Here is a 230,686-nt window from a genome sequence, read left to right as displayed (position 1 = left end):
AACGGTGGAAATACAGTCATGCAGGTGGCCCGTCTTTATCCTGAAATAGTTGAAAAATTAATCCTCGCTTCTGCATTTTATAAAAGAAGCGGGATGATGGACGGCTTTTTCGAAAGTATGGCAGCAGCTACGCTGGAGTCAATGCCGGAACCCCTTAAAATCAATTTTCTTAATCTGAATCCGGACTTTTCAAAACTTGAAAATCTTTTCGATAAAGACAGTAAAAGAATGCAGTCTTTTGAAGACTGGGATGATGGGGTTCTGAGCTCTCTAGATGTTCCTGCATTGCTGATCGGCGGAGACAAAGACGTCATGAAAGCGGAACATATCGTAGAAATGTGGAGGCTTCTCCCGGATTCTCAACTGATGATTCTGCCAGCTACCCACGGCTCCTACATGATGGCTGACTTTAAAGGAAAAACAGATTCCAATCTGATCAACCTGACTGTAAGTGAGGTGGTCAAATTTTTAAGTCATTAAGGTAATATGAATATTTTAAGTTGAGTTAAGATGAATCATTTTGACCTTTGAGTTGGATGAATCCTCTCCTTGATATTATAAAAACAGCTTGATCAAATCTTAATTATTCCATAAAAAAATGTGTATCACTCTGCTGAGTAAAACGCCTTAAGCTTAAAGCCAACATCATTGTAAAGAGTCTTTTGTCTTAGCATTAAAAAAAATAATATAAAAATCATTACTATTAATTTTAAAAATAAAAAATCATGGCTAAATTAAATCCATACCTCAATTTTGACGGGAAAGCAGAAGAAGCTTTCAACTTTTACAAATCTGTTTTCGGAGGAGAATTTGTGGGTGAAATCTACAAAATGGGTAATGCTCCCGGAACTGAAAATTTATCTGAGGAAGAAAAAAACAGAGTAATGCACATCGCACTGCCTGTTGGGAAAGACCTGCTGATGGCTTCGGACATTGTTCCAAGCTTCGGGCAGACCCTTAATGTAGGAAATAACAATTATGTTTCCATTTTCCCCGAGTCTAAAGATGAGGCAGACAGACTTTTCAAAGGGCTTTCGGAAGGCGGAAATGTGGAAATGCCTATCGAAGACCAGTTTTGGGGAGATTATTTCGGAAGCTTTCAGGATAAATATGGCGTTCATTGGATGGTGAACTATAACGAAGAATACACAAAATAATCTTATATTTAACTTAATTATAGAGGCGGTTCAAACCCGGACTGCCTTTTTACTTCAACATTAAAAAGCAGAATTATGGATCCTATTAAGATAGATATTACAATTTTATCCCCTGTAGAAAAGGTTTGGAATTATTTTAATGAACCAAAACATATCACGAAATGGAATTTTGCCCATGAAACCTGGGAATGTCCAAGTGCCGAAAATGACTTGAGAGTGGGAGGAAAGTTAAAAACAAGAATGGAAGCAAAAGATAAAAGTTTTGGTTTCGATTTTGAAGCAATTTATGATGAAATTATTCCGAATGCCCACATCAGATATCATTTGGAAGACGGTCGTAAGGTAGAGATCATCTTTGATAAGATCGACGAAAATACCACAAAGGTTACCGAAATTTTCGATCCTGAAAAACAGAATTCCGTGGAAATGCAGAGAGATGGCTGGTATGCTATTCTCAATAATTTTCACAAGTACGTTGAAAATAACTAAAATACTCATTTGCAGCCATGATCAATCTCTTAATAATGGCAAAATGTTTAAGCTCCATTTGTGCTGTTAGCCATGTTGCTCATAGTAATGACTTCCTGTATGGCATTATTGCAATACCAGCGAGAAGGTCTTTGGAGCGGGAAAAAATAGATTCTCTTGAAAAGCTTTCGGATTATTCTGAACAAGAGATCAGGCAACTTCGTGGTTTCGGGAAGAATGCCATGGAAAAACTGAAAAATCATATGAAGGAACATCACGTTTCGTTCAAAAACTAATCATTTTAATGATCATTACTTTTTGTCACTGCGGGCTTTATTGGTCTGCAGTGATTCATAAAACGATATATTTCAACCCTAAAATTTAATATGATGAATAACGATATTTTCCCATGTCTCTGGTTTGATGAAGAATCTAAAGAGGCAGCAGAATTCTATTGCCAGGTGTTTGACGGAAAAATTACGACAGATACTCCTGTAGTCATGAACATTGAACTGTTCGGACAAAAACTGATGTTGCTGAACGGAGGTCCCCATTTTAAAAAAAATGCATCAGTTTCCCTGATGGTGATCTGTGAAACAGAAGATGAGGTGCAGAAATATTGGGATCAACTGATCGATGGTGGAACGGCCCTCATGGCTCTGGATTCCTATTTCTGGAGTAAAAAGTATGGTTGGGTACAGGACAGATACGGTGTTAACTGGCAGTTGTTTCTGGGAGAAAAGCCTGAATCGCAGAAAATCGTTCCCACCCTCATGTTTATCCATCAGAACAACGGAAAAGCAATGGAAGCCATAGAGTTTTATACCAAAACTTTTCCCAATTCAAGTATTGAAAACATTCTGAAATATGGATACGGTGCAGGAGAACAATCCCCATCGGAACCGGCTGAACATATACAGCACGGTCATTTTATCATAGACGGCTACAGCTTTTTCTGTATGGATAACTCTTATGATCATCAATTTGATTTCAATGAAGGCGTTTCTATTGTGGTGATGACCGATGATCAGCAGCAGACCGATCACTTTTGGAACACCCTTATTTCAGATGGCGGAAGAGAAAGCATGTGCGGCTGGTTGAAAGACAGATACGGACTGAGCTGGCAGATTGTTCCCAAAAGGCTCATCCAGTTAATGAACGATTCCGATCAGTCAAAAGCACAGAAAGTAGTTCAGGCAATGATGAAGATGCAGAAAATTGGGATAGAAGAATTGGAAAACGCTTATAATTCTTAAAGTCAATAGGCTGAAAGAGGAATGAAAAATTCAGCTTTCAGTTCTTTTTCTTTTTTAAGTTTTGGTTTTCGGCTTGCTGTTTGATGGAGTTTAGGGAAAAGATTTGCTTATGACTCCCAGAAAAGGTCACAATCCAAATCAAAGTTCCTAAAGAGGGTGAATTAGAAGTTAGATATTATAAGTTATGGGTTATGGGTTATGAGTTATGAGTGAAAATAATTAATAGTAGTACTTTTCACATCTATCTATTATCTATCAATCTATTATCTATCAGTCTATCATCTTTTATCTAAAATCCAAATCAAACATCTAAATAAAAAAACAATGCAAAAAATATTTTTTGAGATCCAAATCGATGCAACGCCTGAAAAAGTTTGGGAAGTACTTTGGAGCGATATGACCTACAGACAGTGGACCACTGCATTTACAGAAGGATCCTTTTATCAGGGGACTTTTGAAGAGGGAAGTACGATGAAGTTTTTTGATCCCAACAATAACGGAATGTACAGTCGTGTAGAAAAGAACAGAGCCCATGAAGAAATGAAATTCCTGCATTTAGGGGAGATTTATAATGGTGTAGAAACAGAACGGAACTGGGGAGAAGCTACAGAAGCTTATATTTTAGAAGAAACAGAAACGGGGACAATTTTAAAAATAGAAATTCAGACCCCTGAAGAATTTAAAGAGTTTTTTGAAGAGAAGTTCCCGACAGCCCTGGGCATTGTGAAAAATCTTTCTGAAAATCAATTGTAAAAAATAGATAACACCAACCACAAAAATATAAAATATGGAAACCTTATCGTACGAAATAGTCATCAACGCCTCATTGCAAAGAGTCTGGGACGTTCTGTGGAATCCTGAAACCTATACCGAATGGACTCAGTTTTTCGGTCCCGGATGTGTCATGAAATCCGACTGGAAAGTTGGTGGAAAAACCTACTTTCTGAATGAGCAAGGAGAAGGTATGGTGTCCACCATCGACAGTGTAGATGAGCCTAATCAGATTATTTTTAAACATCTCGGAATGGTAGATAAAGAAGGTCATGAAGATATACACAGCAAAGAAGTGATCGACTGGAGTGGTTCTTTTGAAAAGTATATTCTCATCGATCTGGATGGAAAAACCAAACTTCATACTGAGGTGCAGGTTGAAAAAGAATGGAGAGAGCATATGAATATCGGATTTACAAAAGGCTTGGAAGTGGTGAAAACTCTTGCCGAAACCAAATAATCCGTACCTTGCTTTAATAAAATCCAACCTTACGGGCATCAACAGCTGTAAGGTTTTATAATGATATCATGTAAAGATTCATTATTTTTCTAAACAGTGTAATAAACAACAATATGAAATTATTATCCATCCTTTTCGGGACCTTTATTCTAGCTTTGCTGGTAACTTTTGTAGTGCAGGGAAAACCTAACTTCTTGTTTTCAGGGAATCTGGGAATGGCTGTGTTCATTATATTTACAGGTCTTTCACACTTTAAATTTCAGAAAGGAATGGCAATGATGATTCCCGGCTTTGTTCCCGGTAAAATGTTTTGGGTTTATGCTACGGGAGTTCTTGAAATTGCTGCAGGAATAGGATTAATGATCCCTTCAATACGTGAACTGACCGCGATACTCCTGATTATTTTTTATATCCTGGTTTTTATAGCGAACATCAATTCTTCAAAGAAAAAGATCAATATTTTCAAAGCAGATTATACAGGTCCGGGAATGCAATATCTTTATCGTGAAAGAATTCCAATGCAGATTATTCTGATAGCATGGACTTTGTATTTTGGCCTTTATTTAGTCTGAATTCAAGGTAAAACCTTCCGGTTTTTAAAAGATCTTGAAGTTTGAATAGGGAAGTATTACCGTCAGAAATTGCCGCCCAGATCTTCCTGCCTTCTTGATTTTGATTTCTATTATTAATTATTTTTATAATTGATGTAACATTTTGAGTTTAAGGATGTCCTATTAGAAGAAGACTTACTTACTAAATAAACACTTAAACATCAAAATCACATGAGTTATGAATCTTAATACTAAAATTTTTGGTGCGGCTCAAATCGTACTATCAGCCATTATGATCAATGCACAGACTTCAACGGCTAAACTGCCGGGCGACCCTACGCTTCCTTCTTCCAAAGAAACGCTGGATAAATTAATTTCCTATGATAAAGGAAACTTCAAGTACAAAGTAGAAGATTATTTCGCCAGACCGAATGCTTCACAGTTTAAAATTTCTCCGGACGGGCAGTATCTTTCCTATAAAGAAAAAGATAAAGACAAAAAGAATCACGTCTATGTAAAAGAACTGAAAACGGGGAAAATTACAAAAGCTATCGCAGAAAAAGATGACCTTATCGGAAATTATGGCTGGCTGGATAAAAAAAGATTATTCTATACACAGGACAAAGGAGGGAATGAGAATACCCATATGTATGCTGTAGATATTGACGGACAAAATCTTAAGGATCTCACTCCTTTTGAGGGAGTAACCTTAAATTACGCTGATATCGTTAAGGATACAGAATTTGTTATCGTTGCACTGAACAAAAATAACAAACAGATTTTCGAGCCTTATAAAATCAATTTCAATACCGGGGAAATGACCCAGCTTTTTGAAAATAAAGACGTTAATAACCCTATCGACGGCTATATTTTTGATAAGAAAGGAAACATGAGAGGATATACCGTTCTGGAAAACGGATTGACTACAAAAACGTATTACAAAGATCTCGATACCGGTAAATTTAATCTGATCAAATCAACAGACTGGAAAAATACCTTCAGCATCATAGGATTAAATGACCATTCCAAAAATAAAGACGAAGCGTATGTAGTGACCAATTTAGACAGTGATAAAGAGAGAATCGTTCTGTATGATCTGAAAAAAAATGCCATTATAAAAGAAGTATACTCCAATCCTGTATATGATGTCAGTTCTATAAGTACTGCCCGTAAAAACAGAAATTATGAGCTGGATTATATAAGCTATAACGGCATTAAAAGTGAGATCATTCCGGTAAGTACATTTTACAAAGAAGTTCACGATAAATTAAAATCTGAATTCAAAGACAAAGAATTTTCTGTTGTTTCTTCTGATGACAATGAAGACAAGCTTTTAGTGGTGGTAGGAAGCGATAGATTGTACGGAACGTATTATGAATATGACACAAAATCTAAACAGATAAAACTTCTCTATAACCTGATGCCGCAGCTGAAAGAAGAAGATATGGCTGAAATGAAGCCGATTGAATTCAAAAGCAGGGACGGCCTTACGATCCGTGGATATATTACAATGCCTAAAGATGCGGTGAATGGGAAGAAAGTTCCGTTAATTGTCAATCCTCACGGGGGTCCGCAGGGGATCAGAGACAATTGGGGATTCAATCCTGAAGACCAGCTTTTTGCCAGCAGAGGATATGCAACGCTGCATGTGAATTTCAGAATTTCCGGTGGTTATGGAAAAGAATTTCAGCAGTCAGGTTACAAACAGATAGGACGTAAAGCCATGGATGATGTGGAAGATGGAGTAAAATATGTGATAGAACAAGGCTGGATTGATCAAAATAAAATTGCCATCTACGGAGGAAGCCATGGTGGCTATGCAACTTTGATGGGACTTATTAAAACCCCGGATTTATATGCTTGCGGGGTAGATTATGTAGGTGTTTCCAATATTTTCACTTTCTTTGAATCTTTCCCGGAATACTGGAAACCTTACAAAGAAATGGTCAAAGAAATATGGTACAATCTGGACGATCCCAAAGAAGCTGAAATTGCTAAAGAAGTATCTCCGGTATTCCATATTGACAAGATCAAGAAACCATTATTTGTAGTTCAGGGAGCAAATGATCCAAGGGTAAATATCAATGAATCAGATCAGATTGTAAAAGCTATGCGTGCTAAAGGAGTTGAGGTTCCTTACCTGGTAAAATACGATGAAGGTCACGGGTTCAGAAAAGAGCCGAGCAGAATAGAACTGTACAAATATATGATGGGATTCTTTGCGGAAAATTTCAACAAGAAATAATATCAATTTTCATCAATAACAGAAACGGGGAGTCTAAGGCTTTCCGTTTTTTTTGAGGAGAAGTTAGAGGGTAGAAATTGGTATGAGGAGACAAGAGATGGAATGCGGGATATTATATTTTAGGCTGAGGCTGAGATGTAATATCAATCGTATGCACTATTTTTTTGATCTTCCGGTTTCTGCCTGCCGACTCTAAAACTTTCTTACGCTCAAACCTGCATCTGGAAACAAAACTTCAACAGTCGAGAATTTTTTTTAAATTTATTAAAGTAAAACCAAAAGGCAGATCGTCATAGCAATATGGAGGTTGTCGAAGAAATAACAATGCCACAGGAGGAGAAAGCAAGTATCATCTCACAAACCGTTTCAAAGTACGGAGGAAAGCTGATGTCTTATATTCGTCCGAAAGTGAAAAACACCGAAGATGCGGAAGATATTCTGCAGGAGGTCTGGTATCAGTTCAGCAGTATTACCAATCTTTCAGAGATTGTAAACGTTGGCGGATGGTTATATAGAGTAACAGCCAATAAAATCACAGATAAGTATCGTAAGAAAAAAACTGAAAATCTTGAAGATTTCGTGTATGAAGATGAAGACGGAAGTTTTTCTATCAAGGATATCTTATTGCTGGATGAAAGTGCAGGTCCGGAAGTGAAAATGTTTCAGGATGAAATTTGGAAAAAATTATTTGAAGCATTAGACGAACTTCCCGAAAAACAAAGACTCGTTTACGTTGAAAATGAATTAAACGATAAAACACTTCAAGAAATAGCCAATGAACAGGGCGAAAATATAAAGACCATTATCAGTAGAAAAAATTATGCGGTGAAGCATCTGAGAAACAGACTGAGAAGGTTATACGAAGATTTAAATAGTTAGTAAAAAGAAAGTTATGAATCATAATAAACACAAAAAAGGCTGGATTCTTTTATTCTTATGTCCGCCACTGATTTTACTGGGCGTTACATGGATCGTCATGTCCCTTTGGAATTGTTTGCTTCCTGATATTTTAGGCGTGAAATCAATCACGTATTGGCAGGCAATGGGAATTTTGATTTTGAGTAAGATCCTATTTGGAGGTTTCCATTTTGGAAAAGGAATGAGAGATTTTAAAGAAAGAAAAATGAGAGAGAGAATGGAAGGACTTTCTCCGGAAGAAAGAGAAAAATTTAAAGAAGTCTGGAGAGAAAAATGTGCAGGCGGATTCTTTAACAGGAACAATAGAACCAACGAATAATTTGAAATTTTTAAGAAGTAGTAAAGTAAAATTAAAATGCATTCGTCTATATAAAAAACAAGAAGTAGTAAAATTTAAAATTTTGAAAAAATGAAAAATTCAGCATTAAAAGGAGCTCTTGGAGCATTAGCAGTTGTGGGGGTAGCGTTAATCGCTAAAAAAGCAATACAAAGAAAAAGATTTATCAAAGGGATCTTTAATGAATACGGAATCAAAGAAAGGTCACCTTTCGGGCTTGCCGATAAGATCAGAGAAATGAATGATGAGCAGTATCAGGAACTGAAGGGGAAATTCAAAAAAGAATTCACTTCAAGATGCTGTAAAAAGAACAATGCCTGCGAAGCGTAAGAAGTAAAATACTCAATTGAAATTGTTAAAATTCCGGCTCGGGAAGCAAAGCTTCCCGAGCCGGAATTTTTTAGGTTGCATTGCTGATGGCTGAGGTTTCCGAAGCCATCAGCAATGCAGCTATTTTCTTTCACCGTTACTGAGTGAAACGTCTTGAGAACTTAAAAAAAGAGGAAGCTTATCAAAGAAACTTTGCGGTCTTCAGTAAAATAACGTAGAGCTACAAATGTTCTCCGTCATTAAATTGTGCCATTTGTGAAAACATTTGGGTCATCCGTGTTAAAAAACAGATCATTTATATTGACAGCCTTATTGTTTTCCTAAAACATTCCCCTAAAGAATAAACCCGAAAAAAAATAATTCCTTATTTTTGCATAGCTCAATGAAAGATTACTACTATTTTCTCGGGATTACACCGGATGCTTCAGAAGAAGACATCAAGAAAGTCTATAGAAAACTGTCTTTAAAATACCATCCCGATAAGAATGACAACGATGATTTCTTTGCGGGACGTTTTCGTGAAATTCAGGAAGCGTATGAAATCTTGAGCGATTCTGAAAGAAGGCGTACCTACGATCAGAATTTAGAAAACCATCAGAAAAGTTTCCGATATAATATTCCGCCTTCGATCAAAACGTTTACGGCGAATAAAATTCATGCAAAAAAAGGGGACGAGATCATCATTAACTGGCAGACGAGCAATGCCGATGTGGTGAAAGTTTTGCCTTTCGGTTTAGAAAAACCTTTTGGAGAACGGGTTTTTAAGATTACAGAATTTAAGGACGGCAAATTCCAGTTATTGCTTCATGTAACGAATTCTTTACTTCACAAAACAGTTGTTCAGGGAATTACCATTACTGAAGTCTTTGATAACGATGCGGCTCAGTTCAAAAGCAGTGTAGAGGAAATGTTTAAGCCTCAGCCCAGAACCAGAATGAACAGATCCGGACAGCCAAAAATCATGATGCTGATCTGGGGAATTATCATTTTAGCGTCGGCTGTTTATTTTATATTCAGGAATTTCGGCTAGTTTAGGCCAGCTTTTTTCTTCCCGGACACTTTTTACATCGTTTCCCTTTCTTGAACTTTTTACAGCAAGATTTCTTTTCACAATACATATCTTCATTATTAAATGCAAATACAGGAGCTAAAGGCGGTACTTTAAATGGGGTAATCATATTCATGTTGCAAATATATTAATTTAGAATAAATATAATTAATAAAATTTCATAAAACTTACATGGCCTGTTGCTCAGAAGGTTCAGTCCATATTCACCTCTTTATTTTTTAATGGAAAAAGCTGATTTTGGATTATCCACCTCCCCAAAATAAAGTTAAGTAAGATCTGAAAGCTTAAAATATTGGATGATTAAGTATGACTATAAACTTAGGTTTCAGATTCAGACGGAAGAATGTGAAGATTTTTGTTGATCAAATGTCAGACATAGTCTTTTAAGCTTTCCATATTGTAAAGATAAAATGAATAGGATTGTTGATTTAATAAAATAATAAGCAATCAACTCTGAAACAGGCCGGATTCAATTTTAATCAATAAAAGCATTCTGTTTCATTATTTTTAAAAAGCATAAGAGATTCTGACTATTATTTCAGCAATTTTGAACTGTTGTACAATCGTTTAAAAAAACGTAATTTTACGAATCTTTTTTACGAACAAAATCTAATAAATAAAAATGAATACAGAACAGTTTGTGAGCCGTCACATTTCCCTTAATGAAGCCGATAAACAGGCAATGTTGGAAAGATTGGGCGTTTCAAGTATTGAAGAACTAATTTCTCAGACCATTCCTTCTTCTATCCGATTAGAGAAAGATCTTGAGATCTCGGCACCGCTTTCAGAATACGAAATGCTGAACCATTCGAAAGATTTAGCATCGAAGAATACTGATTATACGAGCTACATTGGTTTTGGATACCACAATACACTTTTGCCATCAGCTATTCAGAGAAATATCTTTGAAAATCCTAGCTGGTATACGGCGTATACTCCTTATCAGGCTGAAATTGCACAGGGAAGACTAGAAGCTCTTCTTAATTTCCAGACGGTAGTATGTGATCTTACAGGATTTGGACTGGCGAATGCCTCTCTTCTGGACGAATCTACAGCGGCTGCGGAAGCGATGCATATGTTCTTTAACAACAGAACGAAAGATCAGAAGAAAGCCAATGCAAACAAATTCTTCGTTTCCGATCTGGTTTTACCTCAGACCGTTTCAGTGTTGAAAACTAAAGCGGAAGGTTTAGAAATCGAAATCGTGGAAGGAGATCACAAGACGCATCAGTTGGACGAGAGCTATTATGGTGTTTTATTACAGTATCCTGGTAAAAACGGTATCGTTTTAGACTATACTGAAGATATTGTAAACTATAAAAAATTAGATTTACAGGTGGTTGTCGCTTGTGATCCAATGGCTTTGGTGAAACTTAAATCTCCTGCTTCCATGGGGGCTGATTGTGCCGTTGGAACTTCTCAGAGATTTGGTATTCCACTAGGATACGGAGGACCTCACGCTGCATTTTTCTCTTGCAGAGAAGACTACAAAAGAGACATTCCGGGAAGAATTATCGGGGTTTCTCAGGATATGTACGGAAAACGTGCATTGAGAATGGCGCTTCAGACCAGAGAACAGCACATTAAAAGAGAAAGAGCAACATCAAACATTTGTACTGCTCAGGTTCTTTTAGCGGTAATGGCAGGAATGTATGCCGTTTATCACGGTCCGAAAGGATTAAACTATATCGCTGATCAGATCCACTTCAAAGCCAACGCTTTGAAAAACGGTCTTAAAGCATTAGGTTACCAGACCGTAGAAGAGCCTATCTTCGATACTGTGAAAATAACGATGAATGAGGATGAGAAAGGAAGATTGATGAGAATGATGCTTGATCACAAACTTAACCTGAACTATTTCACGGAAGGAGTGGTAAGTATTGCAATCAACGAAAGCACAACATTGGAGAAATTAAATTATTTAATGGCTTCTTTCGCTCAGTTCAAAGACAAGCAGACTTTCAAGTTAGAAATAAAAGAAGGATACAGCATTCCTGAGGAGAATTTAAGAAAAGACGAAATTCTTACAGAAAGCGTATTCAACAAATACCATACTGAAACGGAATTGATGCGTTACATCAAACGTTTGGAAAGAAAAGATTTATCATTAACGCATTCAATGATTTCTCTTGGTTCTTGTACCATGAAACTGAATGCTGCTACTCAGATGTTGCCACTTTCATGGGATAACTGGGGAGCTGTTCACCCATTTGTACCGGTGGACCAGGCTGGAGGTTACCAGGAAATGATCAGAGAACTGGAGAAAGATTTAGCTGAAATCACTGGTTTTGCAGGGACTTCTCTTCAGCCTAACTCCGGAGCTCAGGGTGAATATGCAGGATTAATGGTGATCAGAGAATATCACATTTCAAGAGGTGAAGGTCACAGAAATGTCGTATTGATCCCTCAGTCTGCGCACGGAACCAACCCGGCTTCTGCAGCAATGGCAGGAATGAAAATTGTTGTCGTTAAAAATCTTGAAAGCGGAGAAATTGATTTCGAAGACTTGAAAGCTAAAACAGAGCAGAATTCTGCGAATTTATCTTGCGTAATGATCACGTATCCGTCTACTTACGGATTCTTCGATGCGAATATTAAAGAAATTACAAGCTTGATCCACGAGCACGGCGGACAGGTATATATGGACGGTGCCAACATGAACGCTCAGGTAGGATTCACAAGTCCTGGAAACATCGGAGCAGACGTTTGTCACCTGAACTTACACAAAACTTTTGCGATTCCTCACGGAGGCGGAGGTCCAGGAGTAGGTCCGATCTGTGTGGCTAAGCACCTGGTTCCTTTCCTTCCTTCCAATGCGAATATCAGAATTGGTTCCAAAGAAGCGATCGAGGGTATTTCTGCTGCACCTTACGGTTCAGGTCTGATCCTTAATATTTCTTATTCTTACATCAAAATGTTAGGAACAGATGGATTGAAAAAAGCAACAGGACATGCGATTCTGAATGCAAATTACCTGAAAGAAATTTTAGCAGAACATTTCCCGATCTTGTATTCAAACGAGAGTGGAAGAGTTGCTCACGAATGTATCGTAGATTTCCGTCAGTTCAAAACTTTAGGAATTGAAGTAGCTGATGTGGCGAAGAGACTTATGGATTATGGATTCCATGCGCCAACGGTTTCTTTCCCTGTAGCCGGAACATTGATGATCGAGCCTACAGAATCTGAAAGCAAGTCTGAAATCGACCGTTTTGCAGAAGCGTTAATCTCTATCAAAAAAGAGATCGATGAGATTGCTAACGGAGAAGCAGATCAGGCTAACAACGTCCTTAAAAACGCTCCTCATACAGAGCAGCTGGTGATCTCGGATTCCTGGGATAAACCCTACAGCAGAGAAAAGGCAGCTTATCCGCTGGACTGGGTAAGAGACCACAAATTCTTCGCTTCTGTATCCAGAGTTGATGAAGCTTATGGAGACAGAAACCTGGTTTGTACTTGTGAGCCGATTGAAGCTTATATGTAATAATCTACCATCAATATATAAGAACACCCGTTTAGAATCTAAACGGGTGTTTTTTTGTTATTTTTTATCTTCTTTTACCTTCTTCGGTAGCTGTAGGCTACAAGAAGTGCAACAGCCATGGCACCAAAAGTGACCATTGATACTGTTTTAATGGATAGTTCACTGTCTTGTGCTGATGATGTATTTTGAGATTTCTCACAGGAAGACAAGAATACTGCTGTCATAAACAGACAGCTAAAAAGTAATTTTTTAATCATAGGTATATTTGTTTGGTTTTTAATGTTTTACGAGCAAAAAATATACCGGATATTCACTGAGGATTAGAATTCTGTATGTAGTAAATAGGAAAATCTTAAAAGCATAGGTTTGAAAGGAGTTTTCAGAATAGTGCCGTCAAATTTATTCTGTCGTCATTGCGAGCAATCTCTTTTTTTACACGCAAAGAATACTACGGGTTTGACTACTCACTGATAATAAGGATCGCAAAGGCGTTCACTCAGCAAAGATGAAAAAAACAGGGCTTATTTCTGGTGGCTGAGGCTCTCGAAGGCACCATTATTCAAATAGATTTGCTTAATATTGTCATCCGTTTTATTGCTTATTTATGGTTGAGCAATGCTTCAAGTCTGGACATCATATCATCCTTTTCTTTCAGCATTCTTTCGTAAAGAGCAATTTTTTCTTCGTGCAATTGAATGATTTTGTCTATTGGATTAACAGTACATTTGTATTGTTCAGCATAAGCAACTGCGTCATCCTGAAAAGTATTGGCAATAATATTGATAGCCTGTTCTTCGTCAAAATTCTGGAACGCTTCTACAGGGATTTTTAAAACTTCAGATATTTTTTGAAGCAAAGGATCTTCAATCGTTTCTTTTTGTTCGAGTAACGAAATTTTCTTCTGGTTCCAGTCCTCGCCCAAGTCGAAAGCTAAAGCTTCCTGCTTGATTCCTAACATTTCTCTGAATCTCTTTACGTTTCTTCCCTGATGTATTTTCTGTTCCATTTGTGGTTTTTGAAAGCTTTAATTGAAAATTTTGAATAGTAAAGATAAAAAAATGTGTTGGAAAAATAGAATTTAACACCGAAGTTATTTTTCAACTTTTACATCGATATTAATAGCCGGGGAAGCTACTGATGATTTTTCCCAACTGCCATAGTATTTTCTTTTAAATACCGTTTTAAGCAGCGCTCCACTGAGAAATATATGTCCTTTAAAAAAATTCATGAATTGTATACTAACAAAAAAATCACTATTTACGTAAATATCATAATCACTTACGTCAAGTGTAAAGGTACCATCTATAATAGAATCTTTTGTAAGAACTGCTGTAACATCCTTATATAAAACAGATTCATTAGGGAGATTATCTTTCTCATTATAAACATTAATCCTTAATTCAACAGGTACATCCGTTTGGAAATCAGCCACATTTAAGTGTATTTTTTGAATTTTCACCTTTCTTTTATTTGAAAATTTAATTGCCAATTCACGGGATTGTTCTTCTTTTTCCTTTTTTCTTTCAGGATATGTTGCAAACAAAATTTTCTTTGACTTAGAATCTACTCCCCAGTGTTTATCTTTAAATCGTTTAGGAGTAATAGTAACTTCTGTAATATCTTTTACTTTTTCTTTTAGAAGAATAATATGGGTACTGCTTTGTAGAAAGCTGTTGATAGGAACTGAAAATTTATCAAAACCTCCAACAGCTACGGTTACATTTAAATCTTTATTTACGGTACTTAAATCAAGTGTATAATTACCTTGTTCATCAGCAATAGTTCCATTTTCTTCAGTATCAATACCAATCCTGGCATAAGGCACAGGACTTCTGTCATATTGCGATAGTACCTTGCCTGTTACGGTTTGCGCATTTAAGAAAGCTCCTAAAAAAATATAAAAAAATAAAAATCTCATAAAAATATACTATTTGCTATTTTATAAATATCTTCTCCGTTTTGGTTTTACTTCCCGTTCAGCACCCAATTCACATACTCCGTCCACTCATACACCGGAATGCTTCTGTCCAAGTAAAAATCAGGCTGCAATCCTTTTGCATCGATCGTAAAATCAGGAATACGCATACTTCTTGAAAGCGAATAGCCTAATTCAAATTCCTTACAAGGCGAAGGAACATAATACATATTGGATACATCCAAAACACCAAAAGTTGTGGTTCCGAATAATTTCACTTTCCTGCTTTGTTTGGCTGCCAGTAAAAACTGTTCGTCGGTACTTCCGTTTCGCTGATTGATGATAATGCCTACATTTTTCGGATAAGGATGAATGGTGTCATATTTTGTGATGCTCACGACGTTGTCATTGAGGTTGACAAATTTTCCCTGCTGTTTTTCCAGGATGTCAAATGAAGCCTTGGCCCATTTTTTATTCTCTTCATTAAACCCGTATTCAGGTTTGTTGATGAAATCCAGCATTCTCTGATTGTTCAGTTTTGTAGATAAATATTCTACACCTACGGTTCTTATTGGTTGGGTATAAATCAAAGGAAGGATACTGTTGTAGCTGGCATCACTTCCTCCGGTTCCGTTTCTGATGTCTATGATCAGGTTTTCAGTGGAGAGGATTTTATCTTTGTTGGCAGCAATCACGCTGTCAATCTTCTTTTTCTGGGAAGCCTGAAAAGACGGGATTCTTAAATAAAAAGTGGTTTCGTTTAATTTTTCGATATACGGTTCAATAGCGCTTATCGACTTAAAGTACTGCGTATATTTGGGGTCATCCTCCATCTTTGGATATACTCTTGAAAGACTGAAATCTCCGATTTGTAAATGATTTTTCCCGGTCAAGGTGATCTCACTGGATTCCACTCCCGAATGATCACGCATATAATAGACAGAGCTCATTTTGCCACCTGAAGAATTGAGTTTCAGTTTCACCTGTCCTTTTGTCCAGGTTTCTGCCCCGGATTCTATGATGAATCCTACATATTGATCTCCCTTCTTTTTTATTCCAATGGTATAAGGTTCTGTATACCAGATTCCTTCGTAGTCGGACGTTTTCTTTTTGTCCAGGTACTTCTTGAAATCCTGTGTTTCTACCGGCAGAGTTTCCCAATTGGCAAATTCGTTGTTTGATTTTTCGGGTGTATTCTGTTTTGGAGATTCCTGTTTCAGAGGTCTGATGGCCACATGACCGGAACGGAAAAAAGTAAGCCATTCATACAAAACAGGAGTGCATTCACTGAATGTTTTAGCTGATTTTACTTTTTCGGATATGGTTTTATTATGGGCTTCGTAAGCCTGATTGCTTTTTTGCTTTAATGCGTATTCAAAACCCGCATCGTTTGTTTCAAAAGTTTTTTTTACCCATTCAAAATTTTTGGTGCAATCGCAATTTTGGGCGTATACTGAAGTAGTTGTTAATGTGAGTAAAGATGAAATTAATACGGCTTTTAAGTTTTTCATGGTCTTAGTTTATATGTAGGACATTCGGAAGGGTTGAAATATTACATTTTTAGCTTTGCAATAAGGGTTTATGGTAATATAATAAGGCACTCCAGATTAGATGAGGCTAAAAATAAATAAATAACCGTTGAAAAGCAATATTTAATTCAACGCCTGATGAAATTAATAATAGAATCACCTTTTTTACAGTTATGACCATTTTGCAGAAAAAGCAACAATGGCAAAATAAATGAGAAGCATTATACAATTGGTTAAAAGGTTGACCAGAAAAAATGGTTTCAGTAATCTCCATCCCTGTTGTTTGGTTTTTAATGAAAGCCAATAAAAAGGAAATTCAATAATTAAGGTTGCAACAAAACTGCATAGAAATCCAATGAAGAAACCTCCAAGTTCATATTCCCCGACTCTTGATTTCATACCCCAAAAATCAGGATAACCATTTTCAAAAGAAAAATGAGGGGCAATAAAATAGTAACCCAAAAACATAGAAGTGTAGTTCGCAGCAACGATGAGCCACTTTCTGTTGGGAATGTTGAATTTTTCAAGAAGAAACTTACTTTCAAAAGTTCCGATGATAAAGTTGATCCAAATCAAATGCAAAAAACTAAACCATATCATAGGTGAGCCCGCATTGGCTAGGAGGAAGTTGGGAAAGAGTAACAGTAAAAGGAAGAAGTAATTTGGATTAGTAGTTTTCATCATAATTAAAAATGGATAGGTATGAAATTATCCAATTCTATTTTCTAATATAACTTTGCGTTGATTCTTAAATAAAACTACAGATCTTATCTGAATCAACATAGGACTTCGTTTCATATATTTTCTCTAAAATTAATACAATTGCACTCAAAAACAATCCCCAAATCAGCTGTTGATGAAAGGAAAATGGAAAAACTGTAGGGAATAAGTTTGATCTTTATTCTTTCCGCCTGATTTTTTTTGAGAGAAAGAAAATACTGAAACTTGCAGCAATGGTAATGCAGGTCAATAAGAAAGTGGCCTTAATTGTTTCGCTTTCATTGCTTGTTGAAGATTTCGAACAGTCTATTAACAGTAATGAACCGATTAAAATAAAGAACAATATTCCGAATGATTTTCGGAGAGAAATCAGATTATTTTGTTTCATCATCAGAGTGTATTTGTGTCCAGTAAATCTATAAATAAAACTGATCTAATCTCTTTTTAATGAGAGGATTAACATTTTTAACGTAAAATTTTAATGATTACATTAAAGAATGCTTATTTTTAGAATATAAGCCCATTACTTTTCGAAAAAAAATATAGAAGTAATTAAAAATAAATAAACTAAAACAGATGTTTAATTAAACCTCTTTTAAGATCTGTGGAAAAAAATCCAAACCCAAATAACATAGCATCAACACGCAAACTCTCAAGTCCTCAAACTTCAAAATTCAAACCCCTTCATCCCAATAAAAACTGTCCGGATAAACCCTCGCTCCAAAAACTGCCGTTCCTACTCTCACTATCGTGGCACCCTCTTCAATGGCAGTTTCGAGATCACCGCTCATTCCCATAGATAGTTCCTTCATTTCTACATGGGGAATATTTTGTTTGATGATTTCCTGTTGCAGGTTTTTAAGGAGTCTAAAACAAGGTCGTACCTTTTCTGTTTCTGCACTGAAAAGTCCGATCGTCATCAGTCCTTTGATTTTTAAAGTACTCAGTTCAGATACTTTTCTGGTCAGTTCTACCGCTTCGTCAGGATGTACTCCGAATTTACTTTCCTCGTTGGAGGTATTCACCTGGATCAGAACCTCAATGGTTTTTCTTTCAGCTAAAAGCCGTTGATGAAGTTTTTCCGCCAGATCCATACGGTCCAGAGACTGCACACAAGCCACGTCATATTTTAAAATATCCTTGATTTTATTCGTCTGCAGATGTCCTATAAAATGATTTTCATGCGGAGTTTCTTTCAATTCCTCATATTTCTCTTTCAGTTCCTGAACTTTATTTTCGGCAATTAATGTCTGTCCGTTTTCTAAAGCGGTTTTAATAAATGTTGGAGAAACGGTTTTCGTAGCCAGCAACAATCTGACTTCATCGCGGTTTCTTCCTGCTTTTTCACACGCTTTCTTTATTCTGTCATGGATGACTTCGAGATTGTGGAGGATATCTTCTTTCATGGCTGTGTTGTCATGGTCTGGGATTCCAGTTTTTTGATCAGTGCCGATTTTACGGAGGTAAAAGTATGGTCCTTCGCTTCAGCAAAAGAGATATGATATTGGCGGTCTATCACTCGCAGGTCTTCAGGAAATTGAGACAGGAGATCATCGTAGAAAGTATCCAGAAATTCATCAGAAGGCATTTCATAGCTGATCTTCAGCTGAAAACGTCTCAGCAAAGCGGTGTCAATAATTTCTGCATGGTTGGTGGCGCAAAGGAGAAGTGCATTTTCAGGATAATAATCAATCAATTGGATCAGTGTATTCACCAGCCTTCTCATTTCACCCACATCTTTATCATCGCTTCCTCTGGCTTTCCCGATCTGGTCCAGTTCATCCAGAAAAAGAACAGATCTTTCCCGGGCAGCTTTGTCAAAGATCATTTTAATATTCTGTGACGTCTCTCCAATACGCGAAGAAACGATATTGCTTAGATTTAAGATCAGGATACTTTTACCTAAAGCATTCGCAATGGCTTTTGCGGTCATGGTTTTCCCACAACCTGACTTTCCCTGCAAAAGGATCTTGTTGTTCACCGGAAGGCCATATTCCTGCAGTTCTTTGACGTACGTGTGCTCTTTAATAAGCTGGGTAAGCTGGTCTCTGTTGTTTTGACCGAGAAATACATCGTTAAGGGTTATTTCCTCTTTATCCTGAATGATGAGATTGTACAGATTCATAGTAAAAACTAAAAAGATTCTTATCACCACAAAGATAAGGCTTTATTGAATGACAGGTGGGGACCTGAAATGGAATAATAGAGTAGGCCAGGATAGAAATGAAAGAAGTGAGAAAGAAATAGGTAAAAGAATATACTTTATCACATTCTAGGGCAGCGTTTCCACGTATTGAACAAGAAAAGCCGAGCAAAAGCTCAGCTTGACTATTTGGATATATAAAATTTGCTATGAAATTTAATTTTTGGATTATGTTTTTGGGCACTTTTACTCCGTTGAGTAAAAGTGCAGGATCCGACCCTTCAGATCAAAAACATAAACAATACAATGAATACAGATGTTCTATAGGCTGATGAGCTTTATATAGAACTTAGTTTCTTTGTTCTCTTTTTACTGTCATAAAGTAAGAAGCGAATACTACTACACATGTTGCGATTCCGATGTAAGTTACCATTTTTGTTTTATTTAGTTATTTGTGATTATTTTATCAATTTTCTAATTGCAATATTACAACTTTCAAATCACGTGCCAAAGCAAATAATCATGATGTATATCAGTGTGTTATGTGGTTAAAAGTTTAATTATTGTTAAGTGTTTGTTTACAAAAAATTAATATGTTTTTATGAATTTATTAATATCTTTATTGTCTTATCTGAAAAAAAATAAAAAATCGGCAAAGGTTTGAGCACTTCTATATTGGACTTGATAAAACAAAAAATAAGAAATGCGATGCATACTAATCACTTTTAGCGTTGGTTTTAAATGTCAGATTTTGGAAAGTGAAAGTAATATTATGTTAATAAAACTTATTATTTGAGATCCGATTTTATTCTCATCTTTTTGAAGTGTGACAAAATTAAATGTCATAAAATTGATAATTTTGTCACTTATGTATGAAATAATGACAGGTTTCAAACGGCTACTGTCAGACTTTTTTAAGCCAGTGTAATTTAATTCATTTCAGTAATTTAAAACCGGATGCTTAATTAATTATCACTAAGTATGGATTTATTTTAATATTTTAATGGTTTAGATTTTATGTGGTGATCGTTCAGGAAAGGATTGAGATATAAACTATTATGAAGTTTATTTTGTAAACAATATAAGGTAATCTCATCGTGATTTTATCAGTTTTTTTTATCATGAAAGGAAGCCATTTTACCTATTTTTGTAAAAAAAACAGACCTTTATGGGACGCAGCTATATCTTTCTTGCTTTAGCGATCATATTTGAGATCATCGCAACAACTTTTCTGAAAAAATCTGAAGAATTTTCAAAACTTTGGCCTTCCTTAGTAACTGTCGTAGGTTATGCTGCCGCATTTTACTTTTTAAGCATTACGCTGCGACAGATCCCTGTAGGAATAACGTATGCGATATGGTCCGGTGTTGGAATTGTTTTTATAACCCTTATTGGAGTTATTGCTTTTAAGCAGGTTCCGGATCTGCCGGCAATCATAGGAATTGTACTGATCGTGATAGGAGTGATCGTGATTAATGTGTTTTCAAAGATGGGGACACATTAAGCGTTTTTATTTAATGATTGAAAAATTTAAAATAAAAAAAGGACTTCTTTATATTCAGTAGAGATAGGTTTATCCCAATGGTAAAGATCTGTATGATCATCTTGTTGACCCTTGATTAATGACTTTTTTTTAGTTTTTCCCTTTAAAAGGCAATTGATCTCAATTTCTGAAGTTGTAGCTCGCTTCAAAAATATAGTCTTTAAAAGATTCTTGTTTATTAAAAACCCGGGCGCGTGGTACCGCTGTCATCCGTGTCTTCGGTTTTCATCTGTCATTTTTTGGGAGACGTATAAAAAACTGCTTTTTTCGTTAGATATTCAGGCGGATCATTAAATCCAGGTTCTTAAATTATTAATAATTCCGCCCTTCTTTTATCCTTTTCGTCCCGTAAATCTTATGACAGATCCGGTTCCATTATGAAAGAGACCTTCGCGAAGTTCAATTTCTTTTTCTTCCAGTTCTATAACCTCATAATTCGGGAAGTCTGCTTTAATCTCATCAATTGAAAATAAGGATCCGATATCTTTCGGTCCGCCTACCTTCTCGTTTTTTGTCACATATTCAAGGTGACTTTTACTGAAAGCTTCAAAAATAATCAAACCTCCTTTGCGCAGGTATTGGTCCAGAACTTTATGCAGGAATGATTTCATGTCCGCAGGAAAATGAGCGTAAATAAGCGCAATCACATCAAACTGTTCCGTATGGAAATCCAGGGTTTCCAGTTCACCTACCTGATAGTTAATTTTTACTTCATTATTTTTCGCTAGTTGTAGAGCCTTGTTTTTTCCCTCTTCACTGATGTCAAAAGCAGACACTTTCCAACCAAGCTTTGCAGCAAAAACAGCATTTCTCCCTTCTCCTTCTGCAGGAAAGAGAATCGTTCCGGGATTGAGCTTTTCAATATGTTCTTTTAAATAATTGTTGGGATCTATGCCGTAGGCAAATTCATCGCTGCTGTATCTTTCATTCCATCGGTCCAGCCAGGTATCGCTCATTTTTTATAGTATTTAAACCAAATTTAAGCATTTCGCGAATTTTAATATTGATTTAAATTCAAATATTTATCTTAATAAAGCTTCTGGTCTTTTTCACAATAAAAACTTCTTCTTTTTCCGAGTCCCGTTTGCTTTTTGACCAGTTTTTCACCACATTTCGGACAAACTGTTTTGGTATGAACGAGCCATTTTTTCTTTAAAATAAATTCACGTTTCCACTCCAAAAAGTCAAAACTGTAATTTCTGGACTCAGCAATCAGTTCCTTTAGTTTTTTTGCAGGTAGATTTCCTACTAAACTTTCAGGCTGTACTCCAATTCTAAACAGCACTTCATTTTTAATAATATTTCCTACACCCGAAAAAATATCCTGATTCATCAACGCATCACAAACCATCATCTCAGGTTTGGATTTCAGTTTCGTTTCTGCTTTTTTTGGATTCCAGAGATCACTCATAATGTCCGCTTCCCAATCTATAGTATGTAGAAATTCCAGATCTACAGACTTTACAGAACAGGTATAAAAGTACAGGCTTCCTTTTTTGAAAAAAAGCGATAAACGTAAGCTTTTGTCAGGCTTCGTCTGTTCGTCAATACCATAAGATCCGAACATCAATAAATGAATACGGATCGCTAACTTATCAAAAACAAGATAGGTCTGTTTTCCGAAAGTACGGATCTCATGAAGGGTTTGGCCAATCAGTGGTTCCTTATCGAATGGAGCATTACCTCCGGCTTCTGTTACGGTTTTTCCGACAAAAGGCAGCAGATCTTCCTTCATTAAAAGTATGGATGGTCCTTCAGGCATGGTGTTGCTTTTCAATAAAAGTTCAAATACTATTCCGTAAAAATAAAATTTGGAGTAATTTTGAAAAATGATGAATTTAAACCAGATTTACACGAATCAGCGTACAGGGAACAATCCGCATACTAAAGCTTCAAGAACTGATTTTCAGAGAGATTTCGACAGAATTATCTTTTCTTCAGCGTTCAGAAGACTACAGAATAAAACTCAGGTTTTTCCTCTTCCCGGAAGTGTTTTTGTACACAACAGGCTGACACACTCGCTGGAAGTTTCGTCAGTAGGCCGAAGTTTGGGAAGTATTATTGGTGAATTTATCTTTGATACCTATAAAAATGACCTTACAGAAGATTCAAAAAACTTCTATCTTCATAATTTAGGAAACGTGATTGCTGCCGCTTGCTTATGTCATGATGTAGGTAATCCTGCCTTCGGACATTCAGGGGAAGATGCGATTGCGAGCTACTTTGAACGAAATGAAAAAGACCTGAAGCAAAAGTTCAATGAGAAAGAATGGGCAGATCTGGTCAATTTTGAAGGAAATGCCAATGCGATAAGGGTTCTGGCTCAGCGCCAGCAGGGAAAAGATGAAGGTGGAATTCAGCTGACTTTTTCCACGCTTGCCAGTATTGCAAAATATCCATGCGAAGCTGTTGCCAAGAAGAAAGGAATTATTCACAGGAAAAAATTCGGTTTTTTCCAGAATGAGAAAGAGATCTTCCTTGAAATTGCCAAAGCAACGAATTTAATTATAGAAAACGAAGAACCGTATATATTCAAAAGACATCCTTTCGTTTGGCTGGTAGAAGCTGCGGATGATATCTGTTATAATATTATTGATATGGAAGATGCCCACCGATTGGGAATTGTATCCACTTCAGACTGTGAAAACCTGTTTTTTGAACTGATCAAGTCTGAAAGCAGTGATATGGACAAGGTGAAAAATAAGCTGTCTTCCATTTCCAATGAAAATGAGAAAATATCATATCTGAGAGCAAAAGCGATCAATGCCCTGATCAATAAATCGCTTGAAATTTACAAGAATAATTTTGAAACCATTCTTCAGGGAAATCTTGATAATGGACTGCTTGATATCTATAAATCCGAAAATCGCGCTCTTCAGGACATTGAAGCATTCTCCATTGAAAAAATCTACAACCATAAAGCCGTTGTAGAAATCGAAAATGCAGGATATAATGTAATGTATGAACTTCTCGATCATTTCATTCCTTCGATCCTGAAACCGGGACACGAGAGAAAATCATATGATATAAAAGCCCTGAAACTGCTTCCGAAACAATTTGTTTATGAAGAAGGAACCGACTACCAGAAAGTGCTTGGCGTAATTGATTTTGTATCAGGAATGACCGATAATTTTGCCACCGATCTTTACAGAAAAATTAAAGGAATTGATATTGGAATGACAGTTTAATTTTGTCAGCATTTATTTTAGCCACAATTACCACAAAAGACACGAATGTCACTACTGCTTCAGGGATATTCGTGTCTTTTGTGAAAATATTTGTGCAATTCGTGTTTAAGAACAAAAAGGAGCTTACTTATTTCAAGGCACTAAGAAACATAATATTCCATTGTTATTGACAATTCGGACAGATTCCGGATACCGTAAGATTGATTTTATGAACTTTATAAGTTACAGGTAATTTGATTTTGGGTTCAACATCTTCTACACAAGTCACAGTCTTACACTGCTCACAACTAAAGTGAAGATGGTCATGATGATGAATTTCTGTGGTACAGGTATGACATTCCGCGTACTTTATGGTACCGTCAATATCTACTACTTTATGGATGATGCCCTCATCCATTAATCTGTCCAATACTCTGTAAGTCGTTACACGGTCGCAGAGTCCATCCAATAAAACCTGCAATTCTGCATGAGACAAAGCTACTCCGGATTCATGGATAAGCCTTGTTATTTCCGTTCTTGCTGCTGTGTTTCTCGACTGTTTCATATTTTCTGTAAATTTCAATATGATTAATGCCATATTGTTGCAGTAACAAATATAATCTTTATTTATGAAACAATATTGCATTAAATAAATTTAGGACAAGTCGATAACTATAAAGATAATAATCAAGACAGAAAGAGGAAGTAAGTGATCATCGATCTGACATAAGAATGCCATAATCTGTGGGAATTGAACATAAAAAAACTCCCGGGAAATTTCCGGGAGTTCTTCATATTATTTTTTGGTTTTAGAAACCTCTTTAATCAGTGTATATTTTATAGAAGATCCGTCAGCTGGCGGATTGGCGATCTTTTCTGTTTTTACTTTCAAAACATATTCATATCCCGGCTCATAGGTAAATCCCTCAATGTTTGTATAGAAATTGGTCCAGCTTTCTGAAGGTTTTTCTTTTACCTGCAAACATTTCATCGGGGCTACTCCGGTACAATCTGCAGTTTCAGGTCCTACGATGAACGTTTTTTCGTCAGCTCCGGCAGTGTTGGCCATAGTAGTACATTGGGTCATTGCGAATAATGCTGCTGCGGGAACAACTCCTTTTAGAATGGTTGCTATAATTTTCATAAACTTTATTTTAAAGCTTAGTTCGCAATTACTGTGCCGAAGTTTTTCATGTCGTTTTTCTCTTATTTTTTAGTTTTTAATGATTTAATTTAACCTCATGTAAAAATTTAACGAAAGAGCATCAATGCCAAATGATACGAAGAATAATCTGGTTCAAAATGAAAATCGCAAAATTCAAGATATTTGTTTTTTTACGAAAAATATTTGGAACCAAATTTTCAATTGGTCATCTTTTTCCTGACACACCTCAGAAACTTATCTGTAAAAATCTTTTACTTTAAGTATATTTTTAAATGGTAACTATTCAATCAAAAACCTAATTCACCTTTTATGATGTAAGAATAATAGATTAATTGGAAGCTTCAGGATTCTCAGTTTCCTTTGGGTCCGGAGCAATCCCTCTGAATTTTTGTTTACCAATCAACAGTTCAAAAAATAATCTGAAATCTGATATCAGCGACCACAGAGGATACTTAAAAGTAGCAGGCTTGTTTTTTTCAATAACGGCATGACTGAACCAGGCAAAGCCATATCCGAAGATGGGGATGTACCACAGGAACCTTTCCTTTCCTGAACTGATTACATACCAGATCACGAGAAATACAAGAAGTGTTCCGATGAAATGAAAGATCCTTGTTCCTGTTTTACTATGTTCGGTAAGATAGAACTGATAAAATTCCGGGTACGTTTTTATTCTTTCTGACATGGCTGATTAGTTTATAATATCCATTGAAATCTATGCAATAATTCTGCCGATTTTTTGATGGGAAGTTTAAAAGCTGAAAAGAAAAAAGGCAAATTGCTGATTGCCAATTTGCCTTTTAATATATTGTCTATGGTGTAATTCCTATTTTGAATCTGTTTCTTTCCTAAGTTTACTGTTTCTGTAACCGTAGCAGAAATAGATGATAAGACCTAAAGCAAACCAAAGCCCGAACCAGAACCAGTTTTCATGGCTCATTCCTGTGAGAAGATATAAACAAGAACTTAGACCAATCAGAGGAATTAAAGAGAAATTTTTAATAAAGGTAAAGACACACAGTACCAGATTGATCAGGATAAAAACCAAAATAGAAGCTCTGAATTCTCCTTCTTTAGGATCGCTCCAATCGGTCAGATGATTGAAAAATGCAGGCTGCCACATATAGAAACCGATGAGTCCACCGATAAAAATAATTGGGAATATGATTTTACCATTAATATAAGGAAGGTGAAACGTACCCTTAACCTTTTGTTTTGCAGGGAGCATTAAAACCCCGGCACAAACCAGTACGAAAGCAAAGATGGTTCCGATACTTGTAAAATCGAGAATGAATGTTTTATCTGTAAAAAGGATAGGAACTCCCACTGCAATACCTGTAACGATCGTAGCAAATGATGGTGTTTTATATTTCGGATGTACCGTTTTGAATTTTTCAGGCATCAGCCCGTCACGGCTCATGGCATACCAGATTCTCGGCTGTCCCATCTGGAATACCAACAATACGGTGGTAATGGCTACAATAGCGACGAAAGAAACCACAAGTTCCATCCAGGCCACATTGGCATTTGATTTTTCGAATATAAATGAAAGCGGATCTCCGATACCATCAAACTTCCTGTAGTCTACCATTCCCGTCAGAACCAATGTTAAAGCAATATAAATGACCGTACAAAGTACCAGAGAAATGATCATTCCTTTCGGAAGTGTTCTCTGGGGATCTTTTGTTTCTTCGGATAAAACGCTTAATGCGTCAAAACCAATGTATGCAAAGAAAACCCCGGAAACCGCACTCATAACTCCGGCAAAACCGTTGGGCATGAATGAGGCGACATGTGTTTCTGGATTGACTGGCGTCCAGTTATCTGTATTGATATAAGCAAAGCCTACAAGAATTACCAGAACAATGACTGCCAGTTTTAAAATAACTAAAGAATTGTTGAAGTTTTTACTCTCTTTTACCCCTACATAACAAAGCCATGTGATAAGACCATTGATCACCAATGCAGGCAGGTCAACGATGAACTTTAAATTGCCTATTAGAGGTGCATTACTCCATGCGCTTAACAATTCTTTATTCTCGGAACCATTCTGGAAAGCTTTTCGGGCTTCCGTATAGCTACAGGTAAGATAATCCGGAATATGCATGCCCAGACGCTCTAAAAAGCTGGTGAAATAATCTGACCAGGAAAAAGCCACATAAATATTCCCGAAAGAATATTCCATGATCAGTGCCCATCCGATGACCCAGGCAATAAGTTCCCCGAAACTGGCATAAGCGTAGGTATAGGCAGAGCCGGCTGTAGGGATTCGACTGGCAAATTCGGCGTAGCATAATGCGGTGAAACCACAGGCAAAACCACAAATTAAATAAAGTAGAATAACTCCGGGGCCCCCTCTGAAAACTGCTTCACCTAAGCTGCTGAAACTTCCTGCTCCAATAATGGCCGCAATACCAAAAAAAACAATATCCCAAACACCTAAAACCCTTAAAAGACTAGTAGATGTATCTGTTGCTGAATAGTTTTTCCTTCTGAAAAGTTGATTCATTCAATATTTATATTTGAGTTTGAAAAAAAGCAAATGTAATCATTTTTTATTTTTGTGTTGGCTGTAATCATAATATTTCGTTAAAAAGGTTAAGGTTATAAAGGGTAAATGCCTTTATTCTTGATAAATAGGTATTTCAACATAGCTGTCATTGTACCATTTTATTTCCAGCGGTTCACCGGAATCCTTGATCGTTTCATCACTTACATCTTTTCCTGTTCCGTAATTAATCTGCCAGCTTGGATTTTTATTTACCCCAACCAATAGGACCAGTTTGCTTCCCTTTTCTATTTTTTTGCTGATGAAGATGGAGTTTTTTATGGGAATCTGTTCTGTTTTACCAGGCTCAAGAAGCTGGCGCACGGCATTGTTTTTGGCATAACTCGCTCTCACGATATGCGTTGATAATAAAAAGGTCTTACCCTGGGGATTCACCTGATACAAATAGGTATCTGTATCAAAATCTTTCTTATTAATGGAAACATTGAAAAATCCTGCGAGATTTCCACTGATGATAAGATCTTTTTTTAAAACTTCACTTTCAAAATATACGGAGTTGGTGGTTTTTACACTGTCTGTTTTGCTTACTTTGCGGTAGGTCTCTTTTGGGTCCCGGTTCTTAAAATCAACAGATTGTTTAACAAAATTTTTCTGTGCAGGCTGATTAAATACCGATGGAGCATCTTTGTGATCCTGAAGATAAAATTTAAGAGTTGAAGTATGCATTTTTTCCAAAGTCGGAACATGTTTCCAGGTATTGGTGTTCATCACCTGAAAATTAATACGGTCTTTTAACAGCGCGGGCTTCTTGCCGTCTTTCAAAATGTAGTCGAACCATGAAAAAGCGAGGTCATCAATGCTTATTCTGGCTGCAGGATCTATTGCTGTTCCATTTACGTAAGTATACCCGAAGCTCTGGGCTCCACCATGGTCATACGGACCAATAACCAAATAGTGATTGGCAGTTTTGTTATATTGATGATGGGATTTAAAGTAGGATAGAGCGCCTATCTGGTCGTCGTCATAATATCCGGTTGTTGTCAGAATGGGAATGTTGATGTTGGCAAAATCTTCTTTATAGGGAACCATTTTCTGCCAGTAGGTGTCGTAGCCGGGATGATCCAGCCATCTTTGAAAGATCTTATTGGGTTTACCGCTTATGGTATCCAGAGATCTGAATGATTTTCCGCTTTTGTACCATGCGGTATTAATAGAATCCCATTTCTTGAAATTATTAAAATCTGCTTCATCTGTAAGCTTATTGTTCGTCACATAGTTGATCCATTGCAGCATATAGCTCATGAAAATATTATTTTGGGCAGGGTAATCTATTCCAACTCCCACTGCTACCTGAGGGACAATTGTTTTTAAGGCCGGATGCAGTTTCTTGACCACGGCCCACTGGCTGAAGCCTAAATAACTTCCTCCGATCATCCCGACTTTCCCATTGCTCCACGGTTGTTGACTGACCCAGTCGATCACTTCATATAGATCCTGTGACTCATGTTCAAAAGGATTATTCTCATCATTACTGTTTCTTTTGCCACGGGTATTCACCACAGCACCTACATAATTATAGACCGCTGCTCTTTTGCCAAAAACAGCATCAATAGGTCCTGCATAGATATTATTGGTAAGGATGACGGGAAGGGGAGCGGTATTTTCTTTTTTTCTGACAATAGTGATCGTCAGGGTATTTCCGTTTTTTGTTTTCAGATCTTTGGTTTCGGTAATAAATTTTTCCTTGTCTTTTAATTCTACCCATTGTACAATCTGAGGCTTAAGTTGTGAAAAGGTTTTATAACTCAGATAATTTTTACATAAAGCCAGTGCCGATCCATAGTCGATGCTGTCCTTATCCTTCTGCTTGTCCAATGTTTCCTTCAGAAGTTTTCTTGATGCATTGACATCTCCGTCTACTGCGATCCCTACTTTAGTGATCAGCTGATCCGGCAGGCTTTCATATTTTTTATTGAATGCTTTTTGAAGGGCATCATGGAAATTAAGTTTTTCTTTCGTCTCCATTATTTTCGCCCCACTGTAAAATTCATAGGCAATGAATTTGTTTCCGGCCATGTTGTGAGCAGCAAATTCATTCCGGTAATCCGACAGGGTGGCGATTGATTTTTTATAATCACGGGCAACGATCTGTAAACGGAAAAGGTTGTCCAGGTAAGCCAGCCTGTTGGTATTCTTTAGTTTCATCAACGAGGGCTGTGTCATCATTTTTGAGGCAAGCATCGGGAGTTGTTTTTCAAGAACAGCAGAGTCGGAGACTGCATTTTTGGGAAAGTAAAACTTCTGAGCCTGTATGAGATTGACTAAGATTAATGCTAAAAGTATTTTAATTTTCATGTATTGGTATGTTTTTAGCTGATGAAGAATGAGGATTTTATCAAATTATAGTTTTGATGATGCTCTTTTGATATCTGTTCACGTTTTATCATACTAAAGTAATCATTTTTTATCATTAAACAGTGAAATGGAGTCAATTGTTAATTTATGTTATTAAACCTTTAAAACTTGCTTAAACAATAAGTTTTTAATATTTTCGTTACCTTATATAGACTAATCTTTTTATTCAAAAAAAGAATGAATTCAAAAAAAATACTTCTCTCAGCTGCAGTACTTTATTTCGGAGTTTCCGAAGCGCAACAGTCACAGTACTTTACACAGCAGGAAAATTACAGGTTCAATCTCGCAGAAAATCTTTATCAGACTAAAATATACAATGCTTCTCAGTTCGAATATGCACGACAATATTTCTATAATCAGAATTTGTCGAGATCCAGAAAAGAGGCAGCGCAGTTTTTTGATAATGTGATCGGGGTGATTCTTCAGAAAAATCATGCAGAAGAAGGATTGACGGCCTTCATGAAAGAATATCCGAATTCGGCTTATTTTGCTCAGGCAAATCTTCCGCTGGCAGATTATTATTTAGCTAAAAAAGATTTTGACAAAGCGTTGGAGACACTGAAAAAAGTGAATCAATATCAGCTTTCAAAAGAAGAAAATACACAGTACATTTTGAAACTGGGATACGCTAAGTTCATGACCGGTGACACCAAAGGGGCGACCGATGCTCTGGAAGAAGTATATAAAACGGCTGACGAATCCCAAAAAGGAGACATCGCTTATATGCTTGGACATTTGTATTATTCAAGTGGTCAGAATGATAAAGCTTTCCAGTATTTTGATTCTGTGAAAGATCAGCCTAAATTCTCTAAACTGGTACGTCCTTATTATGTACAAATGTACTACAACGATAAGAATTATGACCAGGCTATTTCTGAAGGAACAGCTTTATTAGGCGAAAGTATTTCAGATTCTTATAAAGCAGAGGTTCATAAGATCATCGGGGAAAGTTATTTTATGAAAAATGACTATAATTCGGCTTATCCGCACCTGAAAGATTATCTGAGCGTACAGCAGAATCCTTCTGAAAACGATCTTTATGAAATGGGATTTGTGGCGGCTCAGCTTAAAAAATATGATGAAGCGGTTTCTTATTACAACCAGCTTGTCAACAGCAATTCAGCGCTGGCGCAGAATGCTTACTATCAATTAGGAAACGCTTATCTGGCGGTAGATAAAAAGCAGGAAGCCCTTTCGGCATTCAGATCTTCTTACCAGATGAATTATGATGCTAAGGTTAAAAAACTGGCTCATGAACAATACGCCAAACTGAGTTATGATATCGGAAACCCTTTTGAAAGTCCTTCCGGGGTGATCCAAAACTATATCAACGACCATCAGAATGATGCGAATGCACCGGAAATGAGATCACTTCTTGTGAAATCTTATTTGTATTCCGGAAATTATAAAGAAACATTGAACGCGATCGACAGGCTTCAGAATTCTACGCCAGAGATCAACAAAGTGGATCAGGAGGTTTCTTATTTATTGGGAACAGAAGAATTCAACAAGGGAAACTATGATGAAGCGGAAAGGTATTTCCTGAGAAGTTTAGGATTTAATATCAACAAAGAATTTTACAACAGAGCCTTGTATTGGTTAGGACAGGTGTATTACCAGAAAGGAAACTATCCGTCTGCCATTGCGCGTTATGAGAAACTTCTTACCGAAACCTTCCCTGAAAAGCAGCAGCTGCCTTACGATTTGGGCTATGTTTATTTTAAAGCTAAAAAGTTCGATCAGGCACAGACGTATTTCAAGCAGTATCTGAGCAACCCCAAGCCTGAATTTAAAAATGATGCAGAACTTCGTCTGGCAGATATTCATTACGCGAATAATGACCTGAACGAGGCGATTGCCATTTATGATAAAAATGAAGATGCCACAGACTATACTTTATACCAAAAAGCAATGGCTTTAGGATTTAAAGGCGATACACAGGCGAAGATCACCAATCTGAAAAATCTTTTATCCAAATATCCGGATTCTGAATATTACGATGATGCCCAATATGAAATAGGAACTGCCTACTCCGCACAGGATGATTTTGCCAACTCCAATGATTATTTTGCCAAAGTGATCAAAACTTCTTCGGATAAGGATCTTATTGCGAATGCGTCGATTTACAGAGCACAGAATTATATTGATCAGAATCAAACTGACAAAGCACTTTCTGAGCTTAAATCTCTTGGAGAGCAATATAAAAATACGGCGTATGCTGAAAAGATCGTCCAGGCGGCAAAGCCTATTTTCACTAAAAACGGTGACGTTTCAGGATATGAAAGCTTTGCTAAAAATATCGGGGTGAATGTAGCGGCTTCTGAAATCGATGAGATTAATCTATCGACCGGAAAGCAGTATTTCACGAAGAAAGATTACAAAAACGCGATTTCATACTACGAAAAATATTTAACGCAGAATCCTACCGGAGAAGGTCTTTATCAGGCTAAATACGAGTTGGGAGAAAGCTACTATCAAACCAATAATGCTACCAAAGCGCTTCTTGTTCTTCAGGAAGTAGCCTCTGTACAGAACGACTATCAGGATGATGCGCAGACCCGTCTGGCACAGATCTTCGTGGCTCAGGGGAATACGGCGGAAGCTAAAAAGTATCTTGAGAATATCAAAAACTCTTCAGACATCAGTATTAAAAATTATGCTAATGTAGAACTGATGAAATTATACGCCGCGGAGAAAAACTTCTCTGAGGCTGAAAAACTGGCAGATGCAGTAATTGTGAACACGAAAAACTCTGCCGCGGTTATGGAAACAGCGAAAGTGATCAAAGCGAGAAGCTTAATGAATTCAGGGAAAGATAAAGACGCGCAATCAGCGTATACTTCTCTTGAAAAATCATCCAATACCTCGGTAGCAGCAGAAGCATTGTATGCAAAAGCTTATTATCAGAACAAAGGAAAAGCATTCAAGTCTTCCAATGAGACGATCTTTAAACTGGCGAATAACTATGCCTCTGAAGATTACTGGGGAGCTAAAGCTTTGGTGCTGATGGCTAAAAACTATGTTGGGCTGAAAGATAACTACCAGGCAAGCTATACGTGTGACCAGATCATTGAGAACTACAAAGATTTCCCTGAGATCGTAGCGGAAGCAAAAGAGGTTAAAAAGCAGATTAAAAAGTAAAATGTATAAAGTATAATGTAAGAAGTACAATGTACAAAGTACAAAGTACAATCCAATACATACATTATACATCCGACATTATACATTAATACAAATATTGAGCAATGAACAGAAAAATTCAATTATTATCCATATTATTTTTAGGGTTTTCGCAGTTTGCGTTCTCCCAGATCAAGGAGGAAAAACTGATTCTTAATAAGAAGCGGGAACCGGAGGTGAAAAAGATAGAGAAGAAGAAGACCTCTGTGGAGACCATCAAAAATTATCCGCCTGAAGAGAAATCCCAGAATCCTGTGAAGTATACCATCACCGATGTGCCTGCGGTTTCGGATTTCAAAACATCTACGATTCAGGGACAGGATGTCACTCCAAAATTCGACGGGACAGCTCAGAACAACTATGTGCAGTTTGGAATGGGCAACTTCGGGAAAATTTTAGGTGATGCCAATATTTCCAAAACCCTTGATAACAAACTGGAAGTAGGAGCTGATTTCCATTTCCTTTCCACTTTAGGTCTGAAAAAAGAATATGACTGGGATTCCAAGCAGAGTTCTACCGCTATTGGAGCGTACTTAAATTCATACGGCGAAAAAGGAAAATTCAACTTGAATGCCCAATACGCTTTGGATAATAACAGATACTACGGAATTTATGCACTGACTCCCGCTGCGGATGTAGATTTGAAGCAAAGAGTCAACCAGTTCAAAGTAAACGGATATTATGATTTTTATTCCAATGAGATCTTAAACGATGTAAGGGTAAAATCATCTTTCCTGAAAGATCATTTTGATGCACAGGAAAATCAGGTTTCCATTTTGGCGAATCTTTCAAAGCATGCAGTGGAGATCGGGAAGTCAGGAATTAATCTGAATGCAGATTTAGGCGTTGGCGTAGAAGCAGTGAAAACAGATTTTGCGATTGTCAACAAAAACTCTTCCAATTTCTTTAATACAAGCCTTACTCCAAAAGTAACCTTCAGAAAAGGAGATTCTTACTTAATGTTAGGTTCCGGATTTTCATTCCTGAACGCTAAGAATTCAAATGATGCATTGGGTGGAGAAGTGAAAAATAACAAAACCTACTGGTTTCCGCAGGCTGAGTTTCAGGTGGCTGCCGCTAAAGAATTTAAATTCTATGGTGGTGTAGACGGTGGACTGAAGCTTAATACGTACGGAGATCTTCTTCAGGCGAACCCATTCATCCTTTCTGACCAGTTTTTAAAGCCAACAGAGACGCAATATCACTTTTACGTAGGTTTACGTGGAGATATCGACGAAACGTTTAAATACGACTTCTCTGCCGGTTACGGAAAAATGAGGGATATTATGTTCTTCCAGGGCAATAATCTTTTCGATAATGTCTATACTTTGAACCGTTCTGCTTATAATTTTGCAAATACATTCTCTGCTGTGTATGATGACGGAAATGTAAGCGATATTAAGGGAAGCGTACAGTATTTCCCACTTGAAAATCTGGTTTTAGATGGAGAAGTAAGGTTTACAAAGTATGATCTGAAGAATTATGCCGATATTTATAACGTTCCTTTAGTGAATGCAAACATCGGAGCAAAATATACCATGCTGGATAAAAAACTACTGTTAGGGTTCAAAGGGATCTTTGCAAGTGACAGAACCACAAACTCTTTCGCGATCGAAGGGGTTGCCAATCCAAACCTTGTTTACCAGTCTACAGAGAACAAAAATGATAAAGTTGGGGGGTATGCTGATTTAAATCTTTCCGCAGAGTATAAATTTCACAAAAATTTCAGTATTTTTGCACTCGGAAACAATCTTCTGAACTCAAACTACCAAACGTATAAAGGCTATAAAGTCTTAGGCGCGCAGGTTGTAGGAGGAGTGAAAATTACTTTCTAATAAAAAAATGAGTGATTGGTGATCGGTAGTATTACACAATTGATGACCAATTACTCATACCACTGGCTGCGTAGTTCAACTGGATAGAATATCAGATTTCGGCTCTGAGGGTTGGGGGTTCGAATCCCTTCGCGGTCACCTTTTAAATAAATAACCTGCTGTTTTTACAGTGGGTTATTTTGTTTAAAAGGTTTTTATATTTGGGTTCTCGTCGCCGCACAATTGTATTATGTGGCTTTATTTTTAAAGACTTTCTCAATAAATTTTTATCTTTCTCAAAACATAGTTGATAACTCACTTAGAAATTAAATAATCTTGAAGGATTGTATTTCATAAGTTTTGCTGTTGTAGATTGACCGGATACTTTTATTGGGAATGAATGCAAAGACATTCTTTCAGAAAGTTTAATGTATTATATTAAATATCACAAAAGGATTCGTGCGGTAACGGCGCTAGTGCAGGTATGAATCATTCAGTAGCTATGAATGAAGTTGATGATATTGTGAAAATGGTTTAATTTAAATTAAGAAGAATTGTCAATAATATTAGAAATAAATGTGAAATTTTAATAAAAATGGAAAATGTATTTAATTTATACAGTGCTATAAAAGAGCAAAATGATTACAAGACCGATGATCTGCCTGGTTTTAATGAAATAGAAATTAGAGATTTGATTGTTTGCGATATTAATCTGGATGACCTGATATCTGTAAATTCTATGTATAGTCGCATTGAATTTAATAAAATATCATTTTATTCAACATATTTTGTTCAAACTTCATTTCATGAATGTACCTTCAAAAATGTTGATTTTACAAAATCTAATTTAAATAGTACATCATTTACATTGTGTTCCTTTATAGCTTGTTCTTTTGCAGGTGCGGAAATAATGGATGCATAAATCACAACATGTAATTTTAAGAAATGTAATTTTACTAATATTATTTTTAGTGATAATATAATTAACGATACTCAATTTGAAATCACGGAAAAATCTTTTTCAGTAATCAGTGATAATATTGAAAAAAATGTGATTTGGTCATTTGGCTAAAATAGATTAAAATATAAAAATGGACGATTAATAAGGTGATCCGTTTTTTGTATTTAGCAAAGCTTTTTAAACTTTTATTTTTCTAAAGAACAAAATAGAGAAAAGCTAAATAATGTAGATCTAAGTTTTACATTCGTTAATCGCATGGTATTTTAAAGAACTTTTAGCCATTGTTTTTAGAATATTGGATAGATAATACTTAATAACACGTAAGGATTCGTGCTATGTACAGTAAAAATCCCCGATATTATTCGAGGATTTGTTTTATAATCACAAATTTTTATTCCAATTTGGGGAATATGGATGCTTATTTATTAAAAATTTGAGTTATTTTTATTGGTAAATATATTGGGTCATGAACCCCATGTCTATAAATGTTAGACTTTGCAATCCTGGCATTGTTATTTTCCATCCGTTAGGTGTTGGAACCTGAGTGAAATTTGTACAACTTGTTCCTGCCATTCCGGCAAAATTGCTTACTGTTGTATAAAATCTCATCCCTCTAAATATTACATCCGTTGTGGTACTGCATACCGGCGTGGGAGATGCACCACATACATAGGCATGTGTAAGTTGGTTAGCCGGAACTACAACCCCGGTATACATATTTGTAAGAACATTTGAACTTGTCAGTTTCAACGGAAGGATGTTTCCATCATAGCAACCCATTCCATTAGTTGGACTTGAATAATAGACAAATAAACCTTCTACGTCATAACTCCCAAAATTATAATAAAAGGTTGGGACTGCCATGGCACAATTAGCTGCGCCAAATACAAGTGCAAGTGATAAAAAGATCTTTTTCATAATTATTTTTTTAAGTTAAATGCTGTAAGTATAATAGTTTTGTAATCGTCGTCAAATTTATTAATATCATCTTCCGTATATCCGTTTTCCATAAGAAGTTGTTTGCATTTTGGCAGTAATTTCATTGCCATATCTTTTTGCACTTCCTCCTTACTTAAGCCGGAAACAGAAGCATGATAATCCTTTGTTGTAAAATGTTTGAGAAGATTTTCGATTTCTTGCTGAGTTTTGCCTACTGACTTCTTTGCTGTTACCATTTGATTATGGTCTTGAACTTCCTTTTCTTGATGAGGGTCGTTTGAGCAACTAGTAAAAATTAGTGTAGATGCACAAATTAATGTAAAAAGTGATTTTTTCATAAAAATATATAATTTGATGTTGATAACGTGAAGATAATGCATATAATAGAAATATAAATATTGTTTATTAACTTTATTTTTAATATTTTACAAAAATAATCTCATGTGGAAGTTGTTTTCTTAAAAATTATTTGACTATGGTAATTGGTTGATATATTTGACCTCTACTTTTACTTCATTGTCGTAATCTCTTAGTTTTACTACTCTCGCTACCGAACGATTCAATCGTGTGATTTTATTTCCCAAGACTTCATCAGGAAGTTTTTGTTTTTATAAAAACATAATTCATGAGTCGTAATTTTTTTGCGGAAGATTATAGATGTAGCAGGGTAATAGATTATTCTGATGAAAAATTACTTTAGATAATATGGCTGTTTGTAGAATGTTTGATTATTATACTAAACTACACGAAAGGATTCGGTAGCGGAAGTGGTTACTTTTAGTAATCATTACTTGCCGGAAACCTGTTGATTGATGATGTCATAAGTATGCATATAATAATACGGACAAGGCATTTTGTACTGCCTTGTCCGTTTTTTTTGTACTATGATTTCAGCTTATAGATATCAGCTGTTTGAAATAAGTTGCGATCTTCGGGTCACCTTTGTATTGAATTTTACTCATCCGTAGATTTCAACGCCCATGCAATCAGGGGAGCCTGCATGAAGAGTCTGGCCATTCTTTGATTGTCGGTATTAAGGCCAAAAGAATCTCTCCTGTTTTTATACTGAGCAATATTTCCGGGTAGAACAGCGGCAAAAAATGTGGCGACCACTTTACCTACCGTTTTCCGGTGTTTTTTTGGAGTGGCAATAATGGCTGTCCCGAGAAGTATTTCAGCTATTCCTGAATAAATAACGGTGTCATCTTTCTTTAAAGGAACCCAATCCGGTACCTGAGCCTGAAATTCTTTTCTTGCAAAGGTAAGATGGCCAACGCCTGCGGTGATCAAAAATGTACCAAGAGCAATTCTTGAAATTTCTTTAGTTTCCATAATCGTATTATTTAGTGATTAAGCTTTATTTCAGTTGATGGGCATTCTATTGAGATAGAGGATCAGTCTGATGAAGAATTCCTGGAATCTTCTGAACTGATCTAAACCTAACTAACTGAATGGGTAGTAAAACTTATTCAATAATAAGACCAAAAAAATGAAGCCTGTACAAGAATGATTTCATTAATCATATTTTAAATAAGCCATAACAGTTTATATATCAAAAATATTGAGTTTTCAATATAAAATAATTTCATATTCAGCAGCTTAATCAAAAGGCTGATATAAAAAATAGGAATTCCCTTCTTGAATCTGGTTTATTTTTTCCGTTAAAACCTCGTTTTTTACTTCTCTTGGCGTATAAATTGATATGAAAAGCTTTATCGAATTCTTTGGTTATGATGAACAAGCTTTTTGCAGTTTTAATTTTCTTTTTAGGAGGCTTTATCCTTCTCAATGCACAGGAAAAAAAAGATTCACTCTATTATAAAATAGAAAATTTCTCAGATAAGACAAAGGTGACCAAGTTCATTCACCGTTTCATATTTCGTAGGGAAGCGGACTCTGCTTCCGTGAGAACAACAACGGAGAAGCTGTCGCAGGAGACGTATAATGGAAAGCACATCAGAAATGTCCGGATCGAAACCATTGACCCGTTTGGATATGGTTCGCAAGATAAAAAAGAGAAAACCAAATGGTACGATTGGTTCACCAATCATCTTCATGCCAATACGAGAGATAAGACCGTCAATAACTATTTGCTCTTCAAAAAAGGGGAGGAGTACAATGCTCAGAAACTCTACGAATCCGAACGTTTGCTCAGAGCCATGCCTTTTATCAACAGGGTTAATATCAGCGTCTCAGACAGTACTTCCGGCAAAGATTCTATTGATGTCGTGGTGAAAGTCCTTGATTCCTGGAGCTTAAAGCCAAGAGTCAGTTATTCAGGAAGCAAGATTGGTCTGGGAGTTACCGAAGAAAATGTATTGGGATTGGGACACGAACTGAATTTGCTTTACAGAAACGATTCCAAAGAAAAGCAGGATTATCTTTTGGGAAGCTACACTGCCTATAACCTTTTTGGTTCTTATATCAATGCCCAGGTTTTGGGAGAAAGAGATTTTTTGAAAAATGAAAGAATCAATTTCAATGTCAGAAGAGATTTCTTCTCACCGCTGACAAAATGGGCCGGTGGACTTACCTTTGAATATTTTATGCGAAATGTTTTACTGCCGATAGAGACCGATACCAAATTTCCGGAAGTTCAGATCAAGGTGTACAGCCAGGATTTGTGGGGTGGATATCAAATTCCCGTATCATCTGATCAAAAAGACAAGGTTTCCAGTAATATTGCCCTGATCGGAAGAATTCAGAATTATCAGTACAAAGACAGTCCCGGAATAGACCAGTATAACTATTTTAGCTCTTACAGCAGTTTTCTGATGTCGGTAGGATACATCCACAGAAATTTTTCGGTTCAGAAAAATATTTTCCAGTATGATTTACCGGAGGATATTGCTTACGGTAGTTCGGTTAACCTAACTGCCGGAGCTTTATCGAGAAGTAGCAGCGTGAAACCTTATTTAGGAGTTTCAGCGTCTTACGGTGATTTTATAAAGCTGGGCTATTTCAATGTGAAGGCTCAGTTTGGAAGATTCTTTAATGAAGATAGCCCGAATCGTGAGTCTTTTCGCCTTGAAGGAACTTATTTTACGAATCTTATGGATTGGAAATTTGCCAAAGCTAGACACTTCTTTTCTCCCACTTTGGCATTGGGAAATCCACAGCATAATTATTCCTATAAAGACAGAATTAATCTTTCCGCTACAGACGAATTTCCTGTTTTCGATTCAGATTATATCGGGACTAAAAAATTGGTTTTAAGATATCAGCTTCAGCTTTTTGTTAATAAAACCTGGAAAAATTTCCATTTCAGTCCCTACTTAACAGCAGCAGTCGGCTGGTTAGGGATGCCTGATGATAAACTGCTTAAAACCACGGCAAATACAAAAATAGGCGTTGGTGTTTTAATTAATAATCCATTTTTGGTTTTCAACAGGATTCAAATTTCATTCACTTATTACCCCCGTGTTCCTTTCGATAATAATTCGGTTTTTGATTTTAACAGCAACCGGAATAATATTTTACAAATGAATAGTTTTGCGACAGACATTCCTCATTTTGTGAACTTTGGAAATTAATTATTCCAATAGTAAAACCTTGAGAATTTACAGGATATTAAGCAAATAAAATCTCCAAAATCAGAGACCTTGGAGATGGTAAAAGCAGTTAGTTTTAACTGCTTTTTTATTTTAAAAATCAACGATTAGTCTTTCATCAGTTGAATTGACTGATTCCTGATGGTAAGAATATAGCTCCCTTTTGGAAGTGAACGTACATCAATGTTTTTATCAGCAGTATACTCCCCTGATAAAACTAACTGTCCACTAAAACTGTAGATCGCATATTTTTCTTTAGAATTAACAGAGGTTATTTTAATATAATCTGTTGTAGGATTCGGGTATAATACAATTTTATGGTCTGAAGATGTATGTTCAACAGTAGATAACGTTCCCGATGTAATGTTAAATGGAGCAGAGTAGCTGTTCAGATTTGCATAGCTGCTGTTTTGAAAGGCTATTTTTGACGTTAAATTAGTGGCAGGAGCAGAAGGATTGGTGACATTTTTAATCACCACTTTAATCGTTGTACCTTGAGGAATTGCTTGATTGATATCAATTTTCAGCTCACCATTTCCAAAATTTCTTAAATAGCCGTTGGCTTCAGTAGTAGATCCGTTAAGGAAAACATCAATATTGGAAACACTGGAAGGCGAAGCATTCCCAGCGAAAGCTGGAAGGGTAGAACCTGGTACAACCACTGCGGAAATAGCATTCCAGGTCTGACCACCGGAACCCGCAACCAGATTAAACGTGTAGGTCGTTGTGGCACCCGCTGCAGTAGAAGTTGATGTTATCGAATTCTGCGAAAAAGCAAAAGCAGAATAGCACAGTAAAATGGCAGATAATAAATGTTTGGTCATAAATAAAAATTTAAATTGAATTATTTTCGTGCAAAATTAAATGAATAACCTTTAATAACAAACTAAACGGTAGTTTGATTTTTGTGATAAAAAACATATTTTTTTTCGTCTAAAATGCTTGTATTAATGGGGCTTTGCGTATAGATCGTTTGAGTAAAATGTTCATGAATTAAGGAAGAAAACGAAATCTACTTGTTGGTCAGTAGATTACCTAATAGAGGGTTCATAGAACATTTAAAACAAAATGACAGCTACAGTGGCTTTTTTGATAATGGCCGTAAAAAATCTACAGGGATGGGAGACTATCTTAAAGGAAGAGGAGTCACAGAGGTTGCCGTATGTGGGGTAGCTGCTGATTTTTGCGTTTATTATACCGCTAATGATGCCCTGGACTTAGGATTTAAATCAAGTATTATTGAGCGCGCTTCCAAGCCAATAGATGTAAAAAGATATGAAAGCGTAAAGGCTGACTTTCAGTTGAAAGGAGGATTCATTATTTAGCCAGTAATGTCATCTCTGGTTGACACATCTTAAATACTTATTGACCGTAAAAGAAAGTACTAAATAAAAAAGAGAATTTGTAAATCACTACAAATTCTCTTTTCTATCTATATTTTTTTCTAAAACGATTTAACTATTGGCAGCAAGTCTTTTCAGCGCAGCCCATTGTTTAAGCGTAGTACGTGCTTCGGCGGCAGGGTAACCAAGATAGGTCTTACCCGCAGGGACATCACCTGCAACACCCGATCCTGCTCCTATAGTAGCGCCATCGCCAATGGTAACGTGATCCTTTATAGAAGCACTTCCACCAATAATAACCCCATTACCAAGGGTAACACTGCCAGCCAGACCACTACTGCCAGCCATTATACAAAACTTACCCAAGACACAATTATGACCTATCTGTACCAGGTTATCAATTTTGCAGCCATCACCCACAACAGTAGAACTGAACTTACCACGATCTACGCAAGCACCCGAGCCAATTTCTACCCAGTTGCCAATGATCACATTGCCAATTTGTGGAATTTTTACAAGACCCCTTTCAGGACAAGGTTTAAAACCAAAACCATCAGCACCGATCGTTGCATTGGGGTGCAGAATCGTATGGCTACCAATATGACAGTTTTCTCGAATCACAACACCGCTCCATACGGTACTGTTTTTGCCTACAGTACTGTTATCCAGAATAGTGGCGTTAGGATAAATCGTTACATTATCCCCTAGTTTTACATGAGGTCCAATGTAGCTTCCAGCTCCGATACGGGTACCTGTGCCAACAATAGCAGTGGGGTGTACTGTTGCTGAAGGATGAATGTCCGTGTCAAATTGTGGAGTAAGAGGGGCAAACAATTCCAAAACCTGAGACATGGCAAGGTCGGCATTATTAACTTTTATAAAGGCCCTGTTGATACCGGGCTCAATAGAGATATCGTTATTGACAACAGCTACTGAAGCTTTACTGTCTGCCCAAAGTTTTTCATACTTTTTATTACCTATAAAAGTAATTTGATGATTACCGGCAAGTTCTATTTGCTCCGGAGAGGAAACAGAATGAGAAGTACTACCAACTATATAACCTTTTAGTAACGTGTTGATTTCTAATACTGAAAATAATTTCATAAGGGGGTTGTTTTTTATGATCCTTGTCGGAATCAAATGTTTATACAGGAAATTACCGTAAACTAAATGAGGAGGTGAATAAGATTTAATTGTTGGCCTATGTCCGGAAAATATGCAAATATAACGTTAAAAAAAGAAAATTATTTCAATTAATTATTATTTTAATTGCTAAGTTTCTAAAATTACGATTTGTTAACATAGGATTCTTTATTTTAACAGTCTCTGTCTGACTTTGATAAGTATAATATGTTCTCTGAGTTTTTATTTTTAAAAAAGCTAATATGAAGCTTTTGAAACATAGGAAGAATTGCTGAAATAGGGTGAATACTGATTCGGCAAAAAAGAAGAATGAATAATCATGATAAAAAATGTGAACTTCTCTATTGAAAACTGAAGAGTCAACGATTGGATATAAAAAAATAAGCTGAATGATGATCAATATAATATCATGCTACTGGCTTATGAATGAATAATATACAAAAAAGACCGTAATTTTTTCCGGTCTTTTATTTTTTTACTCATTAGCATTTCCGTAATTTTATACTCCGTAAAATAGAATTCATATAAATTTCAATAAAAATGGATAAATATAATTACGGGATGGTTGGTCTCGGAGTGATGGGGAGGAATCTTCTTTATAATATCGCTGATAATGGTTTTTCAATTGCTGGATTTGACCTTGATGAAGAGAAAGTAAAAGAACTACAGGAGGGTGCTACTTCAGAGATGAAAGTAAAAGGCTCTCGTACTTGGGAGGATTTTATATCGGTCCTGGAAACCCCAAGGAAAATCATTCTGATGGTTCCTGCAGGAAAACCTGTAGATGCCGTTCTGGAAAGCATTACCCCGCTTTTGACCAAGGGAGACATTGTTATTGATGCCGGTAATTCGTACTTCAAAGATACCAACAGGCGCGTTGCCGATTTAGCGGCCAAAAATCTCCACTTTATGGGAATGGGAGTCTCCGGAGGAGAAAAAGGAGCCAGAACAGGACCCAGCATTATGCCCGGAGGAGATTGGGAAGCTTTTCAACTTCTTAAACCAATGCTTGAAGCTATTTCTGCAAAGGTAGATCAGGAGGCGTGTACCGCTTATATGGGCAAAGATTCCGCAGGAAACTATGTGAAAATGGTACACAACGGAATTGAATATGCCATTATGCAGCTTATCAGCGAAGCTTACGATTTACTAAAAAAAGGAGCTAATCTGAATAACGATCAGCTATACGAAGTTTTCAGAGAATGGAATAATGGTGAAATGAACTCATTTTTAATGGAGATTACCAGAGATATTTTTCAACAGAAAGATTCATTAACGGACGGTTATCTTGTGGATCAGATTTTAGACAAAGCAGGCGCAAAAGGAACCGGAAAATGGACTTCAGAGCAAGCTATGGAAATCGGTGTTTCTATCCCAACCATTGATATTGCCGTTACTTCAAGAATTTTATCAGCATATAAAGAAGAGAGGGTTCAGGCGTCTCAATTGTATGCTAAAAATGAAATGACAACGCCGGAAAACACAGAATTATTTATTAAGGAAGTGGGAGATGCTTTGTATCTGGCTACATTGATCAGTTATGCACAGGGCCTTGCTTTATTGGTGAAAGCTTCTGAAGAATACAATTTCCAGATTCCATTAAAAGATGTTGTGAAAATTTGGAGAGGAGGCTGTATCATCCGTTCTGTTTTGCTTGAAAAGTTTTATTCAGCCTATACTCAGGATCCTCATCTGTCGAATATTTTACTTAATAAAGATATTGCTGTCATCGTTAAAGAAAAAATCAACTCATTACGAAAAACAGCTGCCTTTGCTGCTTCAAACGGGATTTCAAGTTTGGGCATTCAGACGGCTTTGGGCTATTTCGATGCCTACACCACAGAATCCCTGCCGGTGAATCTTATTCAGGCTCAGCGTGATTACTTCGGAGCACATACCTATCAGAGAATCGACAGAGAAGGCGTTTTTCATACGTCTTGGGAAACTGCAAAAAACTAAAATCCGGAACAATGAATGACAATAAAGTCTTGAAGCCAACGACAATTATAATTTTTGGTGCGACAGGAGATTTGGCGAAAAGAAAACTTTTTCCGGCGTTTTTTAATTTATATATCGACGGTAGAATGCCCAAAGGTTTTACTATTTTAGCACTGGGAAGAGCCGATCATACCAATGAATATTTTAAAAATTACATTAAAGAAAATCTTGAAAATTTCTCAAGAAAAAAGATAACTTCAGAAGACTGGGCTGGTTTTCAGGCCCATATCACGTACTTTCAACATCAATTGGATGAAGAGAGTTCTTACAAAAACCTGTATCAGAAATTAGAAGATCTTGATACGGTTTACGGAACAAGAGGAAACAGGTTGTTTTATTTATCCATCGGACCTAATTTTGTTTCTCCCATTTCCAACCATATCAAAAATACGTCATTAGCTTCTGATGCTAAAAAAGACCGTATCATCATTGAAAAACCTTTCGGTCATGACAAACAGTCGGCCATAGAACTGAACAGTTTACTGGCAGAGGCTTTTGAAGAAGAGCAGATCTACCGTATTGACCATTACCTCGGAAAGGAAACGGTACAGAATATATTGGCATTCCGCTTTGGGAATGCTATTTTTGAACCTTTGTGGGACCATCAGCATATAGAGTCCGTACAGATCACGGTGGCCGAAGAAGTAGGGGTTGAGACCAGAGGCGCTTTCTATGAGCAGACCGGAGCATTGAAGGATATGATTCAGAATCATTTATTGCAAATTCTTTGTATGATTGCTATGGAGCCACCGGCTTCACTGGAATCAGGTGAGATACGAGACCGTAAAGTAGATGTTCTTAAATCCATTCGTAGAATTTCAGCGGACCAGGTTGATCATTATGCTGTAAGAGGTCAATACGGAAAAGGGATGATCAATGGAGTAGATGCTAAAGGCTATCGTCAGGAAGACGGAATTGCCGGGGACTCTAATACAGAAACCTTTGCAGCCGTGAAATTCTATCTGGACAACGAAAGATGGCAGGAAGTTCCATTCTACGTTCGTACCGGAAAAAAAATGAAAGAAAAACATTCCTATATTACCATCCAGTTTAAACCGCTTCCTCATGCTACATTTTCAGAAAGTTCACAACATTTGTCGGCCAACAGACTGATTATTAATATTCAGCCATTGATGGATATCAGACTGCAGTTTATGGCCAAAAAACCGGGGCTTTCCTTGATGCTGAAACCAGTGGAGATGATTTTTGATAATTTTGCCTGTCAGGAAGATACTCCTGAAGCGTATGAAACATTACTGCTGGATGCACTGATAGGTGACCTTACCTTATTTATGCGCTCAGACCAGGTAGAAGAAGCCTGGGATGTCGTAAAAACCATACAGGAAGCCTGGGAAAACAATAAAGACTCCTCTTTTCCGAATTATGAAGCCGGAAGCTGGGGACCGAAAGAAAGCATTGCGCTGGTTGAAAGACAAGGGCACAACTGGGTATAAAACAATATCAATTTAAATTAGACGAAAAATGAATATCACCGTATTTGATGATTTGCAGAAGCTCTACAGAAAGGCAGCAGATACCTTTCTGGATCTTTCTCAAAAATCTATTGAGAAACATAACCGTTTTGTGGTCGCATTAAGCGGAGGTTCTTCTCCTAAGGCTATTTTTAATTTGCTGGCCACTGAAGAATATGCCGGAAAAATTGAGTGGAATAAGATTTACTTTTTTTGGGTGGATGAAAGATGGGTTTCTTTAGATGATGACAAAAGCAATGCGAAAATGACATTTGAAGCACTTTTCGATAAGGTTCCCGTTAATAAAGAGCAAATTTTCCCTATGTATAAGGACGGAATAGCTCCGGAAGAATATGCTAAGGAATATGAACAGAAGATTAAAAATATCCTTGGGAATGAAGGTGTTTTTGATTTCATCCTGTTAGGAATGGGAGATGATGGTCATACCGCTTCTTTATTTCCGGGCGAAAGCGTTTTAGAGGAAAAAGAAAAGTGGGTTTCCGCTTATTATCTGAAGTCTCAGGATATGTTCAGAATTACTTTGACTGCACCATTGATCAATAAAGCAGAAAATATACTGGTTGTTGCATTCGGAACGTCAAAAAAACATGCATTGAATGAAGTTCTCAACGGAGAATACAATCCTGTGCTTTATCCAATGCAGCTTATTGAGAAAAAAGAAGGTTTTCAGTTTTTTACAGATGAGAAAGCGAAAGGCTAGTTAATCGCTCTGTAAACTTTGACAATAGATGGACGAATCACTAAAATGATTCGTCCATTTTTGTACAGATTCTGTACAGTTGACTTGTATTTCCGGTTTCTTCCTGGTATTCAGAATGTAAAATTGGAACGAAAGTACTGCGAATAAAAAGTAAAAATGTCAACATATGTTGAGGGTTTTGAAAACTTTGAAATTTACATTTGCTCTACTAATTCAATACAAAAAATATCATGAAACGTATATTATTCAGTCTGTCTGCGCTCTGTTTAGGATGTCTTATCTTTTCACAAAATAACAATCAAAATAAAATCATGGACCAGACCAACAAAACCTCCGTCACCAATAAAAATCCAAAAACTCTTTTTGATCCTACTCCGTTTGCTTTTTCTCATGCGACCAGTGCTGAAGGGAAAGGCCAATATGTATTCATATCCGGGCAAAGTGGCGGAGAAGATCTGAAGCATAGCCTTTCCGAGGATTTTAGAACCCAGGTGAAGTATTCGCTGAAGAATTTGGAGACAGTGCTTGCCGAATATGGAGCAGGCGTTGCAGAGGTGCTTAAAATCACCATCCTCATCGTTGATCACGATCAGGAGAAGCTTAAAATATGGACAGAGGAAATGCATAACACATGGAAAAAGAATACATTTCCGGCAAGTACACTGATTCCTGTCCCTAAATTAGCATTGGATCATATGCTCATTGAAGTGGATGCCGTTGCTTTCATTAAAAAATAAAAACAGGTCTAATGAATTTTAGGTGTTATAAAAAGGCTTCCGGAATAACCCGAAAGCCTTTGCTTATTTTTGCGAAAAAATGAATTCCCGATAACCGTCTGATGTTCAGTCTCCAGCCCTTGTCGTAAAGGATTTCAATCATTCTTACTCCAGATTCAGGGGGATTATTTTCTAATGACAAAGGCTTTCAGTTCAGCCATGAGTCCATTTTCAAATCTCCAGACATCACAGTAATCATATGCTACCCATCCATTCTCCTCCAACAGGCTTATGGTGCCAACAGCGGTCATATAATCACCTTTCTCAATCAGGTATTCTACATCAAATTTTGGTGGCTTTTTATACGTATCCGCCATATATCCGCGTATGTCATTTTTCCCGAAAGCACTCTGTCTCCTGCGAAGGTCCATTGCACATCATCGGTGCAATAGCCAGCCAAGGAAGGTTTCATGATCACGGTCCGGGATCGCTTTATTTGCTTTTTCTAAAACTGTTTTATGATCTATATGAATCATTAATTAAAAAGCTTAATTAAGCTAGCTGATAATTTGCCAGAACAAGACTTAAAAGGAAATGTACATAATCCTGGTCTGCTTCCTGCCTGTTCATCAGCCTGTTTTTATAATCATATGAATTTAAAACTTGCACGAGTTTTTGATAGGTTTCAAAATGATCTCCTTTGATTTTTACCCTTGAATTTCCTTCTCTTGTTTTAATGATTTCATTATCCAGAGTCCTTATTTTAAATAAGACATAGGATAATTTCGGATGAAAATTCATCCTTCCCAAATACCTTTCAACTATATTAACCTTGAACGAATCAAATACGATAGTGTTGAATACAATATTAGAACCTGGTTTCTGTGTATTGAGCTCAAGTGTAAAGTTCATTAATTTAAATTTTATACAAATTTACCCATAAGCTAAAATAAATCAAAGTAAAATAAAAATTAAACTGCAAAAGAAACAATTTCGCTACGTTTTATAAGATATGTTTGCTAAATATTATTCATCTTTTCTTCGTGGAATGTTCTGATGATCAGTTAGTGACGGTTTTCTATCGGTGCTTCGGGAGAAATAATAGATTTTATAAATCTTTGATAATTTTCTATTTAAATTTTTTCTGATGAATTATAAAGTGAACAAAACAGCGTAAAATCCTGAAATAAAAACACAGAAATACATAACAGGATATATTTTTTAATTATATTCGGTATACAACATCATTGATAACCATTAATAGATAACATGAGAAAATTATGGCTACTGCTTGGTATTTGCAGTTTATCACTTCAGTTAAATGCACAAAAAGCAATGACCTCACAGGATAGTATCAAAGTATTCTATGATAAATTACTGCCCTTGCTCAAATCTGACTATGTCTATAAAAAAGAAGTAGACTGGAAGACGGTCAGCAGTGAAACCAACCAGAATTTAAAAAAATACAATGATTTTAAAAGCTCATTAAAAGAGACTGAGGTCCTGTTTGGGAAAATTAAGGCGACACATTGTAAAGTGATTTATAAAGATAAAGTCTATGGAGTAACTTTGAAAGCCTCAACAGAGAATTTAAGTCAGCAATGGAAAGACAAATATGCTACAAAACCGGGCTTTGAAGTAAAAGTTCTGGACGGGAAAGTAGGATATATTATGATGCCGGGAATCAAATCTTTAGATTTTAGTCAGGAAAACACCCATAAAACAGCTCAGCCTATGTATGATCAGATTGCTGAGATTAAAGCCAAAAATAAACTGCAAGGCTGGATTATCGATCTGCGCTTGAATACGGGCGGAAATTCTGCACCTATGTTACTTGCTTTGTACGATTTCCTTGGAGATAACGATATTTGGGGGACTGTTGATGTCAATAAAAAACAAAAAAGTAAGGTCAGAATGGAAAAAGGAAAGTACCTGGACAACTCTAAAAAAACATCGCATATCAACCCGAGTGGAGAGTTACTTGACCAGGCAAAAGTAGCAGTCATTACAGGGCAGTTAACGGCCAGTTCCGGAGAAGTAACAGCATTGGCTTTTAAAGGAAGGCCTAATACCATCTTTATAGGAGAAAAAACATTCGGAATGACCACCGCCAATGTAAATGTAGAATTGCCTTTCAGTACCGTGCTGATTCTAAGCGTTGCCCTGGATACGGACAGAAACGGTATTTACTATGACCCTATCATTCCTGATATCGCGGTTTCAAAACAGGATAATTTTAATGATCTGCTGGCAGACAAAAATGTTCAGGAAGCCATCAGTTTCATCTCAAAAAAATAATCATACGATAACGAAGCCCCAGACCGGAAAAGGAAAGCTGCAAGTTTAAAAAATACATCATTTCACCATGTTTTATTGATGCTCTCAAAGTTTCCCCTTCCGGTTTTGTACTTTTTTAATTTATATTCATATTAAATCAGATATTTTTTCAATCCCTCCATAATTCCCTGCCACAAAGTATTGAAGAAACTTTTATTGGGATCACGCTTTACATCAACTTCTACATGATCAGGTTCACCTTTCGAATCATTTTTAACGAAAATATTAGCAATCGCACTCAGTACTTTTTTCTCTTTTCCTGTGTTCTTATTTAAAAAGTTGACATGCATATCGGTATATTTAAAGTAAAAGTTACCCCCGATTTTACTACTGTTACCCTTATAATCAAATTTCAGATACTGAATCTGGCCGTCGAGACTCACATTAAGATATGGCCTTACAAACAGGTTGGCGTTATCTACAGAAAGATTTTTTATCGTACCATTGATGGCATAGTCATCATTTTTATTAGCGACATCAAACTGCCAGTGTACATCTGTAGGAGCATCTCCAAAAAAATTGAAGTTTGAATCCACTTTTACCAATGTTGGTTTGCCTTTCATCTTCGCACTGTTGACATCTCTGATTTTCGCATTGAAATCCCCAAAAGTGATCTTACCCGGAATATTGGCTTTTTCAGCCACTTCCTCATACGAAAGCTTTGAATTTTTGATGTCGATCTGTTTGATGTATAATGGAAATTTTACATCACGAAGCTTTTTACTGAACATATACCGTACACCAATATCATCCGGTGGAGCAAGGTCATGATAAATATTACAGTCGATACCGTCAAAAACAATATGATCCAGATCGATACTTGTTTTTCCTCCCAATGCTGAGTTTTTATCCGTAATCATGATCGATTTAGCCTTTATGGTGTAAAGATCCTCCTCAACTGCAATTAAACGGTTAAACTGAGCCCTTGAATATTTAGGAAGAAAGGCAAAGTTGGTCGCAGCCGTCAGTTTTCCTGTATTTTTTATATGATCCACTTTCAGGCGGTAATATTTTCCGGCGTCTACATCTATTTTTTTAGCAGTAATTAATTGATTTTTAACATGAAAAGGAATCGATTCTTTAAGAATGTCTTTATTGGTGGTCACTGAATTGAGTTCTACATTAAAATTCCCGACCTTTACTTTTTCCTGACCTTGCTTTTTCTGAATAAAAGTCCCGTCGATAATATGAAGCGAACCAAGGTTAGCCAGCAGATCCGGTGTTGCCGTATTTGTTTTTTTAGGAGCCTTCACTTTACGGGTTGCTGCAATAATTTCTACACTCGGGTGATACACATTGATTTTGCCGAGCTGCAATTGCAACTGCTGTCCTGCAAATTTTGAGGTATTATTCAGGATCTCAACTTTCTCCGTTTTGATGTTGAACAGATCTTTTGTGGCACTTTTTCCTATGGCTTTAAACGCTACATTGTCAATTAAAATATTTGAGTCGTTCGAGGTGATTTTTTTGATATTCACCGCCTGCAAAGGATCAGATTTGAAATAGATGTTTTCAAATTCAATATTGTGGGTAGAAAAGGCAAAAGGGATTTTTTCTTTGACCGTTTTTTTATCGAAAACAATATCCTTTAAATTCAGATGAAAGTTATCTATAGAAGCTACTTTCGTTTTATCCCTGTGCTGAACAAGAACTGAACCCTGTCCAAAATCAAGATTTTTAATCCCAATTTTGAGGTTAACTTCTTTCGGATTTTCTTTTACTTCCTTTTTGTTCGTTGAGGTAACAATCAATTGAGGTTTTACGAATTTTGCATTCTCGATGATCAGAGAATCCTGATTGATGCTGAAATTGTCTGCAGCAAGCTGATTGATTTTCAGGTCAAACACATTTTTAGCATTGTACAATGCAGGACTTTCAATAGGTTTCAGGTGAAACTCAGAAATATTCAGCTGTTTATTTTTGGCATCAATGGTAGTGGCGTAAATCTGATAGAAATCGTTGACGGTAATCAGTACATCGTGGGCATCAATTTTAAAATCTTTAAACTCAACAGGTAATTTTGCTGCATTTTGGCTCAGCTTAATTTCCGAAAGATGGATGTTTACATTTTTTCCGGTCATGAGATCTTTTTTGTCTTTGCCTTTAACAGAGATATTTCCATTGGTCACCAGAATATTTTCAACACCAAAATTTATCTTCTTTTGCGACGGATCTTTTTTCTTTTTGGATTGGCCCAGTATCATTTTCACATTGGGATCAATGAGTTGGACCTCTCTGATGTGATAAGACTTGTTGAAAATGGCATTCCAGATCCCAAAATTTTCAATACGCAGACTTTTAATGTCTCCGTTAATTTGAGTCACCGAAGGATCGGTAGTCTGTTTGGTTTTAATAGTGATTGAGTGAGCGGAAATATGGCCCTTAAAAAGATTAAGACTAAAATCTTTAAGACTGATTTGGTAGGGCGTTTTTTCATTGACCAGTTGCGGCAATTTATTTTTAAGATAAATATTCAGCACAAATGGGAAAATAAGGCCTAAAAAAATCAATGTCCCAATGATGATCAGTACGACCTTCTTTCTTTTTCCGGTTCCTTTGTTCGGTAGTTTTTTTTTCATCTTATATTGTTATTGGTGTTAAAATACAAAGCCAATCTTTGAAATTTGTATATGAATATTTCAAATTGCTTTCCAATCTTGTTCCAATTTACATTTTAATTGAAATTATTTTGCAATTTTGATCTTTTAAATTGTATATGAAAAGACAGACGGGTGTTTTTGCTCAGAAAATAACCTTATAAAAGGCTTCATTTGTGGTGAATGATGCGAAAGCTGTTGATCGTTATGCTGCTTTCAGTTCAGCAAAATCGGGAGTGTACCGCATGGCTTGAATCCCGGTTACCTGTTGATAAAAATCCACTAAACTTTCGATATTGGCGGTGATCATTCGCATTGATACTAAATTCATTTTTTTGAAGCTTTTCAATTATATCACAAAAGTAGGGCAGAGGTGTGACGGTGGTTGTCAGCAGAAAATAAAGGAAAATGTTTTTTAATCGTCTGATTTACGAGCAGAATTTTTTTGAGAAAACAAAAAAACAGCAACATTAGAAATCTAGCGTTGCTGTCTGCATTAAGTGTTTTTACCTTAGTGAGCTCGAAATTGTCTTTATGTTACGGGTACAACCACATTTTCGCTTTTTCAAAACTTCATCATAAGTGTGTTCAAACCATCATTTCTCAACTGCTTCGGATGGTTATTTCAGAAGCATTCTTAAACTGAGAGAATAAACTGAGGGAACCATTAACGACAGGATCATTCAGTTTTCATGGATCAACTTCTGCAGCTTTAGAGATTAATGCTGTAAAGTTGTCTTCACTGATCCTTTCCGAAATTTGGAGTTCAGATCGATTATTCCATCCATCCATCATTTATACAATCTTCGGAACCGGAAAAAAAATGAATTCTTTAAAAGAAATCGTTTTACTTTTCATTAACATTTTATCCGAGGATAAAAGGATGTCATAAAAATCTTATTTTCCCTGTGTCTGAAGGCTTTTTTGCCCTTACATACGCAATAATGCGACCGGAATTGTTCTTAGTTTTTTCAACTTAATGAGTGTTTAAATATATATTGAATGGCTTAGTTTCTGCAAATATACAAAATAAGACACTACAAAGTGTTTACAATAATAAAAAATTTCATAAACTTGTATCATTGAATGTTTAATCATGGAAAGAAAATCAGCAGCAGGCAGTATCCGAAACAAGGAACGCAGTAAAAAGAAATTTTTGGACGCGGTTGGAAAAATTCTGAAAACGAAGGGATATGCAGGATTAAAGGTAAATGATATTGCCACCACCGCAGGGGTAGATAAAAAAATGATCTATACCTATTTTGGAGGAATAAACGGTCTTATGGACGAATACATCCGGTCTAAGGACTATTGGAGTAACGTAACGACCGAAAAAATGGCACCGGATTTGGAAACCGGCGGAAGATTATTTACCGAAGCCATGTTACTGGAGCAATTTGATTATATATTTAAGAACAGGGAAGTGCAGAAATTATTGCTGTGGCGTTTATCTGAATCCAGAAAGTCATTAACCAAAATGACCAACATGCAGGAGGAAAACGGAGAAAGCCTTTTTAAATTCATCATAGAGCCGCATTTCGGAGAACGGACGCAGGATTTTCGGGCCATAACGGCTATTATCATTTCCGGACTTTATTATCTGAACATGTATTCGTCTGTGAACGGGAGCATTTTTTGCGGGATAGACCTTAGTACGGAGGACGGCCGTGAGAAAATCAAAAAAGCAGTGTCTTTTTTAATAGATCAGACCTATGAAAATCTGTAGGATACTGTAAAATGAGTAAGTAAGATATATCGTAGGTGAGCTTTTGATTTCAAAACCCACTGTAAAGAAAATAAAAAAGAGGCAAATTAGTGCCTCTTTTTTTTATATTTGAATTGTATTTATTCCTTATGGTAAGGACATCCGGCAGCCGGGTTAGCCGTATCACCTGTAGCGATCGTATCTGGTTTTTTATCAAAGAACTGTTCTTCAATGACCTTTCGCTGATCTTCAGGAATATCCTCTAATCTACGAAGGGTATTCACTTGGATATGAGGCCAGCTCGTCGTACCTCCGTCATTTCCGAAATCAAATTCAAAAAATACAATCTGCTCATATTGCAGCTGAATGATTTCTTTTCCATTTTCAATCACTGTTTCAATCCACAGACGGAAGTCTACTTCAACCGTGGGCACAAAGCGATTCACAAAAGGAACATTTAAAATTCCTCCCTGTGCTCCCGTCTTCATTTTTGATGACATTTGCACAAAGACATAGTTGCTTACATTCTGGCCGCTTAACGTATCTCTTAATCGTAAATCCGGTCGTACAGAATAAGGATATAAATGATCGGCAAGTATTCGCTGCGTATAAATTTTATTTGAACCCTCATCATTTTTATCGGTCAGTGTTTCATGAACCCATTCCGGTGCAGGCAGATCAAGATTGATAGGCTCATGCCCGGCTCCTCCCATGGTTTTTGAAATCGAAAGATGGTCAGTCTGCCAGGCAGGAAGCCCATAAGGGAATTGGGGGGCCCCATTGATTAAGTAATGGTTACCGTTTGGAGCAATATCTCCCAGTAAAGTAATCGTACTCCCATGAGGAATAACACCACTTCTTGAAATAGAGTAGTCAGGAATAAAATAAGGCCCTTTGATACCATCACCTGGTTTTAGCTCCTGAGCAGGGATGATTTCAAAGTATTCCTGTCCTTCCTTTAAGTCGCTTAAAAGGATATAGGAAGGCGTACCATTTTCATCTTTTACCTGAACCAGCGGTTCGTCTCTGTATTCTCCCTTGTAGCCGTATTTTTCAAAATCCTCGTCAGAAAAAGCGTGAATACCCCGGTCTTTTTCTATTGATTCTTTGGTCGCAGCATGGTTGTATACATTACTCAGCCACAAATACATGCCGTTTTCCTCATGGATTGATTCATATTGTAAATTTTGCTGTCCTGCTTCTTTATTGACACTTTTGATCGTCTGCTCATATTTCACAGCACCACAAAATAACTCACTGGCACCGCCACGGTTACGGACACCGCCGGGAACCAGAGAAAAGGTAAGCTTTTCGATATATTCCTCACAATCAAAACTGAATTTTCCGGGAATTGTTCCTGAATTCGTACCGGGTGAAGGCATGATCGTCGTATGTATTCCGCCTGCCAGTGAAGCTTCACCTACGTTTTTATTGTAATTGGCATTATAACTTACCCAGGTGCCATCAAGTGCTTCAAGCACTCCATAGTCCACATTACCTGCTATTTCCTGAAGATTTTCCTCCCTAAAAGGCATAACAGGATCATCGATGAGAAGCTTTGAATATCCTGACATGATTTGTGCCAGAGTACCTTGATTTTCGCCTGAACTTTTACGGAATAACTGATCCCCTGTTTCAAGACTTTCTTTTTTACGTGTAAGCATGATATATAGTTTTTTTGGTTATAAATTGGTGTATTCGAACGTGGGACCTGCATTAGACTGTTCATCCAATGGTTGGTTCATAAGCCCCACAGCCTGCTCTTTAAGCGCATACATATACATAATTGATTTTTCCAGATCTTTCTGATTTCCTTCCACCGCACTTTGAATGGCGTCTAAAAGGCGTCTGTAAGTTTTATTAAATTCAAGCCCCTGCGCATACAATTCTTTGTTGTGAGCATAGTCGCTCAGTTTGGGATTTTCCTTCATAGGATAAGCTTCGTTCCAGTCTACCGGTAGAGGTTTTCCTGTAGGGGGAGTCGTTACAGGCATCATTCCGTTCTCATCCATAAAAGGTTCATATTTCCCTCCCAGATAGAAATGTTCATGGAATACTTCCTTGAACCTGAAATAATGTGCAAGTTCTGCTCCTTCTTCAAACTGGGAAGGATCCACATCAAAAATAGAATCATCCGCACCTTCACCCTGTCCTTTGATTTCCTGGAAAACAGCGATAACTCCTGCTAACGCTTCCACAGCATGGAGTTTTCCACCACTTCCGTAATATTGCTCGGGGCGGATCTGTTTAGCCGGATCACCTTTGAAGATTCCCCCTGTATTTAATTCCTCAAAACTCTGGGGAAGCTTTCCATGCTCGTTGTAGTACGCCATGATCTGGAAAAAGGTGATATAAAAGAATAAAACATCATAATATTCACCAATGGTATGTACATTTTCCATGATGAAACCTTTCATGTTTTCAAGCGTCCAGAAGTTATTTTCTTCTAATGAAAAACTTTTAGCGGAAAATGTATTCACTTCAACCGGCTCATCGTACGTTGGAGCTTTTACCAAAGGATTGCTTGGGCTTTCGATGGCAATAAATGTGGCGATGCTATTGGTTGAGAATTTTTCCAAACCTACATAGAAATCAACATTCATAGGTAATTTCATCGGGTAAACAGGGTAGTTCTGCTCTTGGTTCACATGCGGCTGAATACTCACAGCATTCATCACATTACAAACCATGATCATATGAAGCATTTCTTCTACCGCGACACTTCTGATGATTTGAGAAGCCAAAGTATTTTTTCCATCCTTAATGGAATACAAAGCAGTAAGATAAGGAGGAATCGTAGAATGCTCAATCAGAATAGCGGTCTGTAAAAGATCTTGTAAAACAGGTCGGTAATCAATAGCTTTCAACGCTTGTGACTCTCCGGTTTCTGATCCCCACTGTGAACTTAAATATTGATTAAATTCTTCGATTTGATCATTAAGCAAAAGATTTGTTACCCTTTTGCTGTGGTGTTTTACGCCCGCAATCCAATCCTCTTTAGTGATCGTTGAATCCAGTAATAATGATTGTAATGAAATAGGTTGCGCAACGACCGCAGTTCTGCCTGAAATGGAATCTCCCTGTAATAAAGTTTCCTGCAATAAAGTTTCCTGAGGTTCTGTTTTATTGATAAGTCTTTGTCTCATAGTTTTATTTTTTTAATTGGGTTTCCAGATCAGCCAGAATAGATTCTACCGAACGGATCGTGAATGCGGATAGAGTTAAAGTAGGATTGGATGTTCCCAGCGTAGTCATATTTCCGGCTCCGACGACGTATAAATTCGGGTGGTCCCAGGCTTTACAATAGCTGTTCGTGACCGAATCATCCGGATTGGAACCCATTCTGTGCGTCCCAACAATATGTCCTGCTCCGTTGTAGGAATACCTCACCTTATCATATAGGAAGGTGTTTTTATCTTTTTCAGTATACTTGGTACAATCTTCGATCCCTAATTTTTTAAACATCTGGTCGGAAGCCAGTTTTGCCTGTTGCATGGCTTTTTTTTCGTATTCTGTGAGTTCATAATGGATGACCGGACGGGGAATTCCCAAAGGATCCATATACTGATCGTTGATCGTTACTCTGTTGTTGGGATTTGGAAGCTGTTCAATCTCAAAATGAAATAATACCTGTCTTGAAAGTCTGGTCGCCAAAGCCTCTTTCAATTCTGCTCCGAAAAGACCATCCTTTAGAAATGCTGAAAGATCGGATCCCGGAGAGAATGCAGGCCAGCTCCATCCCCAGTTGTCAAGCGGCGAAATCCACGCTGAAAAATCACTTCTGAAATTTCCATCACGGAAAGATGAGATGTTGGTGGTGGAACCGGGACCTCTGTAGGGGTAGACAGGCTCGGGGAAAAGTCCCCAGGTCAGCATGACCATATGGTCCATGAGATTTCTTCCCACCTGATCACTGCGGTTGGCTGCCGTTTTTTCAACTTTTTGTCCCTTTTCGATCACCGTATATTTTGAATTCAGTAAAATTTTTGGATTTTCAAAAGCATTCGCTGCAAGGATGACGATGGAATCTGAAGTATTAATAACCTCTTCAACGAAATCTGTCTTATCTTTTGAGACATATCTTCTTACATGAACTTTTGAAATCTTATCCTGATCCGCGGGATCCACACTTAACCTGTAGGCAACACTCTGAGCTTTGATCTCAAGATACGGGTGACGTTTAAGATTTTCTTTTTCATTCATCTTGTATAATGCTTTTTTCAATGTTTTTAACGCATTATACTTGGCCTGAACCGGACAGATCGGAACACATGAGGCATTTCCTTCGCAACGCTCGCCCATATAAGGATTCCATACTGAGCCAAGCGCTTTGTATTCAACTTTTTCCGAGCGGTCTAAAACCAGCTTGTATCCGGAGGACTGGGTTTCAGCTTTAATTATTTTTGTTTTTCCGTATTTTGGATTTGGGATAGAATTTCTTCCCTGCGGAGAAGGAACCATCAACAATGGAATCTCTTCAGAATTTAATGTTACACTGGTTCCCACAAGACCATTCATGATCTTATGATCCATATAACTCTGTGGAATTTCTTCCATCGGAAAAACATAATCCCCATAATACTGTTCTCTACTTTCAGAAATGGGGTATTCCTGTTTAGAAACATCACCTGAAACACCGATCTCAAATTCAGCCATTTCATAATAAGGTTTTAATGTTTCGTAATCTATGGGCCAGTCGATAGGCGCTTTTTCAGTAGAATCAGGTTTGTTGATTTCAATTCCGTACTTTTTGGTGAGCCTGAAATCATTGGGAAGCATTCTTGGTGTTGTTCCCAGCCAGTGAAGGGTTGTTCCGCCTCCCACTCTGATGGCGTCACTGGCAAATGGCATCGGTCCGAACTGAACCAGATATCCTTTTTTATCCGGAAACGGAGGTGCAATTTTTTCCATATCCAGAATATTGGGCGAAGGTGCCGGTTTCAGTTTAGGATACGGTGAATTCGGAACTTTCGCGGCCTCTGTATAAAAAGTACGGATATATTCTGTATAATTCGTCATTGACGATACCGAGTCCAGTTCAATACCGGCTTGTAACCCGGCTTCAAACATTAATACAGATAATTCACGGATATTCTCTGGTTTTTTGGCATCCAAACGGTGAATCATTTTACCCTTTTCCGTATCAAATACATGATCGGTCAGAAGTTTGGCGATCAGTGATCCTGCGATTCCCGTTCCTACGATGATCACATCTTTTTTCTTGTCTGTCTGGTTCATAGGTTGCTGTTTACTGGTTGAATAGCCCATGATTTAAAGCCGGGTTGTTTGGCTCCCGGTGGATGGGCGTGCATGACGTTCCAAACCAATCCTTCCTGATAAGAAAGGTCATTGATATAAGCACCTTCCCATGTTCCAAGATACCAAAGGGTGATCACCTGGACTGCCATCTCGTTCATTCCGGGATTGTCCATGATTTCTGAGGCGATTGCTGCTTTTAGCTGCTCCGGGCTCGATGATTTTTCAAATATATTCATCGAAACCGTAAGGAATTCTTCGAAAGTGGCAGCTTCCAGTTTTTTTAAAATGTGAGTGTAATAGGTTTCTGCCAGACCTGTTGACTGTAATTCATTGACAGGAAATCCGGTCAGTGCTTCCGAGACAGACATAAACACGTCGAAATAATAATCGTCGACGTTGAGGATTTTGTTAATAATAATCATTTCGTTAAAATTTGATGGTTAAAGTATCGTTAATCTTCCGGTATAGGGAAGACATCAGTGATGAAATCGTAGCGGTCAGGTCATTTTTGATACCTTTGCAGAACCTTTTTCCTTTTTCGGAAATGGCTGGTTTTTTTTTAAGCGGTCCATAGTTATCAGTTTTTGTTGACTCAAAATTAATCAGAATGTGGTACCTTTCATTCAGTATTTCTACCTAATTTGTATCTGATTATTTTGAACGATGTCACGGAAAGTCTTTATCGAAGAAGGTTCTAGAGAATTTTATTTTCACCTAATTTAGAATTATTTTAAATAAATAAAATAGATTTTAAAGTGCTATTTTTCCTATGAATTGCGTCTGAAAAAAAAATATTTTTTTTCTCTACTATGGTTTATTTAAAATCATTCTTAAGAAAACATTTCATAATTTTGATTGAGTGAAAAAGTTGATTTCCATATTGTTATTATCTTTGTATTTGGTCTCTACGACCGAAGTATATCAGCTTTTGAAAATTCCGGCCCTTATAGAGCATTATTGGGAACATAAGACATTAAATCCTGAAATGTCTCTTACTGCATTTTTGAAAACCCACTATGATCATCCTGTTAAAGATGGCGATTATAGTAAAGATCAGAAATTACCGTTCGTTATTCACAGTAACCCACTTTCATTGGTTTTTACTATCGGTCAAAGATTTATTTTTGATTTAAAAAATGTTGGTTTTAAACAAATGAAATCCCATAAAATTCCATCAAAAGATGAAGACTTTTGCTATAAAGGCTTTCTCAGTTCTGTTTGGGAGCCTCCAAGGTATTTATTCTCATAAATAGCATCAATTTATTTGGCTGTCATGCGGTCAAATCATCTTTTCTGGGGAAATTTTGCCTCAGTCATTATCAATCCGTATAAAATTTAAAATAATGAAAACAATCATATCAGCCATTATGATGGTTATGTTTTCTATGGGTATGAATGCTCAAAACCGTCTCGAAAACGCAAAGAAAGAAGCAATGGAAAACAAAGAACTTATATTGCTCAGTTTTTCAGGTTCAGACTGGTGTATTCCATGCATTAAACTTCATAAGAACATCATTGAAACAGAAGATTTCAGCAAGCTCCAATCAGATAAAATCATAGTGTATATCAATGCAGATTTTCCGAGAAATAAAAAAAATCAGCTTTCATCTGACATAAAAAAAGAAAATGCTTCACTGGCCGACCAATACAATCCAAAGGGATTATTTCCCTATACGCTTCTATTGAACAGTGATGGAAAAGTAGTAAAAAAATGGGAAGGTCTTCCGTCTGAAAATGCTTTGGCTTTCAGTAAAGAAATCAGGGATCTGCAGCAACAGCAAACTCGATAAAATGTTAAAAGAATTCAAAAGGGCTCAAAGGCTAATGGGCAATGCCTTTGAAATTACCGTTGTAGGTGATGATGAAAAAAAAGCTCATCAGCATATTGATGTGGCAATCAGGGAGATTCAGAGAATTGAGCAATTGCTCACAACTTTCAGTGAGGAAAGCCACACTCATCTTATCAATCAAAATGCTGGAATACAGCCGGTAAAAGTAGATTTGGAAGTGTTTGAGCTCATTGAAAGAAGTTTGAAGATCAGTAATATTACAGACGGATATTTTGATATTTCTTACGGAGGTATTGATAAAAGTTTCTGGAATTTCGACCGCGAAATGCAGCAGCTTCCTAATCCTGAACTGATCTTGGAGCATTTAAAACTGGTCAACTACAAAAATATTCACCTCGATCGGGAAAATCAGACCGTATTTCTTAAGGAAAAAGGAATGCGTATCGGGTTCGGTGGCATCGGAAAAGGATATGCTGCCGAAATGGCTAAAAGGCTGCTTCAGAAAGGCGGGGTAAGGTCCGGAATTGTTAATGCTTCCGGCGATCTGACAGCCTGGGGACACCAGGCGAATGGAAAGCCGTGGACCATTGGAATTGCTGATCCTGACAATGCAAAACAGCCATTTTCTTATATGACGATCACAGACAGGGCAGTGGCAACCTCGGGGAATTATGAAAAATTTGCTGTAATCAATGGTAAAAAATATTCCCATACCATCAATCCGAAATCGGGAATGCCGGTTTCTGGAGTTAAAAGTGTAACCATCTTTTGTCCAAATGCTGAAATTGCCGATGCAATGGCCACTCCTGTAAGTATTATGGGGATTGAAGCGGCATTACATCTGGTCAATCAGATCAATCACCTGGAATGTATCATCATTGATGAACAAAACCAGATTTATTCATCTCAAAACATTAATTTCAAATGAAAAAGTTTCTTATAAAAATAATCATAGGAATAGGTATGATGACGGCAATGGAGTCAATGCATTCCTGTACCATTGTAAAAGAATACGAAAAAAATAAACTGAATGATGCCGAAATGGCCCTGGGAAACAGAACCATTGAAAAAACAGAGCTGAGCTTTCAATCCTACAGAGAAGGATCTTCCGGAGCGAATTCCGGAAAAGTAGGTGGAGGATGCGGTTGTAACTAAAAAAAGGGATTATACAATTTAATTGTGATTTAAAATGAAAAAAATTATAATAAGTATTGTTGCTCTTTTTGGATTTTTCAATGCAAAAGCACAGCAGAATACCAACAGCGAACAGCCTAAGAAGCTTACGTTTGATGAAGCTAACTTAGTTTCAAGCTATTATCATCAGGATGGAAATAATTCAGCCGTAACGGGAGGAGTAGGTTCCGAAAAACTTACTGATATCTCCAATACCATCGATGTCACCATGGTGAAGTATGACAAAAAGGACAGGAAAAATAAATTTAATTTCAGTGTCGGAATAGATCATTATACTTCAGCATCCTCAGATATGATTGATCTTAAAGCCAATTCTTCAGCATCTCACTCAGACAATAGGATTTATCCTGCACTGACCTGGAGTCGGGAGAACGAAAGCAAGGGAACTACACTGATGGCCGGAGCTTCATTTTCAACAGAATTTGACTACCAGTCTTATGGTGCCAATATTGGTTTTTCACAGAAAACACCCAATAAAATGGGTGAATTTACAGCGAAGTTTCAGGCCTATCTGGATCAAGTAAAACTGGTGACTCCCATAGAATTAAGAACCGGGGGAAATACGGGAGGTGAACATGACAATTACGGAACAAGTGGCAGAAATACCTTTGCTCTTTCCTTATCTTATTCCCAGATTATTAATCATAATTTTCAGATCGAGTTGCTGGCAGATGGAGTTCAGCAGACCGGTTTTTTAAGCTTACCTTTCCACAGGGTTTATTTTACAGACAATTCGGTGCATCAGGAAGCATTACCGGATAAGAGATTTAAACTTCCACTAGGAATAAGAGCTAATTATTTTCTGGGAGATAAAGTGATTCTGAGAGCCTACTACCGCTATTATACTGATGACTGGGGATTAAAATCAAATACATTCAGTTTGGAAACTCCTGTGAAAATATCACCTTTCGTTTCAGTAAGTCCTTTTTACAGATACTATACCCAAACAGGGACCAAATATTTCGCTCCTTATCAGGAACATACCGCTTTCGATGACTATTATACAAGTAATTATGATCTGTCGAAGTTTGACAGTCATTTTTACGGGGCAGGAATTCGCTTTAGTCCGAAGAACGGGTTGTTTGGTGTTGAGCGTCTTACGATGCTGGAAATCCGGTATGGGCATTATACAAAATCTGTAGGAATGAAATCTGATATTATTTCATTAAATTTAAGGTTCAAATAGTAACCATGAAATTAGTAACCAGCATTTTAACTGCTTTAGTCTGCTCCGTTTTTTGCAACGGGCAGATGAAAGCAGATTCTTCTGCATCCTCAGTCCATGCTTTATCATACAATGACAAAGCCTATAAGCCCAGCTATAAGAAGCTGATCATACCGGCAGTTTTTATCGGATATGGTGTCGCAAGTTTACTTTCAGATGATCTTAAAAGCCTGAATAATTCTACCCGATATGAAATTGGAGAACATCAGCCTAAACACATCAAGCTGGATAATTATACCCAATATCTGCCGGCAGTTATGGTTTATGGATTTAATCTTGCAGGAATAAAAGGTAAGCACGGGTTGAAAGAAAGGACGATAATTTATGGAACATCCCAATTAATTTCTGCAGCATTCGTACTGCCTTTAAAACATCTGGTCAAAGAAGAACGCCCTGATGGTTCGAATTCACTTTCATTTCCGTCCGGACATACGGCAGCGGCTTTTTCATCAGCCCATTTTCTTTTCAGAGAGTATCAGGATGAAAACTTTTGGCTTTCGCTTGCCGGATATCCTGTGGCTGTTTTTACAGGCGTATACAGAACACTCAATAACAAGCATTGGGTAGGAGATGTGATAGCAGGTGCCGGATTTGGAATCTTAAGTACAGAATTGGCTTACTGGTTGTTTCCAACGGTAAATAAATTATTTACCAGCAAGGAATCTAAAAATATAACATTAATATATCCTGTTCTCGAATCCAAAAATTGGGGAGCAGGTATGGTTTTAAACTTTTAATATGCATCATCCATTAGAAAAACATTACGTTAATAGAGTAGGATGGCTTCGTGCCGCTGTTTTAGGGGCCAATGACGGTTTACTGTCAACGACGAGTATTGTGATTGGGGTTGCAGCTGCAGCACCTGAGCGCAATACCATTATCCTTGCTGCTTTGGCAGGAATGATTGCGGGAGCCATGTCCATGGCTGCAGGGGAATATGTCTCGGTAAGTTCACAGGAAGATACTGAGAAAGCTGATCTCCTGCGAGAGAAAAGAGAACTGGAAGAGATGCCCGAAATAGAATTAAAAGAACTCGCCAAAATCTATGAAAGAAGAGGCGTAAGTAAAGAAACGGCTTTGCAGGTTGCTCAGGATCTTACAGACCACGATGCTCTGGCAGCCCATGCTCATGATGAGTTGGGAATTAATGAAATTACTCAGGCAAAACCCTTACAGGCAGCGGTGGCTTCGTTTGGATCCTTTGCCTTGGGTGCATTATTGCCTTTTCTTGTTTCATTAGCCGCGCCAATTGGTCAGATGGTATACTTTCAATATGGATTTTCAATTGTTTTCCTGATGATTCTGGGCGCAATTTCTGCTAAAACAGGAGGCTCTAAAATAGGAATTGCAGTCCTGAGAATCTGTTTCTGGGGAACAGTTGCCATGGGAATTACTGCTTTGATAGGCCATTTTTTTGGAGTTACCGTGTCTTGATTACAAAAATGAAAAACCACCATGACTTCTGTTCTGGTGGTTTTCTTATATTTTATAGGAATTTATGCATCCATATCAAATCCGAGCAATAAAAGTAAAACTACAGCCAAAAGCAGAACCATTAAGAAATAAACGACATAGCCTATCAATGACCGAATCAACACATTAGTCCATGAAAGTTTATTGAAAAACTGTAAGTTTGTCCATAAAATTAAGCCAAAATCAATGATCATCAGTAAGCTCGTGATATTTTGTACAGATTTAGTGGAATTGAAAAAATAGAGTACAGGCAAAAACAAGATATGGACGATCAATCTCTGTGAAGCTTTAAATGATTCCAGAATGAAGATTTCATAAAAATTGTACTCACTTTTTTTTCTAAACGCCAGCGCCGTTGCTAAAGAGATAAGTGGGATAGTGATGAAAACAAACCAATAGTAATGTTCAAAAACCTTGTTATATAATTCGATTGAGGCTTTATCATCTGAAGTTAATAAATTGATAGTAAGAAGATGATAAATTAATGCGTAAATACCCGCCAGTACAAGAGAAAGACTGATTGGCCTGAAATGGCCCACGCGCTTGCCATCGATATATTCTTTGATGATAGAGCCGGGTTTAAGAAACATGCTCTTTCCGGAAAATACAATTCCTTTGTCATAGTGAAAGATTCCATGCTGAATGTCCTCCCATAGAAAATCCAGGTTGATTCTTGATGTTTTAGAAGACTGTCCGCAATGATTGCAAAAATTTCCTTCGAAATTATTTCCGCAATTTTTACATGTAATCATGAGGTTAATCGTATTTCGTTAGTTGTATATAGTAAACTTACTATTTTATTGATTAATTTCCAATGAAACAATTAATATGATTGATGAATAGTGATTGGAAGGCTCTTCAGAAGAATTCTAAAACAAAAAAAATATTTTTAAACTATTTCACAAATTGAATAATCTTGTCTATATCGGAATTTTTGTGCTCCTGATAGAGGTGAGCATGGAATTCATTCAGTTTTTTCAATATCTGTAACAGTTCATTTTTTTCTTCCTCTTCTAATTTTCCGGAAAGAATTTTAGAGGTAATATTTACTTTTTCAACCGATTGATGAAAAATTTCTTCGCCTTTTGGAGTAATGTTCAGCCTTTTGCTTCTCTTGTCTTCCATATCATTTTTTTCTTCAACCAAGCCGTATTCCAAAAGGCGTTTAATGATTTGCGTTCCGGTCTGTTTTTCGTGTCCGTTTCTTTCTATAAGCTGGATCTTCGTCAGATCACGCTCGTCTTTCAGCCGGTAAAGATACGTGAACTCTTCATTGGCAAGCTCCGGGAAATCTCCCAATCCTTTTCTGATCAGCTGCTTGGAGTATCTGCTGAGAAGCAGGACTTGTTTACAGATCTCATTCTCAGTAAATGAAACCTGATGCTTTTCATTTTTTAAAAGCTTGGTAGGACTTTCTTCCCTGTATTTTTTATCATTCATCCACCTACGGAAGTCGTCCACCTTAGAATTGGGTTTGCAGGCCTCCGAATTCTCAAAATCCTTCACTTGCAGGAGCAGATCAATAAAAAAATCAGTATTCATAATATAATTTGGGGTAAAGATATAAGTTTAGTTTTCCTGTTCAAAATTACAGCCTGATATTGCTCATTCCGCCATCTACTCCAAAGATCTGGCCTGTTATCCATGAAGCCTGATCAGAAAGTAGAAATGCGGTCATCTCTGCGATTTCTTCTGCACTTCCAATTCTTTGAAGCGGATGTCTTTTAGAGGAAGCCTCCCGCTTTTCCGGAGTCGAAAGAAGCTGTGATGCCAGGGAAGTATCTGTCAGAGAAGGAGCAATGGCATTCACTCTTATTTTCTGAGCAGCATATTCTGCTGCAAGACTTTTCGTAAGTCCTTCTACTGCATTTTTACTGGCAGAAACAGAAGCGTGAAAAGGCATTCCCAGTTTGGCCGCTACAGAGCTGTAGAGAACAATCGATGAATTTCCTGATTTTTTAAGATTCGGGAGGAGTTTCTGAATGCACTTAACCGCTCCAAGAACATTAATTTCAAAATCATGCTTAAAATCATCAGGCGTCAGGCGGTTGAATGGTTTAAGATTAATGGTTCCCGGGGCATACACCAACCCTTCTATGACTTCAGGGAAGTCAATGTTATCCAGATTTCCGGAGATGACGTCCATTTCATGAAACTCGATGTTAAGATTCTGTAATTCAGGGCTGCTGCTCCTTGAAATGCCTATGATATTTTGTTTTTCAGAGAGCAATTGTGCCGTGGCCAGCCCGATTCCTTTTCCGCATCCTATAATGACTGTATTTTTCATATTTTTAATAATGGGTTTTTAGTAAGTTCAAAACAGATTAAATGCTCCTTTGAATCTGCCAAAGAGACTCATCGTTTTGAAATTTTATTGTTACTGATCAATCGTTGTCTGGTACATTTGAACCGGTCGATTTCCGTACTCCTTTTTTTGCTGTGTTTCTGGCTTACTCCCGAGTTTACCCGTTTTCTCCAAAGTCTGAAACTTGAAGGTCTGAGCTCCGAACGCATCAGCTCAATCACTTCAGATTCGCGCATTTTAAACTGAAAATCAATCGCTTCAAACGGCGTTCGGTCTTCCCACGCCATTTCGATGATACGGTCTTTCTGTTCTACCGTTAAACTTTTTGTTTTTTGTTTTTCCGACATCTTTCGCTGCAATATTTAACTTCACTCCAGTTCTTTTTCCATTTTTTGCGCCAGTTGAATGGAAGGCCGCAGCTTTCACATATTTTTGATGGCAATCCGGATGGCATATCTTATGGTTTTATAAAATTCAGATAATGATTGATGACAACATCCTGCGCTTTCAGATCGTGCATCATATGATAGAGTCCGAAAAAAGTTCTGTTCAGATAAATAAAATGTCTTGATCCACGGTTGGTGTTCATTCCTTTTATGTTGCTGATCTTTGAATACCGCTGTCCGAGATCTGCAATTTCACGGAAAAACTCTTCATTGGAAAAATCAAATGTTTCCTGGTTGAAAGGCGTTGTAAACAGCTCAAGAAGTTCGTAAAACAACTGGGCGAAAAATTCTTTTTCTTCGTGACTGTCTTCATGACGCAGGATTTCAAGGGCATAAAGCTTTTCCCTGAATATTTGTGGATTTTTCAGGTTTTCCTCTTTAGCCAGCTCAAAGTAAGGGATATAAAAATCATCTGGAATTTCTTTGATACATCCGAAATCGATGACCAGTAATTGCTGATCTTCAGAAACCAGAAAATTTCCGGGATGCGGATCTGCATGTACTTTTTTCAAAACATGCATCTGATACATATAGAAATCCCACAACGTCTGCCCAATTTTGTTGAGGTCCTGCTGAGCATTGAGCTGACGGGTAAACTCAGACAGATGCAATCCGGACATCCAGTCCATGGTAATAATTTTTTCACAGGAATATTCCGGATAATAGGCTGGAAAAAGGATATTGGGAAGATGGCTGCAACTTTCAGAGAATTGCTGACTTCGTTCAAGTTCCAGATGATAATTGGTTTCTTCGTACAATTTATCTTCTACTTCCTGAAAATAGGATTCTGAACCTTCTTTTCTGATATTGAACATTTTCATGGCAATTGGTTTTACCATTTTCAGATCGCTGGAAATACTCTCACGGACGCCAGGATACTGTATTTTTACGGCAAGGTTTTGGCTGCCTTTTTTTGCTTTATGAACCTGTCCTATGCTTGCTGCATTCACCGACTCTGAAGAAAATTCATCAAAGAGATCTTCAGGATTTTTGCCAAAATATTTTCGGAAGGTTTTCTTCACCAAAGCTCCGGAAAGGGGCGGAACAGAAAACTGCGAAAGAGAAAATTTCTCTACATATTCTACCGGAAGCATATTTTTTTCCATACTCAGCATCTGGGCAACTTTCAGGGCAGAACCCTTAAGTTCTTTCAGAGAATCGTAGATGTCAGAAGCGTTATCCTGATTGAGGATTTTTCGTGCTTGTTCTTCGTCTTTGGTGATTTTATTTCCGTAGTATTTCAGGTAATTGGCACCCACTTTAGCTCCGGCTTTCAGCAGGCTGCCTGTTCTTTCTATCTTCCCTGTAGGTATTTTATCTAATGTTTTCATCCTAGCGTATTTTGAATTTTTCTTTCCACAAAAATTTCCCCAGATCAACCATTTTTCTCAACGGTTCATTGTCGATCAGTTCAAATCCTGTATCTACCGTTTTTTCTATGAAAAGATCTGTTTTTTCAAAATCCGGAGAGGTGTCTTTTTTCCAGAATTCTATACACGAAACCAAGTGAAGCCAAAGCACTTCCTGTCTTGATTTTTCGTTGAAATTCATGATGTTTTCTTTCGCTTTTTCAAAGATCTCCCAGGTGTTGAAATCAAGAGTTTTCATAAACTGGCGATGAGTTTCGCGGAGGTTCTGGAGGACTTTTATGTCTTGTATTTTTTCTTTTCCTAAAAGCATCAAAACCAATGATCTGTTCATCGTAAGGTTTTCAAAAAATATGAAATAGGTATTGAGCAGCCTCTCTTTGGCAGATATTTCTCCCGATTCACTGATTTCAGCGGTGAGATCCAGAGACTTCCTGAAAAGGTGATCCAGCATTTCTTTTTCAATTTGGTCAAAATTTGAAAAATAATGATAAAAGTCTTTTTCATCAAATCCGTTGTCCTTGGCAAAAAGATAGATGTTCTTGGGTCTCTCGCTGTGATTCAGGATATAGTCACCATAAAGCTCCAATATCATTTCGTGGGTAACCGCATTTTCTTCTTTCATGATAGAATTTATTTATGACAAAATTAGTAAATATTTTTACTTTTAATCAAAATAAAGTATAAATTTGTACTATGTAGATCATTTAAATAATAAATTATGTTGAAGATACAAGCACAGTCTCATATACCTACGGATTTTGGAATGTTTACGGTATACGCTTTTTCTGAAAATGAGGAAGACTGGAACCCTCATCTGGTTTGGGTTGCAGAAAATACAGATTTCAGCCGTACAGTTAATGTCCGTTTTCATTCCGAATGTATCACGGGTGAAGTGTTTCACTCCAAAAAATGTGAATGCGGGCAGCAACTTGATGCCGCCATGAAATTTATGTCTGAAAATGGAGGAATCATTATTTATCTCAGACAGGAGGGAAGAAATATTGGAATCATTAATAAGTTAAAAGCCTATGCTCTGCAGGAAGAAGGTTTTGATACTGTAGAAGCGAATTTAAAACTGGGCCTTCCTGCTGATGGCAGAAATTTTGATGTGGCTATAGAAATGCTTAAGATCTTAAAAGTAGATCATGTCAATTTACTCACCAACAATCCGGAAAAGCTGAAATCTCTCGAAAACACAGGAATCGTATTGGGCAAAAGGATTCCTTTGGAGATCGATTCCAATGAGGTGAATGAAGATTACCTGATCACCAAGAAAGACTATTTTGGCCATCTTCTTGAAAAACTGTAACAGGGAGCTTATAAGAAAGTAAAACGGACGGTTGCATAACCCTCATAATAAAGAACTCATGAAAAAAATATTGCTTACAGGAGCTACCGGATATATCGGCAAAAGAATGATAAGCGTTATTGCCGCACAGGGCTATAAAGTGGTCTGTTGTTGCAGGGATGCAAGCCGGTTTTCGAAAAGTCTGGATATCGATGAATCACTCATTGATGTCATTGAAGTAGATTTTCTGAAACCTGAAACACTTGGTACTATTCCTGAAGATATCTCCGGAGCTTATTATCTGATGCATTCCATGAGCAATATGGATGATTATGAGAATTCTGAAAAGATCTGTGCTGAAAATTTTGCACAGATTATAGAAAAAACGCAGTGTGAGCATATTGTGTATCTGTCGGGGCTGGTTAATGAAAAAGAATTATCCAGACACCTCAGTTCCAGATATCAGGTTGAAAAAACACTGATGGAATGTAAAGTTCCCGTTACCGTCCTTCGGGCGGGGATCATTATCGGATCAGGAAGTGCTTCTTTTGAAATCATCAGAGATCTGGTAGAAAAACTGCCTGTGATGGTTGCTCCAAGATGGCTCGATACAAAGTGTCAGCCTATAGGAATCGCCAATGTTCTGGATTTTCTGATATTTGTCTTGTTTAAAGAAGAGTCTTATCATAAAAGTTTTGATATTGGTTGTGATGATGTTCTGACCTACAAACAGATACTTTCCGAATATGCAAAAGTAAGAGGACTGAAAAGATATATTTACACATTACCGGTCATGACTCCCAAGCTTTCATCCTATTGGCTGTACTTTATCACTTCTACCTCATACAATCTTGCTTCAGCACTGGTAGGAAGTATGAAAATTGAAGTGATCTGCAGGCCTGAAAGTCTTTCTGAAATTAAAAGAATTACCGGAATTCAGCCTTTCTCCTATGAAACCGCTTTGCGAAGAACACTGGCTAAAATTCAGGCTAACGAAATTATTTCCAGCTGGAAGGACAGTTTCATCAGCAGCAGAAGAGATGCCAGTCTGAAAGAATTCATGGAAGTGCCTCATTTTGGATGTTTTACCGATCTTCGAAGTATCGCTTATGACGATCGTGAAAAATGTCTTGACAGGGTCTTTAGCCTTGGAGGTAATAATGGCTGGTACGGGCAGGGTTTGTGGAAGATCCGGGGGTTTCTTGATGTACTGGTTGGGGGTCCGGGACTGAGAAGAGGAAGAACACATCCGCAACGGCTTCATGAAGGCGATGCGCTGGATTTCTGGAGGGTGTTGTATGCTGACCGTACGGAAGGTAAATTGATTCTTTTTGCAGAAATGAAATTGCCCGGAGAAGCATGGCTTGTGTTTAAATTGTACAGAGGAAAACTTTGGCAGAAAGCGGTATTCAGACCTCATGGAATATCAGGAAGACTTTACTGGTATTCTGTTTTACCATTTCACGGAATTATATTTAAGGGGATGCTTAAAAAACTGGCTGGAGTACAATCAGGGTTCAGCAGCAATAACCTTAAGCAGGATATTTCGAAATTCAATGGCTAGCATTTTTAAAAAACGGCCGGTCTTATTTTTGATTTTAAAGCCTCAATCATTAACGGTTGAGGCTTTAATCAATTATTTAATGATTATCTTCTGACTGTAAGATTTCAGCTCACCTGATTTTAAAAGAAGGTAGTAAACTCCTGAAGGTATTTCTGAAATATCAATGCTGCTATCGTTGTTGACTGCTGCATTTTCCAATACTCTTCTTCCTTCTTCATTGATTATTTCTGCAGATATTTTTTTGTTGTTTAATCCATCAATAAAGATTTTTCCGGAAGCAGGATTGGGATAGATTCTGATTGGGCTCAACGCAGTATTTTCCTGAGTAGAAAGTGTGGATGTCTTGATTTTATATATTTTTCCGTTATTCACGGCAGCGACATACAATTCTTTCTGACTATCCTGTCCAAAGGTTGAAAAATTATTTCCCGTATAAGCCGGAGTCCAGGTAATGGAATTGTCAGGATTGAGCATACCGATCTGAGTGGAGCAGTAATCAGCGAAAAAGTATTTCCCTTGGAGGGAAGGGTAGAGATTTCCTCTGTAAACGTAGCCTCCCGTAACCGAACATTTACCTCCGGAATGATCATAAACAGAGACCGGAAAAGTCATGGTGCCGGATGCTGCACATCCTCCATTATTATACGTGCTGTTGCCTTCGTAGCAACGCCATCCGTAATTGATTCCTGACTGGGTGATCGGCATTCTGTTAATTTCTTCGATCTGGTTTTGTCCTACATCAGCAATCATCACATTCCCTGTGGTAAGATCAAAAGACCATTTCCATGCATTTCTAAGTCCGTAAGACCATATTTCGTCCGCTCCGGCAACTCCTGCACCGGCAAAAGGGTTTCCGGCAGGAATAGCATAAGGTCCTGTTGAATTCACATCGATCCGGAGCATTTTTCCCAGAAGAGAATTTTTATTTTGAGCATTGTTGTAAGGGTCTCCTCCATATCCTCCGTCACCGGTGACTACCCATAAATTTCCATCAGGGGCAAAATGAATGCTTCCACCGTTATGATTGTCAAATGGTTTGGGGATGTTCAGCAGAATTTTTTCGGTGGTAGGATCAGCAATATTCGGGTCTGAACTTACCGTATATCGGGCAACAATGATATTCCCTGCAGAATTGTTATAGTACACAAAAAAATAGCCGTTTGTTGCATATTGCGGATGGAAAGCCAGTCCCAAAAGTCCCCGTTCTCCTCCGTCAAAAAGAATCTTCGAACTGATGTTCAGGTAATTGGTGGGAACAATACTTCCATTGGGTTGTACAATTTTTATTATTCCATCCTGCTGTACCACAAACAGTCTGCTGTCGTTGGCATTGGTGATTTCAACGGGATTGTTAAATCCGCTTGCAAATTCTTCTAAATTAATACTTTGAGAATTAAAGATTAAAAAAGAAAAAAAACTTGCTGTAAAAAGTAGTTTTTTCATAATATTTTTGATGTTTAATAGCTGAATCTTGGATCATCCTTTGCTCCAATTAAAAAATTAACAAACCTTACAAACTAAAAGAGTCTATCTATCTATCTATCTATCTATCTATCGTCTAACAACTAAAGATCAGGGAATAATTTTTTCCATTTGGTGATTGTGTTTTTGCTCAATTTAAAATGCAGGGCCAGCTGATGATTGGTGTAATTATTTTTACGTTGATATTCTAAAATTTCACAGATCGTACTTTTGTCGTAGGATCGAAGCTGCTGATTGGATTTAAGAGTTTCTCTTCCGGCATTGGTAAATATCAGTGCATTTAACTTGAGAATATCCAGAATGGACAACTCACTTTTCTCCAAAATTTTCTGACAGAGTTCCCTTTTTTCAGGATGGTTTTTATTAATAATATCAGTGTAAATGCGTTTATAATCTGGTGACAAATTGTTCATTCCTTAGCAGTGTATTGGGTGGTTTTATAAGTGCTGTAATGATCTCAACGATGGATAACTATTCTTCTTTTTTATACTTGGTGATCCATTTGTGCAGGGTTGTTTTAGGAATTCTGTATTCCTCAATAACCTGATTTTTCGTTTTTTCGTTATTTTCTATCAATGCTACAATGAAATCTATTATTTCTTTTGTATAAATGTTTTTTCTGAATTGGGGTAAATGGCTAGCTTGTTTCTGAATTTTGCCCTCTGCAGAAGGAGGCGAAAACAAAATAAGGTGTTGAGAATAAATTCTGAAAAAATCATATTCCAGAAGTTTACTCCATCTTAGTACTGTTTTTGTGTCCAGGCTCTCAGATTCATACATTTCTTCAATAGCTTCTTCTGTATTTTCAAAAAAGTTGCAAATACGTTGGATATCAATATGTAGCTCTTCCTTTCTCTTTTTAATTAAATTACCAATATGGATGTGTTCAAAATTTTTCATAACCCTTCTAATTTAAATTTTAGCTCCTTAAAATCTCCAGCCGGAGCAGCAGGTGGATTCATGTAGTATAGGCAGGCTACCGGCTGAAGTACTTTGATCATTGTATTATAATCTGTTTTTAAGGTTTCCAGAAACTCCAGACTTTTCCGTTAAAAACCGCCAGCATTTTTTTCGTGGTATCAAAAACAATCATTCCGGCTGCGGGATTAATGATATTGAGATAAGGATTGGCGACTTTTGGTAAAATCATAGCTTTATTGGAGTCTTCCAATACCAGAATTCCTGGTGTCGGAGATCGTGTGCCGATAGCCACTTTTGCAGTGGTAATTTCAGCGGCTGAATTTTGGATTAAAACTCCATCTGTATTTGTTACAGGATCTACTGTTGAACCTGTGGTATCGATGGACAAGTCTTTCCAGGCAGAAGAATATTTTACCTTTATTTTATGATCAGAGAGATCGTAGACCATCGTTCCGTTCACCGCTCCTGTTACACTTGCTGCCGAACTTACCCACGGAAGGATCATCCCTCTGTTTGCAGTTCCGAATTCCAGAGATACGGAGGTATTGGTTATCGACGTTTTTCCTATGGCTACCTGAGCATTTACATTCCAGAACATAAGCAGGAATAGGATGGATAATAGACTTCTCATAATCATGTACTTTTTTCGTTGATTGTTTATAAAATATCCGGACATGTCTGGTTGTTGAAACACTTCCATCCTGAACCGTCATAGATACTCAGGCAATCCAGTGTGGTATCATATACCATCATTCCTTCTACCGGGATCAATGCATTTTTCTGAACTGTTGTTAATCGGTTGGGAACAAATCCTTTTGTCTTTGCTTCCAGGGCTGTCCATGCCCCTTTTCGGACTGCCGGCCAGTTTTCACTGCCTCTGGCTCTTCCCAGTGAGGTAATTCCCTGAAGGGTATTTAAAACTGTTCCTGAAGTAACTGATGGTTTATAGCAGATGCATGCGTTGATCAATGCATTTTGCGAAGATCCTGATCCTTGCCCCGCATCATTTCCAATATCAGCTATACCTCCTGAATTTACCGTGTTGGGTATTCCCTGAGCATTGACACAGGTACCTGCTGCACATAAATTCTCATTAGCTGCTACTGAACCTGTTCCTGCTGTCACAGATCCGCCGGCAGTTACCAGTAGGGAAGTGGTCACGTTTTCATCACCTTCTATAGCGTCTGCACAGCCATCATTATCGGAATCCAGATCCAGAAAGTCGGGTATACTGTCATTGTCTGTATCTGTTGAAAGGCAGGTGCCGAACTGAAAGTCTTCATAAGCGACCGTGGTGGTGGAAGTATCAGCGCCATAAATGTACACCCGGAATGTGTAGGTGGTATTAGGCAGTAATTTTACCGCGTTGAGCAAAGCTGTTGTTACCTTGTACTCATAACCTGATCCTGTACCGTCTACAACCTGAAAGTCCTGCACCAGTAATGTTCCTGCAGTCGAAAATCCATTGGTTGAGACTTCAACGCCCACTTTATAGTTGCCATTGTCATTCTGATCTCCCCATCCGAATTTTGAAAATTCTCTGTAACCTGTTAGTACAGCTGGTGTTGTAAAGCTGTATTGCGCGTAGTCATTACCTGCTTTTGCACCGGCTAAAGTAAGGGTGTTAACGCCTGTAATAAGCCAGCGGGAAAGAGTTCCTCCATTGGTGGAAGAAGTTAACCCTGTACTGAAGATAAAAGGGTTTGAACTATTGACAACCGCATTATTATGGGCTCCGCCATAGGTAATTGAGGCCGGATTATTAGGGGCTGATGCCCAAAAACCATCTTGGTTCTGAGTGGCAGTTGGAACATTTCCAAACCATCCGGCATCAAATAGAGAATTTGAGCAGTAGCCCTCGCTAACGTCCGGAATTCCGTCATTGTCGTCATCCAGATCTGTGATGTTGGTGATCCCGTCTCCATCACTGTCCTGTGCCCGAGCTTTACTCAATCCGGCAATACACAGTACAATAAAAAATGAAATAATTTTTTTTTTCATATGCTCTAATCATTGTTCATCCTGATACTTTTTTTACTTAAAATGCATCCCAGTCTATCGACAGTAATACGCCAGTATTTTTTAATCATTGAGATCAAAAATCAAGGATATCCGTCAATTGATGTTGGGAACTAAAATTTGGGATGGAATAAAAAAAGGTAGTGGAATAGAATTTTTTTCATCATTTATTCCATAGGTAAATGACCCTTTTCAGTATATGTGTTTTGTGAAATATTTTGTACAAAATAAACGTATCCGAAGAAATTATGAACCAAATATTAAGTTAATAGTTGTTAGCAGAAACAGTTGATTTTAAAACAAATTGTTAGCATTTTAATTGTAAGATATTGTTTTTAAGTGTGTTGTGTTTTATAAGTGTTAAATGTGAATTCATTAAAAATACTTGATTGTCAATTATTTTGTAATAATTGATTTATTTAGAATTTTATGTTGTCTGGTTGAGGTATGTGTGTAAAAAAATTAACTCTATGTGTTTTTATGGTATATAATTTTCTATTTTTGACTGGCTTGATCTTTATGCCATATTTTCAATATATTCGAAAAGCTTACGCCCGAAATTAAAATGAATCATTATGAAGACGCTGTTATCTATCTTTTGCTTCTTATGCATATCAATGTCTCCACGTCCTGAAGTTACGGGTAACGACTATTTTCATGAGTTAACAAAGGAGCTTAAACCTGTTGTTGATTATCCGGCTAAAATTTCTCAACTTCAGCAGCAAGAGCTCGGAAAATATAAAAAAAGTGGAGATGAACAATATCTTATAAGTTCAAAATATGTAGAGTTATTCTTATACCGGAATAATACAAATAAGCAAATTCCGCTTGTGTATGAACTGCTCAAACTGAATAATAACAGGTATGAATATATTTCGATGACCTCTTATTATAATGTATCCATTCAATTGGAAAAGACTTCTCCGGAGCTGGCAATGCATTTCATAGATGAAGCAATTATTTTTAATAAAACCTTAACCGCACTTCATTATAGCGGACATCTTTATCATATGAAAGGGAGGCTTTATTATAATAGTAAATCCTACACTTCTGCGCTGTACTATTTTAATAAAGCGTTAAAAAGCTTCAGGCCGGAAGATTACCTTTATACTGCTTCAATGCATAACAATTTTGGATTGACTTATGCTAAACTCAACAATATCGGGAAAGCGCTTCAGGAAACTCAAAAAGGCATAGATATTTTGGAAAGTAAAAACAACCCGACAAAAGAGGAGTCTGATTTTCTGATGGATATGAAGGGAAGTCTGGGGTTTTACTATTATCAGTTGAAAGATTATACGTCCGCTGAAAATTTGCTTACCGGAGAGTTTGAATATTGCAAAAACAAAAAAGAACTTTTTCCTCAACTGATTATCGCTTCTGAGAGACTTTATGATCTCTATGCTGTCACCGGGCAAAAAGCTGAACAGAGACAAATTGTCGATTACCTTCTCCATACTGAACCTTTGCTCACGGATACTTATCATAAGATTATGGTTAATGAAATTGTTCAGAAATACTATTCTGCAAACAATGATATTCAGCGTCTGAAAGAGGTATCAGGAAAGCTGGTTATGCTGAATCATGAATTTGATGATGAAAACAGCGAGAATATCCAGAAAACTTCAGATCTCTTAAATAAAAATGTTATTAAAAGCATTAATGAACGGTATGATTATGAGATTAAAATCCATCAGAAAAAGCAGTTTTTAACCCTGCTGATGTGTTGTCTGATCGTGATTACCATAGCGCTTATTGCATTAAACATCTGGACTACAAAGAAAAGCGAGAAGAAGGATGCTGAAAAACAAAGAGAAATTTTAGAAGCAAAAAAAAGAGTCCTTGAAAAAGACATCCTCTTTCAAAATGAAAAGATCAAAAACCTGCATCAGAATCTTAATTTAAAAATAGAAACCGAAAAAGCGTTTTTGCAGAACATAAAAAAGATAAAGAAATCTGCCGATGCGGATTCTGAACAAATTCTCCGTGACTTGCATCTGAAAGTGAGTAAACTGATCCAGATCGATAAGAAAAATGATGATTTCGTAAATGAAAGCAGCAATGAAAGTAAGATGTTTTTGGGAAAACTTGAAGTCCTTTATCCGGTTTTAACCAAAAGAGAACTGAAACTCTGTACTTATTTTAGAATGAATCTTTCCTCAAAAGAAATATCAGCTCTTGAAGATACTACGACTGCGACCATCCGAGTGTACAAAACAAGAATAAAAAGCAAGGTCGGACTGGGAAGACAGGATAATTTAGTCACTTTTCTTAACAGCATATAAATTTTTAACGGTGATCCATGTTAAAGTTTAAACCTTGATATGAATATTTTCTGAATAATTTGCATGAGAAAAGCTTATTAAATGATGAATAAAATGATCCTTTCGTTCTCCTAAGGTGAAGTTAATAACTTGTTTTTCAGCGTTTAGGTATTTTTCTTTTATCTGTTTATAAAATCTGCACTCAATTACAATTTAAAATTTAGTTCATTTATAATCTTTATTTTGTTTTAATTAGTATATTTGTGTACTAATTGTTAATAAGATGAATTATTCAGTCGTAAAAGATGTTATCAGATTGCTTGAGGAATTTGATGAAGAGAATAAGATGAATTCTTACCCTTCGGATGTTGAAGGCTTTAAGGCATGGTTAAGCGGAAAGGAGCCTCTGGCGCTAAACAATCAAACAGATGAACCCTATTGGGCTGGTAAAGAGAGTGGTAGGAGTCCTGAAAGCGCCATCAGTACTTCACTGGTTCATTTGAACAGGTATGCCAAATCGTATTCAAAATCAGCTATCATCGATTCAGAATTTGCGACGCAGGAAGACTTTATTTATCTGATTAATTTAAAAACATTCGGCGCCATGACTAAAATGGAGCTTATTAAGAAGAATGTTCACGAAAAGTCTGTGGGAATGTTGATCATCAACAGGCTTATCAATCTGGGCTTGGTAGAACAGTCGGATTCTGATACCGATAAAAGAACTAAAATTATAAAGATCACCAATTCAGGTATCAGATCTTTGGAAAATCAGATGAGAAAGATAAGAACGGCAACAAACATTGTGGCCGGAGATCTTAGTTATTCTGAAAAAATGCAGTTGATCCGTATTCTGGACAAACTTGAAAAATTTCACCAGCCGATATTCAACCGCAATATTGATGCTAAAAACCTTATTGATATCATCAGTAAAGAGTATTCATTCATAAAAAATTGATCATGAACAAAAAAATAGCCGTCATTGGTTCAGGCTTTTCTGGCTTATCTGCAGCTTCCTATTTAGCAAAAGAGGGAAATGAAGTACACGTGTTTGAAAAAAACAGTGGGGTAGGTGGCAGAGCAAGACAGTTTCGTACTGAGGAAGGTTATGTTTTTGATATGGGCCCGAGTTGGTATTGGATGCCGGATATTATTGAGGCATTTTTTGAGGATTTTGGAAAAAAGTCATCTGATTTTTATGAGCTGATTCCGCTGGATCCTCAGTTTGAAATGGTATTTTCAGACGGTGTGATGAATATTCCGGACCGTTATGAGGAAATGAGGGTTTTATTTGAAAGCATGGAAAAGGGAGCCGGAAAAAAGCTTGATGACTTCATGAAAGATGCTCAGATCAAATATGAAATCGGCATGAAAGAGTTTGTGAATAAACCCTGCCACTCATGGTTGGAGTTTGTTTCACCCAAAATGGCAAAGAATGCCCTGAAGTTGGATTTACTTACCAATTTCAGCCAGTTTGTAAGAAAGTATTTCAGTCATCCCAAACTGATTATGCTGATGGAATTTCCCGTGATTTTTCTGGGCGCGGCACCAAAAAATATTCCTGCATTATACAGTCTGATGAATTATGGAGGTTATAAATTGGGAACCTGGTATCCGATGGGTGGTTTTTCAAAAGTGACCGAAGCAATGATGCAGATTGCAGCAGAACAGGGTGCTCATTTTCACTTTAACTCAAATGTTGAAAAAATAACAGTTGAAAACGATAAAGCCAATGCTTTGGTAGTGAATGGAGAAGTCCTGAAGTTTGATTTTGTCATTGCTTCGTCCGATTATCATCATACAGAAAGTCAGCTTCTTCCTGAGCAGTATAGAAACTACAAGCCATCTTATTGGGAGAAAAAAACATTTGCTCCGTCATGTCTTATTTATTATCTTGGAATCAAAGGGAAAGTGCCTCATTTGAAGCATCACACCCTTTTCTTTGAAAATGATCTGGAACTTCATACCCACGAAATTTATGAAGATAAAAAATGGCCTACAAAGCCTTTGTTTTATGCGTGTTGCCCATCGAAAACAGATCAAGGCACCGCTCCCGAAAACTGTGAGAATGTTTTTTTATTGATGCCGGTAGCTCCCGGAATAGAAGATTCTGAGGGAATGAGAGAAAAATATTTTAACGAGATGATCGCAAGATTGGAAAAACATACAGGAACTTCAGATCTTATTTCAAAAATTGAATATAAAAGAAGCTATTGCATTAATGACTTTCAACAAGATTATAATGCCTATAAAGGCAATGCATATGGTCTTGCCAATACCTTATCACAAACGGCCGTTTTAAAGCCTTCCATCCGGAATAAAAAGATAAAGAATCTCTTGTATACAGGCCAGCTTACTGTTCCTGGTCCGGGAGTTCCACCCTCTATTATTTCAGGAAAAATAGCAGCTAACGAAGCCAGTAAAATTTATTAATTATGAAAAAATTGTTTGACGACCTTTCTTACAAAGTGAGCAGAGAAGCAACTAAACAATACAGCACAAGTTTTTCTCTGGGAATAATGGCGCTTTCCCCTAAAATCAGAAATCCGATCTATGCCGTTTACGGGTATGTCCGTCTTGCCGACGAAATTGTAGACAGCTTTCATGATTATGATAAACATAAACTTTTATCAAGATACAAAGCGGAAACTTTCGAAGCGCTGGAAGAAAAAATCTCCCTGAATCCGATTTTGCAGTCGTTTCAGGAAACGGTGCACCGGTACAAAATTGATTACAGTCTGATCCATCAGTTTCTGAAAAGTATGGAAATGGATCTGCAGAAAATTGATTATAATTCAGAATTATATAAAGAATACATTGTAGGGTCTGCTGAAGTGGTGGGTCTGATGTGTCTTCATGTCTTTACAGAAGGAAATACGGAAGAATTTGAGAAGTTGAAACCCTATGCCATGATTCTCGGGTCTGCGTTTCAGAAAGTTAATTTTCTCCGGGATATGAAAGATGACTATCAGGTTTTGGGACGTTGCTATTTTCCGAATGTTGATATTTCCTATTTTGACAATACCGTGAAATCTCATATTGAAAAAGAGATTGAAGAAGAATTTAAAACGGCTTTGGAGGGGATCAAAAAACTTCCCGGTTCCGCGAGGTTCGGAGTCTATCTCGCTTATCGTTATTATGTTTCGTTGTTCCGGAAAATCAAGCGAACTTCTGCCAGCAATATGATTAACCAGAGAATAAGGATATCCAACGGAAAAAAATTATCTTTAATGATGAGCAGTTATGTACAGTATAAAGCATCGCTTCTGTAAGCTCACGAACATCTAAATCTTAGAGAATAGAATGATACATAAAATTTACAGGGAACAGCAGCTGAACTGCGATATCGCAACAGCATGGAAGTTTTTTTCTTCTGCCAATAACCTTTCGGAAATCACACCGAAGGATATGAATTTTATCGTCCTGACCAAAATGACGGATGATGAGATTTTTGAAGGGATGATTATTGATTATTATGTTTCCCCGATATTAGGCATAAAAATGAAATGGAAAACGGAAATCACCCAGGTTGATTTTCAAAAAAGTTTTACAGATTTTCAGAAAAAAGGACCTTATAAACTCTGGAATCATCACCACGAATTTATAGTCAATGAAGAAGGAGTTTTGATGAAGGACACAGTAGATTATGAACTTCCTTTGGGATTTTTGGGTGAAATAGCCCATACAATTTTTGTAAGAAAAAAGCTTGAGCATGTGTTCAGCTACAGGTATAAAGTTTTAGAAGAACGCTTCAATAAAAAAACAAAATAATGAATTTCCTGATTGTAGTAGGTACTTTTTTCATCATGGAAGGAATGACGTGGCTCATTCATAAATATATCATGCATGGTTTTCTATGGATGCTGCACAAGGATCATCATGATCACAGCAATGAAGGGGCTATGGAGAAAAATGATTATTTCTTTCTCATTTTTGCTTTGCCAACCATTCTTCTGATGTATTACGGAACCGTACAGAATTTTAATTTCTGGTTTTATATTGCCGTGGGAATCGCTTTGTATGGAATGGCTTATTTTTTTGTTCACGATATCTTTATCCATCAACGGCTTAAAATACTGCGCAATACAGAAAATCCATATTTACTGGCTATCAGACGGGCCCATAAGCAGCATCATAAGCATACCGGAAAAGAAGAAGGAGAGTGTTTTGGATTTTTGTGGGTTCCCATCAAGTATTTTAAAATGTATTTTAATAAACATAAAGCCTGATCATGCTCCATTACACCTATCTTTTAATTAATTTTTTTACGGTCATCATCTGTTTTGTTTTTTCATTTCATCCTAAAATAAAATTCAACAGGCATTTTTCTGCTTTTTTTAAGGCAGCGTTGATGGTAGCTCTTGTTTTTATTTTTTGGGATATCTGGTTTACCAAAAGGGGAGTGTGGTGGTTCAATGATACCTATCTTTTAGGAATCCGGGTGTACAACCTGCCAATTGAAGAAATCCTGTTTTTCTTCTGTATTCCTTTTTCATGTATTTTCACATACTTCTGTCTGGATCAGTTTTTTAAACTGGACTGGAAACCACTGCCTGAAAAAATATTTGTGATCATCTCCATTGTTTCATCACTGGGAATTGCTTTTTATTTTCATGATAAGATTTATACATTTATTACTTTCTTATCCACAGCGGTAAGTATGTTCACTCTTTATTTTGTATTAAAATCAAGGTGGATCGGCAAAGCTTCATTCATCTATCTGGTGCTGATGCCCGGATTTCTGCTGGTCAACGGGATCCTTACCGGCACAGGCCTTGAATCCCCGATTGTCAACTACAATCCTCAGGATTTTATGGGAATCAGAATGCTGACCATTCCTATAGAAGATACCGTTTACGGATATGAAATGATTCTGTGGAATATTTATTTATTTCAAAAATTGAAGAGAAATGAGCAAAATTAATATTTTCTGGTTCAGAAGAGATCTCAGACTTGAAGACAATGCAGGTTTGTATAATGCGCTTAAGGCCGGACTGAAAGTGATTCCTGTTTTTATTTTTGATTCCGAAATCCTGGAAAAGCTGGAGGATAAATCAGATCAGAGAGTAGACTATATCCACCAGGCGCTTGAGAATATCAATAAAGAACTTGAAAGCCATCAAAGCGGACTCAAAACCTATTACGGAAAACCACTGGATATCTTCAAAAAACTGACTGAAGATTTTGAGGTGGATACCGTATTCTGCAACAGGGATTATGAGCCGCAGGCGATTAAAAGAGATCAGGAAGTGGCTGACTTTCTTGAAAAAAGCGGAGTAGAATTCTCAGACTTCAAAGATCAGGTGATCTTCGAAAAAAATGATATCCTGAAAAGTGATCAGTCTCCCTATACGGTCTATACTCCTTATTCAAAAAGATGGAGAGAAAACTTAGGCAATATTCAAGATTATCCCGTCGATTTCGCCAATTTTGAATCATTAAAAGATCATAAAACAATGTTCAGCCTTGAGGACATTGGTTTTAAAAAGACAGGAATGGAGTTTAACAAACCTTCTCTGGATAAAAAGATAATTAATTCTTATCAGCAATACAGGGATTTCCCATTCATGGATCATACAACTCATCTTGGTATTGCCCTGCGCTTTGGAACTATCTCTGTGAGAAAGTGTGTGAAATTTGCCCTTCAACATAGCGAAACATGGCTTAGTGAACTTATCTGGAGAGAGTTTTTCATGCAGATTCTTTTTCATTTTCCTCATGTCGTCAGCCACTGTTTTAAGAAAAAATATGAAGACATTCCCTGGAGAAACAATGAAGAAGAGTTCAAAGCATGGTGTGAAGGCAAAACAGGATATCCTATTGTAGATGCAGGAATGCGCGAACTGAATGAAACCGGTTTTATGCACAACCGGGTAAGAATGATCACTGCGAGTTTCCTTACCAAACATCTTCTGATCGACTGGAGATGGGGAGAAGCTTATTTTGCTGCAAAGCTTCTGGACTATGATCTTTCGGCTAATAATGGAAACTGGCAGTGGGCTGCAGGTTGTGGTTGTGATGCCGCTCCCTATTTTAGAATTTTCAATCCCGAAGAGCAGACCAAAAAGTTTGATAAAGATTGGAAATACATCAAAAAATGGCTTCCGGGTAAGGAAATACAACAACCGTTGGTTGAGCACAAATTTGCCAGAGCAAGAGCTTTGGAGACGTATAAAAAAGCATTAAATTGAATACACGACAATACCATTTTATAAAATCATTCATCATTAAAATAAAGAACATTGGCTAAAAAAGGAATTTTATTGGTAAATCTTGGGTCACCAAGATCTACAGCGGTAAAGGATGTAAAGGAGTATCTTGACGAATTTTTAATGGATGAACGGGTAATAGATTACCGTTGGATTTTCCGTGCGCTGCTTGTCCGTGGAATTATCTTAAACACAAGACCTGCAAAATCTGCTGAAGCTTACAAAACCATTTGGACGGATAAAGGCTCTCCACTGATTGTTATCACTGAAAAGGTTCAGGAAAAACTTCAAAAAATTGTGGATGTTCCTGTAGAAATAGGCATGAGATATGCACGGCCCAGCATTGAAACAGGAATTCAAAAACTGGTGGATCAGGGGGTTTCTGAAATTGTGCTTTTTCCGCTCTATCCGCAATATGCCATGAGTACAACTGAATCTGTCATTGAAAAAGCAGAAGAGGTGCGAAAAAAGAAATTTCCAAAGGTGAGGATCAATTACATTCAGCCTTTTTACCACAGAGATATTTACATCAATTGTCTGGCAGAAAGCATTAAGGAGAAACTTCCGGAAAATTTTGATGCGCTGCAGTTTTCCTATCATGGAGTTCCCGAAAGACATATTTATAAAACAGATCCTACCAAAACCTGTAATCTTAATGACTGCTGCTCCAGAGAAAGCAATCCAAGCCATCAGTTCTGTTACCGCCACCAGTGTTTTGACACGACTAAAAAAGTGATTGAAAAGCTGAGTTTGCCAAGAGAAAAGACTATTGTTTCTTTCCAGTCCAGGCTTGGAAAAGATAAGTGGATGGAGCCGTATACCGATGAAACTTTAGAAACAATTCCTTCAAAAGGAATTAAAAATCTGGCTATTGTCTGTCCGGCCTTTGTTTCCGACTGTCTTGAAACTCTGGAAGAAATTTCTGTAGAAGGAAAAGAACAGTTCCTGCATGCGGGAGGTGAACATTTTCATTACATTCCCTGCCTGAATGATGAAGACCGCTGGATAGAAGTAGTAAAGACTCTTTGCGAAGAAAAGCTTGATCAGTTTTATTTACTGTAATGATAAGAAAGAAGTGAAATATTTTAGTCACAAAAAAATCATAAAGTCACGATACCGCTCTTTTTAAGAGTGAAAAATGTATTATATTTAGACCGAAAAATAATTTTTTTTCATCATTTGTGTTTTTAAGTCTTCCTCCGGGAAGACTTTTTTTATGGCGGTGAGCATTGAAAAACTCCAACCCGAATCGGGTTAGAGTTTATTTTACAATCGGGCTATTAAGCCATAAGAATATCCATTATGATGATCACTTGATAAACTCCACATTTCCGGTTTCCATGTGATATTCCCCACCAATAATTTTGATTTCTCCCTTTTCCTCCATTTCTTTCAGGATAGGGCTGTTTTTTCTTATATTCGAAATGGTTTCATTGATGTTGGATTGGGTTACCGCTTCCAGATAGTCGGGATTTTTAGAGGTTTTTTCCCCTTTGAAATTTTGTACAGCAGCAATGGCCGGTTTTATTTTAGCCAAAAGAGCGGTAATATTGCCAAGTTCTACATTATTAATCGCAGATTTTATGGCGCCACAATGCTCATGGCCTAAAACCACCACTACTTTTGCGCCGGAAACTTTGCAGGCAAATTCAAGACTTCCTATAATATCTTCATTGCTGATATTTCCGGCAACCCTCGCGACAAACAGGTCACCGATTCCGGAATGAAAAACATCTTCTACCGGAACCCGTGAATCTAAACATGAAAGGATGACAGCTCCGGGATACTGTCCTAAAGAGGCCGTTCTTATTCTTTGTGAAGTATTACGGATGGTAAGTCTTTCATCCACAAATTCCTTATTTCTTTTTTTAAGAATGTCCAGTACAAAATCAGGTGTCAGTTGTGATTGGAATTTTTCAGTTAAAAACTCGGCATCAATCATTTCTTCTTGGTCAAAAGGGATTGGCTGATCCTTCGCTTTCTCGCAAGATGTACTTACGAAAAGAATTAGAATTAAACTCATAATTCTAAAAAAATTACTTTTTGTGTTCATTTTTTATTTTTTTTAATGGGTTGATCACACTAAAATTTTATCTCCATAAAAATGATTACATTCAAGTTTTATTATTGTTAAATTTACGAAATATTTACGTTTAAAATTGAATAATCAATAAAAAAAACACACTTATTTTAATTTTAATTTAATTTTTGTATTCAGTTATTTGTTTTCAGTAATTTTTCCTTTTGGTTTATAGTTTTTCTTAAATTGTGTCATTTTGTGACTTGTTTTTCAGGTGTTTTTTGATGGAAATCAACTAAATCGTTCATCAATGATGGTAAAAATGATTTACTTCGTCCCTAAAATCTGTTTTTTAGACTGGTGAATAGTGTAAGTTCTGTTGCTTCTCAGATTTTTTATAATGGGATGTTTTTAAAAAAACATATCTATAGGAAAGCCTGTTTGAATGAAGAAATATCCAAAATTGGATATGTTGTGTTTTGATGATTTTCAAAAAAAAAAGCCTAACCACAAAATGGTTAGGGCTCATAGTATCATTTAATTGGCTTTTAGTTTAAGTGAGAAACACTTGCGCTTATGTTTCTTACATCTATCATCTTCACGACCGTTTTAAATGGCTGATCATACTGTATTTTAATAGAATCAATAATGCTATGATCTACATTATCATCAAACTTTCTGGCAAAAAGATGATTCCCTTTCTGAAGAAAATCCAAATCGGTTTTTGTGAAAGTCTTGGGACGTAATTTGATATCCCCGTCCGGAATCCAGATAATAGCTCTCTTATCATCATCTACCAGAGTACCTGTAAATGTGGTATTCATCAAAACGGTCTGGAAGAAAGATTCATCAGCAATCAAAGTATTCAGATAATAGTCCTCAAACTTTTTCACTTCCGTACTGTTCGTGATAAATTCACAACAGTCTCTGGTTAAAATCATCCACTGGCCCCCAATATAGGGAACCACATCTTTCATGAAAGTCCTTTTGTGGGTTTTATCTGAAATTTTATCTTCCAGTTCCTCAAAATAATTTTCAATTCTGTTCATGGTTTCAGGTCTTGATTTTTTCTGGTCGGCTATTTTGATATAGCTTTTACCGTTGTTTTTAGATAGAAACTCTTTAATTATTTTCTGTGATTTCAGAGGATAATCCTGTCCGCTTAAATTAATGAAATAGTCCCATTTTGCATCCATGTTGAGAAGATATTGCATCCCGTCCAGTTCAGCCTGCACCATACTGTATCCTCCCCATACTACATTTTCACTGTCAAGGATCTGTACATTTGAATAGGGTTTTAAAAAGTTTCTGACCTCTTCGCCAATTTCCTGACTCGCTTTTTTGTCAATATGAATAAGATAAAAGTTGGTAGATTCGTAAATGGCTGTAAAAAGTTTTTTGAACTGATTTGGGAGGCGATGTACCAGAATTAAGTACGCAATACTCATCGATTTCATCGGTATACTGCCAATTTCATGCCCATCGCTTTCGCCCATGTAAACACTTTTCATTTTATATTATTTTAAAATTATGAATGTTTACAACTCATTTTATAAAGTATTAATAGACATTTTTATAAATATACGATAATTAAACTGTTTTTATTGTAAACAATAAGATTGATAATTTATCTTCGGTGATCTGTTGACAGTATTGCCTTAAAAATAATTTGCGTTTTTTAATCTGTAATTTATTGTAAATCAATATTTATTTAAAATATTATTCATTGGCTGTTTGAAGTATATTGAAAAATGTTCATTTGTAAATTTAATAACGATTTAATCCTTTTTTTGTGTCCTGTTTATTTTGAAATTAGCTTTTTTCATCGTGAAATAAATTATACATACGTCTGATAAGCATAAAAAAAGCAGAGAATCAATTCCGTGCTTTTTCTTTTTTAACTGCCTGATGCATCACGAGGATAATTCCTAAAAGGATGATCGCAATCGCCAGGTACCGCCAGGCCAGTCCGCCCTGTTCTGTAACATTTCCACTGACAGATATGATAAAACTTGTAATAGAAGTGATCACATACACCAGTCCGCCCATTAATCCTCCTGCTGTTCCCGCATTTTTAGGGAAATAAAGCATACTCGTTGTAAAAAATGAAGTAAATAGAATTCCCGAACAAATGTGAATGAAAAAGGCAAATGGAATCATGATAAACAGGCTTTCCGCATAAAAACTGGTGGCAATCAAGCCCACAATCAGTACCAGTTGTAAAATGATAGGCTGTAAAATCCTGTCCTTAAAGTCAAGCTTAAGCCGCTTTTTTCCTATAAAACCTCCGATCATCCATGAAAATCCTAATATCAGGGTACAGTACCCGATGACTACCGGCGTAAAGTGAAACGTGTTTTCAATAATAAAAGGCCCCGTGATATTAAAAAGCATCACAATAGAATAGCTCAGTCCTAAAATAAAGATTCCAAGCATGAAAATCCTGTTTTTAAGCATCATTTTATAAAGACTGATGTTCTCGGAAAGATTAAGTTTCTTTTTCTCCGGTAAACTTTCACCGCTGAAAAACCATTCAAACAGAAACAGAGCTCCTGCATAAAAAGCAAGAAAATAAAAATTCGCGTGCCAGTTAAACAGTTTTTCAAGATATCCACCCAGAAAAGGGGCCAGAATAGGTCCGCACGACCAGACGATGGTGAAATAGCTCAGATAATGTTTCACCTTTTCAGAATCATAAAGATCCACAAAAATAGCCCTGGTAGATACAACAAGGACGGAAACGGCCGCACCCTGAAGAATACGGAGCAGACAGATCAATAGGATGCTGTCCGTCATTGTAATCAGGATACTGCTGATGATCAGGAGAAATAAGGCAATCAATTTAGGCTGGTAACGCCCGATACTATCAAGAATTCCTCCTACAAACAGCTGGGAGATCCCGTAACTTAGTAAGTAAGACGTTAAAGTGATCTGGATTTCTTTTTCGGACACCTTCATTTCATGGGCCATCGAAGGAAATGAGGGCAAATAAATATCAGTGACAAACCCCGAAAGCGGGATCGACACAAAAGCCATAATGGTTATTAATCTGATTCTTTTCTCAGATGCTTCTTTCAACAACATATTCGTTCGTTATTTTACAGTGCAAAAATAAGCCAGGAAAGGTCCGGTTGAATTTTAAAAGACAAAGTAAAAATTACAAAAATCAAAGATTTAATTAGAATTCTTAAATTTTAACGGTGAAACATCAGCATGCTTTTTAAAGAAATTATTGAAATGAGACGGCTGGTCGAATCCAAGCGTATATCCTATTTCAGCAATATCCCAGTTCGTGTATTTTAATAGGTTTTTAGACTCTTCAAACACCCTTTCTTTAATGATCTGGGTCGTAGTAAGCTGCGTTACCGATTTTACTGATGAATTCAAATGGTTGACATGGACATTAAGATGCTCAGCAAAATCAGAAGCCGTTTTCAGAGCCAACGGATAAGCCGGGGAATCCAGTGGAAACTGTTTATTAAGAAGTTCATCAAACAAACGGTATAGACGGATATTGGCCGGAAGCTCATTAGGATTGATGTCATCCACACGATTTTCCAGGGCAAGATGCATCACAGAGGCCAGATGGCTTTTGATGCTGCTGCATCGAAAAGGATATGCCGAATTGTTCAGTTTATACATCTGTTCAAAATACAGCGTCGCCAGCTGCGTTTGCTCATCCGTTAAAAAAACAATGGGTTTACTCCATTCTTTGAACAGGGAAGTCTTTTTAAATAAATTGAATTCAGAATTCCCATTAAAAAACTCCTGATTAAAAAGACAAAAATATCCTTCCTGAAGATCCCCGTCACATTCCCATGAATATGGAATATGGGGCGAAGGGAAAAACAGGGCAGGACGGTCAATATACAGTTCATAAGCACCATACTGAAACGTACCTTTTCCCTGGATAAAGCTTACTTTATAATAATCACGGCGGTTATAAGGACTTTTAAAACTACAGTACTTCCGCATAGAAACATTGAAATGCGACTTTCCGGTTTCGAAATCATCCGAATCAAACATTTTCATCTGGTTCTTCCTGAGGCGTTTGTAATAATCTTCAATGGTTTCCAGCTGATCACTCATAATACAGAAATTATAAAAATCAAAGATACAGAAACCATTGTTAATCCTGATATTTTTCTATGAGGCACTCCTGATCGGTCCAAGAATTTTCTCAATTTCCTTTGAATGGCCTTTGACAATGACACAGGTCTGTAACACTTTAAACTAAAGTGATCTAAAATGTTTAAAAATCTTCTTCATATTTCATGATCTGTGTTATCCGTGAAATCTGCGGGAGATTAAAACATTCACCACAAAAGCCACAAAATTTTTTGAACACTTGAGCTGATTTAAAGTTAAAATTTATTCTGTAAAGAAGTACCCTTAAGCTTTAGTAAAATCGTTGCTTTTCCTGTTTTTTACTGATTTCTAATTGCAGAATATGGGATGGAAGATGGAAAGGTCCTGCTGTAGTGTCAGCTGCTACGGAAAATCCTGACTCTTTTAAAAACTCTAAAAGGGGATCATTCGTCATCATATTGATCCAGATAATATCGGTGAAGCTGGCGGCAGATCTGCTTTTTTTCCAGAGTGATTCCCTGATTTCCGGTGAGTTAAATTCCGGCAGGATTACAAAACTCATCTCTGTAGCTCTTTTCTCTTCAGATAGAGAAGGGTGACTCACGCCGCTTTTAAGAATGCTGTATCCCACAGGTTGATCATCTGAGTATGTAATGATAAGCTGATTGGAAAGGTCATTCAGATCATTGATCATCTTTCTGGGATCAATGTCCTCTTCAATATGTTTTTTGATGTCCTTTTCAGGAACAAGTTCCTGGTGTAATGCATACACTGAAGCATCGATAATCGTTATAAGATCAGAAATTCCCTCCTCAGAACCCACTGTAAATTTTGAAATTATATTCATGAATCTTTTTTATTCAAAATTAGAAGATAATAGCATTCAAAAGAGATACAGTTCCCATTAATTTAATCGGTACAGTTACTTATTTTGTAAATTTGTACGGTACAGTTTGTCCGATTAAAGATGAAATCATACAAATATGAAATTTTCACTTCAGTTATTGAAGAGCAGATCAGAAAGAGAATTCTGAGCAAGGGGCAGCGGTTACCTTCCGTCAGGGTGATTAAAACTCAATATAATTTGAGTACAAGTTCAGTTCAAAGTGGTTTTGATCATCTTATGATAAAAGGATTGGTAGAAAGCCGTCCCAGTTCAGGCTATTTTGTATCCTACACCCCTGAAGACAATAGTTTTCAGACCAGAGTAGAGATGCCTCTTGTGGTAAGAGATCCTGAATTTGCGAAAAATATTATGCTCACCTCAGCCAGAAACAAACCTTCTGAAGTGAGTTCTTTCAATAGCGCAGCGCCGGGAGATCTTGTAATTCCTCAAAAACTTATCCTCAGAACGATGCAGGAAGTCATCCGTGAAAAGGGAGCTGCCTTGTTGAGGTACTATCCTTCCAATGGTTTGCAGGACCTTAGAAAACAAATTTCCAAACAGATGGGATCACATGGGTGCTTAATGAATCCCGATGAACTGATCATTACAGATGGTGCATTGCAGGCTCTCACCATAGCTTTGGGAGCAGTCACTCAACCTGGTGACATCGTAGCTGTTGAAAGTCCGTGTGTCTTTTCCATTCTGGAGGCTGTGGCCAATCTAGGTCTTAAAATAATTGAAATTCCTGTACACTATGAAACAGGTTTTGATACAGAATACTTAAAGAAGGTTTGTGTCTCCAATGAGGTAAAGGCGGTGATATTAACGCCAAATTTTCAAAATCCGACCGGGATTGCTATGAGTGATGACGCTAAAAAAGAACTGTTAGCCGTTGCATCCATTTATCAGATCCCGATTATTGAAAATGAAGTATATGGTGATCTTTATTTTGGTGAAAAAAGGCCAAGTTGTATCAGGAGCTTTGATCATTCCGGCCTGGTAATGACCTATTCTTCGTTTTCAAAAACACTGGCCCCGGGTATCCGTTTAGGCTGGCTGAATACCGGACGTTTTTATTCCCGTTCCGAAAAGGCAAGGTTTGCTATGGGTAGATCTGTTTCTCCGATCTATCAGGAGCTGATGCTGAAACTTCTTCAGGGAAACAGCTATGAGAGGCACCTGCGATCTTTCCGAAAACAACTGAACAGACAAGCCGTTGAGCTGCTTGATGCCTTACGTCATTACTTTCCCGACGATGCCTGTTTTCAAAGTCCTCAGGGAGGTTACAGTATTTGGGGAAAACTACCGGAAAGAACAGATATGAAGGCATTCTTTGATTATTGTGACAAAAACAGAATTCTTTTCACTCCGGGAAATACATTTTCATTAACGGATAAGTACAGCCATCATTTTCGGATTGTTTTTGCAGACCGGATCACACCGGAAAGCCTTACTTTATTAGAAAAAGCAGGATTAAAAGCAAAATCTTACCCATAATTGAATAGCGGCAATCGTTGAAGAAGATTGAAATTGGTTTTAAGTAAAGTCGTCAGTTCATTAAATATTTTTTAATTTCGCAGCATTCAAATTCAATCAGTAAATCTATCTATTGAGAATCACGAAGCATTTTAAAAACTTTTTAACGGCAATATTCATTGCTGTATATGCTTTTGCTGTTTCTCCGGCAGAATATCTTCACCATCATTTTCTTCACAGTCAGAATGCAGGAAACTCTCTTCAGTATTCAAAAGAGAATGGAAAGATCTTTAAAAAAGCTTTTTCATCATGTGATACAAAATGTCCGGTCTGCCACCACAAACTATGGGGTGAAGGAGGAATCGGTAAGATTGATACTGCTGCATTTTCATTAACAAAAATTACGGGAAAAATTTTCTCTTCTCCCGGATTTCTATTTTCTAACACTCTTTTTTCTTTAGCGGACAGAGGTCCTCCGGTGTATGATAATTTTTAAATATCCTTTGCCTGCTTTTGCGGGCTTACCATTTTAATTATTTAATTACATAATACATTTTCATGTCAATATTACAAGCAATTGAGCTTAGTAAGCAGTACAACCATGTCACTGCTCTAAGCGGTCTCAATATATCCGTACAAAAAGGAGAAATTTTCTGTCTGCTCGGGCAAAACGGAGCCGGTAAGACAACCACAATCAATATATTTTTAGGATTCTTAAAACCAACCTCCGGTCAGGCCCTTATCAATGGAATTCCGGTGGAAATGAATGGTGAAACCACTAAAAAGTATATAGCCTATATTCCGGAAGTGGTACAGTTGTATCCCAATCTTACAGGAATTGAAAATTTAGATTTTTTCAGTCAGATGGCTGGGTTTTGCTATTCCAAAGAAGAGCTTGGAGCATTTTTGGAGAATACAAGTCTTCAGAAGGCTGCCCATCACAAAAAACTGTCTGCCTATTCTAAAGGGATGCGTCAGAAAGTAGCCATTGCTATTGCTGTTGCAAAAAATGCGGACCTCATCTTAATGGACGAACCCACTTCAGGACTTGATCCGAAAGCCACCGCCGAATTTACAAGGATCTGTAAAGATCTTGCAGCCAAAGGGAAGAGTATTATGATGGCTACGCATGATATCTTCAATGCGGTGAATGTAGGAACGCGTATCGGTATTATGAAAGAAGGCAGCCTTGTTCATATCCTGCAGGCCAGTTCTGTTACAGCAGATGAACTTCAGAGAATTTATTTGGAAACCATTTAACAACAGAAAAATGAAATACTTGTATATCACCGCTGCACTGGCTATTGCCAGTGTGAAGGTTTGTGCGCAGCAGACATTATCAGGAGAAGTGGTTGGACAAAATCATCAAAGGCTTAAAAACGCAAGAATCACTATTAAAAATAACGAAAACAAATATGAAACCACTTCCCGGGATGGGAATTTCAGTATCCCGGATGTTAAAACCGGTATTTATGAGCTCAGAGTGAATGCTGAATCTTTCGAAACCCATACAGAACAAATTGAGGCGGACAGTACGTCTTTAACAAAAAAATTAGTCATTCATCTTTATAAAGTCGGAACTATTCAGGAAGTGGAAATTTTGGGCAGAACATCAAAAAAGTACCATAGTGACTATTCATTCTCAGCTACAAAAATTGGAGTTCAGAACAAAGATATTCCGTTTTCGATTTCTACCGTCAGCAAGGAACTGATCAACGACAGGCAGGCTTTTCAATTAAGTGACGCTGTGAAAATGGCCAGCAGTGTAACCCCTGTGAGCTATTATAATCAGTTCAGTATCCGTGGAATTGCGCAGAATGAAGAAGGAACCATCATCAATGGAATGCGTACGAGACAGTATTATTTTATGCAGCCCATGACGACCAACCTTGAGAAAATAGAAGTCATCAAAGGTCCGGCCAGCGCTGTTCTTTCCAGCGTAGATCCCGGAGGAAGCATCGTTTTGGTGACGAAGAAACCGCTGAAAACACCTAGTAAGGAAGTCAGTATGAGCGTAGGAAGCTTTAGTACTATAAGAAGCTCACTCGATTTTACCGGACCACTGAATAAGGAGAAAACTCTTTTATACCGATTGAACGCAGGATATGCACAGGCTCAGAGTTTCAGGGATATACAGTCCCAGAAAAGTGTTTTGATTTCCCCTTCGATTTCCTATATACCAAATGACAGGACCGCTATCAACGTAGAAATGATCTACAGCGACCTGAACGGAAAAATAGACAGAGGACAGCCTATTTTCGGAGCGACAGATGGAATGACGGATCTGAGAAGTACACCTGTAAGCTTCAATTTAGGAGCAATTAACGATTATTTTAAATCAAAGGAACTGATCATTATGTCCAATTTTACCCACCGTATGACCGATAAGATCAGCATTAATGCATCGTATATGAAGCAGACATGGAAGGAAGATCTTCAGGAGCACAGAACAACCAATGCTTTTGCTGTAAATGCAGAGAATAAACCTATTCCAATCCTTGCAGGAATGCAGATGGTACAGCGGAATCAGTTCTGGAATACGGATAATCTCAATGCGTATCTGGTATTCAATCTTAACACAGGGCCTGTTCAACATAAAATTCTGGCAGGCTATGATTTGATCAGTACCCATAAATACAAAGGTGGAGCGCAAAACACCGCAAGAGGATATCTTCTGAAGGACGGAAAGACAACTTCTTCCTATAATCCTCAGAATGCAGATGCCTATCAAATGGTAACAATCAACGGGATTACCATGCCGAAACCCAATGTAGAGCACTTTAATCTGGCTAATCCTGTTTACAGCATTAAAAATCCTGAAGAGTATGTATTTTCAAAAACTGCATTGACCCCTGCTTTGATCCGTTCCAATGGAATGTATATTCAGGATCAGATCAATTGGAACCGTTTTAATCTATTTCTAAGCCTGAGACAGGAATGGTTTCAGGATATTACCCGGTATAAAGAGAATAATGAGATCGTTGTAAAAGACAGCAAACTGATCCCAAGACTTGGTCTTACCTATCATGTGAATGAAAATATCAATGTTTATGCCTCGTACACAGAAGGGTTCCAGCCACAGTCGAATACCGCTTCACTGGCTCCGGTAGCCATTCCTGAGGGCAGAGCTTTTGACCCTTTGAAGAGTAAGTCTAAAGAGATCGGGATGAAAGCTGATTTTTTTAATAAAAAGATTCATATTGATTTTGCCATCTACGAAATCCGTCAGCAGAATATCCTGCTGAATGCCAATGATCCTTCAGAACCGGACCGTCTCGTCACAAGAGGGCAGGAACGGAGCCGTGGCTTTGAAATGGACATTATCGGGAATGTATTACCTCAGTGGCAGGTATTCGCATCTTACGGATACAATGATGCAAGAATTGTTGACGACATCAATCCTGCGCTGATAGGAGCCAGAAAGCAGAACACTCCGTTTCACAGCGCCAATATCTGGCAGAAATACAGCTTTGACAGCTTTGGAGAATCTTCTTTTCTAGAAGATATAGCGATAGGAGTGGGCGTTCAGTACAGTGGAAATAAAGTACCGATGTATAACCGCTCATTTTTGGTTCCTGAATATACGCTTTTTGATGCTGCTCTTTATTACACACCTAAGCAGGGACCTGTGAGAATAGCTTTTAATGTCAACAATATTTTTAACAGAACGTACTGGCTCGGTGCACAAAATTACCTCCGTTTATTTCCCGGGGCTCCCAGAAATGCAATGCTCACCGCAGTCTATAAATTTTAAATCTAATAAATATGAGAGTACATATAATACGTCTGATTTCAATACAGCTTTGGAAACAGTCATTACAAAATAAGGCGGTTATTTTTCTTCTGTCTGTCCTGAGTATTCTGTTTGCCTTTGCCGCTTACACCGGAGGACAGGATTATAAAGTGCAGGAAGATATCAGAGTTAAACATCAGGTGGATGTACGTCATCAATGGGAAAGTAAACCGGATAAACATCCTCACAGAATGGCTCATTACGGTTATCTGATCTTCAGGGCAAGACACCCTTTGAGTTTTTTTGATTATGGTTTGGAACGGTACATGGGAAATTCCGTATTTCTGGAAGCGCATAAACAGAATACCGTTAATTTTTCAGAAGCGGGATTTTCATCCGGAATGCTAAGATTTGGAGAAGTGAGTATGGCAATGATTCTGCAAACCCTTATTCCGTTGTTTATATTTTTCCTGGGATTCAGCTGCATCTCTGCAGAACGGGAAAACAATACTCTGAAAGTACTGATCAGCCAGGGAGTACGATGGAAAGAGTTGCTCGCCGGAAAAATACTGGGACTGCTTGGTCTTGTCAGTCTGGTTTTTATTCCTGTCATGATCCTTTCTGCAATCCTGTGGTTTTCGCTGACCGGTTTTAAGAGTACTATTGATGAATTTTTACGTCTTTTTTGGATCGCTGCCGCTTATTTTATCTACTTTTTTATTGTATGCAGTGTGTGCGTGATTGTTTCTGCAGTAAGCCAAACTTCAAAATCTTCTTTAATAAAACTGATCGGTTTATGGCTTCTTTTCATTGTTATTATTCCGAGAACGGCACAGGCCTTCGGGGGCTATCTGTATCCGGCTCCGTCAAAAATAGATTTTGACACCAAAGTGGAAAACGAGCTGGTAAAAACAGGAGACAGCCACAATCCGAATGATGTGTATTACAAAGGAATAAAAGACTCTCTTCTACAGGCTTATCAGGTGAAAACAGTGGAAGAACTGCCCTTTAACTACAGCGGTTATATCATGGCCGAAGGTGAAAAGATAAGTTCAGGAATCTATAATAAACACTGGCAAAAACAGCTTGTTATTTACGAAGAACAAAACAGCATCAACCGCTCGCTCGCCTTTGTTAATCCTTTTCAGGCAATGAAAGACCTTTCGGCAGCTCTTACGGGATCAGATTTTAATTCCTATATCAGCTACCAGGAGCAGGTGGAAGAGTACAGATATCAATTGGCTCAGCTGATGAACAAACTGCAGATGGAAAATATAAGTAATAAAAAGCAACAGGCAAATGATAAACCTTATACCATCAGCAAAGATCACTGGAAAGAGCTTCCTGATTTTCGATACAGATTTATAAGTCAGACGATGTTGTTTCAGAATGAAATCACTTCTGTACTTTCTTTGCTTCTCTGGACATTGGGTCTCGTTGTTATTATTCATTTAATGTCTAAAACACTAAAAATAAATTAATCATGTACCTTTTATTATTTAAGAACTTCATTCGTTCCCAGTCTGCTTATTTGGGAATGCTGTTCCTGCTGTTATCAGGATTAGTCAGTATTTTTGTGGGAAGACAGTTTATCAATAAGCAAAAAGCCACTATTGAACATACAGCTGTATATCAGAGAGAACATATTCAGCGATATACAGGATATATAGAAAAAGACCTTGGTCTTTTGTTATACTATCTGAAATTTGGATTAGTCAACGAAACAGATCATCTGAATGCCCTGTCCATAGGTCAGAGAGATGTAAATCCTTCTATACAGAACCTAACGATAAGAAATCTGGAAGGACAGAAGTATGATACCGATCTTCAAAATCCGGTCAGTCTGCTTCTGGGGAGCTTGGATCTCGGTTTTGTGATCATTTTTCTCTTTCCGCTGGTGATTATTTCCTACTGTTACAATCTGTTGTCAGAAGAAAAAGAAGAAAGTACATGGATTCTTCTTTCTGTACAGTCGCCATCACCTTTCAGAATTTTGTATAAAAAGTTTGTGATCCGTTTTGCAGTTATTGCAGGAGTTTTGCTGTTTCTGATTATTCTGGCTGTTCCACTCCTGAATTTAAGTATCAACAGAGCATTAGCCGGTTTTTTTCTGGTTTCATTCTTTTATATTATCGTATGGTTTGCGATAAGCTTTTGGGTTGTTTCCTGGAATAAAAGCTCAAGAGCAGGCGCTGCAGGACTTTTGTGTTTCTGGATTGTACTCACCGTTATCCTTCCGGCTGTTCTCAATCATTTTATTTTAAGCCAATATCCGCTCCCGGAAGCGTTGGATACAGCGGTTGAGCAGAGAGAAGCGTATCATGAAAAATGGGATACCGATCAAAAGCCGACTTTAGAAAAATTTTACAAACACTATCCACAGTTCAGATCCTATGGTTTTCCGAAAGAAAGTTTCAACTGGCTTTGGTATTATGCCATGCAGCAGATGGGAGACGATGAATCCAAAATTCAGTCGGATCAGCTGAAAGCAAAGCTTTGGAAGCGGGAAGAAATGAGCAGGACGCTTTCTTATTTTGTTCCAGGACTTCATGCACAGCTTCAGTTAAATGATCTTACGGGTTCCGGATTGGCAGACCAGTTGAGGTTCACAAAGGCGGCAGAACATTTTCATGAAAGTAAACGACTCCTTTTTTATCCTAAAATCTTCGCAAACGAACCTACGGGAAGTATCAACTGGAAGCAATTTCAGCTGGAATACTACAATGAAAAGAGTAAAGTCAACTGGTTGGCGATGCTGGGGCCTCTATTGCTGTTCAGTTTGCTGTTTTATTTCATGGGAAGCATCAATTTCAGGAAGCAGGCGGCTTTGTAAGATTGTCCGTTTGAAGCATACTTTTTTGTATTTTAGGAGGTATGAAAATCATTATACTGTTAACTGCTTTATTCCCGGTTTTTATTTTCGGACAGCGATATATTTACGGGGTAGAATGTGTTTTGAGATCACTAAAAACCACCTGTATCAATAATGAAAGATTGATTTCTGAGATTAAATTTCCCAATTCTGATGATGCGTTGGTCATACAAAAACCAGTGGCCCTATACGGAAGATTTGAAGACCTGGAAAGAATCCGGTTGCCCCGGTTTTTTGAAGCCAATACCATTGATTTTAAATGTGGGGAGAAAGTGCAGTTTGAAACAAGCTATGAAGGAAATTTTTATTACGCACAGAAAAAAGAAGATAACAGAAAGCTGTACTTCATTAATGATGGACTGAATACGATATACAGAGGTACGGAAAAGATAGAAAGTTTCTCTCCCGATACGTTCAGTCCGGATATTAGGAATAAGTATCTTTCCTTCTACAGAAGCGACAAAGAAAATGATCCGGACTATGAAGTTCGATATTATTTCAGGGATAAAAACGGTGATCTGGTTTATTCTTTCCACCAGAGAGGAAATGAATTTGATGAATATACCTACGAATACACAGAACACAATTACGATCGGGTACTTTCTTCAGTTTATAAAAACGATATTCTGTTTGAAGAATATGAGTATTTTGAAAATGATGAAAGTTATAAACAGGTGATAAGCCAATACAGTGTTAATGTATCTTACCGTTTGGATAAAAAGCGACATTCGGTTTTAAAATCTTCTTCATTTTCTGACCCCCAAAAGGCCTGCCGTTGCCATGAGGGATCTATGACCGTCATAGAATTTTGGAATAAGAATAAATGTACAAGACAAATAGATGATATAATCCTTGTACAGAGCGACAGGACCTAATAAAAGATGTGAATTTTTAACAGAAACATAAAAAATGACGGTACGGTGGAGGAAAAAAAGAAGAAAATAGCATTTTAGTCTAAAATTTTTTAGCCGGAGCTAGGCTGGAATTACCATAAAACCTATATTTGCACCCTAAATTTTAAAAATAATGAAAGAACTAATTGAAAAAATCAACGCTGAATTCGAAGCGTTTGCAAGTGAGGCTAACCAACAAGCAGAAAAAGGAAACAAAGCTGCAGGTACAAGAGCTCGTAAATCAGCTTTAGAACTTAGCAAATTGTTCAAAGAATTCAGAAAAGTTTCAGTTGACGAAGCTAAAAAATAATTCGTTCCCCAGCCGGCTCATTGAGCCGGCTTTTTTTATATTCTTTTTTTCAGTAATCACCCTTTGAAATTTTCCCCTTTCCAGAAATCTGTAGTTTAAGTTTTGCTGTAGTTTTTTTCATGGAGCCACCACATTCCATTATCAAATCACCAGATTTTCCCTTTTAACGCTCCGTTCTCTTCTTCAATCCCACAAATTCTTTTATCTTTAAGCATTCAATATATGTTATGAAGATAAATAGATTTTTTGCTGTTCCAGCAGTTGTGCTGGCTGCCCAGTTCTCATGGGCGCAGGTGAAGGTAGATCCGAAAGAAAAACTGGACCCTATTGTAAAAAGCTTTGTAGATGAAATCAACAACAGTTCTCAGCTTGAAAATATGGCGTATGAGCTTCTGGATGGTATCGGACCTCGTCTTGTGGGAACTCCGGAAATGTTAGCTGCGAATGAATGGTCTGCTGCTAAACTCCGTTCATGGGGAATAGAATCCAACCTTCAGCAGTTCGGAACATGGAAAGGATGGCAGCGTGGCATTACGCATGTAGATATGACGTATCCGCGTGTAAAATCATTGGCTGCCACACAGCTTGCCTGGAGTCCGGCGACGAAAAAAGCAGTAGAAGCTGAGGTGGTAGTGCTTCCAAAAGTTTCTTCTAAAGCAGAATTTGATGCATGGCTTCCTTCTGCGAAAGGAAAAATAGTGCTTATCGCGCAATACCAGAAAATCGGACGTTCTGATGAGCAGATCAAAGAATTTGCCACTCCGGAACTGTACGAAAAACTGAAAGCAGAAAAAGAACAGGCTTCCAAGGACTTCCGCGATTATGTGAAAAATATCGGCTATGATAATAATACGCTTCCTGAAGCATTGGAAAAAGCAGGAGCAGCCGCAATCGCTATTTCAAACTGGACGGGAATCATGGGCGCAAACAGAATTTTTGGGGCCAAAACCTCAAAAATCCCAATGATCGACATTGATGTTGAGGATTATGGAATGCTTTACAGAATGGCAGAAAATGGAGCTAAGCCTAAAATTAAAGTTGAAGCACAGTCCAGGATTCTTCCCGATGCAAAAAACTTTAATACCATCGGAATCATTAAAGGAAAGGAAAAGCCTGAAGAATATGTGATTCTTTCCGCCCACCTTGATTCGTGGGACGGAGCACAGGGAGCCACAGACAACGGAACGGGTACGCTTACGATGCTTGAGGCAATGAGAATCCTGAAGAAATATTATCCAAACAACAAGAGAACCATCGTTGTAGGACTTTGGGGAAGTGAAGAGCAGGGACTGAATGGCTCAAGAGGCTTTGTAGCAGACAATCCTCAGATTATGAAAGGAACACAGGCCGTGTTCAATCAGGATAATGGAACAGGGCGCGTGATCAATATCAGCGGGCAGGGATTCGTTGATTCTTACCGCTATATTGGAAAATGGCTCAACGGAGTTCCTAAAACAGTTAGAGATCAGATTAAAACAGATTTCCCTGGAATGCCGGGTGGTGGTGGCTCTGACCATGCTTCATTTGTGGCAGCAGGGGTACCAGGATTTTCTCTGAGCTCCCTGAACTGGGGATATTTCGGTTATACATGGCACACCACAAAAGACACCTACGATAAGATCGTTTTTGATGAGGTAAAAAATAATGTGGTTTTAACCGCTGCATTGGCCTATATGGCATCAGAAGATCCTGAATTTACAAGCAGAGAAAGAAGAGTGATGCCTCAGGACGATAAAGGCGCAACGGTGAAATGGCCGGAAGCTAAGGAGCCGAAGAGAGATTCTAAGGAGTATAAATAAAGGGGATAGACGTCAGATATTAGATGTCAGACACCAGACGTAAGATTTCAGACTAAGATTAAGATTAATTTTGGGACTGGGACTGAATAATGATATTACGGCGCACTCGTAATACTGTTTTTGTCACCATCCTTTACAATATAAAAGGCTGTACAGATTATTATTGTACAGCCTTTGTTTTTTTTTGGGTAAAGAAGATTTTTGATCTCCTGCCTTTTATTTTCTTTAACAATGTAGGTTTTGCAGATTTTGTTGTTCAGATTCATACTGAAATGCATCTCAGTAAATTCTTTTTCCCAATTATCATTTGCCAGCGGGATGTAATCTGAAAAGATAGGCCAGAAATTCGCTAGGCACAAAAAGTTTCTTTTTAAAGATAACCAGAGACCCGGATCATTTCCAAAATCATCAATCACTTTTATTTTAAATATACTCTTTCCTAGAGTCGTTCCCCAATACCATTCGCATAGAGTCCCCGAAATAATAGCACAGGGAATGGAATACAGAAAACTGATGATCGCTATTTTTCCAAACAGAAAGAAGAAGATAAGGAAGAAGGGTAGGACGTCAATGAGCTTAGCAAAAAGCCTTTTTCTTTCATTGCCTTTATAAGTAGTCTCATTGGGAAAATCATATTCAAAAGAATTATAAATCCTGTATCCGAATTCATCAAACTGACGGGTTGGCCTGGGGATCATTCTTCTGTTCTTAAGTTCTGATATTCTCATTGGTTCTCTTATGATTCTGTTTATTTCATGGCCTGAATCTTTTTCTTAAGTTTAAAAATGGAGGTTTAAACAAATAATTCCAGATCAGAAAACTTTGAAACAGAAGGTTTGTAATCAGCTGTCCTCAGCTTTCCGAAGCCGTATTCGCAGAAAATAAAAGGTAGGCTGTTTGCTTTTGCAGAATCGTAATCGGTTTGTGTATCACCAATATAAACTGAGTTTTCAATGCTTAAATGATTTCTTTCCATAATCAGATGAATATTCTCTGACTTCGGTTTTTTAGTCCGGCCGTGGGATTCAATGTCTGTAAAAAGATCGTTGAACTGATAGTATTCTAAAAATGCTTCGATGTAGCCGTCCTGACAATTGCTCACAATAAAAAGTTGGTGGTCTTTTGCTAAATTCTTTAAGGTTTCTGCCACTCCGGTATAGAGAATACCACCTTCAAGATGCAGGATTTTATTTTCATGTTGAATGATTTCGGAAAGAACTTCGTGAACCTGCTGATTGGAAATACCGGGAACGATAGCTTTTAGAATAGTATCGGCCAGTAATCCCATGTATTGGTCCATATCTTCAGGCTTCAAATCCTTGTCGATCAATTGGTATTTATTTAAAACCTGATTCCAGATTTTAATGATGGTAGCTCTGGAATCCCAAAGCGTTCCGTCTAAATCGAAAATTAAATTTTTATAGCTCAAAATGTATTGTTACTTGGTTGGTATTATTGAAGATCTTTATAAAGCAGAACTTATAAAATCATACTTAGCTGCACTCTTTTTCTTGCCTCATCTACTTCCGTTACTTTTACGCGCACATGCTGATGAAGTTTGACCACTTCATTCACATCAGAGACAAATCCTTCTTTCAGTTGAGAAATGTGAACCAGCCCGCTTTCCTTGATTCCCATATCTACAAAACATCCGAATGCTGTAATGTTATTGACAATTCCGGGAAGGATCATGCCTGGTTTCAAATCCCGGATGCTTTTTACATTAGGATCAAATTCAAATACTTTGGCCGCTTTTCTGGGGTCTAAGCCTGGTTTTTCAAGCTCTTTTAAAATATCCTTGATCCCTAAAATTCCGATCTCTTCTGTAATATAATTTTCAGGCTTTACTAAAGCTGTTTTTTCCTTACTGCCAATCAGTTCATTGGTTTTAATGCCCAAATCTTTAGCCATTTTTTCTACAATGCCATAAGCTTCCGGATGCACGGCAGAATTGTCCAGAGGATTTTTAGCATTGGTAATTCTTACAAACGCTGCGGCCTGTTGATAAGCCTTTTCACCCAGTCTTGGCACTTTCTTAAGCTGCTTTCTATCTTCAAAAGCACCATTTTCAGTACGGTAGTTAACGATGTTTTCCGCCATTTTTTCTCCGATTCCAGAAACATAGCTCAACAATGATTTACTGGCTGTATTTAAATTGATTCCTACGGAGTTCACACACTTCATCACCGTTGAGTCAAGTTCGTTTTTCAACTGGGTTTGATCTACATCATGCTGATACTGTCCCACACCAATGGATTTGGCATCAATTTTTACCAACTCTGCAAGCGGATCTGCCAGTCTTCTTCCGATAGAAACGGCACCCCGTACCGTCACATCATACGATGGAAACTCGTCTCTTGCGATTTTACTTGCAGAATAGACCGATGCTCCAGCTTCCGAAACTACAAAAACCTGCAATGGTTTATCAAAAGCTATTTTTTTAATGAAAAATTCCGTTTCACGGCTTGCTGTTCCGTTTCCTATGGAGATGGCCTCAATATTATAAGCATTCACCATAGAGCGGATCTTTTTCATTGCCATTCCACTTTCATTCTGAGGAGCGTGAGGGTAGAGGGTTTCATTGTGGAGCAGATCGCCTTTTTCGTCAATACAGACCACTTTACATCCGCTTTTGTATCCTGGATCGATGGCTAAAATTCTTTTTTCTCCTAAAGGCGGAGCAAGAAGCAACTGACTTAGGTTTTCAGAAAATATTTCAATCGCTTTTTTATCCGCTTTTTCTTTGGCTTCCTGTAAAGCCTCATTTGAAATGGCGGGTTCTAAAAGTCTTTTGTAGCTGTCTTTGATCGCCAGCGCGATCTGTTCCGAACTTTCATTGTTGGATTTAATGATGGCTTTCTCTATAAAATCAACGGCTTCATCTTTATCAATACCAATATTTACTTTCACAAAACCTTCCGATTCAGCTCTCAGCATGGCCAAAAGCCTGTGAGAGGGAGTTCTGCTCAAACTTTCTTCCCATTCAAAATACTGCGAGAATTTTTGTGCATTTTCTTCATCTTTTTTAGCCTTGACCGCTTTAGAAGTGATCAATGCTTTACGCTGAAACAGTCGGCGAAGATTTTTACGGACGTACATATTTTCATTGATCCATTCCGCCATGATATCTCTTGCGCCCTGTAGTGCCTCCTCCTCTGAAGAAATGTCATTGTTCACATATTTGGAGGCCAGAAACTGCAGATCATTGCTTTTCTGACTCATAATGATCCTGGCTAAAGGTTCCAGTCCTTTTTCTTTAGCGGTATCTGCTTTCGTTTTTCTGCGTTTTTTGAAGGGCAGGTATAAATCTTCAAGCTCCAGGATATCAAAACTTTCTTCAATCCTTTGTTTCAATTCCGGAGTTAAAGCATTCTGCTCTTCAATTGATTTGAGGATGCTTTCCTTTCGCTTTACAATTTCTTCAAACTGTTTGCTGATTTTGGAGATCTGTTCGATCTGAACTTCATCCAGATTTCCGGTCTTATCTTTTCTGTAACGGGAAATAAAAGGAATAGTGCAGTCTTCTGCTAATAATTGGAGGGTATTGTTGATGCTCTTTTCGGATATGTTGAGCTGTTGTTGTATAAAGGTTACGGTCGTCATTATTTTGTTTTCGGAAGGCTAAAATAAGGCTTTATAATGAAAAAAGGCGAGTTGCCCCGCCTTGAATGTTTTCACAACGGAATAATCCTTATTGTGAATTGCTTTTCAAAATTATTGATACAAATATAAGAGAAAAATTATATAGTTGATTTACGGAAAACCTCATTTTTAATAAATTTTTTCTTTCTATTTTTATGTTGTATCAAAAATTATATTGATGATTAAAAATATACTTGGATTAGACTTGGGGACCAACTCAATTGGTTGGGCGTTAATTAAACAAGATTTTGAAAATAAGCAAGGCGAAATTCTTGGGATGGGAAGTAGGATTATTCCTATGGACGTAGGAGATATGGGGAAGTTTGCTGAAGGAGCAGCAGTTTCCAAAACTGCTGACAGAACAAAGTATAGAAGCGTAAGAAGATTGCGTGAACGGTTTCTTTTGAGGAGAGAAAGGCTTCATCGAGTTTTAAATATTATGAATTTTCTTCCTAAGAATTATGCTTCGCAAATTGATTTTAATAATAGATTTGGGAAATTCAAAGAAGAAACCGAACCGAAATTAGCTTATGATACGGAAGGATTTATTTTTAAAAATTCTTTTGAAGAAATGCTTATTGATTTTAAAAATCATCAACCTCAGCTTTTAGAAAACAATAAGAAAATTCCTTACGACTGGACGATTTATTATCTCCGCAAAAAAGCGCTTTCCAAAAAAATAGAGAAAGAGGAACTGGCTTGGATTCTTTTAAATTTTAATCAAAAACGTGGGTATTATCAATCGCGTGGCGAGGAAGAAGAAGAAAATTCGAATAAATTGGTTGAGTTTTATTCTTTAAAAATTGTAGATGTTTTGGCAGATGAACCTCAAAAAGGGAAATCTGATATTTGGTATTCTTTGGTTTTGGAAAATGGTTGGATTTACAGACGTTCGAGTAAAATGCCTTTGTTTGATTGGAAAGATAAAACAAGAGATTTCATTGTCACAACTGATTTGAATGATGATGGAAGCATTAAAACCGATAAAGACGGAAATGAAAAAAGAAGTTTTAGAGCTCCCGCTGAAACGGATTGGACACTTGTAAAGAAAAAAACCGAACAGGAAATCGATAAATCTCACAAAACTGTCGGAACCTATATTTATGAAACGCTTTTTCAAAATCCGAAACAAAAAATCAAAGGAAAATTGGTCCGGACGATTGAAAGAAAATTTTATAAAGATGAGCTCAAACAAATCTTAGAAAAGCAGAAAGAATTTCATCAGGAGCTAAAAAATGATGATTTGTATAATGATTGCGTTCGTGAATTGTATAGGAATAATGAAGCGCATCAACTGACTTTAAGCAAAAAAGAATTTGTACATCTTCTAATGGAAGATCTAATTTTCTATCAAAGACCTTTGAGAAGTCAGAAATCATCTATCTCAAACTGTACTTTGGAGTTTAGAAAGTACAAAGATGAAAATGGAGTAGAGCACACTCAGTTTTTAAAAGCGATTCCGAAATCGAATCCGTATTATCAGGAATTTCGCATCTGGCAATGGATTTTTAATTTAAATATTTATAAAAGAGACGATGACTCCAATATTACAAATGATTTTTTAAATTCGACAGAAGATTTTGAAAGTTTGTTTGAGTTCTTGAATAACCGAAAGGAAGTTGAACAAAAAGCTTTGCTGAAACATTTTAAGCTAAATGAAAAAACGCATCGCTGGAATTTTGTAGAAGCCAAAAAATATCCCTGTAATGAGACCAAAACGATGATTTCTTCAAGGTTAGATAAAGTCGAAAATATTTCTGATGATTTCCTGACGAGAGAAATTGAGCAGAAGATTTGGCACATCATCTATTCTGTAAATGATAAAATTGAATATGAAAAAGCTTTAAAGTCTTTTGCAGGAAAAAATAATCTGGATGAAAGTTCTTTCTTCGAAGCTTTCAAAAAGTTCCCACCGTTTAAAAGTGAATTTGGTTCTTTTTCAGAGAAAGCGATTAAAAAATTGTTGCCGTTGATGCGATTGGGAAAATTTTGGAATTACGAAAATATCAATGATTATTCAAAAGATAGAATTCAGAAAATTATCACCGGAGAATTTGACGAAAATATCAAAGATAAAGTAAGAGAAAAAGCCATTAATCTTACTACTGAAAGCCATTTTCAAGGTTTGCAATTGTGGCTGGCTCAATACATTGTTTACGGCAGGCACTCTGAAGCATCGATGATTGGAAAATGGAATTCAGCAGATGATTTGGAAGAATTTTTAAAAGAATTCAAACAACATTCGCTTCGTAACCCGATTGTGGAACAGGTGATTACAGAAACACTTCGTGTGGTTAAAGATATTTGGCTGAAATACGGAAATGGTGCTAAAGATTTCTTCAATGAAATTCATATTGAACTCGGGCGTGAAATGAAAAATACAGCCGAAGACCGCAAGCAAATTACCAATATGGTTACGGAAAATGAAAATACGAATCTTCGTATCAAAGCTCTTTTGGCTGAAATGATGAATGACAATTCAGTGGAAAATGTTCGCCCGTATTCTCCGATGCAACAGGAGATTTTGAAAATTTATGAAGATGGAATTTTAAAATCGGATATAGAAATTGAGGATGATATTTTGAAAATCACCAAAACAGCCCAACCTTCGTCATCTGATTTAAAAAGATACAAACTCTGGCTGGAGCAAAAGTATAAATCGCCTTATACAGGACAAATTATTCCTTTAAATAAATTGTTCACGCCAGAATATGAAATTGAACATATCATTCCGCAAAGTCGATATTTTGATGACAGTTTTAGCAATAAAATCATTTGCGAATCGGCAGTTAATAAATTGAAAGATAATTATATAGGACTTGGGTTTATAAAACAATTTGGAGGAACTATTGTTGAGTGTGGTTTTGGAAAAAGTGTGAAGGTTTTTGAAGCAGAAGAATATGAAGATTTCGTCAAAAAACATTACGCCAATAATCGAGGCAAAAAAAACAAACTCCTTTTAGAAGAAATTCCTGAAAAAATGATTGAACGCCAAATGAACGATACACGTCATATCAGCAAGTATATTTCTGGCGTTTTATCCAATATTGTGAGGGTAGAAGATGGTTCGGATGAAGGTGTGAATTCAAAAAATATCGTTCCAGGAAATGGAAAGATTACCACTCAATTAAAACAAGATTGGGGTTTAAATGATGTTTGGAATGAATTGATTTTGCCACGTTTTGAAAGAATGAATCAATTGACCAATTCAACAGATTTTACTGCTTGGAATGAGAATCATCAGAAATTTTTACCAACCGTTCCAATTGAATTTTCCAAAGGATTTTCAAAGAAAAGGATAGACCATCGCCATCACGCTTTGGATGCTTTGGTTATTGCTTGTGCGACGAAAGAGCATGTGAATCTGTTGAACAATCAGTCAGCAAAATCTGATACCAAACGCTACGATTTGAAAAAGAAACTGATGAAGTTTGAAAAGGTTGTTTACAATCATCCGCAAACCGGAGAAAGAATAGAACGAGAAGTTCCGAAACAATTTTTAAAACCTTGGGATAATTTCACAGTTGAAGCAAAAAGTAGTTTAGATAAAATTATTGTAAGCTTTAAACAGAATCTTCGTGTTATCAATAAAGCGACTAATTATTATGAAAAATATGTAGAAAAAGATGGTGTGAAAACCAAAGAAAGAGTAGAACAGACGGGAACGAATTGGGCGATAAGAAAATCATTACACGAAGAAACCGTTTCGGGTAAAATTGATTTACCTTGGGTAGAAAAGAGCAATGGAGAATTTATTACTGCCACAAGAAAATCTTTGGATACAAGCTTCAATTTGGAAAAAATCAAAAAGATTACGGATACTGGAATTCATAAAATCCTCAGAAATTATCTTGAGGCAAGAGATGATAATCCTGAATTGGCTTTTTCACCAGAAGGAATTGAAGACTTGAATAAAAATATTGAAAAGTATAATGATGGTAAATCACATCAGCCAATTATCAAAGTTCGACTATATGAAAAAGGAAAGGGACGATTTGCTTTAGGACAAACGGGAAATAAAATTGATAAATATGTACAAGGTTCTCCAAATTTATTTTTTGCAATATATAAAGATGAGAATGGAAAAAAGAAATTTGAAAGTATTCGTTTAGATATTGTTATTGAAAGATTAAGGCAAGGCTTACAAGCAGTTCCTGAAACTAATGAACATGGAGTTTCTTTATATCAAAACTTATCTCCTTTAGATTTAGTTTATATTCCAACAGAAGACGAGTTGGGATCACCAAATCTCATTGATTTCAGCAAGTTAAATAAGTCGCAATTAGAGAGGATTTATAATGTAAATGACTTTTCAGGATACACAATTTATTTCAGCCAAAATTCATTTGCTAAAAATATTTATCCTAAAGAAATGGATATGGCTTGGAACGAAAAGAAACAAAAAGCTTCAGGTTCATTCGATTCTAAAACAGCTTCTTACAATAAAAGATCTATAAAAGATATTTTTATTAAAGTAAAAATTGATCGTTTAGGTAATATCTTGAATCAGTAAAATATATTATGATCACTCGCTCCATCTATATCGGCAATCCTGCATATCTGAAACTCAAAGACGAGCAGATGAAGATCCTTTGTCCTGAAACCAAGACAGAAAAGGGGAGTGTTCCTGTGGAAGATTTGGGCTTGCTGATGTTGGATCATTTTCAAATAACAATTTCACACAATTTAATTCAAAAAATGATGGGAAATAATGTGGTGGTAATAAGTTGTGATCATCATCATTTGCCCCATGGAATGATGTTGCCACTTTATGGTCATACAGAACATTCTGATAGGGTAAAAGATCAGCTGGAGGCAAGTGAACCTTTGAAAAAACAACTCTGGAAGCAAACCATAGAATGTAAGATTGAAAATCAGAAAAATGTTTTAGTGAAATTAGGAAACTATCACGAACCAATGATTGGGTATCAAAATAATGTAAAGTCCGGTGATATTACCAATATGGAAGGAATTGCAGCGCAGCATTACTGGAAATATCTTATTAGTCTGGATTTTTTAAGGGAACGTTTCGGAGATTCACCCAATCAGTTTTTCAATTTTGGATATTCCGTTTTGAGAAGTATTGTAGCAAGAGCAATAGTTGAAACAGGTTTACTACCCGTTCTCGGAATTTTTCATAAAAGTAAATATAATCCTTACTGCCTCGCTGATGATCTGATGGAACCTTATCGCCCATTTGTTGATCTATTAGTCATGCAATGGCTGCAAACAAATCCTGAAACAGAAGAATTAAATAAAGAATTTAAAGCGCATATTCTTCAAATAGCAACGAAAGATGTGAAGATTGATGACAAAATAAGACCATTATTGGTCGCTATAAAAACAACGGTCACTTCGCTTTATAAATGCTATACCGGAGAAAAACGTCTTATTTCTTATCCTGAACTGATATGAATGCCGAAAGGTTTAATGCTTACCGAATTATGTGGGTTTTAGTATTATATGATTTACCGACCGAGACTAAAGCTAACATGAAGGATGCGAATCGCTTTCGGAAGGCTTTAATCGATGATGGATTTACATTGTTTCAGTTTTCGATGTATGTCCGCCATTGTCCAAGTCGTGAAAATGCTGAGGTTCATATTAAAAGACTAAAATTCATGTTGCCAAAAGCAGGAAAAGTGGCCATTATGTGTATTACGGATAAGCAATTTGGCGATATTGAAATTTTCTTTGCCAGAAATAAAGAAGAGCCACCTCCAACCTTCCAACAGCTTGAATTATTCTAAATTTTAAATCCTAAAAACAAAAACAATCTACTGATTTTCAGTAGATTGTTTTTTGAGGCTGTGACTAATCACGAAGATAATAATTTTTGAAAGCAATTCACAACATAAAGCCCTTTCGGGTGTGTTTCCGGTGTGCTGTGACTAATCACGAAGATAATAATTTTTGAAAGCAATTCACAACCTTCGATAATGATTGAATATCCAACTGATGGCTGTGACTAATCACGAAGATAATAATTTTTGAAAGCAATTCACAACATGTGTTTACTTGGGTTCGGTAACTGGATGGCTGTGACTAATCACGAAGATAATAATTTTTGAAAGCAATTCACAACCATGTGCGAACTGCTGCTTTCCAGTCTTTCGCTGTGACTAATCACGAAGATAATAATTTTTGAAAGCAATTCACAACAAACATTCCACTCAGAATACTTGACTTCATGCTGTGACTAATCACGAAGATAATAATTTTTGAAAGCAATTCACAACAGCTTTTCTATTTTTCTTGTCAGTTCTAATGCTGTGACTAATCACGAAGATAATAATTTTTGAAAGCAATTCACAACTTTTTCTATTTGCTTCAAATACCAGAGAAGGCTGTGACTAATCACGAAGATAATAATTTTTGAAAGCAATTCACAACACCATCAAAGAAAACGCTGATTATAAAAAAGCTGTGACTAATCACGAAGATAATAATTTTTGAAAGCAATTCACAACATCTGAATCAATTGGTTTAATCCAAACACCGCTGTGACTAATCACGAAGATAATAATTTTTGAAAGCAATTCACAACGTATGGTTGCTAAAAATGAGACTCACAACCGCTGTGACTAATCACGAAGATAATAATTTTTGAAAGCAATTCACAACTATTACGGTGTAAAGATATAATCTTTTTTAGCTGTGACTAATCACGAAGATAATAATTTTTGAAAGCAATTCACAACCATGTGTGATAATGCTTGCACAGAACACCGGCTGTGACTAATCACGAAGATAATAATTTTTGAAAGCAATTCACAACTATTACAAAAAAAGCCTTCTTAATTGAGGGGCTGTGACTAATCACGAAGATAATAATTTTTGAAAGCAATTCACAACGACAAGATTATTGTACTCCGAAACCCTAACGCTGTGACTAATCACGAAGATAATAATTTTTGAAAGCAATTCACAACACTTAACGAAATCAGGAGTTACTCCTGGAAGCTGTGACTAATCACGAAGATAATAATTTTTGAAAGCAATTCACAACATGATCAGTATCAAGCCGATGTTTCATTGAGCTGTGACTAATCACGAAGATAATAATTTTTGAAAGCAATTCACAACTAATTCTCTACGTGTATTAATAATTGAAAAGCTGTGACTAATCACGAAGATAATAATTTTTGAAAGCAATTCACAACTGAAATTTCTGGGTTCTAAAATCCAGTCGAGCTGTGACTAATCACGAAGATAATAATTTTTGAAAGCAATTCACAACCTTCAAAATCAATTGGTATATCATCGGAATGCTGTGACTAATCACGAAGATAATAATTTTTGAAAGCAATTCACAACTTAACTCACTCATAAGTTGATTGTAAGAAGGCTGTGACTAATCACGAAGATAATAATTTTTGAAAGCAATTCACAACTTCTTTCTTACAAAAGACAAGACCCATGTTGCTGTGACTAATCACGAAGATAATAATTTTTGAAAGCAATTCACAACGGAACGTATATTCTTAACTCATTTTCAAATGCTGTGACTAATCACGAAGATAATAATTTTTGAAAGCAATTCACAACTTCGGAAAGGATTATAATCCCCACTTTGGAGCTGTGACTAATCACGAAGATAATAATTTTTGAAAGCAATTCACAACCAGAATTGAAGGGTATTAAAAAAGCCTCCCGGCTGTGACTAATCACGAAGATAATAATTTTTGAAAGCAATTCACAACAAACCTCTACCATCTTTTATGGTTTTACCGGCTGTGACTAATCACGAAGATAATAATTTTTGAAAGCAATTCACAACTCGGTTGATTGTTTGTATACTGGAATACACGCTGTGACTAATCACGAAGATAATAATTTTTGAAAGCAATTCACAACAACAAATAAATCATCATCCATATTGGATAAGCTGTGACTAATCACGAAGATAATAATTTTTGAAAGCAATTCACAACTTGGTCAAAGTACAAATGTAGAGAAAAGGTGCTGTGACTAATCACGAAGATAATAATTTTTGAAAGCAATTCACAACGAACAATTAGAAGGTCTTAAGAGTGACCTTGCTGTGACTAATCACGAAGATAATAATTTTTGAAAGCAATTCACAACATACAAATACATATTCTGTTGTCATCTTCCGCTGTGACTAATCACGAAGATAATAATTTTTGAAAGCAATTCACAACCAGCGTGATGCCATAAACCAGAGTCATAGTGCTGTGACTAATCACGAAGATAATAATTTTTGAAAGCAATTCACAACAGTATAAAAGAGTTAAAAAAATCTCTGGAAGCTGTGACTAATCACGAAGATAATAATTTTTGAAAGCAATTCACAACCTGCACCAAAGTTTGGAGTAACAGCATTCAGCTGTGACTAATCACGAAGATAATAATTTTTGAAAGCAATTCACAACTAACATTTATGAGGCACCACATCGAAGAAGGCTGTGACTAATCACGAAGATAATAATTTTTGAAAGCAATTCACAACTGAAAACGCAAATAGTTCATCTTCGCTTTCGCTGTGACTAATCACGAAGATAATAATTTTTGAAAGCAATTCACAACTGACATATAAAATTGATGTGTGCTATAATAGCTGTGACTAATCACGAAGATAATAATTTTTGAAAGCAATTCACAACATACAAATACATATTCTGTTGTCATCTTCCGCTGTGACTAATCACGAAGATAATAATTTTTGAAAGCAATTCACAACGTAAAGTCAGCCTAAAGGCACCATCATATAGCTGTGACTAATCACGAAGATAATAATTTTTGAAAGCAATTCACAACTGAAAAAGATGCCCTTCGATAATAACTTCCGCTGTGACTAATCACGAAGATAATAATTTTTGAAAGCAATTCACAACAATTCCAGTGCACCTTCGCCGAACGCCTTGGCTGTGACTAATCACGAAGATAATAATTTTTGAAAGCAATTCACAACCGTCAACGTGAAACGATGTACTATCTTGACGCTGTGACTAATCACGAAGATAATAATTTTTGAAAGCAATTCACAACAAAACTGCTTTCATTCTGACGAAGGAGGATGCTGTGACTAATCACGAAGATAATAATTTTTGAAAGCAATTCACAACCAATGTCATTCACACGCGTTCCCAGATCACGCTGTGACTAATCACGAAGATAATAATTTTTGAAAGCAATTCACAACAGCAAATGTAAATAGCTGTTTTTCTGGTAAGCTGTGACTAATCACGAAGATAATAATTTTTGAAAGCAATTCACAACAAGGACTTACGAAGCTATGATCTTTCTAATGCTGTGACTAATCACGAAGATAATAATTTTTGAAAGCAATTCACAACAGCTGGTGAAGGGCCTTCATTTTCCCCTTCGCTGTGACTAATCACGAAGATAATAATTTTTGAAAGCAATTCACAACAAGTCTGATTCATTCCCATGTAAACTAATTGCTGTGACTAATCACGAAGATAATAATTTTTGAAAGCAATTCACAACAAGGGTGTCAGGCAGTATGATAGCATCGCAGCTGTGACTAATCACGAAGATAATAATTTTTGAAAGCAATTCACAACGATCGCAATACCCTAACTGTCACGAAAAAGGCTGTGACTAATCACGAAGATAATAATTTTTGAAAGCAATTCACAACTTAACATGTCCTTTAGCTCAGGGTCTCTGTGCTGTGACTAATCACGAAGATAATAATTTTTGAAAGCAATTCACAACGCGTTATCTCGGTAGTCAGTATGAATATAGGCTGTGACTAATCACGAAGATAATAATTTTTGAAAGCAATTCACAACCGATTTTGTCGTTTACTTCGTCAGCAATCTGCTGTGTAAAATAAATCTCCCTCTTACTCTGCGCCTAAATTTATATGGTTATCCATAGAGTTATGATAGATCCAAACAGCTAAAATAGCCAATTTTATGTGGTTTTAAGTACCTTAGAATCTCCTTTTTCGCAGGATTTCATATTTTTGTGATGGGCACGAAATATTAAAAATTCTATTTCTTGATGTATGGTAAGGTGATAAGTGGGTAGGTTTTTATATTTTTGAATCCTGAAATTTAGTATTTTAATTAAATTTTTTAAAACAATAAATAATATGAAAAAACTTAGTGTAATTGCATTAGTAGGAGTAGGATTGCTTGCAGCATCTTGTAATAAAGACAAATCAGCAGGAACTGCATCTACCGCTACGGAGCAGACAGTAGCTGAGAGTAAGGGTGAAGTATTGCCAGTTGATGTTGCTGCTTCTGTAGTAAACTGGAAAGCTTTTCACAAAGGTGGAATGGCTCCTCGTTGGGGAACACTTAACGTAAAATCAGGAGATCTAAGCGTTGAAGGCGGTCAGCTTTCAGCAGGAAACTTTGTGATCGATATGAATTCTATCAAAGTAGATCCGGCTTCAGTAACTGAAAAAGATAAAAAACCGGCAGATTTGGAAGCTCATTTGAAAACTCCTGACTTTTTTGATACCGCAAAGAATCCTACTTCGGATTTCAAAATTACTAGTGTTACAGATTTGAAAGACGCACCAAAGGATGCTGTTGCAGGAGCTAATAAAACAGTAAGTGGAAACCTAACATTGTCAGGAAAAACAATCAATGTCACTTTCCCTGCTAAAGTGGATGTAACAGATACTTCAGCTGCAGTTCAGGCTAAATTTACAGTAAACAGAGCAGATTGGGGAATCAAGTTTGGTACCTCTGAAACAGATCCTGCAGAATGGATGATCAGCAAGGATATAGAGATCGCTGTTGACGTTAAAGCTAAAAAATAATTGTTAGATACAAATACAGAGAGCTGTTTTCTTATGAAAGCAGCTTTTTTTGTGGATATTGGGTACTAGAAACTGTGAGAATAATAAATATTTTTATATTTATAAAAACATAAATACGAAAGAGGAAATTATAGGTTGGATGTATATCTTATTATACGCAGATGGAAGCTATTATACAGGAAGTACCAATGATCTTGAACGTAGAATTATTCAGCACCATTCAGGTGAGGGGGCTAATCATACGAAAAAAAGGTTTCCGAAAGACTTATCTATTTTGAAGAATATGAACGCATTGATTTAGCTTTCTACAGAGATAAACAGGGTCGTAAGCACAAAGAAGATCAGAGGGGATATTCAACTATTGCCTCAACTGGCCGTGGCATATAGAGATTTGTTTTCTGAAGGATAAGGTAGCTTCGAGTACCTCAGCCACCTTTTGAAATCTAGTTGGAGATTGATTTTATGTCAATAATAAGTTGGACAATAGAGGTTGATCTCGGTCACTTTTTGAAAATAACGTTAGAAATAATTGTCCTCGTAGTAACGGAAAAAAAGACAATTTTCTGATCAAAAAAGACCAATATAAGGTGGCTGAGGCACTCGAAGTCACCATACAATTCACTACTTTTACACCCATGATCTACCTTCTGCTCATTATAAATCTGCTCACCATCATTTTTTTTGGGTGGGACAAAAAACTTGCTATTCAACATAAAAGAAGAATCCCGGAAAATACACTTTTAGGATTGACATGCGTGGGAGGAACCGGAGGTGCGATTGTAGGGATGCTTATTTTCAGGCATAAAATATCTAAAAAATCTTTTTTGCTGAAATTTTCGGGAGTGGTTTTGATTCAGGGATTTCTTATCCTTTGCTATTTGAAGTTTTTTAGATTTTTGGTATAAAAAAAAACTCCCTTTCGAGAGTTTTGTAGTATTTATAAAGCATATACTTTGCTTTCAAGAAAAGCCTTTGCTTCAATAGAAGTGTCAAATTTTAATACCTGATAGGCTGATAACTGTAATTCAACCGGAGCGAAGGCAGAAACATCCAGAAAGAATTCTAAGTTTGGATTATTGGGATCTGCAACCGCATAACAGACGACTGTTTGCCATTTATTTTTGACGGTAGGTTTATACTGCATGACCTGATATTGATTCCTGTTCCATAAGAATAATGTAGGATCTCCTGAATTTACTTTTACATCAAAGGTGATCACGTACCAACCACCAGTATTATTATTTGTACTCACGACACTGCTTTGCAGTCCCATGTATTTTATCTCATAATTTGGATCTCCACCCGAAGGAAGTGTAGGGAAAGGGATATTAAACTTATTGGAAGATTCAAAGATTAATGAATCATTTACAAGGCTTCCCTGTATAGGAGGGAAAGATCCCGTTAGTGTTTCTTCAGTTTTCATTGTCACAGATTTTATCTTGTTTTTGATGTCTGTAACTTTGTTAAACCTTGCGGTACTGATAGCAGGTCTTATGAGAGAAGCGCTGGTGTCACTGTTGATATAGAGTTGTCTGTTGTAATCATAACTATCTGCCATGATGACATTGTTTCCTGTAGGAAGGCCAAATATGGTGATTGGACGATAGAGTATCAGATAGCTGTTATTACCAACTGCATTTGACTGCGCAGCCCCTACACCTGAACTGGATTCTGTATAACAGTTGGTGGCTTTCACAATTATATTATCACCGTTGATATAATAATCAGAAACCCATGAATTGTAAACATTGCAGGTAAAGCTTTTTCCTTCAAATATATGAGCATGGGGAGTGACTACTTTTTCACCCTTTGTTGTACCGGACCATGTATCAATAGTTACAGGATTGGAATAGGTTGAACTTCCGGATGCTTCATTCCAGCACGAATCAATAACGATTGGTATGATCGAGTTACTATCATTATAAATATACGTATTGATATAGTTAAATTCAAATATGGCATTATTGAAACTTACCGCGCCAAATCCCTGTGTTGAATTATGAATATAAATACCTACCTCATTGTTAGAAATTTCGCCGCTGTAGAAATATTTATTTCCTGCATGCATAGTTTGGGAATCATTACCAAATTTATTGTCAAGAAAATACATTCCGTATTTATTGTCATGTATTCCTACTGAATAAAAATCCATCCCAATATTTCCAAACAGGCACTGGAGCCCTTTGTTCAGTTTTTTAAAATCTACATTTCTGAAAGTAATATTACTATTATTCTCGTCGTTAGCCTCATATTCTGATTCTACAGCTTTTGCCATGCTGACCCCACATCCCTTTTTATTTTCTCCTAAAAATGTTAGCCCTTCAATTGTGGTTGCATACTGCCAGAATGGTCCCAGGTTTTTGCTGAGGATCATAATTGGTTTATTCTCATCGTAAGGTTTCAAAAAAGTAGCACCGCTGCCAGCACCAAAAATTTTAGCCTTATGTTGTACATTAATATTAATGTGGTAAATGCCCGCAGGAAAATAGATGTTTTTTTTTACTTCACACGCTTTTAGTACCGCCATACTGTCATCTACACTCGCTATTCCTTCTCCTGTTGCACCGAACCACTGAACATTTACAGTATCATCAACCAATACTCTACGATAAAATTTGTTGTTTACTTGCTTGTAAATAATATCATCACAATCACTCGCTGTGATCGGAACTGGTGGAGTGAGCGGATTGATATCGTCATACTTATATACCTCTTCTTGAAAAACAGTCCACTCTCCGGTATACTGATCATTTAATTCAATTGTTGCCATTTTTTTTGTTTTTTGATGTTAATAATTTGTTTCCTGCAGGAAAACTACTGAAGCAAAGATAAATGCGCGTAACGACAGAACTTGACGTATGTTATTTTATCCTGCTTTTTTAAAGGATTTACTTAAATTTCTCATTATGAATTTGTTAATTAATGTATATTCTTGCTTATTATTCATTAGAAATCACTATTTTTGCACCCGTAAAAATCATTCATGCAAAACATTAGAAATATTGCGATTATCGCACACGTTGACCACGGGAAGACGACTTTGGTTGACAAGATTATTCATGCTACAAACATTTTCAGAGAAAATCAGGAAAGTGGAGAATTAATAATGGATAATAACGATCTTGAAAGAGAAAGAGGTATTACCATTCTATCTAAAAATATTTCTGTTACTTATAAAGACGTTAAAATTAACGTAATCGATACTCCTGGTCACGCCGATTTTGGTGGGGAAGTAGAGAGAGTTTTAAAAATGGCGGACGGAGTAATCTTGTTGGTGGATGCCTTTGAAGGGCCGATGCCTCAAACAAGATTTGTACTTCAGAAAGCTTTGGAATTAGGACTTAGACCATTGGTAGTAATCAACAAAGTAGATAAACCAAACTGTCGTCCTGAAGAAGTTCATGATAAAGTATTTGATTTATTCTTTGCCCTTGAAGCAACTGAAGAGCAGTTGGATTTCCCAACATTCTACGGTTCTTCTAAACAAGGTTGGTTCAATACTTCATTAGAACAGACAGAAAATATTTTCCCATTACTAGATGGTATTTTACAGTATGTTCCTGAACCTAAAGTAGAAGAAGGAAGCTTACAGATGCAGATTGTTTCTCTTGACTTTTCTTCTTTCTTGGGAAGAATTGCGATCGGAAAAGTGATCAGAGGAGAAATCAAAGAATCTCAGTGGATCGGTTTAGCTCAGGCAGACGGTAAAATTCTGAAAGGAAAAGTAAAAGAACTGTACGTTTTTGAAGGATTAGGAAAGAAAAAAGTTTCAGAAGTAAAAGCAGGGGATATCTGTGCTGTTGTAGGTTTTGACGCGTTCCAGATCGGTGATTCATTCGTAGATCTTGAAACTCCTGAACCATTGCCAAGAACGGCAATTGATGAGCCTACGCTGAACATGACGTTCTCTATCAACAATTCACCTTTCTTTGGTAAGGATGGTAAATATGTAACTTCAAACCACCTGAAAGAAAGATTAACTAAAGAATTAGAGAAAAACCTTGCATTAAGAGTTGAGCAGACTGATGATGCCAACACTTTCCTTGTATTCGGTAGAGGTATTCTTCACTTGTCAGTTTTGATTGAAACCATGAGAAGAGAAGGATATGAAATGACAATTGGTCAGCCACAGGTTATCCTGAGAGAAATCAATGGAGAAAAATGTGAGCCTTATGAATCTTTGGTAGTAGACGTACCGGATGAGTATGCTTCTAGAGTAATCGACTTAGCGACTCAGAGAAAAGGTGATCTTCATGTTATGGAAACTAAAGGAGAGATGCAGCACATGGAATTCGAAATTCCTTCAAGAGGTTTGATCGGATTGCGTTCTCAAATGTTGACTGCCACTGCTGGTGAAGCTATTATGGCGCACCGTTTCACAGAATATAAGCCTTTCAAAGGGGCTATTCCTGGAAGAAGTAATGGAGTATTGGTGAGTAAGACTCAAGGTCCGGCTACAGAATATTCTATCGCTAAACTACAGGATAGAGGTAAGTTCTATGTAGATCCGGGTGAGGAAATCTACGGAGGTATGATCATCGGTGAGCAAAACAAGCCTGGTGACCTGGTAATCAATATCGTTGAAGCAAAACAATTGAACAACATGCGTGCTTCAGGTAAAGATAAAGATACTGGTGTTGCTCCAAAAATCTTATTCTCTCTTGAAGAATGTATGGAATATATCCAGAGTGATGAAGCGATCGAGGTAACTCCAAACTTTATCCGTATGAGAAAGAAAATCCTTTCTGAAGAAGAAAGAAAAAGAGTAGAAAGATCAGCGAAAGCTTAAGAAATTCTTATATCATAGAAAAGCCTCGAATTTTTCGGGGCTTTTTTTATGAGACTATCTCGTAAAATGTTTATTTTGGCACAATAATCTCTTACAAAAAATAAATCTAAAGTAGTTTGCAAACGATGAGAATGAATATTATAAAACTTACTGTTTTTGCCGGAATTTTTGCATCATGCGCCAGTTGTTCCGTACAAAGCAATACTGTAAAATCAACACCCACAAAAAATACAGCCAAGCCAAACGGCAATACATCAAAAACCAAAGAGACCGTTACTGCACCCAAGCCTGTAACTGCAATACCTCCCGCTGAGGAAAACTTCAGAACCACACTCCCGGAAGTTAAAAGAGAATTCCGCGCAGCCTGGATTGCCAGTGTAGCCAATATCAACTGGCCATCAAGAAATAATTTAACGGTTGACCAGCAGAAAGCAGAAGCCATCAGCATGCTCGATATGCTGAAAGACAATAACTTCAATGCCGCGATCTTCCAGATCAGACCATCTGCAGATGCGCTTTATACAAGCAATATAGAGCCATGGTCGTACTTTCTGACCGGACAAACCGGAACAGCTCCTTATCCGAATTATGATCCCCTTCAGGTTTGGATTGAGGAAGCTCATAAGAGAGGTTTAGAGCTTCATGTCTGGTTAAATCCTTACCGTGCTCATCACTCGAACGGTGGAGCTGTAAACAGCCTGTCTATGGCCAGCAAGCTCTCCGATATTGTGATTAAATTAAAGAACGGAATGTATTGGTTCGATCCTGCCAACCCAAAAACCCAGGGCCATGTTTCCAATGTCGTTAAAGATATTGTGAAAAGATATGATATAGATGCAGTTCATTTTGACGACTATTTCTATCCTTATGCTACTTATAACAGGGGAGCCGATTTTCCTGATAACGCAAGCTGGAATGAATATTTAAGAAACGGAGGAACATTGTCGAGACCCGACTGGAGAAGAGACAACGTCAACCGATTTGTTGAAAGAATTTATAAGGAGATTCACGCAGAGAAAAATTATGTAAAATTCGGGATCAGTCCGTTTGGGATCTGGAAACCAGGATATCCCGCGGGAATCGTGGGATCATCTCAATATGATGAACTGTATGCTGATGCTAAATTATGGCTGAATAAAGGTTGGGTAGATTATTTCTCGCCACAGCTTTATTGGCCTATCGATTCAAAAGGGCAGAGCTTTGAAGCGTTATTGAATTGGTGGAAATCTGAAAATACCATGAACCGTCATTTGTGGCCGGGGCTTAACACCGTTGAGATCAAAGTATCCGACCGTCCGACCGAAATTAAAAATCAGATTGACATTTCAAGACAGATCTTAAAAAACGATGCCGGAGAAATTCATTGGAGTATTGCCGGACTGACGAAAAATCCTAATATGCTTCCTGTTTTGAAAAACGGACCCTACAAAGATAAGGCACTGGTTCCGAAAACACCTTGGATTAAATCAGTTCCATTACAGACGCCTACCATATTTGTTGCTGATAATGGGAACGCTGTAAAAACCAGCTGGAGCATCAAAAATATAGGACAAGTATTCCAGTGGATCCTTTTTACTCAATATAACGGAGCATGGGAAACAGAAATCCTTACGCTGGATACCCTTTCAAGGGATATTCCGAAAAATAAAGACGGTAGAAAATTAAATGCAGTCGCGATAAAAGCTGTTGACCGACTCGGAAACGAAAGTGATTATACCGCCAGAAAAGTAAAATAAAAATATAGAATTTATTTTCATAAAGATAGTTTTTTCATTAGTCAATATTGAATCCTTTCTGTAATAAAGAAATAACAAAACCAGTTCAGAAGAGCTGGTTTTATTTTTGTTTTCCTTTAAGATCGTTAAACGAGAATCATTCTTACAAGTTTAAACAATCCAGATCAGGACATAAAAGTACCTGAACATCCGTAAGATTGAGAAGTCCAGAATCTGCCAGGGTACAGATCAGTTTACACACAGGATCAAGCAATCCATCGCCTGAAATAGCTTTTAGCTCGTTGCGGTCTAATTTTTTGAAATTTTTCATGATCATAGTTTGGATGGTTAATACCATTCTAAAGTATGAATAATTGTCGTCATTTACCTTGTTTTTATTTTAGAATAACTATAAATTATAAGTTTAAATTGATGTATTTCAGTGAATTGTAAAGGTGTTTTAATGTTTTGATTAAAATTAATATTCTTCACGGAACCATTTTTGCATCATTATTCCCATAATCACAAAAATATAGCATTATGAATACCAACAGACTTTCCGCGACTATTGAAAAAGCATTAAGTGATCAGATGAACAAAGAGATTCACGCATCACACATTTTTCTATCGTATGGAATATGGGCAGATGACAAAGGATACCAGGGAATTGCCAATTTCCTTTACAGACATTCGCAGGAAGAAAGAAACCATTCCATTAAATTCATGGAGTACGTATTGAACAGAGGTGGAAAACCAAAAGTAGATGCCATTCCTGCTCCGCCTTCCGATCCTCAATCATTAACCGAATGTTTTGACAATGTTTTTAAACATGAAGTTGACAATACCACAGCGATTTACAAGATTGTAGATATGTCGTTAGAGGAAAAAGACTGGGCGACCTGGAATTTCATGCAGTGGTTTGTTCAGGAGCAGATCGAAGAGGAAACTCTGGCGGCCAACCTGATCGATAAATTGAAGATTGCAGGAGGCGACAGAGCAACCGATGAATCATTATTTACTTTGGATAAAGCACTACAAAATACACCCAATGACGTTCCGCTGGCTCAGGAGGCTACCGGAGAGAATCCATAAAACCGATTGGTGAAGAAAAATTGATTAAAAATCTGTCAGAATACTGACAGATTTTTTTATTATGAATCTCTCTTTAAAATCACTACCTTTGCAGGCTGAAAGTTCAGTGGTCTACAGTTGATAAAGGACAAACTTTAAAGATGAGACCTTGAACCCTGAAACAGTATCATTGAACATTAAACTTTGAATTTTACAATATGAAATGTGGAATTGTAGGCCTTCCGAATGTAGGTAAATCAACTCTTTTTAACTGCTTAAGCAATGCTAAAGCACAATCCGCTAACTATCCTTTCTGTACCATAGAACCGAACTTAGGAACGGTTTCTGTACCGGATCACAGACTTTTTGAGCTGGAAAAATTAGTTAATCCTGAAAGAGTATTGCCGGCTGTAGTTGAAATCGTTGACATTGCAGGTCTTGTAAAAGGTGCCAGCAAAGGAGAAGGACTGGGAAATCAGTTCCTTGCCAATATCCGCGAATGTGAAGCAATCATCCATGTTTTAAGATGTTTTGACAATGGAAATATCATCCACGTTGAAGGTTCAGTAGACCCAATGAGAGATAAGGAAATTATCGACATCGAGCTGCAGTTGAAAGACCTTGAAACTGTAGGAAAAGCAGTGGATAAAGCTAAAAAATTCATCAAATCCGGAAAGAAAGACGATATCCTTGTCTATGAAACCCTTCAAAACCTGGAAAAATTTATTGAAGACGGGAAAAATGCAAGAGAATTTCCGGTTAATGATATGACACAGGCTATCATCGATGATATCCAGCTTTTAACTAAAAAGCCTGTTTTATACGTTTGTAACGTAGACGAGAACTCTATTAAAAACGGAAACGAATGGATAGGAAAGATCGAAGCAATGGCCAAAAATGAAGGCGCTGAAGTAGTGGTATTGGCTGCACAGATCGAGGCAGACATCAATGAACTGGAAACATTTGAAGAAAGAGAAATCTTCCTTGAAGAATTGGGTCTTGAAGAGCCCGGTGTAAACCGTTTGATCAGAAAAGCGTACGACTTATTAAAGCTTCAGACTTACTTTACCGCTGGGGTCAAAGAGGTAAGAGCATGGACCATCGGACAGGGATGGACTGCGCCTCAGGCAGCAGGTGTGATCCACACAGATTTCGAAAAAGGGTTTATCCGTGCAGAAGTAATCAAATTTGATGACTATGTAACGTACGGTTCTGAGGTAAAAATCAAAGAAGCAGGAAAACTTTCTGTGGAAGGTAAAGAATATATCGTTCAGGATGGTGACATCATGCACTTCAGATTCAACGTATAAGAATATATTAAAGTTAGTTATATAATAGAAAAGCGCTTCTACAATACATTGTGGGAGCGCTTTTTGCATTGGTACTGTATTTTAAAATTAAATAGGATCTATGATGATCAACTGGCATCTCAGTTCAGCACATGTTCTTCCATATTTTCTGCATTCTCCTGTAGAATGGTCAACGCACATCTCCTTTCCGCCAACAATTGTTCTTAATTCTCTTTTGTTTAATTTTTTTCCGTTGTTTAAATTTTGATTTTTCATGAGGTTTGATTTTTGGTTTGTTGAATTTAATTCTATGGTTTTATAAATAAAGTTTACTGTTGTGATGTATCGATAATCTGGGGTCTGCAATCTATTTGTGTGCAGTTAATAGAAATTCGCGTGCAGGTACCGGGATAAATCTGTTCACACGGTTCCATGCAAGGATTTGATCTCAGACAGTCCAGTTTACCGCCTGCAATAGTTTTAAGTTCTTTTTTTTGTGAGTTTTTTCGCATGTAAAAATATTGTGTTCATGATTTTTAGTTTTACTTGTTGTTGATCAGTTTTTATATTATTGATGAGAATTATTGTGGTCTGCATTCTATTTCTACGCAGCTGACAGAAATTAACGTACAGGTCGGGGAAGGAGCCTGTTCACAAGGTTCCATGCAAGGGTTGGGTCTCAGGCAGTATAGCTTACCGCCTGCAATAGTTTTAAGTTCTTTCTTGCTTAATCTTTTCGCGCTTTGTAAACTTATATTTTTCATTATTTTGATTTTAATGAATTGGTTGAAAACGAAGATGAGGAAAACATCAGTATAGTATTTGATGAGGAAAAAATACATTAAAATTATATTGGATGATTTAAAAACAAAAGCCATTCATTAACTGAACAGCTTTTATATTTTTTATAAAGGATCTATTGTAGGTCTGCACTGCAATTGTGCACAGCCTATTGATACTTTTCTGCAGCCTCCGGTCATAGGATCAATGCAGTCCATTAATCCTCCAGTGATGCTTCTTAATTGCTTTTTGTTCAGTTTTTTTCCTTTTGGTAATTCTTGATTTTTCATTGTTTTGATTTTTAGTGTATTAGATTTAACTAAAGTAGAAAAAATAATTGATATTATATCACAATATCATGACAAATATTTAAATAAGTAAAGAGAATGGTGATTTAATAGAGGTTTAATCCTGATTAAATTAGGATATTCATAAAAAAACACTCCGGTGAGGAGTGGTATTTTTGCTTCAGGATCTAATCCAATAAAGAGAGACGGCATTGAGGGTCCGCGCAGCCTTTTGAAAAAATCCGGCACTGATTGGTTTTGGGATCAAGGCACATCATTAATCCGCCGGTAATACCTCTCAGTTCTCTCTTGTTTAACTTTTTTCCTTTTTCTAAAATTTAATTTTTCATAATAATATGATGTTGTTGAGTTAACCTAAGGTATAAAAAATAGGTAGATGATCTCATTTTAAAATTTTTATGTTTTTAATTTTCATATCCCATCAACTTTGTATATTTGAATTTTACAAACCGTCAGTTATGGAAAAAATAGCACACGCATCCCTTGAAGATTTTTATAAAGAGATGACCGGCAAGCTGGGAAAAGATCTTGAAAGTGTTTTTCCAAAAGGACTCCATAAAGAGATCGGACACTTTAATGTATTCGACATCAGACAAACTATTGAAAGGGCAAAAGCCACTTCGGAAATGCCCTACAACAGAAGAAAATACTATAAGATCAGTTTAATCAGGGGGCGAAACAGGGCAGAATATGCAGACAAGATTATTGCGATTAAGAAAAATGCTTTATTATTTGCTACTCCGAAAGTTCCCTATCACTGGGTGCCGGAAGATCCTGATCAGTCGGGAAGTTTTTGTGTATTTACAGAAGACTTCTTTATTAAAGCGCAATCTCAGTTCTCCTTGGAAGAATTACCCCTGTTTCAGCCCGGAAATGTTCCGTTATTTGAAATTGAAGATGAAATGGCAGACGAAATAGAATCTCTTTTCACCAAAATAAAAAAGGAAATAGCTTCCGATTATGTTTTCAAATATGATCTCATCCGAAACTATGTTCTGGAACTGATTCACTACGGACAGAAACTGCAGCCTGCCGCCAAACTCTCTTCCTCAAATGATGCTTCATTAAGGGTCGTTACTTTATTCATAGAACTTCTGGAAAGGCAGTTTCCTATTGAATCTTCGGAACATCGACTCCAGTTGAAAACAGCAAAAGACTACGCCGACAGGCTTGCTGTGCATGTAAATTATTTAAATAAAAAAATAAAGGAAAGTACCGGAAAAACAACGACAGAATGTATTGCAGACCGGATGATTCAGGAAGCCAAGATTCTTCTGCGACAAACCAAATGGAATGTATCAGAAATTTCCTATGCATTGGGTTTTGAAGAATTGGCCCACTTTTCCAACTTTTTTAAAAGAAAAACATCTTTTACCCCAATGGAATTTCGTTCATGATTTGAATTGTGCAAATTTCAGATTGATTCAGGCAACCTTGTATTCAGCAAAATTTTCCAACTTTGTACCATTAATTATTGATCATAATAAGATAAAAAGATGAATACAAAAACAAAAATTGCACTCGTAACCGGTGGAAGCCGCGGACTTGGAAAAAATGCAGCTCTTAAAATCGCTCAAAAAGGATTAGATGTTATGATCACCTATAAAAACAGCAGAGAAGAAGCGGATGCTGTAGTGAATGAAATAAAGGCTATCGGTCAGAAAGCAGCAGCATTCCAGCTGGATACCAGAGAGGTAAAAAGCTTTGATGCATTGATAAAAAATATGACCGATCATCTGGAAGCAGAAACTGGAAGTTCAAATATTGATTTTCTTATTAATAATGCAGGAACAGCATTATATTCTCCTATTACGGAAACTACAGAAGAACAATTTGATGATATGGTCAATATCCACCTCAAAGGAGTTTTCTTTCTGACACAGAAAATGATTCCTTTCATCAATGATGGAGGTGGAATCATCAATATCTCATCAGGACTCGCCAGATTTGCCCTGCCGGGATCATCTGTTTACGGTTCTATGAAAGCGGGTGTGGAAATGCTCACAAAATATATGGCAAAAGAATTGGGATCGCGTAAAATTAAAGCCAATGTCATCGCACCGGGAGCTATTGAAACCGATTTCGGAGGGGGAAGAACGCGGGACGACCAAAATGTTAATTCAATGATTTCCAATATTACAGCCTTAGGAAGAGCCGGTCTTCCGGATGATATCGGCGGGGTAGTTGCATTCCTATGTACCGATGATGCAGGCTGGATCAACGGACAGAGAATAGAAGCGTCCGGAGGAATGTTTTTATAGAAAGAGAAATCTTATGTTGTTGCGAAGCAGCAAAGAAATCTTCATTTAATATACAGTTTAAAATGTACCACCAGTTTTGAAATAGCGCTGATGGTACATTTTTTATTATGTAAGCCCCTATTTCTTTTCCTCTTTTTACTTACCTTTAGTATACACAAAGTTCCAAAAGTATGCTTAAAGAATTTTTCGATCAGTTTCCGTACATTCTTCTGGGACTTGAAGGTCTTTATCTGATCGGAATTATTTTTCTGGCAGGAAAAATTATCATGGATACCCGTAATACGAGTAAGACACTTGCGTATCTCATGCTGATTATTTTTCTTCCGGTACTGGGAATAATCATCTATTTTGTTTTTGGCGTTAATTACAGGAAAAATAAATTTTACACCTTTAAAATAGAGAGAAACGAGCAGGTCTACAAGGCTGTAAGCACCTACATCCGCGAAACCCATCACAAAACGCTGGAAAGTCATCAGCAGCAGATGGATCAATTTCTGACCACAGTTAATTTTCTTTATAATGCCGGTCACTCCCCGTTATCTCAGGGGAATTATGCAGAAATTCTGGTAAATGGAGAAGGAAAATTTGAAAAGGTTTTTGAGGTTCTTGAAAAAGCCGTTCATCATATCCATCTTGAATATTATATTTATGATAATGATTCAATAGGCAACAGACTTGCGGATTTACTTATTAAGAAGGCCGGACAAGGCGTAAAAGTCCGTTTTCTATATGATGACATGGGCAGTGGGAAAATTGGAAAGAAACTCTTGCAAAGACTTAAAGACGCGTCAATAGAAGTATCTCCCGTTAATAAAATCACATTCAGGCTTCTGGCCAACAGAGTCAATTACAGGGATCACCGAAAAATTATTATTGTAGACGGAGCTGAAGTTTTTACGGGTGGAATTAATGTCTCGGATAAATATATTAATCCCAATCCTAAACAGTATTGGAGAGATGTTCATCTGTATATGAAAGGAGAAGCTGCTTTTTATTTTCAGTTTTTATTTTTCAGCAACTGGATCTTTGCAACGGAAAAAATCCCTGAGATCTCCCAACTCTATTTTACCAAAAGCCTTGAAGAGGGCAGTTCCCTTATCCAAACGGCAGCCAGCGGACCGGATACCCAACCTTCTATAATGCTGAGTACAACATCTGCCATACTTTCTGCCAAAAAAAGAATCTATATTGTGACGCCTTACTTCATCCCCGTGGAAACCGTATTCAACGCCATTAAACAGGCGGCTCTTTCCGGAGTAGATGTGAGGTTGATGGTTCCCAAATCAGGCGATTCAATCGTGGTGAACGCTGCTGCTTACTCTTATTACGAGGAACTTCTGGAGAATAAAGTGAGGGTTTTCTTTTACAAAAAAGGGTTTATTCATGCTAAAACAATGCTTATTGACGATATATTCTCCTCTGTAGGAACCGCCAATATGGATGTCAGAAGTCAGGAACTGAATTTTGAGGTCAATGCTTTGGTTTTTGATCAAAAGATCAACGGAAAGCTTCAGGACCTGTTTCGTGAAGATATGAATGACTGCGAGGAAATCCATCTTGATTCATGGAAGAAAAGGCCAAAATACAAAGTCTTCTTTGAACATCTGGCCAGATTGCTTTCTCCCCTTATATAGGATTTAGAGTCGGGAAAGATGGTCTATGGCTCTTTCCAGAGTTTCCTGCTTTTTAGCAAAACACAGTCTGATCACATGATCATTTCTTTTATTTTTATAGAACGATGAAAAAGGAACACTAGCGACTTTATGACTGATTGTCAGCTCGGAAGCGAAATCAAAATCGTTTTTATCCGAAATTTTATCATAAGTCAGGGCCTGGAAATACGTTCCTTCACAATCCAGAAGGCCGAAAGATGTCCCTTCAAGCCCTTTTCTCAGAAAGTCTCTCTTTTCCTGAAAAAAAGTATTCAAATGACGATAATGATCATCATTTTTCATGTATTCCGCCAGCGCCAGCTGAATAGGAGTGTTTACACAGAAAACATTGAACTGATGAACTTTTCTGAATTCGTCACTAAGATTTTTAGGCGCTGCACAATAGCCGGTTTTCCAGCCGGTGACATGAAAGAGTTTCCCGAATGAGGCCACAAGAAGGCTTCTTTCTTTAAGTTCAGGATATTGACAGATGCTTACATGCTTTTTTCCATCAAAGACAATATTTTCATATACCTCGTCACTTAAAATCAGGATGGAAGTATTCTTTACAATCTCCACCAATTCCTGCAGGTCTTTTTCCTTTAAAATCTTTCCTGAAGGGTTGTTCGGATTGTTGAGAATAATCATTTTTGTTTTATTACTTACCAGACCTTTTACCGCATTCCAGTCGATTTCGTAGTCCGGCGCTTTCATTTCAAAACGCTTTACAATTCCTCCGAAAAGCTCTACAGTAGGCTCGTAACAGTCGTAAGCAGGTTCAAAAATAATGACTTCGTCATCTTTTTTTACAAACGTGGCAATCGCTGTGAAAATGGCCTGGGTTCCTCCTGCCGTCACCGTTATTTCGGAATCAGGATGATAGATGGCGTGATGACTGTTCTCGATTTTTCTGGCGATCTCTTCCTTCAATGGCATCATTCCTCCCAATGGCGCATACTGATTAAAACCTTTTTTGATGAAATAGTCTACATGATCCAGCAGTTCTGAGTCCGGCATAAAGTCCGGAAATCCCTGTGAAAGATTGATGGCCTCATTTTCATTGGCAAGCTGCGTCATCTGGCTGAAAATGGTAGTTCCTACATTTGAAAGTTTAGACAAAGGAAGTTGTATCATGAAGATCTGTTTTAGGTAACCGAATTTAATTCATTTTTTGCAATCCTGAAACAGGCCCTAATAAAAAAGGCCGTTTCTTTTGAAACGACCCCCTGCTTATTTGTGCTTTATTTAAAAGAGGATCATGGATTCTGATATAGCCAAGAATTCCTCAGAACATAACGGTGGAATTTCCCCGTCCTGCGAGAGAAACCAAATGTTTTTTGAAAAACTTTTTATCATAAAAATGCTCTGCCAAATATTCAGCTCTTACTTTATCAATGTCGATGAGCACTTTTTAGTTTTTAATAGATTTAAGAGATTTTAAAATCTCTCATGATGTGAATTGGTAAGTTTGGTCTATTTTCTAATAAGTTTTATTAAATGGAAGTTAAGTGTAGTATTTCACTATCTGATTGAAACCATATTTCCAATATATTTTAGCGGAAAGCTGAGATTGCTCACTTCTTTTCTGCACAAAGCCACTTACATTTGTCAGAACAAAGACTAAATGACCTTAAAATCAGTACCATGAAGATAAAAAAAACTGAATTTCCCAAAGAATCTGCTCTGTCCAGAGAAAAAGTAATATTCGATTATACAGACAGTTTTATGGGAGAAGTACTTAATGCAGATGGAAACATTACTACCGCAGAGATAGGCAAGGCTTTTTTCTCCAGTACGCCTCAGTGGGGGAAGAAAATGTTCGCCTTCAGAAACAGCATCGTTAAAATGTTTGGATTGAAAACCGGAACAGATCGCAGCAAAATACAGGATCCCGGGGATCTTAAACTTGAAGTGGGGCAACAGGTGGGAATTTTCAAAATATTTGATAAGACAGAAAATGAAATTATCATGGGAGAAAATGATAAGCATCTCGATTTCAGAGTTTCTGTTCTTTATGATAAAGCCAAACGAAATACCGGAAAAAACTCTCTAACGATTTCAACGACTGTAAAATACCATAACTGGATGGGAATATTGTATTTCCTGCCCGTACGTCCTTTCCATCAGTTAATTGTCCCGGTGATGCTTAAAAAGATGATTATAAAACTGGAAGAGAAATAAAAACAGAAGAAGTGAAATTTCTCATCAAAAATTTTATTCTAAATTTTCAGTGCATACTTATGTTTTGGTTTTCATAAGATGGTATATAAAGTTTGATCCGGGTTCGAGGTCTTTGTTCTTTTTCAGTAAGATCATGGATCTCAAGAATGATATGAGTATCAGAAAGCTGTCTGAATGTTTAGCCCTTGTTTATTGTTGAAATACTTGAGTTTCTTTCCATCAAACCGGAAAATTCCATTGTCACTTTCCAATCCAAAGAAATCCACTTCGATCCTGGCTCAGGGAATAGGTATTTGAATTATTCAGATCATCCTCTTCATTATAATTGACCATTCCGGGAATTTGTGCAAAATATAATGATGAGGATAACAAAATGAAATAAAATAAGCATAAAAGAATTATTTTTTTCACGTGATATTGAATAATGCTGTAAATATATAATTTGATTGATAACAGTGCAATGTTTAAGATTAGATGTTGATAAAAATCGAATGGAAAAAATTCGGATATTTTTGTACAATTTCGTACTTTTGTATGTTTGCTGAAATCATATATGTCACAAGAAATAAATCCAATCTACTCCGAAGATAATATCAGAACCCTCGACTGGCAGGAACACATCCGTCTGCGCCCCGGAATGTATATCGGGAAGCTCGGAGACGGCTCCTCTGCGGACGACGGTATTTACATTCTGCTGAAAGAAATTCTGGACAACTCTATTGATGAGTTCAGAATGAGGTCAGGAAAAAGAATTGAAATAAAAGTAGACGACGGTAAAGTCAGTATCCGTGACTTTGGCCGTGGAATCCCGCTGGGAAAGGTTGTAGATGCTGTTTCTAAAATGAATACGGGGGGTAAATATGACAGTAAAGCCTTCAAAAAATCAGTGGGATTGAATGGGGTAGGTACCAAAGCCGTTAACGCACTTTCTGAATATTTCCGCGTAAGATCCTTCCGTGACGGAAAAATGAAGATGGCAGAATTTTCAAGAGGATTGATCACAGAAAACCACGAGGAGAAAGATACCTCAGACCGAAACGGGACTGAAATCTCTTTCGTTCCTGACGGTGATATCTTCCTTCATTTCAAGTATAGAAAAGAATATATAGCCAAGATGCTGCGTAATTACGCCTATCTTAATCCGGGATTGAAAATTTTGTTCAACGGAGAAACCTATTATTCTGAAAATGGTCTTAAAGACCTTCTGGAAGAGGAAATGGAAAATGAAATTCTGTATCCTATCGTTCACCTGAAAGACACCGATATAGAATTAGCGATTACCCATTCTGACAAATCGCAGACTGAAACCTATTTTTCCTTCGTAAACGGCCAGAATACCACGCAGGGAGGAACACACCTTAATGCCTTCCGTGAAGCGTATGTAAAAACAATCCGTGAGTTCTTCAATAAGAATTTTGATGCCTCAGATATCAGAAAATCGATCATTGCGGCGATCTCTATCAACGTAGAAGAACCTGTATTTGAATCCCAGACCAAAACAAAGCTGGGATCTAATGATATGGGCCCCAACGGACCTACTGTAAGAACATTTATCATTGATTTTCTGAAAAGTAAACTTGATAATTTTCTTCATAAAAATCCGGAAATTGCTGAGTCTATCCAAAGGAAGATCCTTATTTCTGAAAGAGAAAGAAAAGAACTTTCAGGAATCCAGAAACTGGCGAGGGAAAGAGCCAAAAAAGTATCTCTGCACAACAAAAAATTGCGTGATTGCAGACAGCATTATAACGATCAGAAAAACGAAAGAAAAGGAGAGACCCAGATCTTTATTACCGAAGGAGATTCTGCATCAGGGTCCATCACAAAATCAAGAGATGTGGAAACTCAGGCTGTATTCTCATTGAAAGGGAAACCGCTGAACTGCTATGGACTGACCAAAAAAGTAGTGTACGAAAATGAAGAGTTCAACCTTCTTCAGGCCGCCTTAAATATCGAAGAAAGCCTTGAAGACTTAAGATACAATCAGGTTATTATCTCTACCGATGCCGATGTGGATGGAATGCACATCCGTCTTTTGATGATTACATTCTTCCTTCAGTTTTTCCCGGATCTGATCAAGAACGGCCACCTGTATATCCTTCAGACGCCATTGTTCAGGGTAAGAAATAAAAAAGAAACAAGATACTGCTACTCTGAAGTGGAAAGAATCAAAGCTCTGAATGAACTTGGAAAAAACCCTGAGATTACACGATTCAAGGGACTTGGAGAGATTTCTCCCGATGAATTCAAACATTTCATCGGAAAAGATATTCGTCTTGAACCTGTTGTGATTGGTAAAGACCAGACGATAGACCAGCTGCTGGAATTCTATATGGGAAAAAATACCCCAGACAGACAGGTGTTTATCCTTGAAAATCTGGTAGTGGAAGATCCGGACATTGATAAGAAAGAGATGCTGGATACAGATGCTGATTAAAAAAATAAACTAATAAACATAAAAACCAGAAATGAGACTTAGCAACCGCAACAAAGCTTCAGTTTATAATTTTATGCATTCGCTGCTGCTGATGTTGGTCGTATTTGGGATTGCTGCATTTTTACTTAATGAATACAGGTTTCAGGCTGTAGGAAAAGAAAGTTATGTACTTCTTATTCTTCCGATCTTACTGCTGGTGGTTTTTCACCTCAACGGCAGACAGATCTTTGAGTATGACAGTGATGGAGAAGCGCTGAACTTTAAGAACAGGAACATTATTCCTTTCATGGATAAACCGCTTCATGATGAATTTCCGAAGTATAAACTGATCAGGTATGAAATGGTAAGTGTGTTTTTTATCAAAAGGTTATATGTTACCATCTCAAGTAAAAACAGCGGTTCTACCATACTCAAGTATGAAATATCCTATTTGAGCCAAAAAGAAGTAAACGATTTAAAAATCTCTCTGAATAAAGTCGTAAAAGCGAATGAGGAGAAAAATGATTAAAAACAGATGACGACAGAAGAAAACTCGCACGAAGGTGAGAGCTTGAAAAAAGTCTCAGGACTTTATAAAGACTGGTTTCTGGACTATGCATCCTATGTAATTCTGGATAGAGCGATTCCTTCCGTCTATGATGGGCTAAAGCCTGTTCAGAGGAGGATCATGCACTCTATGCGGGAACTGGAAGACGGCCGTTACAACAAAGTAGCCAACATCGTAGGAAATACCATGAAGTATCACCCTCACGGTGATGCCTCCATTACCGATGCTATGGTACAGATCGGGCAGAAAGAACTTCTTATAGATACGCAGGGAAACTGGGGGAATATCTATACCGGAGACTCTGCGGCAGCAGCCCGATATATTGAAGCCAGACTGACTCCTTTTGCACTGGAAGTAGTATTTAATCCAAAAACTACCGAATGGGCGAAATCTTACGACGGAAGAAATAATGAACCCATAGATCTTCCCGTTAAATTTCCGCTGCTTCTTGCTCAGGGAGTGGAAGGAATCGGTGTAGGACTTTCTACAAAGATTCTCCCTCATAACTTTAATGAACTGATCAATGCCTCCGTTGCCCATCTGAAAGGAAAGAAATTTGAATTGTTTCCCGACTTTTTGACGGCAGGATATCTTGATGTTTCAGAATATAATGACGGACACAGAGGAGGTAAGGTAAGGGCGAGAGCCAGAATTACCCATACCGACAAGCATATGCTGGTGATCTCCGAACTTCCTTTCTCAAAAACAACAAGCGACCTGATTGATTCTATCCTGAAGGCCAACGAAAAAGGAAAGATCAAGATCAAAAAGATTGAAGATAACACTTCCGACAAAGTAGAAATCCTGATCCATCTTCATAATGATGTCTCACCGGATAAAACCATCGATGCACTCTATGCTTTTACAGACTGTCAGGTTACCATTTCTCCGAATGCATGTGTGATCGTAGGCGACAAGCCGATGTTTATGAACGTTTCCGACATTCTGAAAATGAACACGGAGCACACGGTTTCCCTTCTTAAAAAAGAGTTGGAAATAGAACTTCATGAACTTCAGGAGAGCTGGCATTTTTCTTCACTGGAAAGGATCTTCATAGAAAACAGGATCTATCATGACATTGAAGAGGTAAAGACCTGGGAAGAGGTGATTAAAACCATTGATAAAGGATTAAAGCCCCATACGAAGCACCTTTTAAGAGCCGTAACGGAAGAAGATATTTTAAAACTGACCGAGATCAGAATCAAGAGAATTTCACGATTCGATTTAGATAAATTTAAGGAAAATATAGCAGCCCTTGAAGGCAAAATAGAGCAGGTAAAATACAACCTTGCGAATCTGATTGCTTATGCGATTGATTATTATTTAAATATTCAGAAGAAATACGGTAAAGATAAAGAAAGAAAAACTGAGCTTAGAATTTTTGATACCATTGATGCAACAAAAGTAGCGGTGGCGAATGAGAAATTCTATGCCAACTTTGAAGAAGGCTTTATTGGAACATCCCTGAAAAAAGACCAGTATCTTTTCGACTGTTCGGATATTGATGATATCATTATATTCAGAAAAGACGGAACGATGAAGGTTGTAAAAGTGGACGCCAAAATCTTTGTCGGAAAAGACCTTCTGAGCGTTGCCATATGGAAGAAGAACGACAAAAGGACAGTTTACAATATGATCTACCGCGAAGGCAGGGAAGGACCTTATTATATGAAGCGTTTTTCTGTAACTGCAGTGACCAGAAACACGGACTATCCGCTGGCTTCCGATAAAAAAGGTTCAGAAGTACTCTATTTTTCAGCCAATCCAAACGGAGAAGCAGAAACCGTAACCGTTCTTCTAAAACCCAATCCGAGGATCAGAAAAAATAAAATGGAAATCGATTTCTCTGATCTTGCCATTAAAGGAAGAGATTCTAAAGGAAATCTGGTAACCAAATATTCAGTGAAAAAAGTGGATATGAAGGAAGAAGGTGTTTCTACGCTGGCTCCCAGAAAAATATGGTTCGATGATACGGTGAGGAGACTGAATGCCGATGCCAGAGGAACTCTTTTAGGCAGCTTCAAAGGAGATGATAGAATTCTGACCATTAATACCAACGGTGAAGTGAAGTTGGTTTCTTTCGATCTGGGGAACCGTTTCGATGATGAATATCTGGTTCTGGAAAAGTGGAAACCACAACAGCCTGTGACCTGTATTTATTACGATGGAGAAAAAGAGATGTACTTTATTAAGAGATTCCTTTTGGAAAATACAGTGAATTTGCAGACCTTTATGCCATCGGAACATCCGAAATCATTCATTGAAAACGTGATTGTGGCCAACGGTGCCTCAGCAGAGATTATTTTTGCTAAAGATAAAGGGAAAGACCGTGATGCTGAAATCATACATCTGGATGAATTTATTACTGTAAAAGGAATAAAAGCCATAGGAAATCAGTTTACAAAATTTAAAGTGAAAACAATCAATATCACCATTCCTGAACCTGTGGAAGAGGAACCGGAAGTGTATGAAGAGCCGGAAACCGGAGACGGTATTGTGGATGATGACCGAACAGTAATCGGGGATCTCTTTGAAAGCGATGAACCTGAAAATTAAGAATTTAAATTATGAGTACAATTGTTTTAGTCATTATGGCCGTAACCTGTATTATCAGTTACTTTGGGTTCAATAATACGGCTTTATTCGAGAAATATAAATTTAACGTTGGGGCAATTGCCAATCGTAAAGAATATATAAGACTTATCAGTTCAGCATTCTTGCATGCCGATTTTATGCATTTATTTTTCAATATGCTTTCTTTATACTTCTTCCAGGGAGTTGTGACGTCATTTTTTGGAAATATAGGCTTTGTGATTATTTATTTTGGATCAATGATCCTTGGAAATTTATTCAGTCTTATGATTTATAAAAAACAGCCATGGTACTCTGCTATCGGAGCATCAGGAGCTGTTTCGGGTGTCATTTTTGCTTCTATTGCAATGGCTCCTAATGAGATTAGCGTTAACTTTTTACCGGGATGGTTGTTTGGAACATTGTATTTTGGATATTCTGTTTATATGATGCTGAATCCTAAGCAATGGGATAATCTAGGACATGCCGCTCATTTAGGGGGGGCATTCTTTGGACTTGTCTATTCTATTACACTGCATCCTCAACAAGCTATGAGTAATATTCTTTATTTAGGAGCCATGTCGCTGCCACTGATCTATCTGGGCTACGAAATTTTTGTCAGGAAGAGAATAGGGTAACCACCATCTTTTATCACAAAATCAAAACCAATGAACACATCAGAATTAAACGGTTTCATCGTTGTATTAATCTGGTTTTCATTGGTTTTGCTTTCTCTAATGAAATGATCCAATCCTTTACGGATAAACAGGAAATATAATTTCTGGTTCGGGATCTTTCTTTTATTATCATCTAGCTTCTGGATGGATGGCGTATTTACGTTGGTTAAGGAATTATCGATTGAGATTCATTCTATAATTACAGTTCATATGATCCTGTTTCTCACTCCGGTCATATTTTATTTCAGTGTGTTATTTTGCACCACTCCTTCCTTTAAATTTAAAATTTCAGACCTGAAGTACAGCAATTTTCAGGTTATTATTCTATTGCAACGATTTGGAGGATTTGAAGATCAGACTGTTTTTAATGTTATATTTATTGGCCTAATCCTTTTCCAGGCTTTATCCTGTACTGACCGTTCATACTTTGCCATCAGGAAACACAAAAAAAGAATTCAGCAGTTTTCTGCCAACACTTAAGGGATTAATCTCAGAATTATGATGCTACCATCCATTTATTCTCTCAAACTACGGAGGCCGGAGTGGAAAAATTCTTTTTCGTTAGTACAGCCAATACTTTAGGGAGAAATAAAAGTAATAATTGTGAATCCTGCCTTTAGAGAATTCTTTAATGATTCTGATTCCGGATGCGATGTTGGATATGATGGGAAAGAGCGGATACGCCCTGAGAAGGCTGAAAATAAAGACCAGTCTGAGCTCTGCTCATATGAAAGGTTTAAGAATCCATCATCATTACTTCAAACCGGGAATCAATAAAAGAATTGGGAGTAAGGTATCTGCTTGTTGATAATGCGATTGAAGTGGCCGTTCAGCATTTACTAAAAAAAATAAACATTGATTTTCACTCCGTTAAAATGAAAAAACCAGCTTTTAAAGCTGGTTTTTATCAAATTATCTTGATATTTTCTGAGTAACATTCCTGTTTGAAATAACGCAGGCTTTGCTGCAGTTATTTGCGCTTGAAATATTAACCTGTATCAAAGCTGGCATTGATCTGTATTCTTCTTTATTGTAAGGAGCTTCAGTACCATTGCTTCCGCCGCCTTTAATATCATATTGTATTTGGGCAACTCCTGTAAATCCAATCGCGGGCCTGAAGGAAAGCGCTGCTGTAGTGGATGAATAGGTCCAGGTACCCTGACTGCTGGTATAAACTCCACCTGTTATATTCGGAATCACATTACCATTGATATCTAAAAAACGAAATGAACTAAAATCAAGGTTGTTATAAGAAAGGGTTGGCGGGTTTTGACCACTTGCGGAAGAATAAGCTGCATCATTAAGTAAAGGGAAATACGTAGATTTTATCCCTGGACATCCTTCAAAGAGATCATCTGTTACTTCGGCAGCATAAGGTCTGGTAACTCCTAAGTTTTTCAATAAATGTATATTTTTAGCAGCTCCGGTAGAAGCAGCAAAACCAATTCTGAAAGTAGAAGGGGGTGACGTATCCAGAGTTCTTACCGTACTGGAGGATATTGTACTCTCTGTATATTTCAGAGAAGTAGGATAATAATAATTGTCAATAACTTTTTCTTTCACATCTCCGTGCTGTATTTCCAGGGTTATATTATAACCACCGGAAGGATTGGGTATTAATGTGACAAATGCTTTACGGAATCTTACATCATTTTCATTTAGGGGAATCGTAGTTCCGCCACTCTCAATACTGAATTGCTGAAGATTCGGATTTTTAATGCCAATAAATTTCCCTGTCTGTGTATCCAGATAAATGGATCTATTGTTGCTGGAAGGGGAAACATTGGTAGCCGTACTATACAGTAGTGGGTAACCATTGTATCCCGCAGGTTCAGATGCCGACAGATACTGATTTCCGCGTTTACCTCTTAAAGAAATATTGCTTCGCCCATTAGCTAATGTTACACCAAAAATTCCATTTCTAACTCTTTCACCCTGGTTAAAGGTTGTTTTGAAATTTCCAAATTCATCTAGACCTATTCCCAGATATGCTCCTCTCAGTCCTTCCGTAGACTCACTTCCACGAACAAAACTATATCCTAATCCTCCTCCAAAGTATCCGATATTGAGCTGTTCTTTAGGAATAGATCCGTCTACTAAAAAGATAGAAATACCATCTCCTCCATTAGTATTTCCTCCATAAATTGCAAATTCAAATTCGAATTTAATTCCCTGATCACTTTTGAATATTTTATCAGCAAGGATAATCCCGCCTGAAATATTATTAACACTTCGGGTCATTCGTAATCCTTCGGTGGTAAAAGTAGCGTCATTCTGAACACCGCTGGTAGATACTTTGTAGGCTTCCTGAGGTTGTAATCCCTGAGTAAAGTTAACAAAATACGGATAGCCGGTTCCTTGTTCATTCTGCGCCTGAATATTTTGGAAGAAAATAAACAATGAAAAAATAAGCAAAAATCTTTTGCTTTGTACAATTGAGGTACTTTTTATCATAACTCAATTATTTAACAACAAAAACAATATTAATAAAAGAACAGTCTGTAGCTGCTGCTTTTACATCGTATTTCATTACACCATCATCAGAAATAGAAATATTGCTGAATACATTAGAGTCCGCATCAGTCACGTAATAGTAAAGATCTTTACTTGATGGAAAAAAAGGAATCGCTTCAGGTGCACTGGTACTCTTTGCTTTTGGAGATCCGAACTGAGTTTTATACAATGTATACAAATCTTTAGTTCGGCCAATGGCATTGCTGGAAGTGTCAAATGAAACACTAGGCATGTAAAACATTTTTACAGCACTACCACTTATACATAACCAGTCAGGTTTCGTAGGTGTACCAATATTCTGGCTTAAACATTTTTTATCAGTATCATAAATAAGAAGTGAGGTGGCCGGATTGGAAATAGCGTCTCTTTTTGCAGTGGTAAGCCTTGGTATCAACATACCTCTACTTTGACTATAAATATCCAGCGCAGCGCTTGCATCAGGTGTGGAGGTATTGATACCGATCTGAGCAAATGAAAATGAACTTACGAAAACGATTGATAGAAATAATTTTTTAATCATGATGTACTTAATAATTTTTTATCTGTGTATTTTTTGTTTTTATGTTTTTTTAAAAGGTATTCAAAGACAACCTAATTCTATTAAAGAAATAAGTACCATCAACAATCCATTTAAATAATGAGTTGTTGTATTCAGCAATGGTATAAGGAGACCTTTGTTCCCAAAATCAATAACAGATATAACATGTATGCTTTATAAGAAGAGCATTTTATGTCTTATCTGAAATAGTCGAAAAAGAAAATTGAGTTAAGTCGCTTTGTAAGCTACATAAGTAAGATTCATATTCCTTCGTGTTTTTTGCAAATTTACGAATAAAATGTTTTAAGTACTCAGCTTCAGATGATTAATTTTAATCTATCCGCTGTTTTTAATTTAATTAACGTGTTTTAGTTTAAATTTTTATATGATTAATGAATTATTAATATTATTTTTAATATGTAAGTCATTGTATTTTATTAAAAATCCAAAAATAAACTTTATTGAGGGGGATATTTTGAAAAAATATTTAATTCATCTTCCAATAGTTCTCCAAAATTGATTTGGTCTGTTTACTACTTTCAACAAAATAAAATTCCTTCCAATTTTTTATTTGTTGGAATCATAGAGACTTGATCCTCATAGTATTCTATTGTGTTTTTTTATATATGTTAAATTTAAAGCATAACCCTATTTTGAATAGGATATCTGTGTAATTTTTTAATTAACATAAAATCACTTATTTCTTTACAACGATAAAACGGTCGTTTTCAGATAAATCTTTAATGAGTTGGGCTTCAGAAAAATATTCAGTGTACAAGTCAAGGGTTTCGGGGCCGAGCTTCTGATTAATTTCCAAAAATAAAAGGCCACCATCTTTCAAATACTTTTTAGAATCCTCGGCAATCTTCCGGTAGAAGATCAGCGCATCCTGAACTGGGGAGAAAAGAGCCATTTTAGGCTCAAATTCCTTAACAGAATCGGCAATTTCAATTTCTTCTTCAATACCTATATAAGGAGGATTGGAAATAATAACATCATAGCTTTCGGATAATTCAGAATTAAGATAATCTCCATGAATGAAACTGATCTCCAGCTGATGATGTTCTGCGTTTCGTGTAGCAGTTTCCAAAGCTTTTTCAGAAAAATCAATAGATGAAATGTCAGCGCCGGGAAAATGCTTTTTTAAAACCAATGGAATCACACCACTTCCGGTACCAATGTCCAGGATCTTTAATCCCTCGACATCTATTTCCAGATCGTGAATTTTATGAATGGCGATCTCAAGCAATTCCTCAGTCTCAGGACGTGGAATCAGGACATTCTCGTCAACAAAAAATGACATCCCGTAAAACTCGGTTTCTCCCAGGATCTGCTGATAAGGTCTTCCGGTTTTTAAATCTGAAATCACCTGCAGAAGCTGTTTTTCATCATCCAGAAGAAGTTCCTGACCGGATAATCTTCTTTGATGAAATGAATCGATGCCGATAATCTTTTCTATAAAAACAGCCGCCAAAAAAGCACTTTCCGAATCACTGTAAACTTCAGAAAGTGCTGTTTTGAAATATTTCTTAAATTCTGATATTGTCATTTATCTTGTAAAAACCAGTTTAGTGTCTGTGGATTTTTCTTCATCGATCAGGTAGCCTTCATAGTTGAATGCTTTTACATCATCTAAGGTTTTGGCATTGGTTTCAGCACAGAATCTTACCACCAGACCTCTTGCATGCTTGGTATACACAACGATGGTTTTCAGTTTTCCTTCTTTCAGTTCATAAAAATCAAAATCAATGACTTTATGGTTTAATTTTTTCCTGTCGATCACTTTTCCGTACTCGTTGCTGGCCAGATGAAGAAGAATTTCTCCTTTTTTCATTTCAGAATTAAGCTGATCTGTAATTTTTTCTCTCCAGAATTCATAGAGATTCTTGTATTGATCAAATTCAAAAGGACGTCCCATTTCCAGTCGGTAGAGCATCACTTTATCTGAAGGTTTCAGCAGTCCGTACAATCCGGAAAGTATTCTGTAGTTTTTCTGTAAGTAGTCTACAGCATTTTTATCCAGAGTTTTAGCATCCAGTCCCCTGTACACTTCCCCTGTGAAAGCGAACATGGCCGGAGCTGATTCTTTTGCGGCAGGTTTATCTTTCCATCTCTGGTTTCTTTCCCAGTTTTCATCAGCCAGTTTAGGTGATATTTCCATCAGTTCGGAAAGGTATTTCGGCGATTTATGTTTTAAATAGGACTGTATGAATGCAGATTCTTCGATGAATTTGGGAGTGGTGGATCTCAGTAGGTCTGTTGAATTCTCAACGTTCATCAGTTTCGCTGGAGAAGTTATAATTTTCATAATGTTAGAATGCAGATAAATGTTTAATGTCAATAAAATTCATGATCATCATAGACACGAGGTCGTACGCAAAATGACAGATGATCAGAATCTTAATATTAGAATATTTTTTATAAAATGAAGCAAAAACAGCTCCGATAAAGAAAGGGATCAGGACCTGTCCAATGGTTCCGTAAGTGCTGTGCAAAATTCCGAATAAAGCGGCAGAAACCATGATGCCAACAGACGGGTTATTGTATATTTTTTCAATTCTCGGCTGGATATATCCTCGCATCAGCAGTTCTTCTACAGCTCCTGCCGTAAAGCAGGTAAAGAGAATCAGCCCATAATTATTTCTAAAAACAGAAGAAATCTGAGCGAGTTTTTTGCTCATCCCTTCCTGGGTTAAAAGCTGGACAATAAGGTTGAGGAAAGCTCCGCCAAAAGCGCAAATAAAGTACAGAGCAATAACGGCCTTGATATAGAACAAGGCAGGGTACTTCTTTTCCTTCCAGATCAAAAAATTATTTTTCTCAATAAAAAGGCTGTAAAGAAAGATCAATCCAAGAACAGTCCATAGCGCAATTCTTGTATAGAAGAAATTTACCGGTGTCAATGCCTTTATTCCCGTTAAAAGATAAATAAACGGAAACACATAGAGCATCACTGCGGCCAAAAGGACAAAGGTGCAAAGAATTCCCAATGCATATTTTCCGTTCAAACTCATAATCTAAATAATCAGGTGAAGTTTCTCAACAATTGATCGATCATTAAATAATTCCTTTTCCCTGACGGATAATCTCCGGTTCTCCGGACGTAAGATCCACAATAGTAGATGCTATATTATCTCCGTATCCTGAATCGATGACAATATCTACCAGATGACCATACTTTTCTGCAATCAGTTCCGGATCTGTAGAATATTCAATGATCTCGTCATCATCTTTAATAGAGGTTGAAGCGATCGGGTGACCCAGTTTTTCCACGATAAGCTGTGGGATAGGATGATTAGGAACACGGATACCGATTGTTTTATGATTTTTATAGGCTAAAGGAAGGCTCTTATTGGCATCAAGAATAAAGGTGAACGGCCCCGGAAGATGGCTTTTCAGAAATCTGAAAACAGAAGTATCGATAGGCCTTGTAAAATCTGAAAGATGACTCAGGTCATTACAAATAATTGAGAATTTAGACTTTTCCAGCTTTACTTTTTTTATCTGGGCCAGCTTTTCCATGGCTTTTATATCAAAAATATTACATCCCAGGGCATAGATGGTGTCAGAAGGATAGATAATCAGTCCGCCGTTTTTTAGGGTTTTAATAACCTCATTCACAAGATTTTCCTGAGGGTTGTCAGGGTAAATTTTCAGTATTTTTGCCATAAAACAAAGATACAAATAATAAAATAGTTTTCATAAAAGTCCTTTATTTAAAAGAAAAATTAGGATTTTTAAAAAATAGACGTATCTTTGCAATCCAATAACGCGGGATGGAGCAGTAGGTAGCTCGTCGGGCTCATAACCCGAAGGTCATCGGTTCGAGTCCGGTTCCCGCTACTAAGTTTAGTACTTTCGGTAAGTACTCTAAAAATATACCGCGGGATGGAGCAGTAGGTAGCTCGTCGGGCTCATAACCCGAAGGTCATCGGTTCGAGTCCGGTTCCCGCTACTAAGTTAAGTGTTTTCGGTAAACACTCTAAAGATACACCGCGGGATGGAGCAGTAGGTAGCTCGTCGGGCTCATAACCCGAAGGTCATCGGTTCGAGTCCGGTTCCCGCTACTAAGTTAAGTGCTTTCGGTAAGCACTCTAAAGATACACCGCGGGATGGAGCAGTAGGTAGCTCGTCGGGCTCATAACCCGAAGGTCATCGGTTCGAGTCCGGTTCCCGCTACTAAGTTAAGTGTTTTCGGTAAACACTCTAAAGATACACCGCGGGATGGAGCAGTAGGTAGCTCGTCGGGCTCATAACCCGAAGGTCATCGGTTCGAGTCCGGTTCCCGCTACTAGAACGAAAGAAGCAATAAAATTATTGCTTCTTTTTTTGTTATTTATATTGTCGGACTTAAATCAATTAAATGCTGAGGAATATCGACGCAGAGTTAGATGAAGACTACTCGAAATATTTTGAAGATAAGGATGATTCCGAATAGACATTAAAAAAATAGCTTCTTAATTTAGGAAGCTATTCACATTTGTACTTGATTTTTTTTAGCAATTGTCATAATTAGAATTAACCGCATATGCTAGTTCATCATTAAATCCTGGACTCATATCTGGATTGTCTGATTGAAAAAGGACTGTTGTAGTACTACCACATGCATTTTTAAAAGCGACAGACCACCAACGAAAATACGAAGCTAGAGCTTCTTTTTGTGCTGGGGTAAGTTCTTTGACTTCTGCAGCCTTTTCTGTTTTAACTTCCTGTTTGTTTTCCGATTTAACCTCTTCTTTGGTATTAGCAAAAGTTACTGTAGAAAGAGCCAATGCTCCGATAAATAATAGTTTTTTCATAGTTGGAATTTTTATTGTTTTTAAAAATGTTTTAATCTAAGAATGTATTAATAGCTTTAAGACGATCAGTCATAAATTTGGTTCTATCATTACCATTTGCATCTAAAACCTTAATGTTTCCATTGTACATTGATGGGTTTTCATGGAAATTTTTTCTAGCTTCTAAAAACTGAGCTTTAGTTTTAGCCTTTACCTCGTTGTAATATTTTAAAGGTTCGATTAATTCATCAGATTTCTTAATGTCTGTAGCATAGATCTCAATGGTTCTGCTTTTATTGTAAACTTCCAGGACCAACCCCGATAAACCTTTGAACCTAAAAGGTCCTTCAGGAATAGAAATATCTGTTGTAAACCATGCAAAAAAGGTTTGGCCAGTATCAGTTATTGTTTTTGCCAACTGACTTTTATAGCCTTTTATATCTTTTCTATCATTCAGTATTTCCCATTTCAATTTAGGCTCTTCAAAGGTAAAAGCATATTTTCCTACAGGTAATGAGGCAGTAATAACATCATTGTTTCTATAAATGCTTTCTGTAGTTTTTGGATACTTAGCAATTGGACCAGCTGAAGTAGAAATGGTTTCTGCTGGAGTTCCTTTATAATATAATTTAGCTTCCTTACTACAATATATTGATTGAGTATTATTGAAAACTAAAGCGGTCGAATAAATATTAACTTTATCTCTGTTTAAACTGTCAGAAATTATTTTAGTTTCATAGTTAATCTCCATAATGGCCTTGTTATCCTGAGCAGATAAATTAATACTATATAGGCAAATAATAATACCAAATAATGTCTTTTTCATACCACAATCATACAAAATGTTTTTTTATTCACAATTACGGGAAGCTGTTTTTTTTCAACTTTTTTATTATGTAAAATAGCATCCTAATTATTAGATCTACTTCATGTGAAGCTTTCAATCTTAGAGTACCCACCTCCTTTCTATTTTTTGCTTTGATCTAATTTGGAGGCAGTTGGCTGAATAATATAGTCTAGTTAAAATTTAATCTTCTGAAATATTGATAGAGAAACATCTATTGATTACTTTTCCGTAATTTGTATTCTTCTTTCATGCAGTGCCCGCAGGGACGATATTTATTTTCTAATGCTTCTTTTTCAGAGATAAAGAAAATTTTGTTTTCTCTTTTTATTGTTTTGCCGGAAAAGCAGGTAAGTAATCTGTAGATTTTTAATTTCAGATTTCCTGCAAAAGTAATTTTCTCGCTTCTTATTTTAATTTTTAAGTCATGATCAGTCATCTCAATATGCTTTTCCATAGGATAAGATATGGATTTGCAATCATTTATAAAATCTGAACACGCGGTATTTTCTGATATTGAAAGTCTTTTTAGATGGAACTCAATGTTTTTTGTAGAAAATCGACAGTGGTTTCCAGTTCTTTTTCATCCATTGAAGCAAAGCCAAACCTGAAAGCGTTCAGCTCCTCATCAGCACGTAAAATCTTCAGTTGAGGAAGATTGATCAAATGACTCACCGGATAGTCGGGCAGCAATGTAATCCATAGAGCCATTCCTCCCGGAGGAAGAACATAAGAAATATAAGGATTTAATCTGTCTTTTAGCAAAACGTCCAGGAAGTCTCTTCGCTGATGATAGATCTTTTTTGCTTTTTTTAGATGTCGTTTCAGTTCACCTTCTTTAATCAGAAAGGCTAAGGCATTCTGCATATAGCCGTCACCGCCCACATCAATAATTTTTCTTAAGGCAGTACATTGCTCAATAAAATTTCCGGGGGCCACCATAAAACCAATCCTTAGGGAAGGATCTAAAATCTTGGAGAAAGATCCGGTATAAATTATGTTTCCATTATGGCTGCCGCTTGCCAGAGGTAGATACGGAGAAGAAGTATAATGGTAATCATAGTCATAATCATCTTCAATGATAGCGAAAGAATAAGTATTTGAAAGTTCCAGAAGCTCCATTCTTCTGCCGGCGCTGAGTGTAACGGTTGTGGGGTAATGATGATGAGGAATCACGTAAACAGCATCAATCTTTTTTGTTCTGCAGATCCTTTCAACAGCTTTGATATCCATACCGTTTTCATCTACAGGAACTTCCAGAACAGTTGCTCCCGTTTGTTCAAATGCTGCATTGGCTGCCGGATAATTAGGTATTCCTACAATAATAGTTGATTGAGCGCCAAGAAGAAGCTGTGCGGTAAGATAAATGCTCATCTGGGCACCATGAGTGATCAGAAGGTTTTCTGCTCCGATATTGAGGCCCCTCGTTTCGGAAAGGTATTGCGCAAGTTCTTCTCTTAGTCTTAAAGTGCCCTGTTCTGTTCCCATATTGGCATTTTTAATTGTATGCCTTTTGGAAGTATAAGAACGATAAGTTTTCAGGAGTTCATCGATCGGAGAGATCCTGACATCAGGATGACCATCGTCAATGACAAGCTCAGGGATTATAGATATTCCAGATTTTTCTTTCTTTTCATCGATAGTTCTGAACGGAAGTTTGAAACTGTTTTCATAAGATGGAAGAACACTTGCAGTATTCCATTTTTGAGGTTTTAGAAAAGGAATACGATCAGATACGGCAGTGTATTTTCTGGGAACGATAGTGATCCAGTCCTGTGCATACAATTCATCATAGGCCGCAACTACAGTTTTACGATGTATTCCCAATGTTCTGGATAGCTCCCGTGTTCCCGGAAGATGGGCGCCAGGTTGTAAGACTCCGGTTCTTATAGCGTTAATGATGGAGACGGCAATCTGTCTGTATAGCGGTGTACCGTGCTCTTTATCGATAATAATGACATGTTCAAATGGAAACATACTGGACTACCTGATGTTTAATATGTGGAGTACAAATATAGTCCTATTTAAAAATACTTTTGTCCTGTCAATAAAAAAAATTACAGAAATGAATTACACTATTAAAAAGGCAGGTCTTGAAGATCTTAATGAAACGGCAGAACTTTTCAACTTATACCGTATTTTTTACCGCCAGGAATCTGATCTGGAAAAAGGAAAAGCATTCCTTAAAGAAAGATTCCTGAATCATGAATCAGAGATATTTCTTGCCATTACAGACGGAAAAGCAGTGGGTTTTGTTCAGTTGTATAAATTATTCCATTATACAAAACTACAGAAACAATGGCTTTTGAGCGATTTATTTGTTCATCCGGAGTATAGAGGAAAGGGATTGTCTGTTGGATTGATAGACCGCAGCAAAAAGTGGTGTGAAGAAACAGGCGCTTGCGGCCTGATGCTTGAAACGGAGAAAACCAATGATATTGGAAATACGCTTTATCCGAGATGCGGGTTTGAGCGTGATGATTTACACAATTATTATCACTGGTGGAAGTAAATGGGGAGAATGTACAGTGTGGAAATGAAGGAGTTTTTTATAGAATAGAATGAATTTCACACTTCTTTTTCAGAGGAATTTATGATCTGCTGATTCTATTGTCTCAAAAGTAGTATTACTTCTACAAGGGGCACGATTTAATTCTACACAATTTTTTTCAGCAGTACAGGCCTGAAGCTTACTTTTGTACTGCTCTTATGATCAGGAGACTGGTTGTAGAGTATATTTATGTTTAATGATCTCCGCCTCATTTTCTACTTTTTCCGGAATGTTTTTATGAGTAATTTATAAGAGCTTTCCAGGCGGAGATCGTTTTTCAAATAGCCTTCAGAAAGATTTTTCATCAGGATATAGTGATGAAATACAGGTATATATCCGAACCATAAAGAGAGCTGCATCCGTAGTTCTCTTTTTTGCTTAAAATAAATAACAGAAGATCCGGCCAGGCAAGAGGTTAGTCATTCAGAGAAATAATAAAGATGGCAAATTGTTGACAAAATAAAAATCCCACTTTAAAAAAGCAGGATTGAGTATAGATCGTAAGGTTAATATTATTGAGCTAACTGAGCAAAAGGAGTCAATTTGTTGTCATCAGACATTGTTTGTCCTAAAAAGTCTTTTTTCTGATCCCCTTTCATTCTTCCTGCCGCGTCATTGGCATTGAAATAAGCTTCACTTAGTTTTGTAGTAATATCAATCGGTTTAAAATCGAATTTTGTATCACCTTCTACGCCAAGATATCCGTTCTTTCTCGTAAGATTTGAGATATAGTTACCATAGTTGATGAATGTATTTCTCAGGTATTGCGTATGGTATTCCATACATTTTTTAGCTTTTTTGGAAGAATTGTTCAGAATACAGTTCTTCATATTATTTCTGTACAGGAACCATTCAGATTCAAGAATACCATATTCTTTTCCTAAACCAGCCTTTCCGTTGGCAACGATAGTGTTGTCACCCTCTTTATCAGCGATAGCCTGAAGATGCTTGACCACAAGAGGAACCGTATTTTCAATCTTGGTTTTGGTTTCCTTTAAGATACTGAGATCTGCAGCCGGAGAATTTTTCTTTTGAGCCGTAGTCACGTTAAAAATAAGCAGTAATAGTACAATCAGTAAATTATATCTTTTCATGAGAAATTTTTAAAGCACTAAAATAAATATATTTTCTCACTTTAAACAACTTCATTTTAATTTTATTTAATAAATTTTAACAAATCAATAATGTAATTTGTTCATTATTGTATAAATGATGATGAGAAGGTCTTTATTAATACAATTTTTAAATTAAATTACTTGTTTGCACAAACAGGTCAATGTATTTTTTAAAGTTCCTAATTATACTTTTATTGAACGATTCTTTTACAGAAATTTGTGTGGATGTGAACATTTAAAATCTTCTTTATATTTACATTGTATTACCTATAAATCCCTTTCAGTGAAAAATAAAAGTTTGGAAGATCATCTTCGGGTCCTGTTCAATCTCAAAGAACTTCCTCAGGATGAAGAGTGGAGTAGTCTGATTAAAAATGCCCGTTTGCAGTCCTTCAAAAAGAATGAGGTCATTTTAAAAAGTAATCTCAGATACAGCGATGTGCTTTTTGTAACAGAAGGAATATTGGCCTCAGAATTTACAGCAGGAGAAAAAACAGTGATTGGCAGGTTTTTCCGGCCCGGAAATTTATGTACCAATTTTGACAGTTTACTTCACCAGACCGTATCCCGGTACCAGATTGTAAGTATCACATCCTGTACCGTAATTTCAATGACGGCTTCCGATTTCATGGAATATTATAATAACGGAATCAGCCTCGGAAAAATACTCAGAAACATCGTTCTTGAAATCATTGCCGAAGATATATTGATTACTGATGTGAAGCTCTTGTATGGTAAGAATGAAATGATTGAATTCATCCGGACTCATTATCCTGATATTGCCCAAAAAGTACCTTTTAAATACATTGCTCAGTTTTTAGGCATCACTCCCGAATCCTACAGCAGAATCCTGAAGCAAAGTCATCACAAATCTTAGAAAAGCTTAACAAAGGTTAAGTTTTTTAATCGCGATCTCCAGTTACCTTTGATCAGTAATAATTAATCAAAGGTAATATGAGACTGAATAAAGAAGAACAGCGCAACTTGTTTTGGGATATTGACCATTTGTTATCTCCTAAACCGTTAAGACTTGAAGCCGGCATAAAAAGACTGGAAAACGGAATGCTTCAGGTGTCCATGAGAACGGATTTGCATGGATGTAAAAGTAAAATGCTGGACTGGTGGTTTACTTATTTCGAAACCACAGCACATCTGAAATGGTGGCACCCGCATGATCATATTCTCCATAGTGGCTGGGACCACAAATGGTTGAAAAATGAAAATTATATCGGGGCCACTATCCATGCTACCGAAGCATTGGGTGATATTCCGCCTGTACCTGCTACCATCAAATTTCATGATCCTGCGGAAATATTTAATCCGGCTTTGCTGCAACAGGCTTATGTTGAAGAAAATGTGGGGGCAGTTATTTATGCCAGAATTGGTTTTGGAAAAGATACAGTATTGGATAGCAATGGAGATCCTGAAGATGGTTTTATGTTTCATGTAGCCAGGGATACTCCTTTCGGCTGTACGCTGAGAAGTCATTTTTACCTGGGCGCGCTGTCCGCAGATACCGACACGCCGCTGTCGGAGGATATTGGTTTTGGGTTAATGCAACATTGTTATACCGAGTTTACTTATTTATCCCATTTCCTGTCATCTCTGTATTATGCAGAGAACAAAAATGGAGATAAGGCTCCTTTGCCATGGTAATGATCATTTAGGTTTAACCAATAACAAAGTTGAAGGCTGGAAGAGGGAATTGATGAGTTCAGAAAAAATAGGAACCCATACTTTATGCTAACGTTCAATGTGAGCATTACATAATCACTTCGTATTTCCCTCTTTCAACTTTCATTTTAACATGGCTTTCCTGTTCTCAAATTCTATCCGTTTATGAAATTAAAGCCATTAATGCCTGATAATAGTTTTCCAATAAATTTTGATCACCATTAAGGAATAAATAAGGTTCTATCAGTTCAAGTTCCATCAATTGAAATGAATTATTTACGAGTACACCATCCACCCGGGCATACAATGTCGGTTGTGGCAGACTCTTTAAGTAGGATCTTGCCTGTTCTATGTGGAGAGGATCAGGTACTGGATAACTAATCGTTCCGCCGTGATAGTGTTGTACTCTGAAATCGTCTTTCTTAGGTTTCTTTAATGAACAATGACTGTATTGACCATTGAAGAACAAAAACGACCATTCCCCGTTTTTTATTTCTTCTACAAAAGGCTGTACAATATAATCTTCTGATTTCAAGAGCTGGTCAATTTCTTCTTTCCGTTCTTTCAGGTTGTTTTTATTAACCGTTAAGGTATTTTGAGCACCCGCACTCACACAAGGTTTCACCACCAGTTGATCAGTGTCAAACATCCCAAAATATCGGTCGTCAAAAGAAGAACCTTGATCAAGGTATTGCGACTCAATGACAGGAAGTCCTTTTTTGGCAATATCTCTCAGATATTTTTTATCACTGTTCCATTGAATGATTTCTGCAGGGTTTAACACCTTGATATTTAAATTTTCTAAACGATAAAGCCAGTTCAAAAACTCATTTAAATGATTGTGATAGTCCCAGGGAGATTTAATGATTGCCACATGAAAACTGCTCCAGTCCACCTTCTCATCATTCCAAATTGCCGGAACAACATCCAGTCCTTTTTCTGTTAAAAAATGTAAAAGGTCCGCGTCTTCGTCGTTGGTAACCCCTTGGGCAAACTTGTCCTGTTTTTTGTAACCTACTAATGCAATTTTCATTCTTATGTTTTTTAAGTGTATGTATTGAGTCAGTTGACCTGTTTCCACTCCGAAAAGTCAACATTTGTTCTGACATTGAACTTCAATGTATACAAATTTCAGCAAACTTCATCAATGCTTGCAGATACAGTTTGGATTATTTCAACAGATACAGTTATTGAGTCTGAAAATGAAAAATATGGATGCTTTACCTTTTTTTAGTGCAAATTAATCGCATTGTATGAATAATTTGTATCAATTAAACAGGCATTTGACGGAGATGTTAGAAATTTAACATATTTTAATTAAATTTATTGATCTGATTATCAGTTAATTAGTGATATTTCTTATTTATCACTATAAAATTAGTTGTTTAAGTCAGTTTTATGTCTACATTTGTATAACTAATTTCTTAGTGATATAGGATTTAATTACAAATGGAAAGGATATGAAAATTCAGAATTTGACAAAAGCAGAAGAGCAGGTGATGCAGTATTTATGGAAACTTGAAAAAGGATTTCTGAAAGACGTTCTGGATCTTTTTCCCGAACCTAAACCGCATACCAATACCGTTTCTACAATTCTAAAAGTATTAAAGGATAAAGAATTTGTAGACTACCATGTATATGGAAGACAGCATGAGTATTTCCCATTGGTTACCAAAGAACAATATTCCGGGAAAACAATGAAAAGTCTGGTGAAAAATTATTTTAAAGGCTCCTACAAAAGTGCAGTTTCCTTCCTGGTGGAAAAGAATGAAATGACCGTAGAAGACCTTGAAATGCTTCTGAACGAACTCAAAAAGAAAAATTAACAAACCATGGAAACACTACTTCTGTACTTTGGAAAAGTAATATTAAGCTCCGGTGTAATGTTTTTATACTATCAGTTGTCTTTAAAAGACAAGACATTCCATCACTATAACAGATTTTATCTTTTGGGTGCGATGGTGATATCGCTGCTGCTGCCCCTGATCAGGGTAGATGATTTTACGATAGAAGTGAGTAGTGACCTCTACAGGCTTCTAGATAAGATACAGAATTTTAATACAGAAAAAAACATAGACAATGGCCACATTTATTTTAGAATTATTTTTTCAGCTCTGGGACTGGTTTCTCTCTATTTTCTAGGGAAGCTGATGGTAGGGATCTTTAAGATCCAAAAGCTTAAAAAACAGTTTCAGAAAGAAAGTTTTGACGGGATCAATTTTTACCGTACAAACCTGACCGAAGCGCCGTTTTCATACTTTAAAAATCTTTTCTGGAAAAATACCATCACCTTGAATTCTGAGGTAGGAGAACAGATTTTAAAACATGAAATGGTTCACATTCAGCAGAAGCATTCTTTCGATAAGATATTGATTGAGATCATTACCTCTATTTTCTGGTTCAATCCATTTTTTCATATCATAAAAAAAGAGATCAGTCTGATCCACGAATACCTGGCGGATAAAAAAGCCGTTAAACAATCGGACACCAAAGCATTTGCGCAGATGCTTTTAGCAAGCCACTTTTCCGGAACACAGTTGCCTGCCACCAGTCCGTTTTTAAGTTCAAATCTAAAAAAACGACTCAAAATGTTACAAAAACCACAAACCAAATTCGGATATGCGCGAAGAATTTTTGCATTACCGGTTTTATTTTCAGTAGCCTTTGCCTATATGGTCAATGCGAAGAACAAAGAAATTAAAGAAACGAATATAGCGATTGAGGAAGCCGTTTCCCAAATCAAAAAAGACACGATACGAAGCGAGAAAATAGAGCAAAAGGAAGTTGCAGAACCCCAATTTTTAAAAGGATCTTCCAGTGAAAAGAAAATGACAGAACTTGGAAAGAAAATTGAAGAAAAAAGTAAAGTTTTGAAAACCCTGAAACCTGAAAGTAAAGAATTTCAGAGGAATCTTGAAGAGATCAGCGAACTTTCGGGAGAATTGTCAAAAGCAGCCAATTCGGATGATTTTAAAATGGCTTTCAGTTATACCACAGTAGATACGAAAAAGATGAATGACTTTTTCAAATCTGATGAATGGAAAAACAAAACTAAGACTTTAGAAAACCTGGGGATAGAAATTCCGGATTTATCCAATCTGAGTATTCATTTCCCGGACGCTCCAGCTACACCGCCTAACGCTCATGGAGTAAGAGTCCTGCAATTTAATGGTTCAGGGTACCAAAACTGGAGTCCCAAGACAGAAAAAGAAGCCCGAAAAGCTAGAAAAAAAGCTGAAAAAGCCAGAATGGAGGCCATGAAATTAGGCGAAAAAGCCAGAGCCATGGGGGAGGAAGCCAGAATTGCCGGTGAAAAAGCCCGTCTTGAGGGAATGAAAGCTGGTGAAATCGGAAGACTGCAGGGTGAAGTAGCCAGAGTAGCCGGAGAAAAAGCCAGAATAGTAGGAGAGAAAGCCAGAATAGTAGGGGAAAAAGCCCGTATTGAAGGAGAAAAAGCAAGAATAGAAGGCGAAAAAATAAGATTGGAAGTAGCTAGAAAACTTTCTCTGAATGGTGGATCCAACATCTACTTGTATAAAAACACCAATTCAGACAGATCCGGAGGCAAGCCACAAATGATGGAGCTGGAAGCTGATTATATCAAAAGAGATGCTAACGGAACTCTTTCATTAAACGGGGTGAAAAAGCTTAAAATGAATGGGTGGGATGATACTCAGGTCTTTATAGACGGAAAGGAAGTAAGCAAAGGTGAATTTGAGGCCTTAAAACCTGAAAATATTTCAAGCATTACCATTAATAAAGATAATGGATTGAATACCAGGCGAAGTGAAATGAGAATTCAGACAAAGAAATAAGTACCATTAAGCTTTGTCAGTTATCCATTGGCAAAGCTTTTTTTATCATTAATATCAGATTATGAAAATTAAAATTTTGTTCTTTTTACTTCTGGGAATAGCAGCCGGAGCCCAGACCAACAGATTTTTTTATGAATACAAATTCATTCCGGATTCCAATAATAAAGAAGAGGTGAAAAAGGAAATGATGCTTTTGGATATTAACAAAAAAGGGTCTGCTTATTACAGCCACGACAAATTTGTTGCCGATTCCACCTCAAAAGCCGAGCTGGAAAAACAAATCAATTCCGGTAGCGGAAACATCAGTGTCAACAGGAGGGACAGACTAGGACAGGTATCTTATAAAGTTACTAAAGATTATCCTGATTTTAAAACTTATTTTTTTACAACCGTCAGCACAGATAAGTACAAGATAAAAGAAGATAAAAAACCGGAATGGAAAATTCTGCCGGACCAACAGAAGATCGGGGAATACAATGCCCAAAAGGCAGTAACAAGCTATGGAGGAAGAGAATGGACTGCATGGTTCTCAGCAGATCTTCCTTTTCAGGACGGACCCTATAAATTCTATGGTCTTCCCGGGCTGATAGTAAAGATAGAAGATTCAACAGGATCACATATCATGACTTTAGTTGGAAATAAAACGATCCCGAGTCCATCAGAAGAAAAAGAAACCCGGCTTCCGGACAATGTGAGCATATTGGGAATGGGTGGAAAAGAGCTGGAGATCAGCAAAGACCAGTACAAAAAAGTATGGAAAGCCTACGTGAATGATCCCACCAAAAATATGAGAGAAATGATGATGAGAAGCGGAGGAGATTCAAATACCAAAGTCTCATTTAAAATGAAAACTTCAGATGGGAAAGAACTTTCAGATCCTAATCAGGTATTTAAAGAAATGGAGAAGAAAACGAAGGAAGCTCTCCTGAAAAACAACAACCCGATCGAACCGGATATGACGAAGTAGTTTACATAAATTTTTAATAGAGAACAGGATGGTTATTAATGACTATCCTGTTTTTCTTTTTATTGTCTTAATTTTAGAGCTTTAATTTTAATTAGGATGACAGAAAAAGAAAAATGTGCAGCAGGACTTTTATACGATGCCAACTATGACCAAGAGCTGATCAATGAACGTATAGCCTGTAAAGACCTCTGCCTGGAGTACAATCAGCTTAAAAATTCTGATCTTGAAAACAGAAATGCGCTGATTAAAAAGATCATCGGAAAAACAAAAGAAAACATCTGTATTGAACCTTCCTTCTGGTGTGATTACGGATATAATATTGAAACCGGTGAGAATTTTTATGCTAATCATAATCTTACCATTTTAGACTGTGCAAAAGTGAAGTTCGGGGATAATGTTTTTATCGGACCCAATTGCAGTTTTTATACCGCAGGACACCCGCTGGATGCGAAGCAGAGAAACGAAGGTTTGGAATACGCCCATCCCATCACCGTTGGAGATAATGTATGGCTGGGAGGAAATGTCGTGGTTTTGCCCGGAGTTTCCATTGGAAGCAATGCTGTGATAGGAGCTGGAAGTGTGGTTACCAAAGATATTCCTGAGAACAGCGTTGCGGTGGGAAATCCCTGCAAGGTTATTAAAAATATTGATTAGAGACTAACAGACTATTCTCTGAAGGATATAGGGTACAGGATAGCCGTATCCAAAACTGAAAAATCCTTTCAGAAAAAGAAAAAGTGGGGAATTTTGTTTCCCAAAAAGCGACCTGTAACTTTGCCGGCAGAAAATGGAACGCCTGGTTGACAACAGAACTTCCGATTTAGCATGCATCTTTTAAAGTAAAAAAAATCCCGAAACGAAAATTTCGGGATTGTATATCTTAAATAGCCGTTGATGATTAAGCTAATTTCTGAGAATCTGAAATAAACTGAGCCAATCCGCTGTCCGTTAATGGGTGCTTCAATAAACTCAAGATCGGAGGAAGTGGAGACGTAATGACATCTGCTCCGATTTTAGCACAGTCGATGATGTGCATAGAATGACGGATAGAAGCCGCTAAGATCTCAGTATCATACATATAATTGTCGAAAACTAATCTGATCTCCTCGATCAGGTGAAGTCCGTCTGTAGAAATGTCATCTAATCTTCCCAGGAAAGGAGACACATACGTAGCACCAGCTTTAGCGGCTAAAAGAGCCTGTCCCACAGAGAAAATCAAGGTGCAGTTCGTTCTGATCCCTTTATCAGAGAAATATTTTAATGCTTTGATCCCGTCTTTAATCATAGGAATTTTAACCACGATATTAGGATGGATCGCCGCTAATTCTTCACCTTCTTTGATCATTTCTTCGTAAGTCGTAGAAAGCACTTCAGCAGAAATATCTCCGTCTACAAGCTCACAAATCGTTTTATAATGGTTCTTGATCGCCTCACTCCCCTGAATTCCTTCTTTTGCCATTAATGAAGGGTTGGTTGTTACACCATCTAAAATTCCAAGGTCTTTTGCTTCTTTAATTTGCTCTAAATTAGCTGTGTCAATAAAAAATTTCATTTGTTTGATAGATTTATTACTGCAAAGATAACGATTCCCTTTGTGAGTGGAAAATTTTAATTTTGGGATAGAGGATAGAGGATAGAGGATAGATGATAGATGATAGATGATAGATGATAGATGATAGAGGGTAGATAATAGATGAGAGATGAGAGATGAGAGATAAGAGATGAGATAGGTGTGCAGAAAATAGTTCGTAATATCCAGTTTCAAAGTGGAATTCTGCAATCTGCCTCTTTTTCAGCGTAAAATGGTAACTTTGTTATTCATGAAAGACAACAGTTTTACAGCCGTACTGGAAATAATAGGCATTAATCCTTTTGTTTTCGTTCCTGATGAAATCCTGGAAGATATTTTCAAAGCTGCAGGCAAAAACAAAAGTCCTGTATCTGTAAAAGGAACCGTCAATGGAAAGGAATTTAAACAGAACCTGATGAAGTATTTAGGGGAATGGAGATTGTATGTCAACTTGTTGATGCTGAAAAATTCACCCAAAAGAATAGGAGAGACCATTGAGGTTTCTATAGAATATGATGATTCAGATCGAAGCATTTCCATTCATCCGAAACTGGATGAGGCAATTAAATCCAGTCCTGTCGCAGTGAAGAATTTTGAAAACCTTACGCCATCAAGAAAACATGAACTGATCCGCTACATCAATAATCTGAAAACAGAGGCAAGCATAGACAGGAATGTTGAGAAAATCCTCCGTCATCTGCACGGTGAAACAGATTTTTTTGGGAAAAAGATCGATGGAAAATAAATCATTTAATATCAAATTTTCTCAACTTTTAGTCTAAATAAAATATGAAGGCCTCGGAGAGCAGGGAAAAAAAATATCTCTTATCCAGTTAAGCTCAATGATCATGAATAAAGATGAATTAATACAATTGGCAAAAGATATACTGAATGCTATTGGGAAAAACGAGGAAGAAAATGAGGCAATGTTGCAGAGATTTTTAGATAACGTACCAGATCCCAATGCCAGTAACTTATTTTTTTCTCTGGAATACGAAGATCTTGAAGCAGAAGATATCGTTGAAAAAGCATTTTCTTATAAGCCAATTTAAAGTCCCCCTGTGGCATTCTATTTAAAAAACAAATAAAAACAATCCTCTGAACATATTTCGAAGACTTCAGATTTCGAAAATCGGAGGATCTTACTATAACGAAAAAATCCCAATTTAAAGTTAGTATTTTATCTTTTTAAATGCAGTTTTTACTGATTCCTCAAGATCAGAGTAGTATTTCTCTTTTTGTTTGGTTAATTTCTTTTCAAGATTAAAACACTCCTTAATGACAAATAAGACCTCATTCAATGACTGTAATTTAAACAGTGAATAAAAGTCAATTTCTAATGCTTGACTAACCTTAATTAGAAGTTCCCAATTAGAACTGTTTTTATATCTTTCAATTCTTCCAATTGTAGTGCTATTAGAACCTATGAGTAATCCAAGATCTTCTTGAGAGAGTTTTTTCTTGAGTCGTTCAACTCTGATTATACAACCAATCTGTAGACCTAAAGCATAAATTTCTTCATTACTATATTCTTTCATATAGTAAAAATTGAAATATTAAATTATATTATTCGATACAAATTTGTATCGAATAATTGTTTTTTTCATATCTTTGTAAAATAAGCTACAAGAAAGTAGCTTTGTGATACTTCAAAGAAATGTAGAAGCTATTGCTTAGAGTCTCTCCACTGGGAACAGGTAATTTTTAAGGAAACAAGAGGATAAGTAAACAGTTCACGACCTAGGCGTGCGCGCTCTTATCTTTTCTCAGATCTACCAGTACTTCAGTTTAGATAATGTAGAATCCTATGCCGTTTTTATTATCAGGCGGTCCTGCTTTTCTATCATTCTATTTTTCTAAGCTTGCTCACAACCTACAGTATCATGATATAGTACAATAGAGTGTACAATCTATTGCGGCTTTAAAGCTTTCACGGGAACACTAATTTTATACCCATTTATCATTTAAATAAGATTCAGCGGACACTGGTAAGCTGGAAGTTACAGCTATGCTCCATCCAATACAACCAATGAATGATGAAGCGAAACAATCCACATTACAGAATTATTTATTAAAAAAATACAAACGCATGAAAAACAATAGAACAGATTTTGAAACAAGATTTTGGCCGGTTCGCAGAAGGCACTCCGGACTCCGGCTGATGGACACCTTTTTTCAGTTGTATGACCTGGCTGCCTCAAAAAAGAGATTAACCAACATTATGCATTACGCGGTAAAGAGAAATAGTTGGATAAAGGAAGATCCGGCAGTCATTTTTCACTTTCGCCAGTCGATGCAGTCGTTTATTCGTGCAGGCTATCTCTTTACGCTGAAGGAAAAGAAATGGATGGCTACTACTCAGATGGAAAATACCTCTCAATTCGCTCTTGGTTTACTTTCTGAGAAAGAATACCAAAATCCCCTGTTGGTCTTTAAAAAAGCATTCAGAGAATACAGCGTACAGGAATTTGACTATTTTTTGTCTGGGATGGTGTACTTTTCACTGGGCATTTATGATAATGTACCGGAAAGAAATATCGTTAGCCCCTACATTCATCTCACTAAAATGCTTGATGCCGCACACCTCATTCTTGAAAGGAAGGTGAAAAATAAACACAAATCCATTGTATAATTGAAACAATACTTTTAAATAAAACTGCCCCAAAAAGGGTCTGGCTTTTTGGGGCAGTTAAAATTTTTAGACTTTATTTTAAGAGTTTAAAGTTTTGCTAAGTTTTACAGCGTCCTGATTGGTAGGGTCATACTGTATAGATTTGGCAATATGTTCTTTCGCTTTGGCAGGATCACTTTGCTGTTCTGCGAAGGCAACATAGAAATAGGCATAGGCCAGGTTTTTCTTATTTTGCTCAACCTCTTCAGGTTTTACGGTGGCAATATACTTTTCATAAGAAAGTTTTGCATTCGCATCATCTTTAGCCGATTGGTAGGCATATGCCTGGCTGTAATATGATGGAGCCCAGTCCGGTAATAATGCAGATATTTTTTTCCATGTATCAATGGCATTGGTCCAGTCTGAAGCATCCTGATAAGCTGCTGCCAGTTTTGCTAATGCTTCCGTATCCTTTGGATTGGCTTCTATTTGCTTTTTAAGGCCATCTATGGTTGAATTACTTCCTGCCTGAGCAGTTGTAACTGTTGTATTTGCGCTATCTGTCTGAGTAGTCTGTGCGTTGGCAAAACCTGCACTTCCTACAAGTATTAATCCTACAAAAAGATTTTTGATATTAATTTTAGTCATTTTCATAATCTTACATTTTTAAAATTCTATAGTCTAAAGTTCAATTATAATTCCATAAAGACTCAAATTTTAGAAGCTTTAAGCTTTTTTAGAAAATATTAACGGATATCTGTTTTTTTTTAGCTTAATTTTTGATTCGTTGATGTTTGACTTTATCTTTGTCATTCAATTTTTTTTAAATCAATATAATTTTCCTGTATGAATATCATATTAGCATCTACTTCCACGCTTTTTGGCGGGGAATATCTGGAATACTTAAGAGAAGAATTAATACAATTATATAACGGAATTGATGAAATCATTTTCGTGCCTTTCGCCAGACCTGGGGGAATTTCTCATGACGACTATACCGCAAAAGCCCGTTCCTTTTTTGAAGCAATCAATATCAAAGTAAAAGGGCTTCATGAATTTGAAGATAAAGTGGAAGCTTTAAATAATGCCAAAGGATACTTTACTGGAGGTGGAAATACATTTTTATTGGTTAAAACTTTACATGAGGAAGGCTTGATGTCTGTACTCAAAGAAAATGTTGAAACCGGAAAAGCCTATTTGGGATGCAGCGCAGGAAGCAATATCGCGGGTCAGAATATGAAGACTACGAACGATATGCCTATTGTGTATCCGCCAAGTTTCGAATGTATGGGGCTTGTTCCGTTCAATCTTAATCCGCATTATCTTGATCCCAATCCGGATTTGAAACACAACGGCGAAACCAGAGAAACCAGAATCAGAGAATTTCTGACTCAGAATGATATGAAAGTAGTTGGCCTTCGGGAAGGAAACTGGATCAGAAGAATTGGAAATACCATTACTGTAGAAGGCAGCGAGCTGACAAGAATCTTTGAAAAAGATAAGGAACCTTATGAAATAGAGGCGGGAAGTACCCTTTAGTTAACGAAAACAAGCCTTTATTTTTATTATATTTGATCAGGAATTGACATTGGTACACTTCCCGTTTATATCCAATATACTGACTCATCCACATTCTGAATTGGAAACGGTCATGCTGAGTAAAGGCGAAGTGTATTAATGAATTTTAGATCTATAAAAACATGTCAATGAAAAAAACACTTGCAGTTTTTGTACTGTCGGTTCAGATACTGTCTGCCCAGAATATGGCGCAGAAACTGGATAAAGCCACCAAAGATCTTATGGATTCTTCGGGGGCTGTTTCATCAGGTTTATCATTTTATGTTACCGATGAAAACGGCACATTTATTTACGAATATCAGGGAAACAAAGGCCTTTCGACAGCCTCTACGCAGAAGATTTTCACGGCTGGAGCAGCGCTTGAAACTCTGGGAAAAGATTATACTTTTAAAACAACAGCCGGCTATTCCGGAAATCTGTCTTCAGGAATTCTGAACGGAGATCTCATCATCACCTCAAACGGAGATCCCACATTGGGAAGCTGGCGTTATGACGCCTATAAACCCGAAAGTTTCAGGAAGAAGTTCATTGAAGCTCTCAAAAACTCAGGAATTACAAAGATTTCAGGGAATCTGGTGGTCGACGATTCTTATTTTGACCATCAGACTATTCCCGGAGGATGGCCATGGGATGATCTGGGGAATTATTACGGAGCGGGAGTCTGGGGAATCAACTGGAGGGAAAATCAGTTTGATATCAATATTAATGGAACAGAGTTTAAAGGCTTTTCTTATCCTGTTGAAAATCTAAAATGGCTGAACGAGCTCAAAACAGGAGGTAATTCTGATCAAAGCCTTATTTTCACGGCTCCACATTCTGAGGTAGCCTTAATCAACGGAACGCTTCCGGCAGGAAAAACAGTAACGGTTTCCGGTGCTTTGCCCAATCCACCGTTGCAGTTGGGAACTGAAGCTCAGCAATGGCTTAAAGAATCCGGGATTGAAATCTCAGGAAAAGCAGTCACCAGTTCACAGCTTGAATTAGAAGGTAAGCAGGTGCGCGCAACTCCAAAAACTGTAATTCTTACGTACCAGTCGCCGACTCTGGATAAAATTGTCTACTGGTTTCTGAGGAAAAGTGTCAATCTGTACGGAGAGACCTTAATCAAGACCTTAGGAAAAGAAAAGAAAGGGAACTCCAGCTTTAAAAGTGGTGTTTCGTATCTGAAAGATTTCTGGAAATCAAAAGGTATCAACCCGAATATGATCAATTTTGCTGATGGAAGCGGACTTTCTCCTCAAAATTATGTAGCGGCCAAAGCAGAAGTTCAGGCTTTATTGTATGCAAAAAAACAAAGTTGGTTTGATGCCTATTATGATGGTTTTCCTGTTCAGGATAACGGCATGAAGATGAAAAGCGGAACTATGAGAGATACCAAATCTTTTGCAGGATACCACACTGCGAAAGATGGAAAAAAATATGTATTTTCAATCATTATTAATAACTATCAGGGAAGCGGAAGTACAGAACTGCAGAAAATTCTGAATGTCTTAAAATAAATAAACTGAATGAAGAATCGCCCTTTTCTGTCAAGAATAAATAACTGGTTTGTTTTTACCCTGCTTACCGTCATTGTGATAGCACTCATTGTCTCGTCCAATATTCTGATTAAAAGTTTAAGGGAAAAAGAGGCGGAAAGAATTAAAGTATTTGCTACCGCACTGAAAATTTTACAGGACAATCAGCAGAAAAGTTCAGAAACTCAGGAACTGCTTTTTGCCATTCTTACCGAAAATGACCAGATTCCATCGATCTTAACGGATGAAAACAGAAATCCGTTTATTTTTGACGGAAGCTCCAGAAATATTCCCAAAGAAATACTGGATAGTCCTGAAGAACTCAAAAAGCTGATTTCAAAAATGGAAAATAATTATGATCCATTTGAAATTGAAATCTCCAAAGGGGCTAAACAGCTTGTTTTTTATGACAATTCAAAACTGCTGAATAATTTACGTTATTATCCCTATTTTTTAGGACTGTTTATCCTTTCTTATCTCCTTTTTATATTTTGGTTTCTAAGAACCATCAAGAAAACAGATGAAGGTTATCTTTGGGCCGGATTAGCTAAAGAAACGGCTCACCAGATCGGTACCCCGTTATCTTCCATGATTGGTTGGATGGAGATCATGAAACTGGAAACCCCTGAATCTGAAGGCGTCTACGAAATTGAAAAAGACATCGAAAGATTGAGAACGATTTCCGAACGTTTTTCAAAAATAGGATCTGTCCCTGAGCTCAACGATCTGAATTTCAATGAGACGATTGTCCAGAATTATGATTATCTGAAGACCAGGATCTCAAAGAAAATAGATTTCAGTCTTCATCTTCCAACTTACACCGTTTTAGTGCCTCACAATAAAATTCTGATGAGCTGGGTGATAGAAAACTTAGTGAAAAATGCCGTGGATGCTATGAAAGGGATCGGAACCCTGCAAATGTCTGTTTTTGAAAGGAATAAAAATCTTCTGATAGAAGTAAAAGACTCAGGAAGCGGAATGACAAAGCAACAGGCAAGAAACGCCTTTAAACCAGGCTATTCTACCAAAAAAAGAGGTTGGGGATTAGGACTTTCCCTGGCGAGAAGAGTAATTCACGAATACCACAACGGAGATATTAAAATTTCCCAGACAGAAGTTGGAAAGGGAACCACCTTCAGAATAACGATTAAAAAAGCATGAAGATTTCTTTATTCATTGCGGAAAGAGCGAAGCAATCTCACGATTTATAACCTGTACTTTATGTGATTTTAATTCATTATAAAATCAAAAAAGCGGAGAAATTTCTCCGCTTTCGTATTATCTATTAGTTTTCACTATTCACTATTTCTTCCCAGTCAGCCACTGATCCTGCAGTTTTTGTTCTGCCGGGGTTGGATTCGTTTTATATTGCAGACTTTCAATCGTCATTTTATCTAAAACAGCTTTTCCCTTAAGATCTATTTTATCTGTTTTGTCACCATTTTTTCTAAGAATGGTAACCGTAACGTTTTGACCTTCCTTGATTGATTTAGCATAGCTGATAAACTCCTGCATATTCTGAACATTGATTGTTTTTCCGTCCAGAGCAACAATTTCGTCAGTGATTTTAAATCCTATACTTTTTGCAAAAGGGGATAAGGCAGAGCTTTCATCAAATACAAAAGTATTATTCTTATCGTTATAACCGGTTTGATTTGGATCTTTGATGAACCAGAAAAGAGGAGGTGTATCCTTCTTCTTCGCTTCTACGCCTACCATATTCAGGTATTCGGCATAAGGGGTCGGTTGGTTTCCTGCAATATATTTGTTATAGAAATCTTTTACCTGAGGATATCCCGTCACTGTTACCAGTTCGTCAATCAATTTGTCATCTTTGAAAGGTTTATTTTCTCCGAATCTCTGAGACAGTTTTCTGATCATATCACGGTATCCCATTTCCCCATTAGACAGCTTTCTCAGCTCAATATCCAGACACATCGCCAGCAATGTTCCTTTTTCATAAACGTTTCTGTACTGATCTTTGTACTCGTCTTTCAGGATATTTTTGCTCATCACCGTAAACGGCATGGTATCATCATAATTCTTTGAATTGGTGATCTTCTCATTGATTCTTTGAAGGAATTCATCCTTATTGATCAGGCCTTCCTGAATCTGGAAAAGATTGGCAAAATACTCCGTTCCGCCCTCATACATCCAAAGATGCTGAGACATTTTAGGATCTGCATAATCAAAATAGTGGATCTCTTCAGAATGTGTTTTCAAAGGATTCACGGTGTGGAAAAATTCGTGAGAAACCACATCAGTAATGGTTTTGTCAATAGCTTCTTTAGGCATCATTTCAGGAAGTACCACACTGGTTGACTCATGGTGTTCCAAAGCTCCGAAACCTTTAATTTGCGGTCCGTCACCTCCCGAAAGATACAGCATGATCGCATATTTTTTATTGGTATTCATGTCACCAAGAAATTTCTTCTGGGCCAATACCATTTTTTCAAGATTGTCTTTAAAATCGGCAGCTTTGTACTTTCCGGTCGGAGAATAAACGCCTAATACCAGATCCATTCCTCCAGCATTGAAAGTGATATAATCCGGTTTCGTGTACATCAGTGGAGAATCGGTTACCTTAGCATAATTAGCCAGGGTAAAAGTATCGGTAGCATCAGATTTATCCTGATCTACCAAAGCCGTTGTGCCATAAAAGCCAGCAGGTTTCTGAATGATCAGCTGATAAGGAACGTCCTGCATATTGTCAATGTATCCAACGAAACCGTGGGTATTGACCATATAAACTTTCCCTTCCTCAATATCAGTTCCAGACGGAGAAAACACTGCTTTATGCTTTGAATTATCCATTTCATCATCAAAACTGTCATTCACCAGATACGTGATCCTGGTTAAATCTTTAGCATTTTTTAATGAATAGGTATTGTCGTTAACTTTTGTATACGTTAGCTCCCTTCCTTTATTGTCGAAAAATTTGATTCCTTCCACAAATCTTCCGTAGTCATCTACAGAATAGGTCCCCGGAACCGTTTTAGGAAAATGAAATTTAATGTCTCCGGATTTCATTTTCGGAAACTCCATCGTAACGGCTACCTTGTCGTCTTTTACATTCACAAGATCTATTGTAGTCTTTATAGATTGGGCATTGGCCAAAAAAGCGGCGAAAAGACCCAGGGTGATTGCTGTTTTTCTCATTAGGTTTAAATATTATACTTAAATAGTAGTTTTTTTGAACAATTTGTTACGGAAGGGAGTATTAAACTTTTCTTAAAATTTGGAAGATAAAATGATTGATTTAATGATTTTCCAATATAAGAGCGATTCTTTTCAGCTCGCGAAGGGAAATAAAAAAGGCAAATCCGCGGGTAACGAATTTGCCTTTTAGCTTTACTGAACCTTTTTATAATTGATATAATAGTTCTTATTCAACTCCACCGGAGTATTTTTCTTAAGTTTCACGGTCTGCCAGCTTTCCGTAGGATTGATGGTTTGATCGCCATTTATAATGAGAGGAAGTTTCAGATCTTTAATACCATCCGTGTATCGGAATTTTAAAGAATCTCCGTTTTGAGAATATTCAAGGGTAGGAATCTTTACCGTTCTTAAGTACTGATTGAAAATACTTGATAAATCAATTCCTGATTTTGAGGACATATATTCTTCAATCTGTTGGGTGGTAACCGTCTGATGATAAAAATCCTTGTTCAGACCTCTTAAGATCTGTCTGAACTTTTCATCATTGTTAATTACCTGTCTTATCGTGTGAAGCATGCTGGCTCCTTTCGGATACATATCACCGCTGCCTTCGTTTCTTACCCCGTATGTTCCAATGATAGGAATGTCATTCTGAATATTTCCGCGGATTCCCATGGCATAAAGGTCAGCAGACTTTTTATCCATGTATTTTTCTGTAAAAAGCACTTCGGAATACATCGTGAAACTCTCATGAATCCACATATCAGCCTGATCTTTTGCGGTAATATTATTGGCAAACCATTCGTGTCCGCTTTCGTGAATAATGATATAATCCCAATGAAGACCTACACCCGTTCCCGAAAGGTCTGAGCCACGGTAACCATTCGTGTAGCCATTTCCGTACGCAACATTACTTTGGTGCTCCATTCCCAGATACGGAGAATCCACCAGTTTGTAAGAATCTTCATAGAAAGGATAAGGTCCGAACCAGTACTCAAAGGCAGAAAGCATTGGTTTTACCTGTTGAAACTGTTTTTTTGCTTTTTCAAGGTTGTAATCCAGCACCCAGTAATCAAGGTCAAGTTTTCCCTTTTCCCCGTTAAATGTATCTTTAAAATTCACATACTTACCAATATTGGGAATGATGGAGTAGGCGTTAATCGCATTTTTTACCTCCCATGTGTACGTGGTTTTTCCACCTTCCGTTTTTTTATCAGTCAGTCTTCCGTTTCCTACGCCTACAAGGTCGTTCGGAGTAATGATCTTCATCATGATCCCGTTTTCAGGTTCATCGCTCCATATATCTTTTGTAGGTAACCAGATGGAGGCTCCGATTCCTTCATCGGCAACGCTCATCCATGGATTTCCTTTTTCATCTTTAGTGAAGACCCAGCCTCCGTCCCAGGGTGCATTTTTAGCAATAACGGGTGTTCCCGAATAGGTTACATTGATCGTATATTTTTCTCCTTTTTTGAATTTCTTTTTTGCTGTTACGAAGATGAAATCACCATCCTGCTTATAGTTGGCAATCGGAAAATCACCTTCTACTTTATCAGCCTTCATCGGCTTTTGCAGGTCAATTTGGAAAACAGGATCTGCAATGTCTTTCGTAATTTCAAAGCTGATCTTATTATATCCTTTAATACTTTTCTGTTTAAAATCAGGTTCTACAGAAAGGTCATATTTTTTAACATCCCAAAAATTTCTGAAGGAGGTGTTGGAACCTTTCAAAGTATCCTGTTTAGTAAAAACCTTGTCTTTTTCAAAGAACTGTCCGAAGACCAGCCCTGAAGCAAATAAAAGTGTATAGGTCAGCTTTTTCATTTAAAAATCAAATTAAATTCTTTCAAAAATAGAAAAATTAATGGCACAATGCAGCGTTCACTGAAAAAAATATAAAATAGGCGCATGAATGCTACAAGAGAACTCATTATTAGACTATAGCAACAAAAAAGCCCGGTTACAACCGGGCTCAGATAGTATAAAAATAATTGGCTTATTTCTTAATGAATTTCAGTTTTGAAACGTTTCCTTTATCTTCAATCGTAATGACAAATACTCCCGGAGTCAGTTTTGATACTGGGATTTTCTGATTGACAACAGTACCGTTCATTACAGCCTGTCCTGCCATATTGAAAATACTGAACTGTGCTTTAGAAGAAATATTAGTCACATTCAGAACGTCATAAGCTGGATTAGGGTAAATCTGAACTCCGTCATTGTCTTTAACCACATCGCTGGTACCTAAAGCCTGAGGAAGAATTTTTACTGCATAATCTTCAATTTCCCCATATTGGAAATTAGAGCATCCGCTGGTTGGCTGATCTTCATAGGATAATACCACTCTCATTGTTGTATTTGAAGTCCCTGAATAAGCATTTGCCGGTACAGAGAATGTTCCTGAAACAGGGGTGATAGCACTTGGTACGCTGGTATACACTATTTCAGAATCGGAGAAGTTTCCGTCTCTGTTAAAGTCGATCCATGCTGTAACTCCTTCGTTGTACGTACCAGCTGTCCATCCTTTAGTAATGCTTAATGTATTACCGGAAGCTCCCTGAGTAAGGGTGATTAATTTTGCAGGATCTGCAGCATAACTTGTATACGCTGAACCTGCACTTGTATTGGACATCGCAGTTCCTCCTGAAGGAGTTACCGTTACATTTGATATAAATTCATCCGCTGGATTGGCGGTATTGTTGGTACATAGGGTATAGCCTAATGTTGTAAAATTACTTACAGGAGAGAAGGTCCCTGTTGTAGATCCGCAAATATTAGCGATCTGATATTCATACTGTGTACTGTTTTCAAGTCCTGATACAAAAGAAGAGTTGGCGTTCAGTGTTGCAGAAGTCCATGCAGTAGCACCTGCCTTTCTGTATCTCAGCGTGTACTGTCCTCCCTGAAGTGCAGCCCAGTTAATGTTTGCGGAAGACATTGTGATTCCTGAAACCGCTATTCCTGTAGGTTCTGCAATAGAGCAAGCTCCGGCACTGGCACTTACCGAAGCACTTCCTATGGCATAGAATACATTATCGATGGCGCTTACTCTGATCTTCACGGTAGAACCGGTGGCAAGAGAGGAGAATGTAAATGGCTCAGCTCCGTCATTCGGAGTAGAAGGAGTTACTACAGTCCATGTTGCTCCGTTGTCTGTTGTATAATCAATTTTAACATTCTGTACATTATAAGTACTGTTGTTGGTGTTCACAACATCCCAGGTAATAGCTCCGGCCGTATTATTATAAACAGTGGTTGAAGTAACTTTGAATGGTCCGTCATTTCCTATTTCCAGGTTTATTCTTTCACTCTGAGTCTGTTGTTTGGTAATATCAGGATTGTTATCTCTTACCGTTACTTTGAATCTCATTCCTCTTGGAACTGTAGAAACCGTTTCCCATCCTGCAACATTGGAAACAGAACCGTTCAGAACTGTAGTAAGAAGAGGGAAATATCTGGTAGGAGATACCGTAGGCATCAGAGATCTGAAGTTGGCTCCGTTTTTACGGGTTGCACTTACAGGTCCGAAAGTAGTGGTAGCAAGATCATATTGTTCCCAGGTATACGTCATCGGATCATTTTGCGCGTCAGCAGCAGAAGCGGTTAATGCAAATGCAGTTCCTTTTGGTACTGCTTTGTTAGCAAGTGGCTGAATAGTAGGAGGGGTATTATTAGTAATAGTTGTAATGGTTCCACACTCTTTAGAATTCACATACGCCTGTACTTCCTCAATATTTTTGGTATGGAAATAAGCGTCAGAATTCATCTGAACATTGGCATTGGTAATACCGGCATATCCCATAATCGTAGATCCTGATCCAGGTTCCATGTGTGCTCCATGCAAAGCAAGAGACATGGTGTGGGCACCTCCAAACTGATGTCCGATCTCATGGGCTACAAAATCGATATCATAAGTATCTCCAAATGGCTGATCTACAATAAGAGGAGAGGTAATTCCTGCTCCTTTTGAAGTTGCATCATTATTACTTGCAGGGTTGATACAAACATTTCCGACACGGCCTGCGCTTCCTCCTCCTCCTCTGTGGCCGAAGAAATGGCCGATATCATAACCCGCATTTCCTATAGCTGCAGTGATGGTCTGCTGTACCTGAAGATTCCATGCTCCCGGAGCACTGTAGCTGCCATTTGTATTTTGAATTACATTAGAATAAGGATCGGTTGCAGGGTCTGTGAAGATAAGTTGCGGAAGATCCAGAACATTCATGTGGATACCGAAATCTTTTTCGAATACCCCATTTACCCTTGCCATTGTAGCGTTAATACGGACTGCTGCGCCTGCAACACCTCCTGCTAACTGTGTATATTCGGCATTGACAGAGATCGCTAATCTGTAAGTTCTGTATTTTTGATCATTGCTTTTATGAGTATTTCCTGAGTTTAAAACATTTTTAGACTGAAGAAGCTTACTCATTTCCTTTTTCGATTGCTCAGGCTCGAATGTGCTGCATTCAAAAGGATTTCCGCCTTGGGGTTTATTGGATTTTAAAAATACACCATATACATCCTTTTCTTTATTGATAGGCTCAATAAATTCATATTTCCCGGTTACTGCGTCAAATATCATCGACTGGAAATCATTAGGAGCTGTACTGAATCTGATTTGTTTGTGTGGATTATCTACACCAACCCCTGAATAAGCTCCCAGTTCATATCGGTCTGCCATAGATTTCTCTACAACAGGTGAACTGTAAACGTAAAATCTTTCAACTTTTCCATTGGTTGTAGGTAAAGAAATAACCACTGGGCTGCCGCCTTGTCCTGCTTCAGGAGCGTCTTTCAAAAGACCTCTCAAAGCATTCAGGTCTACCTTGTAAGCATACAATACATTCACTTCTTTCCTTATCGGAGCCACTTTTTGGGATACGGGTTCCCATTTCTGTGCCTGAAGGCCAATAAAGCTTGAAGCCAAAGCGCACACAAGAATAATTCTCTTTTTCATAATATAATTTATTTCGTAAAAGCAAATATAAAATAAATTAATATTAATACAATCCTCATTTTGTTATTAAATAGAAAATTATATTATATTTTTTGATGAAAAAGAGAGGTGTTTAGGTGTTTTATAGTGGTTTTTTAGTATTTTTTATTGATTGCGTTTTTGTAAGTGAAATTCTTATTATATAAGATGATGTTTTTACAGAATTAGGATCCATGAGTTTTCCCAAAGATTAATGGAATGCGATTCAAAAATAGAATATTTATCTGCCAAGCTCATAGAATTACCGCGTCAAACAGATTTTTACTTGACTTCAAACCAATCTTTATCCATAAGTATTAAAGAAAGATCACACAATAGAAAGGTATTAACAGAGAGAAATATCGTAAAAACGGAAGTGAATTTTACGGATAAGCATAGTGAGTTATTTCCCTTTTTGTTCTTTTAATTCTGAACTTCCGGAAGATTGGCAGCATTTCTCTGTAGTTTTTTGTAAGTGAAAGAGCACATGATGATGCTGAATTCATACAGAATAAGCAGTGGAAAAGCAGCCATGATCATACTTAAAACATCGGCAGGCGTAATGATAGCAGCCACAACCATAATCAGAACAATCGCATGACGACGATAAGTCTTCATAAACATGGGCGTAAGAATTCCTATACTGGTAAGGAAATAGATAAGAATGGGGAACAGGAAAATAATTCCCATACCTAAAATAACCTGTAAAAAGAGCGTTGTATAATCGCTTAAGTCATAAAGCGGGATGATAATATCTGAAATTTTGAAAATAACACCGAAGTTAACGGCAAAAGGAAGAATTAAGAAATAACCGCATAAAACTCCGGTCATAAAAAGAATCCATACCGCATTGATAATAAAGATAGAGTTTTTTCTCTCCTTCGGATGAAGAGCCGGACCAATAAATCTCCATAACTCCCACACGATATAAGGAAAAGCACCTACGATTCCTCCGAAAACGGAAACAGCCATCATCACATTGAACTGCTGATAAAGCCTCTGTACACGAACCGGAAACTCTTTGGGAAGATGAATACTGTCTTCGCCTAAAAGTAATCTCGAAAAATGATTGACAACCCTGAAAGTTGGAAAATCATTTCTTGTAGGTCCAAAAAAGATATGGTCCATGATCCAGTTGATATTGAATCCTACGGCAAAAGCAACCACGATAATTGCAATAATTGAGCGAACAAGATGTCCTCTTAATTCTCCAATATGTCCTAAGAAGGACATTTCTTTTTTTTCGTCCATATACTACAGTCTATCTAAAATAGTAAACTCGTCAGAGTGAAGCGGTTTAAGATTGCGAAATTATGAAATAATAATCAGTATTCAGAATTATTGGAAAGGATTTTATCCAAGTTTATAAGGGAAATACCTTTATGTTTGATTTTCAGAAAAAAACAGGCAGTATTTTGATGAATACCGCCTGATGATTGATGATGATCAGTGAAAATAATGTTGAACCGATTTAATTGATTCCTTCATCCAGTAACGTATGGAGATCTATGATTCCGGAATATTTTCCGTTTTCTGTAACAATCAGCTGACCAATATTGTTTTCTTTAAGTATTTTCATAGCCTCTTTCGCAAGAGTATGACTTTCAATGGTTTTTGGATTGGCAGACATAATGTCTTTAGCCTGAACCTTAGTGATATCATCTCCCTTCATCAGCATTCTTCTCAAATCTCCGTCTGTAATCACTCCTATGATCTTATCTTCATCAGTCACCACGGTAATCCCGTGACTTGAAGCACTGATAGAGATAATAACGTCTCTTACCGGTGCATTTTCATCCACCTGAGGTTTCTGCGGAGACAGGAACTGATCTACTTTTGAAACAAGATTCTTTCCTAAACTTCCACCGGGATGGAATTTGGCAAAATCTTTCTCTCTGAAATCATTAAGCTCCATTAAAGCAACAGCCAGGGCATCTCCAAGGGCCATTTGGATCGTAGTAGAACTTGTAGGAGCCAGTTTATTCGGGCAGGCTTCAACATCTACGTGCGTATCCAGAACAACTTCGGAAAATTCGGCAAGTTTACTGTTTTTATTTCCGGTCATTCCTATAAGAGCAGAAGAATAATCTTTTAAATAAGGAACAAGATTCGCAATTTCAGGTGAGTTTCCGGAATTGGAGATGCATAAAACGACATCCTGTTTCTGAATGACTCCAAGATCTCCATGAATGGCTTCCGAAGCATGCAGAAACTGTGACGGTGTACCTGTGGAGTTTAAAGTGGCCACAATTTTGTTGCCTACATGAGCAGATTTCCCGATTCCTACGACAATTAATTTTCCCTTTGCCGAATGAACGATCTCTACTGCTTTGGCAAAATCCTCACCGATTCTGTTCTTTAATTTTTCAAGTTCTGCAATTTCTATCGCTAAAGTGCTTTTGGCAATTGAAATAATGTCGGTTCTTTCCATTTAATTAAGTATAAGGTATACAAAAAATCCATTGAAAAACGTTATATTTAAAAAAGAATATTTAATATAAGTTTTATTTTTTATAAATTCGTTCGCTTTTATTTTAAGCAGAATTTTTATAACTTTGGGTTGGATGCAAATTTAGCAATAGAAAATTAGATGAGCGCAAAAAAAGCCAATTTATCAGGCGAATTGAAAAAGTATTTCGGGTTTTCTACATTTAAAGGCCAGCAGGAACAAATCATTGAAAACCTACTCAGTGGGAAGGATATATTTGTATTAATGCCAACAGGAGGAGGTAAGTCATTATGTTACCAGCTTCCGGCACTTATTTCAGAAGGTACGGCAATAGTAGTTTCGCCCTTAATAGCGTTAATGAAGAATCAGGTAGATGCCGTGAATGGCCTATCATCTGATGACGGGGTGGCACACGTTTTAAATTCATCATTAAACAAGACACAGACAAAACAGGTCTTTGACGACATCAAAGGTGGCAAGACCAAACTTTTGTACGTAGCTCCGGAATCATTGATTAAAGATGATTATCTGGATTTCCTGAAAGAAGTGAAAATTTCTTTCGTGGCTATTGACGAAGCGCACTGTATTTCAGAATGGGGACATGATTTCAGACCGGAGTACCGGAACCTGAAGTCTATTATTGACAGGATTGCCGATGTTCCGGTGATCGCTTTGACAGCTACTGCAACACCAAAAGTTCAGGATGATATCCAGAAAACTTTGGGAATGACCGATGCGCTGGTTTTTAAAGAAAGTTTCAACCGCCCCAATCTCTATTACGAGGTACGCCCAAAAGTCAATATAGACAAAGAAATTGTGAGATTTATCAATCATCACAAAGGGAAATCGGGGATTATCTACTGTCTGAGCAGGAGAAAAGTGGAAGAGTTTGCCCAGCTGTTGCAGGTCAACGGAATTAATGCACTACCTTATCACGCAGGTCTCGACCAGAAAGTAAGAGTGGCCAATCAGGATAAATTTCTGATGGAAGAGGTGGACGTTATTGTAGCGACCATTGCATTTGGAATGGGAATCGATAAGCCTGATGTACGTTTTGTTATTCATTATGATTTTCCCAAATCTCTGGAAAGCTATTACCAGGAAACAGGAAGAGCGGGAAGAGATGGCGGTGAAGGATATTGCCTTGCATTTTACGATCCTAAGGATATTGAAAAGCTGGAAAAATTCCTTGCCCAGAAACCTGTTTCGGAAAGAGAAATCGGATTACAGCTCCTTAATGAAGTAGTAGGTTATGCCGAAACTTCAATGAGCAGAAGACAATACATTCTTTGTTATTTTGGGGAAAATTTCGATCCGGTGAAAGGAGATGGAGCCGATATGTGCGACAATTCTTCTGATCCCCCAAAACTGAAAGATGCTACAGCAGACCTTACAAGAACGCTTGAATTGATTAGAGATACTGGAGAAAAATTTAAATCTAAAGATCTGATCTCTGTCATCGTCGGGAAAGAAAATGCAGTCACAAAATCATATAAACTTGAACAGACTTCCTACTTTGGTTTTGGAAAGGCAGAAAAAGACAATTACTGGAAAACCATTTTGAGACAGGCTACAGTTCAGGGATTTCTCCAAAAAGATATTGAAACCTACGGAGTGTTGAAAATGTCTGAGAAGGCAAGGAATTTTTTAAATTCTGAGGCTAAAGAAACTTTCTTAATTGCCGAAGACAGAGAGTTTGATCTCAGTCAGACCAAAGCAGAGAGTGAGCAGGTACAAATGCAGGGCAGCAGTGGTCTGGATCAGAATCTGTTCAGCCAGCTAAAAGATTTAAGAAAAAAAGTGGCTAAAAAGCACGGCATTCCTCCATACACGGTTTTCATGGATCCAAGTTTGGAAGACATGACGGTCCAGTATCCGGTTTCGTTGGATGAAATTGCTAAAATCTACGGAGTAGGAGAAGGGAAAGCTAAAAAATACGGCAAAGAATTCGCAGACTTCATCAAAACTTACGTTGAAGAAAACAATATAGAACGTACTCAGGATATGGTACTGAAGCAGGTGGCGAACAAATCCAGCCACAAGGTTTTCATTATCCAGAGCACGGACAAAAAGATTGATCTTGAAGATATTGCAAGGGCTAAAAACCTTTCCATGACCGAGCTGCTGAAAGAAATGGAAAGTATTGTTTATCAGGGGACAAAACTGAATATCGATTATTATATTGAAGATAATTTCGATGAAGATATTGTAGACGGTTTTATGGAATTCATGACCGAATCTGAAAGTGACAGCATGAAAGTGCTTCTTGATGAATTTGGAGATGAGCTTTCTGATGAAGAAGTGAGAATGCTGAGAATAAAATTCATCAGTGATGTTGCTAACTAAGAAATAGAATTAACGAAATAGTTTCATATGACTCTTCCATAGAAATATGGAGGAGTTTTTTTTTACATAATATTTCCCTGTCCAAATAATATTCTATAGTGGTTTCTATAATTTAGTTTTATACAATTCATGTAGAAATGCGTTAATTTGTTAAATAATTTTAACAGATTAACGCATTTATTGTTAAGTTTGTGTTAAACTAAAACTTAATGCCATGGAAAAAATCTTTGTTTATGATGAAGTATCATTTGAAGCTAAGGATGATACACAAATCAACTTTACTGTTGAATTTATATCAGATGGTGATATAGCGGTCACGACCGTACATGCACCCAAAAAGTCTACCAAAACCTTTATAGACAGTGAAACAAAATATATAGGGCTGGCTAAAGACCTACGCTCCTCCAGTTTAATTGTGACGACAAAATGCAAAAATCCTTTAGATCACGAAGATACAATTAGTATTAACTACAAAATAAATGATCAGCTAATTAAGAAACATACTAATCCTAAATCAGATGCTGATGAAATACTTATCGTGATGTATGTTTCAATTATAGAATAAGTATGAATGTTTTTATTGTTTTATTAATATTAAATTGAGATTTATTATGAGAATCATTGTTTTATTTATAATAGCTCTTCTTTCCAACCCATTATATATAAAGGCTCAGGAAAGTCAGAAGATAGCAGATTTAAAAGTACCCTCTTCTCCGGCTGCCAGTATTTTGGAAATTGTACCGGGGACTATATTGCAGCCCAAGTCATATCAGGCTTTAGAAGCAGCCATATATTCAAATTTCGCAACAGATAATAAGCTTAAGCTTCCGGATAATTTTTCTTTAGAATTCACGCCCTACTGGTTTAAAGATCATGGTTTAAGTTTAAAAGATTATTTAGGAAAACCCACATTTACGGATCAATTAAAAAGAAACTCTTCTTTTTCTTTAGCTTCTACCCAAAGCTATTTTCTTTCAGACAGTACCAAGACAAGTAGTCTGGCAATTGGTTATAGAACTTCTTTCTTTCTGGGAAGTAAAAAAGATGACGAAAAAGTAGCAGCACTATTGGAAAGTGTATATTTAGGAGAAAAAATTGTTACTCAAATTTTACCTCTGGCGATAGTCACTTTACGATCGAACCCTAGTACTGGCAAAGATTTTATGGATCAACTTGAACCTGATATAGAAGAATCTCTTTTAGGTTTAAAAATCAGTAAAGAGGTAATAAAAGAGTTTTCCAAAGCTTTACGTAATGAAATTGAAAAGACAAAAATACAGGAATTTAATACCGAAAAATTGGCAGGTGTAATTAATTCGGTGTCAAAGAACTTTTTTAAAATGGAAAGCGATTATAAAGAGCTAAAAGAGTATATCAATAATAGATATGGATTTTACTTGGATATGGCTTATGCTAATTTTATCAATTTTCCAACGAATAACTTTGAGTTTTCTATTGTGCCTAAGCAGTCTGTTTGGCTTACACCGTCCTATCGTTTTGCTGATGATCTTAAAAATTTTAAGTTGATTGGAGTAATCCGCTATCAATGGAATAATACAGATTATTTTGGGAAATATTTTCCTGATAACAAATTATATAAGAACAATTTTGACTACGGGATTGCTGTAAATGGTAAGTTCGATAAATTTTCAGCTCATATGGAGGTGATAGGACGCCAGTCAAATACTGAGATTATTGTCGGTAAAGACAGTGATAATAATATTTTATATCGAAAAAATAAAGAATCGGATGTACAATATTTAGGAACACTTAGCTATCGCCTGACAGATCAGGTTGTTCTTTCATATTCTTTAGGGAAAAATTTTGAAATAGTAAGTACCAACGAAAACAATCTGATTTCATTATTGGCCTTAAACTTTGGTTTTGGTGCGCCAACAGCACTAAAATAATTAAACCAGTAAAAAATGAATAATTAAACCAGGGCAGAAGCGTTTTTGCCCTGGTTTTTTATGATTAAAAGAAATAAGATTTCACTCATTGTATATTTCAGCAAATATGTCTCCTTATTTTATGGGGAACAATTTTGTACTTTTGCATCAATAAAGGAATGGATTTCATAATGTAATGGTCCAGTTAAAATTTCAATATTTGAAACTTAATAAAACTTTTTACTAACTTTAACTGATGAAAAAAATTTCTGTCATATTTATTCTGCCGGATCTGGAAACCGGTGGTGCAGAAAGGATTGTTACCACCATTGCCAATCATCTTTCCAGAGACCGTTTTGAGCCAAAAATCCTGCTTCTCCGCAAACAGGGCGGATACCTCAATTTTCTGAAAAAAGACGTTGAAATTATTGATATCAATACGGAAAGAATCCGACATTCCCTAAAACCAATTTTAGGTGAAATTTACCGCAGAAAACCCGATGTCGTATTCTCTGGTTTTGGCGAAGTAAATGCATATCTGGCTATGTTTATTAAACTTTTTCCCCGAACAAAGTTTATCGCCCGCGAAACCAATGTAGTATCTCAGCATGTGACCAGAAAAGAGATTAAATTCTTCTATAATTTTTACAATAATTATCAGAAAATCATTGCGCAAAGCGACGATATGATGCATGATCTGATTGATAATTTTAATATTAAGAAAAAGAAAATCGTTAAAATAAACAATCCGGTAGACTTTGATTTTATCAATGAAAAACTGGAAGGTGCTGTGAAACCGGAATGTTTTAAATACAATTATAAAAATGTGGTAGCCATTGGGAATCTGTCAGCCAGAAAAGGTTTTGATAACCTGTTGAAAGTTTTTTCAAGGCTTAAAAACGAAAATATCCTGCTCCATATTCTGGGAGATGGTAAAGATAAAGATGTACTGATTCAGATGAAGGATTTTTTGGGATTAAAAAATGTCATCTTTCATGGCAGGCAGGATAACCCTTACCAGTTTCTTAAATTTGCCGATCTTTTTATCCTTTCCTCAAGGTATGAAGGTTTTCCGAATGTTCTTCTGGAAGCCGGAGCCTGCGGGACCTATTCTCTCGCCAACAACTGTCCCGGAGGAATCAATGAGATCATTCAGCATCAGGTGAATGGGGAAGTTGCAGATATTGAAGATTATGACAATTTTTCCCAGAGACTAATCAATGTGCTGCAGGATAATCATAATCGGGATGGCATAAAAAACTCGATCAGATCCAGATTTTCAAAGAATATCATTCTCGATAAATATGAGAAGGTTTTGATTGATCTGGTGAAGAAATAATGGGCGGATTTGCGTTATAGCTTCATATTTTTTACATTTGGCCCTCATTAATTTTATTTAAAATCAATATTCCTCAATGAATAAAATCCCCAAAATTGGATGTGCTTGTGAAAAACCTACTTCGGACTATACTGAATACAGAAGTTCTGAGTTGGGAATAGACCATACCAACGGAAGATATGCAGAAGTAACCATTCAACAGTGCAAACTTTGTCAAAGAATATGGATTCGTTATTTTGTTGAATTCGAGCATTTATCCAAATCGGGAAGATGGTACAAGGGAATCGTTTCAAAAAAAGACCGCTTACAAATAACCCCTGAAAATGCAGTTGACTATCTGGAAAGTCTTGAATGGTATGTATATGGCGGCTCGTTTTTTGAAACTACCGGAATATTGGGAAGTGGAAAAATGAATGTAGATGCATAAGTTCTGTTATCAAGTAAAGAATAGATCAGAATATTGGTTATATTTATTCTTTCAGGATTAATTTTTTGCAGTTGTATAAACATAAAATAGAGCAAATGCTATAGTTCTTTTGTTAGGAATAGTATTGATGACTTTAGGAGAGGTTAAAATTGAAGTTCCTTTGATTTGTTTTACTGTAATTATATATATAGATCGATGCCAATAGATAATCACTATTTTTTTTAAATCCTCAATTCATCCCTAAACTTGACAAAACTCACTTGGGGGTGTGGCAATTAATCAGTAAATTTGTGAGAACTAAGTAAGATAATAACAAACAAATTCATATAATAACATGAGTCAATTCGATGTTACCGTAATCGGTTCTGGTCCTGGAGGTTATGTAGCTGCTATCCGTGCAGCTCAGTTAGGTTTCAAAACAGCAATTATTGAAAAATATTCAACTTTAGGCGGAACTTGTCTTAACGTTGGATGTATTCCGTCAAAAGCGCTTTTAGACAGCTCTGAGCATTTCGAAAACGCGAAACACAATTTCGCAGGTCACGGAATTATCATCAATGAGCCACAGGCTGATATCGCAAGAATGGTTGAGCGTAAAAACGAAGTCGTAGAGCAGACCACCAAGGGGATCAATTTTTTGATGGACAAAAATAAAATTACTGTTTTTGAAGGTCTTGGAAGTTTTGAATCTGCTACTCAGATCAAAGTAACAAAAAAAGACGGTTCTTCTGAAACGATCGAATCAAAATATACAATTATCGCAACAGGTTCTAAGCCATCTTCACTTCCTTTCATCTCACTGGATAAAGAAAGAGTGATTACGTCTACAGAAGCCTTAAACCTTAAAGAAATCCCTAAGCATCTGGTGGTAATCGGAGGAGGAGTTATCGGTCTTGAATTAGGTTCTGTATACTTAAGATTAGGATCTCAGGTAACTGTTGTTGAATTCATGGATAAAATTATTCCTGGAATGGACGGAGCTTTAAGTAAGGAGCTGACTAAAGTTCTTAAAAAGCAGGGAATGAAGTTTATGCTTTCTACTGCGGTTTCTGCGGTTGAAAGAAACGGAGATACCGTAAAGATCACAGCTAAAGATAAGAAAGGAGAAGAAGTAACGGTAGAAGGAGATTACTGTTTAGTTTCTGTAGGAAGAAAACCTTACACAGACGGTCTTGCGCTTGAAAAAGCAGGAGTAGAACTTGACGAAAGAGGAAGAGTAAAAACAAACGATCATCTACAGACGAATGTTGCCAACATCTACGCGATCGGTGATGTTATCAAAGGAGCAATGCTTGCTCATAAAGCTGAAGAAGAGGGGGTGTTGGTTGCAGAGCAATTAGCAGGTCAAAAACCTCATATCAATTACAACCTGATTCCTGGTGTTGTTTACACCTGGCCTGAAGTTGCTGGAGTAGGTAAAACTGAAGAGCAGCTGAAAGAAGAAGGAATCGCTTACAAAGTGGGTTCTTTCCCGATGAGAGCGTTAGGTAGAAGCCGTGCAAGTGGTGATATCGATGGTCTTGTGAAGATCATTGCAGATGAAAAGACTGATGAAGTTTTAGGAATGCACATCATCGGAGCAAGAGCTGCTGACCTTATTGCAGAAGGCGTTATTGCTATGGAATTCCGTGCAAGTGCTGAAGATATTGCAAGAAGTTCTCACGCTCACCCAACCTATGCTGAAGCGATTAAAGAAGCAGCATTGGATGCAACAGGTAAGAGATCGATCCATATGTAATTTTTTGATTGAAAGATTTAAAAATTCAAATATTTAAGATTAAAGAGAAGCATTTTGCTTCTCTTTTTTTGTGAAGAAAGGAAATGATTGATGGGTCGATATAATTCTCTCTTTTAAGCTATTCTCAAACATGAATAATCCCGATATTTGTAAAAAAATACATTTAAAAGGTCATCATTATGGACAACCAGGAATTGAAATTATATCTTAAACGGATTGGTGCTGCAAATACAGACGTTAATGAAGGGAAATTAAAACTACTGAAAACACTTCATCAACTTCATCCTAAACATATCACATTTGAAAATATAGATCCCTTTACAGGAAAAACTCCGTCATTACAGTCGGATATTATTTTCAACAAATTAGTACAGCTTCAGCGTGGAGGATATTGCTATGAACAAAATTCACTGTTTAAAAATGTTTTGGAAAGTTTAGGGTTTACCATTAAAATGCACCTTGCAAGGGTAGTATGGGGCAGTAAAGACGGAACCGGAACCGCCCGCTCTCATATGATGCTCAGTACAGATATAGAAGGGGTAAAGTATCTGGTAGATGTTGGTTTTGGTTCTATGACCCTTACTTCACCGATGGTATTGGAAACAGGTATTGAACAGGAAACTCCGAACGGTTTATTTCGCCTGGTGGATACAGAAGGTTTCTACAGACTGGAGGTTTTAAAAGATGAGTGGCTGCCTATTTACAAATTTTCTCTCGAAGAAGTAGAATTCTCAGATCTGGAAATGGCCAACTGGTATATTGCGACCGGTCCAAATTCTGTGTTTAATCAATTTCTGATGATTACAAGAGTAGATGAAGAGGCGAGATATGCTCTTTTTAACAGTACACTGACGGTCCGATGGAATGATGGAAGAAAAGAAAGCTCTGAAATGACAAATCAGGATCAATTAACTCTTTTATTGAAAAATCACTTTAACCTTGATCATCTTTCTAACGATTTATTAGGAAAGATAGATTCGAAATTAAAAGGTATTCAGGCTCATTTCAACGTTGCTCAATAAGAGTGATGTATACGGAATATAAAAAACAGGAAGATGCTTTTTTTAGTAATTTTTGATCAAATGTACAGGTTTTATCTGCGGTTTTAAGACAGAAGAATGCGATGATTTGGAGTAAAATGGGATATGTAGTTTTAGAATCTTCAATTTTCCGTACCTTTGTGGCTAATTTTATATTCAATGCAACTCGGAAAAACCCAGACTTTAAAAATTTCAGAAAAAAATCATTCAGGATGGATCCTGGTGGATGAATCAGGTGAAAAAGCTTTTTTACCTAAGGTTTTCACCAGTGATGACAAAGAAATTGATGATGATGTTGAAGTTTTTGTCTATCAGGATGACGGAAAATTAAAGGCCACCACTGAAATACCATTGGCTGAAGTAGGAGAGTATGCCGTAATGGGCTGTGTACAAAGTCTTCCGAGCGGTGCATTTATGGACTGGGGAATTATCAAAGACCTTTTTATCCCCTACAAACAGCAGAAATCAAAAATTATTGAAGGAAAAAGATATTTGGTTTATCTTTATGTAGATGATGCTCTGGGACTGATCACAGGAACTACAAAATTCAAAAGAAATCCACAGTATCAGGATCTTCCTTTTGAAAAAGGTGAAAAAGTGGACCTGATTATCATGAATGAAAGTGAATTAGGCTGGAATGTAGTCATCAATAAAAAATACATCGGGCTTGTGTACACCTCGGATGTTTTCAAAAAACTATACCCATTGTCAGAAGAAGGCGGATACATCAAGGCCATCCGTGAAGATGGTAAGATCGATATCTCTTTGCAGCCTGAAGGTTTTGAGAATGTAGATGAATTCAAGCAAAAAATTCTTGACAAACTGGAAGAGAACTACGGACTTCTTTTTCTGTCAGACAAATCTACGCCTGAAGAGATCAAAGATGAGCTTCAGATGAGCAAAAAGAATTTTAAAAAGGCCCTCGGCGGACTGTACAAAGATAAGATCGTTGAAATTATGGACGATAAAATAAAATTAGTATAAAAAATAAAAATGATTGGTTTTACTATATTATGTGGTAGAACCAATCATTTTTAAGATTATGAAATCTCATGTTGCTCTTCATGTCCTTTATTATCTACAGTAATTTTCCCCCCAGTATTACACATACAAAAAGAGTCCTCAGTAAGAATTTTGTAATTGTTGATTGTATCTCTTTCGGTTGTCTTTTGCCAAGCTGTTGGAGCAGGAATACATGGTAAATAACCTCCCGAAGTAGGTTTTAATTTACATTGTCCGAGAGGCTTTATATTGGTATTTGCCTGTTTATCCTGCTCCGTAGCAATATGTTTCCCCTCGGCTGTAGAGAAATTCTGGCTTGTAACAATAAGCTTACTCGGTGCTGTACCCTGATTACAGGATAATTGGGCGGTATCTGTGATCTTTTGTGGCATTTCATCGTTATTTCTGAGTAAATATATATTCTCTTTTTTTCTTTTGCCAATCTTCTTTGTAGCCTATCAATTGGTTATTTTTAATTCGTAAATCTAGGTTTTTTATGAATGATGATTGATTATTTGACGGAATTTGAATATCAATCTTATTTTTTACAATACGCCAAATAAAATTGTTCTTATGTAATATTTGCTCTTCATTACATTTTAAACGTTTTTCAATAACATCAACATTTTTATTTTTGAATTTTAAAACTAAATAATCTGTCGAACCAGAGCATTTAACAGGTTCGGGTGTTTCTTCATAAATACTTCCTATCTTGGTGGTGTATTCTTTTCCGATGATATTTTTTTGAGCAAAACTAATAGATGCTAAAAAAATCAGGAATAGTAAAAGATATTTTTTCATAGCATCAGTTATTAATGAATGGAACTGTCTTTCTTGTAATTTCTTTGCCATTTTTACCATCCAAAATTATTTCTTGAATTTGATCTGCTGTAATTTGGTGTGAAATCTGCCATGCATTTCTACTTTCATAGTCTAGTTTCAATACTTTTGTCTGGTATCCAGAATCTTTATATCCTTTTGAAAGATTAATTTTATTTAATTCACAATATGTAATAATATTCTGGTAAGTAAATTCATAATTTTCGTCTGTATTTTCTTCTTTTGTTAGTTTTCCTGATTGATCAAAATAATACCATATACCAATAGGTGCTCCTTCATTAAAGGCAACTCCTTTATTTTGAATGTTTTTTGATGGATAAAAATTCTTTATAACTGAAAAATAAGAATCTTCATTGTATTTTACTTCTCCAAAACCAATTTTTGCTGAAGTGTATATAATATGATTTTTACCATTTATTTCATCCTTTCTGCCATCATCTATTTTTTTTGTTATGGTTTCAAATTCTTTGTCTATTGTTGGTATCATAATTTTACTGTTTTTTTGAGAATGACATTGTGTGAATATACTAAACAAGGTCAAGATTAATATTTTTTTCATACTATTATTTTTTAATGTATAGAAGAATTTGCTTGTTTCCATTGCCAATGCCATAGTGCACATCTTTTATTGTTGTTGTCAGGATGATGGGAGTAGTCCAAAAGATTATCAGTCATTTTATATTCATAAGTAAAACTACCACTATTGTCAAATGCATGAGGTAAGTTGAATGAATGAAGAAACTCGTGAGCTGCAGTTTGATTATTTTTACTCTTGAAAACTACAACATAATCTGCATGGAATTGCGAGTATCCAGAAATATGTCCACCACCAGAGCTATATCCATCTTCTTCAAAATAAAATGCTTTGAAATGACTGCCGTATTTACTCGGAAAATCTCTTTCTAGTTTAATTTTAAGATAATCATGTAATTGATTAGTTCCACTAGTTTTACTTGGATCTACTTCATTACTAGTTACAAAATTTATGAAGTCAGTTTCGGCAGTTAGATCAAGTTCGACAATATCCGAAGTATCAGATAAATTAATATAGGCTTGTAGTAAATACTTATTGATTCTATCTTTTTCGTCATTAACAACCGGTACTTTTATAGCAGATGTGGGAGACAACTTGGTTTTAATTTTTACAAATACAACATTTTTATTTTTGCGTTTTGAACTGTCGTTTGCCCATACTTTTAGTTTTCCAGCTGTAAGTTTTTCTTCAACTCCGGCGGTATTCTTTTTTATTGAATTAATAACAAGAGTTTGGTCAGCGGAAAATTCTTTTAAACATTCAATCGTAACATGATCTGCAAAAGCATGCTTTCCTTTTCCTTTCCCCTTTACATCTATTTCTTTTGGAGTAATTGAAAAATATTCATTATCCTCAAATCGTAAAATATCAGGCTCTTCTTCAATATCTATAATCAAGCTCAATGTAGCAATAGTGTTAGGCACAAAAGGAGGTGGAGTTTCTGAACCTGGTATAGACGGATCAATTGATGGTAAAGCAGGAGCATTTGGATAAAGTGCAAGCCATGAACAAAAATATTCATCTGGAATTATTTTGCCTGCTGTATCTTTTAAGTCAGCACCAGAAGAATCTTTTTTAGCTTTCCATGGAATAATATGAACATTATACTCTGATTTAAGAGCTGAATATTTTGAAGAATCTTTTTTAAATGAACCTTTATAATAATTATCATCAGTAACTAATGTGGTAAATGTGGCATCAGTATATTGTTTAGAAATAATTGTTTCATAATCAATATCTCCAAAATCGGCAGTTCCTCCATTAATAAGATTAGTATCTCCTCTTCTCATATAATCAAAACCGTAACCTAAACCTTTCCAATCTTTTTTTGGTCTGAAATGAACAATACATTTTGCCGTTATCTCGAAAGGAGCTATTTCGTAATTAAGTGGATTATTAGTTTGATTATTACCTTGTTTACCATGCATATCAACAATACCTTTACTATTTACAATAGTACTTTCATCAGAATGCATAAATAATTTCTTTGTTCCAGACACATTGGTTTCTGGTGCTTCTATTTTTATCTCATTCTCTGAGTTAATTAATGCTTTTCCTGCCTGTGTATGGAATAATTCAGTGATCATCTGTAGCATTACAGGACTATTAATAAGCATTTTCTGTAATACATTCATTAAAGTTGTGTTCCCAACTGTGAATGTCAGGTTATTACCGACATTAATATCCATATTACTCCCTGCGGTAAAACTTATATTTTGAGGAGCGGTAACATTAATGTTTCCATGTCCGTCCATAAAATAAATATTGCCACTCGGGTCTTCAATGGTTACACTTCTTTGGTTATCATTCATTAAAACTTTGATTCCGCTACGGGTCTGTATGGATTTAAGATGATTATCAGCACCTCCACCTAAACCAACCTTACCATGAAACATTCCACCCATTGCAAAAGGAAAATCCGGGTTGTGGTATTCAAAGCCTACCATTACCTGATCCCCGATTTCAGGAATAGCCACAAATCCTCTGTTTTGGCTTATAGCATCAGTACCTCCTGCATCAGGACTCATCATTCTTATAAAGTGAGTGGTATCATTTAACTGCCAGTCAAACTGAACCTGTATTCTTCCCTGATTCAACGGATCAACATTAGAAATAACAGTTGCAACCTGCGGTTCTGCTTTGGGCATTATAAAATCAGGTTTAGGCATAAAACCTGTTCCCTCTGCTATCGCTTCAAAGCTTCCTGTATAATATCCCCTTGCATCTACCTCGTGGGTGGCTTCTGTAATCATCAGAGTTGTAAAATGTGAAGTCTGGTTGCTATCTGGCTTTCTCATGGCTAAATCTGCCACACAACCTATATATAAGAAAGGGACAGAAGTATTTCCTGATACTGTAAAAACTTCTACAGAAGCACTTCCTCTTGCACTTTTCTGGGAATCATCCACATCCAGAAACATATTGGCATTGATAGGTGTAGGGATTAGTGATCGTGTTTTAAAAATGCCGTCATTCAATTCATAAGACTTTGCTGATAAATCTCCTAAATGCTTGATGCTATTATCCGAGCCTAACATTTTAGAATGACTACTGCTGTTATATCCAAAATATTCAGGTCTGGTATGAACTGCTTTTAATTCAATTGCTATATCACCCACATTACTGCCATCAATAAGCTGAATAGGCTTTTCGTGAGACGGAAGTTTTCCAAAGTGTAGTATGTAACCATCATAATAGAACTGCTCTCCATATGCTTCTGCAATTCTTGTAAGGTAGTTGTAATGGGTTTCACAGTACTGCGCACTGTAATTAATGTAGCTTTTATTCTGTGTGTCTATTCTGAAATCAAACTTATTTGTTCCTAATGTCTCCTTAATAATGCTGTCAGCAATAATGGATGTGTTCACAGTCTGACTGCCCCCAAAACTCTGGGTATGAGGTGCAGAATCCATCAAGATTGTCGGACTATGTCCTTTCAATACGATATTTCCAAGGCTCATTTTTTCCTGACTGAATGTCACTTTTGTAACCACACCGACAAATGTACGTTCGGGGCTTTCATTTTCAGCATCTTTATATTTAAAAGTAACTGTCAGGCGTTTTCCTAGAAATTGTCTGGCTTCTTCAAGATTGTGATTCTGTGATTCTCCTAAAGAATCATGTGCTAAAGTAAGTTCAAAGTAATGATGTCTTCTTGCACTCTGCTGTAGGCGGAAGTGCTTAAAGTGGCTTACAGGTTTGCCGTTAATCACAATATCGAGCTTCACCACACGTTTGATGCCCGAAATATGATTCTCCGAAATACGATCAGAATTTGAGATATTTTTCTTCATTGTGTGTTTTTGATCTTATATCACTAAATATAGATAAAAATAGGATGACAAATATAGAATTTTTAATAAATCTTTTAAATTGTAGTAATACTACGATTGATGTAAAAAACTATTGGTTTTGGATTAATTATAGATAAGCGAATAGTATTATAATTTACATTAATTTCCATTGAGTATATAATACAAATCTTAATATATCCATATCGCATTAATTATATTTTAATCAAAAAACATGATGCAAATCATAACAATTATGTTTAATTATTTTGTTTAACAATTTTGTCAAAAACAGAATTTGATTTACATTTGCACAAAATTGTTTAACAATAATGTCAAATCAAGCGAAAAAAGACCAAACACAGGAATTGATCAAGGAGACAGCGAAGAATTTATTCTTTGTGAAGGGGAAGTTTGATGCTACTACCCAGGAGATTGCCGATGAAGCCGGAGTGAACAGAACATTGATCAACTATTATTTCCGTTCCAGAGATAATCTGATTCAGATCATTTTCGACGAAGCTCAGAGAGTGGAACAGGAAAAATCCAAGATCATTCAGAATGCAGATCTTCCTTTCAAAGTAAAGATCAGCAAATTTGTAGAAGGCAGTCTTTCCACAAGCCTTCAGTATCCTTATCTGGAAACTTATATTGTTTCACAGATCAATAAAGGAAATTGTCATCAGAGAGAAATCGAAGAAGATGTCCTCGAAACTCTTTATAAAGATATTGAAAAAGAGATGGAACTCGGAAATATTGAAAAAATGGCTCCGGTTCAGTTTATTCTGAATATGGTCTCTCTGCTCGTATTCCCAAGTGCCATCAGGCATTTGTTTATGGAGAATCTGATGATCAGCGATGAGGAATATGACAAGATTATTTCAGAAAGAAAGGAGATCATTATCAATATGCTTTTTAAAAATTAAAAAATGTTAAAGTATTTTATGAAATGATACGTCCTTTAGAAACAAAAACATTGACGAGAAAAATTACATTAAAAAAATAAACGAAGTATATTATTATGAAAAGAAAACGTATAACTGCTACAAAGCTAAAAATTGGGATAGCTGCAGCATTTATGATTTTCGGTTTTTCATCCGTATCTGCCCAGCAGCAGGTTTCTTTACAGGAAGCCATCAAGCAGGCACTGCAGAATAAAGCAGAAGCCAAAAAGGCGGCGTTACAGATCAAAAAAGCTGAATATAAAATTGATGAGGCCAGAGCGGGAGCTTTACCTCAGATCAGTGCGACGGCAGGTTTAACCTATAATCCGGTTATTCAGGAATCTTTGCTTGAGTTTGGGGGAGAAAGAATCAGAGCTCAGTTGGGACAACCCTGGAGTTCTACTGCTTCCGTACAACTTCAGCAGGCTTTGTTTGACCAGAGAGTGTTTACAGGTCTTAAAGCTGCAAAATCTACAAGAGAATTCTACGTTTTGAATGCTCAGCTGACGAATGAACAGATCATTGAAAATGTAGCAACCGCTTATTATCAGGTATTTGTACAGGTAGAAAATCTGAAGACGGTAGAAGCAAGCTATACGAATACCGAAAAAGTAAGAAACGTTATTAAAAGCCTGGTGGATAATGGTCTGGCAAAAGCGATTGACCTTGACCGTACCAACGTTCAGTTAACCAATATCGGTTCAAGCAAGCAGCAATTAATCAATTCTGTTGAGCTTTCAAAAAATGCCCTTAAGTTTTATATGGGCGTTCCTATCGGTACCGAAATTGAGCTTGAAGAAAAAACAATTGAGCCAAAACCGGAGTTGATTGCAAGTACTTTAAATCTTGATAACCGTACGGAAATCAAAGTTTTGAATAAGAACAGAGAGCTTCTTCAGTTTAACAAAAAAGCTACCGAAGCTTATCTTTATCCTACTGTGAGCCTTACCGCAAACTATGGCTGGGCTGGTATGGGGAAAAAATTTCCTTTAACGAACGGTCTTAATAACGGAGTTCTTTGGAGCGACTATTCTGCCATAGGTTTGAACATCAATGTTCCTATTTTCACAGGAGGTGCTACAAAAGCTAAAATTCAGCAGGCGGAAATTGATATCCAGGACCTTGATCAGGATATCCAGAATACACAGCTGACTTTGGATCTGGATCATAAAAATGCCATTGCCAATATGGAAAATGCCATTATCAATATTCAGAGCATGAAAGATAATGTTGATCTTGCGGAAAGAGTTCAGAAAAATACACAGTCCAACTACCAGTACGGTTTAGCAACATTGACTGAGGTGCTGGATTCTGAAAATGCTTTAACACAGGCAAAACAGAACTATTCAAACGCATTGCTGGATTACAAACAGGCCGAGATCAAATTAATAAAAGCTAAAGGAGAACTGAACACACTACAAAACTTATAATAAACTAAAATGAAAAAAACTTTAATATATATCATCGTAGCAGCGGTCTTAGTCGGTTTAGCGGCTTACAAGATTGCAGATAATAAGGAGAAACAGACCAAAGAAGTAAAAGAAGTAGCCAAGCAGGTTGATAAGATCAACGTGAATGTGGTAACGGTTGCAAGAGAAAATATCGATACTGATTACTCAGCGAACGGAACTTTCATTCCCAAGCAGGAAATGAACCAGTCTTCTGAAATCGCAGGACGTATTGTAAATGTTCTGGTAAAAGAAGGATCAAGAGTTTCTGCCGGACAGACTCTGGCCACCATTAAAAAAGATGCTATTGAAGTAGATGTGGCGCAGGCTCAAAATAACCTGCAGAATGCCATTATTGACAATCAGCGTTATGAAAATGCCTTTAAAACAGGAGGTGTTACCAAGCAGCAGGTTGACAATTCAAGATTGCAGTTGAAAAATGCACAGGCAGCGGTGAGAGCACAGGGAGTACGGGTAAATGATGCAAGTATCCGTGCCGGAATCAGTGGAACAATCAACAAAAAAATGGTTGAGCCGGGAACGGTAGTTTCCATCGGAACTTCGATGTTTGAAATCGTTAATATCAACAGCCTTAAATTATCTGTACTGGTAGACGAAAGCCAGGTGGGAAGAATTGCATTAGGTCAGGAAGTTCCCATTACTGTTAATGTTTTACCTGAAGATTCGTTCAGCGGTAGAATTACATTTATTGCTCCTAAAAGTGATGCCTCTTTAAATTTCCCTGTTGAAATTGAAGTTCAGAATAAAGGAAACTTAAAAGCGGGTATGTATGCAACGGCTTTATTCAAAACCAATCACGGTGCTGAAACTCAAAATATGCTGACTGTTCCTGCGGAAGCTTTCGTGAATGGAGTAAGTTCAGGACAATTGTTTATCGTAAGCAACGGAACAGCTAAACTGATCAAAGTACAAACCGGAAAAGTATACGGTGATAAAGTTCAGATCCTAAGCGGACTGAATGGCGGTGAACAGGTAATTACCAGCGGACAGATCAACCTTGATAACGGTTCGAAAATCAATATCGTAAAGTAAGATAACATGAAGTTAGCAGAAATATCCATTAAAAGGCCATCCCTGGTTATCGTATTGTTTACGATACTTACGTTGGGTGGTTTATTAAGTTACTCCATGATGGGGTACGAGTTGATTCCGAAGTTTGAAACCAATATGGTAACTATTTCTACGGTATATCCGGGAGCTTCACCTGCTGAGGTGGAAACTTCGGTCACCCGGAAGATTGAAGATGCCGTAGGTTCACTGGAAAACGTAAAAAAAGTAGAATCTTCATCTTACGAAAGTTTATCGGTTATTATGGTTCAGCTGAATACCGGTGCCGATGTAAACTATGCGTTGAATGATGCTCAGAGAAAAGTAAATGCTATTCTGGCAGATCTTCCGGACGACGCAGATCCGCCTTCACTGCAAAAATTCTCACTGGATGATTTACCGATCATGACGTTGAGTATTTCCAGTGATAAGCTTAATAATAAAGATCTTTATGACCTTTTAGATAAAAAGATTGAACCTATTTTTTCCCGTGTCAACGGGGTAGCTCAGGTGGATCTTGTAGGAGGACAGGAGAGAGAAATTCAGGTAAGTTTAGATGAAAAGAAAATGCAGGGGTACGGTCTGGCTATTGCAGATGTACAGCAGGCCATTCTTTCTTCCAACTTGGATTTCCCTACGGGAGCTTTGAAAACGAGAACATCAAGGTCTACGATCAGACTTTCCGGAAAGTACAGAAGCGTACAGGAAATGAACAATCTTGTAGTTTCCAATAAAGATGGAGCTCAGGTTCGTTTATCTGATATTGCAACGGTTTTCGATACCCAAAAAGATGTTGAAAAAGTAGCAAGATACAACCAGAATTCAACGATTTTACTTCAGGTTAAGAAACAGTCTGATGCCAATGCAGTATCGGTTTCAGAAGCGATTCAGAAAACAATTGCCAATGTTCAGGACAATTATAAAACCCAGGGCATTAAGATCAATATTGTAGATGATACCACAGACTTTACGCTTGAAGCGGCAGACCACGTGATCTTCGATTTATTCTTGGCGATTATCCTTGTAGCAGTAGTCATGTTATTGTTCCTTCACAACATCAGAAACGCATTTATCGTAATGGTTTCTATTCCGATGTCATTGATTGCAACGGTAATCGGAATGTATCTGATGGGATATACCTTGAACCTGATGAGTTTACTTGGACTTTCATTGGTAGTGGGTATCCTTGTGGATGATGCGATTGTTGTTTTGGAGAACGTTTATCGTCACATGGAGATGGGGAAAAGCAGAATCCGTGCGGCTTACGATGGTGCTTCGGAGATTGGATTTACGGTAACGGCTATTACCCTGGTAATTGTGGTGGTATTCTTACCGATTGCGATGAGTTCCGGTTTGGTATCTGATATCCTGGCGCAGTTCTGTGTCACGGTAGTTATTGCGACATTATTCTCGTTATTAGCTTCATTTACCATCATTCCTTGGTTATCTTCAAGATATGGTAAACTGGTGCATTTGACAGGTAAAAATCCTTTTGAGAAATTTATTCTTTGGTTTGAAAAGCAATTGGAAAAATTCACGCACTGGATCACAGGAATTCTGGAGTGGGCATTGAAATCTACATTAAGAAGAGTGATGACCGTTATCGTAACGTTCATTATCCTGATTTCTTCATTCATGTTGGTGGCTTTCGGATTTATTGGAGGTGAATTCTTCCCTAAAATGGACAGAGGACAGTTCCTTGTTCAGATGGAATTACCAAAAGATGCTTCCGTAGAAAAAACCAATCAGGTGACCTTAGCGGTTGAAAAATACCTTAGAAATGATAAAGATGTAGTGGATATGATCACCACGGTCGGTCAGCAGTCATCAGGTTTTGGTGGGGCACAGGCTACCTTGTACCAATCCGAGATCCAGGTGATCTTGGTTGATAAATCTGAGCGTAATGAAAGTACAGATATCAAATCTGCAAAAATCAAAAGAGCCTTAGAAGAAAAATTCACAGGAGTTGAATTTAAAACAGCACCGATCGGATTAATGGGAGCAGATAATGCACCGATTGAAATGGTGGTGACGGCTCAGGATAACGAAACGGCCAATAAAGAAGCGAACAGAATTCTTGAATTGCTTAAAAAAGTACCGGGATCTGTAGATGCAGAATTATCAACGGACTCTGGAAACCCGGAAGTTCAGGTGAATATCGACAGAGATAAAATGGCGTCTTTAGGCTTAAATCTTTCCAGTGTAGGACAAACGATGCAGACTGCATTCAGTGGAAATACAGACGGAAAATTCAGAGCCGGAGAATACGAATATGATATCAACATCCGTTTTGGCGATGCGAACAGACAGTCTATTGATGATGTAAGAAATCTTATGTTTACCAACCCTAAGGGAGAACAGGTAAGACTAAGCCAGTTTGCTGATGTAAAAATGGGTTCCGGACCAAGTTTATTGGAACGTAGAGATAAATCGCCTTCTGTAAAGGTAAAATCTAAAGTAGTAGGTCGTCCTGTAGGAGATGTTGCCAACGAATGGGCAGCTCAGTTCATGGATAACGCAAAGACTAAACCGGCAGGAGTAAGCTATATCTGGAGTGGTGATATGGAAAACCAGACTGAAGGTTTCGGTACGTTAGGAATTGCATTGATGGCTGCTATTGTATTGGTTTACCTGGTAATGGTTTCACTGTACGATTCATTTGTCTATCCGTTTGTGGTATTGTTCTCCATACCTCTGGCATTGATCGGGGTAATGGTTATTCTGGCCATCACCGGAAATTCATTAAACATCTTTACGATGCTGGGGATGATCATGTTGATTGGTCTGGTGGCAAAGAACGCGATTATGATTGTCGACTTTGCGAATATGAGAAAAGAAGCCGGTGCCAATACGCATGACGCTTTGATTCAGGCTAACCACGCACGTCTTCGTCCGATCCTGATGACAACGATTGCCATGATCTTCGGTATGATCCCGATTGCGATTGCAAAAGGAGCAGGAGCGGAGATGAACAACGGATTGGCTTGGGTAATCATTGGTGGTTTGACTTCATCATTATTCCTGACGTTGATCATTGTACCAGTAGTGTATTCATTATTTGATTCAATTCTGAGAAGAATGGGCAAAGGTGAAAAAGTAGACTACGATGCTGAAATGAAAGCTGAATATGACCATAAAGAACTAAGTGAAGACGGATATACTCCGAAACACATAGACTAAAATATTTAACCTTAATTAACCGAAAAACCGTATCATTTTTTTGATACGGTTTTTTATTTTAAGGGAAGTAAAGAATAACAGCTACGCGGTTGACTAAACTATTGAATTAGGCATAAGCATAAAAGTCTTGTTGTAGACTGTTTTATTTCTTTGTTTTGGTTTTCTTTGCTTTTTCTCCCCAGTTATTTAGTTGCTTTAAAATCGGCTGCAAAGATGAACCTAGTTCTGTCAGGGCATATTCAACTCTTGGTGGCATTTCAGGGTAAATTGTCCTTGTAATAAGTCCGTCTGTTTCTAATTCTCTCAAATGTTGTGTGAGCATTTTTTCGCTTATTTGAGGAATAGCTCTTTTCATTTGGCCAAAACGATAGATTCCTTCGGTCATTTTCCAAAGTATGGCAGGTTTCCAACGTTTACCCATTAATGATAGCGCAAAAATAAAAGGGCAGTCTGTTTCTAATGCCAGTTCATTTTCTAAATTAACTGAATTTTCTTTTCTTGATGTCATGTACTTACTTTTTGGTAACTACCATACAATTTGGTAACTACTTTCAAAAGTAACTATACATTCTGATATTTGCAACTCAATTTAAATAGTAAATTATGAATATTAGTTTCATCGGTGCTGGAAACGTAGCATCAAGTCTTGGGTCCTTATTTACGAATGCTGGTCATACCGTAAAATATGGAACACAAAATCCGAATGATAGTCAACTGCCTGTTGTGGATGCTATTTCCTTTGGGGAAGTAGTGTGTTTTGCTATTCCTTTTTCTGCAATGCACGATGTTTTGACGGCAAATAAGGAAGCTTTAAAAGGTAAAATTGTAGTGGATATTACGAATGCGATCAACAATTCTGATTGGTCTCCTTTGTTTTTAGGTGAAGACAGTGGTGGCGAACAAACGGCTCGTCTATTACCCGAAAGTAAAGTAGTAAAGGCATTCAATACCATTTTTGCTGATGTGATGAAAGAAGATAAACAGCTGTTTGATGGTCAGAAATTAACGGCTTTTATTGCGTCTGATGATACAGAAGCGTCTGCAACAATAAAAAAATTAGCTGATGATGCTGGTTTTAATGGGTTTATTGTTGGTGGAATTAAAAATTCCCGTAATCTGGAAGCCATTGCACAATTGAATATTGCTATTGCTTTTGGGGGTGGTGGAACAGATGCAGGTTTTACCTATTTTCAACGAAAAAATTAAAAGATGCCGAAACCTACAATGAAAGTCTGGACTGATGCCTGGCGTAGTGCAGATGCTGAAACTTTCAAAAATGTGTATTCAGAAACTGCTTTAATTTTTCCCCCTGTCAAACCAGCTATTAAAGGAAATGAAAGTATTCTTGAATTTATGAAAGGCGGCTTGGGTAGAGTTGATGTGATTTTTGAAGCAGAAAATCTTATGGTCAGCGAAAATTTAGCATTTGAGTTTGGTATTTTCAAAGATATTGAGCTGTTAAGTAAGAAAGTTATTGGTGAAGGTAAATATTCCGTTACCTGGGTTTTAGAAAATTCAGTTTGGAAGGTTCAATGTCATATCTGGTCTATGCCTGTAAAATTGTAAATTTGTCGCCGATAAACGATAAATATAAATCACTTGTCTGTAAAATGTCAAGTGTTTTTTTTTGATCATAAAAAAAGGCTTTCAGAATGAACTGAAAGCCTATATTATATGGTAGTTGGAGAATTAATCTGCCATCGCCTCACCGGCTTTTCTGTAGATAAAACTTCCGTAAATGTGTCTTCTTGCAAAACGGCTTGGAGAATCAGAATTCACCATTTTGATATACGTATTTCTTGGAACACCAATATATTCATACATATTTCCGTTCAGATGCTGAACCTTCAACACTGCTTTCTCAAGATAAAAATCCTGAATATTAGATTTTGTGATCGTTTCCGTGTATTCTTCTTTGTATTTTTCCTGCGTTTCCTCGTTGATGCTTACCAAAAAGTGGTAGGCTTCAATCACGGCCTTGCTTTTTTCTTCTGCTTCCAGCTTTCCGGCTTCGTCATTGGCAAATTTATCAGGATGCGAATCTTTCATCGTATTTCTGTAAATTGTTTTTAATTCCTTTAAAGTGACAGTTTTATCAACTCCAAGAAGCTTTCTGTGTTCACCAACTCTTTTCATATGTATGATCCTTTATTTCGGGGTGCAAAATTAAGCTTTTTAATTTGAAAATCGTAAGTTATTCAGTATTAATTTATTTCATGTTTAAGAAATAAATAAAATCCACTGTGTTTTTTGTTTTTTACCAAAGGGATAAGCTCGTTAGCCTTGTCAAGGTTTTAAACCTTGACAAGGCTTCCTCCTGAAATCATCTCTTCAAAGGAATTTATTTAGGTAAAAAAACAATAAAAGTGTCCTTCAGTTCTTTCTTCTCCTCCAGACTCAGCATCCTTAAAATACAAATGATAGATGATTTATTCGTCCTTATTTTTTTTATATTTGTAAAAAAGCAAATATGCAAAAAGAAAAATTACGTACAGTACGAAAGAGAAAAGGATATACTCAGCAGCAGATTGCTGATATTCTTGCGACCGATGTATCTAATTATAGCAGAAAGGAAAGTGGTGATGTGAGGATTATACAAAGGGAATGGGACAAAATTGCTGCTTTTCTGGAGGTTCCGCTAGAGGAAATTTACGAAGAAGAGGAAGCTACAACGATCATTAACAATAATAACTCAACATTTAATGGCGCTGGCTCCTCGGGAGGTGGAAATATTAATACATTCAATAATGAGCTCAGCATTTCTTTAATCAAGAATTTGCAGGAGTATATTAGCTTGCTCAAAGAAGAAATCAGCAGGCTTAATGAGAAGCAGAATAAATCGGGGAAATAATTCTCAGAATAATATAATATAAAAGCACATCAGAATTCTGGTGTGCTTTTTACATTGGATTTCAATTCTTTAAAAGATGAATATTTTGTAATTTCCTTCATTATTGAAATAGAGCTTATAAGAGCTTGAATTTACTTCGTCTCAATGTCAATAACTTTCCTGCCGTAATTTCCCAGATATTCTGTTAAAAGCTTCTCATAGACTTTATAGCCATCATCCACATTAGTGAAAATCACAATCCCGTCTTTCGTCTTAGGGATGATAACGAACAGGGTCTGTACTCCTTTGTCTGCTCCGCTGTGTGACAATGCGATATTTCCATCGCCCAAATCGTAGATTTCAAAGCCCAGACCAAATGATTTCCCTTGTTTAGTAGTCACCTGACTGGTTTTCATATCTTTAAAAACTTTTTTAGAAAGTCCGTCACCATTCATCACACTGATTAAAAACCGGCTGTAATCTGATACAGTGGTCATAAGATCATCTGCTGCATTGGATGTTTCTGTTTTTACAGTTTCGTACATTTTACCGTCTTTATCATAGCCTTCTGAAAATCGTATCACATCTTTTTTTTCATTCCAGATATAAGAGGTGTCATTCATCTTTAAAGGGCGAAAAATAAGTTCCTCAGCAAGTTGATTAAGTGTTTTGTTGAATTTCTTTTCCAAAGCTCTTCTCAAATATTCAAAACCTTCTCCTGAATACTGATATTTTGTTCCTGGATCAAACTGAAAATTCAGTTTTCCGTCAGCATTCATCGAACGCCAGTTAGGAAATCCTGTTTGGTGGCTTAAGATGATTCTGGTTGTCAGTTTTTTATTTCTGGGGTCCTGCGCAATATCAGGATCCGTCCAGTACTTGTCCAGAGACTCATCAAGATTCCATTTTCCTGCACTGACCAATTTTAAGACCACGATGGCTGTCATTGGTTTAGTGAGGGAAGCTACATTGAATAATGTATTTTCAGGTGCTGCATTTCCTTTCATCAATGTTCCATAGACTTTTATCTTTTCAATTTTTCCGTTTCTAATAATGCCAAGTCCAACATTTGGAACTTTATTTTCCTTTATCCACTGTTCAAAATCTTTGTCATTATCCTTTTTAACGCTCTGATCCGATTGTTGATCCGGTTTCAGATCAATATTTTTTTCGGTCTGTGCAAATAAATTAGATGTGATGATGCACAGGCTTGCAGTGATGATGGTTTTCTTCATTAGGGATAATCGTTTGATGATGGATTTGGTATCAAAACTACGGTAATTTTTTATGTTGAAAAAAATATTTTGAGATTAATTTGGCTAACATTATTTCTTAAAAAATCCAACAGGAACGGGCTTAAGACCACTTGTCATTTAATTTGCATAACAAGGTCTTTAGCCAAAACATAAAAAAGCAGAAGTAAAAACTCCTGCTTACAAATTATAATGATTGTATCTTTAGCTTTCCTGTAGTACATAAGCTGCGGCTGCTTCCCTGGAGGCTTCCACCATTGCAATCAACGCCTTTTCCGTTTCATCCCAATGTCTGGTTTTCAATCCACAGTCTGGATTTACCCAAAGTTGCTGTGCAGGAATGACGGCCTGGGCTTTTTGCAGAAGATGAATCATTTCTTCTTTAGACGGAACTCTTGGTGAGTGAATATCATACACTCCCGGACCGATCTCATTCGGATATTTGAAATCAGCAAAAGCCTGCAGCAATTCCATCTGGCTTCTGGAACATTCGATGGTAATGACATCAGCATCCATATCCGCAATATTCTGAATAATATCGTTGAATTCAGAATAGCACATGTGCGTATGAATCTGTGTTGTATCTTCTACCCCCGAAGCTGAAATTCTGAAAGCTTCTACAGCCCATTCCAGGTACTGCTGCCATTCGGATTTTCTGAGTGGAAGTCCTTCTCTGATGGCTGGTTCGTCTATCTGGATAATTCGGATGCCTGCTTTTTCCAAATCGTTTACCTCATCGCGGATCGCCAAAGCAATCTGTTGACAAGTCAATGAACGAGGTTGGTCATCACGCACAAAAGACCATTGAAGAATGGTTACAGGCCCCGTCAACATTCCTTTTACCCATTTTTGAGTGAGAGACTGAGCATACTGAGACCAGTAAACCGTCATCGGATGGGGTCTGTGTACGTCACCATAGATAACCGGAGGTTTCACGCAGCGGCTTCCGTAACTTTGGACCCAACCGTTTTGAGTAAAAGCAAATCCTTCGAGCTGTTCGCCAAAATATTCCACCATATCATTTCGCTCAAACTCCCCATGTACCAATACATCGATGCCGATTTCTTCCTGCCAGCGGATCGTTCTTTCCGTTTCCTTTTTTAGCAGATCATCATATTGTGCGGCAGTCAGTTCCCCTTTTTTGAATTTTGATCTCCAGGTTCTTACTTCTTTAGTTTGAGGAAAAGACCCGATGGTGGTCGTTGGAAACATAGGAAGTTGCAGAACTTTTTGTTGCTCTTCTTTCCTTGTACTGAACGGGTTGTTTCTTTTTGCATCATCTTCAGTAGTTACCTCTACACGATCTTTTACCTGCTGATTATGGATCAGCGTTGACGTTTTACGGGCATCAATGGCTTTTTTGTTCTCGGCATATTGCTGTAATGCCTGGTAATCTGCTTTTCCGGAAGCCAGTTTTTTTAGTGCTACTATTTCATAGACTTTTTGTTTGGCAAAAGCCAGCCACTGTTTGATCTCAGGCGATAGAATATCTTCATTTTTTTCTGAATCAAGATCGAAGGGGGAGTGGAGAAGTGAGCAGGATGGAGCGATGAAAACCCTTTCTGAGCCGATGGCATGGATTGCTTTTTCTATAAATTGTAATGATGTTTCAAAATCATTTTTCCAGATGTTTCTTCCGTCTACAATCCCTAAAGAAAGGCTCAGTGTCTGAGGAATAGTATTTAAGACCTCATCCAACTGTTCAGGAGCGCGAACCAGATCAATGTGTAAAACATCAACGGGAAGTGAAGCTGCCAGTGAAAGATTATCTTTTAAACCATCAAAATACGTGGCCAAAATGAACTTTAAATTCGGAAATTGTTTCCTGATTTCCGTATAAATCAATTGATAGGTTTCCTTTGCTTTTTCATTTAAATCCAATGCTAGGAAAGGCTCATCAAACTGAATATATTCTGCACCGTGATTTTCCAGTTCTTTTAAAATCTGAATATACACCGGAAGTAAGTTTTGAGCTAAATCCAGCTTATCGAAACCTTCTTCTTTTTCTTTTCCTAATAATAAATAAGTCAGCAAACCGATAATGACAGGTTTTGCATTGATTCCGGCTTGTTTTGCGCTGATGAATTCCTGGATGATTTTATTGGAGAATAATCTGAATTCCTGATTTTTTTGAAATTCAGGGACTATATAGTGATAATTGGTGTCAAACCACTTCGTCATTTCCATTGCGGTGATATCCAAACCTTCTTTCTGAAAGCCTCTTGCCATCGCAAAATAGAGATCAGGTTCAGATTTTTTGAAAGCAATTTCCTGATAACGTTCCGGAATGGCTCCCACGGTTAAGGTCATGTCTAAAACCTGGTCGTAGTAGGAAAAATCGTTACATGGAATAAGATCTATTCCGGCTTCCTTTTGCAGGTTCCAGTTGCTGTGTACGATGGTTTTGCCAACTTCAAGTAATTCGTCTAAAACGATTTTGCCCGACCAATAATTTTCGCAGGCTTTTTTCAATTCTCTGTTGCTACCAATACGCGGATAGCCAAGTAGGTGTGTTTGCATTTTCTTTTCAACTTTTTAATTAAATAATAATGGTAAAGTTCTTTTAGAATGCTTCGCAATGCCGACGATGAGAGGTTTTCAGAAATAGAATAGATACAGTGAGGGCGTAATTTGAGAATAGGCTTAAAGTTTTTAACGCAAAGTTTTAATGTAAATTCCTTTATAGGTTAAGAAAGCAAAAGGGAATCAATAAATTGATTTTATGAAGCTAACGTTTTATCTATAAGCTTCATCAGCGATTAATCACATCTCTTTGCAACCTAAAATAAGGCATTAGTATAAAAAATATTTGCGTTTAAAATCAAAACTATTCAAAATTAAACGTTCAAAAAGTATCATCTGTATGACTTAAAAAGCTTCAAACCGCGAAAGCATTGTCCATTCAGAATAGGCAGGTCTCCTGGCTTGTAACAGTTTTTATCATCCTTCCCGCTTGTGCAGTGGATATCCATGGACAAAAACCTTTGGTGCGTTACTTACAGTTGCGCGACAGCTCGTGATTCTCACACGATTCCCTATTAATCTACGTTAAGTAAAACCTCTTCTGTTTGATGAAGAATGTTAAAGAACAAAATCTGGAGTAAAGGTATTGATTAAAGTGAATTGATTGGCTTAATGATTTAAATTAAGAATAATATTCTTTCTTGATTTTATTTTAAAGTTAAATATTCTGTACATTTGAAAAAAATAACTCTAAAAAGAATATTATTCTGTGGAAAGACTTGACGAAAAGGATCTTCAGCTGCTTAGAATCCTTCAAAAGAATGCGAAACTGACGGTAAAGGAGCTTGCTAAAGAAATTAATCTTTCACCATCACCTGTTTTCGAACGGGTGAAAAGGCTGGAGCAGGAGGGATACATTAAACATTATGCAGCGGTTCTGGAAGCAGAAAAACTGAATCGTGGTTTTACGGTTTTTTGTCAGATCAAACTTAAGATCCATGATCGTTCCGTGGGAAATCAATTTGTGGAAGAAATTGTACAGATTGACGAGGTTGCCGAATGTTACAATATTTCCGGGGATTTTGATTTTCTGCTCAAAGTTCAGGTAAGGGATATGAAGCATTACCAGGATTTTGTATTCAATAAACTGGGTTCAGTAGATTCCATCGGTAGCGCGCACAGTACTTTTGTGATGGCTGAAGTGAAAAACATTCATGGAGTGAATATTTAAAAAAATAAAAACAGTATCCCAACGAATACTGCTCCTATAATTTTTTAATCATTCAATTTTTCAATCTTTAAATCAAAATCACGGCTCATCACAATCTGTCTTCAGTTTTGTAAAGACCTTATCAAATTTTTCATAGAGCGTTCCTTCATCATTCGGGTCGGGTCTGAAACTACCATTGGCACAGTTGTAAAAGCCGAAACCAATCAGTTGAATCAGGGCATAATCATCTTTCCTTGGATCGTTGAATTGGGCCTTGAATTTATCCATTACTAATTGTGGATTAGAATTTTCTTTGCTTTTGGCTTCGGCAAAGTTTTTCCAGACGGTGTACATTTTTTGTTTGTCGGGAGAGGAAACTGCATCAATATATTCTTTGCAGGTACTGTAATATTTGCTGTTTTTCAACGAGGCAGGATCAGAATAGGCGATAAGATCTTCTTTTTTCAGCTGATATTCGTTTTCAAAAGTCTGAATAGTTTCCTGGTGAAGTTTTTTCCACTCCGGAAGATTGATGACCTGTATACCGTACAGCTCTTTTTTCTTTTCCTGGTATTGTTTTTCCAGTTGCTGCAGATAGATGTTTTTATTTTTTCTTACATCGTCCAGATCAGAAAGTTTAAAGACAGTATGATTGTCAAACAGTCCACTGCTGAATTGATACAAAAGCTTATTAACCCCGTCTATTTCCTCTTTTTTATATTTTCCGGGATCAAAATACCCTGTATTGTCACAGTTAAAGGTTTGGTACGTGTACAATACCAGAGTATTGGTCTTAGTGGTTTTTTTCTGCCCCGAGACTGTTACAGAAAGAGCCAATGAAAGGGGAATTAGTAATTTTTTCATAGATCCGGATAGGCGATGTTTTTTTGAAATGTCTTTTATAATGCAGCTGTAAAATTACTATTTTAGATTTGAAAGAGAAAGAAATCTTGTTTGATCTTAATAGGCTCAAATAGGTTTAGTGTAATGAGTAATTACTTACTTCGATCAGGTTCATATCCGGATCGCGGAAATACAAAGATTTCATTTTTCCCAGAGCACCGGTTCTTTCGACAATTCCCTCGATAATTTCGATATTTTTCTGTTTAAGCTCTTCCATCACCTTTTGAATATCCGTTTTTGCAATAAAACAAAGGTCTGCGGAGCCGCAGGTGGGATTTTCCGCTTTCGGTTCAAATTCATGACCTTTCTGATGCAGATTGATCTTTTGATTTCCGAATGTAAGCGCTTTTCTTCCTTCCCCGAAAGTGATTGCCTGGAAGCCCAGAATAGAAGTGTAAAACTCTACAGTTTGATCAATACTGGCAACCGTGAGAACGATGTGGTCTATGTTTTCTATTTCCATTTTCTTTTTTTACACAAATTACACGAATGTTTTTCACAAACAGTACCAATTTTTCGTGAAAATCTGTGTTCGAAATTGGTGCTATTCGTGTTTCTGCCAAATTAAATTTATTAATAGTAATGGTTTTATTTTAGCTGCTTAAAACATCTTTGATCTGTGTTTCCATATCCTGGATATTTTCAAACTTTACCAGATTGATGGTTTTACCTGTTCTTTTAAGCTCTTCTATAATATCCAACACAAGTTCCAAAGGTTCTGCTTCAAAACCGAATAAATTACTGTCAAAATTGGTTCCTGCAACCAGACCGTCATTATTCATCCCGAGACACCAGTTTTCTATAAACTCGTTCAGGGGAATAGATGAAATTTTATAATGGCTCCATTCGTCGTTAATACAAGATTTTGCTCTTGCCTCATCAGACCAAAAGCAGATGATCTGTACAGGTTCACCATCTTCATATTCAAGCTCGTTGGAGTAGGAGACGGCAAATCCGTTGTCATCCTGTAATGCATAGATGATTTCCGTTTCGGTGACTTTTTTAATGAAATCTTTATGGCGGTTTTCTATCGTAATATGATCCTGTATCATTGTCAGTTTATCTTTTTATCTGGTTTTCAAAATGGTCTGTAAGCTTCAGCGGCTATCGATGTAATTTTAATGAGTGATGGTCATAAACATATTGTACATGATTGTTTTTGATGATGATATCTTTATTTCCAGGTTTCAACAGTAATGAATCTGTATCAAATGTAAAAGTGATCCCATCATTTCATTCTTTTATTTTTAAGACATCTGTTAATTTCTTTTCTTCATTTTTGGGTTCGATATCTAAATTTCCAAGATACTTTATTTTTCCTTTTTCCAATAAAACGCATCACCTCCAAAAACAAGGAGTAACTTTCTCATCGTATTTTTATAGAATACCTTTAATCCGTAAATGCTGCAACAGCATAATGGTTTTGGCATCCATGATTTCTCCTGTAGCTACCATAGAAAGTGCCTGCTCAAAAGGAAGTTCCAAAACTTCAATATTTTCACCTTCTTCTTCCAGTCCGCCGCCGTCTGCGATTTTCATTTCAGCTGAATATTCAGCGGTAAAAAAATGAAGAATCTCTGTTACAGAGCCGGGTGACATATAGGCTTCAAATATTTTTTCCACTTTTGAAATTTTGTATCCTGTTTCCTCCTCAGTTTCTCTTTTGATGCATTCCTCGGGATGATCATTATCCAGTAAACCTGCGCAGGCTTCTATAAGCATTCCTGTTGTATTTCCATTGATGAAAGTCGGCAGTCTGAACTGTCTGGTAAGGATCACCTTTCCTGTTAATTTGTTATAAAGCAGGATTACGGCTCCGTTTCCTCTGTCATAAGCTTCTCTGCTCTGGGTTTCCTTGGTGCCGTCTTTCTTTTCTATGCTGTAAGTGACTTTATTGAGGGTGTACCAGTTGTCTGATAAAATTTCTGTTGTAAGAATAGTAATGTTAGGATTCTGCATAGTTGTATCGATAAAATCTTTTGAATGATTTTTATTTTGTTTGATGATGAATTAATAAATTTTCCAATGCCTTTTTCAGATCGGGAAACTGAAACTGAAATCCCGTCTCTGTAATTTTTTGCGCAGAAGCCCGGGAACCTTCCAGCAAAGCATCTGAAAGTTCTCCAAAGAGCAGTTTCAGAACAAATGATGGTACATTGGGCATAAATAAAGGTTTCTTCAGAACTTCCGCGATCTTTTTCGTCAAATTTTCATTGGTAGTGTGTTGTGGAGAAACCGCATTGTAAGCGCCGTCCATATGGGTGTTTTTCAAAGCTGACTCATAGATAGAACAGATGTCTTCAATGTGAATCCATGGCATATACTGTTTCCCGCTTCCTAAAGGAGATCCTATTCCGTATTGTATGGTTGGAAGCATTTTCTTTAGGGCACCATCTTCTTTAGAGAGTACCACGGCTGTCCTTACTTTTACCACTCTTTCGGCAAGATTCTGCTCTTTGAAATCATCTGCTGCTTTTTCCCATACCACCACCACTTCACTCAGAAAATCATTTCCCGGTGGATCTTGTTCCGTATAGATTTTATCGGTAGTTACGGTTCCATAATAATTGATTCCAGAGGCGGAAATGAAGGATTTAAGTTTAATATTCTTCTTTCTCAAAGTTTTCAAAAGAAGTCCTGCAGAATCTACCCGGCTGGAGATTAATTCTTTTTTTCGCTCATCTGTCCAGCGTTTTTCAGAAATATTGGCTCCTGCAAGGTGGATGATGTGGGAAACATGATCCAGCGCAGATTCATCCATCGTTCCCTTTTTCAGGTCCCATTCAAAATCATTTTCATGTTTCTTCTTTCGGGTAAGGAATCTTACGGTATAATCTTTTTCTATTTTTTTAGACAACTTACGGGCGATCATACCGCCGCCGCCGGTTATCAGAACAATTTCTTTCATAATACTTTATTTTTGAATGGTGTAAAATTAAGCCTGATTTCTTACAATCAGAACAAAGTCTTCTTCTAAAAATTTATAACCGTAATCATAAATAAACCTGTATTCAGAGCCGTTTTTATAAACTTTCAGATTGGTGAAGTAATCGAAATCAAAACCCAAGCCATCCATTCGGGATTTTGCTATTTTTGCTTTACCATCCGTATTCAGTTCCATCAGGATACGGTAGTTTTTGCGAAGTTTGTTGTTTACATTCCGCATCAGATTGGTGGAATCTTTGTTCTGCTTATTATTGTAGGCATTCCGGCAGGCATCATTGCAGAATTTTTTATCAGACCTTCCTATAATTTTTTCGCCACATTCAAGACATTCCATGTTTATTATTTTTTCATTTTGTGTGTATGCTCATGTTTTTTTCGCAGCAGTCTTTTGAACCTGCTGTGGGTAGGGTAGCTTCTGTTCGCGGTCATATTGTTGAACAGTAAAGCTGTAAGGAGAAGAATAATACACCCTGACAGGACCGGAGAAAGAACATACCAGTATCCCAGTTCGGGAATCTTTCCTACAGAACTCACAGCGATAAGGGCAGTAGCTCCTCCGGGCGGATGAAGTGTTTTGGTATATTGCATCAACACAATGGAAAAGGCTACGGCGAGCGGCGCGGAGAGCCAGATAATGTCAGGAACAATTTTATAGACGGTAACACCCACTATGGCTGAAATAACGTGTCCGCCCACCAGGTTTCTTGGCTGAGCCAGAGGGCTCTGAATGGCTCCATAAATCAAAACACTGGATGCCCCGAAAGACCCGATCAGGAATATATTTTCCGTAGCGGATACGGAATGGGACTGAATAAAAGCAATCATACCAATTCCTACAAACGCTCCCAGAAATGACCAGAAATGCTCTTTATAGTCAACAAGCGTTTCCTTATAGATCACGTATTTTGAAACTCTGAATGTTCTTTTGATTGTCTTCTTCATTAATCTTCTTTATTTTTTATTATTTGAATTAAATTCTTTACAAACGTTTGGGTATAGGTTCCGGTGTCATCATTATCAGGATCCAGAACCGTGATCTCTATTCCGAAACATAGGGGAGAATGGACCAGCGGTTTCAGAATTTCCCTTAAATCTGCATAGTCGATTCCGTCTTCCCTTCTGTTGTCTACGGCGGGCATCAGCTCATCACTCAGAACATCCACATCAAGATGAATGAAAAATCCATCCAGCGCTTTGCTGCTGATCATTTTTAGAAAATCCTCTGCCGTTTTCCCGAACCCTTTTTTTCTAAGCTCGTAAAGATCAAAGTAATGAATGTCAGAATTGATGATCTGCTGTACATATTCTTCATCATCTGTTTCATCATTTCCTGCACAGTAAATATTTTCTTCTAAAAAATAAGGCTTCAGCCCTCGAATATCGGTTAATTTTTCGTGACCTGTTCCGGTAATAATGGCGAGGTCCATTCCTGCGGCGGCGGAAGTTTCTGAAAGATGAGCGGGAATAAAGTCAGTATGCCCATCCAGATAAAATAATCCAAAATTTCCAAGCTTCTTCAAGGCCAGAGCAGTTCCAATCAGAATGCTGCAGTCACCTCCAAGCATAATACTGAACGTATTTTTCTGATGGTTTTCCAAGATGAAATCGGCCTGTTCTTTGGCATATTCGACAATGCCTTCAGCATTTAAAACACCCGATTCGTGATCATATTCCATGGAATAGTCGGGTGCTTCCAGTCTGAAAATATGGGCTGGATTGATTTCTTTATGAAAATCAAATTTTCTGAGCCAATCCGGGAGTTTTTTCACACCGGGCTCCGTTTCATGATTCTTTTTCTTAAGCCCGAGATGGAGAGGGAATTCAAAAATATCGATATTCCTTTTCATAGATGATATTTGCTCAAAGGTACGGAATTATCCGTTTGAAAACGGGTAGTTTTGAGTAAGAATCAATCTGTTTTTTTTATTCTTACTCTAAAAAATGTAAGCAAAAAAAGTGTTGACACCAGCTTGATTTTTAATGTCTTTTGAGCAGTAATGAAATTTATGTTGTAGGGTGGTTTTCTTTGATGATATTTTTAATTGAAAAGTGAATAAACGTTTCGTTTTCTTAGTGAAAATTCTTTGTTAATTTTGTTTTTAAATATTTGGTATTTAAATATTTAACATAATAAAATAATTCTTTTTTATTTCATTTGTTTTAATACTTTTAGAATGATTTTTGAACCACTTTTTAATCATTAAAAACTAAACAACGATGAAAAAAAATTACTTTCCCCTTTTATTGAAATTCCCTCTCATGAATGGATAATATAATAATTCCTCTTTTGTAAGATATCCATCCATTTTTCGTCTAATTCTAATTCTATACTTTAATTCATTATGAGTAAAGCATATACCCTCATCGTTATATTCTGCTGTTCTTTTCTATTCTCTCAAACCACTATTTTTGGCGGCGTTTCAGGGCTCTCTTTCAGAAAAAACAATGTAAGAGACAGTATTTTACCTACAGATACCCTCACGGATAAACTGATGAATTTTCATTTAGTTCATGATCCTATATCTGGAAGTTTTTTTAAAAAATTGGAAACAGGATTGAATCAGCCCTCTTTATTTATCGTGAGTAATAAATTTGGAGGAAGCGAAAAGAAGGTCTACGGTAAAATAGGAAGCTCAATCATCAGTACTATTGGAATTGATGACTTTACTGATTCCCTGAGAATTAACAGCCCCCGGATTGGGTCCAAAATAGTAGCTTTTACCAAGAATGATCATAACCATAAAATCAATCCTATTGTTTTTCTCAATAAACGAACGGATAAAAAACTACTAATCCCAGAGATTCTTGTTTTTGACACCAATTTATCTACAACAGATAAGCAAAAGGTTGAGACCTATCTTTCAATAAAATATGGAATTACCATTAATGATATTTCTGAGAAAAATTATATTTCTTCAGGAAATGAAATTGTCTGGGATTCCAAGAAAAATAAAAATTACAATTTCAGGATTACCGGAATAGGTAGAGATGAATTATTTGGACTCTATCAAAAGCAATCACAAAATTCAGAAGATGACCATCTTGTGATTTCTTTAGGACAGGTAAAAGCCACCAATAAACAGAATAATTCTACTTTAAATCACAGTAGTTACCTGTTGTGGGGAGATAATAATCAGACGTTGTCCTTCAAAGAAGCAGACCTTATTTCTGCACATCCTAAACGGGATATGAAGAGAATGTGGAAGGTTCAGGTCAAAAATACAGGCAATATTCCGTTGAAAACTCATCTGTATCTTAGCCTCACAGGTTTGACGCCAAATGATAAGATAAAACTTAGGGTTTTTTCCAATGAAAGCAACTATCAGAACGATATTTCAACAGATATTTCAGGTGAAAGACTGAATGATTCATTGTATGTTTTCAAAGATGCTGCCTGGGATACTGATGATGACGGAAATGATTATTTCACTTTCAATTTACAGGATCTGCAAAGTGATGTACCCGTACAGCTTACAAGCACTTGTACTGAATTGGGGAATGGCATAGTAAAAATATCCGTCCCTGATAATATTTTTCCATTTACCTACTCTTTAAAAAGTATAACCACGAATCAAACGGTCGTAAATACTACTTACGGGAGCTCTAATCCTATTTTGTTCAACAGTCTTGCTCCGGATAATTATCAACTCAGTATTCAGAGACAGGGACAGGCAGATATTATAAGAACTTTTGATCTTGAAGGGATTATCAATCAGAATATAGACAGTCAATATCTTTGGCATGGGACACCTATAGAATTGGATCTTAATACGTCAGCGTACCAGTATACTCTTACCGCTCCTTCAGGAACAGTAAGCCATGCTGCGCCCTATTTTCTTAACGGGCAGGGTGCCTATCAGCTGCTGATCAAAAATAAGCTTGGATGTGAAATTACAAAAACACTTTCTGTCCTCAGCCAGTCTGAATATGACGCTTTGCAAAGTACCTCTTTATTTAAAAAAATTACTGTATCTCCCAACCCTTCTTATGATGGTAATCTGACGATAAAAGTAGAACTGAAAGCTGCTAAACCATTGACCATTAAAATATTTAACGGTTTAGGAGTACTTGTTAAACAAGGACAGTATAATTCGGCATCTGATTTTACCATTCCGATGAGTATTCCTGCGGTTGTAGGATATTATAACATTAAAATATTTATTCCTGAAGAAGGAAAAGGAGTGAACTTCCTTATCAACTAATAAAACACGACATCCAACCTATGAAAAGAAGCTCATTCTTCAGCATTAAGAACATTGAACTGTTACCTGTTCTTATCCCTATCATGCTCTCTCTAAGCAGCTGGACATTCTATAAAGTCACCCATAAGGATCAGAATATTCTAAGAACGGTAAAAAGTTCACCTCAACATTTTAATCCTTTTAAAATTAATTGCGATTTTCTAAAGCTCGTTAAAAATGATAAGAGCATTGATAGAACATCATCAGATCTTTCCTCTCGTTCTTTAGTAAATAGGGTAGCGGATTCTGCTTCCCTGATGAATAATAAAACGTTTAAATATTCATCCAATTTGGGATCAAACGAAATCCATTCATCATCAGATGGTTTCAGTTCCAGGCTGATCAACTCAGGATATATAGGAGAAATCGGGAATAAAGATCCACAAAGAGAAGATGGAAATGCTTCCGATAATATATTTGATGTTCATCTTTCGGCTGTAGATCCTGATAAAACCTATGTTCTTACTTATGAAGTAGACGGTTATTCGGATGTGAATTCTGTGACGCGTAGTGTTAATGGTAGTTTTGCAATGGGAGGCTATGTCAAACACAAGAAAAAGGGTTGGACTTCAGTCTCTGAACCCCTTAGTCCTGCACTCCTGAAAACGGGAGATAATAAAATCTTATTCAACGCCCTGAGTAAGGGAGATTATTATACAATTAAGAATGTTCGCATTATAGAACAAAAAAGTAATTCCTCTGTACCTTATACTGTAATTTCGAAAATATACAATGATAAAGTTGCCTACATCCGTGGTTTCACAGATCCTAAATCAGGAATCAAATCGTTTGAAATTGGCGGTAAAAAAATAGACTTGAAAGGAAACGAATTTGAATATATCTCCTATGAAAATTTAGATAAAAAGTCCTTAACGGTTACATTCAATGGTGGACAAAATACACCAGAAATGATTCTTGAAAAGAGCACAGAAGATTCTTTTTTATCGGATATGGGCCAATATGAAACCAAAGGCCATACTATTGTTTCAGAAGATGTATCAGGAACGGTAAAAGGATTAAGGTTGATTGATATGCCTCCGGTAGATCTCTCGACAATTAATGTGAGCCGTAATTATTCGGGGTTTCGGTTCAGTAACAGCACGGTAAAAGAAATACAGGTTCGCTTGCCTTATGATCAAGATCAACTTCCCAAGGGATATCAGGAAAAAGATATTACTGCATTTACGTTTGACTATACCAAAAAAGAATGGTCACCTATCAATATCGATAGTATCAATACCGTAAAAAAATATATTGTCCTTCATACTTCATTAAGCAACGTTGATTTTATGGCGGGTGTTGTGAAGCAACCTGAAAGTCCTGAAACGGGAGCAAATGCTCAAACAGCTTTCAATGATATGCCCGTTGCCAATCCGGCATCTAAAATTAATTTGATTGCGCCACCCACTCCCAATCAGCAAGGGACCACCAATGTAAAATATCCTATTGAAGTACCCGCAGGAATTGGAGGTTTTCAGCCTAATGTGTCTATTGTTTATAACAGTGACAATAAATTCGGATGGGCTGGAACAGGCTGGGATATTCCTGTAGAGACCATCGATATCGATACACGATGGGGAGTGCCCTCATTTGGTAGTCAGGAAACTGAAATTTATTTAATGGCCGGTGAACAGCTTGTTTTCAGGGATGATTACTTGCCCAATAAACTTCCTTATTCTGAGGCAAGAACTTCCAACAGACAATTTTATTACCGAAATGGGATTAAAGAAGGCTATGTAATAACAAGGAAAGGATCTTCCCCTTCAGATTATACGTGGGTGATTCTGGATGGAAGCGGAACAAAAAAAGAGTATCTGGATGTATTGACCAATAATCCTTCAAGTAATTCTTCAGGTAATGTTGTAAAATGGTTTTTGTCTAAAGTGACTGATCGTTTCGGAAATACCATCACCTATACCTATTCAGACTCATTCGATGGAGGAGGTAAAAATAAGTACCTGTCAAGGATTACTTACAGCAATAATACCGTTATTGAATTCGAGAATGAAGCGGGAGTCAGGGGAGATATGACTTTTAACTATAAGCTGGGAGTTAAATTGGCAGACGCAAAAATATTAAACAAGATTAGAGTTAAACGGGCCAGTACCAACATCCGTGAATATGAGTTAAAAAATACCTCTGTAGGACTTTTTTCCAAGAGACTTTTAACAGAGATTATACAGAAAGATGGGAATGGAAATATATTTAATAAGCATCTTTTAGCTTATGATAAAAGTGTGGAAATCTTTGGAAAAACGGTTACGAAAGTATATAACACACCAAAGGATAATGGGGATGTAGGTTCCTTTTCCGGTGGGAATACGAGTTTTATTTCAGGGACCTACAGTAAAAATAAAAATATCCGCGGAGCTGTAAGTTTTGGCGGGGGGGCGTGCTTTTTTGTAGGAATCGACAAAAAAGGAACAGTGGGTATCACAGGAAGTTATGATGACAACAATGCCTATGGTAAAAATCAACTTTTAGATATGGATGGAGACGGATTGTTAGATAAGACATTCTATTCATCAAATGGTAATATCAATTTCAGAAAAAACATCATAACAGGATTTAGCGGCGTATATTCTTCTTCGGGACTTCCGGGAGAAACTCCTATATATACTCATAACAGCTATAATACCACTCTTGGTTTAGAATATTCTTTCGCCAGAGGAGTCGTGGGTGCTAATTATTCTTTTGGTAACAGCAATTCCCCGATCTATTTTTCGGACGTTAATGGGGATGGACTTGTGGATATGATTCGTTATGGAGATGTTTTTTTTAATAAAATAAGAAACGGCGCCCCTCAGTTCATGACCCAGTCTGCCAGCGGAAATATGAACGTTACAGAAGAAACGCCTAATGCTATTTTGGCGGGAAGCTCAGCAGTTCAGGATACGACAGTAACGACCACTCAGTTTTCTTCTTCACTGGCCAATATTGTGAGAATGTGGGAAGCTCCTGTGTCAGGAGATATTCGTATCAGCAATGAAATAACATTACTTCAAAATTCACAGGACGGTGTGGATGTCTGGATTGAGAAAGGAGAAATGACAAAAATAAATGAAGATATTTCCGGATATAATCCTGCTAATTCCTCCCAGATTTCTTCAACCGTTACCTTAAATACCCAGGGGCAATTTCAGGCTCAGAGTGCTACCACTCACGTTGAAAAGGGTCAAAGAATATTTGTGATTGCTTCTTCTAAAACCGATCAGAATGGAGACCGCGTTAAACTATACACCAATATAAGATACAGCTCTGTTTCAGGAGGCCCTGATGTAGACTTGCTGGATGCTAATAACAATTCTTATTTTAAATTTGATGCAAGAACTCATTATTTAGCATCGAGTCAGAAACAAAATGTGGTGGGAGAGAAAAGTAAAGTTAACATTTCCTGGAGCTCATTAAATAATGAAAAATTTACGGATGATATTGACTTTAAAATCTTTAAAAGCGTACATTCCATATCCAATAGTACAGGAGCGATACCACCGCCGGTTACTACGTTGATATATCATCACAGATTACCAAAAGACAGTGATTTAAGTACGGTCACTGTAGCCGCCAATGAGATTCCCAATTCGGATATTTCCAATCTATTGGTTAATCAAAACCCTTCAGATTCTACAATGACCCTCATCCACTTTGATGTTTCTTCTGATACCAATGTCTCATGGGAAAAAATCAAATGGAAGCCTGCTCTTACCATAACGTCGGCTACTGATACTACTGCAATAAAAGCTTTGGTACAGTACAATCCTTATTCTGAAAGGTTGATTAATACTTTACCCAGAGATTTTAGAAAATACGTAGGTCAACCTTTTTGTAGCGTTAAAGGGGATTGTCCACGCTGCCCTCCGGCAGGTTTCGGATATATATTCCCGGATTTTAATGGCAATAGTACCCTAAACAATTATACGATAAACTTAAACCCATCACATACCACCACCGTTACTTTTTCCTTAAAAATAAAGGATAACAATGGGAAAGTCTATACGGCGAAAAATACAGTGAACGTCATCAATAATGTGATGCCGATACCGAAGATCGATATATGTGCATTTTTTGCAACGATTCCAATTCGTTACGAAGAACTTTGTATGCTTCCATTTTATTTTGAGATCAGTTCGCCGGACTATGTGGTTACAAAAAAATTAGCTTCAGAAAACCCTTTTATTATTAATTCTGCATTCATAGGAGATCCTCTTATGGCCAATACTGAAAATAAGGCTGATTATTTTGCGTACCGCTCCAACAATACCCACTATAATATGAATACAGGCCTGGTATATCAGGGCTGGGGTGGTTTCAGTTACAATGGTTCCAAGTTTGTCAACCAGGCAATTCGTGAAAATGAATTTACAAGCAATCCTCTGGGAAATATTCCGGCTCCAGGCGGGGCTTCTCCTTGTAATCCTTCTGCTCCGGATTATTTTACCTGTATGACGAATTATATCATGCAGCAGAATAATAACCGATATTTTACTCCACTGCAGTTAGACGCTGAGAAAGATGCCTATGTATCTCCTCTGGAACCGGCAGAATTGTCTGAATATGATCTGCAGCCTTTTGTGCTGGGAGTATCATCCACTACTTCTACTGTCATCACAACGCCCGTTTTTTCAGTACCTAATCCACGAGGAATCATCCTTCGTTCTCAATCCGATGCTTTTCATGCCTATGTAGCAGGATCAATAATCCCATGGCTTGGTATCAGCGGACACGCTGGATTTTCTAATGAAAAAACTTCTGATTACTTTCAGGATTTTAACGGAGACCATTATCCTGATATTATTTCAGGAAGTTATCACCAGAAAACCAATGTTTTGGGCCAGTTGGATGCCGTATCTTCTATAAGTAAAAAAGAAATTACAAATAAAGGTCTGGTATTGGGGGCAGGACTTTCAGCTTCCGCTTCCGTAGCCAAATTTAGCAATACTTCGAACTCATTCTTTGCGATAGCAGGAGAAAAGGATTTGCATACAGGATCTTCGTCTTTCGCATTGGGAATAGGGCTTAATGTTACCATTGGAAAAGCATGGGCTCAGGGTACAGGAGTGTGGGCAGACATCAATGGAGATGGTCTCACCGATTATATTTCTGATGGAAATTCCTATGTCAATACAGGAAATGGGTTTGCGGTAGAGCCTTACGGATGGGATGTTTCGGAGGTGTCGAAGGGAGATTCTTTTGCCGTTTCGGGAGGTGGAGGTTTCAGTTTTGCCAATGGAAGCTGGGCGGGTGGTGTAGGACTTTCAAAATCCAAATCTACAGCAAAAACAGGATTGATAGATTTAAACGGAGATGGTCTTGCCGATAAAATTGTTAAAAACGGAAATACCTACGATTTTCTGATCAACAGCGGAACATCTTTTGTTTCCACTGATGGAGCTCATAAGAATTTCAGTTTGGATAACAAACAAAATTCATCAGGCTTTAATCTGTACGGGACTTTATGTGCTTGCTTTGGATTAAAGATTTGTGTTTCTGCAGGTGGAGGAACAGACAAATCTGTAAGTAAGCAGGAAGTAGATCTGAGGGATTTTGACGGGGATGGTTACCCAGACTTACTTGTATCAGAAAATGATACCGAATTAACGTATTATCATAATAACTATCCAAAAGCCAATTTACTGCTTACCATTGAAAATCCTCTTCAGGGCATCATTATGATGGAATATGATAACGTCAACCAACAGGATAATCTTGAGACTCTTGTAGGCGGAACCTATCAGATGCCTTTTTCGAAGACCTTGCTATCCAGAATGGCTGTATGGAATTTCAAACCTATCGATACTACTCTTCCTTTTCTTGGTCAGGTTTTCGATCCACAGAGGATAAAGACTTCTCAATATTTCAGGTTTGAATATGAAAAAGGAATACAGGACCGAAGAGAAAGAGAATTTTTAGGTTTTGGAATCGTAAAGACAAAAGTTTTTAATGAGTATATCCTGCATCAAACTTATGTTACCCAGTATGAAACTGATTATACCGGCAGTGAAAATAATTTTTATGTTAATTATAATGACACAAAAGTAAGGCAGTATTTTTATAAGAAAGGAATCGTACGTTCCTCTTATATGCTGGACAGCCAGAATAGAAAACGAAGCGAAACGAAATATACTTACCGGTATTTTGATCAGCCTTCTTCTTCAGATTATCAGCTGACAGAATCTCAACCTGAGCCGCAGTATAAAGATATGGGAAGAATTATCCCGCTTTTATATAAAACAGAATCTACCTTTACCGAGTTTTCAGGGTCAGGAAGCCATAGTAAAACGACAATCTTTACTAATGATACCTATGACAAATATGGAAATATTACCCGCTCTACCGACAGAGGTTCATCATTAACCTACACTCAGGATGATTTAAAAACCCAGATTTCCTATCATGCTCCGGGAGCTAAAAATATAGTGGGAATTCCTTCAGAGAAAATGGTTATAACAGCATATAATAATGAGATCATGCGAAAAAGCACGACCATTCTGGATGCTGCACAAAATATTAAACAAATCAAAAATGACATTTTAGGAACCGGGAGTAACGGCTCTTCCGGGACTGCAGATTTTGATATGGAGTATGATGCATATGGAAATTTAACCAAAGTGACACAGCCCGTTTCTGCCAGTGGACAACGTATGTTTTACAATTATGTTTATGATCCGGTCTATCATACCTATCTGATCGCTACTACTGATGCCTACGGGTATACAAGCACGACTCAGTATGATGATAATTATCTTTTGGGAGTTCCTGTTATTGTAAAAGACATTAACGGTGCAAAGGCTCAATATACCTATGATTCATTCGGGAGGATTACCCAGTATCTTGCCCCGTCGGATACCGATTGGACGATAAAGATGTATTACTATCCTTCACAAACGATACCAGTAGCCATTACGGAAAGAAAAGAAGCCGGTTCTAGTGAGTTTCAGGGCATTAATTATTTCACCAGTTTATTTACCGATGCATGGGGAGAAGGCATAATGTCAAAGAAACTGTTTAAAAAAGAAAATCAAACCTACTATTTTGCCAATAATATTTATCAGATTAAAGATCACCTGGGAAGGCCTGTAAAAACAATTCTCAGAGATAAAGTGACAACAGGGACCGATATCATGACTTCTCTTAAAAAGTTTGATGACTACACGACTACAGAGAATCAGGACGCAAAAATCTATTCAACAACTGTGTATGATGACTTAGACCGGCCTGTGAGCACGACACAGTTTAATGTCACAACTAATAATGGCCTGCAAAATCTTACCACTAACATGTTCTATGAATTTGGAGCGGACAGATACGGGACTACACAGTTTTCAACAAGAGTAGTGAGTCCTTTGGGAAATACCAGTATTTCGTATACCGATGAATTTGGCAGAACAACCTCGAGTAAGCAAACCGATGGTAATAATGATCTATGGGTGAGCTACAAATATAATCGCCTTAATCAGATGACGGCTATGCAGGATGCCGGAAACCATATTACAGAGTATCTCTACGACAAATTCGGAAGAAATATCAGAAAGACAGAACCTGATGCAGGAGAATCGGGGTTTGAATATGATATGACCGGGAAACTGATTAAATCCTATAATCCTGTTCTGCAATCGATCGGAAAAAAAATACAGTATACCTATAATTTTGATCAGTTAACGGAAGTAAACTATCCGGATCACTCGGTACATTTTGAATATGGCCAGCAAACAGGTATTGAAGAAGAGAAAGGAAGGCTGGTAAAACAAACAGACAGAACAGGCACACAAACTTTTAAGTATGACCTGGCAGGTAATGTAAGAGAAAATATGCGCGTTGTGGTAGCCCCCAACAATATACCCAAAATGTTTAAAACCTCTTTTGCATATGATGTCTATGGCAGAATCAATAAGCTTTTTTATCCCGATACCGAAGAGGTTACTTACAGCTATAATATGGCGGGACTTCTGGACAGAATCGTTAGCAAGCTTCCGGGAAAGAGCAAGCCGATGAATATTGCCTATTCTATGACCTACGACAACAGAGATCAGATGACTTCTTACCTTGCAGGAAACGAAACCAAAACACAGTATACTTATGATGCGTGGGGCAAGGTGAATGAGCTTTCATTGTTGTACATCACCGGCAACAGCAGTATCCGCAAAAACCAGTATACTTTTGATGGAAACGAAAATCTGGTGAAGATCAAAGGAATAACTCCTATGACCGGAAATTATCCATCGACGAATATGGGAATAGCAACCAACAAAACATTCGCCTATGATCCTTTCGGAAGATTGAGCTCTGCCCGGATTACAGCTACCGGAAAGAAAACTACCAGGTATTATGAACTGAATATGGGGTATAATGCAGTAGGAAACATGGCGATAAAAGACTCTAAACTTAAAACCTATAAGAATGGAGTTTGCCAGTATCCGAATAATGAAGGAGATGCAGGGACCTATGAATATAACGACGGTGCTCATCCTAATGCCGTAACTGCTATAAACTATACGAAGTTTGCCAATTTCAATGCTCCTCTGGATTGTGGTCCTGCTCCCGTTAACCAGGCGATCAATGTAAGAGAATCATTTCGATATGATCCAAACGGAAATCTTATAACGATTGAGGAAGAGCAACAGCAGTCTGGCAATGTTTCTGCCGGATACAGAGAATTGTTTTGGGATCATCAAAACCGCCTGAAAGCAGTGATAACGCAAAGGGAGAATTTCAATTATTATGTATATGATGCAGCCGGAGAGAGAATTCTGAAAAATGATGCGGTTTCTAAAAATCTGTATGTGAATGGCAATGATCCAAGCAACACAACGCAGATGGGATCTTTTATTTATTATCCCAACGGATATCTGGTGCTGAATGACAAAACCATGAGCAAGCACTATTATATGGGAAGTCAGAAAATTGCAACACGGGTAAGTGAGATCCCTACCCATAGATTTAAAATAAACCTTTCCGGAGAATATGACGAATTGGCCTCCTCATTGGTAAAAGAAGTGCAAAATATCATCAAAGATGCAGGGCTTCCTCCTGAAGTATGGGTAAAGAATGAAGATTCTCAGGGAACATATGCTCCGCCCACCTCTTCAACGCAGGATGAAACGCTCTGTCCTTTTCTTATGGAGCAGCAGATCTACACTTTTCAGCAGGATCATAATGAAAATTGCTATAAAAAACTTGTAGAAATATATGAACTTGCCTTAAGTGATGGAAAATTTTGTGGAAAGTGGTCTGAGTTTTTATCAGACGAATGCATGAGCAATTACACCCCACCGGAAATTCTGGGCTCTGAAATGTACTGGATACATCCTGATCACCTGAGCGGATCTTCTGTATTGGTGAATAGTCTTGGAAAAATTACCAACTGGTACGAGTACATGCCGTATGGCGAAATGCTGATGGAAAATACAAACATGAATTACGATAACCCCTACAAGTTCAATGGCAAAGAACTTGATATGGCAACAGGGTACTACTATTACGGAGCAAGGTATTATGACCCGAAACGTAGTTTCTGGTTAAGTGTTGACCCGTTATCAGAAATTACAAACTCTCCGTATGCTTATGTTTGGAACGATCCTGTTAACTTTGCAGATCCTACAGGGATGATGGGGGAAAGAGTGGGAGGCAGTGATCCATGTGATCCACCAAGGAAGAGAAGTTTTGTAAGAAGAGCGTTTGACTGGTTATTTGGACGTAAATCTCATGGTAATATTACAGTTGGAGCAATAGAAAATATCCCAACATTCTCACCAGCACCAGACGATAGAATTCCAAGTACTATTGGTGGGGCTATACAAGATTACAGGGATTCTGGACCTACACCAATTTATGGAGCTATGGGAGTAAGTATCTTAACAAAAGGGATTACAGATGGAGCACTTGATTTTGGAAATTTCTTAAGAAATAGCTTTTTTAATAAATCTGATTATTCTGGATTAGGCCCCAGAATGACTAAATGGGATGGCAATACCATGGGAGGAGAAGAAAGCCAAAATGCTAAATTTAATGCTATTCTATTTGCTGATGGATTAATGACGGCTGGAGTAGGATCTGCTGCAGGTACAACAGCATCTGTTTATAGGGCCACGAATAATTCTTTGGAAAATCAAATTGCTGAAGAAACAGGATATATAATGAGCGATGCTGCAAGAAATGCTTATATAGAAGCAAGTTATTCAGGAATGAGTCAGAAATCAGCAATAAATTATGCATTAAAGGTATCGCAACAAGCACATGCTGATAATATTGCTCATTTCGGTTCCCTAAAAAACTATATGGACGCCCATACATTACTAGGTACTGAAATAAATGGAGCTGCTCCACGGTCAATGATTTCATTTTCTAAAGATAAATCGATAATATCTAATTTTGGAAAAACTTCATATAAAATAAATACTAATAATTTTAAAAAACAGACAATAGGTGGTGAATCAGAAGTTTTTATTTTCCACATGATTAAAGCAAAAAAATAATTAAAATGATTAAATTAATTAAGGCAGAAAAAACAGAATTTATATATTGGGATAATTTTGAGTATAAGATTAATGATAATATATTGGTTTCAGAGGACGCTACAAGATATATCTCTTCTAATGAATTATTAAACGTATGTCGCCCGATTTTTACTAAGTATTATAAAAAGAATGTCTTTATGTTAGACTACTTATTTTGGATTGATAATATTGATATTCAATGTATAGACTTTAAAGTGGAAAATAATACATTTCGTGATATAGATTTTGAAAGATCAATTAAAACTTATTTTTTAAATAATTTAAAATGTTTTAACTGTGGAAAAACATATAAAGGTGCTTTATCTGTTGATCCGGTATTGGTATATCCTAATAATTTCGAACTAAAAGAAAAAAAAATAAAAATGATTAATGACGAAAACAAAATAGTTACATGTCAAAAATGTGGAAATAGTTTTACAAGCAAGGTTTTATATATTTTTCCGGACTTAGTAATTGATTAGATTTCAGATAATAACTATTAAAAAATCTCTCAAAAGGATATGATGACGTCTTACTTAAAATAACTATTGAGAGAAGCGCATTTGACTTACTAAAATAGGAGTTAAAGATTAATCATTTACTCATCCATTACTGATATACCATTAGTTGAAAAAGATAGGAAAAAGGCAATACCTTCTTTAAGATTGAAGGTAATCAATTAAGTATTGGATTAGGGAGAGGCAAGGTATTTAATACATTTAATTCGGGAATTAAAAAATATCAAATAATACCAAGAAGTAATCTTTAATTAATATAAAATTAAAATGAAAAATTTCATAAGATCAATAATTAGTAACCTTTATAAAAATGAAATTAGCAGGGAATCTTTTATTAAAAAGTATGAAAAGGAAAAAAAAAAGAGTATAAATGAAACGTATATAAAAGAGTTAATAAAAGAGCAATGAAAAACAATGACGCTAATGATATAGAAAAAGCAGTAGTTCTGATATATTCATGTGACCTTAACAATTATGAGTATAGAAAAGAGTTATGCAGCGTTATTTTAGAATCTTGGCATTTTAAGCATGAAGATATTGTACAAATATTGCATAAATTAAAAGACCCATCAACTGTACATTTTCTCTATAAAGTATCAGAAATGCATTTTGATTATGATGATACTTATCAATTAGCCAGGAAAAGTATAAAAGCACTGTAATCTTCCCCAAAAACCGGAACATTTAAAAATATAGTTTTTAAATTTGGAAAACTATGAAAAACAGTAAATTTTCAGAAGTTCAGATCATTAAGATATTATCTCAACAAAATCAAGGTAAAACAGTGAATGAAATATGCCGGGAACACGGCATCAGTGAGCCGACATTTTACAACTGGAAGAGCAAATATGGTGGTTTGGATGTGCAACAACTCTCAAAAATGAAAGAACTGGAAAAGGAACTTTCGCAGTACAAAAAAATCGTAGCGGAACTTACCCTGGAAAATGTCGTGATGAAAGATGTAATCGCAAAAAAGCTTTAACACCTTTCGAGAATCGGGAACTGGTGGTTTATTCCGGATCAGAATACGGAATAAGCACTCGGAATGCGTGTAGACTTTTTATCATGAACAGTTCGGTATTTTATTACAAGAAGAAGAAAAACAATGAAGATGATAAGATTCGGGAGGAGCTGGTTTTGCTCGCAGAACAGCATCAGACTTGGGGATTCTGGACAATGCACCACCGTTTGAGAAATTTGGGTTTCGGGTGGAATCACAAGCGGGTTTACAGGATTTACAAATCGATGAAACTGAATCTGAGAAACAAACGAAAGAAACGGCTTCCGGCAAGGGTGAAAGAGCCCTTGCTTCGACCTATTTATCCCAATGTAACGTGGAGTATGGATTTTATGCATGATACTTTGGAGAATGGTAAAAGCGTTAGAAGCCTTAATATTATTGATGATTTTAACAGAGAAATTTTGAATATTACCATCGATACCAGTTTGCCATCAGCAAGAGTAGTTTCACAACTGGAACAACTAATCGACTGGCGTGGGAAACCGGAAAAGATAAGAGTTGACAACGGTCCGGAGTTTATTGCTGAAAAACTAAAAGACTGGTGCGGTAAGAATGAAATTGCCCTTCATTATATTCAGCCCGGAAAACCTACGCAAAACTCTCTGGTAGAAAGATTCAACAGGACTTTTCGGACAGAATTTTTAGATGTTTATCTTTTTGAGAACATCAGGCAGATGAGGCATTATTCGGAAATTTGGATGTGGATGTATAATAATGAGCGTCCTCACAAATCATTGCAATACCTCACGCCAAGGGATTTTTTGTTGAAATATGGAAAACTTGCCCAAGCTAACGCCAACGAGTTTCCCACATTCCAACAAAATTTTAACAACGACAACAGTAAATTATTAACCAAAAACTCTACTTTTGAGTGTGCCTAAAGTGGGTGAGATTACAGTAGAATTTGTGTTCCTTGCGGGCTTGCCGCTGATTTGGTTACATTTGCAGCAGAACAGCGAACTCCAATTACTGGATCAGTACCTACGTTAAATGAAACATCTTTTGTTAATGCTTATGCAGGTGGAGGAGCAAATGTAGAGAATACTCCTTTAATACAAAGGGAGCAAATTCAAAGAGCGGCAAATAAATGGAATGTTGAAATTGTAGTTATAGGCATTATAGCCAGAGGATCAGCTGGTTATGGTTCTGATTGGGATTGTATTGTCAATGAAATAAAACCGAAAATGCTACATGATATGAGATTTAGACTTCCTAAAAGTGAATTGTCCAGAGGGGACCTAGGAAGAGCTAGACTTGAAATATGGAAAGGCACTATTAAGAAAGATGAAGCACATATCACTTTTAAACCTTTTAGAAATTAATAATGGAGAATATTGATTATTACGCAAATGCTTTTGCACAAGATAAAGTAAGCTTGGAAGAAATAATAAATTTTTATGAAATTTTTACTAAAAATGATGATGTATGTGAGATTTTAAATAGAATAGCTTTTCTGATGATGCAATCTGCACCTCAACCTCTAATAGTTAATGATTGTATAGAATCCTTGCCGAGATTCTTAAAAAAATCTAGTGCTGCTTCAATTTTAAAAAATAATGATATAAACAATGCTATCAGAAAGATATTAAACTTGCCAATGAATGAATATAAAAAGTCTTTTATGGTAATGTTATATGTTTTTAAAGCAAGTGATACGTGGAGAAGAGAAAATATTTGTAAAAATAACTGTAATCACGAATGGCATAATATTATATGGTAAATGAAATATTAGATATTATAAAACATATCAGACTTAGACCAAAAATGTATTTTTGGTATGATAATACTTTTTATAGTTACATTGTATACTTTGAAGGCTTTATTTATAGTATAAATCTTTTCTATAAACTAGACTTGGAAAGAGAGATTTCAAGATGGTATCAACAACGGGTAATTTTTAAAGTTCCTAATATGGTTTGGTTTGCGCAGTTTGAACACATTAATAAAGATTTATCTGAAACCGAAAAAATAGAAAAATTTTTAGGTATTTTAGAAGAATTTTTTGAAAGTTATGATTTTAAAAATTATGTATTAATTTAAATTTAAAACATTAGACAGTAGTATTAAAACTACTCCTTTCCTTATTTTTTTAAGTCCATCATTTTGAGGTACAAGACAAGTATAATTATTATGTTTCTGAGAAAAGAATTTTGGTGGATAAAGATTGTTTACATTGGCTAAGTAAAAAGTTTAAATTTCATCCAGAATGGTTGTGAAGTTGTAGCAGACAGAGCTGTAAAATCTTTAGGGCAAGGAGCACCCCGCTGGCGCGAGTATCTTGCTCGTGTCGATAGATGTATTGCTATTACGTCGCAAAATATTACGATTCTAAAGAATCTCATAACTGACAAAAGTTTTCAGATACGCCCCCGATAGATGAGGTGCTTTGATCTGTTTTTTAACATAAAATCCCACGATTCTAAACCAAGTTTCCAGCTGAGTGTAGATTCTTTATCAGAAATAGCAAACTCTCCATATACTTATGTTTGGAACGATCCTGTTAACTTTTCAAGGTTTGGTTTTGGTAAGGGGATGGGATAAGGAAACATATGAAGGCCTTCATTTATAATAAGGTTATCAAAAATTTAAAACTAAATCATGAAGGCGTACAATATGGTGCTGTTCAGGCCATAAGGGAAGCCGAGAATAACTGGGGAGTTTTAGGAATGGCCGGAGAAGCGGCAGCTATGGTTGCTGCTGAAGGGCTTTTTCCGGTGAATGCAGGGAAAGGACCAAGAAAACCATATTCATCTTCTGCGCATTATCAAGAAATTTTAGATCTTAATGGCGAAGTTGAAGTTATGGGAGATCATGCTATGTTTTCTTTTAAAGGATATAAAGATAATGGCACTCCAGATATGATAGTAGCTGGGAAACTAGAACCAGATGGAACTCATTTGGATTTTCAAGTTGATATTCTTCCAAAGGATTTTTGGGCCGGAAAAATTGGCTTAAAAGAGGCATATTCTATGTATAAAAATAATGTGGGGATTGGTCAATATAGGAGTTATATTGAAAAATGGGCTAAGGGTAAAGGGTTTAAGACTATACGCTACTATAACAAGAGAGCAACAGGTTCAGCAACAGGGAGAACACAGAGTTCAAAAACATATAAACTCTAATAAATTAATAGTATGGAAAATTTAGAGTTTATTTCAGATATTAAAAAAAATAATGATATTAGTTTAGAAGATATTGTAAATATTTTTATTGAAAAAAAAATTGCAAAATACAAAGCTTTTGTTTTAATAAAAGAAAATTTTAATTACAAAGAATTAAAAATTATGTATTATATCAGTTTATTATACAAGGATGAAGATCCAAATCCGTTCAATGAAGACTTCATTAATTTTTTGGATAAGACATAAATTTCGAATCTCCTTAGAAAATATTTTCTAATTTTGTTTTACATCAGGAAAAAAGTAGAAATTTTGTCCAATTCCCTGTGTGTAATCTTCACGTCGTCACTTTCCTTCCAGCTATAATTAGATACATCGGTCGCAAGAATATCAGCGATCTGTTGTTGTGTATACCCTTTTCTCTTCCTTACTGTACGTAACTTTTCTTTTTGCATATCAGACATTTTTACAAATTTGCAAAAAAAATTAACTTTTACAGAAAAAAAATCGCCTGCAACAATTAGATTTTTAATGTCTTTTGAGCAGTAATAAAATTTATGTTGTAAGGTGGTTTTCCTTGATGATATTTTCAATCTAAAAATGGATAAAAGTTTCTTAAGTAAATAAAATGTAATAAAACGAGTATTTTAAAAATTTCACTATCCATTTACAAACGACTACAAGCGAATTTAAATAGTTTATAACCGATTAAGATCCTTCAACATGACAATCTTTGCAACAGAGATTTGAGAAACACAGTGAACGTCTCTTATCTGAATTATTAATCTTAAAAATTTTAAAGCTATGTCACTAAAAAACAAAGTAACATTAATTGGTTATACAGGAAAAGAAGTTGAAACCGTAAACTTCGAAAGCGGAAACGTAAAAGCCAGTGTGTCTCTGGCAACCAGCGATCATTACACCAATGCCAAAGGTGAAAAAGTAGAAGAAACACAATGGCACAACCTGATTGCTTTTGGAAAAGTAGCTGAGATCCTTCAAAAATTTGTACCTAAAGGAAAAGAAATTGCTATTGAAGGAAAGCTTACGTACAGATCGTATGATGATAAAGATGGCGTGAAGCGATATATTACAGAGATCAGAGTTGATGAAATTCTTCTTTTGGGAGGTAAATAATACTAAAAACACAAATGATGAAAGTAAAAGTTTTTAAAATCAGACTTCCCGAAGAATTTCTCTACAAAGATCAGAAAATGCTTGATCAATTTCTGGAAGTGAACGAAATTATAAAAGTGGAAACCGCTTTTGTAAATGATGAATCTTATTGGTCTGTTGTCCTGTATTTTGAAAAGCCCAAAGCGGCTAAAAGTATAGTGAAAGAACCAAAGGCAGTAAAGTACTCTGCAGATAATGACGTTTTAAACTCCGATGAGGAAAAAATTTTAGATGCCCTGAAATACTGGAGATCAGAGAAGGCGAAAGAACAGAATCTCCCCACATATTTTATCGCGAGCAATAAAGAACTCATGTCTGTAGCCAAATACAAGCCCGTGAAAAAAGAAGAGCTGCTTGACATCAAAGGTTTCGGAAAACATAAGATTGAAAATTATGGTGAAGAGATCCTGGAAATCCTGGAAAGCGTCTGATTTCCCAGACCAATACTGATAATGCATCGAAAGCCGGGGAAGATTGGCAGTGTCTCACTAACTGTGTAAGTTGAAAAGTTATTCTGGAAAATTTTGAGCCCTTAGAGCTCAAAAAATTTTACGGAAATAACTTTTTATTA

General features: G+C 36.9%; 204 protein-coding genes, 6 tRNA genes, 1 pseudogene, 1 CRISPR repeat array and 1 riboswitch (1 of these 213 cut by a window edge). Of the genes and pseudogenes, 121 read left to right on the top strand and 90 right to left on the bottom strand.

Features of this window, described 5'->3' with window-relative positions:
* The 14 genes from BUC06_RS08970 to gcvP all read left to right on the top strand — a co-directional run.
* Positions 1-480, top strand: partial view of an alpha/beta fold hydrolase gene (locus BUC06_RS08970; RefSeq protein WP_073332697.1) — the 3' portion only. 297 nt of this gene lie to the left of the window's left edge; the window shows 480 of its 777 coding nt (coding positions 298-777); its start codon lies beyond the left edge, outside the window; the stop codon is at positions 478-480.
* A 245-nt stretch (positions 481-725) separates the two neighbouring features.
* Positions 726-1,157, top strand: a complete 432-nt coding sequence (locus BUC06_RS08965; RefSeq protein ID WP_073332694.1) for a VOC family protein — start codon at positions 726-728, stop codon at positions 1,155-1,157.
* A gap of 75 nt (positions 1,158-1,232) precedes the next feature.
* Positions 1,233-1,646 (top strand): SRPBCC family protein, encoded by a 414-nt coding sequence (locus tag BUC06_RS08960; protein ID WP_073332693.1) that lies wholly within the window; start codon positions 1,233-1,235, stop codon positions 1,644-1,646.
* A 35-nt stretch (positions 1,647-1,681) separates the two neighbouring features.
* Positions 1,682-1,921 carry a helix-hairpin-helix domain-containing protein gene (locus BUC06_RS08955; RefSeq protein ID WP_073332690.1) on the top strand — a complete coding sequence of 80 codons (240 nt, stop codon included), beginning with the start codon at positions 1,682-1,684 and terminating at the stop codon, positions 1,919-1,921.
* Between the two features lie 90 nt (positions 1,922-2,011).
* A complete protein-coding gene (locus BUC06_RS08950; RefSeq protein WP_228423676.1) occupies positions 2,012-2,881 on the top strand; it encodes a VOC family protein in 870 nt (289 codons plus the stop codon).
* Between the two features lie 324 nt (positions 2,882-3,205).
* Entirely contained in the window at positions 3,206-3,634 is a 429-nt protein-coding gene (locus tag BUC06_RS08945; RefSeq protein WP_073332687.1) for an SRPBCC family protein, read from the top strand.
* Between the two features lie 34 nt (positions 3,635-3,668).
* Positions 3,669-4,112, top strand: coding sequence for an SRPBCC family protein (locus tag BUC06_RS08940; protein WP_073332684.1), 444 nt, complete (start codon positions 3,669-3,671; stop codon positions 4,110-4,112).
* 113 nt (positions 4,113-4,225) lie between these two features.
* Positions 4,226-4,684, top strand: a complete 459-nt coding sequence (locus BUC06_RS08935) for a DoxX family protein (RefSeq protein ID WP_073332682.1) — start codon at positions 4,226-4,228, stop codon at positions 4,682-4,684.
* Between the two features lie 217 nt (positions 4,685-4,901).
* Entirely contained in the window at positions 4,902-6,908 is a 2,007-nt protein-coding gene (locus tag BUC06_RS08930) for a S9 family peptidase (protein ID WP_073332679.1), read from the top strand.
* 300 nt (positions 6,909-7,208) lie between these two features.
* A complete protein-coding gene (locus tag BUC06_RS08925) occupies positions 7,209-7,787 on the top strand; it encodes an RNA polymerase sigma factor (protein ID WP_034707508.1) in 579 nt (192 codons plus the stop codon).
* Between the two features lie 13 nt (positions 7,788-7,800).
* A complete protein-coding gene (locus BUC06_RS08920) occupies positions 7,801-8,145 on the top strand; it encodes a hypothetical protein (RefSeq protein ID WP_073332677.1) in 345 nt (114 codons plus the stop codon).
* Between the two features lie 90 nt (positions 8,146-8,235).
* Entirely contained in the window at positions 8,236-8,493 is a 258-nt protein-coding gene (locus BUC06_RS08915) for a hypothetical protein (RefSeq protein WP_073332674.1), read from the top strand.
* 382 nt (positions 8,494-8,875) lie between these two features.
* Entirely contained in the window at positions 8,876-9,523 is a 648-nt protein-coding gene (locus BUC06_RS08910) for a J domain-containing protein (protein ID WP_073332672.1), read from the top strand.
* Between the two features lie 661 nt (positions 9,524-10,184).
* Entirely contained in the window at positions 10,185-13,043 is a 2,859-nt protein-coding gene (gene gcvP, locus BUC06_RS08905; RefSeq protein ID WP_073332663.1) for an aminomethyl-transferring glycine dehydrogenase, read from the top strand.
* A 74-nt stretch (positions 13,044-13,117) separates the two neighbouring features.
* On the opposite strand, the gene BUC06_RS08900 is transcribed toward gcvP, so the two are convergent.
* The 7 genes from BUC06_RS08900 to BUC06_RS08865 all read right to left on the bottom strand — a co-directional run bounded on the left by BUC06_RS08900 (position 13,118) and on the right by BUC06_RS08865 (position 19,332).
* Positions 13,118-13,300 carry a hypothetical protein gene (locus tag BUC06_RS08900; protein WP_073332660.1) on the bottom strand — a complete coding sequence of 61 codons (183 nt, stop codon included), beginning with the start codon at positions 13,298-13,300 and terminating at the stop codon, positions 13,118-13,120.
* A gap of 341 nt (positions 13,301-13,641) precedes the next feature.
* Entirely contained in the window at positions 13,642-14,049 is a 408-nt protein-coding gene (locus BUC06_RS08895) for a helix-turn-helix domain-containing protein (protein WP_073332656.1), read from the bottom strand.
* A gap of 84 nt (positions 14,050-14,133) precedes the next feature.
* On the bottom strand, positions 14,134-14,961 hold the full coding sequence (locus tag BUC06_RS08890; RefSeq protein ID WP_073332654.1) for a carboxypeptidase-like regulatory domain-containing protein: 828 nt from the start codon (positions 14,959-14,961) through the stop codon (positions 14,134-14,136).
* A gap of 47 nt (positions 14,962-15,008) precedes the next feature.
* Positions 15,009-16,469 carry a S41 family peptidase gene (locus tag BUC06_RS08885; protein WP_073332652.1) on the bottom strand — a complete coding sequence of 487 codons (1,461 nt, stop codon included), beginning with the start codon at positions 16,467-16,469 and terminating at the stop codon, positions 15,009-15,011.
* 189 nt (positions 16,470-16,658) lie between these two features.
* The gene (locus BUC06_RS08880; RefSeq protein ID WP_139263335.1) at positions 16,659-17,171 is read right to left on the bottom strand and encodes a hypothetical protein; all 513 of its coding nucleotides are present in this window, start codon (positions 17,169-17,171) and stop codon (positions 16,659-16,661) included.
* Positions 17,172-17,881: 710 nt separating this feature from the next.
* Complete coding sequence (locus tag BUC06_RS08870) at positions 17,882-18,613, bottom strand: YggS family pyridoxal phosphate-dependent enzyme (RefSeq protein WP_073332644.1); 732 nt, start codon at positions 18,611-18,613, stop codon at positions 17,882-17,884.
* A complete protein-coding gene (locus BUC06_RS08865; protein ID WP_073332641.1) occupies positions 18,610-19,332 on the bottom strand; it encodes an AAA family ATPase in 723 nt (240 codons plus the stop codon). Before BUC06_RS08865 ends, BUC06_RS08870 begins: the two co-directional genes overlap by 4 nt.
* A 1,186-nt stretch (positions 19,333-20,518) precedes the next feature.
* Between BUC06_RS08865 and BUC06_RS08860 the strand changes: the two genes are divergently transcribed.
* On the top strand, positions 20,519-20,854 hold the full coding sequence (locus tag BUC06_RS08860; protein WP_073332639.1) for a DMT family transporter: 336 nt from the start codon (positions 20,519-20,521) through the stop codon (positions 20,852-20,854).
* Positions 20,855-21,225: 371 nt separating this feature from the next.
* On the opposite strand, the gene BUC06_RS08855 is transcribed toward BUC06_RS08860, so the two are convergent.
* Positions 21,226-21,849 carry a class I SAM-dependent methyltransferase gene (locus BUC06_RS08855; protein WP_073332636.1) on the bottom strand — a complete coding sequence of 208 codons (624 nt, stop codon included), beginning with the start codon at positions 21,847-21,849 and terminating at the stop codon, positions 21,226-21,228.
* A 71-nt stretch (positions 21,850-21,920) separates the two neighbouring features.
* Positions 21,921-22,655 carry a DNA-formamidopyrimidine glycosylase family protein gene (locus BUC06_RS08850; RefSeq protein WP_073332633.1) on the bottom strand — a complete coding sequence of 245 codons (735 nt, stop codon included), beginning with the start codon at positions 22,653-22,655 and terminating at the stop codon, positions 21,921-21,923.
* 70 nt (positions 22,656-22,725) lie between these two features.
* Between BUC06_RS08850 and BUC06_RS08845 the strand changes: the two genes are divergently transcribed.
* The gene (locus BUC06_RS08845; protein ID WP_073332754.1) at positions 22,726-24,081 is read left to right on the top strand and encodes a deoxyguanosinetriphosphate triphosphohydrolase; all 1,356 of its coding nucleotides are present in this window, start codon (positions 22,726-22,728) and stop codon (positions 24,079-24,081) included.
* Between the two features lie 163 nt (positions 24,082-24,244).
* Here the strand turns inward: BUC06_RS08845 and BUC06_RS08840 are convergent, their stop codons facing one another.
* From BUC06_RS08840 to BUC06_RS08820, 5 genes are all read right to left on the bottom strand, one after another.
* Entirely contained in the window at positions 24,245-24,658 is a 414-nt protein-coding gene (locus BUC06_RS08840) for a Fur family transcriptional regulator (RefSeq protein ID WP_228423674.1), read from the bottom strand.
* A 198-nt stretch (positions 24,659-24,856) separates the two neighbouring features.
* The gene (locus tag BUC06_RS08835; protein ID WP_073332631.1) at positions 24,857-25,204 is read right to left on the bottom strand and encodes a DUF4377 domain-containing protein; all 348 of its coding nucleotides are present in this window, start codon (positions 25,202-25,204) and stop codon (positions 24,857-24,859) included.
* 349 nt (positions 25,205-25,553) lie between these two features.
* Positions 25,554-25,910: an Mpo1-like protein gene (locus tag BUC06_RS08830; RefSeq protein ID WP_073332628.1), complete on the bottom strand. Its 357-nt coding sequence runs from the start codon at positions 25,908-25,910 to the stop codon at positions 25,554-25,556.
* A gap of 141 nt (positions 25,911-26,051) precedes the next feature.
* Positions 26,052-27,734: an APC family permease gene (locus BUC06_RS08825; RefSeq protein WP_073332626.1), complete on the bottom strand. Its 1,683-nt coding sequence runs from the start codon at positions 27,732-27,734 to the stop codon at positions 26,052-26,054.
* A 114-nt stretch (positions 27,735-27,848) separates the two neighbouring features.
* The gene (locus BUC06_RS08820; RefSeq protein ID WP_073332623.1) at positions 27,849-30,089 is read right to left on the bottom strand and encodes a CocE/NonD family hydrolase; all 2,241 of its coding nucleotides are present in this window, start codon (positions 30,087-30,089) and stop codon (positions 27,849-27,851) included.
* 237 nt (positions 30,090-30,326) lie between these two features.
* Here BUC06_RS08820 and BUC06_RS08815 point away from each other — a divergent pair, with 237 nt between their 5' ends.
* The 4 genes from BUC06_RS08815 (at position 30,327) to BUC06_RS08800 (ending at position 36,065) form a co-directional block, all read left to right on the top strand.
* Positions 30,327-33,290 (top strand): tetratricopeptide repeat protein, encoded by a 2,964-nt coding sequence (locus BUC06_RS08815; RefSeq protein WP_073332620.1) that lies wholly within the window; start codon positions 30,327-30,329, stop codon positions 33,288-33,290.
* 104 nt (positions 33,291-33,394) lie between these two features.
* Positions 33,395-35,164 carry a TonB-dependent receptor gene (locus BUC06_RS08810; protein ID WP_073332617.1) on the top strand — a complete coding sequence of 590 codons (1,770 nt, stop codon included), beginning with the start codon at positions 33,395-33,397 and terminating at the stop codon, positions 35,162-35,164.
* Between the two features lie 64 nt (positions 35,165-35,228).
* Positions 35,229-35,302 (top strand) — tRNA-Arg (locus BUC06_RS08805).
* Positions 35,303-35,738: 436 nt separating this feature from the next.
* Positions 35,739-36,065: a pentapeptide repeat-containing protein gene (locus BUC06_RS08800; protein WP_073332614.1), complete on the top strand. Its 327-nt coding sequence runs from the start codon at positions 35,739-35,741 to the stop codon at positions 36,063-36,065.
* Between the two features lie 483 nt (positions 36,066-36,548).
* Here the strand turns inward: BUC06_RS08800 and BUC06_RS08795 are convergent, their stop codons facing one another.
* The 3 genes from BUC06_RS08795 to BUC06_RS08785 all read right to left on the bottom strand — a co-directional run bounded on the left by BUC06_RS08795 (position 36,549) and on the right by BUC06_RS08785 (position 38,375).
* Positions 36,549-36,968 carry a hypothetical protein gene (locus tag BUC06_RS08795; RefSeq protein WP_123880294.1) on the bottom strand — a complete coding sequence of 140 codons (420 nt, stop codon included), beginning with the start codon at positions 36,966-36,968 and terminating at the stop codon, positions 36,549-36,551.
* Positions 36,969-37,024: 56 nt separating this feature from the next.
* Positions 37,025-37,381 carry a hypothetical protein gene (locus BUC06_RS08790; protein ID WP_139263334.1) on the bottom strand — a complete coding sequence of 119 codons (357 nt, stop codon included), beginning with the start codon at positions 37,379-37,381 and terminating at the stop codon, positions 37,025-37,027.
* A gap of 616 nt (positions 37,382-37,997) precedes the next feature.
* Complete coding sequence (locus BUC06_RS08785) at positions 37,998-38,375, bottom strand: DoxX family protein (RefSeq protein WP_073332606.1); 378 nt, start codon at positions 38,373-38,375, stop codon at positions 37,998-38,000.
* Positions 38,376-38,773: 398 nt separating this feature from the next.
* Between BUC06_RS08785 and BUC06_RS08780 the strand changes: the two genes are divergently transcribed.
* A complete protein-coding gene (locus BUC06_RS08780; protein ID WP_228423672.1) occupies positions 38,774-40,576 on the top strand; it encodes a POTRA domain-containing protein in 1,803 nt (600 codons plus the stop codon).
* Positions 40,577-40,701: 125 nt separating this feature from the next.
* Here BUC06_RS08780 and BUC06_RS08775 read toward each other — a convergent pair whose 3' ends face one another.
* Positions 40,702-41,418, bottom strand: a complete 717-nt coding sequence (locus BUC06_RS08775) for a T9SS type A sorting domain-containing protein (RefSeq protein ID WP_073332600.1) — start codon at positions 41,416-41,418, stop codon at positions 40,702-40,704.
* 195 nt (positions 41,419-41,613) lie between these two features.
* Between BUC06_RS08775 and BUC06_RS08770 the strand changes: the two genes are divergently transcribed.
* Positions 41,614-41,919, top strand: coding sequence for an isochorismatase family protein (locus tag BUC06_RS08770; protein ID WP_228423670.1), 306 nt, complete (start codon positions 41,614-41,616; stop codon positions 41,917-41,919).
* A 129-nt stretch (positions 41,920-42,048) separates the two neighbouring features.
* Here the strand turns inward: BUC06_RS08770 and lpxD are convergent, their stop codons facing one another.
* Positions 42,049-43,041, bottom strand: coding sequence for a UDP-3-O-(3-hydroxymyristoyl)glucosamine N-acyltransferase (lpxD, locus tag BUC06_RS08765; RefSeq protein WP_073332598.1), 993 nt, complete (start codon positions 43,039-43,041; stop codon positions 42,049-42,051).
* A gap of 579 nt (positions 43,042-43,620) precedes the next feature.
* Here lpxD and gndA point away from each other — a divergent pair.
* From gndA to BUC06_RS08745, 4 genes are all read left to right on the top strand, one after another.
* The gene (gene gndA, locus BUC06_RS08760) at positions 43,621-45,039 is read left to right on the top strand and encodes an NADP-dependent phosphogluconate dehydrogenase (RefSeq protein WP_073332595.1); all 1,419 of its coding nucleotides are present in this window, start codon (positions 43,621-43,623) and stop codon (positions 45,037-45,039) included.
* 11 nt (positions 45,040-45,050) lie between these two features.
* Positions 45,051-46,532 carry a glucose-6-phosphate dehydrogenase gene (gene zwf, locus BUC06_RS08755; RefSeq protein WP_073332748.1) on the top strand — a complete coding sequence of 494 codons (1,482 nt, stop codon included), beginning with the start codon at positions 45,051-45,053 and terminating at the stop codon, positions 46,530-46,532.
* A gap of 28 nt (positions 46,533-46,560) precedes the next feature.
* Positions 46,561-47,271 (top strand): 6-phosphogluconolactonase, encoded by a 711-nt coding sequence (pgl, locus tag BUC06_RS08750; protein WP_073332593.1) that lies wholly within the window; start codon positions 46,561-46,563, stop codon positions 47,269-47,271.
* Between the two features lie 230 nt (positions 47,272-47,501).
* The gene (locus BUC06_RS08745; RefSeq protein WP_228423668.1) at positions 47,502-48,008 is read left to right on the top strand and encodes a RidA family protein; all 507 of its coding nucleotides are present in this window, start codon (positions 47,502-47,504) and stop codon (positions 48,006-48,008) included.
* 164 nt (positions 48,009-48,172) lie between these two features.
* Here BUC06_RS08745 and BUC06_RS08740 read toward each other — a convergent pair whose 3' ends face one another.
* A complete protein-coding gene (locus BUC06_RS08740) occupies positions 48,173-48,418 on the bottom strand; it encodes a nuclear transport factor 2 family protein (RefSeq protein WP_228423666.1) in 246 nt (81 codons plus the stop codon).
* A 121-nt stretch (positions 48,419-48,539) separates the two neighbouring features.
* Entirely contained in the window at positions 48,540-48,899 is a 360-nt protein-coding gene (locus tag BUC06_RS08735) for a prevent-host-death protein (RefSeq protein WP_073332589.1), read from the bottom strand.
* 357 nt (positions 48,900-49,256) lie between these two features.
* Between BUC06_RS08735 and BUC06_RS08730 the strand changes: the two genes are divergently transcribed.
* A complete protein-coding gene (locus BUC06_RS08730) occupies positions 49,257-50,285 on the top strand; it encodes a S41 family peptidase (protein ID WP_073332586.1) in 1,029 nt (342 codons plus the stop codon).
* A 131-nt stretch (positions 50,286-50,416) separates the two neighbouring features.
* On the opposite strand, the gene BUC06_RS08725 is transcribed toward BUC06_RS08730, so the two are convergent.
* Positions 50,417-52,903: a DUF748 domain-containing protein gene (locus tag BUC06_RS08725; RefSeq protein ID WP_073332583.1), complete on the bottom strand. Its 2,487-nt coding sequence runs from the start codon at positions 52,901-52,903 to the stop codon at positions 50,417-50,419.
* 223 nt (positions 52,904-53,126) lie between these two features.
* The gene (locus tag BUC06_RS24285; RefSeq protein WP_262487915.1) at positions 53,127-53,252 is read right to left on the bottom strand and encodes a hypothetical protein; all 126 of its coding nucleotides are present in this window, start codon (positions 53,250-53,252) and stop codon (positions 53,127-53,129) included.
* A gap of 765 nt (positions 53,253-54,017) precedes the next feature.
* On the opposite strand from BUC06_RS24285, the gene BUC06_RS08720 reads away from it, so the two are divergent.
* Entirely contained in the window at positions 54,018-54,647 is a 630-nt protein-coding gene (locus BUC06_RS08720; RefSeq protein ID WP_073332581.1) for a TetR/AcrR family transcriptional regulator, read from the top strand.
* A gap of 119 nt (positions 54,648-54,766) precedes the next feature.
* On the opposite strand, the gene BUC06_RS08715 is transcribed toward BUC06_RS08720, so the two are convergent.
* From BUC06_RS08715 to BUC06_RS08700, 4 genes are read right to left on the bottom strand one after another with little or no spacing between them, the layout of a single operon-like run.
* Positions 54,767-56,290: a peroxidase, FMP-type gene (locus BUC06_RS08715; protein ID WP_073332578.1), complete on the bottom strand. Its 1,524-nt coding sequence runs from the start codon at positions 56,288-56,290 to the stop codon at positions 54,767-54,769.
* Between the two features lie 18 nt (positions 56,291-56,308).
* On the bottom strand, positions 56,309-57,772 hold the full coding sequence (locus BUC06_RS08710) for a ferritin-like domain-containing protein (RefSeq protein WP_073332575.1): 1,464 nt from the start codon (positions 57,770-57,772) through the stop codon (positions 56,309-56,311).
* Positions 57,773-57,776: 4 nt separating this feature from the next.
* Positions 57,777-59,864: a GMC oxidoreductase gene (locus BUC06_RS08705; RefSeq protein ID WP_073332573.1), complete on the bottom strand. Its 2,088-nt coding sequence runs from the start codon at positions 59,862-59,864 to the stop codon at positions 57,777-57,779.
* The gene (locus tag BUC06_RS08700; RefSeq protein ID WP_073332570.1) at positions 59,861-60,307 is read right to left on the bottom strand and encodes a sugar dehydrogenase complex small subunit; all 447 of its coding nucleotides are present in this window, start codon (positions 60,305-60,307) and stop codon (positions 59,861-59,863) included. Before BUC06_RS08700 ends, BUC06_RS08705 begins: the two co-directional genes overlap by 4 nt.
* Before the next feature lie 437 nt (positions 60,308-60,744).
* On the opposite strand from BUC06_RS08700, the gene BUC06_RS08695 reads away from it, so the two are divergent.
* The 7 genes from BUC06_RS08695 (at position 60,745) to BUC06_RS08665 (ending at position 65,528) form a co-directional block, all read left to right on the top strand.
* Positions 60,745-61,134 carry a hypothetical protein gene (locus tag BUC06_RS08695; protein WP_073332567.1) on the top strand — a complete coding sequence of 130 codons (390 nt, stop codon included), beginning with the start codon at positions 60,745-60,747 and terminating at the stop codon, positions 61,132-61,134.
* A gap of 94 nt (positions 61,135-61,228) precedes the next feature.
* On the top strand, positions 61,229-61,675 hold the full coding sequence (locus BUC06_RS08690) for a thioredoxin family protein (protein WP_073332564.1): 447 nt from the start codon (positions 61,229-61,231) through the stop codon (positions 61,673-61,675).
* Position 61,676: 1 nt separating this feature from the next.
* Positions 61,677-62,603 (top strand): FAD:protein FMN transferase, encoded by a 927-nt coding sequence (locus BUC06_RS08685; RefSeq protein ID WP_073332562.1) that lies wholly within the window; start codon positions 61,677-61,679, stop codon positions 62,601-62,603.
* On the top strand, positions 62,600-62,830 hold the full coding sequence (locus BUC06_RS08680; RefSeq protein WP_073332559.1) for a DUF4266 domain-containing protein: 231 nt from the start codon (positions 62,600-62,602) through the stop codon (positions 62,828-62,830). Before BUC06_RS08685 ends, BUC06_RS08680 begins: the two co-directional genes overlap by 4 nt.
* Before the next feature lie 34 nt (positions 62,831-62,864).
* Positions 62,865-64,055 (top strand): DUF3570 domain-containing protein, encoded by a 1,191-nt coding sequence (locus BUC06_RS08675; RefSeq protein ID WP_073332557.1) that lies wholly within the window; start codon positions 62,865-62,867, stop codon positions 64,053-64,055.
* Between the two features lie 5 nt (positions 64,056-64,060).
* Positions 64,061-64,831 carry a phosphatase PAP2 family protein gene (locus BUC06_RS08670; protein ID WP_073332555.1) on the top strand — a complete coding sequence of 257 codons (771 nt, stop codon included), beginning with the start codon at positions 64,061-64,063 and terminating at the stop codon, positions 64,829-64,831.
* Between the two features lies 1 nt (position 64,832).
* Positions 64,833-65,528: a VIT1/CCC1 transporter family protein gene (locus BUC06_RS08665; protein WP_073332553.1), complete on the top strand. Its 696-nt coding sequence runs from the start codon at positions 64,833-64,835 to the stop codon at positions 65,526-65,528.
* A gap of 62 nt (positions 65,529-65,590) precedes the next feature.
* Here BUC06_RS08665 and BUC06_RS08660 read toward each other — a convergent pair whose 3' ends face one another.
* The 7 genes from BUC06_RS08660 to BUC06_RS08630 form a co-directional block, all read right to left on the bottom strand.
* A complete protein-coding gene (locus tag BUC06_RS08660) occupies positions 65,591-66,319 on the bottom strand; it encodes a DUF3667 domain-containing protein (protein WP_073332551.1) in 729 nt (242 codons plus the stop codon).
* 142 nt (positions 66,320-66,461) lie between these two features.
* Positions 66,462-67,109, bottom strand: coding sequence for a MarR family winged helix-turn-helix transcriptional regulator (locus BUC06_RS08655; protein ID WP_073332548.1), 648 nt, complete (start codon positions 67,107-67,109; stop codon positions 66,462-66,464).
* Between the two features lie 46 nt (positions 67,110-67,155).
* Entirely contained in the window at positions 67,156-67,854 is a 699-nt protein-coding gene (locus BUC06_RS08650) for an SDR family NAD(P)-dependent oxidoreductase (RefSeq protein ID WP_073332546.1), read from the bottom strand.
* 68 nt (positions 67,855-67,922) lie between these two features.
* Positions 67,923-68,219: a TIGR03643 family protein gene (locus BUC06_RS08645; RefSeq protein ID WP_073332543.1), complete on the bottom strand. Its 297-nt coding sequence runs from the start codon at positions 68,217-68,219 to the stop codon at positions 67,923-67,925.
* Entirely contained in the window at positions 68,189-68,326 is a 138-nt protein-coding gene (locus tag BUC06_RS08640) for a DUF2256 domain-containing protein (protein WP_073332541.1), read from the bottom strand. Before BUC06_RS08640 ends, BUC06_RS08645 begins: the two co-directional genes overlap by 31 nt.
* Before the next feature lie 3 nt (positions 68,327-68,329).
* Positions 68,330-69,649 (bottom strand): ABC1 kinase family protein, encoded by a 1,320-nt coding sequence (locus BUC06_RS08635; RefSeq protein WP_073332538.1) that lies wholly within the window; start codon positions 69,647-69,649, stop codon positions 68,330-68,332.
* A gap of 1 nt (position 69,650) precedes the next feature.
* On the bottom strand, positions 69,651-70,310 hold the full coding sequence (locus tag BUC06_RS08630; RefSeq protein ID WP_073332536.1) for a hypothetical protein: 660 nt from the start codon (positions 70,308-70,310) through the stop codon (positions 69,651-69,653).
* A gap of 96 nt (positions 70,311-70,406) precedes the next feature.
* Here BUC06_RS08630 and ribA point away from each other — a divergent pair, with 96 nt between their 5' ends.
* Together ribA and BUC06_RS08620 are read left to right on the top strand one after the other, a co-directional pair.
* A complete protein-coding gene (gene ribA / locus BUC06_RS08625) occupies positions 70,407-70,997 on the top strand; it encodes a GTP cyclohydrolase II (protein WP_073332533.1) in 591 nt (196 codons plus the stop codon).
* A 58-nt stretch (positions 70,998-71,055) separates the two neighbouring features.
* Positions 71,056-72,540 carry an SDR family oxidoreductase gene (locus BUC06_RS08620; RefSeq protein WP_073332531.1) on the top strand — a complete coding sequence of 495 codons (1,485 nt, stop codon included), beginning with the start codon at positions 71,056-71,058 and terminating at the stop codon, positions 72,538-72,540.
* Positions 72,541-72,612: 72 nt separating this feature from the next.
* Here BUC06_RS08620 and BUC06_RS08615 read toward each other — a convergent pair whose 3' ends face one another.
* The 5 genes from BUC06_RS08615 to BUC06_RS08595 all read right to left on the bottom strand — a co-directional run bounded on the left by BUC06_RS08615 (position 72,613) and on the right by BUC06_RS08595 (position 76,944).
* Complete coding sequence (locus BUC06_RS08615; RefSeq protein WP_073332528.1) at positions 72,613-73,983, bottom strand: PQQ-dependent sugar dehydrogenase; 1,371 nt, start codon at positions 73,981-73,983, stop codon at positions 72,613-72,615.
* A gap of 122 nt (positions 73,984-74,105) precedes the next feature.
* The gene (locus BUC06_RS08610) at positions 74,106-74,435 is read right to left on the bottom strand and encodes a helix-turn-helix domain-containing protein (RefSeq protein ID WP_073332526.1); all 330 of its coding nucleotides are present in this window, start codon (positions 74,433-74,435) and stop codon (positions 74,106-74,108) included.
* Between the two features lie 58 nt (positions 74,436-74,493).
* Positions 74,494-74,922: a transposase gene (locus BUC06_RS08605; protein ID WP_073332523.1), complete on the bottom strand. Its 429-nt coding sequence runs from the start codon at positions 74,920-74,922 to the stop codon at positions 74,494-74,496.
* Between the two features lie 118 nt (positions 74,923-75,040).
* Entirely contained in the window at positions 75,041-75,574 is a 534-nt protein-coding gene (locus BUC06_RS08600; protein ID WP_083564036.1) for a hypothetical protein, read from the bottom strand.
* 26 nt (positions 75,575-75,600) lie between these two features.
* Positions 75,601-76,944: a thrombospondin type 3 repeat-containing protein gene (locus BUC06_RS08595; protein WP_073332518.1), complete on the bottom strand. Its 1,344-nt coding sequence runs from the start codon at positions 76,942-76,944 to the stop codon at positions 75,601-75,603.
* Positions 76,945-77,537: 593 nt separating this feature from the next.
* Between BUC06_RS08595 and BUC06_RS08590 the strand changes: the two genes are divergently transcribed.
* The 9 genes from BUC06_RS08590 to hemH all read left to right on the top strand — a co-directional run bounded on the left by BUC06_RS08590 (position 77,538) and on the right by hemH (position 86,497).
* Positions 77,538-79,247, top strand: a complete 1,710-nt coding sequence (locus tag BUC06_RS08590; protein WP_073332515.1) for a hypothetical protein — start codon at positions 77,538-77,540, stop codon at positions 79,245-79,247.
* A gap of 262 nt (positions 79,248-79,509) precedes the next feature.
* On the top strand, positions 79,510-80,184 hold the full coding sequence (locus BUC06_RS08585; protein ID WP_073332513.1) for a MarR family winged helix-turn-helix transcriptional regulator: 675 nt from the start codon (positions 79,510-79,512) through the stop codon (positions 80,182-80,184).
* Between the two features lie 2 nt (positions 80,185-80,186).
* Positions 80,187-81,659, top strand: coding sequence for a phytoene desaturase family protein (locus BUC06_RS08580; RefSeq protein WP_073332510.1), 1,473 nt, complete (start codon positions 80,187-80,189; stop codon positions 81,657-81,659).
* A 2-nt stretch (positions 81,660-81,661) separates the two neighbouring features.
* Positions 81,662-82,498: a phytoene/squalene synthase family protein gene (locus tag BUC06_RS08575; RefSeq protein ID WP_073332507.1), complete on the top strand. Its 837-nt coding sequence runs from the start codon at positions 81,662-81,664 to the stop codon at positions 82,496-82,498.
* A 31-nt stretch (positions 82,499-82,529) separates the two neighbouring features.
* Positions 82,530-82,997, top strand: coding sequence for an SRPBCC family protein (locus BUC06_RS08570; protein ID WP_073332505.1), 468 nt, complete (start codon positions 82,530-82,532; stop codon positions 82,995-82,997).
* Positions 82,997-83,455 carry a sterol desaturase family protein gene (locus BUC06_RS08565; protein ID WP_073332502.1) on the top strand — a complete coding sequence of 153 codons (459 nt, stop codon included), beginning with the start codon at positions 82,997-82,999 and terminating at the stop codon, positions 83,453-83,455. The genes BUC06_RS08570 and BUC06_RS08565 overlap by 1 nt, the downstream gene beginning before the upstream one ends.
* A 2-nt stretch (positions 83,456-83,457) precedes the next feature.
* Positions 83,458-84,150: a lycopene cyclase domain-containing protein gene (locus BUC06_RS08560; protein WP_073332500.1), complete on the top strand. Its 693-nt coding sequence runs from the start codon at positions 83,458-83,460 to the stop codon at positions 84,148-84,150.
* Entirely contained in the window at positions 84,137-85,417 is a 1,281-nt protein-coding gene (locus tag BUC06_RS08555) for a cryptochrome/photolyase family protein (RefSeq protein WP_073332497.1), read from the top strand. Before BUC06_RS08560 ends, BUC06_RS08555 begins: the two co-directional genes overlap by 14 nt.
* A 51-nt stretch (positions 85,418-85,468) precedes the next feature.
* Positions 85,469-86,497: a ferrochelatase gene (gene hemH, locus BUC06_RS08550; RefSeq protein WP_073332496.1), complete on the top strand. Its 1,029-nt coding sequence runs from the start codon at positions 85,469-85,471 to the stop codon at positions 86,495-86,497.
* Positions 86,498-86,744: 247 nt separating this feature from the next.
* Here hemH and BUC06_RS08545 read toward each other — a convergent pair whose 3' ends face one another.
* From BUC06_RS08545 to BUC06_RS08525, 5 genes are all read right to left on the bottom strand, one after another.
* A complete protein-coding gene (locus BUC06_RS08545; RefSeq protein WP_228423664.1) occupies positions 86,745-87,458 on the bottom strand; it encodes a carbonic anhydrase family protein in 714 nt (237 codons plus the stop codon).
* A gap of 545 nt (positions 87,459-88,003) precedes the next feature.
* Positions 88,004-88,966 (bottom strand): beta-1,6-N-acetylglucosaminyltransferase, encoded by a 963-nt coding sequence (locus BUC06_RS08540; protein ID WP_073332490.1) that lies wholly within the window; start codon positions 88,964-88,966, stop codon positions 88,004-88,006.
* A 364-nt stretch (positions 88,967-89,330) separates the two neighbouring features.
* Entirely contained in the window at positions 89,331-90,536 is a 1,206-nt protein-coding gene (locus BUC06_RS08535; protein ID WP_073332743.1) for an MFS transporter, read from the bottom strand.
* A 93-nt stretch (positions 90,537-90,629) separates the two neighbouring features.
* Positions 90,630-91,544 carry a helix-turn-helix domain-containing protein gene (locus BUC06_RS08530; protein WP_073332487.1) on the bottom strand — a complete coding sequence of 305 codons (915 nt, stop codon included), beginning with the start codon at positions 91,542-91,544 and terminating at the stop codon, positions 90,630-90,632.
* A 310-nt stretch (positions 91,545-91,854) separates the two neighbouring features.
* Entirely contained in the window at positions 91,855-92,391 is a 537-nt protein-coding gene (locus tag BUC06_RS08525; RefSeq protein ID WP_073332485.1) for a hypothetical protein, read from the bottom strand.
* Positions 92,392-92,511: 120 nt separating this feature from the next.
* Here BUC06_RS08525 and BUC06_RS08520 point away from each other — a divergent pair, with 120 nt between their 5' ends.
* The 9 genes from BUC06_RS08520 to BUC06_RS08480 all read left to right on the top strand — a co-directional run bounded on the left by BUC06_RS08520 (position 92,512) and on the right by BUC06_RS08480 (position 103,513).
* The gene (locus tag BUC06_RS08520) at positions 92,512-93,927 is read left to right on the top strand and encodes an aminotransferase-like domain-containing protein (protein WP_073332482.1); all 1,416 of its coding nucleotides are present in this window, start codon (positions 92,512-92,514) and stop codon (positions 93,925-93,927) included.
* A 112-nt stretch (positions 93,928-94,039) separates the two neighbouring features.
* Complete coding sequence (locus BUC06_RS08515; RefSeq protein ID WP_073332479.1) at positions 94,040-94,402, top strand: hypothetical protein; 363 nt, start codon at positions 94,040-94,042, stop codon at positions 94,400-94,402.
* A gap of 62 nt (positions 94,403-94,464) precedes the next feature.
* Entirely contained in the window at positions 94,465-95,166 is a 702-nt protein-coding gene (locus BUC06_RS08510; protein WP_073332477.1) for an ABC transporter ATP-binding protein, read from the top strand.
* 10 nt (positions 95,167-95,176) lie between these two features.
* Positions 95,177-97,660: a TonB-dependent receptor gene (locus BUC06_RS08505; RefSeq protein ID WP_073332741.1), complete on the top strand. Its 2,484-nt coding sequence runs from the start codon at positions 95,177-95,179 to the stop codon at positions 97,658-97,660.
* Between the two features lie 11 nt (positions 97,661-97,671).
* A complete protein-coding gene (locus BUC06_RS08500) occupies positions 97,672-99,120 on the top strand; it encodes a DUF3526 domain-containing protein (RefSeq protein ID WP_073332474.1) in 1,449 nt (482 codons plus the stop codon).
* 2 nt (positions 99,121-99,122) lie between these two features.
* Entirely contained in the window at positions 99,123-100,472 is a 1,350-nt protein-coding gene (locus BUC06_RS08495; protein ID WP_073332471.1) for a DUF3526 domain-containing protein, read from the top strand.
* Between the two features lie 41 nt (positions 100,473-100,513).
* Positions 100,514-101,386 carry a hypothetical protein gene (locus BUC06_RS08490; protein WP_073332469.1) on the top strand — a complete coding sequence of 291 codons (873 nt, stop codon included), beginning with the start codon at positions 100,514-100,516 and terminating at the stop codon, positions 101,384-101,386.
* A gap of 151 nt (positions 101,387-101,537) precedes the next feature.
* A complete protein-coding gene (locus tag BUC06_RS08485; RefSeq protein WP_073332466.1) occupies positions 101,538-101,714 on the top strand; it encodes a histone H1 in 177 nt (58 codons plus the stop codon).
* A 227-nt stretch (positions 101,715-101,941) separates the two neighbouring features.
* The gene (locus BUC06_RS08480; RefSeq protein WP_073332464.1) at positions 101,942-103,513 is read left to right on the top strand and encodes a M20/M25/M40 family metallo-hydrolase; all 1,572 of its coding nucleotides are present in this window, start codon (positions 101,942-101,944) and stop codon (positions 103,511-103,513) included.
* A 95-nt stretch (positions 103,514-103,608) separates the two neighbouring features.
* Here BUC06_RS08480 and BUC06_RS08475 read toward each other — a convergent pair whose 3' ends face one another.
* The 3 genes from BUC06_RS08475 to BUC06_RS08465 form a co-directional block, all read right to left on the bottom strand.
* Positions 103,609-104,241 (bottom strand): RDD family protein, encoded by a 633-nt coding sequence (locus BUC06_RS08475; protein WP_073332461.1) that lies wholly within the window; start codon positions 104,239-104,241, stop codon positions 103,609-103,611.
* Between the two features lie 65 nt (positions 104,242-104,306).
* Positions 104,307-104,942, bottom strand: coding sequence for an HAD family hydrolase (locus BUC06_RS08470; protein WP_073332459.1), 636 nt, complete (start codon positions 104,940-104,942; stop codon positions 104,307-104,309).
* 50 nt (positions 104,943-104,992) lie between these two features.
* Positions 104,993-107,116 carry a Tex family protein gene (locus BUC06_RS08465; RefSeq protein WP_073332456.1) on the bottom strand — a complete coding sequence of 708 codons (2,124 nt, stop codon included), beginning with the start codon at positions 107,114-107,116 and terminating at the stop codon, positions 104,993-104,995.
* A gap of 217 nt (positions 107,117-107,333) precedes the next feature.
* Between BUC06_RS08465 and cas9 the strand changes: the two genes are divergently transcribed.
* The 6 genes from cas9 to BUC06_RS08435 all read left to right on the top strand — a co-directional run bounded on the left by cas9 (position 107,334) and on the right by BUC06_RS08435 (position 118,825).
* Positions 107,334-111,668, top strand: a complete 4,335-nt coding sequence (gene cas9 / locus BUC06_RS08460) for a type II CRISPR RNA-guided endonuclease Cas9 (RefSeq protein ID WP_228423660.1) — start codon at positions 107,334-107,336, stop codon at positions 111,666-111,668.
* Positions 111,669-111,676: 8 nt separating this feature from the next.
* Positions 111,677-112,570 carry a type II CRISPR-associated endonuclease Cas1 gene (gene cas1 / locus BUC06_RS08455; RefSeq protein ID WP_073332453.1) on the top strand — a complete coding sequence of 298 codons (894 nt, stop codon included), beginning with the start codon at positions 111,677-111,679 and terminating at the stop codon, positions 112,568-112,570.
* On the top strand, positions 112,567-112,905 hold the full coding sequence (gene cas2, locus BUC06_RS08450) for a CRISPR-associated endonuclease Cas2 (RefSeq protein WP_073332451.1): 339 nt from the start codon (positions 112,567-112,569) through the stop codon (positions 112,903-112,905). The genes cas1 and cas2 overlap by 4 nt, the downstream gene beginning before the upstream one ends.
* A 57-nt stretch (positions 112,906-112,962) precedes the next feature.
* Positions 112,963-116,937: direct repeats of the CRISPR family, unit length 47 nt; unit sequence GCTGTGACTAATCACGAAGATAATAATTTTTGAAAGCAATTCACAAC.
* 305 nt (positions 116,938-117,242) lie between these two features.
* Complete coding sequence (locus tag BUC06_RS08445) at positions 117,243-117,920, top strand: YceI family protein (RefSeq protein ID WP_073332448.1); 678 nt, start codon at positions 117,243-117,245, stop codon at positions 117,918-117,920.
* Positions 117,921-118,059: 139 nt separating this feature from the next.
* The gene (locus BUC06_RS24095; protein ID WP_228423658.1) at positions 118,060-118,221 is read left to right on the top strand and encodes a GIY-YIG nuclease family protein; all 162 of its coding nucleotides are present in this window, start codon (positions 118,060-118,062) and stop codon (positions 118,219-118,221) included.
* 286 nt (positions 118,222-118,507) lie between these two features.
* The gene (locus tag BUC06_RS08435) at positions 118,508-118,825 is read left to right on the top strand and encodes a DUF1294 domain-containing protein (protein WP_228423656.1); all 318 of its coding nucleotides are present in this window, start codon (positions 118,508-118,510) and stop codon (positions 118,823-118,825) included.
* Positions 118,826-118,857: 32 nt separating this feature from the next.
* On the opposite strand, the gene BUC06_RS08430 is transcribed toward BUC06_RS08435, so the two are convergent.
* Entirely contained in the window at positions 118,858-120,690 is a 1,833-nt protein-coding gene (locus BUC06_RS08430) for a hypothetical protein (RefSeq protein ID WP_073332444.1), read from the bottom strand.
* 213 nt (positions 120,691-120,903) lie between these two features.
* On the opposite strand from BUC06_RS08430, the gene typA reads away from it, so the two are divergent.
* Positions 120,904-122,709 (top strand): translational GTPase TypA, encoded by a 1,806-nt coding sequence (typA, locus tag BUC06_RS08425; protein WP_073332441.1) that lies wholly within the window; start codon positions 120,904-120,906, stop codon positions 122,707-122,709.
* A gap of 125 nt (positions 122,710-122,834) precedes the next feature.
* Positions 122,835-124,445: a glycoside hydrolase family 10-like protein gene (locus BUC06_RS08420; RefSeq protein WP_073332438.1), complete on the top strand. Its 1,611-nt coding sequence runs from the start codon at positions 122,835-122,837 to the stop codon at positions 124,443-124,445.
* 142 nt (positions 124,446-124,587) lie between these two features.
* Here the strand turns inward: BUC06_RS08420 and BUC06_RS23795 are convergent, their stop codons facing one another.
* Positions 124,588-124,755, bottom strand: a complete 168-nt coding sequence (locus BUC06_RS23795) for a bacteriocin-like protein (protein ID WP_167367410.1) — start codon at positions 124,753-124,755, stop codon at positions 124,588-124,590.
* Positions 124,756-124,964: 209 nt separating this feature from the next.
* Here BUC06_RS23795 and BUC06_RS08415 point away from each other — a divergent pair, with 209 nt between their 5' ends.
* Both BUC06_RS08415 and ychF read left to right on the top strand, forming a co-directional pair.
* Positions 124,965-125,516 carry a ferritin gene (locus BUC06_RS08415; protein WP_073332436.1) on the top strand — a complete coding sequence of 184 codons (552 nt, stop codon included), beginning with the start codon at positions 124,965-124,967 and terminating at the stop codon, positions 125,514-125,516.
* Between the two features lie 197 nt (positions 125,517-125,713).
* Entirely contained in the window at positions 125,714-126,805 is a 1,092-nt protein-coding gene (ychF, locus tag BUC06_RS08410) for a redox-regulated ATPase YchF (protein ID WP_073332433.1), read from the top strand.
* Between the two features lie 87 nt (positions 126,806-126,892).
* On the opposite strand, the gene BUC06_RS23790 is transcribed toward ychF, so the two are convergent.
* From BUC06_RS23790 to BUC06_RS23525, 3 genes are all read right to left on the bottom strand, one after another.
* Complete coding sequence (locus BUC06_RS23790) at positions 126,893-127,060, bottom strand: hypothetical protein (protein WP_167367409.1); 168 nt, start codon at positions 127,058-127,060, stop codon at positions 126,893-126,895.
* Positions 127,061-127,365: 305 nt separating this feature from the next.
* Positions 127,366-127,548: a bacteriocin gene (locus BUC06_RS23530; RefSeq protein WP_139263332.1), complete on the bottom strand. Its 183-nt coding sequence runs from the start codon at positions 127,546-127,548 to the stop codon at positions 127,366-127,368.
* 141 nt (positions 127,549-127,689) lie between these two features.
* Positions 127,690-127,854 (bottom strand): bacteriocin, encoded by a 165-nt coding sequence (locus tag BUC06_RS23525; RefSeq protein WP_123880403.1) that lies wholly within the window; start codon positions 127,852-127,854, stop codon positions 127,690-127,692.
* 476 nt (positions 127,855-128,330) lie between these two features.
* Between BUC06_RS23525 and BUC06_RS08400 the strand changes: the two genes are divergently transcribed.
* The 3 genes from BUC06_RS08400 (at position 128,331) to cls (ending at position 131,767) form a co-directional block, all read left to right on the top strand.
* Positions 128,331-129,269 carry a helix-turn-helix domain-containing protein gene (locus BUC06_RS08400; RefSeq protein WP_073332430.1) on the top strand — a complete coding sequence of 313 codons (939 nt, stop codon included), beginning with the start codon at positions 128,331-128,333 and terminating at the stop codon, positions 129,267-129,269.
* Between the two features lie 99 nt (positions 129,270-129,368).
* Entirely contained in the window at positions 129,369-130,133 is a 765-nt protein-coding gene (locus BUC06_RS08395; RefSeq protein ID WP_073332428.1) for an SDR family NAD(P)-dependent oxidoreductase, read from the top strand.
* 170 nt (positions 130,134-130,303) lie between these two features.
* Positions 130,304-131,767, top strand: a complete 1,464-nt coding sequence (gene cls, locus BUC06_RS08390) for a cardiolipin synthase (RefSeq protein ID WP_073332425.1) — start codon at positions 130,304-130,306, stop codon at positions 131,765-131,767.
* A gap of 3 nt (positions 131,768-131,770) precedes the next feature.
* On the opposite strand, the gene BUC06_RS08385 is transcribed toward cls, so the two are convergent.
* The gene (locus BUC06_RS08385) at positions 131,771-132,919 is read right to left on the bottom strand and encodes a methionine aminotransferase (protein ID WP_073332422.1); all 1,149 of its coding nucleotides are present in this window, start codon (positions 132,917-132,919) and stop codon (positions 131,771-131,773) included.
* A gap of 510 nt (positions 132,920-133,429) precedes the next feature.
* Between BUC06_RS08385 and BUC06_RS08380 the strand changes: the two genes are divergently transcribed.
* The 7 genes from BUC06_RS08380 (at position 133,430) to BUC06_RS23785 (ending at position 141,006) form a co-directional block, all read left to right on the top strand.
* A complete protein-coding gene (locus tag BUC06_RS08380; RefSeq protein WP_073332419.1) occupies positions 133,430-133,966 on the top strand; it encodes a DUF2867 domain-containing protein in 537 nt (178 codons plus the stop codon).
* Between the two features lie 553 nt (positions 133,967-134,519).
* Complete coding sequence (locus BUC06_RS08375; RefSeq protein WP_073332417.1) at positions 134,520-136,403, top strand: DNA topoisomerase IV subunit B; 1,884 nt, start codon at positions 134,520-134,522, stop codon at positions 136,401-136,403.
* A 31-nt stretch (positions 136,404-136,434) separates the two neighbouring features.
* The gene (locus tag BUC06_RS08370) at positions 136,435-136,911 is read left to right on the top strand and encodes a hypothetical protein (RefSeq protein WP_073332414.1); all 477 of its coding nucleotides are present in this window, start codon (positions 136,435-136,437) and stop codon (positions 136,909-136,911) included.
* A 6-nt stretch (positions 136,912-136,917) separates the two neighbouring features.
* Positions 136,918-139,506 carry a DNA gyrase/topoisomerase IV subunit A gene (locus tag BUC06_RS08365; protein ID WP_073332411.1) on the top strand — a complete coding sequence of 863 codons (2,589 nt, stop codon included), beginning with the start codon at positions 136,918-136,920 and terminating at the stop codon, positions 139,504-139,506.
* Positions 139,507-139,517: 11 nt separating this feature from the next.
* Entirely contained in the window at positions 139,518-140,159 is a 642-nt protein-coding gene (locus BUC06_RS08360; protein ID WP_073332409.1) for a rhomboid family intramembrane serine protease, read from the top strand.
* Between the two features lie 249 nt (positions 140,160-140,408).
* Positions 140,409-140,678, top strand: a complete 270-nt coding sequence (locus BUC06_RS08355) for a hypothetical protein (protein ID WP_139263331.1) — start codon at positions 140,409-140,411, stop codon at positions 140,676-140,678.
* Between the two features lie 151 nt (positions 140,679-140,829).
* Entirely contained in the window at positions 140,830-141,006 is a 177-nt protein-coding gene (locus BUC06_RS23785; protein ID WP_167367408.1) for a hypothetical protein, read from the top strand.
* Positions 141,007-141,110: 104 nt separating this feature from the next.
* On the opposite strand, the gene BUC06_RS08350 is transcribed toward BUC06_RS23785, so the two are convergent.
* The 6 genes from BUC06_RS08350 to BUC06_RS08325 all read right to left on the bottom strand — a co-directional run bounded on the left by BUC06_RS08350 (position 141,111) and on the right by BUC06_RS08325 (position 146,919).
* Positions 141,111-142,652, bottom strand: a complete 1,542-nt coding sequence (locus tag BUC06_RS08350) for an L-type lectin family protein (RefSeq protein ID WP_073332403.1) — start codon at positions 142,650-142,652, stop codon at positions 141,111-141,113.
* A 7-nt stretch (positions 142,653-142,659) separates the two neighbouring features.
* Complete coding sequence (locus BUC06_RS08345) at positions 142,660-143,232, bottom strand: hypothetical protein (protein ID WP_073332400.1); 573 nt, start codon at positions 143,230-143,232, stop codon at positions 142,660-142,662.
* 715 nt (positions 143,233-143,947) lie between these two features.
* Positions 143,948-144,799: a peptide chain release factor N(5)-glutamine methyltransferase gene (gene prmC, locus BUC06_RS08340; protein WP_073332396.1), complete on the bottom strand. Its 852-nt coding sequence runs from the start codon at positions 144,797-144,799 to the stop codon at positions 143,948-143,950.
* Positions 144,800-145,558 (bottom strand): peroxide stress protein YaaA, encoded by a 759-nt coding sequence (yaaA, locus tag BUC06_RS08335; protein WP_073332735.1) that lies wholly within the window; start codon positions 145,556-145,558, stop codon positions 144,800-144,802.
* 4 nt (positions 145,559-145,562) lie between these two features.
* Positions 145,563-146,264: a CPBP family intramembrane glutamic endopeptidase gene (locus BUC06_RS08330; protein WP_073332393.1), complete on the bottom strand. Its 702-nt coding sequence runs from the start codon at positions 146,262-146,264 to the stop codon at positions 145,563-145,565.
* Between the two features lie 43 nt (positions 146,265-146,307).
* Positions 146,308-146,919 (bottom strand): L-threonylcarbamoyladenylate synthase, encoded by a 612-nt coding sequence (locus tag BUC06_RS08325; RefSeq protein WP_073332390.1) that lies wholly within the window; start codon positions 146,917-146,919, stop codon positions 146,308-146,310.
* 101 nt (positions 146,920-147,020) lie between these two features.
* Between BUC06_RS08325 and BUC06_RS08320 the strand changes: the two genes are divergently transcribed.
* The 5 genes from BUC06_RS08320 to BUC06_RS08300 all read left to right on the top strand — a co-directional run bounded on the left by BUC06_RS08320 (position 147,021) and on the right by BUC06_RS08300 (position 147,541).
* Positions 147,021-147,093 (top strand) — tRNA-Met (locus tag BUC06_RS08320).
* Positions 147,094-147,132: 39 nt separating this feature from the next.
* A tRNA-Met gene (locus tag BUC06_RS08315) sits at positions 147,133-147,205 on the top strand.
* 39 nt (positions 147,206-147,244) lie between these two features.
* Positions 147,245-147,317: transfer RNA gene (locus BUC06_RS08310), tRNA-Met, on the top strand.
* A 39-nt stretch (positions 147,318-147,356) separates the two neighbouring features.
* A tRNA-Met gene (locus BUC06_RS08305) sits at positions 147,357-147,429 on the top strand.
* Positions 147,430-147,468: 39 nt separating this feature from the next.
* Positions 147,469-147,541: transfer RNA gene (locus BUC06_RS08300), tRNA-Met, on the top strand.
* Between the two features lie 205 nt (positions 147,542-147,746).
* On the opposite strand, the gene BUC06_RS08295 is transcribed toward BUC06_RS08300, so the two are convergent.
* The 4 genes from BUC06_RS08295 to pdxR all read right to left on the bottom strand — a co-directional run bounded on the left by BUC06_RS08295 (position 147,747) and on the right by pdxR (position 150,849).
* Positions 147,747-148,049, bottom strand: coding sequence for a hypothetical protein (locus tag BUC06_RS08295; RefSeq protein ID WP_073332387.1), 303 nt, complete (start codon positions 148,047-148,049; stop codon positions 147,747-147,749).
* A 31-nt stretch (positions 148,050-148,080) separates the two neighbouring features.
* A complete protein-coding gene (locus tag BUC06_RS08290; RefSeq protein ID WP_073332384.1) occupies positions 148,081-148,854 on the bottom strand; it encodes a GLPGLI family protein in 774 nt (257 codons plus the stop codon).
* Between the two features lie 232 nt (positions 148,855-149,086).
* Positions 149,087-149,329 carry an Ada metal-binding domain-containing protein gene (locus BUC06_RS08285; protein ID WP_073332381.1) on the bottom strand — a complete coding sequence of 81 codons (243 nt, stop codon included), beginning with the start codon at positions 149,327-149,329 and terminating at the stop codon, positions 149,087-149,089.
* Between the two features lie 71 nt (positions 149,330-149,400).
* Positions 149,401-150,849: a MocR-like pyridoxine biosynthesis transcription factor PdxR gene (gene pdxR / locus BUC06_RS08280; protein ID WP_073332378.1), complete on the bottom strand. Its 1,449-nt coding sequence runs from the start codon at positions 150,847-150,849 to the stop codon at positions 149,401-149,403.
* Positions 150,850-150,937: 88 nt separating this feature from the next.
* Here pdxR and BUC06_RS08275 point away from each other — a divergent pair, with 88 nt between their 5' ends.
* Positions 150,938-151,384 carry a GNAT family N-acetyltransferase gene (locus BUC06_RS08275; RefSeq protein WP_073332732.1) on the top strand — a complete coding sequence of 149 codons (447 nt, stop codon included), beginning with the start codon at positions 150,938-150,940 and terminating at the stop codon, positions 151,382-151,384.
* Positions 151,385-151,935: 551 nt separating this feature from the next.
* Here BUC06_RS08275 and BUC06_RS08270 read toward each other — a convergent pair.
* Positions 151,936-152,517 (bottom strand): hypothetical protein, encoded by a 582-nt coding sequence (locus tag BUC06_RS08270; RefSeq protein ID WP_073332375.1) that lies wholly within the window; start codon positions 152,515-152,517, stop codon positions 151,936-151,938.
* A 304-nt stretch (positions 152,518-152,821) separates the two neighbouring features.
* On the opposite strand from BUC06_RS08270, the gene BUC06_RS08265 reads away from it, so the two are divergent.
* Both BUC06_RS08265 and BUC06_RS08260 read left to right on the top strand, forming a co-directional pair.
* A complete protein-coding gene (locus BUC06_RS08265; RefSeq protein WP_167367407.1) occupies positions 152,822-153,415 on the top strand; it encodes a Crp/Fnr family transcriptional regulator in 594 nt (197 codons plus the stop codon).
* 77 nt (positions 153,416-153,492) lie between these two features.
* Complete coding sequence (locus tag BUC06_RS08260) at positions 153,493-154,194, top strand: DAPG hydrolase family protein (protein ID WP_073332369.1); 702 nt, start codon at positions 153,493-153,495, stop codon at positions 154,192-154,194.
* A gap of 181 nt (positions 154,195-154,375) precedes the next feature.
* On the opposite strand, the gene BUC06_RS08255 is transcribed toward BUC06_RS08260, so the two are convergent.
* A complete protein-coding gene (locus tag BUC06_RS08255) occupies positions 154,376-155,245 on the bottom strand; it encodes an ATP-grasp domain-containing protein (RefSeq protein WP_073332367.1) in 870 nt (289 codons plus the stop codon).
* A 427-nt stretch (positions 155,246-155,672) separates the two neighbouring features.
* Here BUC06_RS08255 and BUC06_RS08250 point away from each other — a divergent pair, with 427 nt between their 5' ends.
* The 4 genes from BUC06_RS08250 (at position 155,673) to BUC06_RS08235 (ending at position 159,648) form a co-directional block, all read left to right on the top strand.
* Complete coding sequence (locus BUC06_RS08250; RefSeq protein WP_073332364.1) at positions 155,673-156,038, top strand: BlaI/MecI/CopY family transcriptional regulator; 366 nt, start codon at positions 155,673-155,675, stop codon at positions 156,036-156,038.
* 6 nt (positions 156,039-156,044) lie between these two features.
* The gene (locus tag BUC06_RS08245) at positions 156,045-158,027 is read left to right on the top strand and encodes a M56 family metallopeptidase (protein WP_073332361.1); all 1,983 of its coding nucleotides are present in this window, start codon (positions 156,045-156,047) and stop codon (positions 158,025-158,027) included.
* 61 nt (positions 158,028-158,088) lie between these two features.
* Positions 158,089-158,994: a GLPGLI family protein gene (locus tag BUC06_RS08240; RefSeq protein ID WP_073332359.1), complete on the top strand. Its 906-nt coding sequence runs from the start codon at positions 158,089-158,091 to the stop codon at positions 158,992-158,994.
* Between the two features lie 96 nt (positions 158,995-159,090).
* On the top strand, positions 159,091-159,648 hold the full coding sequence (locus BUC06_RS08235) for a sugar O-acetyltransferase (RefSeq protein WP_073332356.1): 558 nt from the start codon (positions 159,091-159,093) through the stop codon (positions 159,646-159,648).
* 244 nt (positions 159,649-159,892) lie between these two features.
* Here the strand turns inward: BUC06_RS08235 and fsa are convergent, their stop codons facing one another.
* Positions 159,893-160,546, bottom strand: a complete 654-nt coding sequence (fsa, locus tag BUC06_RS08230) for a fructose-6-phosphate aldolase (RefSeq protein WP_073332353.1) — start codon at positions 160,544-160,546, stop codon at positions 159,893-159,895.
* Between the two features lie 268 nt (positions 160,547-160,814).
* On the opposite strand from fsa, the gene BUC06_RS08225 reads away from it, so the two are divergent.
* Together BUC06_RS08225 and BUC06_RS08220 are read left to right on the top strand one after the other, a co-directional pair.
* Positions 160,815-161,309 carry a YdeI/OmpD-associated family protein gene (locus tag BUC06_RS08225; RefSeq protein ID WP_083564027.1) on the top strand — a complete coding sequence of 165 codons (495 nt, stop codon included), beginning with the start codon at positions 160,815-160,817 and terminating at the stop codon, positions 161,307-161,309.
* A gap of 103 nt (positions 161,310-161,412) precedes the next feature.
* A complete protein-coding gene (locus BUC06_RS08220) occupies positions 161,413-161,616 on the top strand; it encodes a colicin immunity protein (protein WP_123880431.1) in 204 nt (67 codons plus the stop codon).
* A gap of 120 nt (positions 161,617-161,736) precedes the next feature.
* Here the strand turns inward: BUC06_RS08220 and BUC06_RS08215 are convergent, their stop codons facing one another.
* Positions 161,737-162,102 (bottom strand): helix-turn-helix transcriptional regulator, encoded by a 366-nt coding sequence (locus BUC06_RS08215; protein ID WP_073332350.1) that lies wholly within the window; start codon positions 162,100-162,102, stop codon positions 161,737-161,739.
* Positions 162,103-162,653: 551 nt separating this feature from the next.
* Between BUC06_RS08215 and BUC06_RS08210 the strand changes: the two genes are divergently transcribed.
* Positions 162,654-163,196, top strand: a complete 543-nt coding sequence (locus tag BUC06_RS08210) for a hypothetical protein (protein WP_073332347.1) — start codon at positions 162,654-162,656, stop codon at positions 163,194-163,196.
* A 78-nt stretch (positions 163,197-163,274) separates the two neighbouring features.
* Here BUC06_RS08210 and BUC06_RS08205 read toward each other — a convergent pair whose 3' ends face one another.
* Positions 163,275-163,829, bottom strand: coding sequence for a tetratricopeptide repeat protein (locus tag BUC06_RS08205; protein WP_073332344.1), 555 nt, complete (start codon positions 163,827-163,829; stop codon positions 163,275-163,277).
* A 192-nt stretch (positions 163,830-164,021) separates the two neighbouring features.
* Between BUC06_RS08205 and pepE the strand changes: the two genes are divergently transcribed.
* The 3 genes from pepE to BUC06_RS08190 all read left to right on the top strand — a co-directional run bounded on the left by pepE (position 164,022) and on the right by BUC06_RS08190 (position 167,431).
* On the top strand, positions 164,022-164,714 hold the full coding sequence (pepE, locus tag BUC06_RS08200) for a dipeptidase PepE (RefSeq protein ID WP_073332341.1): 693 nt from the start codon (positions 164,022-164,024) through the stop codon (positions 164,712-164,714).
* 167 nt (positions 164,715-164,881) lie between these two features.
* Positions 164,882-166,252 (top strand): D-alanyl-D-alanine carboxypeptidase/D-alanyl-D-alanine endopeptidase, encoded by a 1,371-nt coding sequence (gene dacB, locus BUC06_RS08195; protein WP_073332338.1) that lies wholly within the window; start codon positions 164,882-164,884, stop codon positions 166,250-166,252.
* A gap of 9 nt (positions 166,253-166,261) precedes the next feature.
* A complete protein-coding gene (locus BUC06_RS08190) occupies positions 166,262-167,431 on the top strand; it encodes a sensor histidine kinase (protein ID WP_073332334.1) in 1,170 nt (389 codons plus the stop codon).
* A gap of 141 nt (positions 167,432-167,572) precedes the next feature.
* On the opposite strand, the gene BUC06_RS08185 is transcribed toward BUC06_RS08190, so the two are convergent.
* From BUC06_RS08185 to BUC06_RS08160, 5 genes are all read right to left on the bottom strand, one after another.
* Positions 167,573-169,429, bottom strand: a complete 1,857-nt coding sequence (locus BUC06_RS08185) for a M61 family metallopeptidase (RefSeq protein WP_073332329.1) — start codon at positions 169,427-169,429, stop codon at positions 167,573-167,575.
* Between the two features lie 192 nt (positions 169,430-169,621).
* A complete protein-coding gene (locus BUC06_RS08180) occupies positions 169,622-171,253 on the bottom strand; it encodes a M1 family metallopeptidase (protein WP_073332325.1) in 1,632 nt (543 codons plus the stop codon).
* A 172-nt stretch (positions 171,254-171,425) separates the two neighbouring features.
* Entirely contained in the window at positions 171,426-174,389 is a 2,964-nt protein-coding gene (locus tag BUC06_RS08175) for a reprolysin-like metallopeptidase (protein ID WP_073332322.1), read from the bottom strand.
* A gap of 441 nt (positions 174,390-174,830) precedes the next feature.
* Positions 174,831-175,658: a twin-arginine translocase subunit TatC gene (gene tatC, locus BUC06_RS08165; RefSeq protein ID WP_073332315.1), complete on the bottom strand. Its 828-nt coding sequence runs from the start codon at positions 175,656-175,658 to the stop codon at positions 174,831-174,833.
* Positions 175,659-175,878: 220 nt separating this feature from the next.
* Positions 175,879-176,838, bottom strand: a complete 960-nt coding sequence (locus tag BUC06_RS08160; RefSeq protein ID WP_073332312.1) for a KpsF/GutQ family sugar-phosphate isomerase — start codon at positions 176,836-176,838, stop codon at positions 175,879-175,881.
* Between the two features lie 159 nt (positions 176,839-176,997).
* Here BUC06_RS08160 and recQ point away from each other — a divergent pair, with 159 nt between their 5' ends.
* The 8 genes from recQ to BUC06_RS08120 all read left to right on the top strand — a co-directional run bounded on the left by recQ (position 176,998) and on the right by BUC06_RS08120 (position 186,619).
* Positions 176,998-179,202 carry a DNA helicase RecQ gene (gene recQ, locus BUC06_RS08155; protein ID WP_073332309.1) on the top strand — a complete coding sequence of 735 codons (2,205 nt, stop codon included), beginning with the start codon at positions 176,998-177,000 and terminating at the stop codon, positions 179,200-179,202.
* Between the two features lie 214 nt (positions 179,203-179,416).
* Positions 179,417-179,767 carry a hypothetical protein gene (locus BUC06_RS08150; protein ID WP_073332306.1) on the top strand — a complete coding sequence of 117 codons (351 nt, stop codon included), beginning with the start codon at positions 179,417-179,419 and terminating at the stop codon, positions 179,765-179,767.
* A gap of 46 nt (positions 179,768-179,813) precedes the next feature.
* Positions 179,814-181,112: a hypothetical protein gene (locus BUC06_RS08145; protein WP_073332304.1), complete on the top strand. Its 1,299-nt coding sequence runs from the start codon at positions 179,814-179,816 to the stop codon at positions 181,110-181,112.
* Between the two features lie 235 nt (positions 181,113-181,347).
* Complete coding sequence (locus BUC06_RS08140; RefSeq protein ID WP_073332301.1) at positions 181,348-182,430, top strand: glycosyltransferase; 1,083 nt, start codon at positions 181,348-181,350, stop codon at positions 182,428-182,430.
* A 76-nt stretch (positions 182,431-182,506) separates the two neighbouring features.
* Complete coding sequence (locus BUC06_RS08135; RefSeq protein ID WP_073332299.1) at positions 182,507-182,857, top strand: hypothetical protein; 351 nt, start codon at positions 182,507-182,509, stop codon at positions 182,855-182,857.
* A gap of 334 nt (positions 182,858-183,191) precedes the next feature.
* Positions 183,192-184,595: a dihydrolipoyl dehydrogenase gene (gene lpdA / locus BUC06_RS08130; RefSeq protein WP_073332296.1), complete on the top strand. Its 1,404-nt coding sequence runs from the start codon at positions 183,192-183,194 to the stop codon at positions 184,593-184,595.
* 179 nt (positions 184,596-184,774) lie between these two features.
* Positions 184,775-185,617, top strand: a complete 843-nt coding sequence (locus BUC06_RS08125; protein ID WP_073332293.1) for an arylamine N-acetyltransferase family protein — start codon at positions 184,775-184,777, stop codon at positions 185,615-185,617.
* A gap of 177 nt (positions 185,618-185,794) precedes the next feature.
* Positions 185,795-186,619, top strand: coding sequence for a CvfB family protein (locus BUC06_RS08120; protein WP_073332291.1), 825 nt, complete (start codon positions 185,795-185,797; stop codon positions 186,617-186,619).
* Positions 186,620-186,675: 56 nt separating this feature from the next.
* Here BUC06_RS08120 and BUC06_RS08115 read toward each other — a convergent pair whose 3' ends face one another.
* The 4 genes from BUC06_RS08115 to BUC06_RS24355 form a co-directional block, all read right to left on the bottom strand.
* Positions 186,676-187,029 (bottom strand): DUF4280 domain-containing protein, encoded by a 354-nt coding sequence (locus BUC06_RS08115; RefSeq protein WP_073332288.1) that lies wholly within the window; start codon positions 187,027-187,029, stop codon positions 186,676-186,678.
* A gap of 7 nt (positions 187,030-187,036) precedes the next feature.
* Positions 187,037-187,438, bottom strand: coding sequence for a hypothetical protein (locus BUC06_RS08110; RefSeq protein WP_139263330.1), 402 nt, complete (start codon positions 187,436-187,438; stop codon positions 187,037-187,039).
* Between the two features lie 4 nt (positions 187,439-187,442).
* On the bottom strand, positions 187,443-187,964 hold the full coding sequence (locus BUC06_RS08105) for a hypothetical protein (protein ID WP_073332282.1): 522 nt from the start codon (positions 187,962-187,964) through the stop codon (positions 187,443-187,445).
* Positions 187,965-188,047: 83 nt separating this feature from the next.
* Positions 188,048-191,305, bottom strand: a complete 3,258-nt coding sequence (locus BUC06_RS24355; RefSeq protein ID WP_073332279.1) for a type VI secretion system Vgr family protein — start codon at positions 191,303-191,305, stop codon at positions 188,048-188,050.
* A 329-nt stretch (positions 191,306-191,634) separates the two neighbouring features.
* Here BUC06_RS24355 and BUC06_RS08095 point away from each other — a divergent pair, with 329 nt between their 5' ends.
* From BUC06_RS08095 to BUC06_RS08080, 4 genes are all read left to right on the top strand, one after another.
* Positions 191,635-192,228, top strand: coding sequence for a TetR/AcrR family transcriptional regulator (locus BUC06_RS08095; RefSeq protein ID WP_073332276.1), 594 nt, complete (start codon positions 191,635-191,637; stop codon positions 192,226-192,228).
* 95 nt (positions 192,229-192,323) lie between these two features.
* Positions 192,324-193,676, top strand: coding sequence for a TolC family protein (locus tag BUC06_RS08090; RefSeq protein ID WP_073332273.1), 1,353 nt, complete (start codon positions 192,324-192,326; stop codon positions 193,674-193,676).
* A gap of 9 nt (positions 193,677-193,685) precedes the next feature.
* Entirely contained in the window at positions 193,686-194,747 is a 1,062-nt protein-coding gene (locus tag BUC06_RS08085) for an efflux RND transporter periplasmic adaptor subunit (protein ID WP_073332270.1), read from the top strand.
* Positions 194,748-194,753: 6 nt separating this feature from the next.
* The gene (locus tag BUC06_RS08080; RefSeq protein ID WP_073332267.1) at positions 194,754-197,942 is read left to right on the top strand and encodes an efflux RND transporter permease subunit; all 3,189 of its coding nucleotides are present in this window, start codon (positions 194,754-194,756) and stop codon (positions 197,940-197,942) included.
* A 142-nt stretch (positions 197,943-198,084) separates the two neighbouring features.
* On the opposite strand, the gene BUC06_RS08075 is transcribed toward BUC06_RS08080, so the two are convergent.
* Positions 198,085-198,450 carry a winged helix-turn-helix transcriptional regulator gene (locus BUC06_RS08075; RefSeq protein WP_073332264.1) on the bottom strand — a complete coding sequence of 122 codons (366 nt, stop codon included), beginning with the start codon at positions 198,448-198,450 and terminating at the stop codon, positions 198,085-198,087.
* A 95-nt stretch (positions 198,451-198,545) separates the two neighbouring features.
* Here BUC06_RS08075 and BUC06_RS08070 point away from each other — a divergent pair, with 95 nt between their 5' ends.
* Together BUC06_RS08070 and BUC06_RS08065 are read left to right on the top strand one after the other, a co-directional pair.
* The gene (locus BUC06_RS08070) at positions 198,546-199,148 is read left to right on the top strand and encodes an NADPH-dependent F420 reductase (RefSeq protein WP_073332260.1); all 603 of its coding nucleotides are present in this window, start codon (positions 198,546-198,548) and stop codon (positions 199,146-199,148) included.
* Positions 199,149-199,166: 18 nt separating this feature from the next.
* A complete protein-coding gene (locus BUC06_RS08065; protein WP_167367406.1) occupies positions 199,167-199,508 on the top strand; it encodes a YybH family protein in 342 nt (113 codons plus the stop codon).
* Between the two features lie 123 nt (positions 199,509-199,631).
* Here BUC06_RS08065 and BUC06_RS08060 read toward each other — a convergent pair whose 3' ends face one another.
* A complete protein-coding gene (locus BUC06_RS08060) occupies positions 199,632-200,078 on the bottom strand; it encodes a KTSC domain-containing protein (protein ID WP_073332254.1) in 447 nt (148 codons plus the stop codon).
* A gap of 334 nt (positions 200,079-200,412) precedes the next feature.
* Here BUC06_RS08060 and BUC06_RS08055 point away from each other — a divergent pair, with 334 nt between their 5' ends.
* Positions 200,413-200,793 (top strand): helix-turn-helix domain-containing protein, encoded by a 381-nt coding sequence (locus BUC06_RS08055; RefSeq protein WP_073332251.1) that lies wholly within the window; start codon positions 200,413-200,415, stop codon positions 200,791-200,793.
* A gap of 131 nt (positions 200,794-200,924) precedes the next feature.
* Here the strand turns inward: BUC06_RS08055 and BUC06_RS08050 are convergent, their stop codons facing one another.
* Together BUC06_RS08050 and metE are read right to left on the bottom strand one after the other, a co-directional pair.
* Positions 200,925-202,007, bottom strand: coding sequence for a serine hydrolase domain-containing protein (locus BUC06_RS08050; RefSeq protein WP_073332248.1), 1,083 nt, complete (start codon positions 202,005-202,007; stop codon positions 200,925-200,927).
* 222 nt (positions 202,008-202,229) lie between these two features.
* Entirely contained in the window at positions 202,230-204,545 is a 2,316-nt protein-coding gene (gene metE, locus BUC06_RS08045; RefSeq protein ID WP_073332246.1) for a 5-methyltetrahydropteroyltriglutamate--homocysteine S-methyltransferase, read from the bottom strand.
* A 373-nt stretch (positions 204,546-204,918) separates the two neighbouring features.
* A riboswitch (cobalamin riboswitch) is annotated at positions 204,919-205,103 on the bottom strand.
* A 154-nt stretch (positions 205,104-205,257) separates the two neighbouring features.
* Here metE and BUC06_RS08040 point away from each other — a divergent pair.
* Positions 205,258-205,719, top strand: coding sequence for an Lrp/AsnC family transcriptional regulator (locus BUC06_RS08040; protein ID WP_073332243.1), 462 nt, complete (start codon positions 205,258-205,260; stop codon positions 205,717-205,719).
* A gap of 78 nt (positions 205,720-205,797) precedes the next feature.
* Here BUC06_RS08040 and BUC06_RS08035 read toward each other — a convergent pair whose 3' ends face one another.
* From BUC06_RS08035 to BUC06_RS08000, 8 genes are all read right to left on the bottom strand, one after another.
* Positions 205,798-206,562 carry a hypothetical protein gene (locus BUC06_RS08035; RefSeq protein WP_073332240.1) on the bottom strand — a complete coding sequence of 255 codons (765 nt, stop codon included), beginning with the start codon at positions 206,560-206,562 and terminating at the stop codon, positions 205,798-205,800.
* Positions 206,563-206,677: 115 nt separating this feature from the next.
* Entirely contained in the window at positions 206,678-207,064 is a 387-nt protein-coding gene (locus tag BUC06_RS08030) for a VOC family protein (protein WP_073332237.1), read from the bottom strand.
* 130 nt (positions 207,065-207,194) lie between these two features.
* The gene (locus tag BUC06_RS08025; RefSeq protein ID WP_073332234.1) at positions 207,195-207,653 is read right to left on the bottom strand and encodes a DUF2750 domain-containing protein; all 459 of its coding nucleotides are present in this window, start codon (positions 207,651-207,653) and stop codon (positions 207,195-207,197) included.
* Between the two features lie 325 nt (positions 207,654-207,978).
* Positions 207,979-208,560, bottom strand: coding sequence for a GDP-mannose pyrophosphatase NudK (gene nudK, locus BUC06_RS08020; RefSeq protein WP_073332232.1), 582 nt, complete (start codon positions 208,558-208,560; stop codon positions 207,979-207,981).
* A 31-nt stretch (positions 208,561-208,591) separates the two neighbouring features.
* Positions 208,592-209,509, bottom strand: a complete 918-nt coding sequence (locus tag BUC06_RS08015; protein ID WP_073332229.1) for a TIGR01777 family oxidoreductase — start codon at positions 209,507-209,509, stop codon at positions 208,592-208,594.
* A gap of 27 nt (positions 209,510-209,536) precedes the next feature.
* Complete coding sequence (locus tag BUC06_RS08010; RefSeq protein ID WP_073332226.1) at positions 209,537-209,881, bottom strand: hypothetical protein; 345 nt, start codon at positions 209,879-209,881, stop codon at positions 209,537-209,539.
* Positions 209,882-209,886: 5 nt separating this feature from the next.
* Positions 209,887-210,489 carry an HPP family protein gene (locus tag BUC06_RS08005; RefSeq protein WP_073332224.1) on the bottom strand — a complete coding sequence of 201 codons (603 nt, stop codon included), beginning with the start codon at positions 210,487-210,489 and terminating at the stop codon, positions 209,887-209,889.
* Positions 210,489-211,394, bottom strand: a complete 906-nt coding sequence (locus BUC06_RS08000) for an arginase family protein (RefSeq protein ID WP_073332220.1) — start codon at positions 211,392-211,394, stop codon at positions 210,489-210,491. Before BUC06_RS08000 ends, BUC06_RS08005 begins: the two co-directional genes overlap by 1 nt.
* A gap of 495 nt (positions 211,395-211,889) precedes the next feature.
* On the opposite strand from BUC06_RS08000, the gene BUC06_RS07995 reads away from it, so the two are divergent.
* The 10 genes and pseudogenes from BUC06_RS07995 to BUC06_RS07945 all read left to right on the top strand — a co-directional run bounded on the left by BUC06_RS07995 (position 211,890) and on the right by BUC06_RS07945 (position 229,188).
* Positions 211,890-213,749, top strand: coding sequence for a DUF8202 domain-containing protein (locus BUC06_RS07995; RefSeq protein WP_073332217.1), 1,860 nt, complete (start codon positions 211,890-211,892; stop codon positions 213,747-213,749).
* A gap of 20 nt (positions 213,750-213,769) precedes the next feature.
* Positions 213,770-224,260, top strand: coding sequence for an RHS repeat-associated core domain-containing protein (locus BUC06_RS07990; protein ID WP_073332214.1), 10,491 nt, complete (start codon positions 213,770-213,772; stop codon positions 224,258-224,260).
* Between the two features lie 5 nt (positions 224,261-224,265).
* On the top strand, positions 224,266-224,763 hold the full coding sequence (locus tag BUC06_RS07985; protein ID WP_073332211.1) for a hypothetical protein: 498 nt from the start codon (positions 224,266-224,268) through the stop codon (positions 224,761-224,763).
* Positions 224,764-225,203: 440 nt separating this feature from the next.
* Positions 225,204-225,461: a hypothetical protein gene (locus tag BUC06_RS07980; protein ID WP_073332208.1), complete on the top strand. Its 258-nt coding sequence runs from the start codon at positions 225,204-225,206 to the stop codon at positions 225,459-225,461.
* Positions 225,462-225,514: 53 nt separating this feature from the next.
* Positions 225,515-226,590, top strand: a pseudogene (locus tag BUC06_RS23350) (IS3 family transposase); the annotation flags it as partial.
* A gap of 162 nt (positions 226,591-226,752) precedes the next feature.
* Entirely contained in the window at positions 226,753-227,142 is a 390-nt protein-coding gene (locus BUC06_RS07965; protein WP_073332199.1) for a hypothetical protein, read from the top strand.
* Between the two features lie 2 nt (positions 227,143-227,144).
* Positions 227,145-227,540, top strand: coding sequence for a DUF5958 family protein (locus BUC06_RS07960; RefSeq protein WP_073332196.1), 396 nt, complete (start codon positions 227,145-227,147; stop codon positions 227,538-227,540).
* Entirely contained in the window at positions 227,534-227,860 is a 327-nt protein-coding gene (locus tag BUC06_RS07955; protein ID WP_073332193.1) for a hypothetical protein, read from the top strand. Before BUC06_RS07960 ends, BUC06_RS07955 begins: the two co-directional genes overlap by 7 nt.
* Before the next feature lie 509 nt (positions 227,861-228,369).
* Positions 228,370-228,942 (top strand): hypothetical protein, encoded by a 573-nt coding sequence (locus BUC06_RS07950; RefSeq protein ID WP_073332190.1) that lies wholly within the window; start codon positions 228,370-228,372, stop codon positions 228,940-228,942.
* Positions 228,943-228,954: 12 nt separating this feature from the next.
* Positions 228,955-229,188 (top strand): hypothetical protein, encoded by a 234-nt coding sequence (locus BUC06_RS07945; RefSeq protein ID WP_073332186.1) that lies wholly within the window; start codon positions 228,955-228,957, stop codon positions 229,186-229,188.
* A gap of 38 nt (positions 229,189-229,226) precedes the next feature.
* On the opposite strand, the gene BUC06_RS07940 is transcribed toward BUC06_RS07945, so the two are convergent.
* Positions 229,227-229,394: a helix-turn-helix domain-containing protein gene (locus tag BUC06_RS07940; RefSeq protein WP_228423654.1), complete on the bottom strand. Its 168-nt coding sequence runs from the start codon at positions 229,392-229,394 to the stop codon at positions 229,227-229,229.
* Between the two features lie 349 nt (positions 229,395-229,743).
* Between BUC06_RS07940 and BUC06_RS07935 the strand changes: the two genes are divergently transcribed.
* Both BUC06_RS07935 and BUC06_RS07930 read left to right on the top strand, forming a co-directional pair.
* Complete coding sequence (locus tag BUC06_RS07935) at positions 229,744-230,076, top strand: single-stranded DNA-binding protein (protein ID WP_073332183.1); 333 nt, start codon at positions 229,744-229,746, stop codon at positions 230,074-230,076.
* 14 nt (positions 230,077-230,090) lie between these two features.
* Positions 230,091-230,546 carry an HRDC domain-containing protein gene (locus tag BUC06_RS07930; protein WP_228423652.1) on the top strand — a complete coding sequence of 152 codons (456 nt, stop codon included), beginning with the start codon at positions 230,091-230,093 and terminating at the stop codon, positions 230,544-230,546.
* The last annotated feature ends 140 nt before the right edge of the window (positions 230,547-230,686 follow it).

It is taken from the genome of Chryseobacterium carnipullorum, from assembly GCF_900142785.1.
Lineage (GTDB): Bacteria > Bacteroidota > Bacteroidia > Flavobacteriales > Weeksellaceae > Chryseobacterium > Chryseobacterium carnipullorum.
Note: the sequence above shows the minus strand (reverse complement) of the source record. Positions and strands in the feature narration are given on the sequence as shown.

What these genes read in the sequence shown, in the direction of transcription:
- BUC06_RS08830 (WP_073332628.1), bottom strand. Translation starts at nt 25,910, where the DNA reads ATGTCAGAAAGAATAAAAACGTACCCGGAATTTTATCAGTTCTATCTT.
- BUC06_RS08950 (WP_228423676.1), top strand. Translation starts at nt 2,012, where the DNA reads ATGATGAATAACGATATTTTCCCATGTCTCTGGTTTGATGAAGAATCT.
- BUC06_RS08885 (WP_073332652.1), bottom strand. Translation starts at nt 16,469, where the DNA reads ATGAAAAACTTAAAAGCCGTATTAATTTCATCTTTACTCACATTAACA.
- BUC06_RS08545 (WP_228423664.1), bottom strand. Translation starts at nt 87,458, where the DNA reads ATGAGTTTAATTCTAATTCTTTTCGTAAGTACATCTTGCGAGAAAGCG.
- BUC06_RS08685 (WP_073332562.1), top strand. Translation starts at nt 61,677, where the DNA reads ATGTTAAAAGAATTCAAAAGGGCTCAAAGGCTAATGGGCAATGCCTTT.
- BUC06_RS07990 (WP_073332214.1), top strand. Translation starts at nt 213,770, where the DNA reads ATGAAAAGAAGCTCATTCTTCAGCATTAAGAACATTGAACTGTTACCT.
- BUC06_RS08105 (WP_073332282.1), bottom strand. Translation starts at nt 187,964, where the DNA reads ATGATACCAACAATAGACAAAGAATTTGAAACCATAACAAAAAAAATA.
- BUC06_RS07935 (WP_073332183.1), top strand. Translation starts at nt 229,744, where the DNA reads ATGTCACTAAAAAACAAAGTAACATTAATTGGTTATACAGGAAAAGAA.
- BUC06_RS08530 (WP_073332487.1), bottom strand. Translation starts at nt 91,544, where the DNA reads ATGAGTGATCAGCTGGAAACCATTGAAGATTATTACAAACGCCTCAGG.
- BUC06_RS08085 (WP_073332270.1), top strand. Translation starts at nt 193,686, where the DNA reads ATGAAAAAAACTTTAATATATATCATCGTAGCAGCGGTCTTAGTCGGT.
- BUC06_RS08690 (WP_073332564.1), top strand. Translation starts at nt 61,229, where the DNA reads ATGAAAACAATCATATCAGCCATTATGATGGTTATGTTTTCTATGGGT.
- BUC06_RS08795 (WP_123880294.1), bottom strand. Translation starts at nt 36,968, where the DNA reads ATGGCAGTCCCAACCTTTTATTATAATTTTGGGAGTTATGACGTAGAA.
- BUC06_RS07945 (WP_073332186.1), top strand. Translation starts at nt 228,955, where the DNA reads ATGGAAAATTTAGAGTTTATTTCAGATATTAAAAAAAATAATGATATT.
- BUC06_RS08715 (WP_073332578.1), bottom strand. Translation starts at nt 56,290, where the DNA reads ATGCTTACACGTAAAAAAGAAAGTCTTGAAACAGGGGATCAGTTATTC.
- BUC06_RS08180 (WP_073332325.1), bottom strand. Translation starts at nt 171,253, where the DNA reads ATGAAAAAGCTGACCTATACACTTTTATTTGCTTCAGGGCTGGTCTTC.
- yaaA (WP_073332735.1), bottom strand. Translation starts at nt 145,558, where the DNA reads ATGAAAATTATAACTTCTCCAGCGAAACTGATGAACGTTGAGAATTCA.
- cas9 (WP_228423660.1), top strand. Translation starts at nt 107,334, where the DNA reads ATGATTAAAAATATACTTGGATTAGACTTGGGGACCAACTCAATTGGT.
- metE (WP_073332246.1), bottom strand. Translation starts at nt 204,545, where the DNA reads ATGCAAACACACCTACTTGGCTATCCGCGTATTGGTAGCAACAGAGAA.
- BUC06_RS08655 (WP_073332548.1), bottom strand. Translation starts at nt 67,109, where the DNA reads ATGAATACTGATTTTTTTATTGATCTGCTCCTGCAAGTGAAGGATTTT.
- BUC06_RS08500 (WP_073332474.1), top strand. Translation starts at nt 97,672, where the DNA reads ATGAGAGTACATATAATACGTCTGATTTCAATACAGCTTTGGAAACAG.
- BUC06_RS08110 (WP_139263330.1), bottom strand. Translation starts at nt 187,438, where the DNA reads ATGAAAAAATATCTTTTACTATTCCTGATTTTTTTAGCATCTATTAGT.
- BUC06_RS08065 (WP_167367406.1), top strand. Translation starts at nt 199,167, where the DNA reads ATGAAAGTCTGGACTGATGCCTGGCGTAGTGCAGATGCTGAAACTTTC.
- BUC06_RS08475 (WP_073332461.1), bottom strand. Translation starts at nt 104,241, where the DNA reads ATGAGAATATCAGAACTTAAGAACAGAAGAATGATCCCCAGGCCAACC.
- BUC06_RS23785 (WP_167367408.1), top strand. Translation starts at nt 140,830, where the DNA reads ATGATTCTGATTCCGGATGCGATGTTGGATATGATGGGAAAGAGCGGA.
- BUC06_RS08705 (WP_073332573.1), bottom strand. Translation starts at nt 59,864, where the DNA reads ATGAACCAGACAGACAAGAAAAAAGATGTGATCATCGTAGGAACGGGA.
- BUC06_RS08075 (WP_073332264.1), bottom strand. Translation starts at nt 198,450, where the DNA reads ATGACATCAAGAAAAGAAAATTCAGTTAATTTAGAAAATGAACTGGCA.
- BUC06_RS08115 (WP_073332288.1), bottom strand. Translation starts at nt 187,029, where the DNA reads ATGCCACAAAAGATCACAGATACCGCCCAATTATCCTGTAATCAGGGT.
- cas1 (WP_073332453.1), top strand. Translation starts at nt 111,677, where the DNA reads ATGATCACTCGCTCCATCTATATCGGCAATCCTGCATATCTGAAACTC.
- ychF (WP_073332433.1), top strand. Translation starts at nt 125,714, where the DNA reads ATGAAATGTGGAATTGTAGGCCTTCCGAATGTAGGTAAATCAACTCTT.
- BUC06_RS08725 (WP_073332583.1), bottom strand. Translation starts at nt 52,903, where the DNA reads ATGAAAAAAAAACTACCGAACAAAGGAACCGGAAAAAGAAAGAAGGTC.
- BUC06_RS08050 (WP_073332248.1), bottom strand. Translation starts at nt 202,007, where the DNA reads ATGAAGAAAACCATCATCACTGCAAGCCTGTGCATCATCACATCTAAT.
- BUC06_RS08660 (WP_073332551.1), bottom strand. Translation starts at nt 66,319, where the DNA reads ATGATTACATGTAAAAATTGCGGAAATAATTTCGAAGGAAATTTTTGC.
- BUC06_RS08025 (WP_073332234.1), bottom strand. Translation starts at nt 207,653, where the DNA reads ATGATACAGGATCATATTACGATAGAAAACCGCCATAAAGATTTCATT.
- BUC06_RS24355 (WP_073332279.1), bottom strand. Translation starts at nt 191,305, where the DNA reads ATGAAGAAAAATATCTCAAATTCTGATCGTATTTCGGAGAATCATATT.
- BUC06_RS08775 (WP_073332600.1), bottom strand. Translation starts at nt 41,418, where the DNA reads ATGACCAAACATTTATTATCTGCCATTTTACTGTGCTATTCTGCTTTT.
- BUC06_RS08850 (WP_073332633.1), bottom strand. Translation starts at nt 22,655, where the DNA reads ATGCCTGAAGGACCATCCATACTTTTAATGAAGGAAGATCTGCTGCCT.
- BUC06_RS08430 (WP_073332444.1), bottom strand. Translation starts at nt 120,690, where the DNA reads ATGGCAACAATTGAATTAAATGATCAGTATACCGGAGAGTGGACTGTT.
- BUC06_RS08960 (WP_073332693.1), top strand. Translation starts at nt 1,233, where the DNA reads ATGGATCCTATTAAGATAGATATTACAATTTTATCCCCTGTAGAAAAG.
- BUC06_RS08120 (WP_073332291.1), top strand. Translation starts at nt 185,795, where the DNA reads ATGCAACTCGGAAAAACCCAGACTTTAAAAATTTCAGAAAAAAATCAT.
- BUC06_RS08855 (WP_073332636.1), bottom strand. Translation starts at nt 21,849, where the DNA reads ATGAGCGATACCTGGCTGGACCGATGGAATGAAAGATACAGCAGCGAT.
- BUC06_RS08635 (WP_073332538.1), bottom strand. Translation starts at nt 69,649, where the DNA reads ATGAAAACATTAGATAAAATACCTACAGGGAAGATAGAAAGAACAGGC.
- BUC06_RS08070 (WP_073332260.1), top strand. Translation starts at nt 198,546, where the DNA reads ATGAATATTAGTTTCATCGGTGCTGGAAACGTAGCATCAAGTCTTGGG.
- BUC06_RS08420 (WP_073332438.1), top strand. Translation starts at nt 122,835, where the DNA reads ATGAGAATGAATATTATAAAACTTACTGTTTTTGCCGGAATTTTTGCA.
- BUC06_RS08270 (WP_073332375.1), bottom strand. Translation starts at nt 152,517, where the DNA reads ATGAAAAGATATAATTTACTGATTGTACTATTACTGCTTATTTTTAAC.
- BUC06_RS08620 (WP_073332531.1), top strand. Translation starts at nt 71,056, where the DNA reads ATGAAAAAAATATTGCTTACAGGAGCTACCGGATATATCGGCAAAAGA.
- BUC06_RS08145 (WP_073332304.1), top strand. Translation starts at nt 179,814, where the DNA reads ATGAGAATCATTGTTTTATTTATAATAGCTCTTCTTTCCAACCCATTA.
- BUC06_RS08415 (WP_073332436.1), top strand. Translation starts at nt 124,965, where the DNA reads ATGAATACCAACAGACTTTCCGCGACTATTGAAAAAGCATTAAGTGAT.
- BUC06_RS08665 (WP_073332553.1), top strand. Translation starts at nt 64,833, where the DNA reads ATGCATCATCCATTAGAAAAACATTACGTTAATAGAGTAGGATGGCTT.
- BUC06_RS08615 (WP_073332528.1), bottom strand. Translation starts at nt 73,983, where the DNA reads ATGAAAAAACTACTTTTTACAGCAAGTTTTTTTTCTTTTTTAATCTTT.
- BUC06_RS08900 (WP_073332660.1), bottom strand. Translation starts at nt 13,300, where the DNA reads ATGATTAAAAAATTACTTTTTAGCTGTCTGTTTATGACAGCAGTATTC.
- BUC06_RS08780 (WP_228423672.1), top strand. Translation starts at nt 38,774, where the DNA reads ATGATGAACAAGCTTTTTGCAGTTTTAATTTTCTTTTTAGGAGGCTTT.
- BUC06_RS08330 (WP_073332393.1), bottom strand. Translation starts at nt 146,264, where the DNA reads ATGAGTTTGAACGGAAAATATGCATTGGGAATTCTTTGCACCTTTGTC.
- BUC06_RS08350 (WP_073332403.1), bottom strand. Translation starts at nt 142,652, where the DNA reads ATGATAAAAAGTACCTCAATTGTACAAAGCAAAAGATTTTTGCTTATT.
- BUC06_RS08600 (WP_083564036.1), bottom strand. Translation starts at nt 75,574, where the DNA reads ATGAGAAGTCTATTATCCATCCTATTCCTGCTTATGTTCTGGAATGTA.
- BUC06_RS08370 (WP_073332414.1), top strand. Translation starts at nt 136,435, where the DNA reads ATGAGACTTAGCAACCGCAACAAAGCTTCAGTTTATAATTTTATGCAT.
- BUC06_RS23530 (WP_139263332.1), bottom strand. Translation starts at nt 127,548, where the DNA reads ATGAAAAATATAAGTTTACAAAGCGCGAAAAGATTAAGCAAGAAAGAA.
- BUC06_RS08570 (WP_073332505.1), top strand. Translation starts at nt 82,530, where the DNA reads ATGATACATAAAATTTACAGGGAACAGCAGCTGAACTGCGATATCGCA.
- BUC06_RS08965 (WP_073332694.1), top strand. Translation starts at nt 726, where the DNA reads ATGGCTAAATTAAATCCATACCTCAATTTTGACGGGAAAGCAGAAGAA.
- BUC06_RS23790 (WP_167367409.1), bottom strand. Translation starts at nt 127,060, where the DNA reads ATGAAAAATCAAAATTTAAACAACGGAAAAAAATTAAACAAAAGAGAA.
- BUC06_RS08175 (WP_073332322.1), bottom strand. Translation starts at nt 174,389, where the DNA reads ATGAAAAAGAGAATTATTCTTGTGTGCGCTTTGGCTTCAAGCTTTATT.
- BUC06_RS07955 (WP_073332193.1), top strand. Translation starts at nt 227,534, where the DNA reads ATGGTAAATGAAATATTAGATATTATAAAACATATCAGACTTAGACCA.
- BUC06_RS08820 (WP_073332623.1), bottom strand. Translation starts at nt 30,089, where the DNA reads ATGAAAATTAAAATACTTTTAGCATTAATCTTAGTCAATCTCATACAG.
- BUC06_RS08580 (WP_073332510.1), top strand. Translation starts at nt 80,187, where the DNA reads ATGAACAAAAAAATAGCCGTCATTGGTTCAGGCTTTTCTGGCTTATCT.
- BUC06_RS08465 (WP_073332456.1), bottom strand. Translation starts at nt 107,116, where the DNA reads ATGACGACCGTAACCTTTATACAACAACAGCTCAACATATCCGAAAAG.
- BUC06_RS23795 (WP_167367410.1), bottom strand. Translation starts at nt 124,755, where the DNA reads ATGAAAAATTTCAAAAAATTAGACCGCAACGAGCTAAAAGCTATTTCA.
- BUC06_RS08140 (WP_073332301.1), top strand. Translation starts at nt 181,348, where the DNA reads ATGAAAAAAATTTCTGTCATATTTATTCTGCCGGATCTGGAAACCGGT.
- BUC06_RS08675 (WP_073332557.1), top strand. Translation starts at nt 62,865, where the DNA reads ATGAAAAAAATTATAATAAGTATTGTTGCTCTTTTTGGATTTTTCAAT.
- BUC06_RS08235 (WP_073332356.1), top strand. Translation starts at nt 159,091, where the DNA reads ATGACAGAAAAAGAAAAATGTGCAGCAGGACTTTTATACGATGCCAAC.
- BUC06_RS08395 (WP_073332428.1), top strand. Translation starts at nt 129,369, where the DNA reads ATGAATACAAAAACAAAAATTGCACTCGTAACCGGTGGAAGCCGCGGA.
- BUC06_RS08225 (WP_083564027.1), top strand. Translation starts at nt 160,815, where the DNA reads ATGAAAGACAACAGTTTTACAGCCGTACTGGAAATAATAGGCATTAAT.
- BUC06_RS08650 (WP_073332546.1), bottom strand. Translation starts at nt 67,854, where the DNA reads ATGAAAAATACAGTCATTATAGGATGCGGAAAAGGAATCGGGCTGGCC.
- BUC06_RS08000 (WP_073332220.1), bottom strand. Translation starts at nt 211,394, where the DNA reads ATGAAAAGGAATATCGATATTTTTGAATTCCCTCTCCATCTCGGGCTT.
- BUC06_RS08135 (WP_073332299.1), top strand. Translation starts at nt 182,507, where the DNA reads ATGAATAAAATCCCCAAAATTGGATGTGCTTGTGAAAAACCTACTTCG.
- gcvP (WP_073332663.1), top strand. Translation starts at nt 10,185, where the DNA reads ATGAATACAGAACAGTTTGTGAGCCGTCACATTTCCCTTAATGAAGCC.
- zwf (WP_073332748.1), top strand. Translation starts at nt 45,051, where the DNA reads ATGAATGACAATAAAGTCTTGAAGCCAACGACAATTATAATTTTTGGT.
- BUC06_RS08520 (WP_073332482.1), top strand. Translation starts at nt 92,512, where the DNA reads ATGAAATCATACAAATATGAAATTTTCACTTCAGTTATTGAAGAGCAG.
- BUC06_RS08710 (WP_073332575.1), bottom strand. Translation starts at nt 57,772, where the DNA reads ATGAGACAAAGACTTATCAATAAAACAGAACCTCAGGAAACTTTATTG.
- BUC06_RS08295 (WP_073332387.1), bottom strand. Translation starts at nt 148,049, where the DNA reads ATGAAAAAACTATTATTTATCGGAGCATTGGCTCTTTCTACAGTAACT.
- lpxD (WP_073332598.1), bottom strand. Translation starts at nt 43,041, where the DNA reads ATGAAATTATTTTCAGTATTAGAAATCAACACGTTACTAAAAGGTTAT.
- BUC06_RS08030 (WP_073332237.1), bottom strand. Translation starts at nt 207,064, where the DNA reads ATGGAAATAGAAAACATAGACCACATCGTTCTCACGGTTGCCAGTATT.
- BUC06_RS08160 (WP_073332312.1), bottom strand. Translation starts at nt 176,838, where the DNA reads ATGGAAAGAACCGACATTATTTCAATTGCCAAAAGCACTTTAGCGATA.
- BUC06_RS08825 (WP_073332626.1), bottom strand. Translation starts at nt 27,734, where the DNA reads ATGAATCAACTTTTCAGAAGGAAAAACTATTCAGCAACAGATACATCT.
- BUC06_RS08445 (WP_073332448.1), top strand. Translation starts at nt 117,243, where the DNA reads ATGAAAAAACTTAGTGTAATTGCATTAGTAGGAGTAGGATTGCTTGCA.
- BUC06_RS08895 (WP_073332656.1), bottom strand. Translation starts at nt 14,049, where the DNA reads ATGGAACAGAAAATACATCAGGGAAGAAACGTAAAGAGATTCAGAGAA.
- BUC06_RS07930 (WP_228423652.1), top strand. Translation starts at nt 230,091, where the DNA reads ATGATGAAAGTAAAAGTTTTTAAAATCAGACTTCCCGAAGAATTTCTC.
- BUC06_RS23525 (WP_123880403.1), bottom strand. Translation starts at nt 127,854, where the DNA reads ATGAAAAATCAAGAATTACCAAAAGGAAAAAAACTGAACAAAAAGCAA.
- BUC06_RS08575 (WP_073332507.1), top strand. Translation starts at nt 81,662, where the DNA reads ATGAAAAAATTGTTTGACGACCTTTCTTACAAAGTGAGCAGAGAAGCA.
- typA (WP_073332441.1), top strand. Translation starts at nt 120,904, where the DNA reads ATGCAAAACATTAGAAATATTGCGATTATCGCACACGTTGACCACGGG.
- BUC06_RS24285 (WP_262487915.1), bottom strand. Translation starts at nt 53,252, where the DNA reads ATGAATTTAGTATCAATGCGAATGATCACCGCCAATATCGAAAGTTTA.
- ribA (WP_073332533.1), top strand. Translation starts at nt 70,407, where the DNA reads ATGTTGAAGATACAAGCACAGTCTCATATACCTACGGATTTTGGAATG.
- BUC06_RS08845 (WP_073332754.1), top strand. Translation starts at nt 22,726, where the DNA reads ATGAATTTAAACCAGATTTACACGAATCAGCGTACAGGGAACAATCCG.
- BUC06_RS08860 (WP_073332639.1), top strand. Translation starts at nt 20,519, where the DNA reads ATGGGACGCAGCTATATCTTTCTTGCTTTAGCGATCATATTTGAGATC.
- prmC (WP_073332396.1), bottom strand. Translation starts at nt 144,799, where the DNA reads ATGACAATATCAGAATTTAAGAAATATTTCAAAACAGCACTTTCTGAA.
- BUC06_RS08080 (WP_073332267.1), top strand. Translation starts at nt 194,754, where the DNA reads ATGAAGTTAGCAGAAATATCCATTAAAAGGCCATCCCTGGTTATCGTA.
- pgl (WP_073332593.1), top strand. Translation starts at nt 46,561, where the DNA reads ATGAATATCACCGTATTTGATGATTTGCAGAAGCTCTACAGAAAGGCA.
- BUC06_RS08400 (WP_073332430.1), top strand. Translation starts at nt 128,331, where the DNA reads ATGGAAAAAATAGCACACGCATCCCTTGAAGATTTTTATAAAGAGATG.
- BUC06_RS08365 (WP_073332411.1), top strand. Translation starts at nt 136,918, where the DNA reads ATGACGACAGAAGAAAACTCGCACGAAGGTGAGAGCTTGAAAAAAGTC.
- BUC06_RS07940 (WP_228423654.1), bottom strand. Translation starts at nt 229,394, where the DNA reads ATGCAAAAAGAAAAGTTACGTACAGTAAGGAAGAGAAAAGGGTATACA.
- BUC06_RS08055 (WP_073332251.1), top strand. Translation starts at nt 200,413, where the DNA reads ATGCAAAAAGAAAAATTACGTACAGTACGAAAGAGAAAAGGATATACT.
- pdxR (WP_073332378.1), bottom strand. Translation starts at nt 150,849, where the DNA reads ATGTTTCCATTTGAACATGTCATTATTATCGATAAAGAGCACGGTACA.
- BUC06_RS08510 (WP_073332477.1), top strand. Translation starts at nt 94,465, where the DNA reads ATGTCAATATTACAAGCAATTGAGCTTAGTAAGCAGTACAACCATGTC.
- BUC06_RS08210 (WP_073332347.1), top strand. Translation starts at nt 162,654, where the DNA reads ATGAAAAACAATAGAACAGATTTTGAAACAAGATTTTGGCCGGTTCGC.
- BUC06_RS08910 (WP_073332672.1), top strand. Translation starts at nt 8,876, where the DNA reads ATGAAAGATTACTACTATTTTCTCGGGATTACACCGGATGCTTCAGAA.
- BUC06_RS07960 (WP_073332196.1), top strand. Translation starts at nt 227,145, where the DNA reads ATGGAGAATATTGATTATTACGCAAATGCTTTTGCACAAGATAAAGTA.
- BUC06_RS08915 (WP_073332674.1), top strand. Translation starts at nt 8,236, where the DNA reads ATGAAAAATTCAGCATTAAAAGGAGCTCTTGGAGCATTAGCAGTTGTG.
- BUC06_RS08260 (WP_073332369.1), top strand. Translation starts at nt 153,493, where the DNA reads ATGAGACTGAATAAAGAAGAACAGCGCAACTTGTTTTGGGATATTGAC.
- BUC06_RS08595 (WP_073332518.1), bottom strand. Translation starts at nt 76,944, where the DNA reads ATGAAAAAAAAAATTATTTCATTTTTTATTGTACTGTGTATTGCCGGA.
- BUC06_RS08870 (WP_073332644.1), bottom strand. Translation starts at nt 18,613, where the DNA reads ATGAAAGAAGATATCCTCCACAATCTCGAAGTCATCCATGACAGAATA.
- BUC06_RS08495 (WP_073332471.1), top strand. Translation starts at nt 99,123, where the DNA reads ATGTACCTTTTATTATTTAAGAACTTCATTCGTTCCCAGTCTGCTTAT.
- BUC06_RS08720 (WP_073332581.1), top strand. Translation starts at nt 54,018, where the DNA reads ATGGAAAGAAAATCAGCAGCAGGCAGTATCCGAAACAAGGAACGCAGT.
- BUC06_RS08240 (WP_073332359.1), top strand. Translation starts at nt 158,089, where the DNA reads ATGAAAATTAAAATTTTGTTCTTTTTACTTCTGGGAATAGCAGCCGGA.
- BUC06_RS08605 (WP_073332523.1), bottom strand. Translation starts at nt 74,922, where the DNA reads ATGAAAAATTTTGAACACATCCATATTGGTAATTTAATTAAAAAGAGA.
- BUC06_RS08150 (WP_073332306.1), top strand. Translation starts at nt 179,417, where the DNA reads ATGGAAAAAATCTTTGTTTATGATGAAGTATCATTTGAAGCTAAGGAT.
- fsa (WP_073332353.1), bottom strand. Translation starts at nt 160,546, where the DNA reads ATGAAATTTTTTATTGACACAGCTAATTTAGAGCAAATTAAAGAAGCA.
- BUC06_RS08640 (WP_073332541.1), bottom strand. Translation starts at nt 68,326, where the DNA reads ATGCCATCCGGATTGCCATCAAAAATATGTGAAAGCTGCGGCCTTCCA.
- BUC06_RS08285 (WP_073332381.1), bottom strand. Translation starts at nt 149,329, where the DNA reads ATGGAAAAGCATATTGAGATGACTGATCATGACTTAAAAATTAAAATA.
- BUC06_RS08485 (WP_073332466.1), top strand. Translation starts at nt 101,538, where the DNA reads ATGAAAGAACTAATTGAAAAAATCAACGCTGAATTCGAAGCGTTTGCA.
- recQ (WP_073332309.1), top strand. Translation starts at nt 176,998, where the DNA reads ATGAGCGCAAAAAAAGCCAATTTATCAGGCGAATTGAAAAAGTATTTC.
- BUC06_RS08745 (WP_228423668.1), top strand. Translation starts at nt 47,502, where the DNA reads ATGAAACGTATATTATTCAGTCTGTCTGCGCTCTGTTTAGGATGTCTT.
- BUC06_RS07980 (WP_073332208.1), top strand. Translation starts at nt 225,204, where the DNA reads ATGAAAAACAATGACGCTAATGATATAGAAAAAGCAGTAGTTCTGATA.
- BUC06_RS08015 (WP_073332229.1), bottom strand. Translation starts at nt 209,509, where the DNA reads ATGAAAGAAATTGTTCTGATAACCGGCGGCGGCGGTATGATCGCCCGT.
- BUC06_RS08190 (WP_073332334.1), top strand. Translation starts at nt 166,262, where the DNA reads ATGAAGAATCGCCCTTTTCTGTCAAGAATAAATAACTGGTTTGTTTTT.
- BUC06_RS08920 (WP_073332677.1), top strand. Translation starts at nt 7,801, where the DNA reads ATGAATCATAATAAACACAAAAAAGGCTGGATTCTTTTATTCTTATGT.
- BUC06_RS08565 (WP_073332502.1), top strand. Translation starts at nt 82,997, where the DNA reads ATGAATTTCCTGATTGTAGTAGGTACTTTTTTCATCATGGAAGGAATG.
- BUC06_RS08185 (WP_073332329.1), bottom strand. Translation starts at nt 169,429, where the DNA reads ATGAGAAAAACAGCAATCACCCTGGGTCTTTTCGCCGCTTTTTTGGCC.
- BUC06_RS08735 (WP_073332589.1), bottom strand. Translation starts at nt 48,899, where the DNA reads ATGAACTTTACACTTGAGCTCAATACACAGAAACCAGGTTCTAATATT.
- BUC06_RS08560 (WP_073332500.1), top strand. Translation starts at nt 83,458, where the DNA reads ATGCTCCATTACACCTATCTTTTAATTAATTTTTTTACGGTCATCATC.
- BUC06_RS08060 (WP_073332254.1), bottom strand. Translation starts at nt 200,078, where the DNA reads ATGAAAAGAGTTGGTGAACACAGAAAGCTTCTTGGAGTTGATAAAACT.
- BUC06_RS24095 (WP_228423658.1), top strand. Translation starts at nt 118,060, where the DNA reads ATGTATATCTTATTATACGCAGATGGAAGCTATTATACAGGAAGTACC.
- BUC06_RS08835 (WP_073332631.1), bottom strand. Translation starts at nt 25,204, where the DNA reads ATGAAAATTATAGCAACCATTCTAAAAGGAGTTGTTCCCGCAGCAGCA.
- BUC06_RS08670 (WP_073332555.1), top strand. Translation starts at nt 64,061, where the DNA reads ATGAAATTAGTAACCAGCATTTTAACTGCTTTAGTCTGCTCCGTTTTT.
- BUC06_RS08095 (WP_073332276.1), top strand. Translation starts at nt 191,635, where the DNA reads ATGTCAAATCAAGCGAAAAAAGACCAAACACAGGAATTGATCAAGGAG.
- BUC06_RS08090 (WP_073332273.1), top strand. Translation starts at nt 192,324, where the DNA reads ATGAAAAGAAAACGTATAACTGCTACAAAGCTAAAAATTGGGATAGCT.
- BUC06_RS08275 (WP_073332732.1), top strand. Translation starts at nt 150,938, where the DNA reads ATGAATTACACTATTAAAAAGGCAGGTCTTGAAGATCTTAATGAAACG.
- BUC06_RS08525 (WP_073332485.1), bottom strand. Translation starts at nt 92,391, where the DNA reads ATGAATATAATTTCAAAATTTACAGTGGGTTCTGAGGAGGGAATTTCT.
- BUC06_RS08840 (WP_228423674.1), bottom strand. Translation starts at nt 24,658, where the DNA reads ATGGCATTAATCATATTGAAATTTACAGAAAATATGAAACAGTCGAGA.
- BUC06_RS08790 (WP_139263334.1), bottom strand. Translation starts at nt 37,381, where the DNA reads ATGAAAAAATCACTTTTTACATTAATTTGTGCATCTACACTAATTTTT.
- BUC06_RS08325 (WP_073332390.1), bottom strand. Translation starts at nt 146,919, where the DNA reads ATGGCAAAAATACTGAAAATTTACCCTGACAACCCTCAGGAAAATCTT.
- BUC06_RS08880 (WP_139263335.1), bottom strand. Translation starts at nt 17,171, where the DNA reads ATGATGAAAACTACTAATCCAAATTACTTCTTCCTTTTACTGTTACTC.
- BUC06_RS08700 (WP_073332570.1), bottom strand. Translation starts at nt 60,307, where the DNA reads ATGATTATTATTAACAAAATCCTCAACGTCGACGATTATTATTTCGAC.
- BUC06_RS08865 (WP_073332641.1), bottom strand. Translation starts at nt 19,332, where the DNA reads ATGAATCTGTACAATCTCATCATTCAGGATAAAGAGGAAATAACCCTT.
- gndA (WP_073332595.1), top strand. Translation starts at nt 43,621, where the DNA reads ATGGATAAATATAATTACGGGATGGTTGGTCTCGGAGTGATGGGGAGG.
- BUC06_RS08590 (WP_073332515.1), top strand. Translation starts at nt 77,538, where the DNA reads ATGAAGACGCTGTTATCTATCTTTTGCTTCTTATGCATATCAATGTCT.
- BUC06_RS08740 (WP_228423666.1), bottom strand. Translation starts at nt 48,418, where the DNA reads ATGGACCTTCGCAGGAGACAGAGTGCTTTCGGGAAAAATGACATACGC.
- BUC06_RS08290 (WP_073332384.1), bottom strand. Translation starts at nt 148,854, where the DNA reads ATGAAAAAGACATTATTTGGTATTATTATTTGCCTATATAGTATTAAT.
- BUC06_RS08955 (WP_073332690.1), top strand. Translation starts at nt 1,682, where the DNA reads ATGGCAAAATGTTTAAGCTCCATTTGTGCTGTTAGCCATGTTGCTCAT.
- BUC06_RS08930 (WP_073332679.1), top strand. Translation starts at nt 4,902, where the DNA reads ATGAATCTTAATACTAAAATTTTTGGTGCGGCTCAAATCGTACTATCA.
- BUC06_RS08205 (WP_073332344.1), bottom strand. Translation starts at nt 163,829, where the DNA reads ATGAAAATGACTAAAATTAATATCAAAAATCTTTTTGTAGGATTAATA.
- BUC06_RS08890 (WP_073332654.1), bottom strand. Translation starts at nt 14,961, where the DNA reads ATGAGATTTTTATTTTTTTATATTTTTTTAGGAGCTTTCTTAAATGCG.
- BUC06_RS08360 (WP_073332409.1), top strand. Translation starts at nt 139,518, where the DNA reads ATGAGTACAATTGTTTTAGTCATTATGGCCGTAACCTGTATTATCAGT.
- BUC06_RS08250 (WP_073332364.1), top strand. Translation starts at nt 155,673, where the DNA reads ATGAAAATTCAGAATTTGACAAAAGCAGAAGAGCAGGTGATGCAGTAT.
- BUC06_RS08480 (WP_073332464.1), top strand. Translation starts at nt 101,942, where the DNA reads ATGAAGATAAATAGATTTTTTGCTGTTCCAGCAGTTGTGCTGGCTGCC.
- BUC06_RS08355 (WP_139263331.1), top strand. Translation starts at nt 140,409, where the DNA reads ATGATCCTGTTTCTCACTCCGGTCATATTTTATTTCAGTGTGTTATTT.
- BUC06_RS07985 (WP_073332211.1), top strand. Translation starts at nt 224,266, where the DNA reads ATGATTAAATTAATTAAGGCAGAAAAAACAGAATTTATATATTGGGAT.
- BUC06_RS08490 (WP_073332469.1), top strand. Translation starts at nt 100,514, where the DNA reads ATGAAAATCATTATACTGTTAACTGCTTTATTCCCGGTTTTTATTTTC.
- BUC06_RS08935 (WP_073332682.1), top strand. Translation starts at nt 4,226, where the DNA reads ATGAAATTATTATCCATCCTTTTCGGGACCTTTATTCTAGCTTTGCTG.
- BUC06_RS08245 (WP_073332361.1), top strand. Translation starts at nt 156,045, where the DNA reads ATGGAAACACTACTTCTGTACTTTGGAAAAGTAATATTAAGCTCCGGT.
- BUC06_RS08785 (WP_073332606.1), bottom strand. Translation starts at nt 38,375, where the DNA reads ATGGAAACTAAAGAAATTTCAAGAATTGCTCTTGGTACATTTTTGATC.
- BUC06_RS08815 (WP_073332620.1), top strand. Translation starts at nt 30,327, where the DNA reads ATGAATTCAAAAAAAATACTTCTCTCAGCTGCAGTACTTTATTTCGGA.
- BUC06_RS08375 (WP_073332417.1), top strand. Translation starts at nt 134,520, where the DNA reads ATGTCACAAGAAATAAATCCAATCTACTCCGAAGATAATATCAGAACC.
- BUC06_RS08380 (WP_073332419.1), top strand. Translation starts at nt 133,430, where the DNA reads ATGAAGATAAAAAAAACTGAATTTCCCAAAGAATCTGCTCTGTCCAGA.
- BUC06_RS08555 (WP_073332497.1), top strand. Translation starts at nt 84,137, where the DNA reads ATGAGCAAAATTAATATTTTCTGGTTCAGAAGAGATCTCAGACTTGAA.
- BUC06_RS08385 (WP_073332422.1), bottom strand. Translation starts at nt 132,919, where the DNA reads ATGATACAACTTCCTTTGTCTAAACTTTCAAATGTAGGAACTACCATT.
- BUC06_RS08005 (WP_073332224.1), bottom strand. Translation starts at nt 210,489, where the DNA reads ATGAAGAAGACAATCAAAAGAACATTCAGAGTTTCAAAATACGTGATC.
- BUC06_RS08010 (WP_073332226.1), bottom strand. Translation starts at nt 209,881, where the DNA reads ATGGAATGTCTTGAATGTGGCGAAAAAATTATAGGAAGGTCTGATAAA.
- BUC06_RS08630 (WP_073332536.1), bottom strand. Translation starts at nt 70,310, where the DNA reads ATGAAAGAAGAAAATGCGGTTACCCACGAAATGATATTGGAGCTTTAT.
- BUC06_RS08215 (WP_073332350.1), bottom strand. Translation starts at nt 162,102, where the DNA reads ATGAAAGAATATAGTAATGAAGAAATTTATGCTTTAGGTCTACAGATT.
- BUC06_RS08800 (WP_073332614.1), top strand. Translation starts at nt 35,739, where the DNA reads ATGGAAAATGTATTTAATTTATACAGTGCTATAAAAGAGCAAAATGAT.
- nudK (WP_073332232.1), bottom strand. Translation starts at nt 208,560, where the DNA reads ATGCAGAATCCTAACATTACTATTCTTACAACAGAAATTTTATCAGAC.
- BUC06_RS08540 (WP_073332490.1), bottom strand. Translation starts at nt 88,966, where the DNA reads ATGAAAAGTGTTTACATGGGCGAAAGCGATGGGCATGAAATTGGCAGT.
- tatC (WP_073332315.1), bottom strand. Translation starts at nt 175,658, where the DNA reads ATGGACGAAAAAAAAGAAATGTCCTTCTTAGGACATATTGGAGAATTA.
- BUC06_RS08645 (WP_073332543.1), bottom strand. Translation starts at nt 68,219, where the DNA reads ATGTCGGAAAAACAAAAAACAAAAAGTTTAACGGTAGAACAGAAAGAC.
- dacB (WP_073332338.1), top strand. Translation starts at nt 164,882, where the DNA reads ATGAAAAAAACACTTGCAGTTTTTGTACTGTCGGTTCAGATACTGTCT.
- BUC06_RS08585 (WP_073332513.1), top strand. Translation starts at nt 79,510, where the DNA reads ATGAATTATTCAGTCGTAAAAGATGTTATCAGATTGCTTGAGGAATTT.
- BUC06_RS08945 (WP_073332687.1), top strand. Translation starts at nt 3,206, where the DNA reads ATGCAAAAAATATTTTTTGAGATCCAAATCGATGCAACGCCTGAAAAA.
- lpdA (WP_073332296.1), top strand. Translation starts at nt 183,192, where the DNA reads ATGAGTCAATTCGATGTTACCGTAATCGGTTCTGGTCCTGGAGGTTAT.
- BUC06_RS08125 (WP_073332293.1), top strand. Translation starts at nt 184,775, where the DNA reads ATGGACAACCAGGAATTGAAATTATATCTTAAACGGATTGGTGCTGCA.
- BUC06_RS08345 (WP_073332400.1), bottom strand. Translation starts at nt 143,232, where the DNA reads ATGATTAAAAAATTATTTCTATCAATCGTTTTCGTAAGTTCATTTTCA.
- BUC06_RS08505 (WP_073332741.1), top strand. Translation starts at nt 95,177, where the DNA reads ATGAAATACTTGTATATCACCGCTGCACTGGCTATTGCCAGTGTGAAG.
- BUC06_RS08035 (WP_073332240.1), bottom strand. Translation starts at nt 206,562, where the DNA reads ATGAAAAAATTACTAATTCCCCTTTCATTGGCTCTTTCTGTAACAGTC.
- BUC06_RS08925 (WP_034707508.1), top strand. Translation starts at nt 7,209, where the DNA reads ATGGAGGTTGTCGAAGAAATAACAATGCCACAGGAGGAGAAAGCAAGT.
- BUC06_RS08810 (WP_073332617.1), top strand. Translation starts at nt 33,395, where the DNA reads ATGAACAGAAAAATTCAATTATTATCCATATTATTTTTAGGGTTTTCG.
- cls (WP_073332425.1), top strand. Translation starts at nt 130,304, where the DNA reads ATGCTTAAAGAATTTTTCGATCAGTTTCCGTACATTCTTCTGGGACTT.
- BUC06_RS08255 (WP_073332367.1), bottom strand. Translation starts at nt 155,245, where the DNA reads ATGAAAATTGCATTAGTAGGTTACAAAAAACAGGACAAGTTTGCCCAA.
- BUC06_RS08680 (WP_073332559.1), top strand. Translation starts at nt 62,600, where the DNA reads ATGAAAAAGTTTCTTATAAAAATAATCATAGGAATAGGTATGATGACG.
- BUC06_RS07950 (WP_073332190.1), top strand. Translation starts at nt 228,370, where the DNA reads ATGAAGGCCTTCATTTATAATAAGGTTATCAAAAATTTAAAACTAAAT.
- BUC06_RS07995 (WP_073332217.1), top strand. Translation starts at nt 211,890, where the DNA reads ATGAGTAAAGCATATACCCTCATCGTTATATTCTGCTGTTCTTTTCTA.
- BUC06_RS08220 (WP_123880431.1), top strand. Translation starts at nt 161,413, where the DNA reads ATGAATAAAGATGAATTAATACAATTGGCAAAAGATATACTGAATGCT.
- BUC06_RS08730 (WP_073332586.1), top strand. Translation starts at nt 49,257, where the DNA reads ATGAGAAAATTATGGCTACTGCTTGGTATTTGCAGTTTATCACTTCAG.
- BUC06_RS08610 (WP_073332526.1), bottom strand. Translation starts at nt 74,435, where the DNA reads ATGAACAATTTGTCACCAGATTATAAACGCATTTACACTGATATTATT.
- pepE (WP_073332341.1), top strand. Translation starts at nt 164,022, where the DNA reads ATGAATATCATATTAGCATCTACTTCCACGCTTTTTGGCGGGGAATAT.
- cas2 (WP_073332451.1), top strand. Translation starts at nt 112,567, where the DNA reads ATGAATGCCGAAAGGTTTAATGCTTACCGAATTATGTGGGTTTTAGTA.
- BUC06_RS08940 (WP_073332684.1), top strand. Translation starts at nt 3,669, where the DNA reads ATGGAAACCTTATCGTACGAAATAGTCATCAACGCCTCATTGCAAAGA.